Annotated in this window: 157 protein-coding genes, 1 tRNA gene and 3 pseudogenes; 100 read left to right on the plus strand and 61 right to left on the minus strand. The window is 64.3% G+C overall.

Going from position 1 to position 175,063, the window contains the following annotated elements:
* Positions 1–100: 100 nt before the first annotated feature.
* The 3 genes from ACQR07_RS29025 to rplU all read right to left on the minus strand — a co-directional run bounded on the left by ACQR07_RS29025 (position 101) and on the right by rplU (position 1,613).
* Entirely contained in the window at positions 101–688 is a 588-nt protein-coding gene (locus tag ACQR07_RS29025) for a GNAT family N-acetyltransferase (RefSeq protein ID WP_434905509.1), read from the minus strand.
* Between the two features lie 139 nt (positions 689–827).
* Positions 828–1,097, minus strand: a complete 270-nt coding sequence (gene rpmA / locus ACQR07_RS29030; RefSeq protein ID WP_315715952.1) for a 50S ribosomal protein L27 — start codon at positions 1,095–1,097, stop codon at positions 828–830.
* Between the two features lie 132 nt (positions 1,098–1,229).
* Positions 1,230–1,613, minus strand: a complete 384-nt coding sequence (rplU, locus tag ACQR07_RS29035) for a 50S ribosomal protein L21 (protein WP_035648644.1) — start codon at positions 1,611–1,613, stop codon at positions 1,230–1,232.
* Between the two features lie 362 nt (positions 1,614–1,975).
* Here rplU and ACQR07_RS29040 point away from each other — a divergent pair, with 362 nt between their 5' ends.
* From ACQR07_RS29040 to ACQR07_RS29050, 3 genes are all read left to right on the plus strand, one after another.
* Positions 1,976–3,100 carry an ROK family protein gene (locus ACQR07_RS29040; RefSeq protein ID WP_434905510.1) on the plus strand — a complete coding sequence of 375 codons (1,125 nt, stop codon included), beginning with the start codon at positions 1,976–1,978 and terminating at the stop codon, positions 3,098–3,100.
* 465 nt (positions 3,101–3,565) lie between these two features.
* A tRNA-Ser gene (locus ACQR07_RS29045) sits at positions 3,566–3,655 on the plus strand.
* 161 nt (positions 3,656–3,816) lie between these two features.
* Positions 3,817–5,052, plus strand: coding sequence for a tyrosine-type recombinase/integrase (locus tag ACQR07_RS29050; protein ID WP_434905511.1), 1,236 nt, complete (start codon positions 3,817–3,819; stop codon positions 5,050–5,052).
* Positions 5,053–5,339: 287 nt separating this feature from the next.
* Here ACQR07_RS29050 and ACQR07_RS29055 read toward each other — a convergent pair whose 3' ends face one another.
* Positions 5,340–5,837 carry a hypothetical protein gene (locus tag ACQR07_RS29055; protein WP_434905512.1) on the minus strand — a complete coding sequence of 166 codons (498 nt, stop codon included), beginning with the start codon at positions 5,835–5,837 and terminating at the stop codon, positions 5,340–5,342.
* Positions 5,838–6,002: 165 nt separating this feature from the next.
* Between ACQR07_RS29055 and ACQR07_RS29060 the strand changes: the two genes are divergently transcribed.
* Positions 6,003–6,239 carry a helix-turn-helix domain-containing protein gene (locus ACQR07_RS29060; protein WP_434905513.1) on the plus strand — a complete coding sequence of 79 codons (237 nt, stop codon included), beginning with the start codon at positions 6,003–6,005 and terminating at the stop codon, positions 6,237–6,239.
* Positions 6,240–6,536: 297 nt separating this feature from the next.
* Here ACQR07_RS29060 and ACQR07_RS29065 read toward each other — a convergent pair whose 3' ends face one another.
* From ACQR07_RS29065 to traA, 3 genes are all read right to left on the minus strand, one after another.
* On the minus strand, positions 6,537–8,003 hold the full coding sequence (locus ACQR07_RS29065) for an integrase repeat-containing protein (RefSeq protein WP_434905514.1): 1,467 nt from the start codon (positions 8,001–8,003) through the stop codon (positions 6,537–6,539).
* 950 nt (positions 8,004–8,953) lie between these two features.
* Positions 8,954–9,169, minus strand: a complete 216-nt coding sequence (locus tag ACQR07_RS29070; protein ID WP_434905515.1) for a helix-turn-helix transcriptional regulator — start codon at positions 9,167–9,169, stop codon at positions 8,954–8,956.
* A 122-nt stretch (positions 9,170–9,291) separates the two neighbouring features.
* The gene (traA, locus tag ACQR07_RS29075) at positions 9,292–12,303 is read right to left on the minus strand and encodes a Ti-type conjugative transfer relaxase TraA (RefSeq protein WP_434905516.1); all 3,012 of its coding nucleotides are present in this window, start codon (positions 12,301–12,303) and stop codon (positions 9,292–9,294) included.
* Positions 12,304–12,474: 171 nt separating this feature from the next.
* Between traA and ACQR07_RS29080 the strand changes: the two genes are divergently transcribed.
* Positions 12,475–12,801 (plus strand): conjugal transfer protein TraD, encoded by a 327-nt coding sequence (locus ACQR07_RS29080; protein WP_434905517.1) that lies wholly within the window; start codon positions 12,475–12,477, stop codon positions 12,799–12,801.
* A 1-nt stretch (position 12,802) separates the two neighbouring features.
* Positions 12,803–13,069 carry a conjugal transfer protein TraD gene (locus ACQR07_RS29085; RefSeq protein WP_434905518.1) on the plus strand — a complete coding sequence of 89 codons (267 nt, stop codon included), beginning with the start codon at positions 12,803–12,805 and terminating at the stop codon, positions 13,067–13,069.
* Positions 13,070–13,205: 136 nt separating this feature from the next.
* On the opposite strand, the pseudogene ACQR07_RS29090 reads toward ACQR07_RS29085, so the two are convergent.
* Positions 13,206–13,556 (minus strand): annotated as a pseudogene (locus ACQR07_RS29090) (LysR substrate-binding domain-containing protein); the annotation flags it as partial.
* 10 nt (positions 13,557–13,566) lie between these two features.
* On the opposite strand from ACQR07_RS29090, the pseudogene ACQR07_RS29095 reads away from it, so the two are divergent.
* Positions 13,567–13,852 (plus strand): annotated as a pseudogene (locus ACQR07_RS29095) (efflux RND transporter permease subunit); the annotation flags it as partial.
* On the opposite strand, the pseudogene ACQR07_RS29100 reads toward ACQR07_RS29095, so the two are convergent.
* Both ACQR07_RS29100 and ACQR07_RS29105 read right to left on the minus strand, forming a co-directional pair.
* A pseudogene (locus ACQR07_RS29100) lies at positions 13,849–14,319 on the minus strand (SOS response-associated peptidase family protein); the annotation flags it as partial. The pseudogenes ACQR07_RS29095 and ACQR07_RS29100 sit on opposite strands and share 4 nt — an antisense overlap.
* Before the next feature lie 322 nt (positions 14,320–14,641).
* Positions 14,642–15,082 (minus strand): hypothetical protein, encoded by a 441-nt coding sequence (locus tag ACQR07_RS29105; protein WP_434905519.1) that lies wholly within the window; start codon positions 15,080–15,082, stop codon positions 14,642–14,644.
* A gap of 203 nt (positions 15,083–15,285) precedes the next feature.
* On the opposite strand from ACQR07_RS29105, the gene ACQR07_RS29110 reads away from it, so the two are divergent.
* Complete coding sequence (locus ACQR07_RS29110) at positions 15,286–15,657, plus strand: helix-turn-helix transcriptional regulator (RefSeq protein ID WP_434905520.1); 372 nt, start codon at positions 15,286–15,288, stop codon at positions 15,655–15,657.
* On the plus strand, positions 15,657–16,889 hold the full coding sequence (locus ACQR07_RS29115) for a type II toxin-antitoxin system HipA family toxin (protein ID WP_434905521.1): 1,233 nt from the start codon (positions 15,657–15,659) through the stop codon (positions 16,887–16,889). Before ACQR07_RS29110 ends, ACQR07_RS29115 begins: the two co-directional genes overlap by 1 nt.
* 204 nt (positions 16,890–17,093) lie before the next feature.
* On the opposite strand, the gene ACQR07_RS29120 is transcribed toward ACQR07_RS29115, so the two are convergent.
* Positions 17,094–17,261, minus strand: a complete 168-nt coding sequence (locus ACQR07_RS29120) for a hypothetical protein (protein ID WP_434905522.1) — start codon at positions 17,259–17,261, stop codon at positions 17,094–17,096.
* Positions 17,262–17,287: 26 nt separating this feature from the next.
* On the minus strand, positions 17,288–18,187 hold the full coding sequence (locus tag ACQR07_RS29125) for a hypothetical protein (protein ID WP_434905523.1): 900 nt from the start codon (positions 18,185–18,187) through the stop codon (positions 17,288–17,290).
* Between the two features lie 15 nt (positions 18,188–18,202).
* On the opposite strand from ACQR07_RS29125, the gene ACQR07_RS29130 reads away from it, so the two are divergent.
* From ACQR07_RS29130 to ACQR07_RS29155, 6 genes are all read left to right on the plus strand, one after another.
* Positions 18,203–19,114 carry a hypothetical protein gene (locus ACQR07_RS29130; protein WP_434905524.1) on the plus strand — a complete coding sequence of 304 codons (912 nt, stop codon included), beginning with the start codon at positions 18,203–18,205 and terminating at the stop codon, positions 19,112–19,114.
* Positions 19,111–19,293 (plus strand): hypothetical protein, encoded by a 183-nt coding sequence (locus ACQR07_RS29135; RefSeq protein WP_434905525.1) that lies wholly within the window; start codon positions 19,111–19,113, stop codon positions 19,291–19,293. The genes ACQR07_RS29130 and ACQR07_RS29135 overlap by 4 nt, the downstream gene beginning before the upstream one ends.
* A gap of 119 nt (positions 19,294–19,412) precedes the next feature.
* Positions 19,413–20,720: a TIR domain-containing protein gene (locus ACQR07_RS29140; RefSeq protein WP_434905526.1), complete on the plus strand. Its 1,308-nt coding sequence runs from the start codon at positions 19,413–19,415 to the stop codon at positions 20,718–20,720.
* A 28-nt stretch (positions 20,721–20,748) separates the two neighbouring features.
* Entirely contained in the window at positions 20,749–20,877 is a 129-nt protein-coding gene (locus ACQR07_RS29145) for a hypothetical protein (RefSeq protein WP_434905527.1), read from the plus strand.
* Between the two features lie 60 nt (positions 20,878–20,937).
* Positions 20,938–21,366 (plus strand): hypothetical protein, encoded by a 429-nt coding sequence (locus ACQR07_RS29150; protein ID WP_434905528.1) that lies wholly within the window; start codon positions 20,938–20,940, stop codon positions 21,364–21,366.
* A 6-nt stretch (positions 21,367–21,372) separates the two neighbouring features.
* Positions 21,373–21,690 (plus strand): hypothetical protein, encoded by a 318-nt coding sequence (locus ACQR07_RS29155; protein ID WP_434905529.1) that lies wholly within the window; start codon positions 21,373–21,375, stop codon positions 21,688–21,690.
* Positions 21,691–21,759: 69 nt separating this feature from the next.
* Here ACQR07_RS29155 and ACQR07_RS29160 read toward each other — a convergent pair whose 3' ends face one another.
* The 7 genes from ACQR07_RS29160 to ACQR07_RS29190 form a co-directional block, all read right to left on the minus strand.
* Positions 21,760–24,084 (minus strand): patatin-like phospholipase family protein, encoded by a 2,325-nt coding sequence (locus ACQR07_RS29160; protein ID WP_434905653.1) that lies wholly within the window; start codon positions 24,082–24,084, stop codon positions 21,760–21,762.
* 1,365 nt (positions 24,085–25,449) lie between these two features.
* Entirely contained in the window at positions 25,450–25,656 is a 207-nt protein-coding gene (locus ACQR07_RS29165; protein ID WP_434905530.1) for a KTSC domain-containing protein, read from the minus strand.
* A complete protein-coding gene (locus ACQR07_RS29170; RefSeq protein WP_434905531.1) occupies positions 25,657–26,250 on the minus strand; it encodes an ATP-binding protein in 594 nt (197 codons plus the stop codon).
* Positions 26,232–27,467, minus strand: coding sequence for an ATP-binding protein (locus ACQR07_RS29175; RefSeq protein WP_434905532.1), 1,236 nt, complete (start codon positions 27,465–27,467; stop codon positions 26,232–26,234). The genes ACQR07_RS29170 and ACQR07_RS29175 overlap by 19 nt, the downstream gene beginning before the upstream one ends.
* Positions 27,464–28,669 carry an SIR2 family protein gene (locus ACQR07_RS29180; RefSeq protein WP_434905533.1) on the minus strand — a complete coding sequence of 402 codons (1,206 nt, stop codon included), beginning with the start codon at positions 28,667–28,669 and terminating at the stop codon, positions 27,464–27,466. The genes ACQR07_RS29175 and ACQR07_RS29180 overlap by 4 nt, the downstream gene beginning before the upstream one ends.
* Before the next feature lie 1,240 nt (positions 28,670–29,909).
* Positions 29,910–31,613, minus strand: coding sequence for a leucine-rich repeat domain-containing protein (locus tag ACQR07_RS29185; protein WP_434905534.1), 1,704 nt, complete (start codon positions 31,611–31,613; stop codon positions 29,910–29,912).
* A gap of 26 nt (positions 31,614–31,639) precedes the next feature.
* On the minus strand, positions 31,640–32,563 hold the full coding sequence (locus ACQR07_RS29190) for a hypothetical protein (RefSeq protein WP_434905535.1): 924 nt from the start codon (positions 32,561–32,563) through the stop codon (positions 31,640–31,642).
* 435 nt (positions 32,564–32,998) lie between these two features.
* Between ACQR07_RS29190 and ACQR07_RS29195 the strand changes: the two genes are divergently transcribed.
* Positions 32,999–33,214 (plus strand): hypothetical protein, encoded by a 216-nt coding sequence (locus ACQR07_RS29195; RefSeq protein WP_434905536.1) that lies wholly within the window; start codon positions 32,999–33,001, stop codon positions 33,212–33,214.
* 561 nt (positions 33,215–33,775) lie between these two features.
* On the opposite strand, the gene ACQR07_RS29200 is transcribed toward ACQR07_RS29195, so the two are convergent.
* On the minus strand, positions 33,776–34,441 hold the full coding sequence (locus ACQR07_RS29200; RefSeq protein ID WP_434905537.1) for an RraA family protein: 666 nt from the start codon (positions 34,439–34,441) through the stop codon (positions 33,776–33,778).
* A 21-nt stretch (positions 34,442–34,462) separates the two neighbouring features.
* Positions 34,463–35,671 (minus strand): aspartate transaminase, encoded by a 1,209-nt coding sequence (locus ACQR07_RS29205; RefSeq protein WP_434905538.1) that lies wholly within the window; start codon positions 35,669–35,671, stop codon positions 34,463–34,465.
* A gap of 142 nt (positions 35,672–35,813) precedes the next feature.
* On the opposite strand from ACQR07_RS29205, the gene nac reads away from it, so the two are divergent.
* The 12 genes from nac (at position 35,814) to ACQR07_RS29265 (ending at position 45,506) form a co-directional block, all read left to right on the plus strand.
* Positions 35,814–36,752 (plus strand): nitrogen assimilation transcriptional regulator NAC, encoded by a 939-nt coding sequence (gene nac / locus ACQR07_RS29210; RefSeq protein ID WP_434905539.1) that lies wholly within the window; start codon positions 35,814–35,816, stop codon positions 36,750–36,752.
* Between the two features lie 115 nt (positions 36,753–36,867).
* Complete coding sequence (locus ACQR07_RS29215) at positions 36,868–37,308, plus strand: acetyl-CoA carboxylase biotin carboxyl carrier protein (protein ID WP_434905540.1); 441 nt, start codon at positions 36,868–36,870, stop codon at positions 37,306–37,308.
* A gap of 4 nt (positions 37,309–37,312) precedes the next feature.
* Positions 37,313–38,665 (plus strand): acetyl-CoA carboxylase biotin carboxylase subunit, encoded by a 1,353-nt coding sequence (gene accC / locus ACQR07_RS29220; protein WP_434905541.1) that lies wholly within the window; start codon positions 37,313–37,315, stop codon positions 38,663–38,665.
* Positions 38,662–39,321, plus strand: coding sequence for a 5-oxoprolinase subunit PxpB (gene pxpB / locus ACQR07_RS29225; protein ID WP_434905542.1), 660 nt, complete (start codon positions 38,662–38,664; stop codon positions 39,319–39,321). The genes accC and pxpB overlap by 4 nt, the downstream gene beginning before the upstream one ends.
* Positions 39,318–40,304, plus strand: a complete 987-nt coding sequence (locus ACQR07_RS29230) for a biotin-dependent carboxyltransferase family protein (protein WP_434905543.1) — start codon at positions 39,318–39,320, stop codon at positions 40,302–40,304. Before pxpB ends, ACQR07_RS29230 begins: the two co-directional genes overlap by 4 nt.
* Positions 40,301–40,720 carry a biotin/lipoyl-containing protein gene (locus ACQR07_RS29235; RefSeq protein WP_434905544.1) on the plus strand — a complete coding sequence of 140 codons (420 nt, stop codon included), beginning with the start codon at positions 40,301–40,303 and terminating at the stop codon, positions 40,718–40,720. Before ACQR07_RS29230 ends, ACQR07_RS29235 begins: the two co-directional genes overlap by 4 nt.
* Positions 40,717–41,511 carry a LamB/YcsF family protein gene (locus ACQR07_RS29240; protein WP_434905545.1) on the plus strand — a complete coding sequence of 265 codons (795 nt, stop codon included), beginning with the start codon at positions 40,717–40,719 and terminating at the stop codon, positions 41,509–41,511. Before ACQR07_RS29235 ends, ACQR07_RS29240 begins: the two co-directional genes overlap by 4 nt.
* 83 nt (positions 41,512–41,594) lie before the next feature.
* On the plus strand, positions 41,595–42,362 hold the full coding sequence (locus ACQR07_RS29245; RefSeq protein WP_434905546.1) for an SDR family oxidoreductase: 768 nt from the start codon (positions 41,595–41,597) through the stop codon (positions 42,360–42,362).
* Positions 42,363–42,376: 14 nt separating this feature from the next.
* Entirely contained in the window at positions 42,377–43,078 is a 702-nt protein-coding gene (locus tag ACQR07_RS29250) for an amino acid ABC transporter permease (RefSeq protein ID WP_434905547.1), read from the plus strand.
* Positions 43,079–43,086: 8 nt separating this feature from the next.
* Entirely contained in the window at positions 43,087–43,842 is a 756-nt protein-coding gene (locus tag ACQR07_RS29255) for an amino acid ABC transporter permease (protein ID WP_434905654.1), read from the plus strand.
* A gap of 1 nt (position 43,843) precedes the next feature.
* Positions 43,844–44,620: an amino acid ABC transporter ATP-binding protein gene (locus tag ACQR07_RS29260; RefSeq protein ID WP_434905548.1), complete on the plus strand. Its 777-nt coding sequence runs from the start codon at positions 43,844–43,846 to the stop codon at positions 44,618–44,620.
* Positions 44,621–44,660: 40 nt separating this feature from the next.
* On the plus strand, positions 44,661–45,506 hold the full coding sequence (locus ACQR07_RS29265; RefSeq protein WP_434905655.1) for an ABC transporter substrate-binding protein: 846 nt from the start codon (positions 44,661–44,663) through the stop codon (positions 45,504–45,506).
* Positions 45,507–46,114: 608 nt separating this feature from the next.
* On the opposite strand, the gene ACQR07_RS29270 is transcribed toward ACQR07_RS29265, so the two are convergent.
* A complete protein-coding gene (locus ACQR07_RS29270; protein WP_434905549.1) occupies positions 46,115–47,056 on the minus strand; it encodes a LysR family transcriptional regulator in 942 nt (313 codons plus the stop codon).
* Between the two features lie 70 nt (positions 47,057–47,126).
* Here ACQR07_RS29270 and ACQR07_RS29275 point away from each other — a divergent pair, with 70 nt between their 5' ends.
* The 11 genes from ACQR07_RS29275 (at position 47,127) to ACQR07_RS29325 (ending at position 56,288) form a co-directional block, all read left to right on the plus strand.
* Entirely contained in the window at positions 47,127–47,468 is a 342-nt protein-coding gene (locus tag ACQR07_RS29275) for a hypothetical protein (RefSeq protein WP_434905550.1), read from the plus strand.
* Positions 47,469–47,656: 188 nt separating this feature from the next.
* Positions 47,657–49,003, plus strand: a complete 1,347-nt coding sequence (locus ACQR07_RS29280; protein ID WP_434905551.1) for an MFS transporter — start codon at positions 47,657–47,659, stop codon at positions 49,001–49,003.
* A gap of 62 nt (positions 49,004–49,065) precedes the next feature.
* The gene (locus tag ACQR07_RS29285) at positions 49,066–50,022 is read left to right on the plus strand and encodes an amidohydrolase family protein (RefSeq protein ID WP_434905552.1); all 957 of its coding nucleotides are present in this window, start codon (positions 49,066–49,068) and stop codon (positions 50,020–50,022) included.
* 157 nt (positions 50,023–50,179) lie between these two features.
* Positions 50,180–51,400 carry an alpha-hydroxy acid oxidase gene (locus ACQR07_RS29290; protein ID WP_434905553.1) on the plus strand — a complete coding sequence of 407 codons (1,221 nt, stop codon included), beginning with the start codon at positions 50,180–50,182 and terminating at the stop codon, positions 51,398–51,400.
* A gap of 85 nt (positions 51,401–51,485) precedes the next feature.
* The gene (locus ACQR07_RS29295) at positions 51,486–52,229 is read left to right on the plus strand and encodes a DUF7168 domain-containing protein (protein ID WP_434905554.1); all 744 of its coding nucleotides are present in this window, start codon (positions 51,486–51,488) and stop codon (positions 52,227–52,229) included.
* A 129-nt stretch (positions 52,230–52,358) separates the two neighbouring features.
* On the plus strand, positions 52,359–53,261 hold the full coding sequence (locus ACQR07_RS29300) for an HNH endonuclease (RefSeq protein WP_434905555.1): 903 nt from the start codon (positions 52,359–52,361) through the stop codon (positions 53,259–53,261).
* Between the two features lie 366 nt (positions 53,262–53,627).
* The gene (locus ACQR07_RS29305) at positions 53,628–54,068 is read left to right on the plus strand and encodes a hypothetical protein (protein WP_434905556.1); all 441 of its coding nucleotides are present in this window, start codon (positions 53,628–53,630) and stop codon (positions 54,066–54,068) included.
* Between the two features lie 56 nt (positions 54,069–54,124).
* Complete coding sequence (locus ACQR07_RS29310) at positions 54,125–55,075, plus strand: right-handed parallel beta-helix repeat-containing protein (protein ID WP_434905557.1); 951 nt, start codon at positions 54,125–54,127, stop codon at positions 55,073–55,075.
* Positions 55,076–55,118: 43 nt separating this feature from the next.
* Positions 55,119–55,454, plus strand: a complete 336-nt coding sequence (locus tag ACQR07_RS29315; RefSeq protein WP_434905558.1) for an MmcQ/YjbR family DNA-binding protein — start codon at positions 55,119–55,121, stop codon at positions 55,452–55,454.
* Positions 55,455–55,560: 106 nt separating this feature from the next.
* Positions 55,561–55,770, plus strand: a complete 210-nt coding sequence (locus ACQR07_RS29320) for a YgaP-like transmembrane domain (protein ID WP_434905559.1) — start codon at positions 55,561–55,563, stop codon at positions 55,768–55,770.
* Positions 55,767–56,288, plus strand: a complete 522-nt coding sequence (locus ACQR07_RS29325; RefSeq protein ID WP_434905560.1) for an RNA polymerase sigma factor — start codon at positions 55,767–55,769, stop codon at positions 56,286–56,288. Before ACQR07_RS29320 ends, ACQR07_RS29325 begins: the two co-directional genes overlap by 4 nt.
* 163 nt (positions 56,289–56,451) lie before the next feature.
* On the opposite strand, the gene ACQR07_RS29330 is transcribed toward ACQR07_RS29325, so the two are convergent.
* On the minus strand, positions 56,452–56,847 hold the full coding sequence (locus tag ACQR07_RS29330) for a hypothetical protein (protein WP_434905561.1): 396 nt from the start codon (positions 56,845–56,847) through the stop codon (positions 56,452–56,454).
* On the minus strand, positions 56,844–57,116 hold the full coding sequence (locus tag ACQR07_RS29335; protein ID WP_434905562.1) for a nuclear transport factor 2 family protein: 273 nt from the start codon (positions 57,114–57,116) through the stop codon (positions 56,844–56,846). The genes ACQR07_RS29330 and ACQR07_RS29335 overlap by 4 nt, the downstream gene beginning before the upstream one ends.
* A gap of 217 nt (positions 57,117–57,333) precedes the next feature.
* Here ACQR07_RS29335 and ACQR07_RS29340 point away from each other — a divergent pair, with 217 nt between their 5' ends.
* Entirely contained in the window at positions 57,334–58,137 is an 804-nt protein-coding gene (locus ACQR07_RS29340) for a helix-turn-helix domain-containing protein (RefSeq protein ID WP_434905563.1), read from the plus strand.
* A 131-nt stretch (positions 58,138–58,268) separates the two neighbouring features.
* Here ACQR07_RS29340 and ACQR07_RS29345 read toward each other — a convergent pair whose 3' ends face one another.
* Positions 58,269–59,351, minus strand: coding sequence for a hypothetical protein (locus ACQR07_RS29345; protein ID WP_434905564.1), 1,083 nt, complete (start codon positions 59,349–59,351; stop codon positions 58,269–58,271).
* Between the two features lie 540 nt (positions 59,352–59,891).
* Complete coding sequence (locus tag ACQR07_RS29350) at positions 59,892–60,170, minus strand: hypothetical protein (protein WP_434905565.1); 279 nt, start codon at positions 60,168–60,170, stop codon at positions 59,892–59,894.
* A 29-nt stretch (positions 60,171–60,199) separates the two neighbouring features.
* Between ACQR07_RS29350 and ACQR07_RS29355 the strand changes: the two genes are divergently transcribed.
* On the plus strand, positions 60,200–60,697 hold the full coding sequence (locus tag ACQR07_RS29355; protein ID WP_434905566.1) for a YchJ family protein: 498 nt from the start codon (positions 60,200–60,202) through the stop codon (positions 60,695–60,697).
* A 97-nt stretch (positions 60,698–60,794) separates the two neighbouring features.
* Here ACQR07_RS29355 and ACQR07_RS29360 read toward each other — a convergent pair whose 3' ends face one another.
* From ACQR07_RS29360 to ACQR07_RS29370, 3 genes are all read right to left on the minus strand, one after another.
* A complete protein-coding gene (locus ACQR07_RS29360; protein WP_434905567.1) occupies positions 60,795–61,046 on the minus strand; it encodes a type II toxin-antitoxin system Phd/YefM family antitoxin in 252 nt (83 codons plus the stop codon).
* Positions 61,047–61,182: 136 nt separating this feature from the next.
* A complete protein-coding gene (locus tag ACQR07_RS29365) occupies positions 61,183–61,614 on the minus strand; it encodes a type II toxin-antitoxin system VapC family toxin (RefSeq protein ID WP_434905568.1) in 432 nt (143 codons plus the stop codon).
* Positions 61,611–61,892, minus strand: coding sequence for a type II toxin-antitoxin system Phd/YefM family antitoxin (locus ACQR07_RS29370; protein WP_434905569.1), 282 nt, complete (start codon positions 61,890–61,892; stop codon positions 61,611–61,613). Before ACQR07_RS29370 ends, ACQR07_RS29365 begins: the two co-directional genes overlap by 4 nt.
* Positions 61,893–62,603: 711 nt before the next feature.
* On the opposite strand from ACQR07_RS29370, the gene ACQR07_RS29375 reads away from it, so the two are divergent.
* Both ACQR07_RS29375 and ACQR07_RS29380 read left to right on the plus strand, forming a co-directional pair.
* Positions 62,604–64,127 carry a glycosyltransferase gene (locus tag ACQR07_RS29375; protein WP_434905656.1) on the plus strand — a complete coding sequence of 508 codons (1,524 nt, stop codon included), beginning with the start codon at positions 62,604–62,606 and terminating at the stop codon, positions 64,125–64,127.
* A gap of 373 nt (positions 64,128–64,500) precedes the next feature.
* Positions 64,501–66,099, plus strand: coding sequence for a hypothetical protein (locus ACQR07_RS29380; RefSeq protein ID WP_434905570.1), 1,599 nt, complete (start codon positions 64,501–64,503; stop codon positions 66,097–66,099).
* On the opposite strand, the gene ACQR07_RS29385 is transcribed toward ACQR07_RS29380, so the two are convergent.
* Genes ACQR07_RS29385 through ACQR07_RS29400 form a run of 4 tightly spaced genes read right to left on the minus strand, consistent with a single transcriptional unit; the run spans position 66,039 to position 68,599 of the window.
* Positions 66,039–66,572, minus strand: coding sequence for a DoxX family protein (locus tag ACQR07_RS29385; protein ID WP_434905571.1), 534 nt, complete (start codon positions 66,570–66,572; stop codon positions 66,039–66,041). The two genes, ACQR07_RS29380 and ACQR07_RS29385, sit on opposite strands and share 61 nt — an antisense overlap.
* Positions 66,569–67,351 carry an HvfC/BufC family peptide modification chaperone gene (locus ACQR07_RS29390; protein ID WP_434905572.1) on the minus strand — a complete coding sequence of 261 codons (783 nt, stop codon included), beginning with the start codon at positions 67,349–67,351 and terminating at the stop codon, positions 66,569–66,571. Before ACQR07_RS29390 ends, ACQR07_RS29385 begins: the two co-directional genes overlap by 4 nt.
* Positions 67,338–68,258, minus strand: coding sequence for an MNIO family bufferin maturase (gene bufB, locus ACQR07_RS29395; protein WP_434905573.1), 921 nt, complete (start codon positions 68,256–68,258; stop codon positions 67,338–67,340). Before bufB ends, ACQR07_RS29390 begins: the two co-directional genes overlap by 14 nt.
* 35 nt (positions 68,259–68,293) lie before the next feature.
* Positions 68,294–68,599 carry a BufA1 family periplasmic bufferin-type metallophore gene (locus ACQR07_RS29400; RefSeq protein ID WP_434905574.1) on the minus strand — a complete coding sequence of 102 codons (306 nt, stop codon included), beginning with the start codon at positions 68,597–68,599 and terminating at the stop codon, positions 68,294–68,296.
* A 273-nt stretch (positions 68,600–68,872) separates the two neighbouring features.
* On the opposite strand from ACQR07_RS29400, the gene ACQR07_RS29405 reads away from it, so the two are divergent.
* Entirely contained in the window at positions 68,873–70,945 is a 2,073-nt protein-coding gene (locus ACQR07_RS29405) for an adenylate/guanylate cyclase domain-containing protein (protein WP_434905575.1), read from the plus strand.
* Positions 70,946–70,960: 15 nt separating this feature from the next.
* On the opposite strand, the gene ACQR07_RS29410 is transcribed toward ACQR07_RS29405, so the two are convergent.
* The gene (locus ACQR07_RS29410; RefSeq protein ID WP_434905576.1) at positions 70,961–71,695 is read right to left on the minus strand and encodes a GntR family transcriptional regulator; all 735 of its coding nucleotides are present in this window, start codon (positions 71,693–71,695) and stop codon (positions 70,961–70,963) included.
* Positions 71,696–71,890: 195 nt separating this feature from the next.
* Here ACQR07_RS29410 and ACQR07_RS29415 point away from each other — a divergent pair, with 195 nt between their 5' ends.
* The 6 genes from ACQR07_RS29415 to ACQR07_RS29440 are packed head-to-tail and all read left to right on the plus strand — an operon-like array spanning position 71,891 to position 77,442.
* Positions 71,891–72,925, plus strand: coding sequence for an extracellular solute-binding protein (locus ACQR07_RS29415; protein ID WP_434905577.1), 1,035 nt, complete (start codon positions 71,891–71,893; stop codon positions 72,923–72,925).
* Complete coding sequence (locus ACQR07_RS29420) at positions 72,922–73,998, plus strand: ABC transporter ATP-binding protein (RefSeq protein WP_434905578.1); 1,077 nt, start codon at positions 72,922–72,924, stop codon at positions 73,996–73,998. Before ACQR07_RS29415 ends, ACQR07_RS29420 begins: the two co-directional genes overlap by 4 nt.
* Complete coding sequence (locus tag ACQR07_RS29425) at positions 73,995–74,864, plus strand: ABC transporter permease (protein WP_434905579.1); 870 nt, start codon at positions 73,995–73,997, stop codon at positions 74,862–74,864. Before ACQR07_RS29420 ends, ACQR07_RS29425 begins: the two co-directional genes overlap by 4 nt.
* Positions 74,861–75,661, plus strand: coding sequence for an ABC transporter permease (locus ACQR07_RS29430; RefSeq protein WP_434905580.1), 801 nt, complete (start codon positions 74,861–74,863; stop codon positions 75,659–75,661). Before ACQR07_RS29425 ends, ACQR07_RS29430 begins: the two co-directional genes overlap by 4 nt.
* Before the next feature lie 4 nt (positions 75,662–75,665).
* Positions 75,666–76,571 carry a polysaccharide deacetylase family protein gene (locus tag ACQR07_RS29435; protein WP_434905581.1) on the plus strand — a complete coding sequence of 302 codons (906 nt, stop codon included), beginning with the start codon at positions 75,666–75,668 and terminating at the stop codon, positions 76,569–76,571.
* 55 nt (positions 76,572–76,626) lie between these two features.
* Entirely contained in the window at positions 76,627–77,442 is an 816-nt protein-coding gene (locus tag ACQR07_RS29440) for an NAD-dependent protein deacetylase (RefSeq protein ID WP_434905582.1), read from the plus strand.
* 103 nt (positions 77,443–77,545) lie between these two features.
* Here ACQR07_RS29440 and ACQR07_RS29445 read toward each other — a convergent pair whose 3' ends face one another.
* Positions 77,546–77,719 (minus strand): hypothetical protein, encoded by a 174-nt coding sequence (locus ACQR07_RS29445; protein ID WP_434905583.1) that lies wholly within the window; start codon positions 77,717–77,719, stop codon positions 77,546–77,548.
* 203 nt (positions 77,720–77,922) lie between these two features.
* Here ACQR07_RS29445 and ACQR07_RS29450 point away from each other — a divergent pair, with 203 nt between their 5' ends.
* Positions 77,923–78,165 (plus strand): hypothetical protein, encoded by a 243-nt coding sequence (locus tag ACQR07_RS29450; protein WP_434905584.1) that lies wholly within the window; start codon positions 77,923–77,925, stop codon positions 78,163–78,165.
* A gap of 331 nt (positions 78,166–78,496) precedes the next feature.
* On the opposite strand, the gene ACQR07_RS29455 is transcribed toward ACQR07_RS29450, so the two are convergent.
* Entirely contained in the window at positions 78,497–79,801 is a 1,305-nt protein-coding gene (locus ACQR07_RS29455) for a PQQ-dependent sugar dehydrogenase (RefSeq protein ID WP_434905585.1), read from the minus strand.
* A 1,393-nt stretch (positions 79,802–81,194) separates the two neighbouring features.
* Here ACQR07_RS29455 and ACQR07_RS29460 point away from each other — a divergent pair.
* The 9 genes from ACQR07_RS29460 to ACQR07_RS29500 all read left to right on the plus strand — a co-directional run bounded on the left by ACQR07_RS29460 (position 81,195) and on the right by ACQR07_RS29500 (position 93,362).
* Positions 81,195–82,520: a DUF3422 domain-containing protein gene (locus tag ACQR07_RS29460; RefSeq protein WP_434905586.1), complete on the plus strand. Its 1,326-nt coding sequence runs from the start codon at positions 81,195–81,197 to the stop codon at positions 82,518–82,520.
* Between the two features lie 70 nt (positions 82,521–82,590).
* Positions 82,591–83,283 carry a DUF2848 domain-containing protein gene (locus ACQR07_RS29465; protein WP_434905587.1) on the plus strand — a complete coding sequence of 231 codons (693 nt, stop codon included), beginning with the start codon at positions 82,591–82,593 and terminating at the stop codon, positions 83,281–83,283.
* A 380-nt stretch (positions 83,284–83,663) separates the two neighbouring features.
* Positions 83,664–84,818 (plus strand): glycosyltransferase, encoded by a 1,155-nt coding sequence (locus tag ACQR07_RS29470; RefSeq protein WP_434905588.1) that lies wholly within the window; start codon positions 83,664–83,666, stop codon positions 84,816–84,818.
* 27 nt (positions 84,819–84,845) lie between these two features.
* Entirely contained in the window at positions 84,846–87,128 is a 2,283-nt protein-coding gene (locus ACQR07_RS29475; protein WP_434905589.1) for an exopolysaccharide transport family protein, read from the plus strand.
* Positions 87,125–88,282: a glycosyltransferase family 4 protein gene (locus tag ACQR07_RS29480; RefSeq protein WP_434905590.1), complete on the plus strand. Its 1,158-nt coding sequence runs from the start codon at positions 87,125–87,127 to the stop codon at positions 88,280–88,282. The genes ACQR07_RS29475 and ACQR07_RS29480 overlap by 4 nt, the downstream gene beginning before the upstream one ends.
* Positions 88,279–89,658: an O-antigen ligase family protein gene (locus ACQR07_RS29485; RefSeq protein ID WP_434905591.1), complete on the plus strand. Its 1,380-nt coding sequence runs from the start codon at positions 88,279–88,281 to the stop codon at positions 89,656–89,658. Before ACQR07_RS29480 ends, ACQR07_RS29485 begins: the two co-directional genes overlap by 4 nt.
* Complete coding sequence (locus tag ACQR07_RS29490; protein WP_434905592.1) at positions 89,655–91,175, plus strand: lipid II flippase MurJ; 1,521 nt, start codon at positions 89,655–89,657, stop codon at positions 91,173–91,175. The genes ACQR07_RS29485 and ACQR07_RS29490 overlap by 4 nt, the downstream gene beginning before the upstream one ends.
* The gene (locus ACQR07_RS29495) at positions 91,172–92,194 is read left to right on the plus strand and encodes a polysaccharide deacetylase family protein (RefSeq protein ID WP_434905593.1); all 1,023 of its coding nucleotides are present in this window, start codon (positions 91,172–91,174) and stop codon (positions 92,192–92,194) included. The genes ACQR07_RS29490 and ACQR07_RS29495 overlap by 4 nt, the downstream gene beginning before the upstream one ends.
* Positions 92,187–93,362, plus strand: a complete 1,176-nt coding sequence (locus ACQR07_RS29500; RefSeq protein ID WP_434905594.1) for a glycosyltransferase — start codon at positions 92,187–92,189, stop codon at positions 93,360–93,362. Before ACQR07_RS29495 ends, ACQR07_RS29500 begins: the two co-directional genes overlap by 8 nt.
* Positions 93,363–93,365: 3 nt before the next feature.
* Here the strand turns inward: ACQR07_RS29500 and ACQR07_RS29505 are convergent, their stop codons facing one another.
* Entirely contained in the window at positions 93,366–94,550 is a 1,185-nt protein-coding gene (locus tag ACQR07_RS29505; RefSeq protein WP_434905595.1) for a glycosyltransferase family 4 protein, read from the minus strand.
* Between the two features lie 138 nt (positions 94,551–94,688).
* On the opposite strand from ACQR07_RS29505, the gene ACQR07_RS29510 reads away from it, so the two are divergent.
* The 3 genes from ACQR07_RS29510 (at position 94,689) to ACQR07_RS29520 (ending at position 97,393) form a co-directional block, all read left to right on the plus strand.
* Positions 94,689–95,909, plus strand: a complete 1,221-nt coding sequence (locus ACQR07_RS29510; RefSeq protein ID WP_434905657.1) for a hypothetical protein — start codon at positions 94,689–94,691, stop codon at positions 95,907–95,909.
* A gap of 183 nt (positions 95,910–96,092) precedes the next feature.
* Positions 96,093–97,004 carry an acyl-CoA acyltransferase gene (locus ACQR07_RS29515; protein WP_434905596.1) on the plus strand — a complete coding sequence of 304 codons (912 nt, stop codon included), beginning with the start codon at positions 96,093–96,095 and terminating at the stop codon, positions 97,002–97,004.
* A gap of 41 nt (positions 97,005–97,045) precedes the next feature.
* Complete coding sequence (locus ACQR07_RS29520) at positions 97,046–97,393, plus strand: hypothetical protein (protein ID WP_434905597.1); 348 nt, start codon at positions 97,046–97,048, stop codon at positions 97,391–97,393.
* Positions 97,394–97,396: 3 nt separating this feature from the next.
* On the opposite strand, the gene ACQR07_RS29525 is transcribed toward ACQR07_RS29520, so the two are convergent.
* The gene (locus ACQR07_RS29525) at positions 97,397–97,621 is read right to left on the minus strand and encodes a hypothetical protein (protein WP_434905598.1); all 225 of its coding nucleotides are present in this window, start codon (positions 97,619–97,621) and stop codon (positions 97,397–97,399) included.
* Positions 97,622–98,590: 969 nt separating this feature from the next.
* Here ACQR07_RS29525 and ACQR07_RS29530 point away from each other — a divergent pair.
* Both ACQR07_RS29530 and ACQR07_RS29535 read left to right on the plus strand, forming a co-directional pair.
* The gene (locus ACQR07_RS29530) at positions 98,591–98,929 is read left to right on the plus strand and encodes a helix-turn-helix domain-containing protein (protein WP_434905599.1); all 339 of its coding nucleotides are present in this window, start codon (positions 98,591–98,593) and stop codon (positions 98,927–98,929) included.
* Positions 98,930–99,134: 205 nt separating this feature from the next.
* Positions 99,135–99,752 carry a transglutaminase-like cysteine peptidase gene (locus tag ACQR07_RS29535; protein ID WP_434905600.1) on the plus strand — a complete coding sequence of 206 codons (618 nt, stop codon included), beginning with the start codon at positions 99,135–99,137 and terminating at the stop codon, positions 99,750–99,752.
* 13 nt (positions 99,753–99,765) lie between these two features.
* On the opposite strand, the gene ACQR07_RS29540 is transcribed toward ACQR07_RS29535, so the two are convergent.
* A complete protein-coding gene (locus tag ACQR07_RS29540; protein ID WP_434905601.1) occupies positions 99,766–101,022 on the minus strand; it encodes a hypothetical protein in 1,257 nt (418 codons plus the stop codon).
* 323 nt (positions 101,023–101,345) lie between these two features.
* Here ACQR07_RS29540 and ACQR07_RS29545 point away from each other — a divergent pair, with 323 nt between their 5' ends.
* The 7 genes from ACQR07_RS29545 (at position 101,346) to ACQR07_RS29575 (ending at position 109,924) form a co-directional block, all read left to right on the plus strand.
* Positions 101,346–102,542 (plus strand): polysaccharide biosynthesis/export family protein, encoded by a 1,197-nt coding sequence (locus ACQR07_RS29545; protein WP_434905602.1) that lies wholly within the window; start codon positions 101,346–101,348, stop codon positions 102,540–102,542.
* Between the two features lie 46 nt (positions 102,543–102,588).
* Complete coding sequence (locus tag ACQR07_RS29550; RefSeq protein WP_434905603.1) at positions 102,589–104,013, plus strand: O-antigen ligase family protein; 1,425 nt, start codon at positions 102,589–102,591, stop codon at positions 104,011–104,013.
* A gap of 99 nt (positions 104,014–104,112) precedes the next feature.
* Complete coding sequence (locus tag ACQR07_RS29555; protein ID WP_434905604.1) at positions 104,113–104,751, plus strand: hypothetical protein; 639 nt, start codon at positions 104,113–104,115, stop codon at positions 104,749–104,751.
* A 175-nt stretch (positions 104,752–104,926) separates the two neighbouring features.
* A complete protein-coding gene (locus ACQR07_RS29560; RefSeq protein ID WP_434905605.1) occupies positions 104,927–107,197 on the plus strand; it encodes a polysaccharide biosynthesis tyrosine autokinase in 2,271 nt (756 codons plus the stop codon).
* The gene (locus tag ACQR07_RS29565) at positions 107,198–107,953 is read left to right on the plus strand and encodes a hypothetical protein (protein WP_434905606.1); all 756 of its coding nucleotides are present in this window, start codon (positions 107,198–107,200) and stop codon (positions 107,951–107,953) included.
* Positions 107,941–109,074, plus strand: coding sequence for a glycosyltransferase family 4 protein (locus ACQR07_RS29570; RefSeq protein ID WP_434905607.1), 1,134 nt, complete (start codon positions 107,941–107,943; stop codon positions 109,072–109,074). Before ACQR07_RS29565 ends, ACQR07_RS29570 begins: the two co-directional genes overlap by 13 nt.
* Positions 109,031–109,924, plus strand: a complete 894-nt coding sequence (locus tag ACQR07_RS29575; protein ID WP_434905608.1) for a glycosyltransferase — start codon at positions 109,031–109,033, stop codon at positions 109,922–109,924. Before ACQR07_RS29570 ends, ACQR07_RS29575 begins: the two co-directional genes overlap by 44 nt.
* 51 nt (positions 109,925–109,975) lie before the next feature.
* Here the strand turns inward: ACQR07_RS29575 and ACQR07_RS29580 are convergent, their stop codons facing one another.
* Together ACQR07_RS29580 and ACQR07_RS29585 are read right to left on the minus strand one after the other, a co-directional pair.
* Positions 109,976–111,442: a hypothetical protein gene (locus ACQR07_RS29580; RefSeq protein ID WP_434905609.1), complete on the minus strand. Its 1,467-nt coding sequence runs from the start codon at positions 111,440–111,442 to the stop codon at positions 109,976–109,978.
* Positions 111,439–112,578, minus strand: a complete 1,140-nt coding sequence (locus ACQR07_RS29585; RefSeq protein ID WP_434905610.1) for a glycosyltransferase — start codon at positions 112,576–112,578, stop codon at positions 111,439–111,441. Before ACQR07_RS29585 ends, ACQR07_RS29580 begins: the two co-directional genes overlap by 4 nt.
* Positions 112,579–112,832: 254 nt before the next feature.
* Between ACQR07_RS29585 and ACQR07_RS29590 the strand changes: the two genes are divergently transcribed.
* The gene (locus ACQR07_RS29590; RefSeq protein WP_434905611.1) at positions 112,833–114,218 is read left to right on the plus strand and encodes a lipopolysaccharide biosynthesis protein; all 1,386 of its coding nucleotides are present in this window, start codon (positions 112,833–112,835) and stop codon (positions 114,216–114,218) included.
* Between the two features lie 19 nt (positions 114,219–114,237).
* Here the strand turns inward: ACQR07_RS29590 and ACQR07_RS29595 are convergent, their stop codons facing one another.
* Positions 114,238–115,746 (minus strand): exopolysaccharide biosynthesis polyprenyl glycosylphosphotransferase, encoded by a 1,509-nt coding sequence (locus ACQR07_RS29595; protein WP_434905612.1) that lies wholly within the window; start codon positions 115,744–115,746, stop codon positions 114,238–114,240.
* A 161-nt stretch (positions 115,747–115,907) separates the two neighbouring features.
* On the opposite strand from ACQR07_RS29595, the gene ACQR07_RS29600 reads away from it, so the two are divergent.
* A complete protein-coding gene (locus ACQR07_RS29600; RefSeq protein WP_434905613.1) occupies positions 115,908–116,354 on the plus strand; it encodes a hypothetical protein in 447 nt (148 codons plus the stop codon).
* A 14-nt stretch (positions 116,355–116,368) separates the two neighbouring features.
* Here ACQR07_RS29600 and ACQR07_RS29605 read toward each other — a convergent pair whose 3' ends face one another.
* Complete coding sequence (locus tag ACQR07_RS29605) at positions 116,369–117,013, minus strand: AAA family ATPase (protein WP_434905614.1); 645 nt, start codon at positions 117,011–117,013, stop codon at positions 116,369–116,371.
* A gap of 494 nt (positions 117,014–117,507) precedes the next feature.
* Between ACQR07_RS29605 and ACQR07_RS29610 the strand changes: the two genes are divergently transcribed.
* The 5 genes from ACQR07_RS29610 to ACQR07_RS29630 all read left to right on the plus strand — a co-directional run bounded on the left by ACQR07_RS29610 (position 117,508) and on the right by ACQR07_RS29630 (position 125,507).
* Complete coding sequence (locus tag ACQR07_RS29610) at positions 117,508–118,836, plus strand: calcium-binding protein (protein ID WP_434905615.1); 1,329 nt, start codon at positions 117,508–117,510, stop codon at positions 118,834–118,836.
* A 188-nt stretch (positions 118,837–119,024) separates the two neighbouring features.
* Positions 119,025–119,651, plus strand: a complete 627-nt coding sequence (locus tag ACQR07_RS29615; RefSeq protein ID WP_434905616.1) for a class I SAM-dependent methyltransferase — start codon at positions 119,025–119,027, stop codon at positions 119,649–119,651.
* Between the two features lie 221 nt (positions 119,652–119,872).
* Positions 119,873–122,119, plus strand: coding sequence for a peptidase domain-containing ABC transporter (locus ACQR07_RS29620; RefSeq protein WP_434905658.1), 2,247 nt, complete (start codon positions 119,873–119,875; stop codon positions 122,117–122,119).
* Positions 122,094–123,455 carry an HlyD family type I secretion periplasmic adaptor subunit gene (locus ACQR07_RS29625; protein WP_434905617.1) on the plus strand — a complete coding sequence of 454 codons (1,362 nt, stop codon included), beginning with the start codon at positions 122,094–122,096 and terminating at the stop codon, positions 123,453–123,455. The genes ACQR07_RS29620 and ACQR07_RS29625 overlap by 26 nt, the downstream gene beginning before the upstream one ends.
* Positions 123,456–123,470: 15 nt before the next feature.
* A complete protein-coding gene (locus ACQR07_RS29630) occupies positions 123,471–125,507 on the plus strand; it encodes a tetratricopeptide repeat protein (protein WP_434905618.1) in 2,037 nt (678 codons plus the stop codon).
* Positions 125,508–125,582: 75 nt separating this feature from the next.
* Here the strand turns inward: ACQR07_RS29630 and ACQR07_RS29635 are convergent, their stop codons facing one another.
* On the minus strand, positions 125,583–127,175 hold the full coding sequence (locus ACQR07_RS29635; protein ID WP_434905619.1) for a glycosyltransferase: 1,593 nt from the start codon (positions 127,173–127,175) through the stop codon (positions 125,583–125,585).
* Between the two features lie 36 nt (positions 127,176–127,211).
* Positions 127,212–128,624 carry a mannose-1-phosphate guanylyltransferase/mannose-6-phosphate isomerase gene (locus ACQR07_RS29640; RefSeq protein WP_434905620.1) on the minus strand — a complete coding sequence of 471 codons (1,413 nt, stop codon included), beginning with the start codon at positions 128,622–128,624 and terminating at the stop codon, positions 127,212–127,214.
* Positions 128,625–128,868: 244 nt separating this feature from the next.
* Between ACQR07_RS29640 and ACQR07_RS29645 the strand changes: the two genes are divergently transcribed.
* The 7 genes from ACQR07_RS29645 to ACQR07_RS29675 all read left to right on the plus strand — a co-directional run bounded on the left by ACQR07_RS29645 (position 128,869) and on the right by ACQR07_RS29675 (position 135,825).
* The gene (locus ACQR07_RS29645; protein WP_434905621.1) at positions 128,869–129,498 is read left to right on the plus strand and encodes a DUF4214 domain-containing protein; all 630 of its coding nucleotides are present in this window, start codon (positions 128,869–128,871) and stop codon (positions 129,496–129,498) included.
* 11 nt (positions 129,499–129,509) lie between these two features.
* Complete coding sequence (locus ACQR07_RS29650) at positions 129,510–130,610, plus strand: hypothetical protein (RefSeq protein WP_434905622.1); 1,101 nt, start codon at positions 129,510–129,512, stop codon at positions 130,608–130,610.
* The gene (locus ACQR07_RS29655; RefSeq protein WP_434905623.1) at positions 130,604–131,689 is read left to right on the plus strand and encodes a glycosyltransferase family 4 protein; all 1,086 of its coding nucleotides are present in this window, start codon (positions 130,604–130,606) and stop codon (positions 131,687–131,689) included. Before ACQR07_RS29650 ends, ACQR07_RS29655 begins: the two co-directional genes overlap by 7 nt.
* A gap of 503 nt (positions 131,690–132,192) precedes the next feature.
* The gene (locus ACQR07_RS29660) at positions 132,193–132,630 is read left to right on the plus strand and encodes a hypothetical protein (protein WP_434905624.1); all 438 of its coding nucleotides are present in this window, start codon (positions 132,193–132,195) and stop codon (positions 132,628–132,630) included.
* A 158-nt stretch (positions 132,631–132,788) separates the two neighbouring features.
* Positions 132,789–134,096, plus strand: coding sequence for a hypothetical protein (locus tag ACQR07_RS29665; RefSeq protein WP_434905625.1), 1,308 nt, complete (start codon positions 132,789–132,791; stop codon positions 134,094–134,096).
* Between the two features lie 112 nt (positions 134,097–134,208).
* Positions 134,209–134,931, plus strand: coding sequence for a class I SAM-dependent methyltransferase (locus ACQR07_RS29670; RefSeq protein WP_434905626.1), 723 nt, complete (start codon positions 134,209–134,211; stop codon positions 134,929–134,931).
* A 273-nt stretch (positions 134,932–135,204) separates the two neighbouring features.
* Positions 135,205–135,825, plus strand: a complete 621-nt coding sequence (locus ACQR07_RS29675) for a hypothetical protein (RefSeq protein ID WP_434905627.1) — start codon at positions 135,205–135,207, stop codon at positions 135,823–135,825.
* Here ACQR07_RS29675 and ACQR07_RS29680 read toward each other — a convergent pair.
* The 4 genes from ACQR07_RS29680 to rfbA form a co-directional block, all read right to left on the minus strand.
* Complete coding sequence (locus ACQR07_RS29680; protein ID WP_434905628.1) at positions 135,800–137,110, minus strand: glycoside hydrolase family 71/99-like protein; 1,311 nt, start codon at positions 137,108–137,110, stop codon at positions 135,800–135,802. The two genes, ACQR07_RS29675 and ACQR07_RS29680, sit on opposite strands and share 26 nt — an antisense overlap.
* Positions 137,107–139,239: an HAD-IIIC family phosphatase gene (locus tag ACQR07_RS29685; RefSeq protein ID WP_434905629.1), complete on the minus strand. Its 2,133-nt coding sequence runs from the start codon at positions 139,237–139,239 to the stop codon at positions 137,107–137,109. The genes ACQR07_RS29680 and ACQR07_RS29685 overlap by 4 nt, the downstream gene beginning before the upstream one ends.
* A gap of 720 nt (positions 139,240–139,959) precedes the next feature.
* Positions 139,960–141,084, minus strand: coding sequence for a dTDP-glucose 4,6-dehydratase (gene rfbB / locus ACQR07_RS29690; protein ID WP_434905630.1), 1,125 nt, complete (start codon positions 141,082–141,084; stop codon positions 139,960–139,962).
* Position 141,085: 1 nt separating this feature from the next.
* On the minus strand, positions 141,086–141,982 hold the full coding sequence (gene rfbA, locus ACQR07_RS29695; protein ID WP_434905631.1) for a glucose-1-phosphate thymidylyltransferase RfbA: 897 nt from the start codon (positions 141,980–141,982) through the stop codon (positions 141,086–141,088).
* A 92-nt stretch (positions 141,983–142,074) separates the two neighbouring features.
* Between rfbA and rfbC the strand changes: the two genes are divergently transcribed.
* Positions 142,075–142,629, plus strand: a complete 555-nt coding sequence (rfbC, locus tag ACQR07_RS29700; RefSeq protein ID WP_434905632.1) for a dTDP-4-dehydrorhamnose 3,5-epimerase — start codon at positions 142,075–142,077, stop codon at positions 142,627–142,629.
* A complete protein-coding gene (gene rfbD, locus ACQR07_RS29705; RefSeq protein WP_434905633.1) occupies positions 142,629–143,534 on the plus strand; it encodes a dTDP-4-dehydrorhamnose reductase in 906 nt (301 codons plus the stop codon). Before rfbC ends, rfbD begins: the two co-directional genes overlap by 1 nt.
* On the opposite strand, the gene ACQR07_RS29710 is transcribed toward rfbD, so the two are convergent.
* Both ACQR07_RS29710 and ACQR07_RS29715 read right to left on the minus strand, forming a co-directional pair.
* Positions 143,464–147,306 carry a tetratricopeptide repeat protein gene (locus tag ACQR07_RS29710; RefSeq protein WP_434905634.1) on the minus strand — a complete coding sequence of 1,281 codons (3,843 nt, stop codon included), beginning with the start codon at positions 147,304–147,306 and terminating at the stop codon, positions 143,464–143,466. The two genes, rfbD and ACQR07_RS29710, sit on opposite strands and share 71 nt — an antisense overlap.
* A 125-nt stretch (positions 147,307–147,431) precedes the next feature.
* Positions 147,432–148,445 carry a helix-turn-helix domain-containing protein gene (locus ACQR07_RS29715; RefSeq protein WP_434905635.1) on the minus strand — a complete coding sequence of 338 codons (1,014 nt, stop codon included), beginning with the start codon at positions 148,443–148,445 and terminating at the stop codon, positions 147,432–147,434.
* A gap of 140 nt (positions 148,446–148,585) precedes the next feature.
* Here ACQR07_RS29715 and ACQR07_RS29720 point away from each other — a divergent pair, with 140 nt between their 5' ends.
* Positions 148,586–149,554, plus strand: a complete 969-nt coding sequence (locus tag ACQR07_RS29720) for a Hint domain-containing protein (RefSeq protein ID WP_434905636.1) — start codon at positions 148,586–148,588, stop codon at positions 149,552–149,554.
* 100 nt (positions 149,555–149,654) lie between these two features.
* Here the strand turns inward: ACQR07_RS29720 and ACQR07_RS29725 are convergent, their stop codons facing one another.
* From ACQR07_RS29725 to ACQR07_RS29735, 3 genes are read right to left on the minus strand one after another with little or no spacing between them, the layout of a single operon-like run.
* The gene (locus ACQR07_RS29725; protein ID WP_434905637.1) at positions 149,655–152,030 is read right to left on the minus strand and encodes a glycosyltransferase family 2 protein; all 2,376 of its coding nucleotides are present in this window, start codon (positions 152,028–152,030) and stop codon (positions 149,655–149,657) included.
* Entirely contained in the window at positions 152,027–154,504 is a 2,478-nt protein-coding gene (locus tag ACQR07_RS29730; RefSeq protein ID WP_434905638.1) for a glycosyltransferase, read from the minus strand. The genes ACQR07_RS29725 and ACQR07_RS29730 overlap by 4 nt, the downstream gene beginning before the upstream one ends.
* A gap of 38 nt (positions 154,505–154,542) precedes the next feature.
* Positions 154,543–155,496, minus strand: a complete 954-nt coding sequence (locus ACQR07_RS29735) for a hypothetical protein (RefSeq protein ID WP_434905639.1) — start codon at positions 155,494–155,496, stop codon at positions 154,543–154,545.
* 240 nt (positions 155,497–155,736) lie between these two features.
* On the opposite strand from ACQR07_RS29735, the gene ACQR07_RS29740 reads away from it, so the two are divergent.
* From ACQR07_RS29740 to ipdC, 7 genes are all read left to right on the plus strand, one after another.
* A complete protein-coding gene (locus ACQR07_RS29740; protein WP_434905640.1) occupies positions 155,737–157,194 on the plus strand; it encodes a glycosyltransferase family 4 protein in 1,458 nt (485 codons plus the stop codon).
* Positions 157,195–157,257: 63 nt separating this feature from the next.
* On the plus strand, positions 157,258–157,551 hold the full coding sequence (locus tag ACQR07_RS29745) for a hypothetical protein (RefSeq protein ID WP_434905641.1): 294 nt from the start codon (positions 157,258–157,260) through the stop codon (positions 157,549–157,551).
* 47 nt (positions 157,552–157,598) lie between these two features.
* Complete coding sequence (locus ACQR07_RS29750) at positions 157,599–158,348, plus strand: metallophosphoesterase family protein (RefSeq protein WP_434905642.1); 750 nt, start codon at positions 157,599–157,601, stop codon at positions 158,346–158,348.
* 6 nt (positions 158,349–158,354) lie between these two features.
* Complete coding sequence (locus ACQR07_RS29755) at positions 158,355–159,053, plus strand: hypothetical protein (RefSeq protein WP_434905643.1); 699 nt, start codon at positions 158,355–158,357, stop codon at positions 159,051–159,053.
* A gap of 699 nt (positions 159,054–159,752) precedes the next feature.
* On the plus strand, positions 159,753–160,862 hold the full coding sequence (locus ACQR07_RS29760) for a hypothetical protein (RefSeq protein WP_434905644.1): 1,110 nt from the start codon (positions 159,753–159,755) through the stop codon (positions 160,860–160,862).
* Positions 160,863–160,969: 107 nt separating this feature from the next.
* The gene (locus tag ACQR07_RS29765) at positions 160,970–161,209 is read left to right on the plus strand and encodes a hypothetical protein (protein ID WP_434905645.1); all 240 of its coding nucleotides are present in this window, start codon (positions 160,970–160,972) and stop codon (positions 161,207–161,209) included.
* 99 nt (positions 161,210–161,308) lie between these two features.
* Positions 161,309–162,946 carry an indolepyruvate/phenylpyruvate decarboxylase gene (gene ipdC / locus ACQR07_RS29770; protein ID WP_434905646.1) on the plus strand — a complete coding sequence of 546 codons (1,638 nt, stop codon included), beginning with the start codon at positions 161,309–161,311 and terminating at the stop codon, positions 162,944–162,946.
* 45 nt (positions 162,947–162,991) lie between these two features.
* Here the strand turns inward: ipdC and ACQR07_RS29775 are convergent, their stop codons facing one another.
* Both ACQR07_RS29775 and ACQR07_RS29780 read right to left on the minus strand, forming a co-directional pair.
* The gene (locus ACQR07_RS29775) at positions 162,992–163,390 is read right to left on the minus strand and encodes a hypothetical protein (protein WP_434905647.1); all 399 of its coding nucleotides are present in this window, start codon (positions 163,388–163,390) and stop codon (positions 162,992–162,994) included.
* Positions 163,391–163,618: 228 nt separating this feature from the next.
* Positions 163,619–164,767 carry a hypothetical protein gene (locus ACQR07_RS29780; protein WP_434905659.1) on the minus strand — a complete coding sequence of 383 codons (1,149 nt, stop codon included), beginning with the start codon at positions 164,765–164,767 and terminating at the stop codon, positions 163,619–163,621.
* 304 nt (positions 164,768–165,071) lie between these two features.
* Between ACQR07_RS29780 and ACQR07_RS29785 the strand changes: the two genes are divergently transcribed.
* Positions 165,072–165,689, plus strand: a complete 618-nt coding sequence (locus ACQR07_RS29785; RefSeq protein WP_434905660.1) for a response regulator transcription factor — start codon at positions 165,072–165,074, stop codon at positions 165,687–165,689.
* Between the two features lie 184 nt (positions 165,690–165,873).
* Here ACQR07_RS29785 and ACQR07_RS29790 read toward each other — a convergent pair whose 3' ends face one another.
* The 5 genes from ACQR07_RS29790 to ACQR07_RS29810 all read right to left on the minus strand — a co-directional run bounded on the left by ACQR07_RS29790 (position 165,874) and on the right by ACQR07_RS29810 (position 170,837).
* Entirely contained in the window at positions 165,874–166,119 is a 246-nt protein-coding gene (locus ACQR07_RS29790; RefSeq protein ID WP_009026773.1) for a hypothetical protein, read from the minus strand.
* 182 nt (positions 166,120–166,301) lie between these two features.
* A complete protein-coding gene (locus ACQR07_RS29795) occupies positions 166,302–168,854 on the minus strand; it encodes an ATP-binding protein (protein ID WP_434905648.1) in 2,553 nt (850 codons plus the stop codon).
* A gap of 6 nt (positions 168,855–168,860) precedes the next feature.
* The gene (locus tag ACQR07_RS29800; RefSeq protein ID WP_434905649.1) at positions 168,861–169,274 is read right to left on the minus strand and encodes a response regulator; all 414 of its coding nucleotides are present in this window, start codon (positions 169,272–169,274) and stop codon (positions 168,861–168,863) included.
* A 225-nt stretch (positions 169,275–169,499) separates the two neighbouring features.
* The gene (locus tag ACQR07_RS29805) at positions 169,500–169,889 is read right to left on the minus strand and encodes a response regulator (RefSeq protein ID WP_284416876.1); all 390 of its coding nucleotides are present in this window, start codon (positions 169,887–169,889) and stop codon (positions 169,500–169,502) included.
* A 228-nt stretch (positions 169,890–170,117) separates the two neighbouring features.
* A complete protein-coding gene (locus ACQR07_RS29810; RefSeq protein WP_434905661.1) occupies positions 170,118–170,837 on the minus strand; it encodes a Crp/Fnr family transcriptional regulator in 720 nt (239 codons plus the stop codon).
* 673 nt (positions 170,838–171,510) lie between these two features.
* Here ACQR07_RS29810 and ACQR07_RS29815 point away from each other — a divergent pair.
* From ACQR07_RS29815 to flbT, 3 genes are all read left to right on the plus strand, one after another.
* Positions 171,511–172,260 (plus strand): histidine kinase dimerization/phospho-acceptor domain-containing protein, encoded by a 750-nt coding sequence (locus tag ACQR07_RS29815; protein ID WP_434905650.1) that lies wholly within the window; start codon positions 171,511–171,513, stop codon positions 172,258–172,260.
* Positions 172,261–172,550: 290 nt separating this feature from the next.
* On the plus strand, positions 172,551–174,101 hold the full coding sequence (locus tag ACQR07_RS29820) for a flagellin (RefSeq protein WP_434905651.1): 1,551 nt from the start codon (positions 172,551–172,553) through the stop codon (positions 174,099–174,101).
* Between the two features lie 223 nt (positions 174,102–174,324).
* Entirely contained in the window at positions 174,325–174,720 is a 396-nt protein-coding gene (gene flbT / locus ACQR07_RS29825; RefSeq protein ID WP_434905652.1) for a flagellar biosynthesis repressor FlbT, read from the plus strand.
* The last annotated feature ends 343 nt before the right edge of the window (positions 174,721–175,063 follow it).

Genomic DNA, 175,063 nt, shown 5'->3' on the forward strand with positions numbered 1-175,063 from the left:
TCTCAAGCTCAAGCGCGCCGGTTGGAGCGATGACTTCTTTTTCGAACTCCTCGCTCACGTGCGATAGCCCTGCCCTCCAGGGGAGGGTGAAACCCGTAGCCTACCGCCGCCCCGCATTGGTCCACGCCTTCAGCGAGGCCCACACGCCGCGGGTCAGGCGGAAGGCGTCGACGGGCGCCGACGAGCCGATCACCTCGAAGCGGTGCAGCTCGACGCCGGTCCATTGGAAGCCGCACTTTTCGAGGATGTTGCGCGAACCGGGATTGCTGACCCGGGCGTGCCCGATCAGCACATTGTCCTCGCTGGTCTCGAAGAAATAGTCGATCGCGGCCCGCGCGGCCTCGGTGCCGAAGCCGCGGCCCCAATATTCGACGCCAAGCCAGTAGCCGAGCTCGGCGCGGCCTGAGGCGGGGCGGTTGATGCTGATCATGCCGATCGGCGCATCCAGGTGCGCGATCAGGAACACCGTCTCGTCACTCTGCTCCAGCGATCGCACGAAGCGGGCGGCGTCGACCTCAGAATAGGGATGCGGCAGGCGGCGGGTGTTCTCGGCAATAGCGCGGTCATTGGCGATCCGGGCCATCGCAGTCACGTCCGCGAGCTCCGGCGGACGCAAGGTCAGCCGGGGGGTCTCGAGGACGCAAGGTCTCGCCTCGCGCAAGGTGGGAGTCGTGATGTCCTGCAGCATGTCGGGCTCCGTCGACGCTTCGGGATCAGCTTGGGATCAGCGAAAATGAAAAGGGGAGGCCGGTTGTCCCGCCTCCCCTTGGAGCCATCTTGCGCTCCGCCGGTTCAACAGGACCCGGCGGACATATGTTGTTCCACCGCTATTCAGCAGCCTCAGCGGCTACCGGACGCACCGAAATGAACGTGCGGTTGGCGCGGGCATGAAATTCGACGACGCCGTCGATTTTCGCGAAGATCGTATGATCCGTGCCCATGCCGACGTTAAGGCCGGGATGCCAGGTCGTGCCGCGCTGACGCGCAATGATGTTGCCGGGAATCACGCGCTCGCCGCCGAACGCCTTGATGCCGAGGCGCTTGCCCTTGGAGTCGCGTCCGTTGCGGGATGAACCGCCTGCCTTTTTATGAGCCATCGCTCGTCTCCGATCTCAAGATCACCTTTAGCGCGATTCCGCCAAGGGATCATTCACAATTGCTGGGCGCGGACGAAAAATCCGCGCGATGAGGGTTCAAGCCGATGCGGCGCGGTCATCGCGCCGGCATGCTTACTCGGCGGCGTCGGCCGCCGGGGCTTCCGCCTTGGCCTTCTTCGGGCGCGGGCCCTTGGTCGGCTTGGCGTTGTCGGTCAGGATCTCGGAGACGCGGATCAGCGTCAGCTCGTCCCGGTAGCCGCGCTTGCGGCGGGAATTCTTGCGGCGGCGCTTCTTGAACGCGATGACCTTGGGGCCGCGCTTGTGGTCCAGCACCTCGACGGCGACGGACGCACCGGCCACCGCGGGAATGCCCAGCACCGGCGTGTCACCGCCGACCACCAGCACCTCGTTCAGCTGCACGATCGTGCCGGGTTCACCGTCGATCTTGCCAATCTCGAGCACATCATCCGGGGCGACGCGGTATTGCTTGCCGCCGGTTTTGATGACTGCGAACATCGTTCTCATCCTTCGTGTTCGATCCCGGCCTCGAAGCCAGATGGCCCCGGGTCGGCTTCTTGTTCAGTCGTTATGGTTCATGAGGTCCGGCCCGATCGGGGCCGGCGTCGGCGTGTCCCGGGCATCGAGGCCCGTCCGATACGCGCAACGACAATCGGCGCGAGAAGCTCGCGCCGGTCGATCGCGGGGTTATAGCCGCCGGGGTCGGGGAGTCAAGGGAAAGGGGCGAATGGCGAGTAGCGAATAGGGTCCGGCGGGCTTGGCTCCTACTTTCCCCTATTCGCTACTCGCTATTCGCCCTCTTCCCCCCGAACCATCCGTTCCGTCCGCTGTTGTCTCCCCCACACACGGAGCAGGACGACATGGCCGACGACGTCATGACCACCACGGGCATTGCCCGTCACGGCGCCGCGCGGCTGCCGTCGGTCGAGATCGACAGCTTCAACATCGAGCTCAAGGACGAGGACGGCTTTCTCGGCGATCGCGCCTCCAAGGGTGCGTTCCGCAAGATCCTGGAGCGCTGGCGCAAGCCGCTGCGCAAGTCCGGCAAGGATCCGTTCGGCGACGAGGACAGCGAGACCATCAGCAAGAAGGTGCTGGACGCCATCCTGGTCGGCGACGACACCGAGGCCTCGGCCGTCGTGCACTCCGCAATCGAGGAGTTCGCCCAGGAACTCGCCCACGTCACCCGCCGGTTCCTGCGCACCAAGGCCTGGGGCAAGACCGAATGCATCGTGGTCGGCGGCGGGTTTCGCGATTCCCGGCTTGGCGAGCTCGCGATCGCCCGCACCGAGATCATCCTCAAGGACGAGGGATTCGGCGTCGAGCTGGAGCCGATCCGCTACCATCCCGACGATGCAGGGCTGATCGGCGCGCTGCATCTGGCGCCGTCGTGGATCTTCGAGGCCCATGACAGCATCCTCGCCGTCGACATCGGCGGCACCAACATCCGCTGCGGCGTGGTCGAGACCTGCTGGAAGAAGTCGCCGGATCTCTCCAAGGCCTCGGTGTGGAAGTCCGAGCTGTGGCGTCACGCCGATGACGAGCCGACACGCGAGGGCGCGGTCAAGCGGCTCGCCAAGATGCTGAAGGGCCTGATCGAGGAGGCCGACACCGAGGGGCTCAGGCTGGCGCCCTTTATCGGCATCGCCTGTCCCGGCGTGATCAACGAGGACGGCTCGATCGAGAAGGGCGCCCAGAACCTGCCGGGCAATTGGGAGAGCAGCAAGTTCAACCTGCCGGCCAGCCTGGTCGAGGCGATCCCGATGATCGGCGATCACGACACCGCGGTGCTGATGCACAATGACGGCGTCGTGCAGGGCCTCTCCGAGGTGCCGTTCATGCAGGAATTCGAGCGCTGGGGCGTGCTCACGATCGGCACCGGGCTCGGCAATGCCCGCTTCACCAACCGCCGCAAGGACAACGGCCGCAAGGATGAGGATAAGAAGGGCGACGACAAGAAGGCCGCGAAAAAGAAGAAGGATTGAGCCGTCGTCCGGGATGGTCCCGGCGCGCGCGTATCGGGGTATTGCTGCGCTGCAGTATGACACCTCCGCGGCCCGATCCGGCTGCGACAGGTGCGAAAAACCCTCGTACAACCAATTGGATCGACCAGTCCCAGTAACCTTGACCGGTTAGGTTAAGAAACGGTTTGCGTTGCAGTGCATGCCATGATGCCGCAGGGTCATCCGCGTCGCTCAGGCCGGCCGGATTGACCCCCGTCTCTTCCGTCGGTTTCCCCAAGATGCAGCGACAAGGGACCGCCGGTATGTGTCAGCGTACGGCGGTCCCACCTATCTGGGGCTCACGCGCACAGCCGCGATCGCATTCCCCCGCGTCTCCCGATCATGCGCCGCATTTCGGTGGGAAATATCGCAAACCCCGCCTTGTCACCCCCGCAGCGGTGCCCTAGAACACGCCCCGACCACAGGGCCTGCCCCTGATTTGCGCCTGGAGAGGTGGCAGAGTGGTTGAATGCACCGCACTCGAAATGCGGCATAGGTGCAAGCCTATCGGGGGTTCGAATCCCTCCCTCTCCGCCAGCCTAGCGTTCGCATCTGTTCGCTGCCGTCCGTCAACTACCTGAAAAATAGCCGCAATTTTGGCGTTTGATGCTCGCAAGCGTCCGCGCGAGCTCGCTCCAAAACGTGGGTAAACGCGTGCAGGATGTGGGTAGCATCGTGGGTAAGGCTGCGAGGCAAAGATGGCGCATCTTGTGGGCCGCCTGACGGCACTGAGCGTGGCGAAGGTTAGGAAGCCCGGCATGTACGCCGATGGCGCTGGCCTCTATCTGCAGGTCACAGGCGACGGCGAAAACACCCCCGCCAAATCCTGGATCTTTCGTTTCACCCTTCGCGGCCGCTCCCGCGAAATGGGCCTTGGTTCCTTCTTGATTTTTGGGCTGGGCGAAGCGCGGGCGAAGGCAGCCGAATGTCGACGGCAGGTCTACGAAGGCATCGATCCAATAGAGGCGCGCCGAGCGCAGCGCGCGCAGGTTGCCCTAGAGGTCGCCGCCGCGCTGACCTTCAAGGAGTGCACTAAGCAGTATCTGGCGGCTCACAGCGCCGGCTGGCGCAATGCCAAGCACGCGGCGCAATGGAGCTCGACGCTGAAAACCTATGCTGACCCTGTGATTGGTTCTCTCTCAGTTCACGGTATCGACACCGCGCTGGTTATGAAAATCATCGAGCCGTTGTGGTCAAAGAAGCCGGAAACGGCCTCGCGGCTGCGCGGTCGAATTGAAGCGGTGCTCGATTGGGCGACCGTACGGGGCTTTCGCCAGGGTGAAAATCCGGCTCGGTGGCGCGGCCATCTCGACAAGCTACTGCCGGCACGTGCCAAAGTGCGCAGGGTCAAGCACCACGCGGCCCTGCCATACGATGAGCTACCCGCATTCATGGCCGCCTTGCGGGCACAAGATGGCGTCGCGGCGAGGGCGCTCCAGTTCTTAATCCTCACGGCGGCCCGCACTGGCGAGGTGATCGGTGCGCGACCGGAGGAAATCAGGGACGCGATCTGGACAGTGCCGGCCGGGCGCATGAAATCCTCTAAGGAACACCGCGTTCCGTTGTCGGCAGCGGCGCTCGCCATCATCGATACGCTGCGCAAGGAGCAGAGCGGGGCGCATCTGTTTCCGGGTGGCAAGCGCGACAAGCCGCTCAGCAATATGGCCATGTTGGCGTTGCTGGACCGCATGGAACGATCGGATCTGACGGCGCACGGCTTTCGCTCGACCTTCCGAGATTGGGCCGCCGAGCGCACGAACTATCCGAATGAAGTGGTCGAGATGGCACTCGCTCATACGATCGGCAGCAAGGTCGAGGCCGCTTACCGCCGAGGTGACTTGTTCGAGAAGCGAAAATCTTTGATGGCCGATTGGGCAACATTTTGCGCCTCAAACGGAGGCGCGGACGAAAAGATCATTTCGCTTCGCGCCTGAAATGTCCGCTCGCTTATTTGGCCGCGCATTCGCCTCGACGGCCTCCCGAGAGTTGCTCGCAGGGTAGATCTCCAGTCTTAGCAGTTCATTGCGCTGGGCAAACGCTGGGCCGGCACATCTTACGCGCAGCGACGCGATGAAGCTCGTCATCGGGACCTTGAACAAGTGCTCAGGGTAAGGAGCCTAGTCCGCCGACTCGCATTCACCCGTTTAGTGGATGCTCGCGGTCTCGATCGTTTCCGAAGAGCGTAGATTCCGGGCGACGAATCGCTTTCGCGCGACCGACGTCACAAACTTGGAGTTCGCGGAGATTCAGGCGCCGCACGCGTCATTGGAAATGGCAACCGCACGTCGGCTAATTTGCAAATCGCTTCAATCAGGAGCCGAACGGCTCGGGCATCCCATTCCATTTGCTCAATAGGCACGTCCCAATGCTCTGACACAACGTGCGCTGCATGGCGAGCCTTTATGCCGAGGCCCACGATCGTCCGCGCCGGCGTATGCATGATTGCCAGCTCAATGGGGGCCAAGTTAGCGAGCACCGATTCGATCTTTTGCGTTCGACTGGTGCCGTCCGAGCGGAGGTTCTCCGCGTCTCGGGGCTCTCGACCATCAACGTGCCACGACTCTAACGCGGAAATCTCCGACAACAGCGTGATAAAAGTTGTGTCTAATTGGACAAGCGCAAAATCCGCATCAAGCTGCTCAGCTTCGGCTGTTTGATCCAGTGGAAGTTCATTCCGAGCATTCGATTCTGCCGCTCTCGAAGAGTTGCTGTGATCCATTGCCTACCCCGACGGTAAGTTACCTATTCGCCCTGGATACTGGTTTTCAGCTCTTGGCTTTCGCATTGAAAGCTCCGGGAGGAAATAGAGATGATCCCGTAGAATACCGAATTTATCGGTATCTGAAAAGTCGTTTTATGTCTCTGGCCCCCTCGGGAGGCCAGGATGCCCAAAACGGTGACATCACCCCTACAGAAAAGGCTTGCCGCCATGCTGGTCGAGCACAGAAAGGCTGCGGGGCTAAGACAGGTCGACTTGGCAGAAAGGATGGGCGTCTACCAGTCCTGGGTGACCCACATGGAATCTGGACAGCGTCGAATAGATGTCGTCGAGCTCATCGAGCTAGGTAAGATCCTGGGCTTCGACCCTGTTGACGTGGTCAGGAAGCTGAGTCGCAAGTAAGCCCTGTGGGCGACTTTTGCTAAGACTCGATACACTTTTGCAGTTAAGAGCGTTGGGCTGCGACGGCTTCATGGCCGCCCCCGCGCTCCTTCCCTGAAATAAACCTGTATCGGCTGTAGAGTTGGGCAGGGCACGTGACCAGCTTTTTTCACGAGCAGTCGTCGAGTCCTCGCTGGCGCCTATAATAGGCGAAAGGGCCGAACGGGTACGTCTGCGCAGCTAGAAGAGCCACGCACACTATGGAGGCTTGCGTTTGATAGCGCGAACCGTAAGCGCGATCAAAGACGATGCAAGCGCTCAAGGGCCAGATCGCTTAGATTTCGACTCCGCCGCGCGCTCATTCTTCAAGATTGGTTGCTCGGAATTTGCGTTCCTCGCTCGCTCTTTGCGCCATCGCGCAGCGCCTCCCACCCCATTTCCAGTCCCGAAGAAATCTCCCCAACTAACCCATTGGTCTCTGTAGACGTATTGAGGAGACCTTGGGATATTAGCAGGTAACGTTTCCGACTTTCTGAATCTTCTCCAAAGGACCTCACTATCAACACCTTTGGTTTTCGCTAGTTCGCGAGCCCAGACTCGCGCTTCGTCAAACGGTAGCCAACTTCGACGACGCTTCGGATCATCGCTTACGCCGAGAAATATTCCCCAGCCTTCCCATAGCTCGGCGTAGACGGAATCTGGAGCGCCCGGCACTTCGGGAGGCAGTAAGCCGGCCTTGCTGGCTCTGATCCATTCGCGAGCCTGCCGGATCCCGGATCGGCTTGCCCAATCTTTTGCAGTATCGTAATGAACAAATTCCGCGCGAGCGGCGGTGCGGCCGGTCCCCAAGAATTCACCCCAACCTTGCCACTCAACTGCATATACAGCCTCGGGAGTGGAAGGAATGTCACGAGGTAAGGTCCCAGAACGTCGAAGTTTGCGCCAAGCGGATTCGGAGTCTACTCCCTTTGCTTGAACCCAGTTCTTGGCATCGGCATAGCTGCGCCAACCTACAACTCTGGCCAATTCCGTCGAAGCAGCGTACAGCCGTCCGGCAGACTCGTACTTGTCTATTGCTCCGGTAGAGACATTTGGCAACATGCCATTTGCGTGCAGCCGCCGAAGCAGCAGCGATGTTTTCCGAATGAGTGGCCAGCCCGCATCTACAACAACATCGTGATCGCTTAAAGTCTGAAGTGGAATCTCCCGTATTCGCAGTACTTTCCACCCAGCAGCAGCTAAGGCTTCGTTGTCCCGCTTGTCCTTGTCGACGGTCTTGCTGTGCCAGTAAGCTCCATCATATTCGATGATGAGAGCGAGATCGCTCAAGACAATATCAACCCGTTTACGAGCTCCGCCTCCGAGGGCTATAGACCTTACATGCTGGTCAACTACTGCGAATTGCGAAAGCTCGTGTGCGATGACATCCTCAACAATAGAAGATCCTCCCCTAACGGCACGTCCGAGGAACGCAGGCCACCCTTTCCAACCCTTTCCTCGGTAGACGACGCTTGGGTTCGTTGGGATGTCAATCGGAATTGTCCCGAGCTGCGAAGCCGCAGACCAGTCGGAGCTATCCAAAATTCCTGTTTCCATCGCCCATTGACTTGCTTCATCATAGGTACGCCATACTCTGTTTCTTGACTTACGTTCATCTTGGCCAAGAAAATGGGGAAACGAAATCCACTCTTTGTAGGTTCGCCACGGGGATCTTGGAATGTCGAGGGGTACGTCGTTTCTCGCGCAGGCGTTACGCCACTCCTCAAGCGAGGTAATTCGGTTCACTCGCGCCCATTCTTGGGCACTCGCCAAACTGCGAAATGTTCGGGGGTGAACTTTGAGACGCGATTGCCCAAGAAGTCTGGCCAGCCGTTCCAATCAGTGTAAGTTCTGTTTGGGTTTGTAGGAATGCCGGCGGGCAAGCCGAGCTGGCGTCGCTTTCGCCAATCCGCCTCCGAGGCTAGGCCTTGAGTCCGAGCCCATGCTCGAGCTTTCTCAAAAGGCAGCCAAGCTTTTCTGGATCGATCTCTTTTCTTCTCAGTCACGGCAGCCATGCTACGTTCGAGTTAATGTAATTAGACCAGTCGCACGACTCGCAGAATCGCTATTGATGGGTCTTCTTGCAAGAGTTGGCTTGAAGCGGTCTCTCTCGTCTTAACGTCCGAGGCAGGCGCTTGGGCGTTCGCGGTCTCGGAGCGCTTGCCAAGGAAGTACAGGGCGCCACGTTTCGAGCTAAAGTTGAGCTAACGTGGTAGGACCGTCATCCCACAAGCCGGTTAGCGCCGACGGTGTCCGTGCGTCCCAAGCGAATCGGGCGTGAAACCGGTTGGCCTGCGTCGTCGGTCTGTCCGGCTCAATAACGTTACCCTGTTGCTGTCCAGTCGATCGGGATCAGGTCTGGGGCGGCGCGAGGGCCTTCTGCCGCTGCACCAATCTGCATCTTGTTGGCAGTTTTGGCGCCTCGAGCGTACGGCGACTGCTCGTTCGTGAGTCACTGAACGGGCTCACCCTTCGCGCGTGAAAGTCAAGCGGCCGAAGCGGTCCGGCGATGGTGAAAGCGCCGCAGCGCCCCTAAGATAGTCGATGTCTGCTTGGGGCGACCTAGTTCGAGCGGCGTTAGGCCGTCAAGCCGAAGCCGAGCAGCCAGCCGGCTTAACCGTTCTGCGGCCGGCGTGCCCAGGGCTATCAGCGGCAAAGGATGTGCCGCTCGACGCCGAAGACCGCACCTGCCGACATCAGCTGACCTCATTGAACCCGCCTATCGGACGCCATCCGACCGGATCTGCGATCCACCGGTTGATTTCGGATTCATGCCAGCCGGACCCGTTGACGCTGATTTTCAGCGGAGCCGGGAAAGTGCCCTCTGCGATCTTGCGGTAGATGGTGGATCGGGACAGTCCGGTCCTGGCGAGGACGGTCCCTAACCGGATGATGCGGTCTGGTTCGCGCATGGCCCCGATGCCTCTGGTTGACTGTTTCTGACGCCGTCTGAGACCAGACAGGCCAAGAGGCGGACAAGGGGGGCCTTGTACGCTGGCAGGTGTGGCGTAGAGTCGGCGGCAAACAGGATGGGTCAAATTCCGATGCCCCGGCCTCTGCCTAGATCGATGCCATGTGCGAAGGCCAAATCCTGGCCAAGCCGGCGGCCCGACTCGAAGGCGATGCCGAGGTCGTTCTTGCGGCTGGCGAGGATGGATTCGAGCTGCGGATCCCGTTCGAGGCTTTTGGCCATATCGCCCATCGCCAAGCGCGTTGCCTTGTAGCCGGACATGTCACCGGCCTGATACTGGCGCTGGCTGGTATGATCGAGCTTCTGCCAGCGCTCCACGAAACGATCGGCGCGGCGGCTCGGATCGATGCGCAGTTCGGTCTCGAGCTGGAGCGCTCGGACTGCGCGGCTAACCTGGCCGCCAGCCGCTTCGCGCGCCAGTTCCGGTTTCTTCCTGTAGGCGGCTTCGGCGTCGTGCGGACCAAAGGGCCGTACCTCTTCGAAGGCCTGGCGGGCCTTCTGCAGCGCTTCAACCTGCGCAGGGTTGGCCTCACCGTTCGTTCCCTGCGCAGCGAAGATCGCATTCACGGCGCGGGCATGGTGCACGAGCGCCCGGGTCCGGACGCGACGCGCTTCCGTTTCAGGATCTTGCGCCACGTTCCTTGCCGGCACCTCGGCTGCGCGCCGCTCTGCTGCCGTGTCGCTCGTCTCCCTTTCCGGGGATGCCCGCTCGGGCTTGCGTCCGCTATCCGGCCCGGGGGCATCTGCAGGCGAGCGAAGGCCATCGAACATGTCGCGCAGCTTTTCCGGCACGATCTTGCGCACGATCTCGGCCATGCGCTCGCGGAACGTGATCCCGCGCCGCTCGGCATAGCTCTGGACCGGATCGGCACGGTCGTAATCCGACGCCATGTCCTTGGCGCGATCGCGCGACAGGGCGCGGGTGAGCCGGTCCGCATTGGCAAAATCGTCACGGCCATAATGCAGCTCCACCCCGTCGCGGTGCCGCGACAGGGCGACATAGCTGCTGTGGCCATCCATGCCGGGCGTCGCCAGGACGTGGACGCGGTCGACTGTCACGCCCTGGGCCTTGTGGATCGTCGCGGCATAGCCATGGTCGATCCGGTCGTAATACTTAAACTCGAAGCGCACGGACCGGCCATCGTCGGTCTGCACGGTCATCGATTGCGCGCTGACCTGCTCGATCGTCCCGAGCGTGCCGTTCTTGACGCCAAGGCTGCGCTCGTTCTGCAGGAACATGACACGATCCCCGCTGGCGAACTTTCTCCCGCCGCGCTCGACCGTCACATGCACCTCATCGCCGAGATCGCCGGCAGCCCGCATCCGTCCGCGCGCTGCCTCGTTCAGCGCTTGGACCTCGTCGTTGGTGTGGGTCAGGATGATCCGGCTCCGGTCCGGTGACGCCTGCCGGTCACGATCCCAGCGCTCGATCAGATTGTCGCGAGCCTGCTGGCGCCCCTCGGCCTCGTGCACCATACCGTGGGCGCGGTACGCCCCGAGCGCATGGGCCACTCTGCCGGTCGCCAGATCGCGCGTGGCGTCGCGCTGCCAATCCTGGCGCTGACGGCGCACGTCACCGATTTCCGCCCCGCCGTGACGCTCATGGATCGACCGGAATGCCGCGCCCGCTTCGATCGCCTGCAGCTGTTGCGTATCGCCGACCAGCACCACCTTTGCGCCCGCCTCGGCAGCATGGGACAGCACGCGTTCGAGCTGGCGCGTGCCGACCATGCCGGCTTCGTCAATCACCAGCACATCGCCCGATTTGAGCAGATCACGGCCTTGTTCCCAGCCATGCTCCAAGCTGGCGATCGTTCGCGACGCAATGCCCGATCCACTCTGAAGATTTTCAGCGGCAATGCCGGACAGCGCCACGCCCCGCACCTCGAGACCCACCGCTTCCCAGGCCTCTCGCGCCACCCCCAGCATCGCGCTCTTTCCCGTTCCGGCATGGCCGACCACGACGCCCAGATCGCGTCCGCCTGCGACGAGCGCCAGTGCCTCGGCCTGTTCGGACGACAAGACCAAGCCGCGCGCTTCGGCACGCGCCAAAGCGGCCTTGCGGTCCGCGTCGCGGACCTCATGGCGATCCCGGTCCGCCAGCAGCTCGGAAGCGCGATGCAGGCGCCGTTCTGCCTCGATCATTCCGCGGGTGGTGAACCGATCCTCGCCTCGGACGTCCCTGCCGAGTTCGACCAGATCGGGCGCTCCCTTCATCGCGCCCACTACTTGGTTGAACTGGTCGAGCCCGTCACTGTGCCGATGCGCGAACTTTGCCAAGTCCCGGCGTGTGAACGTCGATTGCTGTTGGGTGATGGCGTCCAGTCCAAGGGAGGGATCGGCGATGATCCGCGCGCCATTGTTGCGGGCGATCTCGCGGTGCATCTCGGCGCGGTCGGCCTCAGCCCCTTCGCCTGCGATGCCCCGAACCTCGATGCGCTTCGCAGGGGCGCCGATCTGGTTTTGCGGCTCGAGCGCAATGCCCTGGGTTTCCAGACTGCGATGATCGATCCGCGCGTCGATGTCGAGCTCGGCCAGCCGCTCGTTGGCGAGCTCGGCCCAGCGGTGGCGCCAGCGCTCAACCAGCTCGGTGCGGTTCCAGTCTCGGACCTTCTGGCCAAACCCGTTCTCGTCGACGGCGCGCATGGTCAGCATGACATGGGCATGGGGCTTGGGCATGCCGTCCTCACCCCTGTCCCAATGCACATTGAGGTCGGCGATCATGCCGAGACCGACGAACTCGCCCCGAACGAAGTCGCGGGCCAGCGCGATCCCCTGCGCCTCAGTCAGCTCGCGCGGAATGGCGAACTCGACCTCACGGGCCAGCTGCGCGTCCTTGCGGACTTCGACCGCTTCGACATCGTTCCATAGCCGCTCCCGGTCGCGCCAGGCTTCCGGCGAATTCTCTGGCAGCATCACCTCGGAATGGACGACGCCGCGCTTTCCGGAAAAATCCTGATCACGGCCGAGCCGCTCGTCGCGCAGCCGCGCCCCTGAGCGGTAGGCCGCCGAGGCCACCGCGCTGCTCCCGGCCTTGCGGCCGATGACCTTGACGTGAAGATGATAGATCGCCATCGCGATCAGAGCATCTACACAGCGAAGCCCACGTCGGCACGACGTATAAGCGCGCCCTCCCTCGAAAAAATCTCGGGAGGGACTACCGCGTCCCAAGCCGTCCTGACGACCTTACAGCATTGTGCAGGGTGCCAAGCTATCATTTCACCATCAACACTCACGGAGTCGACGATGCGCAAACCACGAGACTTTGACGCGGATCTGAAGGCCCTCGAAGACAAGGCGCGCGGACTGAAAACCCGCAAGGTGCGACATCTCGGCGAATTGGTCATCGCCACCGGAGCGGACGCGCTCACCGCTGAAGAATTGGCGGGTGCGCTGATCGTGCTTGTAGAGACGAAAGAGGCCGGAAAGAGGGAGGCATGGGCCAAACGCGGGGCCATGTTCTTTCAAAGCCGGGCGCGGCGAAATGCGCCAGCAACTGACCGCAACCTGGGCAGCGCTCCTCCGCGCCCGAGCGGAGCGCAATCGGTATCAAGCCACAAGAGCTCGACGTGACATGCGCACCTGGCAGGCCGAGCGCCGCAAGCGCACGCGGCACCTTATCGAACTGGGTGGTCTCGTCGTGAAAGCCGGGATCATCGAACTGACGGGCAATGATCGCGCAATCATCTTCGGCGCGCTGCTTTGGATGGCCGATAAGCTCCAAAGCGATCAAGGCGAACGGGCGCGGGCGCTGTGGGTGGCAAAGGGGACGCAAGCGTTTGAGGCGGCTTCGGCGAGTCACACAAAGGTGGATCCGACTGGTCCGACGGTTCGTCGATAATATGCTACAACAGCATCTGAACAGAGCAACGACCTTCGTAGCGACGTTCGAGCGTGCAGGTATTGACGCAGCTCTCGCTTTTCCGGGGGGCGACGCAGCGGCCGCAACTTCGCTTGCGCTGCACGGTCAGCGGCACCACCATGTCCTCCGGGACGGACGCGATACGAGAGCCCTGCACGGCGGCGTCGATCATCGCGGGGGAATCGTTGAACGTCACCTGCCGGTCGATCCGCACCCTGACCTCGAAGCCGTTTTTGCCGAACTCCCATACGTAGTGCCCGCCAGCGGCCTCCCGGCGCTTTATGCAAATGTGCTTCAGCAGGTTCCGCGGGTGCTTCGGCTTCGGGTGCGCCTTGAGATACCCGGCGGACGCGACCGCGACCAATCGCCAGTCCGGACCGATGCGCACCGCGATCATGTCATTCTCGACGCTCTCGCCGAGGCGGACGCCCGCATCGAAGCCGTCCTCGACGATGTTGCTGAAGCCGGTGAGCGTCATCGACGCCGTCGTGCACGCGTGCCGGCTACGGCTCAGGCCGATCCTCATGATTCGCTGGCCTTCGTTCTCGGCGTGGTCCCGCTGATGACAAAAAAAGGCGCGGCGCGGAGTTGCGGCACGCGATCGGGACGACCGTGTTCTTCGGGATGTTGGGCGTCACCGCCTTCGGTCTGCTTTTTACACCGGTGTTCGATGTCGTCATCCGTCGGTTGGCGGAGGCGCTGCGCGCATGGAACGGCCGTCTCTCCTCTGGGTCCGCGCCCGTATCGACTTCGATGAATTAAGGTCCGGCGGAGTCTTCCTTGACGCCGCGTGCGACGATCCTGAGCGACCCGTCCGGGAGAGGCCGCTGCAGCTTCAGCGCCTTGCTGGGCGGCACTGTCATCCAGGCTTCCACCTCGTCGGGCGTCGTCAGGATCACGGGCATCGCCTTCGGATGAATGGCGCCGACTTCCGCGTTCGGCTCCGTCGTCAGGAAGGCGTAGAGGTCGTTGGTCGTCTCGCCTTCTTTCACCTTCCGGACCGACGTCCAGTTCGTCCAGATACCTGCGAAGCAGGCGAGGGGACGAGCGTCATTGAGCGCAAACCAGACGTCGCCGCCTTACGGCCTGTTGAACTCGCTGTAGGAGTTGAACGGCACGACACAGCGGTGCTCTGGAGCCAGCCATCGTGCCCAGTGTTTGCTCTTCGCGTTTCTGATGTTGGTCGTGCCGCCGTCCGGCTCCATCCGCAGCAATTCCTTAAAGTCGACCGGCTGGGCTGTGGAGTAGCTCGCATCCTCGTCGCAGTCGTAGAGGACTTCGCACGCGCTCAGGGCCTGCTGCAGATCGTTTTGCGAGTGCAGAAGGCGCCGCCTGCGGGCGTCCGCTTACAGCGTCATCTTCTCCGGATTCGGCGGTGCGGACATGATCGCGGATGTGCCTCCTCAACTACAATCACGGCCCGGACGGATTGTGCCGCGCCCGAAATGCCGGTTGTGGCGGCGTCGCCCGACCTTAGCACATTTGCCGCAGCGGAGGCGTGGACGAAGGTCGTCGGCGAACGTGACCACGTGGCGATGTCGATGTCGCCGCCTAGCCTTGCGGTTGCCGCTGCTGAAGGGAGCGGGATGATGCTTCGGCGCCATTCGCCGGCGCTCGATTGAACGAAGGCCAGCAGCCGTCCTCTTCGTGCCGCCCGGTCCGTTGCTGGCAGGTTGCGTCGAGCAGGCGTTGCCCGACGTCTTTCCAGGCCGCGTCCGGACCGAAGAGCCTGACGGCGTCGGCCTTCTGGATTTCCACAATGCGGCCGCTGCGGTTGCACGCGACCCGCAGCACGTGCCGGCCGATCTGAGACACCTTGCGGGACTGGATCGGGCGGCCGACCTGTCTCACGTCGGCGCTGACGTCCCTCAGGACGGCGTCCAAGTATTCCGGCGGCATCTGCTCCCCAGGACCCACCGCGGCCGCTAGGCGGCCGTTTGTGTCGACCGCGGCGCCGGTAGGCATGTTTTCCATCTGTTTTGGGCTCGGCATTCGCCAACTCGCTGGTCTCTCTGAAGCCATGCCCAATTAGAACATATAGAGAACATAAGTCGAGTCAAATCCATCGCGTCTCGGATCGAGCCAACCGGATCGGATCGGTATAGATAAGATCTTAACTGCACTCTTGTGGATTCAATCAACTAGTCATATATGACCTATAAATCGATTTAGTCGGTCATTTATGGGTAGTTATCATGAGCTCGCCTAAATCCAACGCAGCGCTGGAGCGTTTGGGTCACGACCTCCGGTCGGCCCGGCTGAGTCGCCGGATCGCAGTGACCGATCTGGCTGAGCGCGCCGGTACGTCGGCGAAGACTATCCAAAGGCTGGAGAAGGGCGATCCTAAGGTCGCCGTAGGTACGCTCGCGAACGTCCTCGTTTCTCTGGGACTCGTCGAGAAATTGGCCGACCTGGTCGACGTCCGAAAGGACGATCTGGGTCTGGCGCTGAGTTCCGAACGGACGCCGCAGCGGGGTCGATCGTTCGCGGCCTCCGTGCGAAGGCGGAAGCCGACGGATGATAAGGACGACCCCGACGATGTAGATCCCAATGGGGTGGCCTTTTGATGAGCGAATACTACGCCCGGGTCGTCCTTGGCCAGGCTCTGACGCGAGTGGGCGAGCTGCGCTTCACGAAGACCGGTCCTCGCCAGTTTTCGGTCTTCGCCTACGATCCAACCTGGTCGAAGGATGCCCGCGCTTTCGCGCTGCAGCCGAACATGCCCTTCGACGGTGGGCCTTACCATGCGTCGTCGCAATCCGGAGAACCGCGTGAGGCACTCGCCGGGGCGTTCTCGGACGCTGCGCCCGACAGCTGGGGGCGCAGACTGCTCGAACGCGCCTACGGCAAGGGTCTTTCGGAGTTCGAATATCTGACCCTGTCGGACGATACGTGCAGGCAAGGCGCCTTACGCTTCATCGACGAACATGGAAAGCTCATCACCGGAAAGGCCGACGAGGCGGTACCGCGCCTGCTCGATCTGCAATCGATCACGGCGCTCGCACGCGCCTACGAACAAGGCAAGGAATTGGCGGCCGAGCAGATACGTGCTCTCGCGGGCGCGGGCGCTTCGGGCGGGGCTCGGCCCAAAGCCAACGTCCGCGACGGCGACATTCTCTGGCTCGCCAAGTTCACGTCCGTCCACGACCAGCACCCGATCGAACAGGTCGAAGTCGCGACGCTGAGGCTCGCGAAGTCGTGCGGTATCCGCGTTCCCGAAGTCAGGTTGGAGCTCGCCGACACGCAGTTTCCTGTCGCGCTCGTCCAACGTTTCGATCGACGCGGACGCGCGCGTATTCCCTACATCTCCGCAAGGACGGCGCTAGGAAAGACGGGCACGGAACTCGGTTCGTACACGGAGATCATCGATTTCATGAGGACGTCCGCTGCCGAGCCGAAGGCAGATTTCCAAGAGCTCTACAGGCGAATGGTCTTCACCATACTCGTCTCGAACAAGGACGATCATCTGAAGAACCACGGATTTCTGTACGTCGGTTCGGGACGCTGGGGCCTCTCGCCGATGTTCGACGTGAATCCCGCACCCGATCGCGATCCGCATCTGGAGACGGCGATCATGGAAGGCGGCGCGCATGACCGGTCGATCAAGCTCGCCCTCGAAGCATGCGAGTTCTTCGAAATTCCCGAGGCCGACGCGCGGAAGATCATCCGAGAAACGGCTCGACGGGTATCCGATGGATGGCGCGAGGCTTTCCGCCAGGCCGGCGTGAGCGGGGCACGATTGCGCGACTACGAAGCCGCCTTCGACCACGGCGAATCCGAGATCGCAAAAGCTCTATAATTGGTCCTATACGTCCATTATCATGGATAAACTGGACATATATGACCAGTTATGTGATCGGATTTCGACAGTAGCGGGACGCCGTGCGAGACCGACGACGGCTCGATGGTCCGGACGGGAGATAACGTGGCGCGTCCCGTCGCTGGCGACAGGTCGTAGATGCGCACGGCGAGCTCCTGCGTGTCGACCCTCGCCGCCGGCGGCTCAGAGACGGCAGGAAAAGCGCGTGAAGGCCGTCATTGTCTGCAGCCGCGGCTCGACATCGCGCAGGAAGATTTCCGTTCTCAGGAAGGCGATCTCGCTTTCCGCCGCCGTCTCGCCGACGTCGATGTACCACCACCGCGGTCTTCCATTGCTGCCGTCGCTCCACATGTAGCCGCGCCGCTTCAGTACGTCCTTCAGTTCGAAGGGCGACTGTTCGGCCCAGACCCGGATGGTCCTTTTTCGGGCCTGCTCCAGCAGGACCGCAAGCGCCGGCGCGCCCGCGGGCGCCAGTTCGATGGAAAGGATCTCGACGAGGCGTGACAGTCGTCGCCGGCCCTGTGCGCATGCTGAAAGAAGCCGGCGCCGTTCAGCAGGTATCCGAGTTGAGCACCCGCGAATCCATGACGGCGCCACTCCACTTCGGTCGTCGAGCAGCCCATGCCTTGTGCTCGAACACGGACCAGAACCGTTCGGCGAATTTCCGGTCGATTGTGCGCGATCACGATGACCGCGTCCTGCACGAAGGATTCGACGGCGGATGCGTCGATGCGGTGACCGGCGACGGACCGACGCGAGAAACGGCGCCTATCGCCATGTCGCCTGTCGGATGTGGGGCGGGCGGGAGAAGTCGAGCGGCAGGCCGAGATGCCGTACTTCTTGACCTCGTCCACCAGTTCGTTGAGATGGGCGGCCGTCGAGGAGAGCAGGCCGTGGACCCTCGCGAAGCCATCTGCGGCGGCGTCGGCCGCCACCTTGATGATGCTGGCCTTGCCGAATTCGTCGCCGAACACTTTTTGCCAGGCCGCGATGCTTTCCTGCCGCCCCTCGGTCGCATGAGCCTCGTCGATCCATTTCCGGTAGCGCGCGATCACTGTGCGGAAGTTTGAATACTGATCGTCGGTGCCGAAGAGCGGCGAGAAATCCTCGCTCGGAAGCTTCGGATTCGTCACCGTCGGCCTGTTCGGGTGCATCCGGAGCCAATCGTCGAGACGGCCCATCAAGGTCTGGAGCGTCGTAGGAACGTCGGGTCGGGGCGTCTTGCGGGACTGGCTGGAAACTGTCGGGCTCGAAGGCGCGACTTCGACCACGAGCACGTTTCGGAACTCGGCATGACCGTCGACGAGCTGGCCGAGGAGGCCGATCGTTGGTCTCGGGAGAAATATCAGCCGGACGCTGACACGATCGACGTCGATCCGGATAGCGACCGCGTCTATCACGGCACGGAGCGACAGTCGTACGAAGACATCTTCTTGGAAGAACTAGGTTGTTCGGAGGACGTGCTTCGGGTGGTGATCGACGCTCTGCCCGACGTGTCCCATCGCGACATCAGGGACAGCGCCGAGCCTTACTACAGCGACGCCTACAACTTCGAACCGATCGAGATCGCCCGCACCAGGGAGAAGGCCGACCAGGACGAGTACGGGTTCGCGAACAGGGATGCGTTCGAATGGAGCGAGTTCTGCTCGCAGGTGAAGTTTTCCTCCCGTTTCTTCGGCATCAAGGACAAGCTGGACGAACTGTTCGGCGAGCCGGTGGAATACGGTCAAGGTCCGGTCAAGCCGCCGTACGAACTGGCGGCGGGACAGATGCTGTTTCGTGCCCGGCTGATAGACGGGAATCTGACGGAGGAGACGCTGCAGGCGGACGGAGCGTCCTTATTGGGACCGCCGCCGTCGGCGCGGACCCCATCCAGGAGAATGAACGTGGAATTCATTCCCGTGCTCTACGCAACATTTGCCCGCTCGATCGCGGTGACCGAACTCAGGCCCGGCATCGGCGACTCCGTCGCGGTCGGGCGCGTCGAGACCCGCGTGCCCTTGAAGGTCTTCGACTTCACGGTTTTCGAGCAACGGTCCGCCGACCGTAGGCACTTCTACGACCACAGCCGCTACGACTACATCACGCAGATGCAGGACGAGATCTCCCGGCCGGTGCGTCCCCACGAACGTCAGCGCGAATACATCGCGCGCCCCAGATCGTGGCGGAGTACCTCAAGATCTACTTCGGATGCAACGCCGTGATCTACAAGCCGTCGATGCAGAAGGACGACGGCGAAGACAACCGCAATATCGGGATCCTGAACCGGGAAACGTTCGTCGGCACCGACGGAGTGAGCATCGTGTCCTATGTCGACTGGACGATGCTAGACGTGGTCAACGTGAGATATTCGACGGTGGACGGCTCTCCTTTCGGTTTCTGAAGCTCCGGTCGTTCCGTGTGCGGCGCCTTTGGCGATCGTACCCGGTACCATTCGAGAATTTGCCGGAAGGGGATGCCCTGTGTTATCTGCCCCCCGGGTATCTTGTGCCGGGAGATTCGGTGCCAAGCAGAGACCTTCACACCGCGTTGCGTTCGGACGTCGTCGAACGCGTGAACGCCGGGCGCATCGCGGTCGCTGTCGTGCGGCTGCAGTCGGGCAAGGACGACGTTGCCCTCACGCTGCATGTCAACCCGACTTCGTTCTCGACCGCCGGCGTCCAGACGCGCGAATGGCTGCAACTGCTCGGGTTCGCGGAGAACGCCGGCTGCAAGTTCACCGGCGGGCTGCAATGCTTCAGCAGGGAAGTGCCCGAAGGATACGATCTCGGTAACTTCGCGACGGCGTTCAACGACGGCTTCGTCCGCCTCGAGAAGGCGACCGGCGACTTCGAGTCGTGCGGGTTCTGGCTGCCCTTCCGCCGGCAGCTATCCGACCGGGCGCGGGCCTACCGCCAGCCTCTGTCCGGCGACGGTCACATGGTCGTCGACGGCAAGACCTTGAAGACCACCGAAGACGACAGCTTCCGTTACGTCTTCACCTTCGTGAACACCGGGAGGGAAAAGGGATTCGTCACCCATTATATTCCGCGCCATCCGCCGCTCTCGTCCGAGGTCTCGACTGTCTTCGCCTATCTCGGCCTCGAGACGTATCGCGACTGTCCGGAGGCGGGGTTCGAGCCGTGCCACTATAGGACGCTCAGGCTCTTCGAGGCCGACAATCCCTTCGACGGCAACGTCGATTTCGCTCACCAGTCCTTCGATGCGCATGCCACGCGCTTCTCGCAGGCCATCGAGGGCCTGCTCGCGGCCAACGCCGCGGCCGAGCGCGCCGGCCTCACGTTCTTGCCGATCGCAAGGCCCGCCCAGCGGCAGCGCAACGACATCGTACGCCAGATCGGCCTGCCGACCGACAAGAAGCGGGCGCGTCCGAATCCGAAGATGGCGTTCGACGCGGCGATGCCGTCGAGCTTCGACGTAGCGATCTCCTTCGCCGGCACCGAGCGCGCCTTGGCCGAACAGCTCGCGGAGAAGCTGCGCGCAGCCGGAATCGCCGTATTCTACGACTATTTCTACGCGGAGCATCTGTGGGGCAAGAACCTCACGGCGTTCCTCGACGAGATCTACGGCAAGAAGGCGAAGTTTTGCGTCGTGTTCGTCTCGAAGGAATACAGGGACCGCAAGTGGACGATCCATGAGCTGCGGAGCGCGCAGGCGAAGGCGCTGGAGCAGAAGGGAGACGAATATATCCTGCCCGTGAAGGTCGATGATACCCAACTTGACGGACTGCCTTCGAACGTCGGGTACGTCGACGTCGCGGTAGGCATCGACCGGATCGCCGAGATGCTCGAAGCGAAGCTGAACGGCTGAGCATGGCACCGGATCGGTCGGCTGGCGCATGATCGTCAATCTTCCGATGCCGGAGAGTCTGAACGAAGCGGCCCGTAGGCTTTATTTCCCGGCCTGGTCTTCCCTGATCGCGATCCGAACGGATTTCGACACCGTATTCGAGTACGGCATCGATTGATCGCAGGAGTGGTCGGAATACCTCGAAGGATACCAGCCCGAGCTCCAGGCGGTGTGCTCCGTGATCCAGCAGTCGAACGAGCTCGCGCTGAAAGCGATGATATGCGCCGCCAGCCCGTATATGCTCCTGCTTGGAAGCGAGCCGAGATTCAGCGCCAAGCTCCGCGACATCGACTTCTCCGAGTTCCGGGCTCTCGATGCGGTCGATCTTCCCGCCGCCGTGAACTCGCTGTGTCCGTATCCCTTGAGCGACGGCTACATCGGCTACTACAACGAGCTCCGGGTCCTCAGAAACAAGTTCCCCCACCTCGGACAGGCCGGCCAGACCTTGAAGCCCGAAGACTTGTTGGATCTACTGATCCGCCAACATATCGAGCTCTGGAGCGATCGGTCGTGGCTGGCCGATCGCGCGAATTTCGCCTCCTGCACGGGAGCCGCGTTCCTGCACGACGGAAAGTACAACGCGGCCGCGTCCGAGGTCATGGACTAGTTGCCGATGACGTTCGCACGGATCGGGAAGAGCGCCTTCAAGAAGCTGTTCTGCATCGGCGAGACGACGGGACGGTATCTCTGCCATCGGTGCATCCGCGAAGCGTCGACGCGCTTCTACGCAGTCGATACCGACCGGTGCAAGACCGCCCCCCTCAAGGGAGCGGACGGCCAAACGCTGCACTGTCTGATGTGCGACGAAGATTACGAAGTGGAGCGGCGTCCGTGCCGTATTGAAGGCTGCGAAGGCGACGTCATCAGTGTGGACGAGTATCGCGGCGCCGATACGTGTCACACCTGCGGGCGAGAGCAGAAGGACGAATGAGCGGGGCGCCGCGTCCGGAGATCGCGGGTGCACCGCTTCCCTTAGGCCGCTCGCCGCGGAATGTGCCGACTACTTTCCGTGCTGGCGAAAAGCGTCGAGAATCTCATCGAGGTCGCAGCGCGCGTAGACCCTTGCCTTTTCTCGCTGGAAGCCTCTGTTGCACAGGCTCTCTTCGCGGGGATTGAGTTGCAACCGGAGTTCGTCGACCGCGCGACGGGATAGGAGCCAGCCTAACGGAACTGGGATGCCGCGGTCCGCCATTTGGACTGTCGTGTATCGGTCGAAAATGTATGGCTCCGTCACTACGCTCTTTTTCGCGGACTCCTCGATCATCCGATGGATTTCCTCGTCGCTCACTCCGGGCGGAATGCTGCTTGACTTCAAATTCGACCGGGAGATCTCTTCCGACACCTGGATCTTCAGGTCGTTCAGCCCGTATTCGACGCGGAAGTCACGGACGGACATGACCGTTTCGAGCGCGGTCAGGAAGTCGCTCACTAGACCCGAGTGGTTCGCGTACCCGTCTTGCCGCTTGCAAACCGGACTGGCGTCGTCGCCGGAACTGCCGCAATACGGAGCGTTGCCGATGTGAATGGTGAGGACCGAGAAGCGCTGATCGTATATTTCTTCGGCGTCCTTGTCGGTCCTGATCTGTTGAAGATGCCTGTAGACCTCGACGAGCGTGGGAGTGCCGGAATTGTCGAAGTATCCGCCGTCGACGTACTGGTCCTTTCTACCTTTGTATTCGGGTTTCGGAATAACGGTGCCGTCGGGGCCGAACTTGACGTCTAGGTCAGTGAACGATCCCGGCGGCGAGATGAAGGGAAATCGCGCGCTGGTGCCCGCCGCGGCGCTCAGCGGCGGACCGTTCCTGTAATCGATGGCATGCCAGTCGTCGAAGCCGCCGTGCGGAAATGCCTTGACGAAAGAAGGGCTCATGATGAGGCGTCGGCCGTCCCTGGCCCTCGTCGCGTTGAGGAAAAGATTGGGAAGGCTGGGCGTGTCTTTCGAAGGCCTCAGCGCGTAAAGCGGCTCCGCGAGCGTGTCCTTGCCGAAGGTCTCAAGAAAGGATCTCTCGAGACTGTACTCGAGCCCGAGCTGACGGTCGAAGCGCGATATCGGAAACGGCAGAAACTGCTGGACCGTTTCGACGAAAAGCAATTTCGCCAGCAAAGGCGATAAGTGATCCTGCGAAAGGACGGCGGCGACCTTGTTCTGATAGTGATCCTGGCCGACGTTGGCGAATTCGCAACGCTTCTCCGCCGTGTCCGGCGGATCCACCTTCATCGCGGCCGCAAAGACGGCTGCGCCGACCGAACCTCCAGATACACCGCTGATGCCGTAGATGTGCTGTGCCATGCCCGGGCAGGCGTCGACCAGGCGGGCGAGCACCATCGCCGTGAAGTACGCCGCGCGGATTCCGCCGCCCTCCGCCGAAACGAGTATGACGGGATAGACGTCGTACTCTTTGCGGTCCGGTCTGTCCGCCAACCACGGTGCGAATTCGTCCTCGAATTCCAGCGTCGGCATGTTGACTTCGGGACTTCGGCGGATCGAGTGGTTGTCGTTGAGATCCAGCCACCCGAACGCGACCACCAGCGCGGCCACCGCGAGCGCGGCGACCGGCCGGATGCGGCCCCGCCGCGCGAGTATCACGACGTCGGACACGATCGACGTCCAGATACAGCATGAAAGCAGAAAGATGTTCACCGGCCCCAAGGATTGCGCGACCGAAATCAAGCTGAACGGTAGGCCGAAGCTCGAATCCCGCGTCGAAAGCAGGAAGGCCGACGAGATGAACGCCAGCGCGCCCCACGCGGCGACTCTCGCTTGCAGGACGGCGACGACGGCTCTCGGGACCGGAGATAAATTTGGCAGCCAACGGGTCAGTATCCCGAAACGCGTTTGAGCGAGATAGAAGGCGACGAGACCCGCGGCGAGTCCGATGAAAGGGTCGGACAGCGGGGCCAGTTGGCCGTGAAGGCGGACGAACGCGAACGCGATGAGAAGGAGTGGCGAGGCGCCGATGACGATGCTCAGAAAACGCCCGTATCGAGGCGGGACGGGACGACCGGCGGTCCGCAGCAGATTCCGGGAGTTGGTCCTGAGAACGACTGACAGTGCCGCGGCCGCGCACAATGAGAGCGCATAGCGGGCCCAGGAAATTTCGATCCGGTCGCCGTACCTTACGTAACTGAAAAGGGCCTCCGTGACTTGGTCGTTCGCCAGGCCCGGGATCAGGAAGCAGAAGGCCAAGGTAGCGATCGTTAGACTGACCGGCCACATTTTGAAGAACGGGGAGGTCGCACCAGCGATCGCGCCCCACGCGGAGCGTATCGCGCGGAGATATCGCGAATCGCCGGCGTGATCTTGAATAATGGGTGTTCCGGGCATCGCGGTCACACGTGGGTCGATCTGCCGAACGGTTCGTCCGTTCGACTCTATCCGATACTACGCCTGTGACGCCAGTTCTGTCGGCTCGAAGTTCCTTGGAATTCGTTTTCCGGCGCCGATCACGAGGCGACGCGCTGCATCTTCCGCAAGTCGCGGAATTTCCGGCTTTCCCTCGCATACGCAGCCAGCAACGCCTCGACCCAAAGCGCCATCCCTCGGCCTCCAGATCGATCCTTTGCGGCCGGCTGTAGTGCTGCTCGGTCACGGTGCAAGTCGCTCGCGCTCCTTCGTTTTTCCGTTCGAGGTCTTGTGGGCGAGGATCGCCCTCGCCGAGCGCCCAGGCGTCTGTCGTCGAGATAGTTGAGTTGGTGAGCGTCCGCCGATAGTCGTGCAGCGTCCATCGCTCGATGCCGTAGAGCGCGAAGAGATCGAGGCGCTCCTTTCTGAGACGCGGTTTGGGGCCCGGCTTTCCTTTGCGCGCGGGCTCCTGCTTCACGGTGTGGTCGTAGACGCGACCGCTGGAGGCGGTACATCGCCAGATTTAGCGCGGACTGCGTGACGTGCTTGCCGGGATCCCGTCCCCCGTGAACGTCCACTTCGACTTGCCGCCGGAAAGCGCATGATACTTCATCATGATCTTCAGCGCTTCGGGCGGAATCGGAGACGAGTGCGGGCGGCCGCCGTCCCTGCCGCCCTTCATCTCGGTCGCGGTCCAGCAGCTCGGCCGTTTCGCTTCTATTCATGATGCTCGCTAGAAAGTGGATTGCGAGTGGGAGGCCCTGGGCCGTTCTTAGACCGCGCAGAACTTCGTCGTGTTCCAGCTCTATTGGCGACAGGGTTGCCAACAGAGCCGCAGCGTCAGGAATTAGGAGGGGTTCGAGTGCGAGAACCTCTGAATCAAAGACTAAGGGCTGTCTACGACTGGTGAGCACGAGCGTACGAACACTGTCCCGAAAAACGAGATCATCCGCTACAAACCGAAATTTTTCATCGGTCAACGCTTCACTGCCATCAATCACAACGGTGAAAGGAGGCAAAGGTTTGCTGGACCTTATCTTATTCACAAACTTGTCTACTGCAATGTCGGCGTCGGACTCGCCATACAGGTCAAGCCAGGCAACGCGGCGGATTACGAATGCGCCATGGGCCAGGAACTGGATTATTAGCGCCGTCTTGCCCATCCCCCGGGGCCGAAAATGAAGAGTGGCTTATTCCAACCCATCCTCGACGTTGTTGCCCGGTTCAGCCAAACTCTGCGGTTCTTCCGACAAAATTGGGCACCAACCGTGGCTCGTAGTCGAGTACGATCATATAAATGTCTCCGGAACGACGTGTGCCTAATGAAAAGGCGCTTTCCGATCGACTTCACACGCGGGCGCACGCATAGGCGTTCTTGATATTGGCATTGAAAAACGTCCCAATAGACGGAGCCTGCATCAGCTGGTCATACATAAACTGTGGCACGTTATAGTATTGATAGACGCCCGCTTTGAACTCGACCTCAAGCGTTTCGCTTGCTGGATCGTAGCCAACCGAAACAAGGTTCGTTGAGGTTACCGTTGCGCGTTCCATCTACTCTCCGTTTGTTTTTGCTTTAGGTTTCTCCGGTTCCCAGCGTGGGTTCTGGGAGCGCCAAGCCGCGGCAATTCGGTCATAGTCGCCCTGCGCCCATTGCTTTGCCCAAGCGTCGGCAACAAGCGGGTCTTCGCTGCTTGGCCTCAGACCGGCAGGCGGAAGTGTGATACGACAGCGTATGGGCAGTTTGGCAGCCTCGCCCGCAATGATGGCTTCGCCGGTACGCAGCACCGGCAAACTGTCCATCAGCCCGCTCAGGCTATCTGGAAGCACCGATTGCACCTTGGTGCGGTCGGCAGAGTTAGACAGCCGTAACGCAATGAATGTGCCGCACTGCGATAGAATCGTTTCGTCAATTTCGGTCGGGCGCTGACTAACGATCATCGCTCCCAGGCCAAACTTCCGTCCTTCCTTGACAACCCGCTGAACCATCGTGCGCGCAAGATTGTCGGTTTCTTTGCCCAGATAGCGGTGAGCTTCTTCCATCACGATAAGCTGGGGTCGCTGACGCCCGCCTTCCGGTAACTCGCGGCCCCAGAAAAGCGCCTCGTAGATGATGTTCAGGATGCTTCCTACCAGCCGAATGAGCACGGCGCTTGGAACGCCGGACAAATCAAGGATAGTGATCGGTTTGTTATGGCCCAGCCATTCTCGAAGGAGGTCGCCCAGATCATTTTTGTTTTGCCTGCGAGATCAGGCTCCCAGTCTCCCGGACGCAGCATGAAATCATATTGCTTGTCGAGAAGACGCGACCGCATATGTTCCAGCTGCCGCCGAATTGAAAGAACGCCGAAGCCATTGATGAAGGGCGGCGTGTTCGTTGTCGTTGGGGGTTTGTATCGTGGCGCAATTAGTTTTTCCGCGTCGCCCTCTGCGAGAATTGCGCGCACGGTGCGCGCGGTATCGTCCCACGTTTTGACCTCCGGGTCGATAAGCTCGAACCAAAGCTGTTTAAGGCTGAATGGAATTGGGCTTTCTGTCGTCAGGGCGTTCTCGTCGACGCCATCGAACTTTCCTGATTGAACACGTTTAAGCTTTGCCGCCTGAACTTTGTCGAGTATCGCGGTGAACGCTTTGTCCTCGAGCTTTCCCATGACAAACGTCAAAAGCTCTGCGGCTTCCGTCGCCCAGTATGGAATGTAAAGCCGTTTTTCTCCCTCCGTGGGGTTAACGCGAAAGACCTCTGCAAATTCCTTCAGCGCGGTGCTGTATTCGCCGTGAATATCGATCAACAAGATCCGGGCGTTTGGGAGCGGCTTGGAATCCTGCGATTGCCCGGCGATAGAGCGAAGCAAGCTCGTAACGGTCGTCGATTTGCCCGATCCGGTTGAGCCAAGAACAGCGCTGTGTCGTGTGACAAGCTTATCCAGCTCGACGCGAACGGGTATGCTCTCAGCACCTGACAGGCGCCCAATCGGAATCTGTCCGGCTTCGCTGGTGCCGTAGATTTTTGCAAGATCATCCTCGGTTACGAGATGAACTTCGTCATTGATCGTCGGGTACTGGCTGATGCCTCGCTCGAAACTCACATCAATGACTTCGCCGACGAGTTGAACGGTCATCCATCGGTGACCGCGCTCCGCTAAGTTCTTGGCGGCTTCGGGCGTTGCATTAGCGCCAACGTCGCACACGATTCCGTAGAGGTTATGATAGCCCTGTGGAATTCGAACGAAGCTACCCACCTGACCAACGCGATAACTTCGCCCGCCAATGATTGAGATGCCGGAGAAGGCCCCTTCGATCTGCTGAATGCTGACCGTCGAACCGCTGACAGCGCCGATATGGCCGAGCAATGTTGGCAACGTCATTTAGTTGCTCCTGACGCATCCGACAGAGCGGTTGGCTCAATTGTCGGCGAATACGCTTGAAGCGAACGCGAAGCCGCGAAGAACTTGGCGAATGGCTCGATCGCTCCAAGTAAAAACTGCGCAGGCTTGTCGTCGGAAGGTTGGCGCCAGTAGGTTTCGCGAATGGGCCCCCAATCCTTACTGGGGAGCTCGCTCGGCAAGGACCAGCGCCCACGTGTACCATTCACCTTTGCGCCGTCGGGGCAGTAGACGCTGAAGTTTGCGCGGCGCTTCGCTATCTCGCGCGCTGCTATTTCGTCGTCCAATGGCTTGAACTGAAACGCGAAGACACTCGCGTATGGATTGCCCGCTAGCGCTTCGTCAATCCGTGACGTTACGTGGGCGTCGGAATAAGAGAAGCCAATTGAAATGAGCAGTGTATCTTGCAAACTCAGGAACGACCGGAGTCTATCAAAGAGTGCCGCGTACGGTGCCTTCTGCGTTTGATCGTATTTCAAATGCTCTGGAAAAACGAGATGTGTAGATGAGGTGCCGCCCGTGCGAATGACTTCGCCATTTTCTTTTGCTGACCAGCCCAACGATCCGTGAAGCTTCCAGAGGCGTGTCCAACGCGGAGGTAGATCGTTGCGCGCAATCGTCACCGGATCGAAGAACGGCTGAGACGAGCCTGAAAATCCGTCGAAGTATGGCGCCCGCACCGCTTCGAGCGCTTGTTCGAAAAGCAGGTCATAGTTCGTTGTGAAAATCTCGATGGCCGTATCCCGTGCGGCCCCAGTGATCCAGTTGACGATTTCGCTATACGCCGACGAGGAATTTGGCAAATCGACACTGACGATTTTGCCAATCTGGTTGCAGATGTCGGTGCCGAGTGTCTTGTATCCTGCACCATCAAGGCCGTGAACTTCTTGCTTGCCGAGAAATTGGCTAAACGAACGTACCCGTGACAGGACGGTCTCAATGTCGTGCTTCGTAAGGTCGGTCTTCAAGGCGGTGATGACAGGCTCGTATTTCGTATCGAGCGAGTTCAACACTTGCTCGGTCAGGCCCGCCACAGCAGGTATGAGAGGATAGCTACCGTCAGGCTTGGCCATACCGGCCGGTGCACCTGCGCCGATCAAGAACCCCATGCGCTTCCTTCCTTGGGCAACGATGGTGCGCAGGGCTGCCATATACTGATCGGGATTGTGAACGCTTTCAGTCACGCGAATCTCCTTTAGGACACGCTAATCATTATTCGCTCGCGACGCCACCGTGGCGTGCAATCTTATCGCGCGCCCGTTATTCGTGTATTTTCAGTGGATTAGGGCCCCTTGCCCTCATTGCAGAGGCCGGGCTAGAGCCGCGATTTTCCGGGGCCCGCTAGCTTCGTCTTGAAAGCGAAAAATGAATTCGCGGCGTCGTCAATGCCGCGCTGGATCGCACCGTCACGTCCGCCAATTCTCGCGGATACACTCGCGGTACGATTGCTGACTAACTACTCGATCCGGGGCGGGTGACCCTCTCTGGTCGCGCGCAGGTGACCAAGCGAGGCGCCTGGGCAATGCCATCTTGTACAAGCCGAAAAGCCATTGCGGTTGACTGGCACTTCGAGCGTCTTTTCCTTCCAAGCTGACGGAGGCCTCTCTAACATTAACTCGCTGCAGCGCCCGCCACTCCTCCCTAATTGCGAAAAGAATTCATGTCGCAGCTTATATCCAAATGCGCGCGAACAGACGTCGCTGTGCTCCAGTGTACGCGGGAGCCCTCGAGCATCCGCATTGACGTTGATCGCGGCATAGCAAACTCTCGTCACACAGATCTCTGTGAAGTAGGAGGGAGGATGCAATCCAGTCGAAGATGGGGAGACAGAAGCAAAGGGTTACTGATTGCTCCAGCCAATCCGTCATCTAGAGAACTAAAGCCGATTCCGTTCATTCAGCGGCTCACCTGCACGATTAAAGCAAGCGAGGTAACTGGCTTGGAACGCACCAAGCGTTACGAGTTAATTGGGGCAGGGCATCTCATTGCGACAACTGTAGGACGTCGGCGGTTAGTGCTCGTGAGCTCGCTCCAAGCACTGCTAGACGTGAATCCCTCTTAGCCTGGAGGTATGAAAGAGATTTCGTAAAACTTCGCGGGTTGGGAGATTCGGCCGCGGTTGTCTGTGATTTTCCGTTCCAATCGCCAAGTAGCTGGGGTAACTCCGTGGAACCGCTCGCCCGCAAATCACCCACCCGCTCGAACATAAAGAGATATCTTGTGCCGAATCGCGGACTCCGTCGTGAGTCGAGCCTGGTTCGAACCATTAGCACATGAGCAGTGGGGATCCGCGGGGTGCACTAGCGAAGTCGCGCCTCGAGGGTGATATCGAGGTTCAACGACTCGCATATACTGCGGCGATCAGGCGTTGATGCTCAGAAATGGATTGCAGCTGGGAAATGCCGGCGAGCGAGTCAACATCCGTCACGCTTTGTCTCGCTTCTTGCTCAGATCGAGATGTTGGGGCGCGGCTAGACCCGCCACCCGGCTGACGTCTGTGCCCGCGGTCTCCCCCCGATCGAGCTGTTGAAGCATCGTCAGGGCCGTCAGCAGGCTGACGTCCGTTACCCCTGTGTCCCTCAGATCGAGCCGTCGGAGCGCGGTCAGGCCCGCCAGCGGGTCCGCGTCCGTGACCCCTGTCTCCCCTAGATCGAGCTGTTGAAGCGCCTTCAGGGCTGCCAGCGGGCTGACGTCCGTTACCCCAGTCTTCCTTAGATGGAGCCGTCGGAGCGCGGTCAGGCCCGTCAGCGGGCTGACGTCCGTGACCCCTGTGATCTCCAGATTGAGATGTTGGAGCGCGGTCAGGGCCGCCAGCGGGCCGACGTCCGCGACCCCTGTCTCCTTTAGATCGAGCTCTCGGAGCGCGATCAGGCCCGCCAGCGGGCCCACGTCCATAACCCCCGTCTCCCTTAGGTAGAGCTGTCGGAGCGCGGTCAGGCCCGACAGCGGGCTGACGTCCGTGACCCCTGTGATCCCCAGATTGAGATGTTGGAGCGCGGTCAGGCCCGCCAGCGGGCCGACGTCCGTGACCCCCGTCTCCCTTAGATCGAGCTGTTGAAGCGCCGTCAGGGCAGCCAGCGGGCTAACGTCCGTTATCCCTGTCTCCCTTAAATCGAGCCGGCGGAGCCTCGTCAGGCCCGCCAGCGGGCTGACGTGCGTGACCCCTGTGATCCCCAGATTGAGATGTTGGAGCGCGGTCAGGCCCGCCAGCGGACCCACGTCCGTAACCCCCGTCTCCCTTAGATCGAGCTGTTGAAGCGCCGTCAGGGCAGCCAGCGGGCTGACGTCCGTTACCCCTGTCTCCCTTAAATCGAGCTGTTCGAGGGCAATCAGGGCCGCCAGCGGGCCGGCGTCCGTGACCCCTGTCCTCCCCAGATCGAGCTGTTGGAGGCCAGTCAGGTCTGCCAGCGGGCCCACGTCCGTGACGCCTGTCGCCCACAACCCGAGCTGTTGGAGCGCGGTCAGGCCCGCCAGCGGGCCGATGTCCGTGACCTCTGTCCTCTCCAGATCGAGCTGTTGGAGCGCGGTCAGGGCCGCTAACGGGCCGACGTCCGTTACCTTTGACTGCGATAGATTGAGTTGTTGGAGGGAGGTCAGGGCCGCCAGCGGGCCGACGTCCGTAACCCCTGTCTTTCTTAGATTGAGCTCTTGGAGCGCGGTCAGGCCCGCCAGCAGGCTGAGGTCCCGTACATCATCAGAATTGAATGTCAAAGTGCGGATGAACGGTCGCCAGCCGGCCGGTGGCGCACGTCCCTCAAGAATCATCCTGGCAGCTTGGCGCTCCACATCGTCGGGAACATCCATAGGCTTGGGTGTCTCGAAAGCTGACTTGGCTCCCGATGGGTCACGCCCCTGCTCGGCCTTCAATTCCGCCGGCCAGCGCGTCGCTGCGTTCGTCACCACTCCGGTCAAAATGGCCCGAGCGAGCCCGCGCGCTCCCGACAAATCGGCTGAGCGCAGATCTGCGCCGGTCAGATCGGCGCGTGAGAAGTCGAAACCGGCGAGGTTCTCGTTGCGCAAGTCGACACCGCGAAGCACCGCGCCCCGGAAAGCTTTCGACGGGTCGAGCTCGGCTAGTCTCGCCAGCACAACGAAACTGTCCGTGGACGCGTCGAGCACCGCGATCATTCGGCGGACATGGTCTCGCGTGATGCTCATGTGCGGGATCTGCGACGCATCCTGGCGCGCGCTAGAATCAGGCGACCCTGCCGATCTCGCCCTAGCCCGTCGCCAATGATCGCATTGAGAACCCCTTGCTTGTTGGTCGTCAGCGCGGTTTGCAAGAGCTCACCCTTGTCACCAACCTCTGCCACCTGAAACATCGCGCGGCCGGCGTGCACCGATAGTGAGACCTCGCCCGTCACGTCGCCGATGACCTCCTCTTTCCCATCCCCGACGGGTTCGATGATTGCCACGTACTCGTCGCCGAGAGGATCGCCCTGCAGGCAACCGTCCAGTTCCTGGCACGGGCCCTTGATCCCCGCACCGCCGACTTCAGGTTCGAAGTTGGGATGTTCACCACGTTCGCCAATCATTGACCCTTTCGCGATCTGGAAGCTCGGCGATTCAAGCGACAGAAAAGCCTCCGCAAGGCCAATCGATACCGTACGATCTTCATAGTCGTGTTTGGCTCTGCCCAATCGGAGGGTCGCATCGACATAGAAACTGTTGGGCACGTTGCCTGGCCGAGGCGAATGCAACCGCGCTTCCGCCAGCCCGTCGGTGAATCTGCCGCCCAGTATCTGCCAATCCGAGAGCGGTGCGGCGTCATCCTTGCCAGCATGAATCGGCTTGCGGGCTTTGCGCAAACGCGTCTTCCACTCTTCATAGTATTCACTGTCGCCAAACAACTCCCGTTCCACCAGGTAGTGGATACGATTTGACGGGCGCTGACCGCCCCGAATATTGCGAAGCGTTCGCTCTGAGATGGTCGTAGCCGCGGCAAACAGACCGAGGTGCCAGATTTCGCCTTTTCGGTCGGGCTGCCCGCCTGGTCGCGTGCCATGGTCGAACAAGTGCCATTCGAGCAGTTCCGCGTAGGACTTGGCGTCGCAATTGCCGTCGGAATCTTTCGGCATTTTCCGTTTCCTTCCGAAAATCGTCCGATCCTTGCCGGGCTGTGCTCTACAGCCGTGGCCGACCAAGTCCTAATGAAGAACTCCTACAATTCAGGAGCTAAGTCATGGCAGCCAAGGCGTCCAACAAGTCGAAAGCAAAACCGAGCCGCTTGAGACTATGTATCTTCTGGCTCCTGAAGGGTGAAGCCGAAGGTTGGTATGCGATCACGCTTCTTGCGATCCTGGTGATGCTGGCCCTCGTGGGCACGCTCCTGCTCGTGGGTCCGCCACCGTTGCAACCGCGCGAGCCGGGCCTTCATCCCGCAACGAAGTCAACCTTGTGGAACCGCCCACATTATGGAATATTTCATCTAGTGCGCGGTCCCTGCTTCTCCGCGAGCGCTGGAGGCCTTACGCATGCCAACGTCCCGGAGCCCCACGCAGGAGTTCGAGCTCGTGACGCTCAGCCGTGAGCTGCTACAGATTCGGCGTAATAATCGCTTGATCTTCACCGGCATCGACGCAATCAACACCCGCCTCAAGATGCTGGCACGTGAGAAGGGCAAGTTCCGCGCGACCTCAGTGGCGCCGCGCGAAGACGGCATTCCGGTTTGGCTCAACTTCGGCCCCTTCATCACGCCGCAGACTCGCTGGAGAAGAGAGCTTCATTAAGATTGGACCATCGTCACCGTTCGCCCCTTTGACGAAATCGTCACCTCAACAGGCCAAATGCGTGGACGGGGACGTTGGAGAGGCACGGGCCGGCGCTCATCAGACAACCTCCATCGTTTGCGCGCAAGTCAGTCGTGTGGGAAGCCGATCTCGGCCATCGGTAGATCAGAACTGGCGACGGCGAGAGGAGCGGAGTTGTTCGGCCCCATTGTGGGCAGATGCCGCGCGAGGAGTAGCGGAAGCTCCGACCACCTCCATCGGCCTCCTGGATCCGGCCTGCAGTTGCCGGGATCGTTCGCCGGTTTCCGCTACAATCCGCCGTTATGGTGCGGGTGAAGGAATGGGCAGCTGGCGCGATGATTGATATAAATATATGAAATTAAATGGTAATTTAGGTTTTGAGTGCGGACTCCCTCTCCGCCAACTCCTCCGCGCCCCTCATGTCAACGAGATGCCGTGCGCAGACGCAATGGTGCAGGTCGAACATGTTCGCGTCGTAGATACGGATATTGCAGCGAGCGAATCCGGCTGATGCGCAACCAGAGCATTACTATTTGCCGCTCAGTTGGCGCAACGTGCCTCGAGCGCATCGACGAATGCGCGATCCCATCGGCCCTCACGGATTGCCTGGATGGTGCCGTGTTCATTCTGTTCCTGGGCTAGTGCTTTCTCGATGACCCTTGCAGCCGCGGACGGTGGGAAGGCGAGGAGGCCGTCCTGATCGCCCACGATGATGTCGCCCGCGTTCACGGGCATACCCCCGACGGTGATCGGGACGTTGATCGCTCCGGGACCATCCTTGTATGGACCGCGATGGGTCACGCCGCGTGCGTACACAGGAAAAGTACGCTGACGAATCTCGGCAACGTCGCGAATGGCGCCGTCGAGCACCATGCCGGCAAGCCCGAGCGAGGCCGCGGCGAGCGTCATGATGCCGCCGACCAGTGCGTTGGAGATATCACCGCCGGCATCGACAACCATCACGTCGCCAGGACGACAGAAGTCATAGGCGCGTAGGATGGCAAGGTTGTCGCCGCCGCGCGTCTTCACCGTCACCGCAGTGCCTACCATCGGTGCCGGAGAGTGATACGGGATTAGCCCGGTGCTGCCGCAACTGCGGTGCAGCTGATCGCTGAGCAGGGCGACCGCGATGGTCCGCAGTTTCGCGATCACCGCTGGATCGACTTGCGGAGCCGAAGGGTTCTTCACAATGCCGGTGTTTGCCATGAGATGCTCTCGATCGGGGTGTCAGCGGAGTTCGGAAACGGCGTGAGCGATGCGACTGGCGCCGTCGTCGAGGACTTCGAGCGACGCCGCGATCGAAATGCGGAAGTACGGCGACAAGCCGTAGGCGCTGCCTTGAACCACGGCGACACCGACGCTTTCGAGCAGGTACATCGCGACGTCACCGTCGGTTTCGAGGCTCGTGCCGGCCGGTGTCCGTCGGCCGATCAAGCCAGCACAATTGACGTAGAGATAGAACGCGCCGTCGGGCGGCAGGCAGCTCAGGCCCTCGATCTGGTTGATGCGCGACAGCATGCGATCGCGGCGGGTCCGGTAGATCGCGACGCTTTCTGCAACGAAACTCTGATCTCCATTGAGGGCTTCGACGGCGGCAGCCTGGCTGATCGAGCAGGCGTTGCCGGCGGCCTGCGACAGCAGAGTGTTCAGCGCGCCGATGAGGTCGGAGGGCCCGGCGATCCAGCCGATCCGCCAGCCGGTCATCGCGTAGGTCTTCGACACGCCGTTGACCGCAAGCACGCGGTCCGCGAGTTCGGGGGCGGCGTTCAGCAAATGTGGCGTCCTGCGATCGTCGAAGCGGATGTGTTCGTAGATGTCATCGGTCATGACCAATACGTGCGGATGCCGTGCGAGGACCTCGGCCAGCATGCGATAATCTTCCGCTGAGTAGCTCGCGCCCGTCGGATTCGACGGCGAGTTGATGATCAGCCATCGCGTCCTGTCCGTGATCGCCGCGTCAAGCTGCGCCGGCGAGATCTTGAAGCTTTGGCTTTCTGAGCACGCGACGATCTTCGACACACCGTCGCAGGCGATCACCATATCGGGGTATGACACCCAATAGGGCGCCGGGATGATCACCTCGTCACCAGCCTCGATCGTCGCCTCGAGCGCGCTGTAGATGCCGCTCTTGCAACCATTGGTGACGATAATGTCGGAAGGTGCGTAGGTGAGATCGTTCTCGCGCTTCAGTTTCGCGGCGATCGCTTGGCGAAGATCAACGGAACCAGCCAACATCGTGTAGCGGGTTGCGCCCTGGTCCATTGCCTTTGAGGCCGCGGCGCGAATGTTCGCAGGCGTATCGAAGTCCGGCTCGCCGACGACGAGGCTGACGATGTTTTTGCCCTCTCGCTTCAGCGCCGTTGCCCGATCGGCGGCCGCCGAGCTGGGCGACGGCTTGATGCGCCTCACGCGTGCGGAGATACGAGGATGGTTCATAGTGATTGACCCTGGCTAAGCGAGGTGCGACGCTAGAGACAGAGCCGGGCGCTGGCCAACACGAGTTCGATCTGGCCTGATAGGCATATCTTATGGATGTTCTGCTCCGGGTCAGCAACGGGAGGCGGTCTGAGGAAACGACGTGAATCTCAGGCGACTGCAGTATTTCGTGAAGATCGTCGACGTCGGCAGCCTGACGCAAGCCGCCGATGTGCTGCATGTGGCGCAGCCGGCCCTGAGTCAGCAACTCGCGACCCTCGAAGGAGAAGTGCGTCAGCAGCTTCTCGTGCGCACCAAAAGCGGCGTGGTGCCGACCGAGGCGGGCAAGGTGCTGTATCGCCACGCCCAGCTGATCCTCCGGCAATGCGACCAGGCGCGCGCCGACATGAATGCCGCCGCGAAGAACATTTCCGGCGCCGTGGCCGTGGGATTGGCGCCAGGGACGGCCGCGGCGGGACTCGCCCTGCCGCTGCTGCGCGCGGTACGGGCGCGGCACCCGGGCATTCTGCTCTATCTGAACGAAACTTACGGGAGCACGCTCTCCGAACTCATTATGAATGGCCGCATGGATCTGGCCGTCCTCTACGGCGGCAAGACCGCTGTCCACGGCCTGGCATTCCTGCCGCTGCTGCGAGAGCCGCTTTACCTTGTTGGCCGTGGCAGCATGGTGGCACCTCCGGCTGAAGTGCCGCTCGCGATGCTGGTTGACACCGACCTTTACCTCGCGCGTCCGTACAATGTCGTCCGCAAGATGGTGAACGACGCGTTCGCGGCCATCGGCAAGGTGCCGAAGGTCGTGGCGGAAATCGAATCCGCCAGCACCCTGACAGCTGTGATCGCCGACGGACTTGGCGCGACCATCCTGCCCGAATCGATGGCGCGGCAGGTCGCATCGTCGTGTGATGCATGGCAATCGTGCATCGTCAATCCTGTGATCGAAGCGCCGTTGGCGCTTTGCCAGTCCGATCACCTGCCGCTGTCTGAGCCTGCGCAGGCGATCAAGGATATCCTGCTGGAGCTTGTGGCCGGTCTGCCGGGAAACCTCGTCGCTCATGAAGAGCGGTCTCCAAAAGGGTCATAGCGCTCCCTTATAGGGGCAAAGCCAATCCGTCTTGGCCGGCAGGAATCAATAGCGCTAGCGTCGACCCAGGCGCTACGACCGCGCCAAGCCACGATCCCCGAACGGGCGGCGCTGCATGGACCTGAACCGTATCAAGGCTCTGATCGACGCGATGGCAGCGTCTGATCTGAACGAGATGGAATTCAGCGAAGACGGCTGGTCGCTCAGGCTGGTCCGGTGTCCGCCGTCGGGGGACCTGATTGAGGCACCGGCCAGGTCCGCTCTGCCCGCGCATGCGCGGCAGCGGCCGGCTCGCGTGCAACCCGATACGGCGCCGACGAAAATGACGAGCGCAGCAGCGCCCTTGTTCGGAATTGTCCATCTGCAGCCCGCGCCGGGTGCTCCAGTCTTTGTTTCGGCTGGCCAGACCGTGACGTCTGGAACGCCACTCTGCGTCATCGAGGCGATGAAGATGTTCCATGAGGTTCGCGCTGAACAGGACGGCACAGTGTCGGAGATCCTCGTTGCCTCTGGTCAGGAAGTCGAGGCCGGCCAGGAGCTGATACGGTTCGCGTGATCAGATGTTTCAATCGGTCCTCATAGCCAATCGGGGAGAGATCGCGCTGCGGATCCAGCGGACCTGTCGGCGTCTCGGATTGCGAACGATTGTGGTCCATTCCGAGGCCGATCGAGACGCGCTGTGCGTGCGTCATGCGGACCAGGCTCTGTGCATCGGGCCTGCTGCGGCAGGGCAGAGTTACCTGAACCAGAGGGCTATCCTGTTCGCAGCCGAAATCAGCGGGGCCCAGGCGATCCATCCCGGCTACGGATTCCTGTCCGAAAATGCAGGTTTTGCGGAGCAGGTCGAGGCCGCAGGCCTGACATTCATAGGTCCAACGGCTGCGAGCATGCGTGTGATGGGCGATAAGATCGCGGCCAAGCGGGCCATGAGAGCCGCGGGCGTTCCGTGCGTTCCCGGTCCCGATGCGGCGCTGACTGAGGATCTCGATGCCTCGCGCGCAGTGGCGCGCGAGATCGGTTACCCCGTGATCCTGAAGGCTGCGGGCGGCGGGGGCGGTCGGGGCATGCGGATGGTGGAGAGTGAGGACGGCTTGCGCGACGCGCTGCTCCTGACCCGGGAAGAAGCGCGACGGACGTTCGGCAACAGCGACATCTATGTCGAGAAATTCCTGGGCCGCCCGCGCCACGTCGAGATCCAGGTGATCGCTGATACGCATGGTGACGCGGTCTGGCTTGGCAGTCGTGATTGCTCGCTACAGCGGCGACATCAGAAGGTGATCGAAGAGGCGCCAGCTCCGCTCATCCGGGATACGCTGGTCCGTGACATCGGCGAGCGCTGCGCAGAGGCTTGCCGGCAGATCGGCTACCGCGGCGTCGGCACTTTCGAATTTCTGGTCGAAGATGAGGCGTTCTACTTCATCGAGATGAATACGCGCCTGCAGGTCGAACATCCCGTCACCGAGATGACCACCGGGATCGATCTTGTCGAGGCTCAGATCCGTGTGGCGCAGGGTGAAAGGCTGTCGTTCAGGCAGGACGACATCGCCTGTCACGGTCATGCCGTCGAGTGCCGGATCAATGCCGAAGACCCGGACAGCTTCGTGCCTTCTCCGGGAGTGATTGAAACCTGGCAGATGCCCGGCGGACCTGGCGTGCGCATCGACAGTCACGCGAGTGCCGGCTATCGCGTGTCGTCGTACTACGACTCGCTGCTCGGCAAGCTCATCGTCCACGGCGCGACGCGCGATGAGGCGCTGGCGCGGTTGCGCGTGGCGCTCGACGAAGCCCGGATCGAGGGGATTGCAACCAACCTGCCGCTGCATCAGCGCCTGGTCGCCGATCCCGATTTTATCCGTGGTGGTGTCAGCATCCATCATCTTGAGACCAAGCTGCGCCGAAGTGGACAGCCATGACGGTGGATCGGCCTCGCACGAGCCTGCTTGGGACGACGGCGCTGCTGTTCGAGGCGCCTGGCGAGACCACGCTGGAAACGCAGCGGCGGATCTGGGCGCTGGCGCGCGACGCTGCCGAATTTTCCGGCGTGCGTGAGGCCGTGCCGGGCATGAATAACCTCATGCTGGTCTTTGTCGAGCCGCCGCGACGGCCGGAGGAGTTCGCGCAACGGCTTATCGAGCGCTGGAACGTCGTCGAGCCGCTTCCGATCGCCGGGCGCTGCATCGATCTACCCGTCGTGTATGGCGGCGAAGCCGGGCCGCACATGGCAGATGTGGCCGAACACACCGGCATGCATGTCGATGAGATCGTGGAACGCCACAGCGCGCCAACCTACACCGTGTTCGCGCTCGGAAGTCACCCAGGCTACTGCTACCTCGGTGGCATGGATGCACGCATCGCGACGCCGCGCCGCAAGGTGCCGGTGCTGAAGATTCCATGTGGGGCTGTCTCGATCGGCGGTAGCCAGACCGGCGTGTCCGCCTCCGACGGCCCCAGCGGATGGAACACGATCGGTAGCACGGAGGTCGCATTCTTCGATGTGAATCGCAGGCCGCCCGCGCTGCTTCAGCCGGGCGATCGTATTCGCTTCAAAGCTGTCCGGGTGCTGCGATGATCAGGGTCTTGTCAGCAGGTGCGCTCGCGACGGTTCAGGACCTCGGCCGTACCGGCGCGCTCAATCTCGGCGTCGGAACGTCGGGCGCCATGGATCCGCTGGCGCTGGCTGGCGGCAACATTCTGCTGCGCAACGAGGAGAACGCCGCAGCCGTCGAGATACCGGTGTTTCCGTTCAAGGTCCGGTTCGAGGGCGCGACTGTTTTTGCCGTCACCGGCGCCGACTGCGCGGCACGGCTCGATGAGACGCCATTGTTGCCCTGGTGGGCGTATCGCGCCGAAGCGGGACAGGTCTTGTCGCTTTCCCTTCCCAAGCCGGCGACTTGGCGCGCAACCCGCGCTTATCTGTGTATCGCCGATGGCATCGAGTCACCGGTCGTGCTCGGTTCGCGCAGCACGCAATTGAGAGGCTCGTTTGGCGGCCATGAGGGACGAGCGCTCCGCGATGGCGACGAACTGCGAGCCGGCCGTCCGAACGGCCGGGCCGTGCCCGGCTTCGGTCTGGTGCCGCCCGGGCTGTCGCTTCCGCTTCAGGCCGACGGCGTGCCGGCCGTTCGCGTGTTGCCGGCCGCCGAGTACGACTGCTTCACCGATCCGTCAAAGGAGGCATTGTGGTCGACGGCCTGGAAAATCACCCCGCAGAGCGACCGCTACGGTTACCGGCTTGCCGGTGAGGCGCTCAACCCGCTTCGCCGGCTGGAATTGCGCTCGCACGGAATCGTGCCAGGCGTCATTCAGGTGCCCCATGGCGGCCAGCCGATCATCCAGATGCGCGACGCGCAACCTTCCGGCGGCTATCCGAAGATCGGCACCGTGATCGAGGCAGACCTGTGGCGTCTCGGCCAGGCTCCGATCGGGAGCAGTGTTCGCTTCATCCGCTGCAGCTGGGACGAAGCGCTGGGCGCTTCTGTGGATGTCCGCCGCTGGATGGCTAACGCCCGCCGGCTCGTCGAGCTTCATTGCGGCGAAGGGGGAGGCCGATGAGCAATCCTCTCGATCACGTCGACCAGTTGGGCGCCTGGCTCAAGGGCGCCGACCTCGCGCTGCTCGAGCTCCGGGGGCCGGGCGCCAATTTGCGCCTGGTCAACGATGGCGCATCGGTGCGCGCCGTCGAAGGCGAGGAGCCGCTGTCGGTCGACGCCCCGACGATAACCGTTGGCGCGCCTTCGCCGGGCCTCTTTCTCGATCGTCATCCGCTCCACGATCGGACAATCGCGGCGGTCGCCGCCGATGTCCGGGCTGGCGAGCCTCTCGGCTTCCTGCAGATCGGGCCCTTGCTGATGGCGGTGCCGGCGCCCCGGGCAGGCTTGGTGACCGATGTGCTGGCCGCACACGGCACGATCGTCGGCTATGGCGCGCCGCTGTTCGTACTACAGCCGATCGAAGGTCAGACATCATGAAGATCGATCTCAACGCCGATATGGGCGAAGGTTTTGGTCCGTGGCCAATGGGCAATGACGAGGCGCTGCTGGACCTCGTGTCTTCGGCCAACGTCGCCTGCGGCTTCCATGCCGGCGATCCGCTGATCATGCAGCGCACGGCGGAGCGCGCCAGGGCGCGCGGCGTCGACCTGGGGGCGCATGTCGGGTTTCCGGACCGTCAGGGATTTGGCCGGCGCGTGATGCAGATCGACGCCGCCGAACTCGCCGCCATGGTCACCTACCAGCTCGGCGCGCTCGATGGCATCGCGCGGGCCGTCGGGCACCGCGTCACGCATATGAGTTTTCACGGGGCGCTGGGCAACATGGCTGCGGCCGACGCCGATCTTGCTTTGCCATTGGTTCGCGCGGTCGCTGCCTTCGATTCCGATCTCTTGATCGTTTCCTCGAGCAGCCGCGCCATCGAGGGAGCCGCGGCATCGTGCGGTATCAAGGTTGCCACGACGTTCCTCGCCGACCGGGCCTATGACGACGACGGTCTGCTGGTGTCGCGGGCCAAGCCCGGCGCGGTGATTCACGATGCCGCGGCGGTCGCCGAGCGGGTCGAGCGTCTGCTGCGGGATGGAGTGGTCTTGGCGGCCAGCGGAAAGGCGCTCGCCATGCCGGCCAAGTCGATCCTGCTGCACGGGGATACGCAGGGCGCCGTTGAACTGGCCCGCGCGATTCGAGCCTCGATCGAGGCCGCAGGCGGCGAGATCGTGCCGGTTTCCCGGCTTGTGGCGGGCCCTGGCGGGGTGGCCGGACGATCATAAGGGGACCTTATCCCGCCACAGCCAATCCGTCTTGGCGGGGATGTTGCGCGATCGTCTAGCGTGTTGAGAACGTGAGGAGCCAGATGCCATTCTCCGATTACAGGACCGCTCTCGTCACCGGCGCCTCGTCTGGCATTGGCCTGGCGGTCGTCGAGCGCCTGGCGCGTGAGGGCCTGAAGGTTCATGCGCTGGCGCGCAACGCCGACGCGCTGAAAGCCCTGGCCGATCGCACCGGCTGCATCCCGCACGCGATCGACGTCAGGGATATCGCCGCGATCACCAAGCTCGTTCAGGCCATCGAGGTCGACGTGCTCGTCAACAGCGCGGGCGTCGACCGGCCGAAGAAGTTTCTCCAGGCGGATGCGGAGGACATCGATCTGCTGGTCGATGTCAACCTGCGCGCGATCCTGCATCTCTGCCGATTGCTGGTGCCGGGCATGGCCCAGCGCGATCGCGGCCATGTGGTGAACATCACCTCGATTGCCGGCGCTTACAATTTTGCGGGCAATTCGACCTATCACGCGACCAAGGCGGCGGTCGGCATGCTGACCAGTCAGCTCAGGGTCGATTGCTTCGGCAGACGCGTGCGCGTCACCGAGATCTGCCCGGGCCGTGTTGCAACTGATATCTTCGCCCACGTCCACGGCGACAGTGCCGAAACACGCGCGAACTTCATCGAAGGCTTTGAACTGCCCGAGGCAAAGGATATCGCCGACGCGATCGCGTTTGCGATCGCGGCACCGGTGGCGGTGAATGTCGGCTACATCGAGATCACACCGACCTTGCAAGTGCCGGGTGGCTTGTCGACCACTCGCCCCGAGAGCTCCCCCAGAACCGTTCTCCAGGCCTAGATGGAGGGCGCGCGATGAAGGGCTTTGACCTCATGGCCGTCCTGCACAATCCGGAGTTCAGCCGGATGCTGGTCCATGGGGTCAAGATGACCTTCATCATCTTCATCGGCTCGTGGCTGCTGGCGATGAGTCTTGGGATGGTCCTTCTTGCGGTCCGGATGCTGCCGAGCCGGATCGCTGACGGCCTTGTTGCGATCTACGTGTCCTACCATCGCAATGTGCCGACGCTGGTGCAGCTCATGCTGTGGTACTTCGGCATTTCGAGCCTGCTGCCGGATTCGTTGCAGATGTGGCTCAGCGATCACAACGGCGAAGCGGTGTTCGCCATTATTGCCCTGGGGTTGTGCCAGGCGGCGTATTTCAGCGAAGACCAGCGCTCCGGGCTGCGGGCGGTGCCGACCGGTCAATGGGAGGCTGCCCGGGCGCTCGGGCACAGCTACCTTGGCGCAATGGCCTACATCCTGCTGCCGCAGGCCATTCGCAACGCGATGCCAGCGCTGGTGAACCACACGGTCTCGCTGTTCAAGAATTCCAGTCTGGCGATGGCGATCGGCGTCGCCGAATTGACCCACGCCGTGAAGGAGGTCGAGAATCAGAGCTTCCGTCCGTTCGAAACCTACCTGATTGCGACGATCGTCTATCTCGTCTGCTCGCTGCTGCTGATGTGGCTTGGTCACATCCTGGAGCAGCGCAGCCGTATGGCCGGAGCCAACTGACCATGACGATGCTGCAGAGCATGTTCGAAATCGTCAGGGACAACTGGTTATTGCTGCTGATCGGCCAGTATCCAAACGGTCCGCTCGGCGGCATTTCGGCCACGATCATCCTCTCCGTCCTTGGCATCGGGTTGGCCTTTCCGCTGAGCGTCCTGATGGCGCTGGCCGCGCTGTCGCCATGGCGCGCGTTGCGCTGGCCAGTGACGGCCGTCGTCTACGTCACCCGCGGAGTGCCGCTGCTGCTGATCATCCTGTGGGTCTACTTCGTGCTGCCGGTCCTGATCGGCCACAGCGTGCCGGCGTTCACGACCATGTTGGTCACGCTGGTCGGCTATGAGGCCGCGTTCCTGAGCGAGATCGTGCGCGCCGGCATCCAGGCACTCCCCAAGGGCCAGACGGATGCCGCCCGCGCGCTCGGACACAGCCATCTCGGTGCGATGCGTTACGTGATCCTGCCGCAGGCGCTGTTCAACATGATCCCGAGCATCCTCAGCCAGTTTGTCTCCACGATCAAGGAGACCACGCTCGGCTACATCATCAACGTCCCCGAGCTCACCTTTGCGGCCGGCCAGATCAACAACCGGCTGCTGACCAGGCCGTTCGAAGTCTACTTCATTCTGGCCATCAGCTACTACGCGGTCTGCTGGAGTCTGACGCTGGTCATCGGCGTGGTCGAGCGGCGGATTGCCGCGCGCAGGACCTCGAGCCTGACGGCTGCTGCATCCGCACTGCCTGCCACCCCCGCAAGCGCATCAGGGACATGACATGACCGTGTCGAACGCAATCCCAGCCGGCGAAGCGGCCCCGATGATCCAGTTCGTCGCCGTCCACAAATTCTACGGTTCGCTCGCCGCGCTGACCGACGTCAATGCCGAGGTCAAGAAGGGCGAAGTGGTGGTGGTCTGCGGGCCGTCCGGTTCGGGCAAGTCGACGCTGATCCGCACCGTCAACCGGCTCGAACAGATCCAGTCGGGCTCCGTCTTGTTCCAGGGGCAGGACGTCCACGCCAAACTGCGCAGCTCGGCGCTGAATCAGTTGCGCAGCCGGATCGGCTTCGTGTTCCAGAGCTTCAACCTGTTTCCGCATCTCAGTGCACTCGACAATGTCATGCTGTCGCCGATGAAGGTGAACGGCGTCAAGCGCAGCGATGCGCGTGAAGCCGCCCTTCGGCTGCTGGACCGCGTCGGACTCTCCGACAAGGCGCAGAACTATCCAGCCCAGCTCTCCGGTGGACAGCAGCAACGCGTGGCGATCGCGCGTGCGCTCGCCATGGAGCCGCCTGCGATGCTGTTCGACGAACCGACCAGCGCGCTCGATCCGGAGATGGTGGGCGAGGTGCTTTCGGTAATGCGCACGCTCGCGCGCGACGGAATGACCATGATGTGCGTGACCCACGAGATGAATTTCGCGCGGGATGTCGCCGATCGCGTCTGGTTCATGGACGCCGGAAAGGTGCTCGAGACGGCGGCGCCGGGCGACTTCTTCCGCTCGCCGCAACACCCGCGTGCGAAGCGCTTTCTGTCGGACCTGCACACAAGGTGACCGTACCGGCTTTATACAACCAACCTGGAGGAGAATACCGATGTCTTTCAAGAACTGGCCAATCGGCTTCGTGGCCGCGATCGCAGGCCTTGCCGGGATTGTGTCGGCGGCAAGCGCCGATCAGCTCTCGGATATCATCCAGCGCAAGGAACTGCGCTGCGGAACCTTCGCGGACGTGCCGCCGTTTGCGGCACCTGATGCCAAGACGCGGGAGATGGTCGGCTTCGACGTCGACCTCTGCAAGGCGATCGCGCAACGATGGGGCGTTACGGCAAAGGTCACACCGCTCTCGGTCGAGGCGCGCGTGCCGGAGGTCAAGCTCGGCCACGTCGACATCACGGTGGCAAACCTCGCCTACACGCTTGGACGCGCCGAGCAGATCCAGTTTTCCGATCCGTATTACATTGCCAAGGAAATGCTCGCAGTGAAGGCGAGCGACCCAGGGACTGCCAAGGCCGACTTCAAAGGTAAGCGGCTCGCGTCGACCAAAGGATCGACGTCGGAGATGGCGATCAAGATGAATGAATCCGACCCGCTGACTTTCGTCGATACCGGTTCAGCCTTCATGGCGGTTCAGCAGAACAAGGCAGTCGGAATGGTCGCCAACACCATGACCATCACCAAGCTCGTCAACCAGTCCAAGGAGGCCGGGCAGCCGCTGAAGATGATCGAAGAGCCCATGGTGCTCCAGCCGATCGGCGTTGGCATGAAGAAGGACGAGCCGGCGCTGCTCGCGAAGGTCAACGAAACCTTACTCGCGATGGACCAGGCCGGCGAGATCAACCAGCTCTGGGACAAGTGGCTGGGTCCGACCACTGAGTTCAAGATGACACGTACCGACAAGGTCGCGCCGCTTAGCCAGCTGAAATTTACGCCGATCCCCTGAGTTGTGAACCGGCACCATTCAATCGATCATGGCAGCACCGTGCCGAGCCAAAGTACTCGCAACCTGCTCCATCGCCGCTTGGGCGGCGAGGGGCAGGGGCTTCCCTGCGGCCAGCGCGAAAACGAGTGTCGTGACCCGTTGACTGGAGGCAGAGCGTTTTCCTCTGCACCTCCAGAGTCGCTGGCTGCGCGCCAGAACAATCACCGGTGGCGGGCAGAACGCCGCCATTGGAGAGCTTCAACAAGCAGCCTGCGGGAATAGACGCTGTTCACTCCGCTTTCCAAGGCCGCGTTGCGCTCCGATGCTGGCGATCGCGACTATAACGACGCTAGGCACGCACTCCCGGCTCGAATGGAAGGCGCCATCGAATTCGCCGCCAGCTGCGATGAGCGTCGGGTCGAATGCTCCGCGCCAGCTCTTGCCGCTACTGCCGCCCGGATGGACATATCCCATCCGCCCGAACGAACTCGGACCTGGATCAGACTTGGGGGGCAAGGCCATCCGTCCACACTCGCGATCAGGTCTGGTTTCGGCGTGATCGTTCGCCGTTTTCCGCGTGTCAAAAGGCTTGAGGCGAAGGACTGAGCGCAACGACGGTGCAATCTCGGTCAACGATGTCCGCGCCGCGGTGGCGTAACCGTGGCGTCACCTGGAAGGCTCCTCGCCGAGAAATCGCAGCAGGCCTGCGCGAGTTCGGCTACGCGAGATGCCAGCGGTGAAGGGGCTCGCGCCCGACAGACGGCGAAGTAGCGAATCGGCGGGATCGAGGGCTCCGTCTTGATGACGCGCAGTTGGCCTCTCTTGATTTCCGACGTGAAAAATTTGGCCGTCAGGAACGCGATCCCAAGTCCTGAAGCGGCAAGTCCGGCCAACACGTTCAGGCTGTTGCACTGAACCACGTGGTTGACCTGAAGGCCGTTTGCGGCCGCCCAGTCCAGCACCAGGCGCTGCAAGCCCGAGCCTTGCGCGCGAGCAAGGATCGGATACTTCGCCAACTCGCGCAGCGGAACGCGATTGCTCGATGGGCCAAATCCAGGCGCCGAGACCCATTCGAGCTGAGTTGCTTCCAAGGGCAACGTGATCAAGTCCGGGCTATGCGGAGGATCGAGGCCGATGACCAGGTCAAGATCGTTCGTCGCGAGCTTGCCGAAGAGATAGGCGCTGGCGTTGACCTCCGGCACCGGAATGACATTCGGATAATCGCGCTTCATCGCCAGGATGAGCTTCGGCAGCCAGCTCAGGGCGACCAGCTCGGTGACGCCAAAGCGGAAGCGGCCGAAGAACGTCGCGGGACCACCGATAGCTTCACGAAGGCGCTGTTCGAGCGCCAGCATGTCGGCGGCAATCGGCAGGCTCGCCTCGCCGGCCGGGGACAGCCGCAAGGCATGGGTCGAGCGGTCGAAAAGCTGCGCGTTGAGGACTGCTTCCAGCTCCGAGATCCGTTTCGAGATCGTCGACTGAGCGAGGTTGAGGCGTTCGGATGCCTCGGTGAATCCGCCCAGCATTGCCGTCCAATAGAAGGCTTCCAACTGCTTCAGGCTGGCGGGCATGGGCACTACCTATGAAAGCCGTGCTATGAATAAAAGCGATGAATAAGGTGAACTTTATTCGCTTTCTGTCATGGCGGCCACCTCGCATAATCGCACCCAGAACATTTTTCGAGGGGTGGCCATGCCGATCAAGGGTCGTCGTCTGAATCGCGGCGCCGCGCCGGTGCCGATCGCCATTCTCAACAGTTTTCGGGACGCGCCAGTGGCGGTCATGTCTGACAACATGAACCGGCTGCACGGCTCAAGAAGCCTTAGCCGCCATCCTCGCTTCGGCCACCTGATGGCCACCCCTGATCCAGAATATGGCTTCGCGTGGCTTCCACCCGCGCACCTTCGCGCTGGATCCGAGCGGACGATTGATGGCTGCCGCGGACAGCACGCGGCGCTTGGTGCGCGATGGATAAAGGCGTGAACGCAGCCGGCGACCGTCGCTGTCTTTCGGGTTGGCGAGGACGGCAGGCTCGCATTTGCGCAAGCGTACGACATCGAACCAGCGCCAAGACCGAGTTTTGGAGCGGGATGGTGGCGTTGTCCTAGGGCCCGTGGCTTGGCGCAGTCGAAGAACGCAAACAAAAGAAGAATTCAATCTGGGAGAGACAAATGCCGAAGGCAAGCGAAGCGCAAGCTTCGATCGAAACGCTCACGATGCGGCGGGTGATCTTTCGTCTCGTTCCGTTCCTGATGGTCTGCTATTTCTTTGCACTTCTCGATCGGGTCAACATCGGCTTCGCCGCACTTCAGATGAACAAGGACCTCGGCCTGACGCCGAGCATGTTCGGTCTCGCCGCGAGTCTGTTCTTCGTCTCCTATTTTCTGGTCGAGGTCCCGAGCAACCTCGCCTTGCAGCGATTCGGCGCCCGCAGGTGGATCGCGCGCATCATGATTACGTGGGGCATTCTGTCCGCGGCAATGTCGCTGGTGACCGGGTCTGCGTCATTGTACGTCATGCGCTTCCTTCTCGGCGCGGCGGAGGCCGGCTTCTTCCCGGGTGCCGTTCTTTATCTGACCTATTGGTTGCCGCGAGAATATCGCGCTCGCGTGCTCGCGACCTTCACCGTCTCCATTCCGGTCGCGACTTTCATCGGCTCGCCTCTCTCCGTCGGCATGCTCGAATTGGATGGCCTGCTGGGACTGCGGGGGTGGCAATGGATGTTCATCCTGGAAGGCGTTCCGACGGTGTTACTCGGCTTCGCTTGCTTGTTCGTTCTCTCGGATCGCCCATCGGAAGCAAGGTGGCTATCGTCGGATCAACGCGACTGGTTGCAGGGGCAGCTCGATCGGGAAACGCTCGCCAAGCGGCCGATCGGCCACCTCTCGTTCTGGGAGCTCGCCCGGAACAAGTACTTTCTCGCCATGGCAATCGTGTGTGCAGGCGCGTCGTCCACGGGAAGCGTTCTGTCGGTATGGCAGCCTCAACTGCTCAAGTCGCTGGGGCTCACCAATCTTCAGATTGGGTTCGTCAACGCGATTCCCTACGGAATTGCGACGGTACTGATGATCCTGTGGGGGCGCCATTCGGATCGTACCACTGAGCGGCGTTGGCACACGGCCATCCCACTTCTCCTGGCAGCGTGCGGCTTCGCGTTGATCAACTTCACCGGAAGCGGGAGTCTTTCGGTTGCGGCGACGGTCTTTGCGGTCACCTGCGCGTTGGTCGGCGCCTATGCGTTCAAAGGTCCGTTCTGGGCGCTGACGTCGGGATGGTTGTCTGCCAGCACGATTGCGGCCGGACTTGCAGGGATCAACGCGATCGCGAATCTGATCGGCGGCGGGATCATGGTGAATGTGGTGGGGCAGATCAAGGAAGCAACCGGCAGTTACGCTTTGGGGATGCTGCCGCTGATCGTGTTGACGGCGTTGGGCGCGATCTCGGTGCTCGTCATCAGCCGCGATCAGGAGGACGGCGTTGCGATCACTCCGGCAAAGATCGGGTCGAGCGCGCACTGAGGAAAGTGTTCGTGAGCAAGGCTTTCAAGGGTTGATGTCGCTATTCGTATTGGGAGATTGCAATGGTCAAGCCGATGACTCGCCGCGTATTCGTTGGATCGGGAGCGGCCGCCCTTTTCGCGTCTGGGTCCTTGAATGCGAACGGCGGGACTGACCAGGTCGTGCCGTATTCGTCAGGCGTGTCTCCTCCACAGTCGATCGTGCCCGGCAACGCGTGTGACTCGCATATCCACATATTCAACACGCGCTTTCCGGCTTCTCCTCATTGGAAGGGGCAGCCTGTCGACGACAGCAACGTCGCGGCTTACCGGCTGCTTCAGAAGCGGATCGGAACGACCCGGACCGTCGTCGTAAATCCTTCGACCTACGGAACTGACAATAGATCTACACTTGACGCAGTTGCGCAGCTCGGCAAGTCGGCGAGAGCTGTGGTGGTCGTTGATCTCGATATTGCAGACAGCGCTCTCAAGGAGATGGCGGCGCAAGGCGCCGTTGGCATTCGCGTCAACTTCGTTTCACCGCAGTCGTGGGGCGTCACGACTGCCGAGCGGTTGGAAGCAATGGCGAAGCGGATCGAGCCTCTCGGATGGCATATGCAGGTCTATATGACCGGCGACCAGATTGCAGACCTCGCGGACGTTCTCGGCCGGCTGCCGACCCCCTTGGTCATTGATCATCTCGCACGGCTTCCGCCGGCCGTCGGGGTCGGTCATCGCGCCTATCCTGTGGTTCGCAAGCTGCTCGACGGTGGACGCACCTGGATCAAATTGTCAGGTGCCTATCTCAATACGGAAAGTGGCCCGCCAGCCTACGCAGACGCGACGCGCGTGGCGCAGTCCTATGCGGCTGCTGCGCCCGACAGATTGGTGTGGGGAAGTGACTGGCCCCATCGCGGCGAGAAAAATCTTCCAGATGACGCGGTGCTTTTCGACCTCTTGGCGGCTTGGGCACCCGACGAAGCCACGCGACGTAAGCTTCTCGTCGACAATCCCTCAAATCTTTACCAGTTCACGGCGTGAAGTGGGAGCACGATCTGGAGGTGCGAGCATCGTTGGCGCACGGCCATCGCACGTATCCTGGCAGCATGCGACATCGCGTTCATCGTTTCGGCTGGAAATGTGAGGCTTACGTTCCGACGTGTCATTCGAAAATCCATCACGCAGTGCGGGTCACGTCTTGTTTCCTCGAAAGAGTAGCGCGTGGCAGCGGAGGCGCCTGAAAGGCGTTCTCGCCGTCGACGATTTCGAACCCCTTGCGCGGCGGTACCTGCCCAAGCCGCTGTTCGGCTACATCGCCGGCGCAAGCGAGACGAATGCCTCGCTTGCAGACAACCGGCGAGCATTCGCTGAGTACGGGTTCAGACCAAGGATCTTGAACGACGTGTCCGGACGGACTGCGGTGAGGCGACTTTTCGGCCGCGAGTATGCGTTCCCGGTCGGGATCGCACCAATGGGGATCAGCGCCCTGATGGCATTCCGGGGCGACCTCGTGCTCGCCGCCGGCGCGCAGCAATCGGGCATTCCGATGATCATGAGCGGCTCATCCCTGATTTCGCTCGAAGATGTGGCGGCCATGGCGCCGACCGCATGGTTTCAGGCCTACCTCCCGGGGGAGCCGGACCGGATCGATGCGCTGGTGGACCGCGTTGCATCTGCCGGTTTCGGAACGCTGCTGCTAACCGTCGACACGGCCACACTCGCCAACCGGGAGAACAACGTCAGGGCGGGATTCTCGACGCCTCTTCGTCCCAGTCTCAGGCTGGCATGGCAGGGATTTTCGCGGCCGTCATGGACGCTGGGCACCTTCCTGCGTACGCTGCTGACGCAGGGGATTCCTCATTTCGAGAACTCCTATGCAACGCGAGGGGCTCCCATTTTTGCAAGGTCGGTTATGCGTGATTTTGGCAAGCGCGACCACTTGAACTGGATCCACCTCGCACGAATTCGCCAACGTTGGACGGGCAATCTCGTCGTCAAAGGCATCATGCATCCGGCCGATGCGGTGCGTGCCCTGGAGATGGGGGTCGACGGGATCATCGTTTCCAATCACGGCGGCAGGCAGCTCGACGGTACGGTGTCTCCGCTGCGCGTGCTCCCGGAGATCGCGGCGACCGTGCGCAAGAGAATTCCGGTGATGCTCGATGGCGGAGTTCGGCGCGGCACGGACATCCTGAAGGCGCTCGCGCTCGGCGCGGACTTCGTCTTTGTCGGGCGGCCTTTTCTCTACGCCGCAGCCGTCGGTGGGATAGACGGTGTGGTCAAGGCCGCCGACATCCTGCAATCGGAACTCCTGCGCAACATGGCGCTCCTCGGCATTAGCAGGCTGGAGGAGATGGACGGCAGCTTGTGTCTAAGAATGCGTGGCGCAGCAGCGTCGAAAGATGCTATCGAGGCTTGAATGAATGGCGCCGTGCGCGGACTCCCTCGCCGCCAGTTCCACCCGTCTGCGATCCGCCGGCCTGGCCTCCAACGAGCATTGATCCGTGAACCAGACGTTCGATCCGGCCGCGCTCGACAAGTTGAAGTCACGCATTCAGGCGCTGCGGGCCAAGACCATCGCCAATGGCTGCACCGAGGACGAGGCGCTGTCCGCCGCGGCCAAGGTCGCCGAGCTGCTCGACCGTCACGATCTGTCGCTGTCGGACGTCGAGCTGCGCGCCTCGGCCTGCGAGCGCAGGGTCTACGAGACCCATCGCAAGAAGCGCATTCCGCTCGACGACTGCATTGGCGCCATCGCGCTGTTCTGCGACTGCCGGGTGTGGCGCGAGAAGAACGCCGCCGGCGACAATGTCTATGTGTTCTTCGGCCTCTCGGCCGATGTCGAGGTCGCGCATTACCTGGCCGAGCTGATCGACAACGCCGTGCGCGCCGAACTCGGCCGCTTCAAGACCTCGGCCGACTATCGTCGCTTCCGCCACCAGGACCGGCATCTCGCCAACGCGTCCTTTGCGTTCGGCATGGTCGCCTCGATCGGGGAACGGCTGGTGGCGATGAAGGCCGATCGCGATCAGGTGAAAGCAACCACCGGCCGCGGCCTCGTCGTGCTCAAGACCTCGGTCGTCGATGCCGAGTTCGACAAGCTCGATCTGAAGCTGCGGACGCAGCGCAGTGCGAGCCGCATGGTGTCGATGACGGCCTACGAAGCCGGCGGCGCCGCCGGAGCGACGGTGGCGATCAGTCCGGGTGTCGATCAGGCGCAGCCGCGGAATCCTGCTAAGCGCGGCTGATGCGGTCGGGGACGTGACCAGGTTCAGGCCGTGCACCGGAGCTGTTCACCATCGCTGTGACATGGAGCAGTGAGCACGGTATACACACCCTGTGATTGCTATCGCCCGCGAATGAGCTAGGCTGCCCGCATGAGCTACTGCGTCTTCATGCATCGGACCGATTCAATTTATGACGACAGTCCGGCGGAGCAGTACCAGTTTCCGAAGCAATATCTTGGTCGCGCGCAAGGCAGTGTCGGCGACTGGATCGTCTATCTCGAGCCGACCAAGGTTCATGGTACGCGCGGCTACTTCGCAATTGCGCGCGTCGAGCGGATCATCCCCGATCCGAAGGCGCCGGGGATGTATCTCGCGCTCATCCAGCCCGGCTCGTATCTGGAGTTCGTCAACCCCGTTCCCTTCAGCGAAGCGAATGGTCCGACCGAGCGGGGTCTGCTGAACGACGCAGGCAAGCTCTCAGGTCGTGCGCAGGCCGCGGTGCGTCCGATATCACCACAAGACTTTCAGCGCATCATCGAGCTCGGTCTGGATGACCGAGACGCCGTGTTGCCGCGGATCCCGGCGAACGCCAACCTCGTTGACGGATTTGAAGAGGATCAAGCGCCTCTCGTCTCCGAACAGCTTCGTGACCGCATTCAACGTCTCACGTCGCGTGTCGTGCGCGATCGCATGTTTCGCAAGATCGTGTTGCGCGCCTATGGCGAGCGCTGTGCGATCACCGGATTGAAACTGATCAACGGCGGCGGTCGTGCCGAGGTCAATGCGGCGCATATCCGTCCGGTCGAGGCGAATGGACCGGATCTCGTGAACAATGGACTTGCTCTGTCCGGAACGGTTCATTGGATGTTCGATCGTGGATTGATCGGATTGGGCGACGATCTCGCCATTCTCATCTCGCGACACGTCAACGACGTTGATCGCATTCGCGGCTTCATCAACGCGTCCGGATTTGCATTTGCGCCAGATCGTGCCGTAGATCGTCCGCATCCGCGATTTCTGCAATGGCATCGTTCGCATTGCTTCAAGCAATGACCGCATGAGTTCTGATCCGCCGAGCGGGGTACCTGCCCTTGCTGGAGAGCGCGATCACCCTCACGCCATTACGCGCTGCAGCAAAGATTTCTATTCCAAGTTGAGGGCGTATGCGCCATACTCTTCGTGTCCGGACGGACGGACTGTTCGCCTTGGACGGATTGCTGAAGCGACGGCGCCGGCAGCGCGGTCCATTTGATGTCTTGAATTTATTTCGATGCGAATGCGCGGCGATCGATCGTCATGGTCGCCGGCCCGGCCACCCGGCCGGAATGATCCGATTGCGATGCTGATGCCTGTTGGACCGACGCCTGATCCAGATCACGACCGACCCGACGACATTTCCGACGACATGGAGAGATCCAGATGTGCAGCCTGCCGCGCCGCTGCCGACTGCTGCTTCCGCTGATCGCTCTCACCGCGCCATTGGCGGCCGTGTCCGCCAATGCGCAGGGTGGGGACCGCACAGCCGAAGCATTCCTCGTCCGGCAGGACTTTTCCGACTGCGGCAATTCCGATGTCAAAGCGGATGATCCGGCGCGGATCGGCGGCACGATCCTGATCGCGCGGCGGGCCGACGGACGGCTGCACGCCAAGGTCGGGATAACAGCGGTGCCGAACACGGTCTATCATGTCTTTCTCAAATGCGTGCGGCCGCTCGGCGACCTCAAGACCGAGGATGAAGGCGAAGCGACGGCGGAGTTCGAGCTGCCGGCCGACGCGAAGCCGGTTCTGACCTTCGACATGTACCCGGAGGGAGCGCCAGCCGGCCAGAAATTCCAGAGCACGCCGGTCAAGCAGCCGTGACCTGTCCCGGTGTGACCTGTCCCATGTTTCACTTCGATCAAATGCGAGGATGCGCCGTGAAGACAATCCGTGTCGTGACGATGATGCTGTGTGCGATCTGGCTGCTGCTCGGGGCGAGCGGGGCCCAGGCGCAGGCGACGCGCACCTGGGTGTCGGGCGTCGGTGACGACGCCAACCCGTGCAGCCGGACCGCGCCCTGCAAGACGTTTGCCGGCGCGATCTCGAAAACCGCCGCGGGCGGCGAGATCAATACGATGGATCCCGGCGGGTTCGGCGCCGTCACTATCACCAAATCGATCCGCATCGTCGCCGAGTCGGGCGTCGCCGGCGTGCTCGTCTCCGGCACCAACGGCATCGTCGTCTCCGCCGCGGCCACCGATACCGTCTATCTCGAGGGCTTGGTGTTCGATGGCGTCGGCACCGGTCTCAACGGCATCCTGTTCAACAGCGGCGGCTCGCTGGTGATACAGAACTGCAAGATCTTCGGCTTCACCCAGTGGGGCATCCTGTTCACACCGACGACGCCCGGCAAGCTGTCGGTCACCGACAGCGTGATCACCAACAACGGCAGCACGGCGAGCTTCGGCGGCGTCAAGGTGATCGGGCGCGCCGGGGCGACCACGGTTTCCGGCGTGGTCAACCGCACGCTGCTCGCCAACAACGCGACCGGGTTCGTGATCGACGGCACCGGCGGCGGCGGCACGTCAGAGGTGACGGTGCGCGACAGTGTCGTCACCGGAAACACCGGAAACGGCATTGTCGCGACATCGGCTGCCGGCGTTGGTTCAGTCGTCTTCGTCGACCGCACCAACGCCTCGCACAATGGCGGGGCGGGGATCACGGCCTCGGGCGTGGCGCAGGCCGTCGCGATTCTCAACAATTCGAACGTCCATAACAATCTGTCCGGCCTGGCCGCGAGCGGCGGCCAGATCCTCTCCTTCAAGACCAATGCGATCTCGTCGAACGGAACGGATGGCGCGCCTACGGCTTTCCTGTCACTGAATTGATCGGCCGCGGCGAAGACGAACCAAGGTAGGACATTCCGATCGCATGAATTCAGCTGAATTTCGCAAGCTCGCGCTGTCGTTGGCGGGAACGACGGCAGCGCCGCATTTCGATCGGACGGCGTTCAAGCTGCACCGGACGTTCGCGACGCTGGCCGGCGACGGCGCCTCCGCCAACATTCTCCTCACCCCCGACGAGCAGGAGCATTATGCCAGCCTGGCGCCCGGCGTATTTCGCCGCGTCCCGAACAAATGGGGCGATCAGGGCTGGACCACCGTGTCGCTGGCCGAGGTCGATGCCGGCCTGCTGCTGACGGCGCTGGAAAGCGCCTGGCGCGCCGCCCATCCGCCGGCGAAGCGGCGCGCCGGCCGGGCGCGCTGAACGTCCGGGCCGAAAATATTTCCGTGGTCCCGCGAATCCCTTGCGGCCCTCGCGGCCTCCTGACCAGCGAGACAACGGGTCTCGGCTACGGATCGGAGGGACTGTCATGGCATGGGTTCGCAGGAATTTGAGACGGCCGCATCAGCTGGCGCGGGTCATCATCGGACTAGGAGTGGCGGTCGTGGCCGTCGTCGCCCTGAGCGGAATGGCGGCCTGGCTGCTGGCAGCTGCCGGCGCAGGCTTCGCGCTCACCGGCGTCGTCGGCTATTGTCCGGCCTGCGCCGTCGCCGGGATCGGGAGCGGCGGCCGGTCATGAGCGCGATGGCCATCACGGATGAAACCTTCAAGGCCGCCCGTCTCGGCGATCGCGACGCCGTCGTGCGTCTGCTGCAGCGGGCGCAGCCGGACATCCGCCGCTACGCGCGGGCATCGTGCCGGAGCTCGGCCGATTCGGAGGACGCCGCCCAGCAGGCGCTGTGGCTGCTGTCGCGGCATGTCGGCAGCATCCGTGCGCTCGCGGCGCTGTCGTCCTGGCTCTATCGCGTGGTCCGTCGCGAATGCACGCGGCTGGCGCGGCGGGTCGGCCTGATCAGCGACGCCGATGACGACGCGCTCGCGGCGCGGCTGTCGCAGCGGCCCGAAGCCGAGCTGCGGCTCGACCTCGCTGCAGCCTTCGAATCGCTGCCGCCGCATTACCGCGACGTCGTGCTGATGCGCGATCTCAGGGAGATGGCGATCGACGACATCGCGCACGAGCTCCATCTGTCCCGGCAGGCCACCAAGGCGCGGCTGCACCGCGCCCGCCAGCTGCTGCGTGAATATCTACAGGGCTGATCCCGACCCGTTGCCGGAGACCGCGACATCCGGTCGGTACCGCAACGAGTCGCGCTCGCGCCGACCGAGGCCAAGGCGTTGTTCGCTTTCGATCGCACTTGTGGGAGGCACGTTGGAACACAGGACTATTGGCACACGGTCACGAGCGACGGCTTTCCGGGCATCATGTCCGGGAGGCCGAAAATGCGTAGTTCAGAAACCCGATCCCAAGGACGACATGCAGCACCGAGTTGGGGATGATGCCCGCGAGATTCCGGATGGTGCCGTCCGCATACGCCCAGATCTCGATCGGCAGCAGCAACCCGTTGAGGACAGCGCCGCCCCACAGGATTGCCAGCATCGGCAACGAGTCGGGCTCGTTGCGGATGCGCCAGATGATGAAGCCGATGGAAACCAGCGCGGCCCCCACCTCGCGCATCCAGACGCTTGCGGCAGCGTCGGCGACGATCCCCTTGCTGGCGAGCAGGGCCTCAGGCGCGCCAAGCGCAATGCCGCCGACGGCGAGCGCGATGAGACCAGCGAATCCGAGGAAGCGCGAACGGCTGATCGCACCGTTCACTGCTGGAATCCGACCATCTGCACGAGACGGCCGTCCGCCCCGAACCGTCCGTAGCTCGCGCCTTTCGCGACCACGTCCCCGTCGGCGCGCACGAGATTCCAATGGGCGAGGCACTGGCCGTGATGCACCTCGAAGGCACTCGTCTCGAACCGTCCGCCCGCGAACGTCTTCTGAAATTCGGTCATGTAGGCGGACAATTCGCCATAGCCTGCGGTTTCGATGTTCGGATCAGCATAGGTGTGAGCAGGATGGAGACTGGCTTCGAGCATGAGCTGACGCTTTCGCGTGTCGATTTCAGACCACGAGCTCGTATAGACCTCCCATGTGTCTCTGTTCGGATGGTTGTTCATTGCAGCGCTTTCCTGTCTCTTGCGGCCCGGCAACCGAGGGGGCCATTGCGGTCGACGTCATATGCGGCCGGCCTTTGCTTGGGCAATTACCTCCAGAGGTCATGGTGTGCAGGCGACGATCTGATAGTTTGAGCCGATGGCGGATGGTGTTTTCCCTGCACTGCTCAAATACTGGCGTGGCCGAAGCGGACAGTCGCAACTGGACCTGGCGTTGAGCGCAGCTGTCTCGGCGCGACACATCAGCTTCCTCGAGACGGGGCGCGCGCGGCCGAGCGAAGCCATGGTGCTGCGGCTGATGGAAGCGTTGGGAGTGCCGCTGCGTCACCAGAACGACGCGTTGATTGCTGCAGGATTTGCGGGCCGCTTCCCCGAAGTCGCGCTGGACGGACTTCCCGAGGCCGTTCAGTCGGCGATCAACCGCATGCTGCTTCAGCAGGAGCCGTATCCGATGGCCGTCATGGCCGCGGACTATACGGTGCTTCAGCACAACGCCGCCGCCGGGCGGATATTCGCGCAGTTCGTCGCCGTCCCTGAGCGATTGACCGCTGGCCCCGTCGACATGTTCACGCTGATCCTCGATCCGGCGCTCGGAAGGACGTTCGTGCGTGACTGGCAAATGATCGCTCGCCGAATGCTGATCCGGCTGCAACGAGAAATATCGAGGACGGGAGACGGCAGGCTGGTCGCCCTGCTGGATCGCGTGTTGAAATTCCCTGGCGTGGACACGCTCTTGCGCCATCCCGACGAGGAGCCCCAGAGCTACAGCACGATGGAGATCTGGCTGGAGCGGGAAGACATGGTGCTCGGCTTCCTGACGACGCTGACGGCCTTCTCCGCGCCCTGCAACATGCTGCTCGATGAGTTGCGGCTCGAGAGCTACTTCCCATTGGACGAGAAAACGCGCCTGCTCTGCGAGCAGATGGCTGGGGGGCAGGTCTAGCCGGGCTGCACGAACTTCATTTGGTTACACGAACGTCTGGGTGGCTCGGTTTGTCTGGCGGGCGAGAGCTTTCGCGAGCGATGGGCAACACGTGCGGATGACGACGCAACGCAATCCCTCCTGCGCGCAACTCACACCCGACGGCCGACCATCAGCAGGATGCCGCCGATCTGCGGCAGCAGCGCCAGCAGGATCAGGCGCAGCATGACGAAGTCGTCGGCGGAGGGTTTGACGACGCCGCGCGACACCCAGGCCACCAGCTTGATCGCCGCCTCGGTCTGCGGGTCGGCGGTCTGGCTCACGGTGGCCATCGCGGCGTCCAGGGCCTGGCGCCGCTCGGCGACCGCGGCCTCGCGCTCCCGACAGAACTTGCCGACGCCGCCCTTGCACTCGCGGTCGCGTGCGCTCATGGCATCGGTCAATGCGGTCTGCGCCGTCTGCACGGCCGGCGTGACCCGCGAGGCGCGCGCCAGCGTGACGTCGCTGATGTTGGTCGAGGCGAAGCCGATGCCGGCGGTGACCGCGAACACGAAGGTCATCACCCACACGCTCCAGCCGGCGAGCGCCGAGGCGCGGTGCCGCGCCTGCCACAGCCGCGCCGCGCAGGTCGGCATGACCAGCGCGACGAGGTCGGCGGTGACGCCGACCGCAAGAAACATCCAGCCCGCCGTGCTGTTCGCGCCGAGCGAATGCGCGAACCAGCCGTTCATCGCCATGCCGACCGCGGCGAGCGCCAGCGCCGCGAACTGCAGCATCAACGCGGACGCGGTGAGGCGCGCGCGCTCCGCCTTGGCAGGGATGATCGGCGCAGCTGCCGGAACGATCTCGCCTTCGAGAGCCAGCGACGTTTCGCGCGGCGCCGCCGTGGCGAGCGGCGCCTGCAGCGGCATCACCGCGTCGGCGTCGTCCGCTGCGGCTTCCGTGCGCGGCGCCTCGGTCGCGACAGCAGCTTTGCCCGGAGTCTTCGCCTGTGTCTTGCTCGGTGTCCTGCCCGGAGCTTTGGCCGGCTCGTTCACGAGCTCCAGGAAGTCCGGCATGATCAGCGTCTCGGACCCCAGCATCTCGTCATCGAGCGCGGCCGCCTTGATCCTCTCGGCTCGCTCGGCCTTCGGCTTCGGCCGCGGCTTGACGACCTTGGCGCGCTTCGGACGCGGCTTGGCCGTCTTCGCCTGCTGCCAGGGAATGATCGATGCGACGACAGACTCATCAGCCATCGGGGCTGCTCCAATCGGTGGTGATGGGCGCACGGCCGCGTTTGCACGCAGCGCTGACAGCGCCGGCATCGGGTTCACGTCTGATCGGGAATCGAGCAGGCCCGCATCGAAGGCGGGCCCAAAGTTTCTTGCGGCCTGGCTGGCGTCGCGCGAAGAAATCGTTGGTCTCTCACGCGCCCGTCCGCCGATGATGCGGAGGGCTGCGGTCACCAGCGCCACGTAATGAGGCGGCGCCCGGAAGGTTCTGATCCGCGCGGGGCCGGGCTGGTCAGCAAAGCGCCCAACACCCTTGTTCTTAACCAATGGTTAACACGGATTCGCTGGATTCGAAACCGCGCGGTGCGAGTGGCGGAGGCGGCAGCGGTGAAGAGTGGTGCGCTGCGGCTTTGGAGTCACAACCGGCAGCTGAGCGGTGGTGCTGGACTCCAGCCGACGCGCAGCCGACGTGTGTTTGTGCGATAGTTGAACGTTGTAGGTCTGCGAGGCCGCTCGCCTACTTTGTCCCGCTTGGCGCGGCAAGCTCCGGCGCCGCCGCCGCGCCTAGCGCGGGACGAGCATCAGTGCGCCGTAGTTCACGGACGGCGGGGGTTGAGGGCCCATGAGCGCCACCAGCACGGCGTCTGGCAGGTCGAAGCTGACGCCGAGCCTGTCGTCCAGTTTGAACGTCGGAAACGGGATCTGTTGCGCGCGGTCGCCTTCGCCGATCTGGTACAGCCCGTCATGTCCAAGCGCGAGCAGGTCGCCGTCGCGGCGCTGCAGGCCAAAGAACGCGGAAGCGATGAGCCGGTGCGCCATGCTCGGCCCGCCGCCGATTTTCATCACGGCGCATCGATGCTAGAGGTCACCGCATGCCATGCCCGTGCGGATCACCGCTTCCCTTCGACCGCTGCTGCGGTCCCTATCTGCTCGGCGATGCCTTGCCGCCGACCGCCGAGGCGCTGATGCGCTCGCGCTACACGGCCTATACGCGCGGCGACATCGGCTATATCGCAGCGACGCTCGCGGCCGATCGGCGCGGCGCCTTCGATGCCGCCGTCGCGCAGGCCTGGGCCACGCGGGCGACCTGGCTTGGCCTGCGCATCGTCTCGACGACACGCGGTCAGGAGGGCGACCAGGACGGCGTCGTCAGTTTCGTCGCCAGCTATCGCGAGGGTGGCCAGACCATCGAGCATCACGAGGTCTCGCAATTCCGCCGCGACGATGATGGCGCCTGGCGCTTCGTCGAGGGTGACACGCGCGCCGTGGTCACGGAGCCGAAGCGCGCCGCCGCTGCGGCGAAGGTCGGCCGCAACGATCCGTGCCCGTGCGGCAGCGGCAAGAAATACAAGTTCTGCTGCGGGCGATGAGCGTGCGACGGCACGCGCGGGAGGTCATTGCGCCCGCTCATCCCACGGGTTCAGGAGGGCCACGCCTCCGAAACGGCGTTCGTGTCGAGCAGGAACGTCAGTCGAGATCGGCCGGCTTGATGAGAGAACCCATTCGGGGCAGTTCGAAATCGAAATCCGCGTCGGGCTGCGCCAATGCATCGGCAAGGCTGACATCCGCTTGGCTCAGACGCATGTAGTCCTCGATCGTCAGCAGCACGTGGGTCGGTCGTCCGCGATCGGTGATGAACACCGGGCCCTTGGCCGCCGCCTTCTTGGCGCCGCTGGTGTCCTGGTTGAACTCGCGACTGGTGAGAGTTGTCACGGTCACGGCATCTCTCCACGATCATCAACCGATGAGATAGTGTAGATATGTTGTTACTTCAATCGGACCTTCGGCTGGATCTCGTGGGGTCGATGCTGCGTCGGCAACGGGAGGGTGAGCGCGGGACGGCTCGCGCCGGAGATCACGGCGCCTGCTCATCCCACGGATTGAACAGGGGCGTTCCGGTCGCAGCGAAGTCTTTCACGTTCCGCGTGACGAGCGTGAGTCCGTGCACCAAGGCGGTGGCCGCGAAGAACCCGTCCATCACCGAGAGTGCGATGCCTCGCCGATGGCCCGCGGCCATCAAGTCGCCCCAGCGCAGCGCGACCGCCTGATCAATCGCAAGAATGCGGCCCGCAAATCGCTGCGGCAGGTCGTGACTCAGCCAAGCCGCGAGAGCCGTCCGGCGACGGCCGACCTCCATCAGTTCGACGCCTCGCCGCAGCTCGGCCAGTGAAGCCGTGCTGATGAACACCCGATCCTCGTCGACGGCATCGAGCCAGCCGATCACGCGCCGTTCGGGGGCGGGGCGTCGAACCTCCGAGAGCACGTTGGTGTCGAGCAGAAAATTCACAGCTCGATATCACGCGGCTTGTCAGTCGCGCGTGAAAGGTCGAGGTCTGCCCCGCGGAGCGGCGAGGCCAGCAGGAACTCCGCGAGCGTGCCCTTGCGCTCGGTCTTGCGCGACCATTCCTCGACGGAGACGACCACGGCCGTCGGCTTGCCGTTTCGGGTGATGACCTGCGGACCAGCCTGAGCGCGCTCGACAACCTCGGACAGCCGCGCCTTGGCGCCGGCAAGCGTCCAGGCGCTATCCAGTGGAGGGGCCTTGCTTGATTTTGGTGTCTTCATGAGGAGAATGACCATAATGACCATTTTGACTATATTCGAGCCTTGGCCGGATGCCAAGCTAAGGTGACGCGCCCTCGTGACTTGGCCCGCCAATGATCCTCAGCCCCGAAGCTGGACAGAAATTTAGCTATTGCTATTTTTCCGAAATTATGATTGTATTCGCCCATCCCGTCCTCATGCAGAGGGGCGTACGCGTCGTCACGATACGTTGAGGCGGGGAGCGGTGGCCGTGGGCCTGTCAGGTGCTTTGCGCTGGACGATTGGCAGCCCGCGGACGGTCAAGCCGTGTGGTCCTGGCGCCCCGAAGCTGGCGTCAAGCCTCGGTGACATGACGTGTCATCAGGTGACGGGGGCAAACAAGCCGGTCCCCGGGGAGAGCACGGAGCAGCCGTTAAGACTATCGCGCAGGGAGGGCCGGGTCGTCCGGCTGACCTGTGGTTCCTGCCGCCTGCATTTTTTTGAGCAGGCGGGCCACGGGCCTCAGTCGAGGTCCGGCCTTCCCTGCGCCCTCGCATCTCGAGAGCGCGAACGACATGCAGAACTCGGGCGCAAACGCGCCGCGTGAACGATGGCGGTTGCCTCGTTGCGATCTGCCGCCGGGGACATTGATCGCGCCGCATGGTCAAGATCGCCCAACCTCCCCGGGTGGCCTTGACTCCGCCCAACCCGGCTGGCCTTAGAGGGCGGGGTATTCAACCAGGACGGTATCAGGTGGCGGAATTGGACGGTCAGGTCCGGCAGGACGAGCACGCGCAGCAGCAGGTCGCGGCAACCGGGGCGCCGGCGCCAGGACTCCTGTCGCCCAGACCGCTGTCGCCGCGCAAGGCGGCGATCCTCGACCATGCCGACCGCTTTGCCGCCGAGCGGGCCGGCTGGCGCGACAAGGCCGCGTTCTTCCACGGCGAGGACGAGTGCTATCTGCGCTTTCTGATCCCGCCGGGCAGCCGCGTGCTGGAGATCGGCTGCGGCCTCGGCGATACGCTGGCGTCGCTGCAGCCGTCCTACGGCGTCGGCATCGATTTCAGCGAGGCGCAGATCGCGATCGCGCGCACCCGGCATCCGAACCTCACCTTCATCTCCGGCGATGCCGAGGATGCCGCGACGCTTTCCGCCGTGAACGGCCCGTTCGACGTCATCCTGGTGCTGGACACGATCGGCTCGCTCGACGACTGCCAGCAGTTCATCGAACAGCTGCATCCGCTGTGCACGCGCGAGACCCGGCTGGTCATCGGCTACTTCTCCCACCTGTGGTATCCGCTGCTGAAGGCGGCGGAAGCGATGGGCCTGCGCATGCCGCAGCCGGAACAGAACGTGCTGTCGCCGGCCGACTTGCGCAACCTCGCGGTGCTCGCCGATTTCGATCCGGTGAAATCCGAGCAGCGCGTGCTGTCGCCGCTGCGGCTGGCCGGCATCGGCCGTTTCGCCAACCGCTTCCTCAGCGTCCTTCCGGGGCTGCGCGCGCTGTCGCTGCGGCACTACCTCGTCTCGCGCTCGATGCGCTGCGTCAGCGACGACGTCCGCTCGGCGACGGTCGTCGTGCCCGCGCGCAACGAGCGCGGCAACATCGAGCCGGCGGTGCAGCGCATTGCCGCGTTCTGTTCCGACATCGAGATCATCTTCATCGAGGGCCACAGCAAGGACGGCACCTATGAGGAGATGGAGCGGGTGCGCGCGGCGTTCCCCGGCCACGACATCAAGCTGATGCGCCAGCCTGGCAAGGGCAAGGCTGACGCCGTCTTCACCGCCTTCGATGCAGCCCGTGGCGACGTGCTGATGATCCTCGACGCCGACCTCACCATGCCGCCGGAGCAGCTGCCAAAGTTCTTCGAGGCGCTGCGCTCGGGCAAGGGCGAGTTCATCAACGGCTCGCGGCTGGTCTATCCGATGGACGAGGGCGCGATGCGCTTCCTCAACCTGATCGCCAACAAGACCTTCTCCTATCTGTTCTCGTGGCTGCTCAACCAGCGCTACACGGACACGTTGTGCGGCACCAAGGTGCTCCGCCGCAGCGACTATATCAGGCTCAAGGCGGGCAAGGCCTATTTCGGCGATTTCGATCCGTTCGGCGATTTCGACCTGATCTTCGGCGCGTCGAAACTGAACCTGAAGTCGATCGACCTGCCGATCCGCTACGCCGCGCGCAGCTACGGCGAAACCCAGATCTCCCGCTTCCGCCACGGCTGGATGCTGCTGAAGATGGTCGTGTTCGCATTCTTCAAGATCAAGGCGATCTAGGGATGGCGGGCGACGCTGTCGCGGTCCTCGCCTCTCCCCGCGTGCGGGGAGAGGCCGGATTGTATCGAAGATGCAATCCGGGTGAGGGGGGTTCTCCGCGCACCGTGCTCGTGGAGAGTCCATCTCTCCCCGCAAGCGGCAGGGCGATCGCATATGGAGATGCGAGGCTGCCGCGACAAACGATCCTGCCAGTTAGTTACTCCGTCATGCCCGGGCTTGACCCGGGCATCCACGTCGGTCCACGCGTGCTGAACGACGTGGATGGCCGGGACAAGCCCGGCCATGACGGCGCGGAGAGAGCTGAACACAATCCGGACCAGGGTTATCCGATTGTCGTCCCGCGAGCGGAGCGTGACGTTTGCGCGACTCCCGCATGATCAAGAACGCCGACCCGCTCGACCGTCTGACGCCGTTTGGCTGGCGCGGCGGCGTGGCCGTGACGCTGCTGCTGTCTTTCGTCTCGTTCGTTGCCGTCGGCTATTTCACCGTCTATTGGCGCAATGCCGACATGGACTTCATGGTGATCTACAACGCGCTCGCCATGAACGATAGCGGCGCGCAGGCCTTCTTCGATCACCCGGCCTATCTGACGATCCTGTCGGTCAAAGCCTGGTTCGCGCTGCTGCACCGGCTCGGCCTGCTCGACGCCTGGACGTTGTCGGCGATCCCACCGGCCTCCGACCGCGCGGCGTTTGATGCGGCCATGGTCAGTGCGGTTCACGCCGGACGCGTCGCTGCGCTGCTCACGGCGTCCGGCATCATCCTGGCCTTCGCCTGGGCGGCGCGACGGCTGGTGTCGGACTGGCGCGTGGCGATGCTCGCGGTCGCGGCCTTCGCGTTCTCCGGCGGCGTGCAGATGCATCTGCGCATCCTGCGCAGCGAGATGATCGCCGCCTCGTTCTGCGTCCTCGCCTTGATGCTGCTGATCGTGGCGGGGCGCCGCGCCAGCCTCGGCCGGCCGCTCATCGTCGGGCTGGCTGCGCTGCTCTGCATGCTCGGCCTCGAGAACAAGGTGCATGCGATCCTGCTGATCGCCGCCATTCCCGTGCTGGTGCTGCCGTTCGGAACGGCGGCGGGCGCCAGCGTGGATTTCTGGCGGACACCTCGGGCCTGGGCGGCCGTGCTGGCTGCGGCCGTTGCCGCCATCGCCGCGGCCATCACCGCCTGGCCGCTGGTCGCCGCCGGCTTCGACCCGACGAACACGGCGGCCGCGGGGTTGAAGCCGCTGCTGCTCGGACGCCTCGGCCTCTATCAGCTCGCGCTGCTCGGCGTCATCGCAGCCTGCATGGTCGGCTTCGCGCGGCTATGGCGAGTCAGCGCGGCTGAAACAATCGCTGCGATGCTGACGACGATGACTGGCGCCGCCCTGGGCCTGCTCGTCCTCGATGTCAGCTACGACATCAACGATGTCGTGGTCGTGCTCAATCCACTGGAGAAGATGATCAGCTATGTCGACGCGCCCGACGCCGCCGGCAGCATCAGTGGCGCAATCGGCCTGCTGCTGTCCGGTGTCCTCGGCGTGATCAGGCGCTACACTTTCGTGCTGCAGCCGTCGGCGCGTCCGACCGTGTTCCTGACCTGGCTGGTCATCCCCGGCATCGTCATCGCGCTCAGGCGCGGCGAGCGACAGGCGGCGCTGCAGGCCGCGCTGCTGATGCTCGCTGCGATCGGCATCGACACGCTCGGCGTGCGCCGTGGGCTGAAGGTCGAGTACTTCGTCTTCACCGATCCCTTGATCATCATCGCCGGCATGGTGCTGCTAGAGCGCCTGATCGACCTGCGCCTCTCCCGCTTCGCCTATGCGATCGGCGCCACGCTGCTCGTGCTGCATGTCGGCATCGGCCAGGCCGAACCGGTCAAGATGGCGCTGAAGCGCCAGGGGCCCGAGAACGTCTGCGAGTGGAATGGCTACTACATGCCGCGGCTGGCATTGCCCTGGTGCGCGCCGCCGAACACCGTGCCCAGGATGTGATCGAGCGAGAGCTTACCCCCGCCATGGGCGATCAGCGTGAGCGCCATCGCCGCCCAGGTCAGATGAATCGGCCAGCCGTCGGGCACGGTGAGCTCGACGATGCAGGTCATGAACAGCAGCCCAAGTGCCGCAAAACGCGTGCCGAGCCCGAGGATGAGCAGCACCGGAAAGCCCACCTCGCCGCAACCCGACAGGAACGCCATCACACTCGGCACCGGGAAATGATATGGCCCACCGGGCAGATGCAGCATGAACTCGTCGCTGAACAGCGTGACCGCGGTGTCGCTCAGCTTCAGAAAGCCGTCCCACTTCAGGATGCCCGAGCGCCAGAACGGCACCGCCAGCGCCACGCGGGTGACGAGCTGCACCAAGGTGAGCGGCGTCGCCGCCTGCAGCAGGCGCACCGCCTTGTCAGCCAAGGCGGACAACGACAGCGTTGGGCCCGGCGCCATGGATTGATCGGTCATCGTCATGCGTCCTCGAGCTGGATCTCGGTGAAGGCGCCGGCCTCTATCAGCCCGGCAATGTTGCTAGGGAGATCGAAATCGGGCGCCGCGTCGAACGCCGCCGCCGCGGCGTCGCCGAGTGGCTGCCGCGCGATCAACAGCTGCGCGAAAACAGCTCCGCCCGATGGCAGACGGCGCACGGCAACGTCGAGCGCGGGCCGTGTGACCAGCGCGTCCTCCGGGACGGAGCCGTCGATGCGCGGCACCGGGTCGTCGCTGCGGTTGGCGGCGAAGATCGTCACCGCCGCGAAATCGGATCGGATGATGCGGGTGGCGGGATGAGCCGTGAAGCGCAGCCCGGGCAGTTGCTCCGGCGCGACGCGCGCGAGCGCCTGACCGTCGAGCGGCGCAGCATCCGCCGCATGATAGGCGTCGAGCCAGGCCCGCTCGAGCCGCGCCACATCCGCGAGGAACGGCATCGCCGCGGAATGCGCGTAGCTCGCAATGAAGGCGGGAAAGTCGCGGCCATAGTCGAACAGCAGCGGCGATGTCGGCGGCGTCTCGCGCAGATGCGCCCGCGCCATGGCGCGGAAGAAGTCGGACCCGGTGATGCGCTGTACGGCCGGATAGATCGCGATCAGCGACTCGATCAGGCTCACCGTGACGTTGTTGCGGTAGACGTTGAAGCGGCGCCCAGCCGCCTTGGCCCGTGGTCCGGTCACTGCTGCCGGGGTCTCGCAGTGCGGGGCCAGCAACGCTCCAGCGAACTGGGCGGCGTAGTCGGGAGTCCGTTCAGGCTGCAACATCGCGCAACTCCCGTGAACTGTCCGCGATGGATCGATCGAGGATCGCCTGCGCCGCGGCTGCTTCCGCCTTCAGCACCGGCCAATCCGGGATGTTGCTGTCCCACTCGATCAATGTCGGCACCGGGCCGATCCGCCCGATCAAATCGGCGAACAGCGGCCACACGTCATCGGCGACCGGACCGTCATGGCTGTCGATCAGCAGCGGTGCGCCTTCATCATCGGACTGCACCGCGTGACCGGCGAGATGGATCTCGCCGACCGCGGCGAGCGGGACGTCGGCCAGGTATTGCTGCGGCGAGAAGCCATGATTGACCGCGGACACGAATACGTTGTTGACGTCGAGCAGCAGGCCACAGCCGGTGCGGCGGACGATGGCGCGGAGGAAATCCGTCTCGCTCATCGTGGAGTTGCGGAAGGCCACGTAGGTCGATGGATTTTCCAGCAGGATCGGCCGCCGGATCGCGCTCTGCACCTCGTCGATGTGGTCGCAGACGCGCGTCAAGGTAGCGGCGGTGTAGGGCAGCGGCAGCAGATCGTTGAAATAGGTGGTCTCGTGCGTCGACCACGCCAGATGCTCGGAGACCAGGCTCGGCTGATAGCGGGCGACGAGATTGCGGAAGCGCGCGAGGTGAGCGCGATCGAGCGGCTGCGGGCCGCCGATCGACATGCAGACGCCGTGGATCGACAGCGGATGATCCCGGCGGATCGCCTCCAGCTGACGATGCGGCGGACCGCCGGCGCCCATGTAGTTCTCGGCATGCACCTCGAAGAAGCCGCGCTGCGGCGCCTCGCTGAGGATCGCCGCCAGATGCGACGGCTTGAAGCTGGTCCCGGCGACGCCGCCGAGAGGGGGCGGAAAGCGAAGCGGCATGGTGGGGCACGGTGCAGGGGGGGCATCGGTGCGCATGCGGTGTCTCCGCTTTCCGCTTGGGGTGAACGAGATCAGATCGGCTTCAGCGAGCCCTTCTTGCCGCCGGGCACGTCGATGCTGGTGCAGGTGCCGCCCTGGACGAACTTCCACGCATTGCCCTGGAAGTCGATCGTCGAGGTGCCCTGGCAGGTGGTGCCGGGACCGGCGGCGCAATCGTTCTGGCCCTTCAGCGCGACGCCGAAGCACTTCTCCTTCTTGGCGGCCATGGCGGCTTCCGCTTCGGCCTTGGTCAGGGGACCGGCCATGGCGAGGCTGGCGAGCGCGGTGCTGACGGCGCCGGCGAGCGCCAGGGTGGTGACGGCTTTCTTGGCGGACATGACATCTCCTCTCGGGTTTTGCATCGCTTGGCGACGCGCATCTCTCCTTCGCCCGTTGCCACGACAAAGTTACGTGGCGATCCTTCTCACGAACCTGTGAGCGGTATTGCGCGCTTCGGAGCTGTGGCCAGTCGAACGCAGGCCGCCTCCGAGCGCCAATGCTTTGCAGGCATCATCGGCTTAGCCAGCGGGCATTTGTGGCCCGCCAGACAGACGCGCATTCTGTCGGCTCCCGCTGCGCGCGTCCCCGCGCCGATCGGAGGTCGACCTGCGATGATGGCCAGCGCAACGAACCGCACAGCCGCCGGCGAGAAGCTCACCGTCAGCATCCGCTTCGCCGTGTCGGCGCTGGTGCTGACCGCGATCCTGCTGACCGCCTTCGCCTCGAGCCTGTTGTGGTGGCGGACGTCGGAGGCGATCAGCCGTCAGCTCGCCAGCACCATCAACGCGCAGATCGCGGGCGCCGTGCGCAAGGAGGTGACGGCGATCGTCGGCGAGGCGCGCGCCGCGCACACCGCCATCCGCACGCTGTTCCTGCAGAACGTGCTCGACACCCGCGAGGCCGACAAGCGCGAGTTCGTGTTCCTGTCGCAATTGCAGTCGCAGGCGACGATCTCATCGGCAGCGTTCGGCTGGCCGGACGGCTCGTTCTTTGCCGCCCACAAGCTCGGCGACCGGCGCCTGGAGATGATGGAGATCTCGCTGACGGATCATCCCGGCGAGCGCCGCGTCGACGAATACGATGTGGTGCCCGGCGACATCGAGTTCGCGTCGCGCCGCTTCGAGCCGACCAGCTACAAGGTTGCCGAGCAGCCCTGGTTCAAGGAGGGCCTCTCTGCCGACGAGCCGCGCTGGTTCAGCGTCGATCGTCATCCCGGCGGAGAACGCCCGGCGATCGCGCTGGCCGGGCCGATCGATGTGTATCAGGAGCGGCAGGGCGTGCTCGCCATCATCATCGAGCATGCGCGGATCGCGCGCTTTCTCGCCCAGCTCCAGGTCGGCCGCACCGGCAGCGCCTTCATCCTGCAGCGTGACGGCGGCGTGGTGGCTGCGCCGGATGAACATGCCGACGAGGTCAATGCAGGCGAGGTTCGCCAGCCGCTGCTGGCGGTCGCCCAGCAGGCGATGCGCACCGCGCCCGATGGCGATGAGGCCTGGCGCGACCGCGTGCAGAGCGGCGATGGCGCCTTCGAGGTTGCGCGCACGGCGCTGCCGTTTCCCGGCTGGTCGCTCGTCACGGTGATTCCGGAGGCCGAATTCCTCGGACCGGTCGAGGCCGCGCTGCATCGTGTGATCATCGGCCTCGGGATCGGCGCCGTGCTCGCGGCGCTGGTGTCGGCCGCGCTGGCCCGTGCGGTCATCGCCGCGCCGCTCGGCCGCGTGGTGGCCGAGCTGCGTCACGTCGAGGCCTTCGCGCTCGAACAGGTGCGGCGTCATCCCTCAAGGCTGCGCGAGATCGCGAGCCTGTCGGGCGCGATCGCCGAGATGGCCGGCGGGCTGTCGTCGTTCGGCAAGTTCATTCCGGCCGATCTGGTGCGGCAATTGCTGCGGCAGGGCGTCGACGCCAGGCCGGGCGGCCACATCCAGGAGCTCAGCGTGATGTTCATCGACATCGCCGGCTTCACCGGCCTGTCCGAGCGCATGGGCGATCGCGTCGTGCCGCTGCTGTCGCGCTACCTCGATCTGATCTCGACTGTCATCGTCGATCACGGCGGCACGATCGACAAGTTCATCGGCGATGCCGTGATGGCGTTCTGGGGCGCGCCGATGGCGCAGCCGGACCATGCGCTGTCGTGCTGCCGCGCAGCGCTGGCCTGCCGTGCCGCCGTCGAGAGCAGCAACATTTGCGACGATGATGGCCGTCCCCTCGCGATCCGCATCGGCATCAACTCCGGTGCCATGCTGGTGGGCAATATCGGCTCCGAGCTGCGGCTCAACTACACGGTGATCGGCGACGCCGTGAACGTGGCGAGCCGGCTGGAGGGCGCCAACAAGACCTATGGCACGGACATCCTGATCGGCGAGGGCACGCAGCGGCTGGCGGGTGATGGCTTGCTGACCCGCGAGATCGACCGCATCGCCGTCTACGGGCGCGAGGAAGGACTGGCCGTGCACGAGCTGCTCGGGGTCGCCGCCTCGAAGCCGCGCTGGGTCGCGGACTATGCGCGCGGACTGCAGCACTATCGCGCGCGCAGGTTCGACGCCGCGATCGAGGCGTTCGAGGCCGTCCTTGCGCTGAAGCCCGGTGATCGTGCCGCCGAGCTGATGATCGCGCGCTGCAGGTCGCTGATGCAGGCCATGCCCGATCACGGCTGGCTTGCGGTGACGGCGCTCACGAGCAAATAGAGGCCGCGTTGCTGATCAAGCCGAACGCGCCCTGACACGCAGCCGCCGCCCCGCAAACACCGCGGCGAGATCCTGGGACGGTGTCGCCTCGTCGGCCTCGAGCCGCAGCCGGCCCTCGACATGCAGGAAGTGCTCGCGCGACACCGCGATCGCGCGCATCAGGTCGCGGTCGCGCAGCGCCGCCACGATGGCGCCGTGCTCATCGACCGCACAGATCGACTGCGCCGCCGGCTCGTAGACGGAGACCATGACAGAGGACCGGCTGAGCAGGTCACCGAGCATCCGTGACAGTTCGGGATTGCCGAGCGCGTCGACGAGATGGACATGAAACGCCCCGGACAGCCTGACCGATGCGGCGCGATCGCCGCGTTGCGCGGCGGCGCGCTCCTCCGCCAGATGCGCGTCGAGCCGGGCGAGCAGCACCTCGTCCATCCTGAGAACCAGCTGGCTGAGCACGCCGGCCTCCAGCACGCGATGCGCCTCATAGACGCGCCTGACGTCGGCGAGGGTCGGCCGCGGCACCCGCGCGCCGCGGTTCGGGATCATCTCCAGCCGCCGCTCGGCGCCGAGCCGGTGCAGAACTTTGCGGATGCGCTCCCGCGACACGCCGAAGATCGCCGCCAGCGGCGTCTCCGCAAGCTTGGTGCCGGCCTTCAGCTTGCCGTCCAGCAGCGCACGCAGGATGGCCTGATACACCGCCTCGTCCTCGGCGGGATTGGCCTTCCCGATTCGCTGCGCGCGCTTCGCCATGCCCGATTGCTAGGCCCAATGGTGCGGCAGGTCACCTCCAAAAAATGTGCACATTCTGCCAGCGGCCGGGCAGGCGGGCGGGAAGCCCTTCAGCCTAAGCCTCTGATCGAGCTTGCGTCGTGAAAATGTGCACATTTGGCACGGTGCTTGCTGATCTGATCCCGCACCCCTCGACAGCTCACACGGGATCTTCTCATGCACCCCTTCTCCCGACGCAGCCTCCTGAAGACCGGTGCGGCCTTTGCCGCCACCTTCGCCGCGCCCGCCCTGGTGCGCGCCGCTCCCAAAGAGATCGTGATCGGCGGTCCCGCCGGCGCCGCCAAATATTTCAACTCCGACCTGTTCCCGGTGCTGGAGAAGAAGCTCGACTGCAAGGTGCTCTATGAGGGCACCAACTCGCTGACCAACCTGCAGAAGATGCAGGCCGACAAGGCGAGCCCGAAGATCTCGGTCGTGATCATGGACGATCCGGTGATGCTGCCGGCCTCGGCCGAAGGGCTGATCACCAAGATGTCGGCGTCATCGATCCCCAATCTCGGCAAGCTGGTCGACGGCAGCGTGCACCAGGACGGCATGTGGGCCAACTATCAGAAGCCGTGGGTCGGCATCGCCTATTCGACCAAGCGCATGAAGACGGCACCGAGCAGCTGGGCCGAGCTGTGGGACACGAAATATGATTCCAAGATCGTCATCCCCTCGCTGTCCAACACCGAAGGTTTCTGGACCTTGCTCGCCGCGGCGCATCTCGAGACCGGCAAGCCGTTCAAGGAGGCGCAATACGAGATCGATGCCGCCTTCAAGAAGGTGAAGAGCCTGAAGGTCAACCTGCTGAACGTCTATACCAATGCGCCGCAGGCCATCAATCTGCTGGAGCAGGGCGAGGCCTGGATGATCGGCGGCCAGTTCTCGGCCTACACCTTGATCCGCAAAGCGGACGGCTCGCCGGTCGACCTCGCCGTTCCGAAGGACGGCGGCTTCTCGATGCCGTCGGGCATCGCCAAGGTCAGCGGTGCGCCCGCCGGCGATCTCGCCGACGCCGTGATCGACTTCTATCTCAGCCCGGAGGCGCAGAGCATCCTGGCCAAGACCGCCTTCATCGCGCCGACCAACCAGGCGACGCCGCTGCCTTCAGGCTATCCCGATCCCGCGAGCCTGTTCGCGCCGGACTGGGCCTTCATCGCCAAGAACCGCGCCGGCTGGGTCGATCGCTGGAGCAAGGAGATGACATGAGCGCGGCGCCGCATCTGGTCATCAGCGGAGTCTCCAAGCGCTTTGGCGCGGCGACCGTGCTCGAACGCGTCGATCTCACGATCCTGCGTGGCGAGCTCGTCACGCTGCTCGGCCCGTCCGGCTGCGGCAAGACCACGCTGCTGCGGGCGATCGCGGGTCTCGCGCCGCCCGACACAGGCACGATCCAGCTCGCCGGCCGCGACGTCACGCATGTGCCGCCACACCGGCGCAATGTCGGGGTGGTGTTCCAGAGCTACGCTCTGTTTCCGCATCTCACCGTCGCCGGCAACGTTGCCTTCGGGCTGAAGGTGCGCGGCGCGCCGAAGGCCGAGATCGATCGCGCGGTGGAGCGGGCGCTCGCGCTGGTCAAGCTCGGCCATCTCGCCGGCCGCCGCATCTCGGCGCTATCGGGCGGGCAGCAGCAGCGCGTCGCACTGGCGCGCGCGATCGCGGTCGAGCCCGACGTGCTGCTGTTCGACGAGGCGCTGTCGGCGCTCGATCGCAAGCTGCGCGAGGAGATGCAGGTCGAGCTGCGCCGCCTGCTGCAGGAGGTCAAGGCAACCGCGATCTTCGTCACCCATGACCAGGACGAGGCGCTGACGATGTCCGATCGCGTCGCCGTCATGAACAAGGGCCGGATCGAGCAGCTGGCGGAGCCGCGCGAATTATATGCGCGGCCGGCCAGCCTGTTCGCGCTCAATTTCGTCGGCCTGTCGACGCGCATCGCAGGACAAGTGGTCGGGGCCGGCGACGGCATGGTCGATGTGATCACAGCGGTCGGCCGGCTGTCGGCGCGTGGTGCATTCCAGCCTGGGGCCTCGGTCATCGTGGCGACGCGGCCCGAGCAGCTGCGGCTCGGTGCCGAGGCGGGCGCCAACGCGGCGAGCGGCCGCGTCCGGTCGGTCGTGTTCCAGGGTTCGCGCACGCTCGTCGACATCGATGCCGGCGCCGGCACGAGCCTGCTGGCGGAGCTGTCGGGCCGCGAAGCCGAGCTGCCGCGCGTGCATGACGAGGTCCGCTTCGCCTGGCCCGTGGCCGAGACCTTCGCCTTCGCCGCCGAGGCGTCGCCATGACCGAGGCCGTGCTGTCTGCGCCCTTGACCAAGAGCCCTGCGCCGGATCGCGAGCGCATGCTCGCATTTGGCTTCGTCGCGCCTTCGCTGCTGATCATCGCGCTGGTGTTCGTGCTGCCGCTGGCGCTGCTGCTCGGCGTCAGCGTGCTCGACGGCAAGGGCGGCGTCAGCGCGGCGAACTACACCAGGCTGCTGGGCACGCCGTATTATCTCGGCGTGATCTGGAATTCGCTGCGGCTCGGCCTGCTCACGACCTTGATCGCCTTCGTCGTCTCCTATCCCGCCGCCTTCGCGCTGGCGCGGGCGCGCGGGCTGCTGCGCTCGCTGCTGCTGGCGACATTGTTCCTGCCGCTCGCCGCCTCAGTGATCGTGAAGGCGTTCGCCTGGACCATCCTGTTGCGCAGCGACGGCCTGATCAACACCGTGCTGATCGCGCTTGGGATCATCGAGGATCCGATCCGGATGATCTTCACCCAGACGGCGCTGATCGTCGGCGCCGTCAACATCTTTCTGCCGTTCATGGTGCTGCCGATCTATGCGGTCGTGGCGCAGCTCGATGGCCGTTATGCCGAGGCCGCCGCGACGCTCGGCGCCTCGCCTGTCGTGGTGTTCTTCCGCGTCATCCTGCCGCTGACCTTGCCCGGCATCATTGCCGGCGTCGCGCTGGTGTTCTCGCTGTCGGTGTCGGCCTATGTCGTGCCGACGCTCTTGATCGGCGAGAAATATCCGACGCTCGCCACCACCATCGCCAAGGCCTATCTGCTGGCGCGCGAGCCCGGCTTCGGCGCCGCCGCCGGCGTCGTGCTGCTGGCGATCGCGGTCATCGTCGTTGCGCTCAGCACGCTGTTGTCGCGGGAGCCCAGATGATGACGCGGCTCGCCATCATCGTCTGCTGGGTGCTCGCGATCGGTCTCGCGCTGTTCCTGGTGCTGCCGCTGGCGGTGATCGCCGCCGCCTCGTTCTCGCCGACGCCGGTGTTCGACCTGCCGCTGTCCGGCGCCTCGCTGCGCTGGTATGGCCGCATCGGCCGGCTCGACGGCTTCTGGCCGTCATTGTCGCTCTCGCTGCAGATCGCCGTATTGTCGACGGCGCTCTCGCTGGTCGCCGGCACGCTCGCCGCGATTGCGATCGCGCGCGGCAGGCTGCCGGGTGCGACCGCGCTGGGGACGCTCCTGGTGTCGCCGCTGATGATGCCCGGCCTCGTGCTCGGCATCGCGCTGCTGCAATATTTCAGGATGATCGGCTTCACCGCGACCTGGAGCGCGCTGCTGGTGGCGCATCTCGTGGTCACCTTGCCCTATGTCGCGCGCACCATGATCGCCGGCCTCTCGCGCTTCGACTTCACCTTGATCGAGGCCGCGCGCACGCTCGGCTGCACCTATGCGGGCAGCGTGATCAGGGTGATGGTGCCGGCGCTGGCGCCGTCGTTCCTGATCTCGGGCCTGTTCAGCTTGCTCGCCTCGTTCGACAATTATCCAGTCTCGATCTTCCTGACGGATGTGCGCTCCAAGACGCTGCCGATCCGCATGCTGCAATATATCGAGGAGGCGCCCGATCCGACGCTCGCCGCGCTCTCCACCCTCATTCTCGCCGGCACGCTGGTGCTGCTGCTGATCAGCGATCGTCTGGTCGGCCTGCATCGCATGGCCGGAACCGCGGATTGACGTCATGAGCTCACAACCCGTCTTTCGCCGCGATCTCGTCGGCTATGCCGGCCGCCCGCCGCACCCGCGCTGGCCTGATGACAAGCGCGTCGCGGTGTCGCTGGTGGTGAATTTCGAGGAGGGCTCGGAGTTCTCCGTATCCGACGGTGATGCGAGCAACGAGTCGATCTACGAGGTCGTGCATCGGCTCGATGGTCCCGATCCCTGCATCGACAGCCATTTCGAATATGGCACGCGCGCCGCGTGGTGGCGCATCATGGACCTGTTCGATGCGCATGGCGTCAAGGTCACCGTCAGTGCCTGCGGCCGCGCTGTCGAGCGCTCGCCGGAGCTCGCCCGCGATGCGGTCGCGCGCGGCCACGAGATCTCGGCGCATGGCTGGCGCTGGCAGAGCCATGCCGGCATGGGCGAGACCGAGGAGCGCCGCGTCATCGCGCGCACGGTCGAGACGATCCGGCGCGTCACCGGCAAGCCGCCGCTCGGCTGGCACACGCGCTCGGCGAGTTCGCCGAATACGCGGCGGCTGCTGGTCGAGCAGGGCGGCTTCCTCTACGACAGCGACGCCTACAATGACGACCTGCCTTATTATGTCGACGTCGCCGGCCGGCCGCATCTCGTGCTGCCTTACGCCTTCGACAGCAACGACATGCAATTCTTCAACGGCTCGCGCTTCCGCGGCGCCGACTTCGCCGACTACGTGATCGGTGCGTTCGACTGGCTCGTCCGCGAGGGCGACACGGCACCCAAGATGCTCTCGATCGGGCTGCATCTGCGCATGATCGGACGCCCCGGCCGGATCGGCGCGCTCGACCGCATTCTCGCGTATATCACCGGCAGCGGGGCCGCCTGGATCGCGCCGCGCGCGGACATCGCGCGGCATTGGCTCGCGACGGTGCCGCCGGCGCGCTGAGCCTGGACAGTCCGCCCTGGCAATCGCCGCCGCGCCCGCCTACATCTGCGGTAACATGGCCGATCCCGCAGCGCTGAAATCCTTCATCGACAGCCATAGCCGTATCGTCGTGCTCACCGGAGCCGGCTGCAGCACCAATTCCGGCATTCCCGACTATCGCGACAGCGACGGACAGTGGAAGCGCACGCCGCCGGTCACCATCCAGGCGTTTCTGGGCAGCGAGGACATGCGCCGCCGCTATTGGGCGCGCAGCATGGTCGGCTGGCGCCGCTTCGGCCAGGCCCGGCCCAACGGCGCGCACCATGCGCTGGCACGGCTGGAGGCGCAGGGCCGCTGCTCGCTCCTGGTGACGCAGAACGTCGACCGGCTGCACCAGGCGGCGGGGACCAGCAACGTCATCGACCTGCACGGCCGGCTCGATCGCGTGCGCTGCCTCTGCTGCGGCGCGACGCTCGCGCGTGCGGAGTTCCAGGACGAACTGATCCACGCCAATCCGCACTGGCTGGCGCATGACGCCGCTGCCGCCCCCGATGGCGATGCGGATCTCGACGGCGTCGACTTCACTGCGTTCACGGTGCCCGCGTGCCGGGCGTGCGGCGGCATCCTCAAGCCCGATGTCGTGTTCTTCGGCGAGACCGTGCCGCGCGACATCGTCGCCACCACCCGCGACCATGTCGAGCAGGCCGATGCCATGCTGGTCGTCGGCTCCTCGCTGATGGTCTATTCCGGCTTCCGCTTCGTCCGCGCCGCCGCCGACCGCAACATCCCGATCGCCGCCATCAATCTCGGCCGCACCCGCGCGGACGATCTGCTGTCGCTGAAGCTGGCGGCGCCTTGTGATGAGGCGCTGGCGTTTCTGCTGGAGGGATAGTCTCTCCGCGTCATGGCCGGGCTTGACCCGGCCATCCATCACTCTTCGCAAAGAGATGGATGCCCGGGTCAAGCCCGGGCATGACGACAAACCCGAGGCTGCCTCACCGCGATTGCGGGCGCTCGCGATTCTCGATGCGGTCCTTGTTGTTGACCTGCTCGTCTTCGGGCTTCACCACGTCGATGGTCTTGCCGGACTGATTGCCCGGATTGTAGTGGTACTGCCCTTCCTGCTTCTCGCCGGGCTGCTTCTGGTTCGGATCGACATTGTCGGCCATGGGACTCTCCTGAAAGACGTGTCCCTGCAACAACGGCGCTGCACCAGCCGGGTTCCGCGGCGGCTCGCCGCAGGCGCCCGCGTCATCGCGCGTGCGAGCTGCGGCGCTGCTGTGTGCGCGCCATCACGGCGACCGCGTGCCGCTTTCGACATGATCCCCGCATCGGCTGCACAGTGCGGCCTCGAACATCAGGGGACACGATCATGATTTCCAGCTTGCGCCTGCTCGCCGCCGTCGTCGCGACCGCCGGCCTGCTCGCCTCGGCTCCGGCTTCGCCGGCCAAGGCCGGCTGGGACTGGCTCGGCAACAAGGACTACGTCAGGTGCCTGCAGCTGTTCGCGAACGGCAACTTCCTGATCCCGGCGAACGCCACCCCGGCGCAGCGCGCGGCGAAGCACGAGGCCGGCCGCCGCTACTGCAATCGGCAGTATTACGGCCACGACTGAGCTGGTCCAACCGGTCCACGGTTTTCCGATAGCGCGACCTATGAAGCCGAGCTCTTCGCAACGGGGCAGGACGATGCGAGCGAAGCTCGCGGCTAGTTGCGCGCCCTCCACCGTCGTTCGAGACGCCCGCCTCCGGCGGGCTCCTCAGGACGAGAGCTGCTTCGCGGTGGGATTCTTGACCCTCTCCATGAACACGCTGACTGCGTGTTCATGGTCAATGTGCAGCACGCTCCGTGCTGGAGGCTCATGGTGAGGAGCGCCGGCTTCGGCGCGTTCGGGCGATGCTCTCGCATCGCCCTGAGAACCATGAGGCCCGCTCAGGCGCGCAGCCTCACGCTCCCGTCACGCGCCAGATGCAGTTGCCGACATCATCCGCGACCAGCAGCGACCCATCCGGCCCCAGCGTCACGCCGACCGGGCGGCCGTAGGAAAAGCTCTCGTCGGGCGCCAGGAAGCCGGAGAGGATGTCGCGCGCCGGGCCCGACGGCTTGCCGTTCTGGAACGGGATGAACACCACCTTGTAGCCGGACAGCGTGCTGCGGTTCCACGAGCCGTGCTGGCCGATCACCATGCCATCCGGAAAACCCGGCAGCGTGCCCGCCGGCAGCCAGCATAGGCCGAGCGAGGCGGTGTGGCCGCCGAGCGCGTAGTCCGGCGTCAGCGCGGTCGCCACCAGCGCGGCGTCCTGCGGTACGCGGTCGTCGACCGTCTTGCCCCAGTAGCAATAGGGCCAGCCATAGAAGCCGCCCTCGCGCACCGAGGTCAGATAGTCCGGCGGCGTCTCGTCGCCGAGCCCGTCGCGCTCGTTGACCACGGTCCACAGCACCTTCGTGGTCGGCTCGAACGCCAGCCCCACCGCATTGCGCAGGCCGGCCGCGAAGATGCGCGACGCGCCGCTGGCGATGTCCAGCTCATAGACGCAGGCGCGGCCCTTCTCGACCTCGAACCCCAGCTCGGCGATGTTGGTGAGCGAGCCGACGCCGGCATAGATCTTGGTCCCGTCGGGGCTGACCAGCAGGCTGCGCGTCCAGTGTCCGCCCGGCTTGAAGGTGGTGAGCCGCTTGCCCTGTGCGTTGATGCGCTCGGCGCCATCAGTATAGGGAAACGCGACGACGCCGTCGGTGTTGCCGACATAGAAGGTGTCGCCGACCAGCGCCATGCCGAACGGTTGGCTGAGATTCTCCATGAACGCGTTGCGCTTCTCCGCCGTGCCGTCGCCATCGGCGTCGACCAGCCGGGTGATGCGGTTGGCGCTGACCCCGAGCGCCGCGGCGCGGCGCATCGTCGCCTGCATCGCGTAGCCGAACATGTTGCGCACCGGGCTCGGCACCTGCGTCGACTCGGCGATCAGCACCGACTTGTCCGGCATCGCATAGATCCAGCGCGGATGATCGAGCCCGGTGGCGAACGCATTCACCTTCAGCCCCGCCGCCGCCACCGGCTTCTCGCCGTCGCGCCAGCCGCGCGCCGTCGGCATCTTCAAGGTCGGCAGCATGCCCTGCGGCTTCGCCAGCGGAATCTTCGGCGCCGCGCCCCAGGCCGGCGCCGGCGTCTCCCCCTGCAGCTTGCGCCACTGCAGCGCCGCATTGCCAACCAGCGCGACACCGCGCGCGACGATCGAGGAGAGCGTTGTCATGGGAGTCCTGTGGGGCTTAAGGCAGATGACGTGGTGAGCGGCCATCGGGCGATGGCGGAAAGACCATGCCGTTATGATCTACCACGCCCCACGTGACAACTGCGTGCGCCGCGGATGGGCCCTGCGGAACCCCCGCCTCCCGTGAGGGACGCACGCCGCCAACGCCCCCCTCCCCCACGCCGCAATCGCGCCAGCGTTTGCGGCAAGCGGGGAGGAGGCGGGGGTGGGAGCCACACCGGTGGTGTGCGCCGCTGAATGGCGGCGCGTTCAGGCGATGCTCTCGCGTCGCCTCGAGAACCATGAGGCCAATATCGCGGGCCTCGCCCTTCGAGACGCCCGCCTGCGGCGGCCCTCAGGGCGAGGGGCGAAAGCGTGCTGTGAAGATCGCTGCATCATGCCGGCCCGGCCATTGGCAAAAATTCACTTGCGTATTTTCCGAAATCATGTTCTACTCCGCGCCATCCCGTCCTCATGCAGAGGGGCGTACGCGTCGTCACGATACGTTGAGGCGGGGAGCGGTGGCCGTGGGTTTGTCAGGTGCGCTTGCGCACGACGACTGGCAGCTCGCGGACGTTCAAGCCGTGTGGTCCTGGCGCCCCGACGCTGGCGCCAAGTTCGCGACACGTGAGACGAGTTGCGGATGACGGGGGCAAGAAAGCCGGTCCCCGGGGAGAGCACGGAGCAGACGTTAAACCCATCGCGCAGGGAGGGCCGGGCTGTCCGGCTGACCTGTGGTTCCTGCCCCGTGCAATTTTTCCGCACGGGGGCCACGGGCCTCAGTCGAGGTCCGGCCTTCCCTGCGCCCTCGGCATTTGATGAGGGTCTTGGTGATGATGATCTCGGGTGCAGCGGCGCCGCGGGAGGTTTTGGTGTGTCTGTGGGGATGGGCGGCGAGACGTGGAGGGGGACGCGCGATCTCAGATCTTTGAGTCAATCTGTCGCGCCAACGGCGGTGCGCTCCCTCGCCCCGCTCTTGCGGGGAGAGGGTTGGGGTGAGGGGCAACCGCACGGGCGGTGCATGCATTGGGCACGAACGTGAGAGTCCGATGGAGCTGTCATGTGGCCTCGTATGTGCCGTGCCCCTCACCCGGATTGCTGCGCAATCCGACCTCTCCCCGCAAGGGCGGGGAGAGGTTGCACTGCGCGAGGGGCGAGATGTGGGCTCGAACTGTCAACGTGGCGCCGTCATTGAAAAGCGCTACACTCGTCCGCATACGTGCGGCGTGCGAGAGTCGCCGTGGCGGGGACCAATGAGGGAGGCGGAGTGCGGCATGGTGGGGGTGATCGTTCCAGGCGTGGCAGCGGCCCATGCGTCGCATGTGGCAATCGCGGGTTCATCGATGCCGCACATCGCCTCAGCGGTGCGGCTCGATAGCAGCCGCGGAGCCAACCGATGACCGCGCTCGATCTCGCCGCCTTCACCCAGCATGCGCTGCGCGACAGCGTGCTCAACGAGGTGCATGCGCGTCCCTTCACGCCGCTGACGCAGCCGGTGTCGGTGGTCCGGTTGGCCGTCATGGCCAAGGGCGACAGCGCCGCCGCCGATCGCGACAGTCTCGCGGCGTTCTGTGCCCAGCATGGCGCGCCGCTGCCGGAGCCGGGCATCAAGCACCATCAGGTGGTGATCGGTGCGGCGCGGCTGCGCTGGGAGCAGCATTCGGAGTTCGCCACCTTCACCTGGATCTGGAGCCCGCCGGCCGACGCGCCGCGGCTGCCGTTCGGCGCGATCGCCCCCGAGCTGCAAGCGCTGATTGCGTCGTTGAAGCTCGCCGGCGAGCTGCTGGTCGCGGTCAAGCTCGGCGTCGAGAGCGTCACCGATCCGGTCAAGCGTGCCGAGGCGCTGTTCGACAAGAGCAGCCTGGCGCTGGTGGCGGTGAAGGGCTCGATCGGCGCCGTCGCGTCCGACTTCCGGCTCGACGCCGACGGCTTCACCCGCATCCTGGTCTGCATCGAGGGGCCGACGCCGGAGCGGCTCGGCGCGCTGGTGCAGCGCGTGCTGGAGCTCGAGACCTATCGCACGCTGGCGCTGCTCGGCCTGCCCGCCGCGCTCGAGCTGGCGCCGCAGGTCGACCGCATCGAGCGGCGGCTCAGCGAGGTGCTGGTGGAGATGAAGGGCGCCGAGACGCTCAAGCTCAACAACCATCTGCTCACCGAGCTGACCGAGCTCGCGGCCTCGCTGGAACGCGGCGCCACCGGCACGCTGTTCCGGTTCGGCGCCAGCCGCGCCTATTACGACCTGGTGCAGGCGCGGCTCACCGTGATCGAGGGCGAGCCGATCACGCCGTATTCGAGCTGGTCGTCGTTCCTCGCCCGCCGCATCGCGCCGGCGATGCGCACGCTGAATGCGCTGGAAGGGCGGCAGTCGGAGCTGTCGCGAAAACTCGCGCGCGCCGCCGACCTGCTGCGCACTCGCGTCGACGTCGAGCTGGAGGAGCAGAACCGCGACCTCTTGCGCTCGATGAACGAGCGCACCAAGCTGCAGCTGCGCCTGCAGAGCACGGTCGAAGGCCTGTCGGTGGCCGCGATCGGCTACTACGTCGTCAGCCTGTTCGGCTATCTCGCCAAGGGAGCGCATGATTTCGGCCTGCCGGTCGATCCGACCTTTGCCACCGCCGCCTTCGTGCCGGTCGCGATCGCGCTGATCTGGTTCACCACTCACCAGATCCGCAAGCGGCACCTGAAGGAGGACCACGAGGCGGAAAAGGCGGGCCAGGAGTGAGCGCAGGGCGCTTGCCAGAGGCAGACGGTGCGGCTAAGCGGCGTGCTGGTCATGAAGAGGCGATGAGACGATGAGCGGCACGACGATCGAGGTTCTGGTTCATGCTGATGGTACGGCAACGCGGCAGAAGGTCACGCTGCACCGCCTCGTCATCGCCGGCTGGACCGGGCGCGATCCGGTCGCGCGCGACAAGCATATCGCCGAACTGGAAGAGCTCGGCATTGCCAGGCCCGCGACGACGCCGATCTACTACGAGGTCGCGGCCAGCCGGCTGACGACCGCCGGGACGATCGAGGTCAGCGGCGGAGAGTCCTCAGGCGAAGTCGAGTTCGTGCTGGTGAAATCCGGTGGCCGGCTGCTGGTCGGCGTCGGCTCCGATCATACCGACCGCAAGGTCGAGACCTACAACATCACCGTCTCCAAGCAGATGTGCGACAAGCCGGTGGCGCCCGAGCTGTGGCTGGTCGACGACGTTGCCGCGCATTGGGATCAGCTGATGCTGCGCGCCTATGCGACCATCAACGGCGAGCGCGTGCTGTATCAGGAGGGCGCGCTGAGCGGCATGCTGCCGCCATCCGATCTGATCGCGCGCCGCTACGGCGAGGCCGGCTTGCCCGAGGGCACCGCGATGTTCGGCGGCACCTTCGCGGCCAAGGGGGGCATTCGCCCCGCCGACCGCTTCGACTTCGAGCTGGTCGATCCGGTGCTGAACCGCGTCATCCGCCACGGCTACGCGATCGAGCAGCTCGCGATCGCCGGCTGACTGCTCGCGCGCGATCACGATCGCGTGCGGCTCGACAGCGTTAACGAAGCGCCGCGACGCTGTGTCGCTTCTGTCGCCGTGCATGGCGCCCTGCGCGCAGGCGTTGCGCGCGGCAAGGGCCTGTTAAGCAAGGCGGCCTATGGTGTCCGAGTGTGCCGAAGCGGGACCATGGCCTCGTATCGCGTTCTGGTCCGGCACGCTCATGTCACGACATGAGACGCGATGCGGCTTGTCGATGCTTAACCGATCCCTACCTGTTAGCAGCGGATTCGACGGGTCGGAGGACGAGGGCGATTAACTAGAAGTTTAGGATTGGGTTTGTGCGCGTGAACACCTCCCTTAAGGGTTTGTTCAAATACCCCGGGGTTTGGGAGAGTGCGATGCGCGTCGCGATCGTCCATGATTGGCTTTACGTTCTCGGCGGCGCCGAGAAGGTCCTGCAGGAGATCTTGCGCTGCTATCCCGGCGCCGACGTCTTCACCCTGTTCGACCTGCTTCGTCCCGAGGACCGCGCCAAGCTGGGATTTGCGAAGTCGCAGACCAGCTTCCTGCAGAAGATGCCGGGGCTGCGGAAGTATCACCGCTCCTACCTGCCGCTGATGCCGCTCGCGATCGAGCAGCTCGATCTGTCGAGCTACGATCTCGTCATCTCGAGCAGCTGCGCGGTGGCCAAGGGCGTACTGACCGGGCCGGAGCAGCTGCACATCGCCTATGTGCATTCGCCGATGCGCTACGCCTGGGACCTGCAGCATCAATATCTCGAGGAGAGCGGCTACGCGACCGGCGTCAAGGGCCTGATCGCCCGCACCCTGCTGCACAAGATGCGGATCTGGGACGCGCGCACCGCGCATGGCCCCGACGCCATCTTCACCAACTCGCAATTCGTCGCCCGCCGCATCAAGAAGATCTACGGCCGCGACGCCAAGGTGATCTATCCGCCGGTGACGATCGCGCAGCGCGATGCGATCCTGCCCGTCGCAAATCACTTCCTGGCCGCGAGCCGGCTGGTGCCTTACAAACGCATCGAGCCGATCGTGCGCGCCTTCAACACCATGCCGGACCTCGAACTGGTGGTGGCCGGCGACGGCCCCGAGGCGGCGCGGCTGAAGGCGATCGCGGGGCCGAACGTCAGGTTCGCCGGCTTCGTGCCCGACAGGCAGCTGCGCGACCTCATGACCACCGCGCGCGCCTTCGTGTTCGCGGCGGAAGAGGATTTCGGCATCATCCCGGTCGAGGCGCAGTCGGAAGGCGCGCCGGTGCTGGCGCTCGGCCGCGGCGGGGCGCGCGAATCGATCCTGACGACCGGATCGCGTCCGACCGGCATGTTCTTCGACACGCCCGAGCCCGAGGCGATCGCCGCTTGCGTGCGGTCGTTCGTGGCGAAGGAGAAGTCGATCTCGCGACTCGATTGCCGCCAGCGCGCCAGCTTCTTCTCCGCCGACCGTTTCCGCAGCCAGTTCGTCGCGGCGGTCAACGAGGAGGTCGAGCATTTCCGTGCGGGCCATCAGGGCCGCGCGACCCGTTTGATTGCGTAGTGACGTTATGTGGTGCGAGTGCAGATCATGAGGCAGGCGACGCTCACGGAGGCCTTGTCCGGCTTTGATGCCGTCGCCCGGATCTGGCGCCGCCGCGGCGTGTTCGCGCTCGTCGCCGGCGCGGTTCTCGCTGTCGCGGTGGCAGCGCTGTTGCTGCTGCCGGTGCGCTATCTCGCCACCGCGTCCGTGATCATCGCCGAGCAGGAGCCCGGCGCCAACACGTCCGCGGCGTGGGCGCAGAAGATCGGCGATCCCGCCGACATGGAAAGCCAGCTGCTGGTGATCCGCTCGCCGCGCCTGCTGCGCCAGATCATGTCGGTGCCCGGCGTGGTCGATGCCGTGGTCGGCGAATGCGAGCGTGGTCGGCTGCTGGGCTCGGCGGAGGCCTGCCAGCGCCTCAAGACCGACGTCGGCGCGTTCATCGATCACGTCGACAGCCGCTTCAGCATCGCCTCGGCCGGCCGCTCGCGCGTCATCAACATCTCCTATCAGTCCGGCAGTCCCGAGGTCGCGCAAAAGCTCGCCAACGCGCTGACGCAGACCTTTCTCGAGGATCAGCGCACCGAAGGTGCCAACAGCCGCGAGGTCGCGAGCTCCTGGCTGTGGCAGGAGCTGAAGCAGCTCGACCAGCAGCTGCGCGATGCCGACGACAAGATCCAGAAGTTCCGCCGCACCAAGGGCCTGATGCGCGGTGCCAATGCGCCGATCTCGTCGGAGCGCCTGACCAGCATCGGCCAGCAGCTGTCGCAGGCCGAGGCCGCGCGTGCCGAGGCGGCGGCGCGGCTGCAGGAGATCAAGTCGGAGCAGGAGCGCGGCCCGACCGACGCGCCGTCCGTGCTGCAGAGCCGCACCATCGCCGACCTCAAGCAGCAGCTGACGACCGTGAGCGCGCAGCTCGCCAGTGCCGCCGGCGTACTCGGGCCGAAACATCCGTCGATCCTGGCGCTGACGCGCGAGCAGGCGACGATCCAGCAGCGACTGGTCGACGAGATGCAGACTATCGCGGCCAGCGCGCAGAAGACCTTCGACGCCAACACTGCGCTGGTCAACTCGCTCAAGAAGCAGATGGACACCGCGAAGGCGGAGGCCGGTTCGGCCACGCTGGATGAGGCGTCGATCGAGAGCATGGTGCGCGACACCGAGATCAAGCGTCAGCAATATGCCGAGCTCTACAAGAAGGCGAGCGAGCTCGAGACCGAGCGCCGCGTGCTGCGCGGCAGCACCCGTCTCGTCAGTCTCGCCGAGCTGCCGAGCAGGCCGTTCTTCCCGAAGAAGATCCCGTTCCTCGCCGCGGGCCTGACGCTTGCGATGATCTTCGGCGTCGCCGCCGCGCTGCTCGCCGATCAGTTCGCGCGCTTCAGGCCGGCCGCCGAGGCCGCGCCGGTCGTGACGGAGGCGGTCGTGACCGAGCCGGCGAGTCGTGATGTCGTCGCGCCGGAGATCGACGATGCGCCGGCGAGCGTTCCCGATCTGCCAGTACGGGCCGCACCGCCATCCGCACCCGTCACGCCGCCCTCGCTGCCGGAGCCGAAATCGCATCTCCCAAGTGTCGCCGACGTTTCGATCCTGGCGTGCCTGCCGCGATTGAAGACGCTGCGGCAGATGTCGGCGGTCGGCGCCATTCTGCAGGGCTATCAGCCCCTCGCCATCCCCCACGTCCTGCGCCTGGCATCCGAGGATGCCGAGTTCCAGCACTCGCTGCACGATCTGGTTCACGAACTCGGATTGGATCAATCGGTGCGTCCGCAGCGCATCGCCGTCACCTCGCCCGATCAGGGCGATGGCAAGACGACCACTATTTGCGCGCTGGCCGAGCACCTGGCCGCGGCCGGATCTCGCGTGCTGCTCGTCGAGTGCGACCTCGCGCGCCCGGCCTTTGCGCAGGTGATGAGCTTGGCACCAAACAGGGGCTGGCTGCGCGCACTCGAGAACGGGGCACCGCTGCGTAACGAGGTCGTCGCGACCGAGCATCCGCATCTCGACGTGCTGCCGCTCGGCGCCGCCACCGGTCCGGTCGGCGACATCCTCGAAGCCATCAGTCTCGATGCGCTGTTGTCCGGCCTCGATAATTACGACGTCATCCTGGTGGATACGCCGCTGCCGGCCAAAGACGATTTTCTCGCTGGCATCGACTGGGTCATCGTCTGCGTGCGCAGCGACCGCTCGCTGATCGAGCCCGCCGTCGCGACCGTCAACCGCAGCCGGGCGCTCGGCGCGGGTGACGTCGGCATCGTCGTGACGATGACCGAGCCGGAGCGGCGCATGTCGCCGCGGCCGGCGTCGGCTGCCGCCTATGCCGAGGCCGGATGATGTCGCGCGAGCGGGTCCTGTTCGTTGACCATACCGGACAGATCGGCGGCGCCGAGCTGATCCTCATGGATGTCGTGCAGGGCCGCAGCGAGTCCACCGCGTTCCTGTTCGACCAGGGGCCGCTGGCCAAGGCGCTGTCCGATCGCGGGCCGTCGGTGATCACCTCGCGCTGGGGAATCGGCCTGTCGCGATTCCGACGTGACAGCTCCTGGCTCAAGGCGTTGCCGTTGGCCGGTGGGTTGGCCGCGATCATTGCCGAGCTTGCTCATGTCGCGCGCCGGCATGACGTTGTCTATGCCAACTCGCAGAAGGCGTTCGTGCTGTCGGCGATCGCCAACATCGTCGCGTGCAAGCCGCTGATCTGGCATCTGCACGACATTATCAGCCCGGCGCATTTCGGCGCGCTGCAGCGGCGCCTGCAGGTCGGTCTGGCCAATCGCTTCGCCGCAAAAGTCATCGTGCCGTCCGAGGCCGCGGCCGCGGCGTTCATCGCAGCCGGCGGCCGCCGCGCCCTGGTCGAAGTCGTGCCCAATGGCCTTGCCGTCGAGCCCTTGCCCATGTCGCGGCAGGAGCTGAGGCAGCGGCTCGGCCTGCCGCCCGGTCCGCTCGTCGGCGTGTTCAGCCGGCTCGCACGCTGGAAGGGCCAGCACATCCTGATCGAGGCGCTCGCTAAGCTGCCGGGCGCGCATTGCATCATCGTCGGCGATGCGCTGTTCGGTGAGCAGGACTACGCGGCCGAGCTCAGGAAGCAGGTCGGCGAACTCGGCCTCGGCGATCGCGTGCACTTCCTCGGCCATCGCAGCGACGTGCCGCTGCTGATGCAGTCGGTCGATGCGATGGTGCATCCGTCGATCGATCCGGAGCCGTTCGGCCGTACCCTGGTGGAAGCGATGCTGGCCGGCGTGCCGGTGATCGCGACTGACGCGGGCGCCGCGCCCGACATTCTCGAGCATGGCCGCGCCGGCATGCTTGTGCCGCCCGGCGATGCGCGCGCTCTGGCGGAAGCCCTGGACGCCGTGCTGGCGGAGCCCGAGATCCTCAAGCCGCAGCTCGACTACGCTTCGCGCCGGGCCCGCACCCACTACAGCCTCGCGCGCATGCTCGATTCGATCGGGCTCCTGATCCGCAATGTGCGTCCGGGAGCCGCGGTGTGAGCACGATCCTTACATCGGCCCCGGCCGAGCGGGACTGGCAGGTCCCCGGCTGGGCGGCTGCGATCCTGGTGCTGGTCGGAACGGCGGCCGCCGCCAGCATCCTCGGCGGCGCTTCGCGTGCGCTGTTCGTGCTCGGCTGCGGCGGCGCCGGCTGGTACGCATGGCGGCAGGGACCGACGGTGCATCTGCAGGCCGCCCTTATCCTGTTCAGCTTCGCCCCGTTCGTACGCCGTATCGTCGATCTCTCGGCCGGATATGATCAGCTCGGCCTGATGCTGATCGGCCCGCTATTCGCAATTCTCGCACCCGTGCTGTCGTTGCCGCAGCTGCTCGCGCAGCGGCAAGTCCCCGCGCGGTGGCTCTGGCCGCTCGGCATCGTCGCGGCCAGCGTGGTCTATGCCGGCCTGCTGTCGCTGGCGCAGGCGGACTGGACCAATGCCGCGTCGGGTCCGTTGAAATGGCTGGCGCCGCTGCTCTATGCCGCCGTGCTGATGCTGAGCGCCGACCGGCGCGAACTGATCGACGCAGCCACCTCGGCCTTCGTCGTCATCCTTCCAATCACCGGCCTGTACGCGATCTACCAATATGTCGATCCGCCGGATTGGGATCGCTACTGGATGGAGTTCGCGCCGATCATCTCGATCGGTCAGCCCGTTCCCTATGGCGTGCGCTCGTTTAGCACGATGAATGCGCCGGCCGCCTATGCGACCTTCACTGCGGCCGGCCTCCTGCTCATCGCGTTCGGCCGCCGCTCCTGGCCGGCGCTGCTGCTGGCCCTCCCGGCGGGGTTGGGATTTCTGCTGTCGATGTATCGCACGGCGTGGATCTCGCTCGCGGTCGGTCTCCTGTTCTGCCTGTTGTTCTCGCAGACGCGCCGCCGTGCCGGCCTGATCCTGGTCGGCCTCGCCGTTGCCGTGGTGCTGGCCGCGACCTTGACGCCGTTCGGTGACGTGGTTGCCGACCGTCTGTCCTCCTTGAGCGAGGGCACCAAGGACGGCAGCGCGCAGGAACGCCTGCAGGAATTCGTGACGTTATGGAATCTGCCGGACAGCTCGCTGTTCGGCACCGGCTTCACCATCACCGATGTCGGCGCCGCCGGCGCGATGCCGGTCGATGGCATGATCATCGCCTGCTGGCTGATCATGGGTATCGTCGTCGGCGGGTTCTGCCTGGCCGGGTTGCTCTGGGCGATCGGCAATGCGCTGGCCTCGGCCTGGTCCGACCAATCTCCGGAAGCCGTGATCGTCGGCGCGCTGGCGCTCGGCGCTCTGATGCAGCTGCCGCTCGCCAACATCACGTCGGGCGAGAACGGCTTCCTGTTCTGGACATTTGCGGCCCTCCTGGTGCCGCCGGCGACCTGGGAGGAGGCGACGTGAGCGCCTCGGGCCATTCGCTGAAGCGCTTCAGTGCGCTGCTGATCAGCGGCGCGCTGGCGAGCAAGCTGCTCGGCTTCGCGCGCGAGGTGCTGATGGCCCATGTGCTCGGCGCCACGCTCGTCGCGGACGGCTTCCGCGCTGCCATGGCCGCCGTGCTGATCCCGCTCGCCTTCCTGCAGAACGAAAGCGTGCCGGCGATCATGATCCCGATGCATCGCGAGGCGCTGCAGCGGACCGATGCGGCGAGAAGCCTGGGCGCGCTGACGATCGTGATCGGCGCGGTGTCGACTGCGGTCATGGCCGTGATCCTGCTACTCGGCGAGATCTGGGTCAACGCGGTCGTCGGCGGCTTCTCGGCCGAGGGTCGCGAGCTCACCCTGCATTTCGTGCGGATGATGTCGCTGGCGATGCCGGCCTCCGCGGTGCTCAACGTGCTGGCCGCCGGCGAGATCGCGCTCGGCCGCACCCGTCTGACCAACATTCGCGCCAGCCTGCTGAACGTGGCGGTGATCGGCGGCATCGGCCTGCTGGTGCTGACGGGCGACGCCTATATGCTCGCCTGCGCCTTCACCGTCGCGTTCAACGGCCTCGCGGCCTGGGGCCTGTTCTCGCTGTGGCGCGAGCGGCTGCTGAGCTTCTCGGGCCTCACTCTCGGCATGGTGGTCGACAAGGGCATCGAGTTCTTCCGCCGGCTGCGGGTGCTGCTGGCCTTGCCGCTTGCCGAACAGGGCAACGTCTGGATCGAGCGCTTCACCGCGTCGCGGCTGACGACCGGCGCGGTGGCATCGCTGGACTACGCGCGATCGCTGACGGAAAGCGCGCTGCTGCTGATCAGCCAGCCGCTCGGCATGGCGGTGCTGTCGCAGCACGCGCCGAGCGATCCGCGCGCGCAGACCGAGGCGCTGCTGCGGCCGCTGCTGGCGCTGACCTTGCCGGCGTCCGCCTTCCTGCTGGTGTTCTCGACCGACATCGTGCGCCTGATCTATTTCCGCGGTGCCTTCGGCGACGAGGCGCTGCTCCTGACCTCGCATGCCCTGAAGGGCATCGCCTGCGGCGTCTGGGCGGCGACGCTCGGCTGGATCCTGATCCGCCTGCTCAACGGCGCCGGCCGCAACGGAGTCGCGGCGCTGATCATCGTCTCGGCCTATCTGGCCAATATGGGCTTCAATCTGCTGCTGCCGCTGTTCGATCCGTCGCCGGCCGCCGGCATGCAGTTGCTCGGGGTGGGCGAGGCGATCCGCAGCCTGGTGCTGCTGCTCGGCGTCGTGTTCGTGCTTGGCGATGCGCGCAAGCTGCTGCTCGTGATCGGCCTCGCGATGTTGCCGACTGCGCTGATGGCGGTGCTCGGCATGATGATCCAGAACGCCGTGCCGGGCCTGTTGCCGCGCCTGTTCGCCGGCGGCGTCGCGTATCTGGCCTGCCTGTCGCTCGCGATCGGCATCCTGCTGCCGACCATGGTGGGCACGGCGTTCCGGCACCTCCGTCGTACGTTCAAGATGAAGGGAGAGCTGAGTTGACCATGTTGGCCCTCGCCGCAGCCAAGGCCCTGACGGCCTCGAGCGCATTCGTCCTTCCGCTGGCCAAGGCCGCCGATCGCGTGCTCGGTCCGCGCGGTTGCTGCCTGACCTTCCACCGCACCGCGCCCGCGGAGCAGTGGGAACGCCTGCCGAATCGCGACTTCTATGTCGATGCCGATTTCCTCGATCGCTTCCTCGGCTACGTTCTGCAGCAGGGCTGGGATGTCGTCACGATCGAGGAGGCGCTGCGCCGCGCCGCGAGCGACGAGCCGGGCGGCCGCTACGTGAACTTCTCGATCGACGACTGCTATCGCGACACGTTCGAGGTGCTGGTGCCGGTGTTCCGCCGCCACAACGTGCCGGTGACGCTGTTCGTGACCACGGGCATTCCCGACGGCACCTTGCCGTTGTGGGCCGCCGGACTGGAAGACGCGTTGCTGAACCGGGATCATGTCTGGCTCGACAGCGAACACGTCTCACTGTCGAGCCCTGAGCAGCGCCGCGCGGTGTTTGCGGAGGTCGCGACGCGTTGGGATGGTCCGCAAGCCGGCGGTCGCTATGCTTCCTTCTGTGCCGCCAACGAGATCGACATCGAGGCGATGCATTGGAAGCACGCGATCTCCTGGGACATGCTCGACGCGCTCGTGCGCGACCCGCTGGTGGAGATCGGCGCGCACACGGTCTCGCACGCCCGCATCTCGTCGCTGTCGCCCGAGGAAGCGCTGAAGGAATTGGCCGATGCGCGCCTTCGCCTGAACGCGCAGCTCGGCATCGACGTCAAGCACTTCGCCTTCCCCTATGGCCGCGCGGCGGATTGCGGCCCGCGCGATTTCGCGCTGGCGCGGCAGGCGGGATTTGCCAGCGCCGCGACCACGCGCAAGGGTCTCGTCCACGCCGGCCAGGATGCGTTCTCGATTCCGCGCAACACCATGAATGGCGCCCACCGCAGCCTGGCTGCGATGGAGCTGCACTTGACCGGTCTCAGCGGGACCGCAGCCAGGATGATGGGCCGTGTCTAGCCGCCGCTTGCGGATCGTCTCGATTGCGCATCCTGCGACCAGCAGCGAAGCCGGCCGGCTGCGCTATCGCTATCTCGCGTCACGGCCGGACGTCGATCTTCACCTGGTGATCCCCGAGGTCTGGAAGGAGTTTGGCCGCACCATCAAGGCTGCCCCAAGCGACGACGGCTTCCCGATCCATCGCCTGCCGATCCGGCTGCCGGAGGCCGGGCCGATGAAGTGGTATCTGCATTTCTATCCGGCGCTCCGACGCCTGCTGCGCGAGCTCGATCCCGATGTCATCCATCTCTGGGAGGAGCCGTGGAGCGTCGTGGCGCTGCAGGCGCAGCTGTTGCGCGGCCGCGCGGCGCTGGTGCTGGAGGTCGACCAGAACATCTTGAAGCGGCTGCCGCCGCCGTTCGAGGCGATCCGCAAATTCGTTCTCGCCAGGACGGATCATGTCCTGTCGCGCAGCCCCGACGCGACCGCGGTCGTGCGTGCGCGCGGTTACGCCGGCCCGGTGACGCCGATCGGCTATGGCGTCGACCTCGTGACCTTCACGACCGCCGATGCGCCGTCGACCCCGAGCGCGGATGCGCCACTGCGGCTCGGCTATGTCGGTCGTCTGGTGGTCGAGAAGGGGCTCGATGATGCGCTGGATGCGCTCGCGCGCAGCGACGCTGCGGCGACACTGAGCATCATGGGTGAAGGCCCGCACGAGGCGCATTTGCGCCGGCGGGTGGAGGAGCTGGGGCTTCATGGCCGCGTCGATATCCGCGGCTGGGACGCCCCGGCGGCCGTGGCCGCGTTCCTGCGCAGCCTGGATGCGCTGGTGCTGCTGACGCGAACCACGAGCGCGGTGCGCGAGCAGTTCGGGCGCGTGATCATCGAGGCGCAGGCGTGCGGCATTCCGGTGATCGGCTCGACCTGCGGCGCCATTCCGGATGTCGTGGGCGAGGGCGGCTGGATCGTGCCGGAGCAGGATCCAGACCGGTTGCGTCAGCTGCTCGACGAACTCGGCGCGGATCGGTCTGCGTTGACGGCGCGATCGCAGGCCGCGCGGGCCAATGTGCTTCGGCGCTTCACCTACGAGGCCGTCGCGGGTGCCATCGAAACCGCGTGCCGGGCCGCCCAGCAGTCGCGCTCCGCATCCCGCAGCATCCGCACGCAGCCGCTGCGGGCGAACTGATCGTCAGGCCTGGGCGGACAGCGGCAGCGCCGGCCGTGCCGTCGCGCGCTTGGCTCTGTCGATCTCTCTGATCAATTCGATGTATTTCTGCCCGACCCGGTCCCAGCCGTAGCTCTGCGCGGTCGCCCGCGCGCCGTCTCGCAGCCGCTGCATCAGCGCCGGATCGGCGAACGCGGCGGCAATCTTGCCCGCGATGTCCTCCGCATCCATATCGATGCGGAAGCCGTTGATGCCGTCGTGCAGATAGTCCTCGATGCCGCCGACCGGCGTGGCGAACACCGGCACCGCGCACGCCATCGCCTCCATGCAGACCAGCGAGAAGGTCTCGTAGCTCGTCGGCAGGACGAAGCCGTCCGCCGCTGCGTAGATCGCCGGCATATCCGAACGCGCCCCCGCGAAGACCAGGCGGTCCTGGGCGTTGTGCGCGAGCTTGCGGTAGGGCGCGGGATTGTCGGAGCCCACGACCAGCAGCCAGACGTCGTCGCCGAGCCGGTCGAGCGCGCCGATGGCGTGCGCCAGTCCCTTGCGGCTGAACTCGTGGCCGACGAACAGCAGTACGCGCGCATGCTGCGGAATGCCGAATTCCTCGCGCACCGCCCTGCCGGCACGCTCGTCGCGGCAGAACCGGTGCAGGTCGATGCCGTTCGAGATGACGTGGATGCGCGACGCCGGCACGTGATAGATGCGCTGCAGCTCGGCCGTCACGCGCTCCGACACCGCGACGAAGGCGCGATAGCGCAGGCCGCCGATCATGAAGCGGTCGCGCAGGCTCACCCACAGATGCATCGGATTGAACAGCCAGCGCCAGGTTCCGGCGGCCCGCTTCTCCGCAAGGCTTTGCGCATTGACGGCGTGAACGATCAGCATGTCGCCTTGCAGGCTGTCGCCATGGCTGATGACGACCGCATCGGGATGACGCGCGAGGGCGCGCGTCGCGGCGAGCGTGAACAGCGGCACGACGATGGCGCGGCCGAGATGACGGAGCACGCCCCGGGTCGGAATCCGCGCGAGCCAAGGCGCGACCCGCTCCACCCTGATCGACTGTTCGAGATTGTCCGCGACCGCGCTCGCCAGCACGACGTTCGATAAACCATTCCGACCGAAAACGCGCGCGAGCTCGATGGCGACGGTTTCAACGCCGCCAGCATTGCTTAATTCTTGAACGACCTGGACGATCTCCAAACTCATCACGAAAATCTACGGGATCAGACATTGCGACTTCGTTCCAATCTGCTGGTCATTAGCATAGCGCTATTAATGTTTAACTCCGTCACGCCTGGCGTTGCCGATGATGTGACAGGAGCTCGCCCGGCGCTGCGTGATCGCATGGGCGGCGGTAATCTGGTCACGCATCTGGCTGGAAAGAGCACGCAGCTCTACCAGGCGCTCCATGGCGTCGGGGCCCGGATGGGCCGGATGGATTCCTATGGCTGGCGTACGCTGGCGCGGTTGCCGACGCCGCATGATTTCGATGCGGCCATGCTGGAGGCGCACAGGAACGGCATCACGCCGCTGATCCTGCTCGAATACGAAGGCAGCTATCAGAGCCTGAATCCGCCGCAGCCGATCGGCTCTTACCAGGACTGGTTCGCCGCAGGGCAGGCGATGGCCAAGCGGTTTCGCCCGGGCGGCGAGTGGGGCCAGGAAAACGGTGTGCCCGACTGGGGCGCGACGATCTTCACCGCGATCAACGAGCCCGACGTGCAGGCGTCGATCCCGCGCAAGGACTATCACGATGCGCTGGCAGGGCTCGCAGACGGCGTCCACAGCGTCGATCCGAAGCTGCGCGTCGTGCCGGGCGGCTTCGCCACCTGCAATTCACACGGCGATGCCACGCTACGTGGCTATGGCCCGGCGATCGCCGATCTGCTCGAGGACGGACGTCTCGACGGCATCGATCTGCATACCTACTACAACGATCGATGGTATCCGATGACCAGGGGACGCGAGTTCTCGGTGCAGACCTGCTTCGATCGCATCAAGCAGGCGATGCGCCTGAGCCGCGAAGTCAATTTCTACACCACCGAGTTCAACGTCGCGCGCGCCGGCGCGTGGGAGAACGAGCAGACCGCAGCCAGATTGTTTCTGAATGCGATCTGGGATCAGCTCGCCGTTGTCGGCAAGGATGGCCGGTCGCCGGTCTCGGTGATCGCGTTTCCTTGGAATCTCGGCGATACGCCTGAGGTCGACGGCCTCGCCTACGCGATGGCCAGCAGCAAGGATCCGTGGGTGCCGGAGGCGCGCAGCGCGGTGCTGAAGACGGTGCTGCAGCTCGCCGGGCACATGAAGATCGTATCGATCGATCGTAAGCTCGCGCTCTATACCCTGAGCGGCGCAGATGCGGACCTGATCGTCTGGCAAAACATCGCCGGCTGGACCGACCGGCCCGGCCGCGCGGTCGAGATCGAACTGCCGCCGTGGGCCCGCAGCATCGAGGTCTGGGGCTGGGACGGATTGCAGCGCCGGATCGACGCCAAGCCGGGGCGGTTCTTCGTCGACGGGCTCAATGCCAATGAGACCTACATGTTTCGTGTGCCACGGTCATGAGCGTTGCGGCGCAGTGCGAATTTTCGTCGAGTGATAGCATCACGATCGCGTCTCGCGCATTCCGTTAACCGGATAGTAATGCCAGAGCGACGTGGTTCACTGCGGAGCGACCTTTTTACGATAATTGCAGCATAACGGATCCAGCCGGCGTCGCGCGCCGGGCAATCATCGGGTGACGCTGGGATGCAGCCGATCAAGAAGCTTGAGGTCGCGAGCGATGCGCCGGCGCCGACGCAGGCGGTCACGGGCGTACGCATTCGCGAGATCGGCGCGGCGGATCTGCCGGCGGTGGCGGCGCTGCTGACCCGCGGCTTCGCCTTCCGCAGCGAGGCCTATTGGTTGCGCGGCCTCGCGCGTCACGCAGCGCGTTCAAGACCGCTGGGCTATCCGGCTTTCGGCTATTGTCTCGATCATGGCGGCGCGCCCGTCGGGGTGATCCTGCTGTTGTTCTCCGCGATCGAGCGCGGCGGCGTGCCGATCATCAGGGCCAACGTCTCGAGCTGGTACGTCGAGCCCGCATTTCGCGCCTTCAGCTCGATGCTCGTCCGGGCGGCGACGCGCGACAAGACGGTGACCTACTTCAACATCACGCCGGCGCCCCACACCTGGCCACAGGTCGAAGCGCAGGGCTTCAAGGTCTACTGCAAGGGCCAGATCTACGCAGCCCCCGTGCTGTCGCGGCGGCGCGCCGGAGTAAAAATCAGCGAGTACTCCGAACGTGAAGCTGCTGGGCTGAGCAGCTACGAGGCCGATCTGCTGCGGCAGCACGCGGGCTGGGGCTGCCTCAGCGTCGTCGCGCGCGAGGCGGACAATGCTTATCCGTTCGTGTTCCAGAAGCATCACGTGAAGAACGTGCTGCCGGTCTATCGTCTGTTATACTGCCGCGATCTCGATGAATTGGTGCGGATGACAGGCAATATCGGAGGGTTCCTGGCGCGGCGCGGCGGCTTGCTGATGCGGCTGGACGCGAACGCGCCGATGGAAGGGCTCATCGGATGGTACTCGGACAAGCGCGGCCGCAAATATGTGAAGGGACCAAATCCGCCAGGTCTCGGCGATCTCGCCTTCACCGAGGCGGCGCTGTTCGATGGCTGAGTTGCTGCGGCCTCGAGGGATCTCGGCTGCCCGCCGTCTGGTTGGCGCTCTCGTTTGCATGTCCGATCGCCGCCGCTGCTGAGGATCTCGACACGACCGAGCCGCCGGACCGGCTGTCGCCGGACAGCGATCTCTCGCGGGAGGCCTGGAAGCAGAAGGTGCTGCAGGCGCGCGAGCGCGCCGAGCAGGCGCGGCGGGATGCCGCCGCCCGGCCGCGGGACCCACTGCTTCCGGCGCCGCCTCCCGAGCAACTCGCAACCGAGCGCGTCCTGAACGATGAGACGCTGCAGGCCGGGGACGTCGTCGCGACGGATCGGGGATTGTTCCTACTCCGCGGCCGCCTGGACGATGGCCGGCTGATCCTGCAGCCGGTGCCGAAGCCGCGATAGGCTCTATTCGGCGTCAAGCCGTTCCAGCGTGATCGGGCCGGAGAGTCCGCTTCCACCGCGCAGCATGCACGCGTCTTGAGGATCGGCGAGATCGGCCTTGGTCAGCGCGCCGGACGCTTCCATGGCGATCTTCAGGCCGATCGGCGAGGTGAGCAAGCCGGCATGGGCCGGCGACAGGCCGGCGATGAGCCCTGCGGCGGCCATGGTCGTGAACAAATGTTTCAGCATCGGAAAAACCCTCCGCTACGTACGTTAGACGAAGGGATTTGAGATCACGCTGATATTGAGCGGCGAATTGCAGTGGTCAACTTCGGGGTGTCTTAACCAATTCGACCGCCACCGTCATCGATCGCATCCTCCCGCACGATGCGGTCGGCCGCGCCCGCAGCGCCGCGCCGTAAATCGCCAGGTGTGACGATCGAGCCACGACGATGTCGCAGGCTGGAAGGCCGCGGCATCGGCTGGGTTTGTGAATAGCGTTTCCCGGCCGCCCGCCGTGATGTTGCGCACTGTGAAGTAGCGCTCATTCGCGTAGAAGCTTCGCCCGAATGTGGCACTCTTCGGACTTATGAATGCCTCATTGCTACCGATGATCACAGATGCGTGTCCTTCAGCGATATTGAACGTTGTTACGAATGGTTATGTTGTTTGCAAATGTTGCTGGCCGATATAGCCCGGCTGGGAAGTCCATGCTTCCGCAGCCGGCTCGCTCGAGGCGGAAGCCGGCGCTTTCGATCGCTTACCGGTCGCCTGTGACTCCGTCGCGCCTGGCGTCGAAACCGCGCCGGACGTCGACCGGTGAGCTGTTCGGCTGAAGGACGGAACCAGTGATTTTGGTGCAACGCAAAATCAGATGCCAAGAGGCGCAGCGTCAAGTTCTAGACGATCGCGACGTGATGCCGCATTCGTTAGCGCTGGTGATCAAACGGGATCGGCGGGCTGCTGATGGTGTTGGTCATTATGTTGTTAATGGTGTCCGAGGTTCACAACGTCGCACTATCCATCACGCGAAGTGTGCGTGGTACTCGTGGATTGGTCGGTTCAAAAACTTAACGGAATGGTTATTTTGGCTGGAGTGTGATAGATTACCGTTTGCAACTTATGGCGGTGACGCGTCAACTGTCGGCCTGATGGGTTGTAGATGATGGGCGTCCGCCGACGACAGGGTCAATGAAAAAGCACTCCTACCAGGAAATCATGCAAAAGCTCGCCCAGGCCGACGAGATGGTCAGGGCTGGCAAGTCACAGGTGGAAATCTGCGACGTGCTCGGGGTGAGCGTCATGACGCTGCACCGCTGGCGCAAGCTGCGGTCGCGCACCCCCGAGCTGCGGCAGGTGCCGGCGATCGAGGCGCCGCTCGAGCCGCCGATGCCATCGGTCCCGGCGACGGTCGCCGACATGCGCCGGACGCTGGATGAGCTGACGGCCGAGAACCGCCGGCTCCGCAAGATCGTCACCGATCTGTTGCTGGAGAAGGCCCGCATCGAGGAGCAGTCCTCGGCGCGCGTGGTGAGCCTCGAGCACCAGAGCCACTGACGAGCGGGTGGCCTTGGCCCGGACCGGCGAGGTCCGCGTGGCTCGATCCGGCGTGTCTGGATACGCCTGCCTCGATATGCTTGGCCTTGCCCTTAATGCGGCGTGAAGCCCCTGCTGGCGTTTTGAGCCAAATTGCACAGTGGCGCCCAACTGCGTCCTAATTCGTATCGGCTAACTCTACTGCATGAGTGCGTGGAGTTGTGCGATGGGACCCAGGTTCAAGTTCTACTCGGTTGTGTTGCTTGCCGTGCTGCTCGGCGTCAGCCAGGCCGCGCAAGCCGCGATCGTCGGCCTGCCGATGAACCTGAAATATCAGTTTGAGCGCATCAAACTCGACGCGCCGGCGCTGCCGCCGATGGCGCACGTCAAGTTCTGCATGACCTATCCGCAGGATTGCCGCTCGACCGGCATGGTGTTTCGCGGCGGCGGCGTCGAGCTGACGGCCGATCGCTACGCCGAGCTCGTGAAGGTCAATGCCGAGGTCAACCGCTCCATCGTCCCGACCCGCAACACCCGCGGCGTCGTGGCCGAGGAGTGGCTGGTGGGTCCGTCTCGCGGTGACTGCAACGACTACGCGGTCACCAAGCGGCATGCCCTGCTGCAGCGCGGCTGGCCGGCCAGGGCGCTGCTTCTGGCAGAGGTCGTGACCAGCTGGGGCGAGCATCATCTGGTGCTGGTGGTGCGCACCCGCTCGGGCGACCTGGTGGTCGACAATCTCAATGCCAACGTTCGTCCGTGGGCGAAGGCCAATTATCGGTGGGTCCGGGTGCAGTCCCCGTCCAACCCGCGCTATTGGTCGAGCGTCGCGGGATCGGCCGCCTGAAGGCGGCGCGAGGTCAGGCCTCTGCCGACCGGCGTTGCGCGAGACCGATGCCGATTACCATGGCCATTACGACCTGCGGGGCCGCGAGCGCCGGCCCGGCAGTCCAGGCGCTTCCTACGATCGCGACCAGTACACTGGCTGCGGCTGATGCCGCGTAATGGCGATCGCGGCCGCGCCGTGCCGCACCGGCCAGCAGCTTCAGGGCGAGAAACGTTGCGCCTGCGAGCAAGGCAAGCCATCCGACCGGCCCGTCCTCCACATAGATCCTGAGCGCCGCGGTCGGCACGTTCGACGTTTCCGCGCCACCTCCATAGAGCTCCGCAAGCCGGTCGAAGCTGCCGTCCCCCGCTCCCAGCAGCAGCGTGTCGGCCAGCATCCGCTGAGTGTCCGCGGCCTGCATGGTGCGCTCCGGCCGCGGGGCCGAAGCCAGGACCGCGCCTGCGCCGCGGCTGGGCGCCAAGATCGCAGTGCCCGCCAGCACGGTGACGAGCAGGCTGATGACGGCCGCCGTCCGGGTGCCGAACCGCGGCAGCTTCAGGCGCGTCGCCACCACGCAGATGGCGGCGCCAGCAATGGTCGTGACCAGCCCCGCCAAGCTCGGACCGATCGCCAGCGCTGCGACGCCAGCCAAAGCCGTCGCGCCCGCGACGACGAGATTGATCCGCATGGACTGAGCTGAGGAGCGCGCCTGGGCGCGTCCCTGAGTGGCGGCACCGAGCGCGGTGGCCATGATGATGCAGAGGCTACCCAAGAACTCCGCCGCGAAGCCGATGTCGGCCGCGATCAGGCCAAGCCAGCCGCCCGCGATCAGCAGCGCCACCGTCAGCGCGGCCGAGAGGCAGGCCGCCCGATAGAGCTGAGAGGCCTGGGTCCTGTCGGCAGCGACAAGCGCAGTCGTCGCGGTGAAGGCGAGCAGGGCGGCGATCTTCGTCAGGCTCGCCAAGGTCGCGGCCGGATCGAGACTGATCGAGCGGCCGATGTCGTCGATCTGCAGCGCCTGTGCGGTCAGATCCCAGATCGGCGAGGCCAGGCTTGATGGCGCCCACGGCAATAGCTGCAACACCGGAATGGCGAGCAGCACGATGGCGCCGGGAAGCGCCGGCCGGCAACTGGTCCATGCCCGTCCCAGGGCCGAGCCGCTGGCGCTGAGCAGCGCGACGAGGCCGAGCGCGGCGGCCGCCGCGACGAAGCCCCAGCCGGCCAGGCGGTCGAGCAGCAGCGCTGGCGCGAGGCAGGCGAGCACAAGGAGCGCTCTTTGGGTGAGGATCACGTCAGTTCATCTTCTCATCGGACCGATTTTCAGCAACCGGTCGACCAAAGGGAGCGCTTTGCCACAATCTCGCGGAGGTGGTGGCGCAGCGGAGGCTCGCGGCGTCCCGGCGGGAGCTTCACAAACCGCCGCGCGCCACTGGGAGCTGAGCCCGGACGATGCGCGCGCCGAAAGAATTTCGTCTTCACTAACAAGCTGTTAAGGCCGCTGTGGTGATTCTGCAACGATTGGTCTGTTAATAACAGTCGGGCGGCTCCTCGCGGCCGCGATATCTGTTCAGTTGCCGCAGGGCATGTTACCGCTAGCATGTTTTTGGGGGTTTGATGTCCATTTTGGGGCTGATGCGTTGGGGGGTGGTCGCAACCGTGGCAGCGTTGTCCGCGGCCTGCTCCATCATGCCGGCCAGCGGTCCCAACCAGGACGCCGTCCGGTCGTCGGAAGCCGGCAGTGAAGAGAGCCTCCCTTACGCCCTGATCAAGGTCAATCCGGAGGTCGAGCGCGTGCTTGCCTCCTTTGCGCCGCGGCTGACCGATTCCGCCACGCAGGCATTCAAGCGGGCGCCGACCGAAATCCGCTTCGGCATCGGCGACGTGGTGAGCGTCACGATCTTCGAGGCCGCGGCCGGCGGTCTGTTCATTCCGATCGAGGCCGGCGTGCGGCCCGGCAACTACGTCACGATTCCGAACCAGAACGTCGACAACAACGGCTTCATCTCGGTGCCTTACGCGGGTGCGATCCGCGCCAAGGGCCGGACGCCGGCGGAAGTCCAGCAGGCCATCGTCGAGTCGCTGAAGAACCGCGCGATCGAGCCGCAGGCCGTGGTGACGCTGGTCGAGCAGCGGACGTCGCTGATCAGCGTACTCGGTGAGGTCAACGCGCCGTCGCGCTTCCCGGCCAATGCGGCCGGCGAGCGCATGCTGGACGCCATCACCCGCGCCGGCGGTCCGAAGGGCCAGGGCTTCGACACCTGGGTCATGCTGGAGCGCGGCGGACGGCGCACGACGATCCCGTTCGGCCAGCTCGTCTATGAGCCGACCAACAACATCTACATCCAGCCCAACGACACCATTTACGTCTACCGCGAGCCGCAGACCTTCGTCGCCTTCGGTGCGTCGGGTGCGCAGGGCCAGTTCAACTTCGACGCCTGGCGCATTTCGCTGGCCGAAGGTGTCGCCAAGGCGGGCGGCCTGAACGACTCGGCTGCCGATCCGGCCGCCGTCTTCCTCTATCGCGGTGAAAGCCGCGAGGTCGCCGAGCAGCTCGGTGTCGACACCCGCCGTTTCCCCGGACCGGTCGTGCCCGTGATCTACAACGTGAACTTCCGCGACCCCAGCAGCTACTTCATGGCCACCAAGTTTCAGGTCCGCAACAAGGACGTCGTCTACATCTCGAACGCGCAGTCGGTCGAATCCGCCAAGATCATGCAGTACATCCGGCTGGTGACGGCGACGGTCAACGATCCGATCGTGGCTGCTGCCAACGCGACGACCCTGCGGGCGGCGATCAAGACGGCGCCCTGATCCGTCCGCGGCCGGCGCCATGTCCGCCGCGAGCGCGACTCCTCGCGTGAGTTCGTCCGGCAAGCCCGCCCTCGACGCGGACGAGACCAATCGCGTCGCGTGCTGGCTGCTCGCCGCGACCGTTGCGCTCGCGCCTCTGCCCTATGCCGGCACCGACCCGAGCGCGCTCGCCGTTCTGCTCGCGCTGCTCGGATTTGCCGTGCTGCTGTCGCGGCGGCAGGCGTCGCGGCCAGGCGATCGGCTGCTGATTGCGCTGGCGGTCCTCATCGTCGCTCTCTACGCCCTCGTTCTGCACGAGCAGATCAGCCTGCAGCCCTGGTTCGGCGGCCGGCCCGACCCGGTCTGGGCCCAGATGTGGCGGCTCGTCGGCGGCGATCCTGCCGCGCCGCTGGCCCTGGTCCGAGATCAGCCGCTGTTCGCACTGGGCGCGCCGCTTGCCTGCTTGACCGTCTTGGCCTGTTCCTTCTTCGTGGCCGGCTCGCCGGCACAAGCCGAGTTTCTGCTCAAGACCGTCGCGTGGTCTGGCCTCGCCTATGCCGTCTACGGCCTCGCTGCCTATCTCATCGATCCCTCCGTGGTGCTGCTGCGTGACAAGGTGCAGGACCGCAACGTCCTCAATGCCACCTTTCCGAACCGCAACACCGCTGCGCTGTATTTCGGCTGCTGTGCCGTGGTCTGGGGATTGCTGTTGCTGCGCCGTCTGATCGCGCGAGGCGCCTTCGCGGCGGGCTGGTCATCACTTCGCAGCGTGACCTGGGACCGCAAGCTCGGCCTTTCGGCTGCGGGCGCGGCGGTCTGCATGATCTGCGTCCTTCTGACCGGATCGCGGGCGGGTCTCGCCATCTCGCTGGCGGGAGGCGTCGGGGCCGTTGTCCTCATGCTGCGCCGGCAGTTGCCATCCTGGCGCAGCCTTCTATGGGGCCTCGTGCCGGCGCTGGTGCTGATCATCCTTGCGCTCGCCGTGCTCGGCGGCCAGGTCACCGAGCGGATCGGGGCCCATGGCCTGAGCGGCGGTGGACGGTGGGAGACCTATGTCTCGACCTGGCGGATGATTGGCGATCACCCCTGGCTCGGATCCGGCCTGGGGTCCTTCCGCTACGTGTTTCCGCACTATCGCGGTCCGGAGCCCTCCATCTGGGGCGTCTGGGACCGGGCCCATAGCACGCCGCTCGAATTGGCCGCGGAGCTCGGCTTGCCGCTCGCCATGGCCGTCTGCCTGGCCTGGATCGTGATCTTCGCGATGCTGGCAGGTGCCTCGCTCCAGCGCCGCTCCGGGGCGATCTTCCCGATCGCCGGCCTGGTCTGCGGCGCCATGGCGGTCGCGCATTCGCTGATCGACTATTCGTTGCAGATTCCGGGACTTGCCATTCCGGTGCTGAGCCTGGTCGGCGTCGGACTGGCGCAGCGCCGTCGCGGCGAGGGCGCCCGTGGAGCGCGGGGCATCAAGGTTAATTCTTTAGGCCGAATGTGAGGATGCTGCGCCCCAGCGGTGCGCCTTTGCCTGCGCACATGAGGCATGTTATGACGTGGTAAGTTATGGATATGTTAGGTTTCTGTGAAGGAGGCGAGCGTGCAAAGCCTGAAGTCCTCGATCGTTGCGGCCGCGTCCCTGGCGCTCGTCTCGGCTGCGCTCACTGCTGCGGTGCTGCCCGCGCCCGCTGCAGCCCAGCAGCAGACGATTTCGCAGCGTTTCCTGGCCAATCCGGGACAGGTCCTGTCGCAATATCCAGAGGGCGGCACGGCGATGGTCTCGCTTCTGCGTGAGGTCGCGATCGCAGATCCGGGCAGCCTGAATGCGATCCTCGGTCTCGTGCCGAACGCCAGCAAGGCGCAGAAGACCGCGATCGGCAACGCGCTCGGCCAGGCCGCCAAGGTGGTCGTGAAGACCAATCAGGCCTATGCCAACCAGATCCTGCAGGCGATCGCCGAAACCAAGGATCAGGATGTGTTCGTGGCCTATTCGGGCGGCGCGAACGATCAGGGCACCGCTGCGACCGGTGGCGGCGGCGCGGGCGCCGGCGGCGCCGTCGGCGGCCAGACCAACACCCTCGGCGGCACGCCGACCAGCACCGGTTCGGCGCAGGGGATCGGCGGCGGCAGCACGCCGACGGGCAATTTCACCTACAACCCGTCGACGACCGGCACCGGCTCCACGACCGGCACCGGCACGACGACCACGTTCACGATTTCGACGACGACGTCTCCGTAAGCGGCGCTGCGCCTGCAGTTGCGTGCGACGGCTCTGAACCTCGGATCAATTTCCGCTGCGCGCTCGCCCGCGAGCGGGGCGACATGATGCAAGCAGGGCGCGGAGCCGGAGCAACCCATGCGGCAGGATGCCGAACTGGACGGGCAGTCCGCGGGCGACGAATTGCGAGTGCGTGATGAACGTTCTTCCTGATCTCGATCGCATCGTCCCGACCGTCGCGCGAGCGGCCGCGGAGCAGGTCGTGTCGTCTGCAGAAATGCTGACGAACCTGAGCGGCTTCCTGCGTCGCCAATACCAGTTCATTCTCGTCGTCTTCGCGATCTGCCTCTGTCTCGGCGCCGGCTACTTCGTAGCGACACCATCGACCTATACGGCAACCGCGAGCCTGATCATCGACAGCCGCAAGAACCAGCTGTTTCAGCAGCAGTCGGTGCTCGGCGACATCCCGATCGACAGCGCCTCGGTCGAGAGCCAGGTGCAGATCATCAAGTCGGAGACCATCGCGCTCGCAGTCATCAAGGACCTGCGCCTGACGGACGATCCGGAGTTCGCGGGATCGCCCGGCCTGATCACCCTGGTCGCCGGATGGATCGGCGACCTGTTCGGGAGCGATCGGAGCCGATCCGAATTCGACAAGCTGCGGCGCACGACGGAGAACTTCGCCAACAGCCTGACGGTGCGCCGCGTCGGCCTCACCTACATCATCGAGATCGGCTTTCGCTCGTTGTCGCCGGACCGCGCCGCGCAGATCGCCAATACGGTTGCCGATGCCTATGTGGTCGATCAGCTCGATGCCAAGTACAAGGCGACCAAGCGCGCGACGTCGTGGCTGCAGGACCGCATCAAGGAGCTGCGCGAGCAGGCGTCGGCCGCCGAGCGGGCGGTGGTCATGTTCAAGGCGCAGAACAACATCGTCGAATCCGGCGGCCGGCTGATGAACGAGCAGCAGCTGGCGGAGCTCAACAGCCAGCTGGTGGTCGCCAAGACGCAGGTGTCGGAAGCCAAGGCTCGGCTCGACCGCATCGAAGCCGTGCTGCTGGCCGACAATCCCGAATCGACCGTGGACGGCACCGTCGCGGATACGCTGAACAGCCAGGTCGTGTCCAAGCTGCGGTCGCAATATCTCGATCTGGCCACGCGCGAAGCGGACTGGTCGGCACGCTATGGCCGCAATCATCTTGCCGCCGTCAACCTGCGCAACCAGATGCAGGGCATCCGCAGCTCGATCATGGACGAGCTGCGGCGGCTCGGCGAATCCTACAAGAGCGACCTCGAGATCGCGACGCAGCGCGCCGCCAGCATCGAGAAGCAGGTCGACCAGGCGGTCTCGGCGTCGCGGGTCACCAACGAGGCGCAGGTCTCGCTGCGTGACCTCGAAAGCAAGTCCCAGAGCTATCGCGCACTGCACGACAACTTCCTGCAGCGCTACATGGAGTCGGTGCAGCAGCAATCGTTCCCGATCACCGAGGCGCGCGTCATCACCCAGGCGGCGCGGCCGCTGAAGCCGAGCGCGCCGCGGCTGGGCATCGTGTTGTCGATCGCCGGCGCCGCAGGCCTGTTGTTCGGTTTCGGACTGGGACGTCTGCGTGACATGTCCGACCGCGTGTTCCGCACCACGGACGAGGTCGAGACGCAGCTGCAGGCGCATTGCCTCGCCATCCTGCCGAAGATCGAGCCGCAGCTGAGCCTGCCGGCGCCGCCGCCCGGGCAGCGCGGGCCACGGCAGGTGGTGCCGGACGGCGGGCTGTATTGGCACGTGGTGCACAATCCGTTCTCCGGCTTCACGGAATCGGTTCGGGCGATCAAGGTCGCGGCGGATATCGCTGCGCGCAGTGGCGGCGGCCGCGTGATCGGCTTCACCTCGTCGCTTCCGAACGAGGGCAAGTCGACGGTGGCGGCCGGTTTCGCCGAGCTGCTGGCGCAGAGCGGCGCGCGGACCATCTTGATCGACGGCGATCTGCGCAACCCGTCGCTGACGCGCGGGCTGATGCCTGCCGCCGAGTGCGGCGTGCTCGAGGTGCTCTCCGGCAAGCGCGACATGTCGCAGGTGCTGTGGCGCGAGCCCGCGACCGGGCTCGATCTGCTGCCGGCCGTGATCCCGTCGCGCCACGCCCAGACCAGCGAGGTGCTGGCATCCGCGGTGATGCGCAACCTCATCGACGATTTGCGCAAGCGCTACGACTATGTCGTCGTCGACCTCTCGCCGCTCGCGCCCGTCGTCGACGTCCGCACCACCAGCGACCTGATCGATTCCTACGTGTTCGTCGTCGAATGGGGACGCACCAAGATCGACGTCGTGCAGCACGCGATGAACTCCGCGCGACATCTGCGCGAGCAGCTCCTGGGCGTGGTCCTGAACAAGGCCGAGCTCAAGCTCATGTCGCGCTACGGCTACGGCGGTTATTACCGCAACGATTATTATCGCCGCTATGGATACTCAGACTAAATGACGGTCCCCGGCCTCGATCGCGCCGGTCCGATCGGTCTGGCCATCGTCGTACTGGCCTGGGTCGCCCTCACCTTGCCGGCCTTCTGGCGGTCGGCCGATGCGGAGCGGATCGCGACCCAGATCGTCGGCGGGCGCGCCTTTCAGCTCGAACCCGCAAGCCGGGCGCTGGCCGGCATCGGCGATGGCGGCCCGCTCGGTCTGTGCCAGCCGGCCGCCGTCCGCGCCAAGGCCATCCTGCGCCTCTATCTGTACGAGGACGCCGCCTCGGCGCAGCGCAACGACGAGGCGGCGCAACTGCTCACGACGCTGCGCAGCGACCTGCGCGCGGCGCTTCGCTGCATTCCGACCGATGGCTATCTGTGGCTGCTGCTGTTCTCGATGGACAGCCGCGGCTCGGATGTGGCGCCGGCTCATCTGGATGATCTCAGGATGTCCTATGCGGTTGCGCCGCATGAGGGCTGGATCGCGCTCAAACGCAACCCGGTGGCGCTCGGCAGCTTCACGGCGCTGGACCCAGGCCTCGCGCGCCTGGCCGTGAACGAGTACGCCGAGCTGGTCCAGAACGGGCTCTATGACGAAGCGGCGTCGATTTATGCCGCGGTCGGTGCCGAGGCGCGGATCGCCGTGCTGGTGCGGCTGATCGAGGTTGCGCAAGTCCATCGCGAGCGGCTGTCGCGGGCGATGGATGCGGTGCTGCCCGGAGTGCCCATTCCCGGCGTCGACCGGAGCGACGATCAGCCATGGAAGCGCTAGCCGACGAGCCCTGCAGCGCGGTTCTGGTGGTGGCGCATCAGTTCGCGCTCGGCTTCGGGGGCGTACCGGAAAGCATCCTGCTGTTGGCACGCGTGCTGCGCGCCGAAGGAATTCGGCTGGATGTCCTGAGCCGGGATGGTTTCGTCGAGAACGCTGGCAGCCTGTCGGCGCTGCCGATGCGCGCGGATCGGCCCTCGCGCGGGCCGCTCGATCTGTCGCGCTATCGCGCATTGTTCGTGGCCGGAGCCTGGAATCCGGCGGCGCTGCTGATCGCGGTGCGGGCACGCCGGCGCGGTCTGCGCGTCGTCTACAGTCCGAAGGGCAATCTGGCGCGGGCAGAATTCAAGCGGCCGCGCGACCTCAAGAAGTTTCCCTATCTCGCGACCGCCGAGATGGCGCTGATGGCGCTCGCCGACCGGATCATCTATTCGTCCAATCTCGAACGGCAGCACTCGATGCTGTCGTCGCTGTTCGCCGCCAAGTCGACCGTCATTCCGGAGCCCTTCCTCGGGCCCGAACTGTCCGGAGCACGACCGCCCTCCGCGGGACCCGTGCGCTTCGGCTTCATGGCCGAGATCGCGCCGCGAAAGGGCCTGGCGGAACTCGTCGAGGCATTCTCGACATGGCAGCGGCGGGATCAACCCGATGCGGAACTTCACATTGCCGGCGAACCCCGTCCGGCCTCCGAGCGGTATGTCGCGGGCATCCGACGGGCCTGCGAGCCCGAAACGCAGCAAGGGCGCGTCATCTGGCGCGGGCCGCTGCGGGGCCCCGCCCGCGACCGCTTCTACGACGAGATCGACTTCTTCGTGTGCCCGACCCGGTTCGAGTCGTTTGGCCTCACCCCGCTGGAAGCGTTATGGCATGGCACCCCTGTTATGGTTACCCATCGCGTGGGAGTGTTAGAGTTTATATCAGATGCGAATTGTGTGTTAAGCTTGGCGACTGGGAGCCCGTCCGAAATCCTGACCGGGCTGAGGCGGGGAATGAGGGGCCGGGATGGGTATGTTACCGCAGCGAGTGGATGGCGATCTCGCCCCAGCGCGCGCCTATCGGGGCGTGACATCGCCGCAGCCTTTGCCCAGGAGTTCGGTTGCGGACCGCAGCGTCCGCATCGCTAGCCCGGTCATCGAAGCGTTTCCCGAGGCGACCACGGTCGCCGTCGTCATCGTGAACTACTTCAAGGCCGAGCGGCTCATGCAATGCGTGCGCAGCCTCGCTCGCCAGACGGGTCCGCAGAAGCTGACGGTTGCCGTGGTCGAGAATTCGGCCGACGCCGACCAGCACCGCCGGCTCGCGCTGGCTGCGGCCGAGCAGGCGTTCGTGCTGGTCGATCCGAAGCACAATCTCGGCTACACGAAGGGCTGCAATCTGGGTGTCCGCAGCCTGGCGCCCACCGACTTCGTCGTGTTGTGCAATCCGGACATCATCTGGGACGAGCCCGGCAGCATCGACCGGCTGATCGCGATCGCCGCGTCGGATCCGTCCATCGGGGTGCTCGCCCCCATGCAGCTGAGCGACGATGGCGAGCTGGTCGAGACCGCGCGTCGATTCCCGACGCTGCTGCACCAACTGAAGCGGCGGCTTTGGCCGGAGCGCGGTAACGAAATTCACCTGATCGATCCGCTCGCGGACGGCAGGACCGATCTCATCGACGTCGACTGGCTGCAGTCGTCCTGTGTGCTGATTCGGCGCTCGCTGTGGGACCGGCTCGGCGGCCTCGATCAGCGCTATTTCCTGTTCATGTCCGATGTCGAGCTCGGACGGGCGACATGGGATGCCGGCATGCGGGTGTGCCTGACATCCTCGGTGCGGGTCAGGGCGGATGGCAAGCGGGCCAGCGCCGGGGCGTTTCGCGCGCTCCTGACCAGCCGAACCCAGCGCAGCCATTTGCGCGATGCCATCCGCTATTACCTGACGAATGGCTTCCGTTCCGGGCGGCGGCCGCAGCTGCCGCGCGCATCGTCGTAGCAGCACCGTTCTGCGCCTCGAATCATCCTCAGGATGCCCGTTGGCGGCGGGTCAGCGTCCGCCACGCAGCGGCCATTGCACCGGCAGCCGGCGCGGTGCTGCGGTCGAGGCAGAGGTGCTGCGTGACGACGGCAGAGCCTCCGCGACCCACATCAGCGGGATGAGCGCGGCGAGGTTGCGCAGCGGGACGAGATATTCGTCCAGTGTCAGCTCCGGTTTCAGGATCAGGCTGATGACGGTGAACGTTCCGAACATCATCGTGACAGGCGACCTGATGCGTTGAATGGCCCAGATCGCGGCGCGCATCAGCGTCACAAGGCCGCCGGCATAGAGAAAGGCGCCGGCGATGCCGAAATCGGTTACGCCGTCGGTCAGGATCGTGTTGGCCTCGTCGTTCACCGGCAGGCCGAGCTTGGGATGCACCAGCGTCTCGACCATCTGATAGGCGATGATCTCGTCCTTGTTCGGATCGAGCACCGAGGGGATGCAGAGACGCAGATAGTATTGGAGCGCTTCGCCATGGAGCGGACCCGACTTGCCGACGGCTTCGATCAGGTCGGCGAGGTAGCCGATCACGAAGGTCCGCTCGCGGACATTGTCGTAGAGCAGCGTGCTGAACCGGTCCTTCAGGCTCGGCGACAGCATGAACTCCACAGCGAGCCAGAGCTGGTCGGACAGCGGCGCCGTGTTTCCGAGTTCCCATGTCGCCAGCCGCAGCGCGAAGAAGTAGGAGCCGAACACGTACGCGAACACGCCGCCGATCGCGACCGCTGCCGCCTTCTGGCCGAGCGTCAGCCGCCGGAGTCCGCCGCCCAGGGCGAATCCGATGGTTGCGAGCAGCAGCACCAGCAGGATCGCCCGGCGGCCCGTCGGCACCACTGCGAGGGTGACCAGCATGATTACGACGGCATAGAACAGCCGCGACATCGGCCGGCGCGCGCGTGCCGTCAGATAGCCGGCGACGCCGGCAAGGGGGCCTTCGACCAGGCTGGCCGCCGCACCGATGACCGAGACGCGGCCCGTCTCGTCGGTCTGGATTCCCATGTAGCCGAGGTCGCCGAACACATAGCCGAGCAGGATCAGGATGAGGCTGCCGCATGCCAGCAGCATGGGAAACCAGCCGTCGGTGGTCGTGCTCGCGATCGGTCTGCTGGCGGCGCTTTCCCAGCGCCCGACGAGCAGCAGCAGGCCGCAGACGACGTGCACCAGCGCCAGCGCCGAACAGATCAGCTCGATCGGACGATCCTTGGTCAGGATGGCGAATTCCTGCGCCGAGGAGGCGTTCAGGTAGGTCGAAACCGATCCGCCGTCATAGCCAAGCAGCAGGGCGGTCGCCAGCAGCCACGACATCCGCATCTGGTCGCGCCCGTCGATGCTGACATACAGCACCACGAGGCCGATCGCGGTGCCGATGAACGAGGCCGCGGCGAAGGTGAACTGGCTCGGCCACAGCAGCAGCGCGAACGCGGCCATGAGGATGGCGGCTCCGAGCCTGCTGAGGATGGCGGCCGGCGTCATCGGCAGCGCTCCTCCCGAGCGGCGCCGGCGGCCACGCTGGCAAGATACGCGGAATACCTCGTCGTCGCAGCCTCGGCCGAGAACAGCCGCGCGTGATCGCGCGCCGCCTGGCGCTGCGTCGTCAGCCAGCGCCAGCGCTCGGCGATCAGTTGCGCGGCCTGCTCCAGCCGATCGGGATCGATCAACAGCGCGGCCGGGCCTGCGATGCTGCGCATCGGCTCACGATCGGAGGTGACGACGGGACAACCGCATGCCTGGGCCTCGATGATAGGCCAGCCGAACCCCTCGTCCAGCGACGGAAACAGCAGCGCCCGGGCCTCCGTGTAGAGTGCTTCGATCAACGCGTTGTCCGGCTCGCTGACGACGATCAGACGGTCAGATCCCTCGGGTCTCGAATCCGCCAGCAGCGGTCCCACCGAGACCATCAAGGCATCCCTCAGCTCCGGCGCCGCCATTCGATGCAGCAGGTCGAACAGCCGCAGCGCCCCGCCGCGGTTCTTGTACCAGAGATTGCTGCCGATATGGAGCAGAAAGGGCCGGTCGGCTGGAATGCCGGCGGCCGTGATCAGTTCGCGAGCCCGGTCCGGCGTCATCGTTCCGAAGCCGATCACGGGGTTGAAGATGACGTCCGCAGCGCCCCTGACCGGGCCAATCAGCCGGACGAAATCGGCCCGCGTCGCCGCGGAGACGAATGCCAGATTGTCGATGCGGCGCAGACTGAAACGAATCAGCCGCTGCAGCCAGGCATTGGTTCCGCTGAGAGCCTGGCCGGCCACCTCGCCCGCGAGCACCTTGATCGGGATGAGATCGTGGCAGGTCAGGCTGATGCGATGGCCGGGCAGCATGAATGCGTAGGGCGCGTTGGAGTGATCGCAGATGTGGATCAGGTCGTAGCGCGCGGCCAGCCGCCGCAGCCGGAGTGGAAACAGCACGAACTTGTCGACGAGGCCGAGCCATTTGCGTGCCGCGCCGCTACGAACGCCCGGGCGCGCCAGCCGCGGTTCCGGCGCGATCAGGTCGGCCTGCCAACCCGCCGCGGTCAGCGCGCCGGCAAGCCAGTCCGCATAGCGCAGCATCGAATACTGCCGGTCGGCCGCGTAGTTGCCGATCAGAAGGATGCGCTTGGTCTGAGGCATGCTCGCGATGGTCCGAACCCTTAGACGAATGCCGGCTGTTGTAGCGGAAAAGCGCGTGGCGCGGCGAATCCGCGCTCGCCCGCTGTGTGCAAGTGCCGATTAAGGTAAAACGGCGCGAAAGCGCGACCCCCGTCGCGCCGGTTTTGCGCTAGAAGGTCGGCCGTGCAGCCGAGCCCCGTCGTGACGAAACAAATGTCCCCCCTTTCCCAGGCGCAGCGCGGCCGAAGCGCTGGCCATCCGACCTGCAGGTCGTCATGGCCGGTCTAGCACGGCGTCTGGCGGCCGGCCTGGTCGGGCAGGGGCTGTGGCGCCTCGCCGTGGCGCTCAACCCGATTCTGCTGGTGCCGGTGCAGCTGTCGCATTGGGGCGTCGATCTGTTCGGGCAGTGGATCACGCTGACCGCGCTCGCATCCTACCTGCACTATGTCAATCTGGGGCTGGTCGCGACGGCCACCAGCGACCTGATCATGGCGGTCGCGGCGAACGACCGCGCCCGCGCGCGGCGCAGCTTCCAGATGTCATGTAACCTGGCGATGATCGTTCTGCCCACCGCCCTTGCGGTTGCCGTCATCGTCCTCACCGCCTTGCCGTTGGCGCACTGGTTTCATCTCGAGGGAATTGGTGCCGAAGCGCTGCTCGTCATCGTGGCCTTTGCCGCCGCCCAGATCTGCTTCGAAACGACGCGCGGATTGATGGCGGCCGTGCTCTACGCCACCGGACGCTACGGCTTCGCCTACACCATCGCGACGGCGATCAAGCTGATCGAGTTGCTGGCGGTCGTGAGCGCGATCGCGTGGCTCGGAGCGCAGCCAGCGCACGTTGCGGGCCTGACGGCTGTGGCCGCCTTGATCGACCTCGTCGTGGTCACACTGTTCGCGCGCCGTCTGGCGCCGTGGGCGCGCCTCGACCTGCGCATGGTCGATCCAGGATGGCTGCGCGAGCAGCTCCGGCCCGCGCTCGGTTTCACCGGCTATACGCTCGCGACGCAGGGCGTCATGGTCCAGGGGCCGCGGCTGGTGCTCGGCGCGCTGCTGGGCGGGCCCGCCGTGGCGGTCTATGCCGTCTATGCCACGGCCATGCGGCTCGTCGACCAGCTGTTCCAGATCGTGATGGCGCCCGCGGGAGTCGAGATCAGCCATGCCGCCGGGCGCAAGGATGTGACGCAGCTCGTGCGGCTGATCGGCTTCGTCATCCAGCTGTCGCTGCTGGTGTTCGCCGGTGTTTCACTGGCGTTGCTGACGCTGGGCCCGCTGATCTTCGACTGGTGGACCCGGCATCAGATCGTGTTTCATCATCAGCTGATGCTGATCTATCTCGTGATGTCGGGCGCCGGCCTGCCTGGGCGGATCGCCGCCCAGGCGCTGATCAGCGTCAACGCCTTGCGCAGGATTGCGATCGCCGCCTTGCTGGCCGCAACCGCCGCCGTCGCGTTCGGGGCGGCGCTGGTCCCGGCCTTTGGCCTCGTCGCCGTGCTGATCGGCGGCATCGCCGGTGAACTGGCGATGTCGATCCTGCTGTGGCGCGCATTGCAGGGCTGGCTGGCGCTGCCACTACGGCAAGTGATGATCGAGGCCACCGACGTCAACGGATCCTTGATGCGGTTGCGCCGGCAGGCGGCGGCCGTGCTCGGTCGGCGATGACTTGATCGCGTCGGGGGCGTCAGTAGCTCTGGCGGTAATTATTGACCGAGAGCAGCAGCACGGCCGTCAGCAGGATGATCTTGAGGTCGAACAGAAATGACCAGTGGTCGATGTAGAACAGGTCGTAGTCGATCCGCTTCTGCATCTTCTCCAGCGTGTCGGTCTCGCCGCGCAGCAGGTTGACCTGGGCCCAGCCGGTGATGCCCGGCTTCATGTTGTGACGGCGCGACAGCGGCGGAATGCGCTCCTCGAACATCCTGTTGTGCGCCAGGGCGTGAGGACGCGGACCGACGATCGACATCTCGCCGCGCAGCACGTTGAACAGCTGTGGCAGTTCGTCGATGCTGGTGGCCCGCAGCCACGCGCCGATCCAGGTGACCCGGGGATCGCCGCGGGTCGCCTGCTGGAAATCCTCCGGCACCAGGCTGGCCCGCATGGTGCGGAACTTGAGCACCGTGATCGCCTCGTTGTTGAAGCCGTGACGCACCTGCCGGAACAGGACGGGTCCGCGGTCGGTCAGCTTGATAGCCGCGGCGACCAGCAGCAGCAGCGGCGCGAGGACCACGAGCAGCATCGCGGCGAGGGCGATGTCGAAGCCGCGCTTGAGCGCTTCGTCCATGGCGGAGAGCGGCCGGCCCTGGATCTGGACGGCGGCGACGTTGCCGAACTCGACGACCTCCGAGGCGGACAACAGCCCATCGAGTCCGGGGACCATGACATGGACGGCGACCGGCAGCTGCGACAAATGATCGATGAAGGTCGGCATCCGGCTCATCTGGTCGGCGGTCGGCAGCACGAAGATGTCGTCGGCGCCGGCGGTGCGGCAGGCGTCGATCAGCGCGCGGGCGCCGGTGGGCTGCTCGAGCTCGGCCAGCGTGAACTGGGCGACGGTGATGATGCCGTTGTCGCGCAGCCGCTGCGACAGCCCGCGCGATTGCCTGAGATCGCCGACGATGAAGGCGCGGCGCAGCGCCAGCTCGCCTCGCTGCAGCGCTCGCTGCTGCCGCGAGATCAGGAAGCCGCGCAGCGCCAGCGTGGCCAGGCAGACGGTGATGAACTGCACCAGGAATGCGCCGCGCGAATATTCGTCCGAGACCTTGAGCAGAAACATGCCCGAGACCAGGAACGCGAAGGCCAGGCTGGTGGCCCTGATCGCGTTCCACAGCAGTCGCTGATGACGGAAGTTCTGCAGGTGCACGAAATCGCGCAGGCCCAGCGCTGCTCCACAATACAGCGCGGCCAGCAGCACGGCGGCGCTGGCATATTCGATGGCGACCGGCAGCCCGGGCACGACGACGCGGTGATAGAGCAGGCTCGTCAGATAGGCGACGGTCGAGACCGTGCCGAACTCGAGCGCGATGAACTTGCCCGCCGACGTGGCGTTGCGCGACAGCTGGCCGCGGCCCGGACCTCCCGCCGGCTGGCCGCCTCCGCGCCCCTGGGGTGACGTCGGGGCGGCCCGCTCAGGCGCCGATCCCAGCGCCGCGACCTGCGGATTCCATCGTGCATGTCCTCGCGAATGCAGCACGCCGCTCGGTTCCGTTCTTAACAAATGAGTCGGTCATTTAACATTGGCCATATTAACGTGTTGTTGACCATAGACAACCCGGAGAACGATACAACCGGCACTATTTCGGGCGTAAGAGGCCGGCTGGCCGGACTGAGAGAGATGATCGGATGAGCAGGTCGATGCGAATCGTGAAGGTGGTGGCTCTGCTGGCGCTGGCCGGTCTCGCGCCGTCGGCTCCTGCTGCGATGGCGCAGACGGCGCCCGGCACGGCCGGCAGCGGCTTCGCCGGGCGTCCGCAGGTCGGCGGAACGTATCAGCCGCGCGTGGCTCCGGAGATTGCGGTGACCGGCACCGCCGGCGAGGTTCAGCGCCACAAGGATTTCTCCGGCAGGCCATGCGTGGCGGTGAGCGGCATGGCGCGGCCCTTCGTCACCAATCCAAAACTGTTCGATCACGTGATCAACGCGGAGAATGGCTGCCCGAAGGCGATCACGATCCAGGTGTGCTACCTGCAGGCCAGCAGTTGCATCGCGATGGACGTTCCGGGTTACGGTCGCAAGGAGGCCGTGCTCGGCACGATGCCTTCGCAGAAGGATTTCCGCTTTCAGTTCGTCGAGAAATTCTAGCGCGCCGTGCCACGCTATTTGCGCTTCGGCATGGCCTTTTCGACGGCATCCGTCAGCGTGCGGATGTCGAGATCCGCAGATTGTCCGGGCGCGTAGCTCGCGACTGACTGGCCGACCGAAAACGCCCGGACGAAGGCCGAGCGGCTGGCCACCGATGGCGCCAGCGGCTCCTTGAACTGCCGCAGCTCGTCGACGAGTTGGCGGCCCTCGAGCGTGCGCCGATCGATCCGATTGGGTACCAGCAGGACCTTGACGGGCTTCGAACGGCGGCGGCGCACGGCATTGATGATCGTCATGGTGTGCGCGGTGGCTTCGATATCGAGGCCGGACGCGGTGCAGGGCACGAGAATCACGTCGGCGAGCGCGATCGTCGCCCCCATTTCCCGCTCGGTCGGCGCGGTATCGAGCACCAGCAGATTGGCCTTGATCTGCCGGATCTCGCGCGCCCAGGCCGCGACCGGCATTTCCTCCAGTCCCATCTCGTAGACGGGTATTTCGAGATTGCCGAGTTCGGCCCAATGACAGGCGGACCGCTGCGGGTCGACGTCGACGAGCGCGACGTTGTGGCCGCGCCGGCCGAGTTCGGCGGCGACGCAGATTGCCATGGTCGTTTTTCCGACCCCGCCTTTACGCTGCGCCACCGTGATTATCGTTGCCATGTTCTTCAAGATTACACGTTATCGGATATGTTTGATCAGTTGCGTCGAGGTATTTTGAAGTACACTGCGCTGCAGCAACTCAAGAAGTGTTCAGCTATACATTGGCGAACATGCGGCCTGCCCAAAGTATTAACGTCGATAACTTGAAAACATCGCGTCAATTCGGTGGATGCATACAGAGTCATCATATGTCTTCCTCCCAGTTCCGGGCAAAAGTACTGTCCGCGAGGCGATGGAACGTGAAAATCCACTTAACCGGAATGTGACGTCGTCACCGAATTTCGTCGTTTTAGTTGCTATTTCATGAATGATCTCGCTTGACTCCCCGGCCTGCTCGTTTAACGTTCACTTAACAAAACGTCCAAGTTCGCGCCGCTTTCCTGTGCGCGTTCACCGGTGCTGATGCTGTCGATGCGAATTCGTTTGAAGAATCTGTGTGGCCGAGTGGTGTGCATCAGTGTTTTTTGCGTGGAACTTAACATTGGGGTCGTGGCATGACCGTTTCCTATTTGACTAAGACGGAGCTGAACGCCGACCTCACGGGGTCCAATCATTTCGACCCGAGCGTCCAGGCCGCATTGATTTCATCGCTCGAGAGTTCGGGCGTCTACAATTCGGGCGCCGAGGACGGCAAGAAGGCGTGGCTCCAGAGCGGACCATATCCGGGCGGCCCGGTGGCGCCGATCGTTCAGATCCTCGAAGTCACGAACTCGACCACGGTCCAGACTGATTCGACGCTGAAGGCGATCATCATGAATGATCCCGGCGGAAACCAGCTCTACGTGACGGATCTTCCGAATGCCCACAACAACGTCTTCGTTGCGATGGGCATCGGCAACGACAGCGTCAATCTTTTCGATAGCGGCAACGACACCGTCTATGGCGGCGACGGCGCGGACGTGATCGGCGGCGGCGTCGGCAACAGCTCTCTGTATGGCGGCGACGGCAACGACAGCATCTACGGCGGCAGCGGCTCGGACACGCTGGTCGGTGGCGCCGGCGACAACTACCTGCAGGCCGGCACCGGCGCACATCAGCTGGTGCAGGCAGGCGGCTCGGGTAACAACTTGATTCGCGACTTCTTGTCAGGCTCCAGCACCCTGGTGGCGGGCACGGGCAATGACACGATCTGGGGCTATGGCAACGATACGCTGATCGGCGGCTCGGGTCATGTCGAGCTCCACGGTGGCGTCAACTCGTTGCTCATTTCCGGCAGCGGCGCCGGTGGCGCGAATGCGCTCGGCTCCGGCAGCACGCATTCCGGCGAGGCCAACGTCATGCAGGGCGGCGCGGGTGCCGACAGCCTGTATGGCGGCGGCGGCAACGACAGCCTCTATGGCGGCTCCGGCAGCAACTTCCTGGTGGCCGGGACCGGCTCGCATCAGTTGCTCCAGGCCGGCACCGGCAACACCTTCATGTTCGACCCTGGTGCGACGGGCGGCCCGGGCACCGACACGCTGGTCGGCGGTTCTGGCAACGACACCATCATGGGCCAGCAGGGCGACTACTTCCAGGATACGGGCGGCGCCGGATCGCACAACGAGTTCTGGGTCTATGGCGGCACGGGAGCGAGCTCGACCCTGCAGGGCGGCGCTGGCGACGACAGCTTCCATATCGAGACCAAGATCGGCAACGACACGATCATCGGCGGTGGCGGCACCGACCTTGCGGGGTTCAAGGATCGGGCGTTCTCGGATGTCCAGTCGCTTACCTACAACAGCAGCAGCAGCAGCTACGATCTCGTCTTCAACAACGGTCAGCAGATTCATCTCTCGGGCGTGTCGGAACTCTATTTCACCGATCAGGTGGTCAAGCTCACCTAAATTTATCCCAAATCATGACGGACAAACCCCGCTTCGGCGGGGTTTTTCTTTTTGGCCGATGTTCGCCGGTTGACGCCCTCGCGTGACATCCGGACCCGAATCTGATCGCGTCTTTGTAGAAGTGTTAGTTTCACCATGGCGGGGCTGCGTTTCGAGCCAGGTCCGTCACCCAGCGAGTGGATCAGTCTTTGACATCTTCGCTCAAGCGCATGCTGAATGCCGGATCCGGACCGCGGCCGGCGCAACGCATCGCCCGTCTCATCGCCGAGAAGCATTGGGAGGAGGTGCGGCTCGACATCGATCCGGAGGTCAGGCCGGACGTCGTCGGCTCGATCACCGCGCTCGATGCGTCGTTCGACGCGCAGTCGTTCGACGCGGTGTGGTCGTCCCACGTGCTGGAGCACCTCTATGCGCACGAGGTCTATCCCGCGCTGCGCCAGATCCACCGCGTGCTCCGCCCCGACGGCTTCGCGCTGGTGATGAGCCCGGACATCGAGGCGGTCGCGCAATTCATTCTCGATCACGGCATCGCGGCGGTCGCCTATCAGTCATCTGCGGGGCCGATTCGCCCGCTCGACATGCTGTACGGGCACTCGCGCGCCATCGAGGACGGCCACCATTACATGGCGCACCGCACCGGTTTCACGGCCGACCGCCTCGGCAACCTGCTGATGACCGCGGGATTCCCGACGATCAACGTGCGGCGCGAGAACTTCGAGATCTGCGCGCTGGCGTTCATGCCGGAGGCCGATGTCGCTGACATCGAGAGCGCGCTGGCGAGAATCGGTTTCGACATGCGTGAGAGCGCCGCCTGACGGGCGGTGGCTACGCCGCCGGCAACCGGCGCTGCCTATGTTAATCACATGATCGAACCTTCCGCCCGGCCGGCCCGATCGGCGGCGGTACGGCGTTGGCTTTCTCCGTTGTTATGCGATATGGTAATGGTATGTTATAGATCGTTTGGCGCAGCGGACCTCATGCTGCGAACGGCATATTGCTCAGGAGCATCGCAGCGATGTCCTCGTCTTCCGCCACCATGCCGCAGCCGGCGCCGTTCTCTCCTCCGAGCTTCGATGCGGGCCTGGATGGCGCCGCGCCGACCGGACTCGCCGCGCTCGTCATCGTGGCGCGCCAGCATGGCCTGCATCTCACGGTGTCGCAGCTGATCCACGACAATGTGCTGTCGGGTGCGGAGGTCACGACCGCGGAGATCCTCAAGTCGGCCAACAACTCCGGCATGACGGCGAAGGCCGTGAAGCTGGACTGGGACGGCCTCAGCCACCTCAAGAAGGCGCTGCCGGCGATCGTCCGCCTCAAGGACGGCAGCAGCATGGTGCTGCTCCGCCTGGAGGGCGACGAGAACAACCCCCGTGTCGTGCTGCGCGACCCCAATGTCGACGACGACACGCTCCTGGTGATCGACCGCCTCCGCCTCGAGGACGTCTGGACCGGCGACGTCGTCCTGGTGAAGCGCGACTACGAGATCTCCGACGAAACCCAGCCCTTCAGCCTGGGCTTGATCACGGCGCTGATCTTCCGGGAGCGGCGGATGGCGCGTGACATCGCCGTTTCCGCCATCGTGCTCGGCTTTCTCGGGCTGGCGCCGATCATGTTCTGGCGCCTGATGTCCGAGAAGGTCGTCTATTACAAGGCCTACAACACCTTCACGGTGCTCTGCATCGGCATGGCGGTGGTCATCGCGTTCGAGGCCGTCTTCGGGTTCCTGCGGCAATTCCTCGTCCATCAGTTGACCGCCCGGCTCGACGTCAAGCTGTCGACCTACGTGTTCGAGAAGGTGCTGAACCTTCCGATCGACTATTTTGAACGCAATCAGGTCGGCATCATCGCCCGCGACATGCGCGAAATCTTCCGCGTCCGCACCTTCCTGATGGGACAGCTGTTCGGGACGATCCTCGATTCCACGACACTGTTCTTCTTCCTGCCCGTGATGTTCTTCTTCAGCCCGCTGATGACCTTCATCGTGCTGGGCTTCGTCGGCGTCATCGCGGTCTGGCTGGTCGCCATGCTGCCGGTCTACCGCAAGCGGTCCAACGTCGTGATCGCGGCCGAAGGTCAGCTCGGTGCGTTCATGTTCCAGAACCTGGCGGGCATCCGCACGGTGAAGTCGCTCGCGTTGGACGCGCGGCAGAAGCATCTCTGGGATGTCCTCGTCGCCCGGGTCGCCAAGGCGCGCTTGGCCGAGGGAATGGTCGGAACGATGATCCAGGCCGTGGTGCGGCCGCTCGAACGTCTTGCGGTGAGCGCACCCTACGCGATCGGCGTCTATCTTGCCCTGGTGTCCGGCGACCCCGTTTTCATCAGCGCCCTGTTCGCCTTCCTGCTGCTGTCGCAGCGTGTCGCCGCACCTCTGATGCAGATGGCTCAGCTCGTGAACCAGCTCGATGAAGCCCGCACCGCCGTGAGCATGGTCGGGAATCTGGTCAATCAGGAGCCGGAGGAGGGACGGTCCGGCCACGGTGTGCGGAAGGCGCTCGAGGGGCACATCGAATTCTCGGGCGTCACCTTCAAGTACAAGGGGGCCGTCTCTCCAGCCCTCAACGGGCTCTCGTTCGAGGTCCCGAAGGGGACGACGCTGGGCGTCATGGGCAAGAGCGGCTCGGGCAAGACGACGATTACCCGCCTGCTGCAGCGTCTGCACTCGGACTACCAGGGTCTCATCAAGATCGATGGGGTCGATGTCCGCGAGTATGACGTCGACCATCTCCGCCGCAACATCGGTGTCGTGCTGCAGGAAAACTTCCTGTTCAGCGGCACGATCCGTGAGAACATCGCCGCGGCAAAACCGGATGCGACGTTCGACGAAATCACGCGGGCGGCACGAATGGCCGGCGCCGAGGAGTTCATCGACAAGCTGCCCCGCGGCTACGAAACGCACATCTACGAGGGGTCTCCCAATCTCTCCGGCGGACAGCGGCAGCGGCTTGCGATTGCGCGGGCTCTGATCGTCGATCCGCCGATGCTGATCCTGGACGAAGCCACCAGCGCTCTCGATGCCGAAAGCGAGGCGATCGTCAACGCCAACATCGCGCGGATCGCGCACGGCCGCACGATGATCGTGATTTCGCACCGCCTGTCGTCGCTCGTCGACTGCGATGCGATTCTCGTGTTGAACCGCGGCGAAATCGACGACATCGGCAAGCACGAAGAGCTGTTGGACCGCAACGAGATCTATTCCAGCCTCTGGCATCAGCAGAATAGCCACGCCATGGCCAAGCCGCGCCGCGGCCGTCCGGGCTATGGAGGTCCGACCCTTGTCAGCTAATTCCGCTTCCCTCACGACGGTCCGCCAGTTCCAGTCGGAAACGGCGGCGATTCGCGAGGCCCCGGAGCCAATCGCTGCCCGCGCGACGCTCTATGTCCTGGTCGCGTTCGTCGTCAGTCTCGTGGTGGTCATGTGCTTGACGCGGCTCGACCGCGTCATCTCCAGCGTTGGCGGCAAGATCGTCCCGCTCGACTCCATCAGCGTCCTCCAGGCGCTGGATGCGTCCATCATCAAGAGCGTCGACGTTCGGGAAGGCGACCAGGTTGCGACCGGCCAGCTGCTCGCGACCCTGGATCCGACGTTCACGCAGGCCGATGTGTCACAATACAAGGCACAGGTGGCGAGCCTGAGCGCGCAGGTGCTGCGCGACAAGGCGGAATTGGGCAACACCGCGCTGGTCTTTCCTCAGGAGAACGACGCCGAGTTCGCCAGTTATGCCGCCTTGCAGAAGGCGCTATACCAGCAACGGCGAGCTCAATACGAAGCCCAGATTGCGAGCTTCGATTCCAAAATCAGCCAGACCGCTGCGACGATCCAGAAGCTGCAGAAGGACGACGAGCGCTACGCGCAGCGCGACGACGTGCTGCAAAAGATCGAATCGATGCGTTCGACATTGGCGGAGAGCGGCAGCGGATCGAAGCTCAACCTGTACATCTCACAGGATACGCGGCTCGAACTGCTCCGTCAGATGGACAGCACGCACAACAGTCTTGCCGAGGCCAGGCATCAACTCGAGTCCTTGAAGGCTGACCGCAAGGCCTTCGTCGAGCAGTGGAACGCCCAGCTCAGCCAGGATCTGGTAACGACGCAGAACGCGCTCGACACCGCGAGGTCTGCCTATGAAAAGGCCATCAGGCACCAGGATCTGGTTCGGTTGACAGCTTCAGAGCCGTCGGTCGTGCTCACGATGGCGAAACTGTCAGTCGGCTCCGTGCTGAAGCCCGGCGACCCATTCATCACGCTGATGCCGGTCTCGACCCGGGTCGAAGCCGAAATCAAGATCTCCTCCCGCGACGTGGGCTTCATTCGCGCCGGCGATCCGTGCACGCTGAAGGTTGACGCCTTCAATGCCGCCGAGCATGGAACAGCCGAGGGCAAGGTGCGCTGGATCAGCGAGGGAGCGTTCACGGTCGACGAGGACGGCAAGGCCGTGGATGCCTTCTACAAGGCGCGCTGCTCGGTGGGTGCGACGAAATTCTACAATGTGCCCGGCAACTTCCGGCTGATTCCCGGCATGACGCTGACAGGTGATGTGAACGTCGGCACCCGGTCGGTGGCGATGTATCTGCTCGGCGGCATGATCCACGGCATCGGCCAGGCCATGCGCGAACCATAGGATGATCGCGGCACCATGGGTCGTATCAGTCGGGTGCTGTCGGGCATCATTCCACATGTCGCTCCCCTCGGATCCACGCTCGAGGCCGGGAACGCGCGCTATGCCGCGGGCGCTTATCTCGATGCAGTCCGCATCTGGCAGAAGGCGGCCGAGGCCGGCTCGGTAAAGGCTGCGTTCTGCGTCGCTCAGGCCTATCGCAAGGGCGAAGGCGTAGTTCGGTCATTCCCAGATGCCGCGGCCTGGTTTCGCCGCGCGGCGGAGGGCGGACACGTCGAAGCTCAGTATCAGCTCGGCTTGATGCTGCAGCATGGGGTCGAAGCGCCACTGGGCGTGAACGCACCGGAGATGTGGCGACGCGCCGTGTCGGTTCGGGGCAGCGAGGGTCATCCGACCGAGAGCCTGCTGTTTCCGACAGGTTTCGCGGTCACCAAGAATACGGCCGAGGCGCTCGAATGGATTCGTGGGGCCGCAGAAGCGGGCCATGGCGAAGCCCAGGTTCGAATGGCTGACATCTGCCGATTCGGCTGGGGCGTTCCGGTCGATCTTGCCGGCGCCCGCGACTGGTATGCGAAGGCGGAAGCCCAGGGGATCTCCGCTGGAGCTTTCGGACTGGGCGATATCTATTTTCAGGGACTCGGCGTCGAGGCCGATGCGGAGACCGCCGTCGGCTGGTATCGCAAGGCCGCTGACGATGGACATGTTCGGGCGAAGGTGGCGCTCGCCTTCAGTTATCTGAAAGGAACAGGACTGCCGAAGGACTCATCCGCGGCAGGCCGGCTGTTTGCCGATGCGGCGCGGCATGATGATCCCTTGGCTCTCTACAACATCGGCTTGATGTACCTCTCCGGCGATGGGGTCGAGAAGTCGATCGATCGCGCCGAGACGGCGCTGCGCAAAGCAGCCCGCAAGAACCATCTGCCGGCGATCCAAAGCCTCGCGGAGTTTTATGCCAAGGGTTTCGGGTCGGAGCCCAACATGCGCGAGGCCGCGCAGTGGTACGAAGCCGCGGCCGAGCGGGGCGACGTGCAGGCGCAATTCCTGGTCGGACGCTTCTATGCGTCCGGCACTGGGGTTTCTCCGAGCCCGCGCGAGGCCGCCAAATGGTTTCGCAAGGCCGCCGAGGGGGGGCACGGCACCGCTGCGTTCAACATCGGGATCTTCTGTCTCAACGGGACTGGCGTCGCACGGGATGTCACCGCGGCGATTCGCTGGTTCGAGAGAGCCTCCGAAGCCGGCCTACGGGCCGCGGAGATTCAGCTCGGACGTCTCTACGCGTCCGGTGCCGGCGTCGAGCGCGATCAGGCGCGTGCCGAGCGTTGGCTCGGCAAGGCTGCTGACAGCGGCGATCCCGAAGCCAAGGTCGCGCTGGCGCTGTTCCTGCTGCAATCCGACAAGGCGCCGCCAACGGTGGCGCGCGCGACCAAGCTGCTCGAAGAGGCGGTCGATGGCGGCCATGCGCCAGCGGCGCTGCAACTCGGCTATTTGCGTGAGGGGCGGTTCGGCGGCGTGCCCTGGGTGGCGGACGCGATCGTCTGGTACACGCGCGCAGCGGAGGCCGGGCTCGCCGAGGCCATGTTCGTGCTCGCCCGGCTCTATCTCGACTCGAAGATAGCGATTCCGAACCCGGTCGTCGGCGTGACCTGGCTGGAGAAGGCCGCGCACGCCGGTCATCCTGGCGCGCAGTTCGATCTGGCGGTGTTGTATTGCACTGGCAACAGCGTCGCACAGAGCCTGGAGAAAGGTGTCGCCTGGTACGAGGCGGCAGCGCAGGGCGGTCACACCTTCGCGCAGTACAATCTGGCTGTCATGACGCAGAAAGGGCAGGGCTGCACCCGCGATCCCGGCAAGGCCATTGGATGGTTCACGGCGGCCGCGGAGTCCGGCATGGCCGCGGCTCAGGTCGCGCTGGGCGATGCGCTTGCCTCCGGCAATGGCATTGGCCGGAATGTCGAAGCTGCGGCGGCATGGTTCGAGCGGGCGGCGGCGCAAGGGCATGATGGCGCCCGCCAGCGTCTCGCTTCTCTCAAGGAGATGGGACAGTCCGCGGTCTGAGATGAAACGCGGTTCGCGTTCACGGTCCGGAAGCCTGCCGATTTTCGCGGCGGCAATGCCTGATCAGCCACCGCATCAGGCGCTTGTCGAACCGCTGCGGCTCGCCCGATCCTTGCGCGGATCGACTGCTCCAATCAGCTCGAGCCGGGATCGGAGCAGGTTTGCGACCGTCGTTCGCGAATATTGCGCCGCGATCCGGCTGTGCGCGGTCTCTATCTTGGTCCGCGCCTGCGTCCGGCGTTCGGCAATGTCACGCAGCGCCGCCGCAGCCTGATCCAGATCGGGGTCCGCCCACTGACCTGCCGCAAACGGATAGTCGGGTGCGCGCACGGGGGATAGCGTCGAACGGATCGGATAGCCGGTCGTCTCATCGAGGAAATCCGCCGGACCCGACCAGCCCGTCGCCACCACGGGAATCCTCAGCCGCATCGCTTCCGCGAGCGTCCGGCCAAAACCCTCCGACCGGTGCAGCGACACATAGGCGTCGGCCAGCGACATGAGTCCGTTGAGCTCGTCCTGGTGCAAGGGACCATCGACCACCAGGATCCGGTCATCGGCGCCGATGGCCTCCATGACCGCAGCGAAATGCTCCGGATGCTTGTCCTGGTTCAACGTCTTGAGAATCAGCCTGACGCGCTCGCTACCATGCGGAAACGCGCTTCGGAACGCGCTGATGAGGCCGAGGGGATTCTTCCGCTCGATGCGGGAATTGAAATCGAAGATCGAGAGGAAGCCGAAATCGCCGCCGAAGATCGTGGCGAGATCGTCGGGGACGCGCGGCTCCGGCTGCTCGACGCAGGGCGGCATGTAGATGACGGGCTTGGCCGGGCACTGCGATTGGTAGGTGGCTTCGAGAAAGCGGCTCATCGCCCAGATCTCGTCGACATGATCGGCGGCCAGCAGCCAGTCGTCGCGCAACGCGGTGGTTTCCCAGGGCCAGTAGCCGATCCGGTATTGACGGGGCCGGCCGGCTTCGAGCGCGAGGCGGGCGATGGCGCGCATCATCTCGAACGGAGGCATGCAGAAGATCAGGATCTCGCCGCTCGGCTTGGCGGCTTCGAACGCCCGGTAGGCCTCGATTTCGTCGGATCGTTCGAGAACCGCCGGTGAGACGTCGATCAACTCGGCGCTGATGCCAGCGGTGAGCAGCGCACGGAACAGGCATCGCGCATCCTCGCCGATGCCGAGGACCGAACGGTGGAAGCCGATGATGGAGATCGAGGGACAGTTGGGGGGTGACGGGTTGCCGGCCAGCTCACGCAGGAATGCCAGATCGTCCTGCAAGGGATCGCGCGGATCGGGCACGGCGCGCGCCAGACTGTGTCTCTCTCGCGCTCCGATGAAGCGGCCGAGGCCCAAAGCGGGCACGGCGCGGGTGTAGTAGAAGCCGGGAAGCTCGTCGGCGCGTGGCGGGTGACTTTGCGCTCGTGCCACGAAGGCCATCAGCGCATGCGTCCCGTCGCGGTCCGGAAGCGTCAGGGCCTCCACGACGGAGCGGGGAATCACCGCCGGATGGGCCATGTCGTGACGGCCGGACACGATGAGCCAGCAGCAGAACTGCGCCAGCGTGTCCGGCGCTGCCTCGGGCAGTCCGCGCTCCCCGGCATAGAGCAGGTACGTCGCATGGACGACCGGATCTGCGAGAACGGCCTCGAGTGGGGTTGTCATCGGATGCGCCGCCGGTCAGCCGGGCGAAGCCCGTCGTCAGGTGCGATTATAGATATCCTCGATGCGGATGATATCGTCTTCGCCGAGATAGGAGCCGGTCTGCACCTCGATCAGCTCGAGGTCGATCTTGCCCGGATTGGTGAGCCGGTGCACCGACCCCAGCGGAAGATAGATCGATTCGTTCTCATGCACGATCCTGATCTCGTCGTCGCGCGTCACCTCGGCGACGCCGGAGACGACGATCCAGTGCTCGGCGCGGTGGAAGTGCTTCTGCAGCGACAGCCGCTGGCCCGGCTTCACGACGATGCGCTTCACCTGGTAGCGGCTGCCCTGGTCGATCGACTGGTAGTAGCCCCAGGGGCGGAACGAGCGGCGGTGCTCGGACGCCTCCTTGCGGTCGCTGGCCTTGAGCTGCTGCACCAGATCCTTGACCTTGTCCGCCTGGTCGCGCCTGAGCACCAGGACGGCGTCCTGCGTGGTGACGACGACCACGTCGTCGACGCCGACGACCGCGGTGAGATGCTCGCTGGAGCGGATGTGGACGTTGCGCGCGTTGAGCACGGCGCCGCGGCCGAGAATGGAGTTGCCGCTGCGGTCGCGCTGCGACAGCTCCCAGATCGTGCCCCAGGAGCCGACGTCGGACCAGCCCATGTCGACCGGGACGACGGCGGCCTTGGCGGTGCGCTCCATCACGGCGAAGTCGATCGACTTCTTCGTCGCCTGCTCGAACGCTGTGCGGTCGAGCACGATGAAATCGAGGTCGTGCTGGGCGGCCGCGACGGCGCCGGCGACGGCCTTCGCCATGTCGGGCTCGAACGCGGCGATCTCGTCGCGCATCACGTCGGCGCGGAAGACGAAATTGCCCGAGTTCCAGAAATAGCCGTCGGCGACGTATTTGCGCGCCAGATCGGCGTTGGGCTTCTCGACGAATTGCTCGATCCGCACCGCGCCGCCATCGGCGCCGCTGTGCCGCTGCGGGCGGATGTAGCCGTAGCCGGTGGCGGGCTCGGTCGGCGTGATGCCGAGCGTCACGATGGCGCCTTGCGTCGCCGCGGCGGCCGCCTTCTCGCAAGCGGCGAGAAAGGCTGCGGTGTCGCGGATGACGTGGTCGGCGGCCAGCATCACGATGACGGTCTCGGGGTCGGCCGCGGCGGCGATCTGGGCGGCGACGGCGACGGCGGGGCCGGAATCGCGCGCCACCGGCTCGAGCACGATCTGTCCACTGATGCCGATCGCCTGCATCTGGTCGCGGACCAGGAAGCGATAGGCGGCGTTGGTGATGACGATCGGATCCTGGAACATCTCGGCGCTGACCGTCTGCAGCGCCATCTGGAACGTCGAGCGCTCGCCGAGCAGCGCAATGAACTGCTTGGGGTAGGTCTCGCGCGATTCCGGCCACATCCGGGTGCCCGAACCGCCGCACATGATCACTGGCAATAGCTTCGTCATTATCACGTCCTCGAACCGATCTGATATGGCGCTGAAATGGGCTGGCTTCGCTGAACCGTCCGGCAAATATTTGATATGCAAATTTTGTGTCAGCTTGAGAAAGGCTTGATGCACGCAAGCGTGAAGTCGTTTAAGGCAATTGGCGCCCGCGATCCAGCCTCAAATGTTAAGTTTAACTTATCTGCCGGCTTGGCATCGACCGATTCTGTTATAGTTTGGGCTCTCGTTCTGGTGAGGGATTTCGATGCTGCGGGGGCACATCGACGGGTTGACGTCGTCGGGTTGGGTCGAGGGCTGGGCGTTCGATGATGCCAGTCCGCTCAGCGTGCGCGCGGTTTCGGTGTTCGACTCCGGCGGCACGGAGCACGCCACCGGCTTCGCGCATCGCTACCGGCCGGATCTGGTGGCGGGCAAGCTCGGCACCGGCTGGCACGGTTTTCGCCTGCGTCTGAAGAGCGCGGCCAATCTGCGCCGCGCGACCTTGGTGCTGGTCGATCGCCAGGCGAGGCGGCAATTGCATGTGGTGGAGAAGCCCAGCGTGGTCTCCGACGGCGCGGCGGCGATCAGCTCGGTCGACGTGCTGCTGAAGACCGACCCGACCATGATCGGCGGCATCGACGAGCTCGCCGGCTGCGAGGGTGTGTTCAATGCCGTGATCGGCAAGCGCGGAGTCGATGGGTTCGTGAAGCTCGCTTATGTCTACGTGCTCGGCCGCGCCGCCGATCCGACCGGCATCAGCCTGTATGGCAAGAAGCTGCGGCGCGGCGAGATCTCGCCGTTCGCGCTGCTCAAGATCCTGTCCGACAGCGACGAGTTTCGCTCGCGGCCGCGCCTCCTCACCTCGCCGGTCGCGCCCGGCTTCCCGTTCGCCTGAGGGGGAGCGCCGTGTTCCAGGACCTGGGCGCACTGATATCGCTTCCCGCGGCCGATCTCGCCAAGGTCCGCTTGCCCGGCTCGATCTTCCCCGCGCGCGAGCTGCTCGCGCTCGACCTGCGCGAGGATCTCAAGGCCGCGGTGCGGCTGATCATGGACATCTGCGACGACCACGGCGTCGACAGCCTCGTGGTGGCGCGGCCGGAGATGTTCACCAATGGCCCGACGCTCGCCTGGCTGCGCCACCAGATCGGCGGCATCGAAGACCACATCTGCATCAGCGACGGCCGCACCGTGCGCGTGGTGCCCGGCATGACCAACCACGCCTTCTTCATGCGGCTCGGCGTCGAGAAGAATTTCGAGCGCTTCGTCAAGCTGCAGAAGCGCTGTCCCGAGCTGATCCGCGGCCTCGCCTCGCAGCTCAACTCCGCCTTCACCTTCCCGACCGGCGCCAGCATCCCGACCGTGATCCTGCAGCCGGCCGAGGGGCTGATGAACCTCGATCCGGCGTTCCTGCCGTTCTGCCTGGTGCGCCATTCGGTCGAGGCGACGTTCGAGCAGATCGCGCTGTCCGGCAAGATCGACCTCAGCGAGAATTTCAGCCGCTGCAGCCGGCTCGTCTACGTGCCGCTCAGCGAGATCGCGCTGCAAAGCGAGGGCTTCTGCCGCTACGTCGCGCGCGAGATCGCCGCCGCCTTCTTCGATCCCACCGCCGGCATGATCCTGGCGCTGCCGGCCGCGGAGACGGCCGAGGCCGACATCAAGGCGGGCATCGAGCGGCTGGTCGAGTCGCTGCGCGGCATTCCCGGCGGCATTCCCCCGGTCGCCAGCCATCGCATCGTGCTGGCGAGCCAGCAATGTCCCGAAAGCTTCCTGTTCCGCGGCGAGCGCCGCGTCGAGCTGGTGCTGCATCACTCGCTCGATGCCTGGCTGCACCCGCCGGAATACTACGCCCGCTTCGATCACATCGTCGTCGCCGCCTCGCGCGCGCCCGACACGCGCGATCTCTACATCGAATATGTCGACCACCTGCTCGGCCGCCGGCCCGAATTCTACTGGCTCGAGCACCTCGCGCTGCATCCCAACGACACCGGGCTGGTCGCCGCATGGTGAAGGCGCGCCCGAAGGTCACCATCGACGTCGCGCCGCTGCTCGAGGACCAGTGGACCGGCATTCCCGTGTTCACGCGCCGCCTGATCCAGGCGCTGCAGCAGGACGGCCGCGTCGATCTCGACTTCTGCTGCAACTACGCGCTGATCCCGGCCGAGCATGTCGACGCCGCGATCCGCATCGGCACCGGCGCCTTCCTCAAGGACGCGCTCGCCAACGCCGCGCGCGCGCCAAAACTGGTCGATCCCAACAGCCATCTGTTCTTCCCCTCGGTCAAGCCGGCCTGGGACGTCTCCCGCCACGAGGCCTCGACGGTGCACGACATGAGCACGCTGTTCATGCCGGAGAACCACGAGGAGGCGAACATCGCCTATCACCTCGACCATCTGAAGAGCGAGCTCGCCACCGACGAGGTGGTGTTCTGCGTCTCCGAGGCGACCCGCGAGGCGCTGCTGTCGGCGTTCCCCTCGGTCGGCAACAAGGCGCGCGTGCTGTATCAATATGTCGACTGGCCGGACGAGTTCGCGCTGCTCGACGACAACATGCCGCCGCTCAATCTCGGCCGCTACGCCGCCGTCATCGGCACCATCGAGCCGCGCAAGAACCTGACCCTGCTGATCAACGCCATGCCGCTGCCGGAGATCGCGCGCTCCGGGCTGAAGTTCATCGTCATCGGCAAGAAGGGCTGGCTGGTCGACAAGTTCCTCGCCGACCTCACGCCGGAGCAGCGCGAGAAGCTGGTGTTCTCCGGCTTCGTCTCCGAGTTCATCAAATATCGCCTGCTCAAGAACGCCGAATTCCTGGTGTTCCCCTCGCTCTACGAGGGGTTCGGCATTCCCGCGCTGGAGGCGCTCAGCCTCGGCAAGCCGGTGCTGGCCGCGCGCACCTCGAGCTTCCCCGAGGTGATCGGCGACGCCGGCCTGTATTTCGATCCGCTGTCGCCGTCCGACTTCGCCGCCCGCCTCGCCGAGTTCACCAACCCGAAACTCCAGGCCGCCCTCGCCGCCCGCGCCCCGGCCCAGAGCCGCCAGTTCGGCCCGGCCCGCATGGCCGAGCCGATCATCGACTGGGTCTCGGCATGACCGCGTTGAACGTTCATGACGGTGGTGTGACGAATGCAGTGTTGATGAATTTCAGTCTGCTGATGTGAGCTGCCAATTTTCGATCGGATGATCCGATGCTTTTGATTGATTTGATGTTGATGAACAAATTTCAAAGCCAAGCAACCGGTGCACCCTCTCCCCTTGTGGGAGAGGGTGGTGCGCATGAGCGAAGCGAAATGCGCGCCGGGTGAGGGGTCTCTCTCCACACGGGCAGTGTCGCTCGTGGACACATACCCCTCACCCAAGTGAGTCCGGAGCTGCCTTCAGCGTAGCCCTCTCCCGCAAGGGGAGAGGGCGCAGTCATGCGCACCTGAGCAATAGCTATCATTTGCAGCCCGCACTCACTCGCCCCGAACCCCAAAGCCACACGCGTTGCTCGCACAACACATCCATCTCCCCCTCTCCTTTGGAGATATTTACTTCGCATTGCAAAATCGCTACTTAACAAACACCGGGTCTCCTTAACAAAGGTCATTGGTTCGATGCTGACGTTTCAGAGTTCGCTGACATTCACCAAGGGTGTCCAGCCCGAGGAAGGCCTGCGCAATTTCTGGGGACCCGAGGACGGCTTCGTGTGGTCCAGCGGCAAGTGGTGCGAGCTCAGCTTCGCGTTCGACACCAAGCGTGTCGCCGCCAATGCGCTGTGCGACATGATCCTCGACATCGACGTCTACAAGCATGGCGAGGAGCTGAAGGGCCAGAACCTGATGTTCTATTTCAACGGCCTGCGCATCGGCTCGCTCTATTGCACCAAGCGCTCGACCGTCGTGTTCTCGTTCGATGCCGGCCTGCTCAAGGCGGACGAGAACGTGCTGACCATCGACTCGCCGGAGGCGGCGAGCCCGAGCCAGTTCGGCAGCCAGGACAACCGCACACTCGGCGTCCAGCTGTTCTCGCTGCAGATCCGCCCGATCGAATAGTCGGCGCGACATCGCCCTGCGACCCGACGGCCGCCGGTTCCCGGCGGCTCGACACTTCAACGATTGCGAGTTTTGTGATTAGGTTCCCCATTATAACATTCATTGACAGCCGTCCGGTATCACCATGACGCCGGGGCGGCGGGGGGATTTTTGACCAGATGGGTCTGGCACCAATTGCGGTCATGTCGTTCCGGCGGCCGGACAAGCTCGACGGAGTGCTCGCCTCGCTGAAGGCGCAGACAGGCTGCGAGATCGAGCGGCGCGAAGTCCATCTGTTCCAGGACAACGCGGTCAACCGCTACAGCCGCATGCGCTATGCCGAGGACGCCCAGGTCGCCGAGTGCGTCGAGGTGTTCAAGCGTCAGTTCCCGGAAGGGCGCGTGCACCTCGCCGACGGCAACATCGGCGTCTGCGAGAATTTCGAGCGCGCCGAGAACTTCCTGTTCGACGAGCTCAAGGCCGACTGCGCCTATTTCTTCGAGGACGATCTGGTGCTGTCGCCGGCCTATGTCCGCATGCTCGATCTCATGCAGCACAAGGCCCAGCAGAGCGGCAACATTGCCTATTTCGCGTGCTACGGCGACTACTACGCGCCGCCCTCGCTGCAGGAGGACCGCGCCCGCGCCATCATCCCGCTCGACCATCACTGGGGCTTCGGCCTGTTCGGCAGGCACCGCGCCGCCATCCGCAAGGCGATCCAGCCCTATCTCGACATCGTGATGGGCAACGACTACACCCGCCGCAACCACCGCGCGGTCTACGACATGTATGCCGCGCTCGGCTCCTGCCCGCGCGGCTCGTCGCAGGATGCCGCCAAGGCGCATGCCTGCGCCCGTCTCGGGCTGTGGCGCTGTAACACCGCGATGCCGTTCGCGCGCTACACCGGCGATGTCGGCGCCCACATGGACAAGGAACTGTTCGACAAGATCGGCTTCAGCCGCGTCACCGCGCAGGAGACGCCGATCACCGATCTCGCCTGGCCGTCGAAGCCGGAGGTGCGCGGCTACATCGAGGAGCAGCGCGCGCTGTTCCGGCGCATCGCCGAGACCGAGATCGACGATCTCCGCCGCGGCCTCGGCCGCTACCTCAACCCGATGCGCCTGTGCACGCAGACCGACATCGACTACGCCTATCGCCTGTTGCTGCATCGCGAGCCCGAGAGCGACGACATCTACCAGCGCCACGCCGGCAAGACTCCGGTTGCGGTCTATGTCCGCTCCATCATGAATTCGCAGGAGTTCAAGAACCTGCCCGAGCGCAAGTTCGATCCGGCCCTCCAACTCGATCCAGTGCGGCCGTGTACGGCGGAGGATATTGTGGTTGCATATCATCTCTTGATGCACCGCGAGGCTGAGAACGACGCGATTTTCGAGCGGCAGGTCGGAAAGACGGCGGTGTGGAATTTCTGCACGACTTTGATGGTCTCGGACGAGTTCAAGAAGATCTGGAGTAAGATCAATCCGTGATCAACGGCCCGATTTAACACGCATCGACAGTCAGCTTTGACGAAGACCGACGCTTCGCAAGCCGCTCGCTTGAAGCGAAGAATGAGACGTTAGCTGTTATTCGAGGGGCAATATGGTCGAGAACGAATTGGACTTTGCTTTTCGTGTGTTCACAGGGCGGACCGTGCCGCCAAAGATATCGACAAAGCTCATCGGCGTAGAAAATGCCGATGAAGTGCGAAAGCGCATTCTCGCAGATCCTGAGATGTTCTTCGCTGTCCCGGAACTTCGATTGGCTTTCGAAATTACGGAGATCCGCAAGGCTCGTGCGTCCGGAACCATTCGCCTGGTTATCGGAGCCGCGGGCACCTCTTTTCCAGGCTGGGTTTCCACGAATGAAAATCTCTTCAACTTGTTGAGGCCGGAAACCTGGTTAGCTTGGATTGATGAGAATTCGGTCGACGCGATGCTTTCGGAGCATGTGTGGGAGCACTTGGATGCTGATGAAGGTAAGACTGCCGCTACAACGTGTTATCGCTTTCTGAAGTCAGGTTGTCGCCTTCGAATAGCCGTCCCGGACGCTCTGATGCCTGATCCAGTCTATCGAGACCTGTGCAAGGTTGGAGGACGAGACGGTCACAAGGTGTTCTATGACTATCGCTCCTTGTCGAACACGCTCAAGGCTGTCGGATATGACGTTCATCTACTCGAATATTTCGATGAAGACGGGAAGTTTCACGAGAATCCATGGGACCCGAAAGATGGACACATCGGTCGCTGTCGACGGTTCGATCCACGAAACAGCGGCGACGATATCAAATACACCTCGTTGATTGTTGACGCAATAAAGCACTGAAACTGCTGGCTCTAAACGATGAGGGGTAGGAGGCACACAGCTAGCGGCCGCTTTCCGCTATCGATAGCTGCTCAGTGTTTACCGTGGAACACTCGTACATGATACGTTCAGTATACCGCAAATATTCACGTCTGAATTCGTTTATCGCTGGTTCGCCCGCCGCACTTCGCGATGCATAGCTTCTCAAAGCCTGCAATCGACAATAATTGAAACAATTACGTCGAGCGGAATGTTCAGAAAGATAGACGTTAGGTAAGCTTTCTGGAGGAGAAGATGTCAATCACGATCGGTCCGCCTCATCTCTTTGGAAGCGAATTGTCGTTGCTAGAAGATGTATTTCGGCGCGATTACCGGCGCTATTTCGAATTCGGTCTCGGCGGATCTACCCTTATGGCCGTACGTCACGGCTTCGACTCTATCGTTGCGGTTGATTCAGACCCGAGTTGGGTGGCTGCCGTAAAGACCCATCCAGAGTTCTCTGATGCAATCAAGGAAGGTCGAGCGGCGATCCTTCATGGCAATATCGGACCAACGCGCGAATGGGGTAATCCTCAAGATGAGAGCAACTTGAAACTCTGGCCAAACTATATAGCAGCGGGTTGGCGAGAGTGGGCTAAGCGAAAATCGCTTCCAGACATTGTCTTCATAGATGGGCGATATAGAGTGTCGTGTGCGTTCTCAGTTGTCGTTGCATTTGGGCGAGAACGTCATGGCGACGGTCCGATGGTTCTTATGCACGACTTCTTAGATGAACGACCTGCTTACCGAGATGTCCTAAAATACTACGAGATTGAGCAACAGGAGGGCAGTCTGGTCGCCTTAAAAATACGCCGAGAGAGTTCGTCTACGGAGGCTCTTGCCGACCTTCTCACTCGCCAGTTCGACTTCGGATGATGGATCGAGGCAGGGTGGTTTGCTTGGGCAGGGGCATCGCCTCTGTAAGCGGTGATTGTTTGGAAAGAGCTTGGCCAACCTTCCCTGCTAGTCTTAGGTACCAATCGCTGGGAAGTTGACATCCATCGATATCAAGCGTGACCGAACTTGGCGTGGCGGGTACCTGTTGCGCGGATGGCGCAACCTTGAACATTGCGGTACCTTCGTCAACCTCGTCAAACATTGCATTGTAGATCATCGTGGCGCCAGCCGAGATCGCATTATACGCTTGGCGCCAGTAAAATTGTCCACATGCACGCCTGATCTGGTTTGGCTCCGCATTCGTCTGTTGCCGAGCGATCCGGAGGTTGTGCCAGGAAAATCCTGGAAATATTACCGGCATGTAGGCTACGCCAAGTCGCTTGGTCTCTTCCAGATCCGGCTCAAGTACATTCCTGCGATAGTAATCAGCCCCCTTTTGGTCCGAGAAACGACCCACTGTCCAAGGGCTTATAACGTCGAACTCGGTCCAAATACGCCGCCATCCGGTATCTGAGCTCGCGTCTCTTTTTCCCTCGCGCCAGAATGTCGGAGTCCCTGCGATGATTGTTAGGCCTCCATAGCTGGAACTCCTCCCGCGCAAGTCTCGTATGAACTCGTCTATGTCTGCTGGGGCTAATTTCCGGCCGGCAAACCCAACACCCCATATGCCGAGTACCGCCCTTTTATTGTCGAATTGGTAGCTGGAACTCCTGATTATACCCTGTTCCACCAAGCGTTCCCAGTCGTCAGCGACCAATTTAAGTTGGTCGGGCGATGCACCAGAAATGTCATACATCACGAAGAACGACCGGTTATGGGCTTCGGCAGCCGTCTTTACATTGATCATAACACGATTTGCTCGTTCCAACGTCTCAGCAGTGAAAAGTTGACTAGCAAATCTTTGAAGAGCAACCCCGTCGATGCCGTAGTCCTCCAACCAACGGAAATGCCGATCAACTGTCTTCGGATTAAGACTGCTAAATAGGAAAACCGGATTGCCTCGTGCGTCTCTTAAGCCGCTATCGCACTTTTCGGCGGGTGAGAGTTCGGTGACGTCGGGAAACATATCGATCGTCAGAAGATCTTTTGACTTCCAATGGATCCAATCTCCTCGAGAAGAGTCGCTCGGGCATGCAAACCAGCCTTGGTATCCCATAACGATTCGACCCGATAAACGCTGATTGTTACCCTCCGCATGCACCCGGTCGGCGCTTGTAGCCGCGAGGATGGTAGTGAGAAGCAGCGCTGTCAGCCGAATCATCATAGAGAGTTGGCCGAAAGTGGTTCAGCGGAGGAGCTTGTAAGAGTGCCCGGTGCGATAATCAGTTTGTGCGCGCCGTTCTTCTCCGACGGGTTTACGGTTTTGGGCGACCATTTCAGCGCGAATTCATTCGACCGGGTGATTGTTCGAATGAACTCGGCGGGAAGCATTTGCCCGGTGGCGAGCTTTTGGACATAGCCTTCAGCAAATGGGTCTGGCTCACGCCGCAAGAGGCACTGATAGGTGGCCGTTACCAGCTCTCTGTAATCTCCCTCCTTGCGGATAGTTGCTCGCAACCGTGCTGAATCTGCAAGAAGCTGTTCCTTCGGGAGTGGGGGGTCAGAACGCCCTTCGAGATCGCTTGCGACTTCAATAATCTTGTTTGCAAAGCGAAGATAAACCTCCCGAGTATAGTGGTCCGCACCGCGCATGTCGTGCACGCTGTTTATTACTTCGGAAACAGACACCATTGCGACATAGGGATACTCGGATGCGAGTTTTGCCATGACAGAGGTGTACCGCCTGATCGCATCGTTCGATACGGTGTTCTCAGAGGGAAAGTTGGGGCGGCTCTCATGATGGTTGATGGCAATTATAAATTTGCTTCCGAGCGGAATCCGAGCGATCAGATCCCGCACGTTCTGAACTCGCTCCTCTTCCGAAGGAACAGCAACAATCTCATAGTGTGCTCGAACGTTGTTTCTGACATCAATAACGTGTTTTTTTTGCTCATCGCTATACGATGCCGTGGGGTCGTTTAGGTCGGCCTCGCTCAGATCAAAGAAGCTTCGCCCCGGCAGTTGTCGAGGTTCCACAACCATCATCCATCCGTACCGTTTGTGCCGAAGTTGAGCTGTTGGCGTGGCATCAAAAGTGAGGTTGAAGACAAATAGGGACCCTGGTGCGGCTTTGGCAAAAAGATCGTTTGCCTGCAGTGAAAGCGGCAGGCCGAGTAGTTCACTCTCGTCCGAGTACAAGCGGGGGTCTCGGTCGCAAACGTCTAGAGCCGTTGATGCGTTATTTATCCGTACAAAGAGACCGTTTGCGGCGTAATTGCCGTAGACGGTTAGCTTGCTTGTAAAGGCGTTCAAATATACGCCCACCATGTGCGCTTCGCATCCACCGTAAACAATGATTTCTGGGGCGACTTGTTTGGTCGGCGATGCAGTTTGTTCCACAGACTCGATTTGTCGTACCCAGTCAATCGACCGTTCTACCGAAAGGTCGGTGAGAACGTCGCCCATGACCTTGAGTTCGGGTCGCCCGAGAAAATCGTACACCCATTTCTCGACCAACATTCCAAGGGTTCGGCACGAAAAGCAAAAATGCACTAAGCGTGTGTTAGAAAGTCCGTCGACTAGGCGAGTTCTGTGAACGACGGTCATGAAGAAGCCGACGTAGCCGTAATCGCCATACTTATCTAAGACTCTAATTAGGCCTGCTTGGCAATCGAATGGTTCAAGCTGTTTTCGGAGTTCCTTCCGTGCCTTTTCTAGGTCGTCTGGCAGGCGGCGCTTGGTGAAGTTGAGTTGGTTTGTCCTATTGATAAGCTCGATCGCTCGGTCAATGTTTAAATCGATGTCGTAATCGATGAACACGCGAACGTCGCAGTGTCGCAGAAAGTCCTCATTGCTTCCGGCGGAGGACTGTTCGTCCTCCTTCTTTTGTTCGAGTAACTTGTATTGTTTAAGCCGAGACAGCTCAGTGTCGTTCTTGCCCTTAAACCTTGGGTCGTCGAGCATTTTGCCGATGAAAGTCTCGTCTTCGACTTGAAGGCCGGGAACAACAGCGGCGGCTTCTGCTCGATTGTTGGGATTATCGTCGATGAAAAGAATCGTCGCCGCGCGAAGCTGAACGGCGTCGACAAGCTGGGCAATGCGCATGCCTTTCGGATCCCAAGAGATGCTCGGGAAGACGAAATAATCGAGAATGCCTGTTTCCCTGAGGATCGGGAGAACAATATCAGGATCGTTTTTCGAGCAGACAGAGCTCAAGATGCCCCGCTTGGCGAGTTCGATCACAATATCGTGGTGTTGTTGTATGTATTCGGTAATTCCGCCCTCGGTAATTGTGCCTTTCCAGAAGGTCTCGTCCAAATCCCAAATTACCAAACGGACAGCTTCGGTCATCATTCATTCTCCGACATCGCTCAGAATAGGCTCGGCTGGAGTGACGGATTAGCTTATTATCGTGTTAGCGTATCTGATGGTTGTGGTGTGTAGGTGTCACCGTTGCGAGTTTCTGTGACGCGCCGAGTGAAGCAGCGCTTGACACCGCCGTTTCAGCTGACGGCAACTGATTTGCCCGTCGCGTTACCATGTCGCACCTGTTTTCGCTTGTGCCGTCGGGCAAATCACCAGCATCTTCTCGCCTGTCCCGCGCTCCTCGGAGGGGCGGACGCGTCGTTACGGACGTTGGGCGTGGGATGCGGTGGACGTGACGGGGCCGGTCGACGAACGGCGCCCGGCGCGGACGGCGAAATCGTGTGGTCCTGGCATCCCGGTGCTGGTGCCAAGCGCGCGCTAATGCCCAGGCATCGCGGGCGTGACGGGGGCAAAAGAGCCGGTCCCCGGGGAGAGCACGTATAAGCCGTAACCCATCGCGCAGGGAATGCCGGATGTTCCGGCTGATCCTGTGGTTCCTGCCGCCAGCATTCTTTTTCGCTGGCGGGCCATGGGTGAGGCCAGCACCCGGCATTCCCTGCGCCCTCGTCTTGCGAGGGCGGACCACCAGCATCCCTCGGGCGCCGAAGCCGCCGCGAGATCATCTCGTGCTGTGTGAGCGGCAGCGCAGGCCGGACGGTGATCGCCGATGCCCCAACTACTTCAGGCGCGTGCATGCTACAGCTCATCTCAGGCCGATGCCCTCTGCGCAGCCGCTGCGATCCGTGGCTCGTTGCGGCCGAGCCGCTCCGCCGCATAGCCGCCGGCGAGAATGCCGCGCCACCACGCTTCATGTTCGGCATACCAGCGCACGGTGTGGCGCAGCGCCGTCTCGAAATCGGCCCGGGGCGACCAGCCGAGCTCGCGCTCGATTGTCGTGGGGTCGATGGCGTAGCGGCGGTCGTGGCCGGGCCGGTCGGTGACGAAGCGGATCAGGGCGCGGCGCTGGTGTCCGCCGGCCATCGGCACGAGGGCGTCGAGCGCGTCGCAGATCGCTTCGACGACGGCGAGATTGGTGCGCTCGCTGCGGCCGCCGATGGTGTAGGTCGCGCCCTCGGTGCCATGCTCCAGCACCAGGCCGAGCGCGCGCGCATGATCCTCGACATGCAGCCAGTCGCGGATGTTGCCGCCATCGCCATAGACCGGCAGCGTCGCGCCTTCGAGGCCCTTGATGATCATGTGCGGGATCAGCTTCTCGGGAAACTGATACGGCCCGTAATTGTTCGAGCAGTTGGTGACGACAGTCGGCAGGCCGTAGGTCTCGCGCCAGGCGCGCACCAGGTGATCCGACGACGCCTTGCTGGCGGAGTAGGGCGAGTTCGGCTGATAGGCCGTGGTCTCCGAGAACAGGCCGTCGGCGCCGAGCGAGCCGAACACCTCGTCGGTCGAGACGTGCAGGAAGCGGAAATGGCGCGCGCGCTCGCGCGGCAGGCTGCGATAGTGCCGCAGCGCCTCCTGCAGCAGCGTGAAGGTGCCGACGATGTTGGTCTGGATGAAGTCGCCGGGGCCGTCGATCGAGCGGTCGACATGGCTCTCGGCGGCGAGATGCATGACGGCGTCGGGCTGATGCGCGGCGAAGATCGCGCGCAACGCGTCGGCGTCGCAGATGCAGTGGCGGTGGAAGGCGTAGGCGCGGTTGCCTTCGACTGTCGCGAGCGCGGCCGGGCTCGCGGCATAGGTCAGCTTGTCGACGTTGACGATGCGGGCGCCGGTGTCGCGCAGCAGATGGCGGATCAGCGCCGAGCCGATGAAGCCGGAGCCGCCGGTGACGAGGATGGTGCGGCCATCGAGGCGGGCTGTCGCTGGCGCCGCCATGTCAGGCCTGCACGCCGTGCGGTTGCTGGCTCAGCGAGCGGTGCACCGACATCAGATAGTCGCCATAGGAGCTGCGGCCGTTGCGCTGCGCGAGCCGCTCGAACGCGTCGAGCGAGATGTAGCCCTGGCGCAGCGCGATCTCCTCGGGGCAGGCGATGCGCAGGCCCTGGCGCTGCTCCAGGATCTGCACGAAATGGCTGGCCTCGACCAGCGACGAATGCGTGCCGGTGTCGAGCCAGGCGAAGCCGCGGCCGAGCAGCTCGACATGCAGGTCGCCGCGCGCGAGATAGGCGCGGTTGACGTCGGTGATCTCGAGCTCGCCGCGCGCGGAGGGACGGATGTGGGTGGCGATGTCGACGACGTCGTTGTCGTAGAAATACAGGCCCGTGACGGCGACGTTGGATTTCGGCTGCCGCGGCTTCTCCTCGATCGACAGCGCCCGGCCGCCGGGGCCGATCTCGATCACGCCGTACTGCTCCGGCGTGGTGACGGTGTAGCCGAAGATGGTCGCGCCCTTGCGGCGCGCCGAGGCGGCGGCGAGCAGCTGCGGCAGGCCGTGGCCGTAGAAGATGTTGTCGCCGAGCACCAGCGCGACACGGTCGTGGCCGATGAATTTGCGGCCGACGATGAAGGCGTCGGCGAGCCCGCGCGGGGTCTCCTGCGTGGCGTATTGGAAATTGACGCCGATGTCCTGGCCGTCGCCGAGCAGGCGCTGGAACAGCGGCTGGTCCTGCGGGGTCGAGATGATGAGGATGTCGCGGATGCCGCCGAGCATCAGCGTCGACAGCGGATAATAGATCATCGGCTTGTCGAACACCGGCAGCAGCTGCTTCGAGACCACGGCGGTCACCGGGTAGAGCCGGGAGCCGGTTCCGCCGGCCAGGATGATGCCCTTCATGGGCTACGCACCTCTCGATTGACCCGGAGATTTAGACCCGATACCGCAGGCTGCACAAGTTAAGATATCATTCGAGCGTTAATCCGGCCCCGATGAATGTGATCGCAACCGCGCTGCCCGAGGTCCTGATCGTCGAGCCCGACCGGTTCGGCGACGCCAGGGGCTTCTTCCTCGAGCTGTTCCAGGCCACCCGCTACGCCGCGGCCGGCATTTCCGGCCCGTTCGTCCAGGACAACATGTCCCGCTCGGCCCATGGCGTGCTCCGCGGCCTGCATCTGCAGCTTCCGAACACCCAGGGCAAGCTGGTCAGCGCGCTGCGCGGGCGGATTCTGGACGTCGCCGTCGACGTCCGCCGCGGCAGCCCCCATTTCGGCCGCCACGTCGCCGTCGAGCTTAGCGAGGACGACCGCCGCCAGCTCTGGGTCCCCCGCGGCTTCGCCCACGGCTTCGCCGTGCTCTCCGAGAGCGCCGACGTGATGTACAAATGTGATGCCTTCTACAGCCCGGCCGACGAGATCACGATCCGCTGGAACGACCCGGCGCTGGCCATCGACTGGCGCGTGACGGCCCCGACGCTGTCGCCCCGCGACGCCGCGGCACCTCTGCTGGCCGACGCCGCCCGGCTGCCGGACTATGGGCGCGTGTGATGCGCATCCTGCTCACCGGGGCCAGCGGACAGGTCGGCGGCGCGCTGCTGCCGCTGCTGCGCCGGCGCGGGCACGAGGTGATCGCGCCTGATAGCGCCGCGCTCGATCTCGCCCGGCCGGAGGGGCTGGCCGCGGTGCTCGACGGCGTGGCGCCGGATCTGATCATCAATCCGGCGGCGTACACCGCCGTCGACCAGGCCGAGGACGCGCCAGACACAGCCTTCGCCGTGAACGCCGCGGCGCCCGCCGCGCTCGCCCGCTGGGCCGCCGGCCGCGCCGTGCCGCTGGTGCAGTTTTCGACCGACTACGTGTTCGACGGCAGCGGCACCACGCCGTGGCGCGAGGACGATCCCTGCCGGCCGCTGTCGGTCTATGGAAGCAGCAAGCGCGACGGCGAAGTCGCCATCCAGGCGGCCGGTGGCCCGCATCTGATCATCCGGACGTCCTGGGTCTACGCCGCGCAGGGCCGCAATTTCCTGCGCACCATCATCCGCCTCGCCCGCGAGCGCGACGAGCTGCGCATCGTCTCCGACCAGACCGGCGCGCCGACTTCGGCCGCGACGCTCGCCGCGGTGCTGACCGCGATCATCGAGGGCGGGGCGGGCGATCTCGCCGCCGCCTTTGCCGCGGCCTCTGGGATTGTGCACGTCGCCAATGCCGGTACGACAAGCTGGCACGGCTTTGCCGAGGCGATCGTCGCCGGGATGCGCGCGCGCGGCGTGCGCCTGGCCGTGCGCGAGATTCGTGCCGTGTCGACCGCCGAGTATGGCGCCAGGGCGATCCGCCCGCTGAATTCGCGGCTCGATCTCGCGCGGCTGCGCCAGGTGTTCGGGATCACGCCGCCGGATTGGCGGGAGGCGCTGGCGGCGGAGCTTGATCGGGCGCTGCGGGAGGGGGCTGATTGACGGCCTCGGCGCGCATCGCCTCGCGCCGGGTTTTCGCCTGCACCCAGTGCCGCTGCGTCGACTTGTAGAGCAGCGGGCAGCCGATCCCGATCGTGCGCTGGGTGACGCCGAGATCGAGGATCGCGGTGCGGCGCGCCAGCCCGTCGGAGGTTTGCGCCGCCCATTCCTGCGCGAACGCCCGGGTCAGCAAACCGGGGCCGGTCGCGAGCCAGATGAAGTCGTGGTCGCCGCGGTTGACGGCCTCGACCGCAAGCTCCAGCGCCCGGATCATCACCGGATGATCGGGCGTGACGGCGATGACGTCGTTGGCCAGCGTGCCCCAGCGCTCCTGGTAGACGACGAGGTTCGCGCCCGGCCGCAGCAGGCCGTCGACCGGCGCGAGGCAGCGGTTGTCGGCGTCGACATAGATGCCGCCATGCGCGGCGAGATAGGCGAGCCGGAAGATGTCCGCCTTCTGCGCGGCGACGCTGGCCCGGCGATAGGCCCGCCCGACCTCGGGGGCGTAGGCGTCGTCGAGGAATTTTCGGGCGCTGACGTCGTCGAACAGCGCGTAGGCGAAATCCGGGTTGAGGCCTTGCCAGGAGGCCATCAGCCTCCCCACATCAGGGGGCACCTCGTCGTTCCAATATTGGACGATGCAGCGGGGGATCGCACTGGCCGGGCCGCCCGGCGTTTGATTTGGAGAATTTTCTACTTCGCGCTTTTCCACCCGGAGCATCCGCACCAACTCCACCCCCGCCGGCGTGTAGTCGGGATGGTTTTGGATGGTTTTCTCGAGCCCGTCGCGCCAAGCCTCCCCCCGCCCCGCCCGCAACGCCTCCAGCGCGGCGGCGTCGAGCGTGTACTCGTCGAGGAGCTGGCCGACATGCGTCTGTGACGGGCTCAGCGACTGCCCTTTGAGGATCAGCGACGCCCGGCTCAGCCGATTGGCCTCGTACAACGCCTGCCGCGCGGCGTCGACGTCGAGGTCGAGCAGGCAGACGCGGGACAGCTCGAGCCAGGCGCCGACATTGCGCGGATTGAGGCGCACAGCCTCGCGATAATGCCCGGCCGCGGCGGCGTAGTTCATATCCGCCTCCGCCAGCAGGCCCTCGATGAAGCGCAGCTGCGCGATCTCGGCGACCCGCTCGGCCGGCGCGCCCGCCAGCGCCGCCCGCGCCTCGTCATACCGGCCCAAGGCGACCGCCAGCTGCGCCCTGTGGGCCCAGAGGCTGAAACTGCCCTGGTTCGGCGCCGAAGCCAGCACCGCCTCCGCCCCCGCCCAATCCCGCTGCTCCTTGAGCAGGTCGACCCTGACGCTGGTGAAGTCCGGATGCTCCCCCATCCGCCCCGCCGCCCGATCCAGCCCCGCCACCGCCGCATCGTAATCGCGCAGCTCGGCCTGCGTGCGGGCGATGCCGAGCCAGGCGGAAATGCTCGTCGGCTGCGCCTCGGTTGCGCGCGTGAAGATGGCCAAGGCCCGGCTGGGATCGCCTCTTTGCAGCGCGATCTCGGCAACCCCGCACAAGGCCGATGCGTTCTCCGGCTGTCGTTCGAGCGCCCGGATCAGCCAGACCTCCGCTTCGCGCGGATCGCCGGCTTCGCGATGGATGGCGGCGACCTCCGTCATCAGGTTGACATTGTCTGGGTCGCTCTCGATCAGCTCATGGAGCTCCTTCAAGGCCTCGGCAAGCTGGTTCGTGCGCCGCAACAGCTCCACGCGCTGCAGCCGTATCCAGCTATTCGCAGGCTCTGCGGCAATGGCTCGGCTGAGCGCTGCCTCGGCCTCGTCGAAACGCCCGAGTTCCCGGAGCTCGATCGCGGCATTCGTCAACCGCTGGCCGTTCTTCGGATCAGCCTCGGCGGACCTTCGAAACAGCTCCAGCGCTTCGGCGCGTCGACCCTGTCGGCGCCGGACGTAACCAAGTCCGGTGAGGCCATCAGGGTTCTTGGAGTCGTGGGCGAGCAGTTCCGAGAACAGCGTTTCAGCTTCGTCAAGGCGATGCTGATTCTCGAGCAACTGACCCAAGGCCATCCTGGCGCCGCTGTTTGCCGGCTGGAGCACGAGTGCCTGGCGGAGAGCCTGTTCCGCCTCGTCCGACCTGCCCAGGCTGCGCAATGCGTGGCCCAGACCCACGAATTTGGTCGCCGTTGGCGTTCCGCTTTCAACTCCTCTTCTGAAGCATTGCTCCGCGTCGCCGGGGCGACCGAGGCGAAGGAGGAGATGGCCGGCATCGACCGCTGAATTGGGATGTTTGGGATCGATCCGGTCCGCGTTGCTGAAGGCATCGAGGGCCTCCTCGTACCGGCGCAGCTCACGCAGAGCGTGGCCAAGCCCGAGATGTGCAGCGCGGTGGTCCGGTGAGGTTTCGATGACTGCACCGAATTGCCTTGCCGCTTCGTCGAACCGCCTGGCCGATACCAGGCTGTTAGCATGTTCGATACGGAGGTTGATAGCATTCGGGTCCGCCGCGTGTGCAGCTGAAAGATGATCAAGGGAGGTCTCGTGATCGCCCTGTTCTCTGGCAATTAGCCCGAGTGCTTGCAAAGCTCCGATGCCGTTTGGCTGAATACGAAGAGCCGACGCGAAGTAGTCCTTCGCGCGATCGAGGTTGCGCTTCTTCCAATGAACGGTTCCGAGAGCATTCAAGGCTCCGACGTTGTCCGGCGCGTCGCGCACGACCTCCGTCAGGATGCGCTCGGCGTCGTCAACGGCGTTGCTCTCGCGCAGTAGGTTTCCAAACTCGATCCGCGCCGTAAGATGGGAAGGGCTCTCTTCGGCCAGCTTTCGGTAGATGGCGATGGCCTGATCCGTGCGACCCTGCTGTCTCAAAAGGCGCGCGAGGGCCAAACGCAGATCGGTAGCGCCGGGCTCCGCGGCCGCAGCACGCTCGAGGACCGCAGCAGACGAATCGAAGCGCCCGAGTCCGCTCAGCGCCTCCGCAAGTCCTAGACTTGCATTCCGGTTGACGGGTGATCTGTCGAGCGCGGCGGTGAATTCCTGGGCGGCGCGCTCATGGTCCTTCAGGAGAAGAAGGCTTCTGCCATACTCGACCTGCAAGCTAGACGCTTCGGGATCGACCCTTCTTGCAGCGGCCAGATGGCTCAGAGATGTGTGGTGATCGCCTTGTTCCCTGGCGATGATCGCGAGGGATTGTAAGGCGCCGACGTTTGTTGGTTGCAGGACCAAGGCGCGTTGAAAGCAGTCCTTGGCTTGGTCGAGTTTGCGCTTTCGCCAAAGGACTGTTGCCAACGCGTTCAAGGCCCCGACGTTTTCAGGGGCGTCGTGCAGCGCCTCGGTCAAGACGCGCTCTGCTTCATCGACGGCGCCACTTTCGCGCAGCAGGTTCCCGCGTTCGATTCTCGCCGTCATGTGGGACGGAAAATCGTCGGTCAGCGTCTGGTAAGACTCGATGGCCTCGGTAACCTTGCCTTGCTGCTTCAGAACGCGCGCGAGAGCGAGGCGGTAATCTGAATTTTGTGGTTCCACGTTGATCGCTCGGCGGAAGAGCTTCTCCGCCTCATCCAGATTCATTTCTTCCCTGAAGACCGCGCCAAGCCCCATGAGCGCAGTAGCGTTGTCCGGGTGCAGCCCAAGCGCGCGTTCAAACGTCGCTTTCGCCTCATGGAATTGCAAAAGGTACAGATGCGCATGTCCGCATTCGGCCAATGCCGTCGAGTCCATCGGGTCGACTAAAGCTGCTTCAGAAAACGCCTTCAGCGACCCAGGCCGGTCTCCTTCCGCCCGTAACCGCCGGCCTTGCTCAATGAGTTGTCTGGCTCGATCGTTCATTCAATCGGTTCGTGAGCTACTGGTGCGAGCAGCGCGATGCTCAAGGCGTCACTCCTTTCAAATGTCTCGCGCCGCTTCCGGCAAGAATGAAGGTCCAGGAGCGGTGGGCGGAGACTCATGTAAACTCACTCCAACTCCATCAACCCGCGCGCCAACAACCCCAGCTGCTCGGTTGTCCCGCTTTCCACGACACCCCGGCGTGCGCCCTTGCGGGATTGACGGGGGCTTTCGCCGAAGGCTTGGCGGTAGGCGCGGTTGAAGGATGCGATGCTCTTGAAGCCGGTGCCGTAGGCCACGGGGGCGATCCTCTTGTTCAGCAGGCCGGGCTCCTTGATCGTCTCACGGACGCGCTCGAGGCGGCGAGCGCGAACGTAGCTCGCGACGCCGCCGACAGGTTCGAACAGACGATACAACGAAGCACGTGACAGGCCGAAGGCGCGGGCGAGAGCTGTTGCGTTCAGGTCGCGCGCGTTTAGATTGGCGTCGATGTAGTTTCGGATCGTCACGAACGACGCCAGCTCGGACGGCGCCCCGTCCGACGGTTGGCTGTCGGTCGAGAGCAGGCTGATGGCCAGCGTGGCTACTCCGTCGCTTACGTCGTCGAGCGCCTGCCGGCCTCTGCGCTGCACCTCTTCGGCCACGGTCTGCAGCGCCGCACCGAAGACGGCTACGGCCGCGCTGGTGGAGAGGACGCGGCCGTGGACGTTGTCATCGGACATGCCGCTCAGCCTTGCCGGCGCGAGCCACAACGTGATGCTCGACCGAGCCGCTTCCTTGTCTTGCCATGAAAGACGAAAGGGGGAGCGAAGACTGAACACGGCGACACTTCCCGCAGCACATGTCCGGCGATCGCGTTGGGTGTCGAGACTGAGCATCCCCGAGCGAACCAGACAGAATCCGATCTGATCAAACGCGCGGCCGCTGACAATGCGGGGCACGCGGAGCAACTCCTGCGGCCCGCCGCGACACACGTTGAGCGCGCCGCGTTGCGTCGACCACACGTTGAAATCGTCATCAGGCCCGATGGGGCAATCATCTGTGACGTCGAAAACTGGAAACAAAACATCGCACCAGCGCCGTGAGCCAAGCGCGCCAGAGATCGGCTGTCCGGGGTCGTTAGCGCAATTAGTCAGGTCCATACGAGGTAATTGGTAGCCGCTATCTTTGCAGTTCGTCTCAAATTATTACCAAATCGTTTATGGAGCGCGTATGTTAATTGCTGGTTCTATATCACATTGATAACAAATCTCAGCAATCGAATTTCAGTAGGGGGGTGTTTATGGCTGCGACCGAAACCTTCAATTTCGCCTATCAGTTGAGTTTTTCAGGATCAAACTTTAAGATTGTTGATGCCACTCCGGGGGGTACCGTCAACGCGGTCGGCGGCGGCGTCACGGTCAAAGACCCGACTCCGACTAATGACATGACTGTTGGTGACAGAATTAAGGTCACCGATGTCATCGTGGGAAACCTTGCCCAGGGCAACTATGATTTCGTCGGGCAGGCAGATGCCAAGGACCATGGTTCGACGCTGAGCGGCATTATCGTTCAGGGTCCAAACGGCACGTACTATTTTCTGACGGACTCCCCCTACTCGGGCAATCTGAACGGCGTGAACGGCAAACTCACGATCACGTCGTACGAGACGACCATCTGCTTCTACGCCGGTACCCAGATCAAGACGCCCGACGGCGAGGTCGCCGTCGAGACGCTGAAGCGCGGTGACCAGGTGCGCACGCATGACGGCCGCGTCGCCACCGTCGACTGGCTCGGCGTGCAGACCGTCTCACTGCGGTTTGCCGACAGGCTGCGCGTGTTGCCGATCCGCATCAAGGCTGGTGCGCTTGGCGACAACGTGCCGGCGCGCGACCTGCTGGTTTCGCCGGATCATGCCATTCTGGTCGAGGGGGCGCTGATTCACGCGGGCGCGCTCGTCAACGGAACCTCGATCGTGCGCGAGACCGACGTGCCGACGACCTTCACCTATTATCACGTCGAGGTCGAGGATCACTCGCTGATCCTGGCCGAGAACACGCCGGCGGAGACGTTCGTCGACAACATCGACCGGCTGCATTTCGACAATTGGGCCGAGCACGAAGCGCTCTATCCCAACGGCAAGCCGATCAACGAGCTGCCCTATCCGCGCGCCAAGTCGCACCGGCAGGTGCCGGTTGCCACCCGCGTGATGCTGGCCGCCAGAGCCCAGGAGCTGGTGCCCGGTGCGGCAGACGACACTGCAGCGGCGTAAGCCGCTTCAGTTTCGGACTTGAACGAATGCAAACAGGCGGCGCGCGCCGCCTGTTTCGTTTGGATGGCCTGTTAAACTTTCAGCTGGATTGACGCGCAGCTCAGATGCCGGCCGGCAGATCACGCGCGATCGGCGGTTCGTTCAGGCGCGGCTCGCGATCGCCGGGCGGCCAGGCGAGTGCGCCGTAGGGCACGCCGTTGCGCGACATCAGCGGGCTGTAGAGCGGATCGGCGATGAGATATTCGCCCCAGCGCGCCCGCAGCATGTCGAGCTCGCGCTCGTAGCGGCCGCGCCGGTCGGCGCGCCGGTCCTTGCCGCGGCTGGCCGATTCGGCGTGCACCAGCCGGGCATGCGGCGTCAGCACGATGCGCTTTCCGGCTTCGCGCAGCCGCAGGCAATAGTCGACGTCGTTGTAGGTCACCGGAAAACGAACCTCGTCCATGCCGCCGACCGCGAGGTAGTCGGCGCGACGCGTGACCAGGCACGCGGCGGTGACGGCGCTGCATTCGTGAGTCACCCGCATCAGGTCGAGGTAGCCCGCATCGTCGGCCATGCGGTCGGTGAACGCGTGCGCGGCGCTGAAACTCGGACCGAGCACGATGCCGCCGTGCTGGATCACGCCGCCGGGCCAGGTCAGGACGGCCCCGACAGCACCGACATCCGGTTCGGAGAGCCGCGCCAGCATTTCCTCGAGCCAGCCATCGTCGGCGGCTTCGACGTCGTTGTTGAGCAGGCACAGGACGTCGCTGTCGACGGCCGCGGCGGCACGATTGTTGAGTCGGGCAAAATTGAAGGGGCCGGCGACCTTCAACGTGGCAATGCCGCGCCCGGGCAAAGCGGCGAGAAACGCCAGCGTTTCCGGATCGGAGCTGTCGTTGTCGATGACCAGTATCTCCGCCTTCGACCGCGCCACCGCGGGCGCAATGCTGTCGAGACAGGCGCGGAGCAGCGGCAATCTGTCGCGGGTCGGGATCACGATGGTCGTGCGCCGCCGCTCGATTTCGCGCCGGACCCGTACGGCCGGAAACAGATCGCCGTCGCTCACAGCGACCGTCGCCGGCAGGCCGCGTGTCTCGAGGTGCAGCCGGGTCGCGGCGGCAAGATAGTGGCTGGCGGTCGCGACATCGAAGCGCTCGACCGTGCCGAGCGAGCCCGGCAGATGCAGCACGAGGGCCGCCGCGGGGCCGGGCACGTCGAACGCGGCGTTGAAGAGGCGGTAGAGATTCTCCGGCCGTACCACGAGCGCGACCCGCGCGGTATTGGTGCGCAAGGCAAACAGATGCGCACAATAGCCCTGCTCCAGCATGCGCTCGTAGTCGAAAGCCGGAAAAGCCATCGGCCACAGCTCGCCGTCATCGGCCACGAGGTCGACGTCGCCATAGAGCGCGACCGACTCCGGATGCTGGTCGAAGGAGGCGGCGATGCGCGCGAGCGAGTCAGGAGCGAGCAGAGCTCCACCCGCGAGCACGACGATGGCGTCCGAATCGGCTGCGACCTCGTCGAGGAACTCCTCGAATGCGTCGGCGTCGAGTGCCGGCGCCGGCGCCTCGAGAATGCCGGCGGTCCAGCTCGGGTAGCTCTGTGCCTCCAGCGAATCGATGGTGCGCTCGGCACCGGACTGGCCGACGATGATCACGGACAATTGGAGCTGGCTCGCCGCGGGAGCAGGCATCGGAAACCGGTCGCGCCAGGACACGTAGCTCGCGAGCGGCAATGACGATGGTATGATCTGATCGTACAGCTCGCCGCGCAGGCGCTCCGACGGCAGCTCGCCGATGCGTTCCATCATGCCGGCGAGGCCGTCGGGAAAGGCCACGAACATCGTGCTGGCGGCGAGCGGCTCGCGCGAATCCTTGCGCATCGTGAGCTGATGGACGCGGCCATCGGCGAAGCGCTCCGGCAGATGCAGGTCGAAGGCGCGGACGTTGCGCCCGCCCGTGGGCTCCGCCGGATCGTCGATGCGCGACCAGATCGCCGCGCGAACCTGCGCCACGGCCTCGCCATCGACCATGATCTCGAGGCTGCTTTCCGTCTGGCTGTCGATCCATCCTGCGACGCGCAGGCCGCCATGCCAGCGCAGCCGTGCATTCGGACGCGGATCGCCGAAGCCGTCCTCGACCGAGGAGAGGTCGATCGCGTTACCAACGGCAGTACCGAGATTCGCAACTCTCGCTTCGATGCGGCTGGCTGCGGCGAGCTTGGCGGCGGGAATGTCGACCGCGAAGCCGAAGCCGCCATCGTGGAGCCCGCGCCCGGCGAGCTCGGGAACGAAACTGTCGGCATAGGCGGTGGCCGTCACGATGCCGTCGAGCAGGATTTCGATCGTAAAGCGGCGCTCGAGATCGCTGGGATCGACGACGAACCCGGCCAATGTTCCGTCGTCGAGCAGTACAAGACGGCTGGTTTCTGCCAACTCCTCGCCCTTGGTCGCGGCCGGCGGCCGCGCGGAAGTGTTCTGCCTGCGCATGGTCGTCATGATGTCGCGATCCAGCGGGTGACCGCTGCAGCTAGAGCTTCGTCGTCCGCCGTGCCGGGAAGGGCCAGGTCTCCTGCGCGCGCGTCGAGCGTTTCGCCGGTCCAGCTCCGATACGCCACTGGGCGGGGTGCCAGTCTGGCCGCCTCGATCAGCGGGTGGCCGAACAAGGGCGCTTCGAAGTCCGTCAGGATCCAGCCAGGATTATGCGGGGCGAGCAGGTCCGGCAACTCCTCAATCGCGACGGGACCTGTGACAAAAATGTTTGGGTATGACATCAGCCGGCGATCGTCGAGCGTCTCGCCCGCGACCACGATCGGCACCGTCTTGCCCGATGTCCGGATGTGATGCGCGACGGCGCGGATCGCCTGCCAGGCCTGACTCGACGGTCCGGTCGGGATCACGATCAGCGAGCGCGGCCGCTCGGGCTCGGCGTCGGCCAGCGCCAGCGGATGCATGGGCCAGCCGAGTTGCTGAGTGATGCGGCCGTCCCGCTCACTCGTTGTTGGGCGCTGCGTTGCGCGACGATTGGCATAGTGTAGCGCAGCCGCGGTCGGTGCCAGGCAGCGCTCGTTGGCGCGTCCCTCCATGAGCGGCAGATCGGCCGTCGTGATCCAGCGGTGCAAGGCAACGCCAAGGCGGCGCGCGATGTCGGTCAATGCCGAGGGCAGTGCCGGGTCGATCGCTTCGATGCGCGAGGGGCGCAAGCGCGCGATCTCGCCTTCGGCTTCGGCAATCGCGCTCGGCGAATCGAATCGCAGCAGCAGCGATTGCGGCACGTCGCCGTCGGCCGCTGCGAGCCGAAAGCTGAGCTTCGCGCGTTGAGGAAGGAGAAAGATGGCGTGCTCGCCGCTGTTGATCAGCTGACGCGCCCGCGCCTCGGCGATTTGTCGCAAGGCGCCGCGCCCGGCGACGACCAGCGCCGGGTTGCGCTCCTTCACGGCAAGCTCTGCCTCTAGCGCAGCGCGGCAGGGGCGAAGCGGATCAGTGGTTTCGATGGCGCGACATTCATTGCGATAGTCCGGAAAGCGGCGATCGAGGATGTCGAAATTGTGCAGCACGAGCGCGCGCTTGCTCATCTGAAACGAGAGCGAGCCGTGATGCGCCACATACACCGACGGAGCGCACACGTTGCGGAAGCCGGCGGAGCGGGCGCGCAGGCAGAAATCGACGTCCTCGAGATAGCCGCGCCGAAAGCTCTCCGACAATGAGCCGATGCGATCGAGGACGGCGCGCTTGATGTAGAGGCAGAAGCCGATGCCGCTCGGCATGTCGACGATCTCGCCCGTGTTCGCCTGCGCCGCGGCTTTGTCCCGGGCGAAGATCTCGGCCTCGCCGGGCATCGGATTGGAGATGTCGGGAACAGGAAACGAAAAGAATTCGCCGTTGTTTGAGAGCGGCGTCACCGTGCCGATGTCGGCGGCGGAATGAGCGGCGGCGGCGAGCCGTTCGACGAAGCCCGGCGGCACCACGGTGTCGGCGTTCAGCAGTATCACATCGCCGTTCTGGACCTTGCTCAGGGCGCGATTGACGGCGCCGATGAAGCCCTGGTTGGTCGGGTTGACCAGCAGCGAGATCTGCTGGAGCGCCGCCAAGGCCTGGAGGTGGGCTTTCAGCGCCGGCTCGGGGCTGCCGTCGTCGACGGCGAGGATCTGGAACGACGCGCCGGTGCCGCTCTGAGTGCCCGCCGCTCGCGCACGGCAGAGACTGTCGAGACAGGCGATAGTGGCATCCGTGTCGCCATAGACCGGCACGATCACCGTCGTGATGTCGCGGCCCGCTCGCTCGGTGGGGGAAGCGGCAGAAGGCGCCCGCAGCGGTCTGGTCGCGGCCGGGGACAGGCGGTAGGTGCGAAAGATGTGCCCGTCGTGCCGAAGCGTCAGCGTTTGCGCGGTCTCGGACAAAGGGCGACGCAGCTTCAACGCGGTCGCCTGAATCTTGCCGGTCGCGAGAGGATGGAACGGGTCGGCGTCGAGCAGGCTGGTCAGCGAGCCGTCTGTGGTCTCGAGGCGGGCCTCGATCTCGGCGTCGCCGGCCCAGGCCACCCAGCCGATGATGTCAGCATCATAGATTGACAGCGCGGCCCAGCAGGTTTCGCCGGCATCGCGCAGGATGGCCATGGCCGTTCGCAGGCTGGCATTGCCGGTGTCGGACAGCAGGAGCTCGTTCGCGGCCTGGCGCCTGCCGTCTTCATCGGCCCACGCCAGCAGCCGCCGATTGGCGCCGATGTCGTGTGGCGCGATCTGAAGCGCCCTTGCCAGGTCGGCAAGGGCGGAGTCGCGCTGGCCGAGGCGCCAGGCGGCCTCAGCGCGCAGCACGAAGCAATGCGCCTGTGGCGGCGGATCGATCCGGCAACGGCGGTCGGCATATTTGAACGACGCGACGAAATCCTCCGCTGCGAGCGCTCTCGCAGCCAGGCGTTCCAGACGCAGATGATGACGAGCCGGCCTGGCCAGCTCGGATATGGCCCCGTCCATGACGAACACCTCTGGCCGTCAGGCCGAAGCCCAGCCTATCACGGATGAGACGAACGGGCTGATCCCGTACCGGCGGCGGCGGCGTCCTGCCGCGGCCTGCTGCGGAACACGCGAACGCGTCCCGACGACGCCTCCTTGCGGCTCGGCCTGGCGGGCTCGGGCTGGACCGACACCGCCACCTCTGCCTGCTGCGTTCCTTCGACGTTGATGCGGAGCCCGACCAGCGGCTCGCGTCCGGTGGGACCGGAGAGAACGACGCGACGGCCGGTCGCCCGCAAGGTCGGCGCGCTCAGGAACACGGCTTCGGCAACGAACTGCAGATCGCTCGTGCCGGTCATCTCGAGGACGATGCCCGTGATCGGGAGAGCGCGGCCGCGGGTTCCGGCAAAGGTTCCGAGTGGGACCATCTTGCTGTTGCCGGCCGAAGCATTGGCGAACTGGACGGCGTAGCGAATGTCGACACCAGGCGGCATGTCCGGCCAGTCGAGCATGATCCCCTCCACGCGCGACGGGGCCGTGGGACCGGCGATCCACGCATTCTGGCCGACCATGACGTCGCCGATGCCGGCCACATGGGCCAGCACGTGCAGGCCAGGACCGACGTCCTGGGTGAGTGCCGGAGCCGGGGAGGAGACGGCTGGGGACGCATAGGCCATCGCGGTGCGAGTCAAGGTCGGTGGGCTGCCCGGCGTGATCGGCTCGATCCGGACGGCTGCGGCGCGCGAGCCGCCATGGCGCATCGGCAGCACCTGGACCAGAAGCGTGGCCGGGGCCTCGACCCGTACGACCATCGAGGAATTGGGTTGCCAGAGCACGGGCTCGTCGGCGTCCGGATGCAGCACCAGCTCGACTCGGCGCTCGTGTCCGGGGGCCGGCGACACCATCACCCGGGGCGGAGAGGTCGCGTCCTCAGCGCTCTTATAGCTGACGAAGAACAGGCCACGGTCGAGCTGTACGACTTTATGCTGATCAAGGTCTGTGCCGCGATTCATTTTTTCTAGCTCCCGCCCGCTGTGCGCGCCTCGGTTGACCCAGCATCCGAACAGGCATGACAAATCCATCATGCTGTTCTAGTGTGATGGACAATATCACATACTTCACACTTCGCGCCCCGAAATGTTCGATATCGAGAAGCTCGGGGCGAAAATATTTGGGCGTTCGTTTTTCCAGGTGATTGCAGGACCACGAGGAATTCGCGTTCGGATCGGGCCAGCCAGCGCGGCGATGACCCGATGAAAGTGTTGTTCGTCCATAACAATTTTCCTGCGCAGTATCGCAATCTCGCAGCGGCGCTGGCCAAGGAGCCGGGCAACGAGCTGGTAGCGATTGGAGCCGCGAATGCGCAGCAGATTCCGTCAGTCCGGCTTCTCAAATACGCGCTGTCCGATGCGGATGTGACTGCGACTCATCCGTTCGCCAGGCGATTCGATCTGGAATGCCGGCGCGCCGAGCAGGTGCTGTACAGCCTGTCGAGCCTTTCGGCCTCGGGTTTCACGCCCGACGTCATTCTCGCGCATCCGGGGTGGGGCGAGACGCTGCCATTGCGGACGATGTTCCCGAAGGCGCGCATCATCCTGTATTGCGAGTTCTTCTACGGCGCGCAGGGCCGCGACATCGGCTTCGATCCCGAGTTTCCGGTGCCTGGCCTCGACGGTCACATCGGCCTGCATCTGAAGAACGCGACGACCCTGCTGGCACTGGAGGATTGCGACATCGGCGTATCGCCGATGTCGTGGCAGCACTCGACCTTTCCGACGCAGTATCAGAACAAGATCGAGATCGTGCACGAGGGCATCGATACGGCGTTCGTGAAGCCCAATCCGCTGGCGCGGCTGCGTCTGCCCGACGGGCGCGAGCTCAATCGCAGCAACGAGGTCGTCACCTTCGTCGCGCGCAACCTGGAACCGCTGCGCGGCTATCACATCTTCATGCGGGCCTTGCCGAAGATACTGTTCCGCCGGCCGAAGGCGCAGGTCGTCATCATCGGCGGCGACAGCGTGTCGTATGGTATGCCGCCGGCCGTGGGCACCAGCTGGAAGACGATCTTCCTGAACGAGGTCAGGAATCAGATCGATCTCTCGCGTGTCCATTTCCTCGGCCGCGTGCCCTATGAAATCTTCTTGTCGACGCTGCAGGTTTCCTCTGCGCACGTCTATCTGACCTATCCGTTCGTGCTGTCGTGGTCGCTGCTGGAAGCCATGAGTGCCGGCTGTGTCGTCATCGGCTCCGACACCGCGCCGCTGCGCGAGGTGGTGCAGCCGGGCGAGAACGGCATGCTGGTCCCGTTCCATGCCGTCGACGAGCTCGCCGAGCGGGTGTCTGCGGTGCTGAAGGATCGCGATCGGATGCAGCCGATGCGTGAGGCGGCGAGACGCCATGTGATCGAGAACTATGACGCCGAGCGGATCTGCGTGCCGAAGATGCGCAGCCTGCTGGCGGCCGAGCCGCCGCGCCCGCCGTCGCGTCGGTTCTGGCCCGGGCGCGTGCTGCCATCCTGGGAACGGCGCAACAAGGCGGTGGCCAGCAATGCGTCGCCAGCGGCCGAGCGGTCGGAAAAGGCTCCCTCCGAGAACACCAAGCTGGCGTCCGGAGGCAAGATGGCCGCCAAGCGGGTCAAGTCCGGTCGCGGGCGATCCTCGCAATCTGCTTCGAAAGGTGACGGTCCAACACGCCGCATCCCCCAAAGTTAGATTTCCGTTATTCCTCGTGTTATGAATCGGCGGCCAGCAGGCCTGCCCTTCAAGGAGACGTCGATGCCATCAGGTGCCGCCATTCGCCGGACGCTCGCTCGCGGTGCAGCCGGCCTCATCGTCGGCTTGCTGCTCGGCACGAGCGGCATCACGACCGCGTCCGCGGCCGACGCCGCGATCCCGCCGCGCGAGCAGCGCCACGTGAAGACCGTCACCGAAGTTGATGTCTACCCGCAGCGCATCCGCCACCGCCGCTGGGGATGCCCGGACCGCTATTCCTGCATGGCGCTCTACGGCGCTTACGGTCCGTATGGCGGCGTGGGCTATTGGGGCGCCTATACGGGATGGTACCGCTGACCGGCGGTCGCGGCGCGTCGAGATGACCGGCCCGGTGGTGGGCTCGCATGTTTAGCAGGCTGTTGTCGCGCGTCGATCAGCGTGCGCGGATCCCGGATGGCGTCGCCCTCTACGCGATCGGCGACGTCCATGGCTGCGCCGATCTGCTGGCCGATACCTTCGACCTGATCGACGAGGACATCGCGCGCTCGCGTCCCGAGCGAGTCATCCACGTTTTTCTCGGCGACTACATCGATCGCGGTCCGGACTCGCGCCGCACGCTCGATCTGCTGATCTCCCGCGCGCGCCGTCACCCGAGCGCGTTTGTCCGTGGCAATCACGAAGCGATCCTCTCCGACGTTCTCCGTCGCGACGATCTGATTCACGACTGGCTGCGGCTCGGTGGCACGACGACGCTGTTGTCCTACGACATCATGGTACCCCGATCGAATGTCGATGCGGACCTCTTGCGCAGGTCGCTGGCACAGGCGCTGCCATCAGCGCATGTCAACTTCCTTGCCTCACTGAGACCGTCCTTCACCTGCGGCGATTTCTTCTTCGTCCACGCCGGTGTCCGCCCGGGTGTCGCGCTCTCGGAGCAGAGCGAAGAGGACATGATGTGGATCCGCGAGCCGTTTCTCAGCAGCACTGAGGATTTCGGCAAGGTCATCGTGCACGGTCATACACCGGTGCGAGAGCCGGATATCAGGGAGCATCGGATCAACATCGACCTCGGTGCCTATGCGACCGGACGGCTGGCCGTGCTCGTCATTCACGGTCATGATGTCGACATCCGCTACGTCGGCCGATCGAGCTAGCTCGTCATGCCGGTCGTCGCCCACCATGCGAAGCGCTTCATGTGGCGGATGGTCCGCGGCCGGATGCTGCGCATCGGACCGGTCGTCGCCATGGCAGCCGTGTCCTGCGTCGCAATCGGAGAAATCTGGCTCGGCCTCGCGAGCCGCGAGGTGGTCGCGCCGCCGCGGCGGGGTTCGCTGCCATACGAGTTGTTGACGGCGTTCGATACGGCGCCCGGTGCCGCGCTGGCGATGTCCGCGGTGGACGCCGCGTTGCAGGGTCCTCCGGCCGACAACGACAATCCTGCCGGATCGATCTTTCGCATCGAGCATGCCCAGCAGCTCATAGCCCGTACGCTCGCCCAGCAACCTTTGCAGCCGAGGCTGTGGCTGGCGCGCACCGCGCTTCTGGAGCGCGCGGGTGCGGATGCCTCGCGAAGCACGCAGGCGATGAAAATGGTCTATTTCACATCGTCTGCCTCAGGCAGTCTCACGGCCGAACGCCTGCGGCAGGCCGTGCAATTGAGAAGGCTGGATGACCGCGAACTTGTGGATCTGATTCGCGCAGATGCAACGACGGCGCTGCTGCGGTCGTCGAAGATGCAGCCGGCGGCGCTTCCATCGGATGTCTCCGACGCTTATCGGAGCGGTTCGCCGGCTGGTCGTGCATTGCTGGTCGGCGTGGTCGCCGACATCGCGCCTGATCGCCTCGCTCTGCTGCGCTGATCACGTCGCTGCAACGGAACGAGTTCCGGCAGCACCTGGCTCTGTACGCAGAGTGAACCGAATATGATCCGTCAGCTGGGACCGAGGCTCAGCCGGCGTACACGACCGGTCTGGTGGGCAAGCTCGGCAGCAATGCGCCTAAGCCTCTCGTTCTCGTCGATCAGGAGAGCAATTCGCTCCCTGAGGTAGAAGTCGGCATTGGTGGTTCCAAGATCTTCGGGAGTGTCGTCGAAATGGTGTAGTGTTCAGAACGAGGCATGTTGTTATCCCGCATTTGAAGTCCAATGATAGATGACGTCATGCACAATCAATTTTATCGAACACTTCAGACACCGACGTGACGGTTGAGGGGCGACACGCGCGACACGAGAAGCGCTCGGTCAATGCACGTGACTATGCCACGGCGCGGCAGAATTGTGTAGCCAGATTGTTCAGCAACTGCTGCAAACGTCTCGTGCAGCGCGGCGCTTTAAAATGTTAACGCGTGAGAATGTTACGTTCCTGGGCTATCCTCAGCGAAACCGCCCGGAAACAGTCCTCATCAAGCTCGGCCATCAATCAGATGCTTCCTGAATACCGCGTCGAATAACATTCAATGTGAAGCTGCACAATTCGGCATTCAGCCTCATGACGTCGGACCGGTTACCCTCTCAGGTCAATGATACGGCAAGGATTCATCCTGAGGTCGAGTTCGCGCTCGTGCTGGCGCGTACGATCGATGCGGTGAAGGGCGATCCCGAGCAACTACGCAGCGCCGTCTATGAGCTCGCGCGGCACAAGCTGCAGCAATTGTCGGAGGATGATCCGGGGGAAAAAGCGCGATTGATGCAGGCCCTCGAGGTCGCCATCTCTGGGGTCGAGGCGCACATGACCGCGGCGATGCAACACAGCCTGCCGCCGCCGTCCGCGGTGCCCGTGCCGCGGCTACCAGCCGAATCACGTTTCCCGGTGGCTGTGATCGAACATGCGCTCGACGCGCGAGCGTCCAATGCGCTGTCTCCGATCGGGACGAACGGACAGCGCGCGGCACTGCTGCCCACTGCGGTCCGTCGCTTGTCGTCGTCGATGCCGGCACGATTTGCGGCCGTGGCGCTGCTCATGGCTCTCATCGTTTTCGGAATCGTGTCGATCCGGCGCGCCGACATCGACGTCGCGGGCTTGCGCGCGAGACTGTTCGATATACGAACGTCGGCTCCTCCTCCGGCGCCGGTGATCGCCTCGTCTTCGCCGCTCCCGGAGCCGCCGGCGCCAGCCGCGACACCGGCTGCTCCCGCGAGAGATCCACGACTGCCGACCGCCTATGGCGTGTACGCCGAAAGCTCGGCACAGCTCTTCGAACTGCAGCAGCTGGCAGGACGGGTGCCGGACGCGCGCGTTGCGATCTCCGCGGCGATTACCAAGCCCAGCGACACGCGTCTGCCGGACGGACGCGTGAAGTTCATCGTGTTCCAGCGTGAGTCCGCGGCCGACCTGTTCGAAACGGTCGAAGTCCGGATTGTCGCCAAGGTCCGGCAGGCGACCAGCTTCGATCCCTCGGGCAAGCCGGTCGTGTCGAATGAGGACGAGGCGTGGGTCATTCGCAACATCTCGATTCCCTGCCGCGTGGCTCCGCTGAAGAACGATCCGCAGATGTTCGAGATCACGCCGCGCGATCCGGATCTGCAGTTCCCCGCTGGCCGCTACGCGCTCGTCGTGAAAGGGCGCGCGTTCGATTTCTCTGTCGGCGGCCAGGTGACCGACAAGCGGCAATGCCTCGAGCGTCTGGTGGCCGTCAACGGCACCTTCTACTCGGAGTGCCAGAAGCCCTGAACGGCCATGCCGTCGGCTCGCCTGCTGCGGTTCGTCGGTGGTGCTTGGTCGAGCTTATGTGACACGAACCACAGTCGAGATGTCTCATCTGCGCCATCCTCCGCGCCATGATGGAGGTGGAAATGATCTATGTTATCGATGGCGTCCTGTTGGCAGCGCTGCTGTTCTTCGTGTTCCTGCCGATCACCGACCGCAGGACGGTCAGGATGAAACTGGCGATGATCGTCGGTCTGGCGGTCGCAGTCTCGATGTCAATGAGCATCCCTCGCGGCGTTGCTCCGACGGGCCAGCCTGCGGGGTTCATGGTGAGCAGCACCCAGGCGCCGTCGACACATCTCGCCCGCTGATCGCGAGCCCCGACGACCGAGACCCTCTCGCGCCCGACATTGGCAGCGTGCCCGTCCTCGTGTAGCACCAGCGTGGATGCCACGTGCACGAGGACTAGGATGCCCGCTCTCGCTCAGGTGTTGCTCGCCGCGCTGAAGGACCACGGCGCCCGTGAAATTTTCGGCATTCCCGGCGACTTCGTCCTGCCGCTGTTCAAGGTGATCGAGGAAAGCAACATCCTGCCGAGCGTCACGCTGAGTCACGAGCCGGCAGTCGGCTTCGCGGCCGACGCCGCGGCACGCTACCATGGCGGCCTCGGCGTCGCCGTGGTGACCTATGGAGCCGGCGCGTTCAATCTGGTGAACTCCGTCGCGGGCGCTTATGCCGAGCGGTCGCCGGTGGTGGTCATCGCCGGCGCGCCGGGCGCCCGCGAGCGCGTCTCGGGCTTCCTGCTGCACCATCAGGCCCGCACCGTCGACACGCAGCTGGCGGTGTTCAAGGAGATCACCTGCGACCAGGCGGTTCTCAGCGATCCGGCCACGGCGCCGGCGCAAATTGCGCGCGTCCTGCGCAGCGCCAAGGAGATGTCCCTGCCGGTGTATCTCGAATTCCCGCGCGACATGGTGGACGTCGAGGTCGAGCCGGTGGTGAAGCTGCCGCCCCGGCAGGCCAATCAGGAGGCGCTGAGCGAGTGTGTCGAGGAGATTCTCGGCCGCATCGAACGCGCCGGCCGGCCGGTGATCGTGGTCGACGTCGAGATCCGGCGTTATGGAGTCGAGGACAGGATTGCAGCGCTGGCACGCAAGCTGGGGCTGCCGCTGGTCACGACGTTCATGGGGCGCGGGCTGCTCGACAAGGCCGATGACGTCGTCGCCGGAACCTATCTCGGCGCCGCAGGCAATCCGGCGATTACGCAGCTGGTCGAAGACGCCGACCTGGTGCTGATGCTCGGCGTCATCCTGTCGGACACCAATTTCGCGCTGTCGAACCGCGCGCCTGATCCGCGGCGCATGATCCTCGCCGCCAGCCGCGAGGTGCAGATCGGCCATCATGTCTATCGCGACATGCCGCTCGGTGACCTCATCGACGCGCTCGACGACCGCGCCACGCCGCGGGCCGCCTCATCCGACGTCGTGCGGCAGCGCTCGACCTATCCGCGCGGTTTGCTCGCGGACGGCGAGCCGATTGCTCCTTCCGACATCGCGACCGCGATCAACGACATGTTCGATCGTCACGGGCGGATGCCGATGACGGCCGACATCGGCGACTGCCTGTTCACCGCGATGGAGATCGACAATACGGCGCTGGCGGCGCCGGGCTACTATGCCGGAATGGGTTTCGGCGTGCCTGCGGGAGTCGGCGTGGCCGCGACCGGACTCCGCCCGCTGATCCTCGTCGGTGATGGCGCGTTCCAGATGACCGGCTGGGAGCTCGGCAACTGCCGGCGCTATGGCCTCGATCCGATCGTGGTGCTGTTCAACAATTGCAGCTGGGAGATGCTGCGCGTGTTCCAGCCGGAATCGCGCTTCAACAATCTCGATGATTGGCACTACGCGGCGATCGCGAATTCGATCGGCGGCGTCGGCGAGCGCGTCACGACGCGGGCCGAGCTGATCGCGGCGCTGGAGCGCGCGGTGCTGCGTCGCGGGCAGTTCTCGCTGGTCGAAGTGATGCTGCCGCGCGGCAAGACGTCGGACACGCTGGCCCGCTTCGTCGCAGGCTTCAAATCGGCCCGCGAGCGGATGGCCAAGGGATAGTTGCGGGATAGTTGCGGGCGAGCGCTTGCATCGAGGCGCGCGCGTCTATTGCATGGCCTTGTCGTGATTGGCCAACCCGATCGCCTTGTAATCATAGGTCGGATAGAACTCGGTGCGGTAGGTCCCCCATGCCGAGGTCTCGAAAATGCGGTTGACCTCGCGCAGGCGCGAGGCGGGGAGCCGCAGCGTCACGACCTGGCCTATTCCCATCATCACGTACCAGCTCACCACCTCGACGCCCGCCGGCGGAAACGCCTTGTAGAAGCCTTGACGTTCGAGCTGCGCGTTCAGCTCGCTGAGCGGCCGGGACTGGTCGTGCTTGAGGAAGACGGTCAACAGCATGGCGTTGTCGGCGGTCGGCGTAGCCGCTGGATCCGGCGCGGTCTGTGCCCCGCCGCCCGAGCTCGTCAGCGCAGCGCAAATCGCCGCCAGCACAACCAGCAAGATCCTGCTCGCTCTCACATCGGCCTCCGTGATTTCATCGCTCGCGTTATCCCGGGCGCATCATGGCGCGGTGCCAAGCCATGTCAATCTGAGCGGACGAATGAAACGGTGCGAGTCGATGCCAAGTTGCTGCACGGACGAAGTACCTGGCATCAGCCGCGCGCCAGAGTTCAAAGGACGAGTGTCGTGTGAAAGGCGGAGGCTGCTGCGTCCGGAGTCGTGCTGGCGTCAACCGGTGGCCGAGCGCAGCGCCGTCTTGATCGCGTCGCGCCCCTTGTAGGCGAAGTAGCTCAAGCGATCGCCGAGCGAACGATGGCCGCGCAGCCGGTTCGAGCCGAGGACGTGGCCGACCTCGTCGGGGAAACGCTTGACCTCGGCCTGCACCATCTTGTCGGTATTGGCCAGGATCGCGCTCAGCCGAGTGCCCCACTCCGATTCCTCGATCCGGTCGATACGGACCTGGATGGCATATTCGATGTCGTAGATGCTGGTCAGGATTTCCTTGGCCGTTGTCACGCGATTGTTTTTCAAGGCCAGCCGGAGCGCGAGCCGCTTGTCTTCCAACTGGTCGAGCACCATCGGGATGGTCAACGCATAGGGCGCGGCGATGACGTCGGCGACGTTCTTGCTGCGTGCGGCTTTGGTCGCCAGCCGCATGATCTGCCAGGGCTCCTTCAGGCGCTTGGCGACGAGGGTCAGCGCGAACGGCACGGCGTCGGGATGCTTCTTGCGGAGGCCGTCGAGCAGCAGCGCCATCTTCTTGACCTGCGGGTCGTCGAACTCCACGATGCGGTCCGGCAGCGCGTCGGCAAACTTCGCGAGCTCCTCGCGGGCGCGAAGCACCTTCATCAGCTTGACGACATCGTCGAACACGGAAGGCGATGCCGTGTAGGCCTTCAGCTTGCTCTGGACCTGCTCGATGCCGTCCGCCCGCGCCAGCGTGCCTTCGAGCGACTTGCTCACCTTGGTCTGAAATGCGCTTGCAGTCTGCCGGATCTCGCGCTGCTTGTCCGAGGCAATCAGGTCGCGCATCTGCGCGTTGTAGTCACGTGCCATTGTCGGCAGCAGGTCGCGCGAAATCCATTCCCAGATCGGCGTCAGCGAACCGCGGGCGATCCGGCCTTCATTGGCGTGCTCCGGCGATCCGTCGATCAGCAGGTTCTCGACCGGCATGAAGAAGTAGCGCGACGGATTGGCCACGCGATGGTTGCCGGCAGCAGTGTTGCGGATCTCTGCGCGCAGCCGCGCCTGGAGGTCGGCCGATCCAGGCATGTCGATGCCACTCAGCTCGAGCCGCTCGAGCTCGCTGAGCAAACAACTTCGCGTCAGCGGCGAGAGCCGCTGCAGGAATTCCCAGATCCGGTCGACCGGTCCCATGATGCCTGCGGGTGAGCTCAATCCGAAACGGCTCGTCTCCATACGGACGAGAACAAGGTGTATGGAACCATGAAACAGTTGGTGCCCGATTAATTTCGGTAACTAAAAGCACCAGAGGGTGCTTTGAGCCAGGAGCCTCGTCCCGCAGCGCCTGACCGGACCGCTCCAATCTGCGACGCGTTAAGACTTCAAGCTGCAACTTATGAGAGAAAATCTCGACGAATGCGCGAGTTGCACTCGGATCCGTATTGTTACGGGTCCTCGTGTTAACCATGTTCGAGTCTGTGATACGGCACCATGCGGCATGGCACACCTGAGCAACAGCCTTTCAAACGATCGCGCCGCTCCCTATTCCGGCGATCAGAAGGTTAATGACGGTCCCCTGATGTCGTCGCGATCCGGCCCGGTTCTGCCGCTCGCCAAGGATCCAGCCGAGGGATCCGATGCTGTCGGCACGCTGACGCGCCAGCTCAACGGCTCGCTCACCGCGCTCATGCTCTACATGGGCGAGATCAAGCAGCGCAGCGACGAAATTGCGAGGACGCCCGGCGAACGTCGCCACGTGCAGATGATCGTGGACAATGCGCTCCTGCAGACCGAGCGGGTCTGTGCCCTGGTCAGCCAGATTTCGGGAGCGCAGGCGCAACTCGGCGCGGTGTCGCGGGTGTCTGCGTCGCCTGACGATGCCGCGGCGCGCGTTGGCTCCTCAGCGCTGTCCGGTCGGGCCAACAAGGCGCTGACGCCGCGAGAGCGCGAGGTACTCAAGCTGATCAGTGACGGCCACTCCAACAAGGAAGGGGCGTTGCGCATGGGCATCAGCCCGCGCACCTTCGAGAGCCATCGTGCCGAAGCGATGCGGAAGCTCGGCGCGCGCAATACCGCTGAACTCGTTCGCGCGGCGCTCCTCAATCAGATCGCCTGACGCTGCTGCATCGCGTGGCCCGCTTCGTCCGGGTGACGTGAGGCGTTGCCGACGGTTGACTCGCGAAATGGTCGGGTCACAACGCCGAACCGCGATGCCGTCGATGAAGCCATCGACTGGCGACGCGGGGGCGGAGAGAGCGCTTGGAGATCGGGGGGGAGCGCGACAGCGACCGTCGCAGGGATCAGAAATAGTCCTCGGCGAAAGGACGAACGCGCGAGGCCGGGCGAAGCGGGGCCTGTGCCTTGGGCGGAGTCGGTACGATGGTGATGGTCCAACGCGGCGGAACGCTCGATTCCTTCTCCATGACCGAGCGGACGTGGCCGGTGATGGTCGCTCCTCCGGACTTCACGGTCGCGGTCCGGCCGTTGAACTGCGCAATTCGGAAACGCCTGACTTCCTTCTGGTCGGCGGTTTCAAACGTAAACATGGGACACATCTCCTATGTATCCGCAGTCTCGCAGCTCATGATTAGTTGATTGTGAAAATCGTGAGCCGTAGAAGTACGGCGTCAACCCATTGTAAGGAATTACGATTTTAGGCATCTCGGGCCTGATCGTCTGCGCGCCGAATCTAAAGCCGGCGCGCTGCTCTCGGTCCGAGAGCTTCTTCTCAGTGCGAGTCTTGCAGGTCTTGGGCGCGCGCTGCCGCATAGGCCGCGTCGATATTGTCGAGCAGCTCTGAGTAGTCTCTCGGGGACAAGCGCGGCGCGCTCTTCTCCAGTGCGAGCGCGTAGCTCGCAAGTCGCCTGTAGCCGAACGTGCCGGCAGCGCTCTTCAGCGAATGCGCCTCGCGGCCGATCTTGATGCGCTCGCCGTCGAGCGACAATTTACGGAACAGCTTCAATCGTGCGTTGGTTTCGCTGATGAAGACCTCGCGGATCTCCCGGGCGGCGGCGTCGCCGATCTCTCCCGCCAGTTCCGAATAGGCCTCGCGGTCGAGTGCGGGTTCGGGATCAACCTCGGCGTCAGCGGAGAACTCGACGGGCTTTGCGTCCTGTTCGGCCGGCGCCAACGGAGCGATGTCGGACGCGATCGCCTCTACCGCCGGCAGCGGCAGCACGCGCAGGATCGCTTCGACCAGCGCCTTCTTGCGTGCGGGCTTGACGACGAAGTCGTTCATGCCTGCCTCCCGGCACGCACGTATGTCCTCCATGAACGCATTCGCCGTGAACGCGATGATCGGAACGTTGGAGCGGCGCTCGCCACGGGCGCGAATCGTTCGGGTCGCCTGGAAGCCGTCCATCTCCGGCATGCGAACGTCCATCAGGATCAGATCGTAGTTGAAGCGGCTGGCGGCGGTGACCGCCTCGGCGCCATCGCAGGCGGTGTCCGTCTGGATCTCGAAATCCTTGAGCATCTTGGTGGCGACCAGCCGGTTGGTCGGATTATCGTCGACGACGAGGACACGCAGAGGACGGCCGAAGGCGGCGATCCGGTTCTGCAGCGCCGCATAGATGCTGTCGTCGTTCTGCTCGGGGGCCGCGACGGTTTCGGCAATCGGCAGCGTCAGGCGGAACGAGAAGGTCGAGCCGCGTCCCAGGGTCGAGGTGACGTTGATCTCGCCGCCCATCTGCTCGGTCAGCCGCTTGCAGATCGCAAGCCCCAGCCCCGAGCCGCCGAAGCGGCGGCTGATCGAATTGTCGGCCTGGACGAAATTGGCGAACAGCGCCCCGATCTTGTCGGCCGCGATGCCAATGCCGGTATCGGTCACCGTCCATTCAACGGTCGCCTTCTCGTCGTCCTTGGCGATGCAGCGGGTCGTGATCACGACCTCGCCCGAGGCGGTGAACTTGACGGCGTTGGAGACCAGGTTGAGCAGGATCTGGCGAATGCGCCCGGCGTCGCCGATCAGTGCCGGGGGCACGGTCGGATCGCTCACATTCCGCAGCTTGAGATCCTTGGCGGAGGCCCGTGGGCCGATGATGCTGAGCGTGTTGTGCACCAGCGCCTCGGCGGAGAACGCGATGTCCTCCAGCGACAGCTGACCGGATTCGAGCTTGGAGAAGTCCAGAATGTCGTTGAGGATCTCGAGCAGGTTGTCGCCGGCATTGTGGATGGCGACCACCGAGCGGCGCTGGTCGGGGTCGAGATTGGTCTCCAGCAGCGTCGTGGCGAGGCCGAGGACCGCGTTCATCGGCGTGCGGATCTCGTGGCTCATCATCGCAACGAAGGTCGATTTGGCTGCGTTCGCTGCGTTGGCCGCCTCGATCAGGTGCTCGTGACGCTGCCACCAGCGGGAGATCAGGACCGCGGCCGCGACCACCGCCATCGCGCTGACCAGCGAAACGATCACCAGCAGCGTCGCCATGGCGCGCCAGGCCTTCAGGACGTGCTGCTCGGGCACGGACACGACCAGCATCGCGGGATAGTTCGGCAGCATCTTTGCCGCGCGGATGCGCATGTCGCCGGTCCGGCCGGACAGTTCACGCAGCACGCCTCCGGCGGCCAGCGCGCGCTGGCCGAAGCCGGAGGTCGGCTTGCCGATGTCGCTGGTCGGCGGGAAATGCGCCAGCAGCGTGCCGTCCTCACGGATCAGCGACACCGCGGCCTCGAGACCGAGGGACGTCGATCCGAAGAAATTCTCGAGATAGGGGACCGACATGGCGCCGAGCATCATGCCCATGAACTCGCCTGCGGAGTCGTCCAGCCGCCGGGCGAAGTAGATGTTCCAGGTGCCGTCGCCGCGGTTCTGCACCGGCGCGCTGACGTAGGTCTGCAGCGCCGGATCTCCCTTCAGCGCCTTGAAGTAGTCCCGGTCGGAAATGTTGACATCGGGAATCGGCCAGTAGCGGGAGAAGTTCAGGAGCTTGCCCTGCGCGTCGATCAGCGTCACCGCATCGATCTGCGGCAGCCCGGCGATCTTCTCCTTGAGCAGCAGGTGCGTCTGATGATCCGATGCGATCTTGCGATAGGTGGGCGCGTCGATGGCGCCGCCGCGAGCGAGAAAGTCGCGCACGCTCGACAGCACCAGGTCGACTGATTTCACCGACCGATCGGCATTCTCAGCCAAAGTGAGGCTGTGCCGGCTCAGATCCTCTTCCGCGTGCACCAGCGCGTTCTCGCGCAGATTGGTGAGGAAGAACAGATTGCTCCCGGCGATAATGCAGATCAGGATGAGAGCGATCGCGGCAGGCGCACCCAGGAAACGCTTGTTCTTGGTCATCATTCGTTACCAGCTCGCCGCCTGTATCTGTTTTCGGCGCTCGGTATCACCCGCGATCTGCTTCAGCGTCTGCCGCAGCAGAGGCAGATTGATCGGCTTGTGAAACGGGGGATACACGTTCAGATCGAGGAAGCTGCCGATGCGTGCCGACGCGTCGAGCGCCTGGTCTTCCGAGGCGCTGATGATGAGCAGCGGGCCGCGGTACTTGTTCGCCGCCAGCAGTTGCAGCACCTCGGTGCCGGACCGCTCGCCGAGAGAAAGGTCCAGCGTGACGCAATCGAATTGCCTCTCCCGCAGGATCGCGGCAGCGGCATCCACCGAGCTCGCGCCTGTCGTGTTGAAGCCGGCCTGGGCCGCGATCATTCTGAGGATCGACTGATGCACGTCGGCATCTTCGATTACGAGGAGCTCGTTGCGCATCAATCTGCTGTCCCTTGCCACTGCGGGCGCGGTTATCGGCAACAGGCACTTGTCTAGCGGGCCGGCTCTGACCCCCTCGTAAATTTTCGCTTCCGTACAACTACGGAGTGGCCCGGTCGATCTGCGGAGCGGAGGCGGCCGTGGCCTGATGCGCGGCGGCGTCGGACGAGCAAAAAAGCGGCCGGAGTTCGGTCCGGCCGCACGATGCGACGAAGGGCGAGAATTCTATTCGGCCGGGCCGAACACGGCTTCCATCTTGGTCTTGAGGGTCGCGGCGTTGAACGGCTTGACGATGTAATTGCTCACGCCGGCCTTCTTCGCAGCGATCACGTTCTCCGTCTTGGACTCGGCCGTGATCATGATGAAGGGGGTCTTGGACAGATCCGGGCTCGCGCGCACCTCGCGCAGCAGGTCGTAACCCGTCATCGGTTCCATGTTCCAGTCCGAGATCACCAGGCCGTACTTCTTCGCCTGCATCTTGGCGAGCGCGGCGGATCCATCGCTGGCATCGTCGACGTTCTCGAACCCGAGCTGCTTCAGCAGGTTGCGGATGATCCGGATCATAGTGGCGTAGTCGTCGACCACCAGAATCGGCATCGACAGATCGAAGGCCATGTCATTACTCCGCGCGTTTCGTCAAAAGCCGAACACGGGCGAGATATTTCAGCACGAAGATTATTCGACGCTTTTTTGCAACTCGCGCTCGTCAGCACTGCGACAATTATCAGCGCCCGTTGAACAGCGCGTTAATTCGGTGCGGGCCGATGGGCTGCTTGGTGTCCTTGACCGTAGTTGTACGGAAGTCGACCCTGCTGCTCGGCAGGCGGCCGCGTACGCGTTCCGTCAGGACACGCTGCGCGGCTTGACCAGACGGTCGTATTGCGCCTTGACGGTCCCGTAGCATTCGCACGCCGTCTTCTTCAGCCCATCGAGATCGATGATCTCGATGTGCCCGCGGCTGTAGTGGATGAAGTCCGCCTGCTGCAACGTGCTCGCCACGAGGGACACGCTGTTGCGGCGTGCACCGATCATCTGAGCCAGCGACTCTTGGGTGATGTAGAGCTTGTTTCCGCCCGAAAGATCATGCGTCTGCAGCAGGCATCGCGCCAGCCGGGACTCGACGGTGTGGGCGGCGTTACAACCGGCGGTTTGCTGGCTCTGCAGATAGATTGCCAGTGCGTGTCTCAACAACAACGCGCGAAGCGTCGCGCTCTGCTCGGCGGCTGTCCGCACCCGGTCGATATCGATGACCGAGGCAGCGCCCGGTACGATCACTGCAGCGCTGTTGAGCACCAGTGGATCGCCGCCAAGCAGCGACATGCTGCCGAAGAAACTGTCCCGTCCGATCATGGCAACCTGCACGCGCTCGCCCCGCGCCAGGTTCACGACCAGGGAGATCACGCCACGATGAGGGAAGTAGACCCGGGACAGCTTTTCACCCACCTCCGCGAGAACCGAGTCCTGAACCAGATCCACCGTCCGCAGGTACGGTCGGAGCAGCTCGAAATCATCGTCGGCCATCGACGACAGGAAGCCGTTGGGAGAACGCAAGCTGGGGTCCAAAGCCATCTCCTGCATCGCAGTAACGTGCCTCGCGGATCTCAATGCACTCATGGTTCCATAGAACCGCGTCATATCCGCTGACAAGAAAAAACAACCAGGACATCATTGCTCCTAACGTGCAACCCTCTGCTGTGCTCGTTGATGTGCAGACGCAAAACGAATTGTCGCCGCTCTCGCGTCCGGAAACGATTGAGCGCAGGCTGTATACAGATGAGGTCCTTCGCCGATCTCGACGCTTTTGCCTTGCGGAAGCCGGTTTCGGAGCAGCCGTTGTACGCTGCGCAGGCAATAGGCCCTGGAGGGCGTCGCCTCTCACGAAGAAACGGCGAGACCGGCTGCCCGGTGGCGCAATTGACAGCCGTCATCCTGAAGCCAAAATCAATCGGAAGCGCGTTGATTCGTTGACGGATCGTTTTCCGCCGGATGCGTACCTTAGGATCTGAATGCGGTGGCCGACGGGCTCGCTGCGAAGGCTCGATGCCGAAGGATGATCGTGGTCGCCAGGCAGGTCCTCCAAACTGAGCAGCGTCCGAACGGAGCGCGTCCGGATGATCAGCAACGAAGCCGGGCAGCGTACCGACGTACGAAGCGCCGGCGTCGTGTCATCGCCGCCGATCGCCCGCCTTGCTCGTCTGCGTCATCGCTCGTCTGCTAACAAGGTAACTGACCCCTCATGGCGCTCCCGATTCATCAGCGGCCCTCATCATCGACGCAGAATGAGGTTGTGAAGGACGCGGCCCCGGACCAGGCGGAGGCCAACCCTGGCCTCGCCATCGTCGGACAGGTCGCCGGCGGGCTGCTGCACGACTTCAACAACATCCTCACCGTGATCACCGGCACCATCGACATTCTCGCCGAGGCCGTCGAGGACCGGCCCGAGCTCGCCGCTGTCGCGCGCTTGATCGACGAAGCGGCGACGCGCGGGGCGCGGCTGACGTCGCAGCTGCTGTCGTTTGCGCGCGGACGGCCACCGCGGCCGAGCACAGTCGAGCTGAACGAGCTGCTGACCGACGTCGGCCGGCTGCTTCGGCCGACGCTCGGCACCGAGATCGAGGTCACGACATCGGTTGCAGCCGGCGTTCCCTCCGCATTCGCGGATCCCGGTCAGTTGATGGCCGCGCTGCTCTACCTCGCGATCACCGCGCGCAATGCGATGGATCAAGGGGGACGGATCGACATCCAGGCCACGAGCGCTTGCGCCGCAACGTCAGGCGACGATGTCGTCGATGAATGCTGCGACGTGCGGATCGTCGTGACGGCCACTGCGAATGGCGCCGCTTCGCTGTCGGCGGCGCAGATGTTTCCGGACATCCGGATGGTCCAGGACTTCGTCACGCAATCCAACGGCCGCCTTGCGCTCGAGCCGTCGCACGGCGGGGCTGCGAGCGTCGAGATCGTCCTTCCTCGCGCGGAGCGTGACTGACCGCAGGCGCATCGCCGGTGCGAGTCTTGGTTAGTGCCGCTTTAACGGAGGCGCCATCGCGGCGCCGTCGAGCGCGGTTTTGACCGGCGAACGGCGCCGATCGGGCGAATTCATCTGTATTTAATCGAACAGATTAGCGGCCAATTAGGATTAATGGCGGCCGCGCCCGGCGCGCAGGGCGGCTGCGGCTTCAATTTAACGAACGGGTAGGATTCCGCGGACCAGTCTGGCCCATCGCCGACAGAACGGTGCGGCGATGTTTACTCGTGTTCATCCAGAAGGGAATGACAATGTCAGGTATCGTACTCTCTGCGTCGGTTCGCCAGAACCTCCTCTCGCTGCAGTCGACGGCTCAGCTCCTCGCCACCACGCAGAACAACCTCTCCACCGGCAAGAAGGTCAACTCGGCTCTCGACAATCCGACCAACTTCTTCACCGCCCAGGGGCTCGACAACCGCGCTTCCGACATCTCCAATCTGCTCGATGGTATCGGCAACGGCGTGCAGGTGCTGCAGGCCGCCAACACCGGCATCACCTCGCTGCAGAAGCTCGTCGACAGCGCCAAGTCGATCGCCAACCAGGTGCTGCAGAGCGCGGTCGGCTACTCCACCAAGTCGAACGTGACGTCGGCTGCGCTGAGCGGCGCGACCGCGAGCGACCTGCTGGGCTCCAGCTCGACGGCGGTGACCGGCACGGCCGTGCAGAACGACAACACCTCGGCTGCGTCGGCGATCACCGGCTCGACCAAGCTGTCGGGCACCGCGGGCACGGCCTCGAACAACCTCGCCAGCGGCGTCACGTCGGGTGAAACGCTGGTCGTCAACGGCACCACCTTCACCTTCATCACCGGCACGTCCTCGACCGGCACCAGCATCGGCATCGGTGACACCGTGTCGAACCTGCTGTCGGCGATCCAGACGCAGGCCGGCGTGACCGCGTCCGTCAGCAGCGGCCAGATCACCTTGACGCCTCCGGCGGCAGGATTGACCTTGTCGGGCAGCTCCGGCACCTTGGCCAAGCTCGGGCTGAGTCAGGTCGGCGACGGCTTGTCGGGGCAGACACTCACGGTCGGCGCCACAGGAGGTGGCACGGCCACGAGTATCACCTTCGGTCTGGGGACAGGGCAGGTCAAGTCGCTGACCGACCTCAACACGAAGCTCGCAGCCAACAACTTGCAGGCGACGATCGACTCGTCCACCGGCAAGATCAACATCACCACGACGAACGACGCGGCTTCGGCCACGATCGGTGCGATCGGTGGTACGGCGGCGGCGTCCAGCCAGTCCTTCAACGGCCTGACTGCGGCGGCTCCGGTGGCTGACTCGACCGCGCAGACGCAGCGCGCGAGCCTGGTCTCGCAGTACAACAACGTGCTGGCGCAGATCAACACGACTGCGGCTGACGCATCGTTCAACGGCATCAACCTGCTGAACGGTGACACGCTGAAGCTGACCTTCAACGAAACCGGCAAGTCGACGCTGTCGATCACCGGTGTCACGTTCAACTCGGCAGGTCTCGGCCTCTCGACGTTGACCTCGGGCACCGACTTCCTCGACAACAACTCGGCGAACAAGGTGATCGGCGTCCTCAACGCATCGAGCTCCACGCTGCGGAACGAGGCCTCGACGCTCGGTTCGAACCTGTCGGTCGTGCAGGTCCGTCAGGACTTCAACAAGAACCTGATCAACGTGCTGCAGACCGGTTCTTCGAACCTGACGCTGGCCGACACCAACGAGGAAGCGGCCAACAGCCAGGCGCTGTCGACCCGCCAGTCGATCGCCGTGTCCGCCCTGTCGCTGGCCAACCAGTCGCAGGCGAGCGTGCTGCAGTTGCTGCGCTAAGACGCGGCAGTCTCTCAAACATCGGAGGCGGCGGGGCTGGCCCCGCCGCTTTCGCCTCGACTATCCAGGATACGTGCCTGGCTCGTTCGATATCGATGGATCGCGCGAACAAGGCGTGAAGCAGGTGCAAGAGCGACGTCGGGCCGACGAGAGCGCAGTCCCCTGCGATGCCGCTCCCAAGAGGAAGCTCCCGCGCGGAGGGTCCTGAGAGGAGACGTGGGCCATGCCCCTGCGCGTCGAATTGAAGCCGTTCGAACGCATCGTGATCGGCGACAGCGTCATCATCAACTCGAATACGCGCGCGCGCTTCATCGTCGAGGGCGATGTGCCGATCCTTCGTGAGCGCGACACGGTGAGCCCCGAGACGGCGGATACGCCGGCCAAGCGCCTCTATCTTTGCGTCCAGACCATGTATCTCAAGAGTGACGCGGGTCGTTATCGCGCGTCCTATCTTGCATGCATCGATGAATTGCGCAGCGCTACACCTGATGGTGCGCGTCTGACCGAAGCGGTCGACCGTCACGTCGCAGCTGGTGCTCTGTACAAGGCGCTGAAGGAGATCCGGGGCTTGATCGCGTGCGAAAGCCCCGCGATCGCTCCCGCCGAGGCCGTGCCTTGAGACCCGGCTGCACCGGCCCAGCCACATCTCTTTGAAGCGGCAGTCGTTCCGGTTCCGTATTTGCACGGACATTAAAATTAACGGGACGGAGAAAAGCCCCGCATAACGATGGCACCGAGGAAAGTCCGTTGAGCCGAACCAAGCGACGGCGGGGATTGAGTCCGGGGTGCTTCACGACGGCACCGGATCGACCGTCGCTCTGACAGGATCAGCGGTCGTACTGCGATCGCAGAGCCAATTCTTGGAAGGCCGGTTTCATGGATGATCTGTTGCGTGAGTTCCTGACGGAGACCAGCGAGAGCCTGGATACCGTCGACAATCAGTTGGTGCGGTTCGAGCAGGA

Source organism: Bradyrhizobium sp. HKCCYLS20291, from assembly GCF_051167715.1.
Classification (GTDB): domain Bacteria; phylum Pseudomonadota; class Alphaproteobacteria; order Rhizobiales; family Xanthobacteraceae; genus Bradyrhizobium.

What these genes read in the sequence shown, in the direction of transcription:
- ACQR07_RS29025 (WP_434905509.1), bottom strand. Translation starts at nt 688, where the DNA reads ATGCTGCAGGACATCACGACTCCCACCTTGCGCGAGGCGAGACCTTGC.
- rpmA (WP_315715952.1), bottom strand. Translation starts at nt 1,097, where the DNA reads ATGGCTCATAAAAAGGCAGGCGGTTCATCCCGCAACGGACGCGACTCC.
- rplU (WP_035648644.1), bottom strand. Translation starts at nt 1,613, where the DNA reads ATGTTCGCAGTCATCAAAACCGGCGGCAAGCAATACCGCGTCGCCCCG.
- ACQR07_RS29040 (WP_434905510.1), top strand. Translation starts at nt 1,976, where the DNA reads ATGGCCGACGACGTCATGACCACCACGGGCATTGCCCGTCACGGCGCC.
- ACQR07_RS29050 (WP_434905511.1), top strand. Translation starts at nt 3,817, where the DNA reads ATGGCGCATCTTGTGGGCCGCCTGACGGCACTGAGCGTGGCGAAGGTT.
- ACQR07_RS29055 (WP_434905512.1), bottom strand. Translation starts at nt 5,837, where the DNA reads ATGGATCACAGCAACTCTTCGAGAGCGGCAGAATCGAATGCTCGGAAT.
- ACQR07_RS29060 (WP_434905513.1), top strand. Translation starts at nt 6,003, where the DNA reads ATGCCCAAAACGGTGACATCACCCCTACAGAAAAGGCTTGCCGCCATG.
- ACQR07_RS29070 (WP_434905515.1), bottom strand. Translation starts at nt 9,169, where the DNA reads ATGCGCGAACCAGACCGCATCATCCGGTTAGGGACCGTCCTCGCCAGG.
- traA (WP_434905516.1), bottom strand. Translation starts at nt 12,303, where the DNA reads ATGGCGATCTATCATCTTCACGTCAAGGTCATCGGCCGCAAGGCCGGG.
- ACQR07_RS29080 (WP_434905517.1), top strand. Translation starts at nt 12,475, where the DNA reads ATGCGCAAACCACGAGACTTTGACGCGGATCTGAAGGCCCTCGAAGAC.
- ACQR07_RS29085 (WP_434905518.1), top strand. Translation starts at nt 12,803, where the DNA reads ATGCGCACCTGGCAGGCCGAGCGCCGCAAGCGCACGCGGCACCTTATC.
- ACQR07_RS29105 (WP_434905519.1), bottom strand. Translation starts at nt 15,082, where the DNA reads ATGCCGAGCCCAAAACAGATGGAAAACATGCCTACCGGCGCCGCGGTC.
- ACQR07_RS29110 (WP_434905520.1), top strand. Translation starts at nt 15,286, where the DNA reads ATGAGCTCGCCTAAATCCAACGCAGCGCTGGAGCGTTTGGGTCACGAC.
- ACQR07_RS29115 (WP_434905521.1), top strand. Translation starts at nt 15,657, where the DNA reads ATGAGCGAATACTACGCCCGGGTCGTCCTTGGCCAGGCTCTGACGCGA.
- ACQR07_RS29120 (WP_434905522.1), bottom strand. Translation starts at nt 17,261, where the DNA reads ATGTGGAGCGACGGCAGCAATGGAAGACCGCGGTGGTGGTACATCGAC.
- ACQR07_RS29130 (WP_434905524.1), top strand. Translation starts at nt 18,203, where the DNA reads ATGACCGTCGACGAGCTGGCCGAGGAGGCCGATCGTTGGTCTCGGGAG.
- ACQR07_RS29145 (WP_434905527.1), top strand. Translation starts at nt 20,749, where the DNA reads ATGATCGTCAATCTTCCGATGCCGGAGAGTCTGAACGAAGCGGCCCGT.
- ACQR07_RS29155 (WP_434905529.1), top strand. Translation starts at nt 21,373, where the DNA reads ATGACGTTCGCACGGATCGGGAAGAGCGCCTTCAAGAAGCTGTTCTGC.
- ACQR07_RS29160 (WP_434905653.1), bottom strand. Translation starts at nt 24,084, where the DNA reads ATGCCCGGAACACCCATTATTCAAGATCACGCCGGCGATTCGCGATAT.
- ACQR07_RS29165 (WP_434905530.1), bottom strand. Translation starts at nt 25,656, where the DNA reads ATGGAACGCGCAACGGTAACCTCAACGAACCTTGTTTCGGTTGGCTAC.
- ACQR07_RS29175 (WP_434905532.1), bottom strand. Translation starts at nt 27,467, where the DNA reads ATGACGTTGCCAACATTGCTCGGCCATATCGGCGCTGTCAGCGGTTCG.
- ACQR07_RS29185 (WP_434905534.1), bottom strand. Translation starts at nt 31,613, where the DNA reads ATGATCGCGGTGCTCGACGCGTCCACGGACAGTTTCGTTGTGCTGGCG.
- ACQR07_RS29190 (WP_434905535.1), bottom strand. Translation starts at nt 32,563, where the DNA reads ATGCCGAAAGATTCCGACGGCAATTGCGACGCCAAGTCCTACGCGGAA.
- ACQR07_RS29200 (WP_434905537.1), bottom strand. Translation starts at nt 34,441, where the DNA reads ATGGCAAACACCGGCATTGTGAAGAACCCTTCGGCTCCGCAAGTCGAT.
- ACQR07_RS29205 (WP_434905538.1), bottom strand. Translation starts at nt 35,671, where the DNA reads ATGAACCATCCTCGTATCTCCGCACGCGTGAGGCGCATCAAGCCGTCG.
- ACQR07_RS29215 (WP_434905540.1), top strand. Translation starts at nt 36,868, where the DNA reads ATGGACCTGAACCGTATCAAGGCTCTGATCGACGCGATGGCAGCGTCT.
- accC (WP_434905541.1), top strand. Translation starts at nt 37,313, where the DNA reads ATGTTTCAATCGGTCCTCATAGCCAATCGGGGAGAGATCGCGCTGCGG.
- pxpB (WP_434905542.1), top strand. Translation starts at nt 38,662, where the DNA reads ATGACGGTGGATCGGCCTCGCACGAGCCTGCTTGGGACGACGGCGCTG.
- ACQR07_RS29230 (WP_434905543.1), top strand. Translation starts at nt 39,318, where the DNA reads ATGATCAGGGTCTTGTCAGCAGGTGCGCTCGCGACGGTTCAGGACCTC.
- ACQR07_RS29235 (WP_434905544.1), top strand. Translation starts at nt 40,301, where the DNA reads ATGAGCAATCCTCTCGATCACGTCGACCAGTTGGGCGCCTGGCTCAAG.
- ACQR07_RS29240 (WP_434905545.1), top strand. Translation starts at nt 40,717, where the DNA reads ATGAAGATCGATCTCAACGCCGATATGGGCGAAGGTTTTGGTCCGTGG.
- ACQR07_RS29245 (WP_434905546.1), top strand. Translation starts at nt 41,595, where the DNA reads ATGCCATTCTCCGATTACAGGACCGCTCTCGTCACCGGCGCCTCGTCT.
- ACQR07_RS29250 (WP_434905547.1), top strand. Translation starts at nt 42,377, where the DNA reads ATGAAGGGCTTTGACCTCATGGCCGTCCTGCACAATCCGGAGTTCAGC.
- ACQR07_RS29255 (WP_434905654.1), top strand. Translation starts at nt 43,087, where the DNA reads ATGCTGCAGAGCATGTTCGAAATCGTCAGGGACAACTGGTTATTGCTG.
- ACQR07_RS29260 (WP_434905548.1), top strand. Translation starts at nt 43,844, where the DNA reads ATGACCGTGTCGAACGCAATCCCAGCCGGCGAAGCGGCCCCGATGATC.
- ACQR07_RS29265 (WP_434905655.1), top strand. Translation starts at nt 44,661, where the DNA reads ATGTCTTTCAAGAACTGGCCAATCGGCTTCGTGGCCGCGATCGCAGGC.
- ACQR07_RS29270 (WP_434905549.1), bottom strand. Translation starts at nt 47,056, where the DNA reads ATGCCCGCCAGCCTGAAGCAGTTGGAAGCCTTCTATTGGACGGCAATG.
- ACQR07_RS29275 (WP_434905550.1), top strand. Translation starts at nt 47,127, where the DNA reads ATGGCGGCCACCTCGCATAATCGCACCCAGAACATTTTTCGAGGGGTG.
- ACQR07_RS29280 (WP_434905551.1), top strand. Translation starts at nt 47,657, where the DNA reads ATGCCGAAGGCAAGCGAAGCGCAAGCTTCGATCGAAACGCTCACGATG.
- ACQR07_RS29285 (WP_434905552.1), top strand. Translation starts at nt 49,066, where the DNA reads ATGGTCAAGCCGATGACTCGCCGCGTATTCGTTGGATCGGGAGCGGCC.
- ACQR07_RS29300 (WP_434905555.1), top strand. Translation starts at nt 52,359, where the DNA reads ATGAGCTACTGCGTCTTCATGCATCGGACCGATTCAATTTATGACGAC.
- ACQR07_RS29305 (WP_434905556.1), top strand. Translation starts at nt 53,628, where the DNA reads ATGTGCAGCCTGCCGCGCCGCTGCCGACTGCTGCTTCCGCTGATCGCT.
- ACQR07_RS29315 (WP_434905558.1), top strand. Translation starts at nt 55,119, where the DNA reads ATGAATTCAGCTGAATTTCGCAAGCTCGCGCTGTCGTTGGCGGGAACG.
- ACQR07_RS29320 (WP_434905559.1), top strand. Translation starts at nt 55,561, where the DNA reads ATGGCATGGGTTCGCAGGAATTTGAGACGGCCGCATCAGCTGGCGCGG.
- ACQR07_RS29325 (WP_434905560.1), top strand. Translation starts at nt 55,767, where the DNA reads ATGAGCGCGATGGCCATCACGGATGAAACCTTCAAGGCCGCCCGTCTC.
- ACQR07_RS29335 (WP_434905562.1), bottom strand. Translation starts at nt 57,116, where the DNA reads ATGCTCGAAGCCAGTCTCCATCCTGCTCACACCTATGCTGATCCGAAC.
- ACQR07_RS29340 (WP_434905563.1), top strand. Translation starts at nt 57,334, where the DNA reads ATGGCGGATGGTGTTTTCCCTGCACTGCTCAAATACTGGCGTGGCCGA.
- ACQR07_RS29345 (WP_434905564.1), bottom strand. Translation starts at nt 59,351, where the DNA reads ATGGCTGATGAGTCTGTCGTCGCATCGATCATTCCCTGGCAGCAGGCG.
- ACQR07_RS29350 (WP_434905565.1), bottom strand. Translation starts at nt 60,170, where the DNA reads ATGAAAATCGGCGGCGGGCCGAGCATGGCGCACCGGCTCATCGCTTCC.
- ACQR07_RS29355 (WP_434905566.1), top strand. Translation starts at nt 60,200, where the DNA reads ATGCCATGCCCGTGCGGATCACCGCTTCCCTTCGACCGCTGCTGCGGT.
- ACQR07_RS29370 (WP_434905569.1), bottom strand. Translation starts at nt 61,892, where the DNA reads ATGAAGACACCAAAATCAAGCAAGGCCCCTCCACTGGATAGCGCCTGG.
- ACQR07_RS29380 (WP_434905570.1), top strand. Translation starts at nt 64,501, where the DNA reads ATGATCAAGAACGCCGACCCGCTCGACCGTCTGACGCCGTTTGGCTGG.
- ACQR07_RS29385 (WP_434905571.1), bottom strand. Translation starts at nt 66,572, where the DNA reads ATGACGATGACCGATCAATCCATGGCGCCGGGCCCAACGCTGTCGTTG.
- ACQR07_RS29390 (WP_434905572.1), bottom strand. Translation starts at nt 67,351, where the DNA reads ATGTTGCAGCCTGAACGGACTCCCGACTACGCCGCCCAGTTCGCTGGA.
- bufB (WP_434905573.1), bottom strand. Translation starts at nt 68,258, where the DNA reads ATGCGCACCGATGCCCCCCCTGCACCGTGCCCCACCATGCCGCTTCGC.
- ACQR07_RS29400 (WP_434905574.1), bottom strand. Translation starts at nt 68,599, where the DNA reads ATGTCCGCCAAGAAAGCCGTCACCACCCTGGCGCTCGCCGGCGCCGTC.
- ACQR07_RS29405 (WP_434905575.1), top strand. Translation starts at nt 68,873, where the DNA reads ATGATGGCCAGCGCAACGAACCGCACAGCCGCCGGCGAGAAGCTCACC.
- ACQR07_RS29410 (WP_434905576.1), bottom strand. Translation starts at nt 71,695, where the DNA reads ATGGCGAAGCGCGCGCAGCGAATCGGGAAGGCCAATCCCGCCGAGGAC.
- ACQR07_RS29415 (WP_434905577.1), top strand. Translation starts at nt 71,891, where the DNA reads ATGCACCCCTTCTCCCGACGCAGCCTCCTGAAGACCGGTGCGGCCTTT.
- ACQR07_RS29420 (WP_434905578.1), top strand. Translation starts at nt 72,922, where the DNA reads ATGAGCGCGGCGCCGCATCTGGTCATCAGCGGAGTCTCCAAGCGCTTT.
- ACQR07_RS29425 (WP_434905579.1), top strand. Translation starts at nt 73,995, where the DNA reads ATGACCGAGGCCGTGCTGTCTGCGCCCTTGACCAAGAGCCCTGCGCCG.
- ACQR07_RS29430 (WP_434905580.1), top strand. Translation starts at nt 74,861, where the DNA reads ATGATGACGCGGCTCGCCATCATCGTCTGCTGGGTGCTCGCGATCGGT.
- ACQR07_RS29435 (WP_434905581.1), top strand. Translation starts at nt 75,666, where the DNA reads ATGAGCTCACAACCCGTCTTTCGCCGCGATCTCGTCGGCTATGCCGGC.
- ACQR07_RS29440 (WP_434905582.1), top strand. Translation starts at nt 76,627, where the DNA reads ATGGCCGATCCCGCAGCGCTGAAATCCTTCATCGACAGCCATAGCCGT.
- ACQR07_RS29445 (WP_434905583.1), bottom strand. Translation starts at nt 77,719, where the DNA reads ATGGCCGACAATGTCGATCCGAACCAGAAGCAGCCCGGCGAGAAGCAG.
- ACQR07_RS29450 (WP_434905584.1), top strand. Translation starts at nt 77,923, where the DNA reads ATGATTTCCAGCTTGCGCCTGCTCGCCGCCGTCGTCGCGACCGCCGGC.
- ACQR07_RS29455 (WP_434905585.1), bottom strand. Translation starts at nt 79,801, where the DNA reads ATGACAACGCTCTCCTCGATCGTCGCGCGCGGTGTCGCGCTGGTTGGC.
- ACQR07_RS29460 (WP_434905586.1), top strand. Translation starts at nt 81,195, where the DNA reads ATGACCGCGCTCGATCTCGCCGCCTTCACCCAGCATGCGCTGCGCGAC.
- ACQR07_RS29465 (WP_434905587.1), top strand. Translation starts at nt 82,591, where the DNA reads ATGAGCGGCACGACGATCGAGGTTCTGGTTCATGCTGATGGTACGGCA.
- ACQR07_RS29470 (WP_434905588.1), top strand. Translation starts at nt 83,664, where the DNA reads ATGCGCGTCGCGATCGTCCATGATTGGCTTTACGTTCTCGGCGGCGCC.
- ACQR07_RS29475 (WP_434905589.1), top strand. Translation starts at nt 84,846, where the DNA reads ATGAGGCAGGCGACGCTCACGGAGGCCTTGTCCGGCTTTGATGCCGTC.
- ACQR07_RS29480 (WP_434905590.1), top strand. Translation starts at nt 87,125, where the DNA reads ATGATGTCGCGCGAGCGGGTCCTGTTCGTTGACCATACCGGACAGATC.
- ACQR07_RS29505 (WP_434905595.1), bottom strand. Translation starts at nt 94,550, where the DNA reads ATGAGTTTGGAGATCGTCCAGGTCGTTCAAGAATTAAGCAATGCTGGC.
- ACQR07_RS29510 (WP_434905657.1), top strand. Translation starts at nt 94,689, where the DNA reads ATGGGCGGCGGTAATCTGGTCACGCATCTGGCTGGAAAGAGCACGCAG.
- ACQR07_RS29515 (WP_434905596.1), top strand. Translation starts at nt 96,093, where the DNA reads ATGCAGCCGATCAAGAAGCTTGAGGTCGCGAGCGATGCGCCGGCGCCG.
- ACQR07_RS29525 (WP_434905598.1), bottom strand. Translation starts at nt 97,621, where the DNA reads ATGCTGAAACATTTGTTCACGACCATGGCCGCCGCAGGGCTCATCGCC.
- ACQR07_RS29530 (WP_434905599.1), top strand. Translation starts at nt 98,591, where the DNA reads ATGCAAAAGCTCGCCCAGGCCGACGAGATGGTCAGGGCTGGCAAGTCA.
- ACQR07_RS29535 (WP_434905600.1), top strand. Translation starts at nt 99,135, where the DNA reads ATGGGACCCAGGTTCAAGTTCTACTCGGTTGTGTTGCTTGCCGTGCTG.
- ACQR07_RS29545 (WP_434905602.1), top strand. Translation starts at nt 101,346, where the DNA reads ATGTCCATTTTGGGGCTGATGCGTTGGGGGGTGGTCGCAACCGTGGCA.
- ACQR07_RS29560 (WP_434905605.1), top strand. Translation starts at nt 104,927, where the DNA reads ATGAACGTTCTTCCTGATCTCGATCGCATCGTCCCGACCGTCGCGCGA.
- ACQR07_RS29565 (WP_434905606.1), top strand. Translation starts at nt 107,198, where the DNA reads ATGACGGTCCCCGGCCTCGATCGCGCCGGTCCGATCGGTCTGGCCATC.
- ACQR07_RS29570 (WP_434905607.1), top strand. Translation starts at nt 107,941, where the DNA reads ATGGAAGCGCTAGCCGACGAGCCCTGCAGCGCGGTTCTGGTGGTGGCG.
- ACQR07_RS29580 (WP_434905609.1), bottom strand. Translation starts at nt 111,442, where the DNA reads ATGACGCCGGCCGCCATCCTCAGCAGGCTCGGAGCCGCCATCCTCATG.
- ACQR07_RS29585 (WP_434905610.1), bottom strand. Translation starts at nt 112,578, where the DNA reads ATGCCTCAGACCAAGCGCATCCTTCTGATCGGCAACTACGCGGCCGAC.
- ACQR07_RS29590 (WP_434905611.1), top strand. Translation starts at nt 112,833, where the DNA reads ATGGCCGGTCTAGCACGGCGTCTGGCGGCCGGCCTGGTCGGGCAGGGG.
- ACQR07_RS29600 (WP_434905613.1), top strand. Translation starts at nt 115,908, where the DNA reads ATGCGAATCGTGAAGGTGGTGGCTCTGCTGGCGCTGGCCGGTCTCGCG.
- ACQR07_RS29605 (WP_434905614.1), bottom strand. Translation starts at nt 117,013, where the DNA reads ATGGCAACGATAATCACGGTGGCGCAGCGTAAAGGCGGGGTCGGAAAA.
- ACQR07_RS29610 (WP_434905615.1), top strand. Translation starts at nt 117,508, where the DNA reads ATGACCGTTTCCTATTTGACTAAGACGGAGCTGAACGCCGACCTCACG.
- ACQR07_RS29620 (WP_434905658.1), top strand. Translation starts at nt 119,873, where the DNA reads ATGCCGCAGCCGGCGCCGTTCTCTCCTCCGAGCTTCGATGCGGGCCTG.
- ACQR07_RS29625 (WP_434905617.1), top strand. Translation starts at nt 122,094, where the DNA reads ATGGAGGTCCGACCCTTGTCAGCTAATTCCGCTTCCCTCACGACGGTC.
- ACQR07_RS29630 (WP_434905618.1), top strand. Translation starts at nt 123,471, where the DNA reads ATGGGTCGTATCAGTCGGGTGCTGTCGGGCATCATTCCACATGTCGCT.
- ACQR07_RS29635 (WP_434905619.1), bottom strand. Translation starts at nt 127,175, where the DNA reads ATGACAACCCCACTCGAGGCCGTTCTCGCAGATCCGGTCGTCCATGCG.
- ACQR07_RS29640 (WP_434905620.1), bottom strand. Translation starts at nt 128,624, where the DNA reads ATGACGAAGCTATTGCCAGTGATCATGTGCGGCGGTTCGGGCACCCGG.
- ACQR07_RS29645 (WP_434905621.1), top strand. Translation starts at nt 128,869, where the DNA reads ATGCTGCGGGGGCACATCGACGGGTTGACGTCGTCGGGTTGGGTCGAG.
- ACQR07_RS29655 (WP_434905623.1), top strand. Translation starts at nt 130,604, where the DNA reads ATGGTGAAGGCGCGCCCGAAGGTCACCATCGACGTCGCGCCGCTGCTC.
- ACQR07_RS29660 (WP_434905624.1), top strand. Translation starts at nt 132,193, where the DNA reads ATGCTGACGTTTCAGAGTTCGCTGACATTCACCAAGGGTGTCCAGCCC.
- ACQR07_RS29665 (WP_434905625.1), top strand. Translation starts at nt 132,789, where the DNA reads ATGGGTCTGGCACCAATTGCGGTCATGTCGTTCCGGCGGCCGGACAAG.
- ACQR07_RS29670 (WP_434905626.1), top strand. Translation starts at nt 134,209, where the DNA reads ATGGTCGAGAACGAATTGGACTTTGCTTTTCGTGTGTTCACAGGGCGG.
- ACQR07_RS29675 (WP_434905627.1), top strand. Translation starts at nt 135,205, where the DNA reads ATGTCAATCACGATCGGTCCGCCTCATCTCTTTGGAAGCGAATTGTCG.
- ACQR07_RS29680 (WP_434905628.1), bottom strand. Translation starts at nt 137,110, where the DNA reads ATGATGATTCGGCTGACAGCGCTGCTTCTCACTACCATCCTCGCGGCT.
- ACQR07_RS29685 (WP_434905629.1), bottom strand. Translation starts at nt 139,239, where the DNA reads ATGATGACCGAAGCTGTCCGTTTGGTAATTTGGGATTTGGACGAGACC.
- rfbB (WP_434905630.1), bottom strand. Translation starts at nt 141,084, where the DNA reads ATGGCGGCGCCAGCGACAGCCCGCCTCGATGGCCGCACCATCCTCGTC.
- rfbA (WP_434905631.1), bottom strand. Translation starts at nt 141,982, where the DNA reads ATGAAGGGCATCATCCTGGCCGGCGGAACCGGCTCCCGGCTCTACCCG.
- rfbC (WP_434905632.1), top strand. Translation starts at nt 142,075, where the DNA reads ATGAATGTGATCGCAACCGCGCTGCCCGAGGTCCTGATCGTCGAGCCC.
- rfbD (WP_434905633.1), top strand. Translation starts at nt 142,629, where the DNA reads ATGCGCATCCTGCTCACCGGGGCCAGCGGACAGGTCGGCGGCGCGCTG.
- ACQR07_RS29710 (WP_434905634.1), bottom strand. Translation starts at nt 147,306, where the DNA reads ATGAACGATCGAGCCAGACAACTCATTGAGCAAGGCCGGCGGTTACGG.
- ACQR07_RS29715 (WP_434905635.1), bottom strand. Translation starts at nt 148,445, where the DNA reads ATGGACCTGACTAATTGCGCTAACGACCCCGGACAGCCGATCTCTGGC.
- ACQR07_RS29720 (WP_434905636.1), top strand. Translation starts at nt 148,586, where the DNA reads ATGGCTGCGACCGAAACCTTCAATTTCGCCTATCAGTTGAGTTTTTCA.
- ACQR07_RS29725 (WP_434905637.1), bottom strand. Translation starts at nt 152,030, where the DNA reads ATGACGACCATGCGCAGGCAGAACACTTCCGCGCGGCCGCCGGCCGCG.
- ACQR07_RS29730 (WP_434905638.1), bottom strand. Translation starts at nt 154,504, where the DNA reads ATGGACGGGGCCATATCCGAGCTGGCCAGGCCGGCTCGTCATCATCTG.
- ACQR07_RS29735 (WP_434905639.1), bottom strand. Translation starts at nt 155,496, where the DNA reads ATGAATCGCGGCACAGACCTTGATCAGCATAAAGTCGTACAGCTCGAC.
- ACQR07_RS29740 (WP_434905640.1), top strand. Translation starts at nt 155,737, where the DNA reads ATGAAAGTGTTGTTCGTCCATAACAATTTTCCTGCGCAGTATCGCAAT.
- ACQR07_RS29745 (WP_434905641.1), top strand. Translation starts at nt 157,258, where the DNA reads ATGCCATCAGGTGCCGCCATTCGCCGGACGCTCGCTCGCGGTGCAGCC.
- ACQR07_RS29750 (WP_434905642.1), top strand. Translation starts at nt 157,599, where the DNA reads ATGTTTAGCAGGCTGTTGTCGCGCGTCGATCAGCGTGCGCGGATCCCG.
- ACQR07_RS29755 (WP_434905643.1), top strand. Translation starts at nt 158,355, where the DNA reads ATGCCGGTCGTCGCCCACCATGCGAAGCGCTTCATGTGGCGGATGGTC.
- ACQR07_RS29765 (WP_434905645.1), top strand. Translation starts at nt 160,970, where the DNA reads ATGATGGAGGTGGAAATGATCTATGTTATCGATGGCGTCCTGTTGGCA.
- ipdC (WP_434905646.1), top strand. Translation starts at nt 161,309, where the DNA reads ATGCCCGCTCTCGCTCAGGTGTTGCTCGCCGCGCTGAAGGACCACGGC.
- ACQR07_RS29780 (WP_434905659.1), bottom strand. Translation starts at nt 164,767, where the DNA reads ATGGGACCGGTCGACCGGATCTGGGAATTCCTGCAGCGGCTCTCGCCG.
- ACQR07_RS29785 (WP_434905660.1), top strand. Translation starts at nt 165,072, where the DNA reads ATGGCACACCTGAGCAACAGCCTTTCAAACGATCGCGCCGCTCCCTAT.
- ACQR07_RS29790 (WP_009026773.1), bottom strand. Translation starts at nt 166,119, where the DNA reads ATGTTTACGTTTGAAACCGCCGACCAGAAGGAAGTCAGGCGTTTCCGA.
- ACQR07_RS29795 (WP_434905648.1), bottom strand. Translation starts at nt 168,854, where the DNA reads ATGACCAAGAACAAGCGTTTCCTGGGTGCGCCTGCCGCGATCGCTCTC.
- ACQR07_RS29800 (WP_434905649.1), bottom strand. Translation starts at nt 169,274, where the DNA reads ATGCGCAACGAGCTCCTCGTAATCGAAGATGCCGACGTGCATCAGTCG.
- ACQR07_RS29805 (WP_284416876.1), bottom strand. Translation starts at nt 169,889, where the DNA reads ATGGCCTTCGATCTGTCGATGCCGATTCTGGTGGTCGACGACTACGCC.
- ACQR07_RS29815 (WP_434905650.1), top strand. Translation starts at nt 171,511, where the DNA reads ATGGCGCTCCCGATTCATCAGCGGCCCTCATCATCGACGCAGAATGAG.
- ACQR07_RS29820 (WP_434905651.1), top strand. Translation starts at nt 172,551, where the DNA reads ATGTCAGGTATCGTACTCTCTGCGTCGGTTCGCCAGAACCTCCTCTCG.
- flbT (WP_434905652.1), top strand. Translation starts at nt 174,325, where the DNA reads ATGCCCCTGCGCGTCGAATTGAAGCCGTTCGAACGCATCGTGATCGGC.